The organism is Devosia ginsengisoli, from assembly GCF_024707105.1.
Classification (GTDB): Bacteria; Pseudomonadota; Alphaproteobacteria; order Rhizobiales; family Devosiaceae; genus Devosia; species Devosia ginsengisoli_A.
Genome location: NZ_JANQAJ010000011.1, coordinates 622,752 through 853,437, shown reverse-complemented (window position 1 = coordinate 853,437; position 230,686 = coordinate 622,752). Strand labels below are relative to the sequence as shown.

Annotated in this window: 203 protein-coding genes, 2 tRNA genes and 9 pseudogenes (2 of these 214 only partly in view); 110 read left to right on the top strand and 104 right to left on the bottom strand. The window is 64.0% G+C overall.

Features of this window, described 5'->3' with window-relative positions; genetic code table 11:
- Window positions 1-243 carry the final stretch of an HWE histidine kinase domain-containing protein gene (locus NVV79_RS18150; protein ID WP_303992176.1) on the top strand. It extends 888 nt beyond the left edge of the window, so only the last 243 of its 1,131 coding nucleotides appear in the window; the start codon falls outside the window, past its left edge; its stop codon occupies window positions 241-243.
- Between the two features lie 6 nt (window positions 244-249).
- Here NVV79_RS18150 and NVV79_RS18145 read toward each other — a convergent pair whose 3' ends face one another.
- Window positions 250-675 (bottom strand): response regulator, encoded by a 426-nt coding sequence (locus tag NVV79_RS18145; protein ID WP_303992173.1) that lies wholly within the window; start codon window positions 673-675, stop codon window positions 250-252.
- Window positions 676-900: 225 nt separating this feature from the next.
- Between NVV79_RS18145 and NVV79_RS18140 the strand changes: the two genes are divergently transcribed.
- The 3 genes from NVV79_RS18140 to gltX all read left to right on the top strand — a co-directional run bounded on the left by NVV79_RS18140 (window position 901) and on the right by gltX (window position 5,123).
- A complete protein-coding gene (locus NVV79_RS18140; protein ID WP_303992170.1) occupies window positions 901-1,863 on the top strand; it encodes a hypothetical protein in 963 nt (320 codons plus the stop codon).
- Between the two features lie 270 nt (window positions 1,864-2,133).
- Entirely contained in the window at window positions 2,134-3,801 is a 1,668-nt protein-coding gene (locus NVV79_RS18135) for an NAD+ synthase (protein WP_303992168.1), read from the top strand.
- Window positions 3,798-5,123, top strand: coding sequence for a glutamate--tRNA ligase (gene gltX, locus NVV79_RS18130; protein ID WP_303992165.1), 1,326 nt, complete (start codon window positions 3,798-3,800; stop codon window positions 5,121-5,123). Before NVV79_RS18135 ends, gltX begins: the two co-directional genes overlap by 4 nt.
- Here the strand turns inward: gltX and NVV79_RS18125 are convergent.
- Window positions 5,068-6,219 (bottom strand): DUF2865 domain-containing protein, encoded by a 1,152-nt coding sequence (locus tag NVV79_RS18125; RefSeq protein ID WP_303992163.1) that lies wholly within the window; start codon window positions 6,217-6,219, stop codon window positions 5,068-5,070. The genes gltX and NVV79_RS18125 overlap by 56 nt on opposite strands.
- Window positions 6,220-6,361: 142 nt before the next feature.
- On the opposite strand from NVV79_RS18125, the gene NVV79_RS18120 reads away from it, so the two are divergent.
- From NVV79_RS18120 to NVV79_RS18080, 9 genes are all read left to right on the top strand, one after another.
- Window positions 6,362-7,363: a fumarylacetoacetate hydrolase family protein gene (locus NVV79_RS18120; RefSeq protein ID WP_303992161.1), complete on the top strand. Its 1,002-nt coding sequence runs from the start codon at window positions 6,362-6,364 to the stop codon at window positions 7,361-7,363.
- Between the two features lie 248 nt (window positions 7,364-7,611).
- Entirely contained in the window at window positions 7,612-9,045 is a 1,434-nt protein-coding gene (gene cysS, locus NVV79_RS18115; RefSeq protein ID WP_303992158.1) for a cysteine--tRNA ligase, read from the top strand.
- Complete coding sequence (locus NVV79_RS18110) at window positions 9,027-9,548, top strand: endonuclease domain-containing protein (RefSeq protein ID WP_303992155.1); 522 nt, start codon at window positions 9,027-9,029, stop codon at window positions 9,546-9,548. The genes cysS and NVV79_RS18110 overlap by 19 nt, the downstream gene beginning before the upstream one ends.
- The gene (locus tag NVV79_RS18105; protein WP_303992152.1) at window positions 9,545-10,036 is read left to right on the top strand and encodes a GFA family protein; all 492 of its coding nucleotides are present in this window, start codon (window positions 9,545-9,547) and stop codon (window positions 10,034-10,036) included. The genes NVV79_RS18110 and NVV79_RS18105 overlap by 4 nt, the downstream gene beginning before the upstream one ends.
- Window positions 10,036-10,557: a GFA family protein gene (locus tag NVV79_RS18100; RefSeq protein WP_303992149.1), complete on the top strand. Its 522-nt coding sequence runs from the start codon at window positions 10,036-10,038 to the stop codon at window positions 10,555-10,557. Before NVV79_RS18105 ends, NVV79_RS18100 begins: the two co-directional genes overlap by 1 nt.
- A 6-nt stretch (window positions 10,558-10,563) precedes the next feature.
- Entirely contained in the window at window positions 10,564-12,180 is a 1,617-nt protein-coding gene (gene cimA, locus NVV79_RS18095; RefSeq protein ID WP_303992147.1) for a citramalate synthase, read from the top strand.
- Between the two features lie 129 nt (window positions 12,181-12,309).
- A complete protein-coding gene (locus NVV79_RS18090; protein ID WP_303992145.1) occupies window positions 12,310-14,172 on the top strand; it encodes a LysM peptidoglycan-binding domain-containing protein in 1,863 nt (620 codons plus the stop codon).
- 158 nt (window positions 14,173-14,330) lie between these two features.
- Entirely contained in the window at window positions 14,331-14,651 is a 321-nt protein-coding gene (locus tag NVV79_RS18085; RefSeq protein ID WP_303992142.1) for a helix-turn-helix transcriptional regulator, read from the top strand.
- Window positions 14,651-16,546: an ABC transporter ATP-binding protein/permease gene (locus tag NVV79_RS18080; protein WP_303992139.1), complete on the top strand. Its 1,896-nt coding sequence runs from the start codon at window positions 14,651-14,653 to the stop codon at window positions 16,544-16,546. Before NVV79_RS18085 ends, NVV79_RS18080 begins: the two co-directional genes overlap by 1 nt.
- 11 nt (window positions 16,547-16,557) lie before the next feature.
- Here NVV79_RS18080 and NVV79_RS18075 read toward each other — a convergent pair whose 3' ends face one another.
- The 10 genes from NVV79_RS18075 to NVV79_RS18030 all read right to left on the bottom strand — a co-directional run bounded on the left by NVV79_RS18075 (window position 16,558) and on the right by NVV79_RS18030 (window position 31,701).
- A complete protein-coding gene (locus NVV79_RS18075; protein WP_303992136.1) occupies window positions 16,558-16,938 on the bottom strand; it encodes a type II toxin-antitoxin system death-on-curing family toxin in 381 nt (126 codons plus the stop codon).
- A 6-nt stretch (window positions 16,939-16,944) separates the two neighbouring features.
- On the bottom strand, window positions 16,945-17,184 hold the full coding sequence (locus NVV79_RS18070) for a type II toxin-antitoxin system Phd/YefM family antitoxin (protein ID WP_303992133.1): 240 nt from the start codon (window positions 17,182-17,184) through the stop codon (window positions 16,945-16,947).
- Window positions 17,185-17,306: 122 nt separating this feature from the next.
- Window positions 17,307-20,453 (bottom strand): efflux RND transporter permease subunit, encoded by a 3,147-nt coding sequence (locus NVV79_RS18065; protein ID WP_303992130.1) that lies wholly within the window; start codon window positions 20,451-20,453, stop codon window positions 17,307-17,309.
- A gap of 190 nt (window positions 20,454-20,643) precedes the next feature.
- The gene (locus NVV79_RS18060; RefSeq protein ID WP_303992127.1) at window positions 20,644-21,912 is read right to left on the bottom strand and encodes an efflux RND transporter periplasmic adaptor subunit; all 1,269 of its coding nucleotides are present in this window, start codon (window positions 21,910-21,912) and stop codon (window positions 20,644-20,646) included.
- Between the two features lie 14 nt (window positions 21,913-21,926).
- Window positions 21,927-22,475: a PadR family transcriptional regulator gene (locus tag NVV79_RS18055; protein ID WP_303992124.1), complete on the bottom strand. Its 549-nt coding sequence runs from the start codon at window positions 22,473-22,475 to the stop codon at window positions 21,927-21,929.
- A gap of 131 nt (window positions 22,476-22,606) precedes the next feature.
- Entirely contained in the window at window positions 22,607-23,437 is an 831-nt protein-coding gene (gene cysQ / locus NVV79_RS18050) for a 3'(2'),5'-bisphosphate nucleotidase CysQ (protein WP_303992122.1), read from the bottom strand.
- A 1-nt stretch (window position 23,438) separates the two neighbouring features.
- A complete protein-coding gene (gene nadC, locus NVV79_RS18045) occupies window positions 23,439-24,311 on the bottom strand; it encodes a carboxylating nicotinate-nucleotide diphosphorylase (protein WP_303992121.1) in 873 nt (290 codons plus the stop codon).
- Between the two features lie 99 nt (window positions 24,312-24,410).
- Window positions 24,411-25,682, bottom strand: coding sequence for an AGE family epimerase/isomerase (locus NVV79_RS18040; RefSeq protein ID WP_303992118.1), 1,272 nt, complete (start codon window positions 25,680-25,682; stop codon window positions 24,411-24,413).
- Between the two features lie 142 nt (window positions 25,683-25,824).
- Window positions 25,825-26,673 (bottom strand): class 1 fructose-bisphosphatase, encoded by an 849-nt coding sequence (locus tag NVV79_RS18035; protein WP_303992115.1) that lies wholly within the window; start codon window positions 26,671-26,673, stop codon window positions 25,825-25,827.
- A 345-nt stretch (window positions 26,674-27,018) separates the two neighbouring features.
- The gene (locus tag NVV79_RS18030) at window positions 27,019-31,701 is read right to left on the bottom strand and encodes an NAD-glutamate dehydrogenase (RefSeq protein WP_303992112.1); all 4,683 of its coding nucleotides are present in this window, start codon (window positions 31,699-31,701) and stop codon (window positions 27,019-27,021) included.
- A gap of 305 nt (window positions 31,702-32,006) precedes the next feature.
- Here NVV79_RS18030 and NVV79_RS18025 point away from each other — a divergent pair, with 305 nt between their 5' ends.
- Window positions 32,007-33,038, top strand: coding sequence for a sulfate ABC transporter substrate-binding protein (locus NVV79_RS18025; RefSeq protein ID WP_303992110.1), 1,032 nt, complete (start codon window positions 32,007-32,009; stop codon window positions 33,036-33,038).
- A 200-nt stretch (window positions 33,039-33,238) separates the two neighbouring features.
- On the opposite strand, the gene NVV79_RS18020 is transcribed toward NVV79_RS18025, so the two are convergent.
- The 3 genes from NVV79_RS18020 to NVV79_RS18010 all read right to left on the bottom strand — a co-directional run bounded on the left by NVV79_RS18020 (window position 33,239) and on the right by NVV79_RS18010 (window position 34,910).
- Entirely contained in the window at window positions 33,239-33,523 is a 285-nt protein-coding gene (locus NVV79_RS18020) for a hypothetical protein (protein ID WP_303992108.1), read from the bottom strand.
- A 92-nt stretch (window positions 33,524-33,615) separates the two neighbouring features.
- Window positions 33,616-34,167, bottom strand: coding sequence for a flavin reductase family protein (locus NVV79_RS18015; protein WP_303992106.1), 552 nt, complete (start codon window positions 34,165-34,167; stop codon window positions 33,616-33,618).
- 140 nt (window positions 34,168-34,307) lie between these two features.
- Window positions 34,308-34,910: a superoxide dismutase gene (locus tag NVV79_RS18010; RefSeq protein ID WP_303992103.1), complete on the bottom strand. Its 603-nt coding sequence runs from the start codon at window positions 34,908-34,910 to the stop codon at window positions 34,308-34,310.
- A 198-nt stretch (window positions 34,911-35,108) separates the two neighbouring features.
- Here NVV79_RS18010 and NVV79_RS18005 point away from each other — a divergent pair.
- The 12 genes and pseudogenes from NVV79_RS18005 (at window position 35,109) to NVV79_RS17950 (ending at window position 47,708) form a co-directional block, all read left to right on the top strand.
- Window positions 35,109-35,710: pseudogene (locus NVV79_RS18005) on the top strand (helix-turn-helix transcriptional regulator).
- The gene (locus NVV79_RS18000; protein WP_369684741.1) at window positions 35,707-36,198 is read left to right on the top strand and encodes a group III truncated hemoglobin; all 492 of its coding nucleotides are present in this window, start codon (window positions 35,707-35,709) and stop codon (window positions 36,196-36,198) included. The pseudogene NVV79_RS18005 and the gene NVV79_RS18000 overlap by 4 nt, the downstream one beginning before the upstream one ends.
- A 328-nt stretch (window positions 36,199-36,526) precedes the next feature.
- Window positions 36,527-37,399, top strand: a complete 873-nt coding sequence (cysT, locus tag NVV79_RS17995; protein ID WP_303992100.1) for a sulfate ABC transporter permease subunit CysT — start codon at window positions 36,527-36,529, stop codon at window positions 37,397-37,399.
- A complete protein-coding gene (gene cysW / locus NVV79_RS17990; protein WP_303992098.1) occupies window positions 37,386-38,261 on the top strand; it encodes a sulfate ABC transporter permease subunit CysW in 876 nt (291 codons plus the stop codon). Before cysT ends, cysW begins: the two co-directional genes overlap by 14 nt.
- An 18-nt stretch (window positions 38,262-38,279) precedes the next feature.
- Complete coding sequence (locus NVV79_RS17985) at window positions 38,280-39,317, top strand: sulfate/molybdate ABC transporter ATP-binding protein (protein ID WP_303992095.1); 1,038 nt, start codon at window positions 38,280-38,282, stop codon at window positions 39,315-39,317.
- Between the two features lie 179 nt (window positions 39,318-39,496).
- A complete protein-coding gene (locus NVV79_RS17980; RefSeq protein ID WP_303992092.1) occupies window positions 39,497-41,038 on the top strand; it encodes a diguanylate cyclase in 1,542 nt (513 codons plus the stop codon).
- Window positions 41,035-41,526, top strand: a complete 492-nt coding sequence (locus NVV79_RS17975; RefSeq protein ID WP_303992089.1) for a hypothetical protein — start codon at window positions 41,035-41,037, stop codon at window positions 41,524-41,526. The genes NVV79_RS17980 and NVV79_RS17975 overlap by 4 nt, the downstream gene beginning before the upstream one ends.
- A 345-nt stretch (window positions 41,527-41,871) precedes the next feature.
- The gene (locus NVV79_RS17970) at window positions 41,872-42,801 is read left to right on the top strand and encodes an ABC transporter permease (RefSeq protein WP_303992086.1); all 930 of its coding nucleotides are present in this window, start codon (window positions 41,872-41,874) and stop codon (window positions 42,799-42,801) included.
- Window positions 42,798-43,970, top strand: coding sequence for an ABC transporter permease (locus NVV79_RS17965; protein ID WP_303992084.1), 1,173 nt, complete (start codon window positions 42,798-42,800; stop codon window positions 43,968-43,970). The genes NVV79_RS17970 and NVV79_RS17965 overlap by 4 nt, the downstream gene beginning before the upstream one ends.
- Window positions 43,967-45,001 carry an ABC transporter ATP-binding protein gene (locus NVV79_RS17960; protein WP_303992082.1) on the top strand — a complete coding sequence of 345 codons (1,035 nt, stop codon included), beginning with the start codon at window positions 43,967-43,969 and terminating at the stop codon, window positions 44,999-45,001. The genes NVV79_RS17965 and NVV79_RS17960 overlap by 4 nt, the downstream gene beginning before the upstream one ends.
- A 23-nt stretch (window positions 45,002-45,024) precedes the next feature.
- Window positions 45,025-46,062, top strand: a complete 1,038-nt coding sequence (locus tag NVV79_RS17955; protein ID WP_303992771.1) for an ABC transporter ATP-binding protein — start codon at window positions 45,025-45,027, stop codon at window positions 46,060-46,062.
- A 62-nt stretch (window positions 46,063-46,124) separates the two neighbouring features.
- The gene (locus NVV79_RS17950; RefSeq protein ID WP_303992079.1) at window positions 46,125-47,708 is read left to right on the top strand and encodes an ABC transporter substrate-binding protein; all 1,584 of its coding nucleotides are present in this window, start codon (window positions 46,125-46,127) and stop codon (window positions 47,706-47,708) included.
- A gap of 327 nt (window positions 47,709-48,035) precedes the next feature.
- On the opposite strand, the gene NVV79_RS17945 is transcribed toward NVV79_RS17950, so the two are convergent.
- Window positions 48,036-48,503 carry an Lrp/AsnC family transcriptional regulator gene (locus tag NVV79_RS17945; protein ID WP_303992076.1) on the bottom strand — a complete coding sequence of 156 codons (468 nt, stop codon included), beginning with the start codon at window positions 48,501-48,503 and terminating at the stop codon, window positions 48,036-48,038.
- A gap of 149 nt (window positions 48,504-48,652) precedes the next feature.
- Here NVV79_RS17945 and putA point away from each other — a divergent pair.
- The 3 genes and pseudogenes from putA to NVV79_RS17930 all read left to right on the top strand — a co-directional run.
- Window positions 48,653-51,259 (top strand): annotated as a pseudogene (gene putA, locus NVV79_RS17940) (bifunctional proline dehydrogenase/L-glutamate gamma-semialdehyde dehydrogenase PutA); the annotation flags it as partial.
- A 95-nt stretch (window positions 51,260-51,354) separates the two neighbouring features.
- Window positions 51,355-51,672 (top strand): annotated as a pseudogene (locus NVV79_RS17935) (aldehyde dehydrogenase family protein); the annotation flags it as partial.
- A gap of 198 nt (window positions 51,673-51,870) precedes the next feature.
- Window positions 51,871-52,137 (top strand): hypothetical protein, encoded by a 267-nt coding sequence (locus tag NVV79_RS17930; RefSeq protein ID WP_303992793.1) that lies wholly within the window; start codon window positions 51,871-51,873, stop codon window positions 52,135-52,137.
- A gap of 222 nt (window positions 52,138-52,359) precedes the next feature.
- Here the strand turns inward: NVV79_RS17930 and NVV79_RS17925 are convergent, their stop codons facing one another.
- From NVV79_RS17925 to NVV79_RS17905, 5 genes are all read right to left on the bottom strand, one after another.
- Window positions 52,360-52,848 (bottom strand): GAF domain-containing protein, encoded by a 489-nt coding sequence (locus tag NVV79_RS17925; RefSeq protein WP_303992073.1) that lies wholly within the window; start codon window positions 52,846-52,848, stop codon window positions 52,360-52,362.
- A gap of 131 nt (window positions 52,849-52,979) precedes the next feature.
- Window positions 52,980-53,735: an ABC transporter ATP-binding protein gene (locus NVV79_RS17920; protein WP_303992070.1), complete on the bottom strand. Its 756-nt coding sequence runs from the start codon at window positions 53,733-53,735 to the stop codon at window positions 52,980-52,982.
- Window positions 53,732-54,565, bottom strand: a complete 834-nt coding sequence (locus NVV79_RS17915) for an ABC transporter ATP-binding protein (RefSeq protein WP_303992067.1) — start codon at window positions 54,563-54,565, stop codon at window positions 53,732-53,734. The genes NVV79_RS17920 and NVV79_RS17915 overlap by 4 nt, the downstream gene beginning before the upstream one ends.
- Entirely contained in the window at window positions 54,565-55,464 is a 900-nt protein-coding gene (locus NVV79_RS17910; RefSeq protein ID WP_303992064.1) for an ABC transporter permease, read from the bottom strand. Before NVV79_RS17910 ends, NVV79_RS17915 begins: the two co-directional genes overlap by 1 nt.
- Window positions 55,465-55,690: 226 nt before the next feature.
- Window positions 55,691-56,683 carry an ABC transporter permease gene (locus NVV79_RS17905; RefSeq protein WP_303992768.1) on the bottom strand — a complete coding sequence of 331 codons (993 nt, stop codon included), beginning with the start codon at window positions 56,681-56,683 and terminating at the stop codon, window positions 55,691-55,693.
- Between the two features lie 211 nt (window positions 56,684-56,894).
- On the opposite strand from NVV79_RS17905, the gene NVV79_RS17900 reads away from it, so the two are divergent.
- From NVV79_RS17900 to NVV79_RS17885, 4 genes are all read left to right on the top strand, one after another.
- On the top strand, window positions 56,895-57,572 hold the full coding sequence (locus NVV79_RS17900) for a helix-turn-helix domain-containing protein (protein ID WP_303992061.1): 678 nt from the start codon (window positions 56,895-56,897) through the stop codon (window positions 57,570-57,572).
- The gene (locus NVV79_RS17895) at window positions 57,569-59,155 is read left to right on the top strand and encodes an ABC transporter substrate-binding protein (protein WP_303992059.1); all 1,587 of its coding nucleotides are present in this window, start codon (window positions 57,569-57,571) and stop codon (window positions 59,153-59,155) included. Before NVV79_RS17900 ends, NVV79_RS17895 begins: the two co-directional genes overlap by 4 nt.
- Window positions 59,156-59,353: 198 nt before the next feature.
- Entirely contained in the window at window positions 59,354-60,454 is a 1,101-nt protein-coding gene (locus NVV79_RS17890) for a Xaa-Pro peptidase family protein (RefSeq protein ID WP_303992056.1), read from the top strand.
- 219 nt (window positions 60,455-60,673) lie between these two features.
- Window positions 60,674-61,189, top strand: a complete 516-nt coding sequence (locus NVV79_RS17885; protein ID WP_303992052.1) for a GNAT family N-acetyltransferase — start codon at window positions 60,674-60,676, stop codon at window positions 61,187-61,189.
- Window positions 61,190-61,360: 171 nt separating this feature from the next.
- Here the strand turns inward: NVV79_RS17885 and NVV79_RS17880 are convergent, their stop codons facing one another.
- From NVV79_RS17880 to NVV79_RS17845, 8 genes are all read right to left on the bottom strand, one after another.
- Window positions 61,361-62,272 carry an ABC transporter ATP-binding protein gene (locus tag NVV79_RS17880; protein WP_303992049.1) on the bottom strand — a complete coding sequence of 304 codons (912 nt, stop codon included), beginning with the start codon at window positions 62,270-62,272 and terminating at the stop codon, window positions 61,361-61,363.
- Window positions 62,269-63,306 (bottom strand): ABC transporter ATP-binding protein, encoded by a 1,038-nt coding sequence (locus NVV79_RS17875; protein WP_303992046.1) that lies wholly within the window; start codon window positions 63,304-63,306, stop codon window positions 62,269-62,271. The genes NVV79_RS17880 and NVV79_RS17875 overlap by 4 nt, the downstream gene beginning before the upstream one ends.
- On the bottom strand, window positions 63,303-64,160 hold the full coding sequence (locus NVV79_RS17870; protein ID WP_303992042.1) for an ABC transporter permease: 858 nt from the start codon (window positions 64,158-64,160) through the stop codon (window positions 63,303-63,305). Before NVV79_RS17870 ends, NVV79_RS17875 begins: the two co-directional genes overlap by 4 nt.
- 5 nt (window positions 64,161-64,165) lie before the next feature.
- Window positions 64,166-65,170 carry an ABC transporter permease gene (locus NVV79_RS17865; protein WP_303992040.1) on the bottom strand — a complete coding sequence of 335 codons (1,005 nt, stop codon included), beginning with the start codon at window positions 65,168-65,170 and terminating at the stop codon, window positions 64,166-64,168.
- A gap of 63 nt (window positions 65,171-65,233) precedes the next feature.
- The gene (locus NVV79_RS17860; RefSeq protein WP_303992037.1) at window positions 65,234-67,150 is read right to left on the bottom strand and encodes an ABC transporter substrate-binding protein; all 1,917 of its coding nucleotides are present in this window, start codon (window positions 67,148-67,150) and stop codon (window positions 65,234-65,236) included.
- 373 nt (window positions 67,151-67,523) lie between these two features.
- Window positions 67,524-69,035: an alpha-N-arabinofuranosidase gene (locus NVV79_RS17855; RefSeq protein WP_303992035.1), complete on the bottom strand. Its 1,512-nt coding sequence runs from the start codon at window positions 69,033-69,035 to the stop codon at window positions 67,524-67,526.
- 197 nt (window positions 69,036-69,232) lie between these two features.
- Entirely contained in the window at window positions 69,233-70,162 is a 930-nt protein-coding gene (locus NVV79_RS17850; RefSeq protein ID WP_303992032.1) for a transcriptional regulator, read from the bottom strand.
- 82 nt (window positions 70,163-70,244) lie between these two features.
- Window positions 70,245-71,144 carry a LysR family transcriptional regulator gene (locus NVV79_RS17845; RefSeq protein WP_146288551.1) on the bottom strand — a complete coding sequence of 300 codons (900 nt, stop codon included), beginning with the start codon at window positions 71,142-71,144 and terminating at the stop codon, window positions 70,245-70,247.
- Window positions 71,145-71,313: 169 nt separating this feature from the next.
- Here NVV79_RS17845 and NVV79_RS17840 point away from each other — a divergent pair, with 169 nt between their 5' ends.
- The 9 genes from NVV79_RS17840 (at window position 71,314) to NVV79_RS17800 (ending at window position 80,762) form a co-directional block, all read left to right on the top strand.
- On the top strand, window positions 71,314-72,762 hold the full coding sequence (locus NVV79_RS17840; protein WP_303992027.1) for an FAD-dependent oxidoreductase: 1,449 nt from the start codon (window positions 71,314-71,316) through the stop codon (window positions 72,760-72,762).
- Window positions 72,759-74,072, top strand: a complete 1,314-nt coding sequence (locus tag NVV79_RS17835; protein ID WP_303992024.1) for an FAD-dependent oxidoreductase — start codon at window positions 72,759-72,761, stop codon at window positions 74,070-74,072. Before NVV79_RS17840 ends, NVV79_RS17835 begins: the two co-directional genes overlap by 4 nt.
- A gap of 5 nt (window positions 74,073-74,077) precedes the next feature.
- Window positions 74,078-75,475, top strand: a complete 1,398-nt coding sequence (locus tag NVV79_RS17830; protein WP_303992022.1) for an aldehyde dehydrogenase family protein — start codon at window positions 74,078-74,080, stop codon at window positions 75,473-75,475.
- Window positions 75,476-75,484: 9 nt separating this feature from the next.
- On the top strand, window positions 75,485-76,219 hold the full coding sequence (locus NVV79_RS17825; protein WP_303992019.1) for a 4-hydroxy-tetrahydrodipicolinate reductase: 735 nt from the start codon (window positions 75,485-75,487) through the stop codon (window positions 76,217-76,219).
- Between the two features lie 25 nt (window positions 76,220-76,244).
- On the top strand, window positions 76,245-77,141 hold the full coding sequence (gene dapA, locus NVV79_RS17820) for a 4-hydroxy-tetrahydrodipicolinate synthase (protein WP_303992018.1): 897 nt from the start codon (window positions 76,245-76,247) through the stop codon (window positions 77,139-77,141).
- Between the two features lie 147 nt (window positions 77,142-77,288).
- The gene (locus NVV79_RS17815; protein ID WP_303992016.1) at window positions 77,289-78,119 is read left to right on the top strand and encodes a transporter substrate-binding domain-containing protein; all 831 of its coding nucleotides are present in this window, start codon (window positions 77,289-77,291) and stop codon (window positions 78,117-78,119) included.
- A 52-nt stretch (window positions 78,120-78,171) separates the two neighbouring features.
- The gene (locus NVV79_RS17810) at window positions 78,172-78,837 is read left to right on the top strand and encodes an amino acid ABC transporter permease (protein ID WP_303992014.1); all 666 of its coding nucleotides are present in this window, start codon (window positions 78,172-78,174) and stop codon (window positions 78,835-78,837) included.
- A 23-nt stretch (window positions 78,838-78,860) separates the two neighbouring features.
- Window positions 78,861-79,637 (top strand): amino acid ABC transporter ATP-binding protein, encoded by a 777-nt coding sequence (locus NVV79_RS17805; RefSeq protein WP_303992011.1) that lies wholly within the window; start codon window positions 78,861-78,863, stop codon window positions 79,635-79,637.
- Window positions 79,638-79,649: 12 nt separating this feature from the next.
- On the top strand, window positions 79,650-80,762 hold the full coding sequence (locus tag NVV79_RS17800; protein WP_303992008.1) for a saccharopine dehydrogenase family protein: 1,113 nt from the start codon (window positions 79,650-79,652) through the stop codon (window positions 80,760-80,762).
- A 179-nt stretch (window positions 80,763-80,941) separates the two neighbouring features.
- Here the strand turns inward: NVV79_RS17800 and NVV79_RS17795 are convergent, their stop codons facing one another.
- Both NVV79_RS17795 and NVV79_RS17790 read right to left on the bottom strand, forming a co-directional pair.
- Window positions 80,942-81,826: an SMP-30/gluconolactonase/LRE family protein gene (locus tag NVV79_RS17795; protein ID WP_303992005.1), complete on the bottom strand. Its 885-nt coding sequence runs from the start codon at window positions 81,824-81,826 to the stop codon at window positions 80,942-80,944.
- A complete protein-coding gene (locus NVV79_RS17790) occupies window positions 81,816-82,535 on the bottom strand; it encodes a FadR/GntR family transcriptional regulator (RefSeq protein ID WP_303992002.1) in 720 nt (239 codons plus the stop codon). Before NVV79_RS17790 ends, NVV79_RS17795 begins: the two co-directional genes overlap by 11 nt.
- Before the next feature lie 239 nt (window positions 82,536-82,774).
- Between NVV79_RS17790 and NVV79_RS17785 the strand changes: the two genes are divergently transcribed.
- On the top strand, window positions 82,775-83,782 hold the full coding sequence (locus NVV79_RS17785) for a mannonate dehydratase (protein WP_303991999.1): 1,008 nt from the start codon (window positions 82,775-82,777) through the stop codon (window positions 83,780-83,782).
- Between the two features lie 360 nt (window positions 83,783-84,142).
- On the opposite strand, the pseudogene kdgD reads toward NVV79_RS17785, so the two are convergent.
- Window positions 84,143-85,034 (bottom strand): annotated as a pseudogene (kdgD, locus tag NVV79_RS17780) (5-dehydro-4-deoxyglucarate dehydratase).
- 233 nt (window positions 85,035-85,267) lie between these two features.
- On the opposite strand from kdgD, the gene NVV79_RS17775 reads away from it, so the two are divergent.
- The 9 genes from NVV79_RS17775 (at window position 85,268) to NVV79_RS17735 (ending at window position 96,335) form a co-directional block, all read left to right on the top strand.
- The gene (locus tag NVV79_RS17775) at window positions 85,268-87,178 is read left to right on the top strand and encodes an ABC transporter substrate-binding protein (protein ID WP_303991995.1); all 1,911 of its coding nucleotides are present in this window, start codon (window positions 85,268-85,270) and stop codon (window positions 87,176-87,178) included.
- A 56-nt stretch (window positions 87,179-87,234) separates the two neighbouring features.
- Complete coding sequence (locus NVV79_RS17770; RefSeq protein WP_303991992.1) at window positions 87,235-88,218, top strand: ABC transporter permease; 984 nt, start codon at window positions 87,235-87,237, stop codon at window positions 88,216-88,218.
- On the top strand, window positions 88,215-89,366 hold the full coding sequence (locus tag NVV79_RS17765; protein WP_303991989.1) for an ABC transporter permease: 1,152 nt from the start codon (window positions 88,215-88,217) through the stop codon (window positions 89,364-89,366). Before NVV79_RS17770 ends, NVV79_RS17765 begins: the two co-directional genes overlap by 4 nt.
- Before the next feature lie 7 nt (window positions 89,367-89,373).
- On the top strand, window positions 89,374-91,047 hold the full coding sequence (locus NVV79_RS17760; RefSeq protein WP_303991986.1) for an ABC transporter ATP-binding protein: 1,674 nt from the start codon (window positions 89,374-89,376) through the stop codon (window positions 91,045-91,047).
- Between the two features lie 11 nt (window positions 91,048-91,058).
- Window positions 91,059-91,598, top strand: a complete 540-nt coding sequence (locus NVV79_RS17755; RefSeq protein ID WP_303991982.1) for an NAD(P)-dependent oxidoreductase — start codon at window positions 91,059-91,061, stop codon at window positions 91,596-91,598.
- 1,029 nt (window positions 91,599-92,627) lie between these two features.
- Window positions 92,628-93,032 carry a hypothetical protein gene (locus NVV79_RS17750; RefSeq protein ID WP_303991980.1) on the top strand — a complete coding sequence of 135 codons (405 nt, stop codon included), beginning with the start codon at window positions 92,628-92,630 and terminating at the stop codon, window positions 93,030-93,032.
- Between the two features lie 193 nt (window positions 93,033-93,225).
- Complete coding sequence (locus tag NVV79_RS17745; protein ID WP_303991979.1) at window positions 93,226-94,368, top strand: adenine-specific methyltransferase EcoRI family protein; 1,143 nt, start codon at window positions 93,226-93,228, stop codon at window positions 94,366-94,368.
- Window positions 94,352-95,452, top strand: coding sequence for a DUF262 domain-containing protein (locus tag NVV79_RS17740; protein WP_303991976.1), 1,101 nt, complete (start codon window positions 94,352-94,354; stop codon window positions 95,450-95,452). Before NVV79_RS17745 ends, NVV79_RS17740 begins: the two co-directional genes overlap by 17 nt.
- A 70-nt stretch (window positions 95,453-95,522) precedes the next feature.
- Entirely contained in the window at window positions 95,523-96,335 is an 813-nt protein-coding gene (locus NVV79_RS17735; RefSeq protein ID WP_303991974.1) for a phage portal protein, read from the top strand.
- A gap of 27 nt (window positions 96,336-96,362) precedes the next feature.
- On the opposite strand, the gene NVV79_RS17730 is transcribed toward NVV79_RS17735, so the two are convergent.
- From NVV79_RS17730 to NVV79_RS17720, 3 genes are all read right to left on the bottom strand, one after another.
- Window positions 96,363-97,509 (bottom strand): IS3 family transposase gene (locus NVV79_RS17730; RefSeq protein WP_303991972.1). Its coding sequence is split into 2 segments (ribosomal slippage): window positions 96,363-97,251 and window positions 97,250-97,509, totalling 1,149 coding nucleotides; the frame shifts between segments, so codons are not numbered across the junction.
- A gap of 40 nt (window positions 97,510-97,549) precedes the next feature.
- Window positions 97,550-98,893 (bottom strand): DUF6538 domain-containing protein, encoded by a 1,344-nt coding sequence (locus NVV79_RS17725; protein WP_303991969.1) that lies wholly within the window; start codon window positions 98,891-98,893, stop codon window positions 97,550-97,552.
- A 148-nt stretch (window positions 98,894-99,041) separates the two neighbouring features.
- Window positions 99,042-99,115, bottom strand: a tRNA-Gln gene (locus NVV79_RS17720).
- Between the two features lie 238 nt (window positions 99,116-99,353).
- On the opposite strand from NVV79_RS17720, the gene NVV79_RS17715 reads away from it, so the two are divergent.
- Both NVV79_RS17715 and NVV79_RS17710 read left to right on the top strand, forming a co-directional pair.
- A complete protein-coding gene (locus NVV79_RS17715) occupies window positions 99,354-100,538 on the top strand; it encodes a Ppx/GppA phosphatase family protein (protein ID WP_303991967.1) in 1,185 nt (394 codons plus the stop codon).
- On the top strand, window positions 100,528-101,268 hold the full coding sequence (locus tag NVV79_RS17710) for an RlmE family RNA methyltransferase (protein WP_146288613.1): 741 nt from the start codon (window positions 100,528-100,530) through the stop codon (window positions 101,266-101,268). The genes NVV79_RS17715 and NVV79_RS17710 overlap by 11 nt, the downstream gene beginning before the upstream one ends.
- Before the next feature lie 36 nt (window positions 101,269-101,304).
- On the opposite strand, the gene NVV79_RS17705 is transcribed toward NVV79_RS17710, so the two are convergent.
- Window positions 101,305-102,690 (bottom strand): MFS transporter, encoded by a 1,386-nt coding sequence (locus tag NVV79_RS17705; protein ID WP_303991962.1) that lies wholly within the window; start codon window positions 102,688-102,690, stop codon window positions 101,305-101,307.
- Between the two features lie 24 nt (window positions 102,691-102,714).
- A complete protein-coding gene (locus NVV79_RS17700) occupies window positions 102,715-104,067 on the bottom strand; it encodes an MFS transporter (protein WP_303992766.1) in 1,353 nt (450 codons plus the stop codon).
- A gap of 365 nt (window positions 104,068-104,432) precedes the next feature.
- Between NVV79_RS17700 and guaB the strand changes: the two genes are divergently transcribed.
- Complete coding sequence (gene guaB / locus NVV79_RS17695; protein ID WP_303991960.1) at window positions 104,433-105,935, top strand: IMP dehydrogenase; 1,503 nt, start codon at window positions 104,433-104,435, stop codon at window positions 105,933-105,935.
- 82 nt (window positions 105,936-106,017) lie between these two features.
- Here the strand turns inward: guaB and NVV79_RS17690 are convergent, their stop codons facing one another.
- From NVV79_RS17690 to NVV79_RS17675, 4 genes are all read right to left on the bottom strand, one after another.
- On the bottom strand, window positions 106,018-106,680 hold the full coding sequence (locus NVV79_RS17690; RefSeq protein WP_303991958.1) for a L,D-transpeptidase: 663 nt from the start codon (window positions 106,678-106,680) through the stop codon (window positions 106,018-106,020).
- A gap of 116 nt (window positions 106,681-106,796) precedes the next feature.
- Entirely contained in the window at window positions 106,797-108,248 is a 1,452-nt protein-coding gene (gene der, locus NVV79_RS17685) for a ribosome biogenesis GTPase Der (RefSeq protein WP_303991955.1), read from the bottom strand.
- 40 nt (window positions 108,249-108,288) lie between these two features.
- A complete protein-coding gene (locus tag NVV79_RS17680) occupies window positions 108,289-109,083 on the bottom strand; it encodes a tetratricopeptide repeat protein (protein WP_303991952.1) in 795 nt (264 codons plus the stop codon).
- An 81-nt stretch (window positions 109,084-109,164) separates the two neighbouring features.
- Window positions 109,165-109,818 carry a 2'-5' RNA ligase family protein gene (locus tag NVV79_RS17675; RefSeq protein ID WP_303991950.1) on the bottom strand — a complete coding sequence of 218 codons (654 nt, stop codon included), beginning with the start codon at window positions 109,816-109,818 and terminating at the stop codon, window positions 109,165-109,167.
- 205 nt (window positions 109,819-110,023) lie between these two features.
- Between NVV79_RS17675 and NVV79_RS17670 the strand changes: the two genes are divergently transcribed.
- Together NVV79_RS17670 and NVV79_RS17665 are read left to right on the top strand one after the other, a co-directional pair.
- A complete protein-coding gene (locus NVV79_RS17670; RefSeq protein WP_303991947.1) occupies window positions 110,024-110,227 on the top strand; it encodes a hypothetical protein in 204 nt (67 codons plus the stop codon).
- Window positions 110,228-110,245: 18 nt separating this feature from the next.
- The gene (locus NVV79_RS17665; protein ID WP_303991945.1) at window positions 110,246-110,938 is read left to right on the top strand and encodes a thioredoxin family protein; all 693 of its coding nucleotides are present in this window, start codon (window positions 110,246-110,248) and stop codon (window positions 110,936-110,938) included.
- 18 nt (window positions 110,939-110,956) lie between these two features.
- On the opposite strand, the gene guaA is transcribed toward NVV79_RS17665, so the two are convergent.
- The 3 genes from guaA to NVV79_RS17650 form a co-directional block, all read right to left on the bottom strand.
- Window positions 110,957-112,528 (bottom strand): glutamine-hydrolyzing GMP synthase, encoded by a 1,572-nt coding sequence (gene guaA, locus NVV79_RS17660; protein WP_303991942.1) that lies wholly within the window; start codon window positions 112,526-112,528, stop codon window positions 110,957-110,959.
- 66 nt (window positions 112,529-112,594) lie between these two features.
- A complete protein-coding gene (locus NVV79_RS17655; RefSeq protein WP_303991940.1) occupies window positions 112,595-113,080 on the bottom strand; it encodes a TspO/MBR family protein in 486 nt (161 codons plus the stop codon).
- A gap of 54 nt (window positions 113,081-113,134) precedes the next feature.
- On the bottom strand, window positions 113,135-114,427 hold the full coding sequence (locus NVV79_RS17650) for an RsmB/NOP family class I SAM-dependent RNA methyltransferase (protein ID WP_303991939.1): 1,293 nt from the start codon (window positions 114,425-114,427) through the stop codon (window positions 113,135-113,137).
- Between the two features lie 209 nt (window positions 114,428-114,636).
- On the opposite strand from NVV79_RS17650, the gene NVV79_RS17645 reads away from it, so the two are divergent.
- On the top strand, window positions 114,637-115,899 hold the full coding sequence (locus NVV79_RS17645; protein WP_303992763.1) for a hemolysin family protein: 1,263 nt from the start codon (window positions 114,637-114,639) through the stop codon (window positions 115,897-115,899).
- A gap of 275 nt (window positions 115,900-116,174) precedes the next feature.
- Window positions 116,175-116,564, top strand: coding sequence for a GFA family protein (locus NVV79_RS17640; RefSeq protein ID WP_303991936.1), 390 nt, complete (start codon window positions 116,175-116,177; stop codon window positions 116,562-116,564).
- 7 nt (window positions 116,565-116,571) lie between these two features.
- On the opposite strand, the gene NVV79_RS17635 is transcribed toward NVV79_RS17640, so the two are convergent.
- The 4 genes from NVV79_RS17635 to NVV79_RS17620 form a co-directional block, all read right to left on the bottom strand.
- Window positions 116,572-117,177 (bottom strand): GNAT family N-acetyltransferase, encoded by a 606-nt coding sequence (locus NVV79_RS17635; RefSeq protein WP_303991932.1) that lies wholly within the window; start codon window positions 117,175-117,177, stop codon window positions 116,572-116,574.
- Window positions 117,177-117,911 (bottom strand): SDR family NAD(P)-dependent oxidoreductase, encoded by a 735-nt coding sequence (locus tag NVV79_RS17630; protein WP_303991929.1) that lies wholly within the window; start codon window positions 117,909-117,911, stop codon window positions 117,177-117,179. Before NVV79_RS17630 ends, NVV79_RS17635 begins: the two co-directional genes overlap by 1 nt.
- Window positions 117,911-119,416: an amidophosphoribosyltransferase gene (gene purF / locus NVV79_RS17625; RefSeq protein ID WP_303991927.1), complete on the bottom strand. Its 1,506-nt coding sequence runs from the start codon at window positions 119,414-119,416 to the stop codon at window positions 117,911-117,913. Before purF ends, NVV79_RS17630 begins: the two co-directional genes overlap by 1 nt.
- A 214-nt stretch (window positions 119,417-119,630) precedes the next feature.
- Window positions 119,631-120,257, bottom strand: coding sequence for a CvpA family protein (locus NVV79_RS17620; RefSeq protein ID WP_303991924.1), 627 nt, complete (start codon window positions 120,255-120,257; stop codon window positions 119,631-119,633).
- A 233-nt stretch (window positions 120,258-120,490) separates the two neighbouring features.
- Here NVV79_RS17620 and NVV79_RS17615 point away from each other — a divergent pair, with 233 nt between their 5' ends.
- Window positions 120,491-120,859 carry a DUF2200 domain-containing protein gene (locus NVV79_RS17615; RefSeq protein WP_303991921.1) on the top strand — a complete coding sequence of 123 codons (369 nt, stop codon included), beginning with the start codon at window positions 120,491-120,493 and terminating at the stop codon, window positions 120,857-120,859.
- A 186-nt stretch (window positions 120,860-121,045) separates the two neighbouring features.
- Here NVV79_RS17615 and radA read toward each other — a convergent pair whose 3' ends face one another.
- The 3 genes from radA to NVV79_RS17600 form a co-directional block, all read right to left on the bottom strand.
- A complete protein-coding gene (gene radA, locus NVV79_RS17610; protein WP_303991919.1) occupies window positions 121,046-122,446 on the bottom strand; it encodes a DNA repair protein RadA in 1,401 nt (466 codons plus the stop codon).
- 186 nt (window positions 122,447-122,632) lie between these two features.
- The gene (locus NVV79_RS17605) at window positions 122,633-123,166 is read right to left on the bottom strand and encodes a DUF1697 domain-containing protein (RefSeq protein ID WP_303991916.1); all 534 of its coding nucleotides are present in this window, start codon (window positions 123,164-123,166) and stop codon (window positions 122,633-122,635) included.
- A gap of 3 nt (window positions 123,167-123,169) precedes the next feature.
- Window positions 123,170-123,562, bottom strand: a complete 393-nt coding sequence (locus tag NVV79_RS17600; protein ID WP_303991914.1) for a helix-turn-helix domain-containing protein — start codon at window positions 123,560-123,562, stop codon at window positions 123,170-123,172.
- An 84-nt stretch (window positions 123,563-123,646) separates the two neighbouring features.
- On the opposite strand from NVV79_RS17600, the gene NVV79_RS17595 reads away from it, so the two are divergent.
- Complete coding sequence (locus tag NVV79_RS17595; RefSeq protein ID WP_303991911.1) at window positions 123,647-124,039, top strand: nuclear transport factor 2 family protein; 393 nt, start codon at window positions 123,647-123,649, stop codon at window positions 124,037-124,039.
- 19 nt (window positions 124,040-124,058) lie between these two features.
- Here the strand turns inward: NVV79_RS17595 and alr are convergent, their stop codons facing one another.
- The 8 genes from alr to NVV79_RS17555 form a co-directional block, all read right to left on the bottom strand.
- Window positions 124,059-125,189 carry an alanine racemase gene (gene alr / locus NVV79_RS17590; protein WP_303991908.1) on the bottom strand — a complete coding sequence of 377 codons (1,131 nt, stop codon included), beginning with the start codon at window positions 125,187-125,189 and terminating at the stop codon, window positions 124,059-124,061.
- A 2-nt stretch (window positions 125,190-125,191) separates the two neighbouring features.
- Window positions 125,192-126,676 carry a replicative DNA helicase gene (locus tag NVV79_RS17585; RefSeq protein ID WP_303991906.1) on the bottom strand — a complete coding sequence of 495 codons (1,485 nt, stop codon included), beginning with the start codon at window positions 126,674-126,676 and terminating at the stop codon, window positions 125,192-125,194.
- 401 nt (window positions 126,677-127,077) lie between these two features.
- Window positions 127,078-127,650 (bottom strand): 50S ribosomal protein L9, encoded by a 573-nt coding sequence (gene rplI, locus NVV79_RS17580; protein ID WP_303991904.1) that lies wholly within the window; start codon window positions 127,648-127,650, stop codon window positions 127,078-127,080.
- Between the two features lie 217 nt (window positions 127,651-127,867).
- A complete protein-coding gene (rpsR, locus tag NVV79_RS17575) occupies window positions 127,868-128,116 on the bottom strand; it encodes a 30S ribosomal protein S18 (RefSeq protein WP_092180862.1) in 249 nt (82 codons plus the stop codon).
- Window positions 128,117-128,140: 24 nt separating this feature from the next.
- Entirely contained in the window at window positions 128,141-128,542 is a 402-nt protein-coding gene (gene rpsF / locus NVV79_RS17570) for a 30S ribosomal protein S6 (protein ID WP_303991900.1), read from the bottom strand.
- A gap of 220 nt (window positions 128,543-128,762) precedes the next feature.
- On the bottom strand, window positions 128,763-129,122 hold the full coding sequence (locus tag NVV79_RS17565; RefSeq protein ID WP_303991897.1) for a type II toxin-antitoxin system VapC family toxin: 360 nt from the start codon (window positions 129,120-129,122) through the stop codon (window positions 128,763-128,765).
- Window positions 129,119-129,322: a type II toxin-antitoxin system VapB family antitoxin gene (locus NVV79_RS17560; protein ID WP_303991895.1), complete on the bottom strand. Its 204-nt coding sequence runs from the start codon at window positions 129,320-129,322 to the stop codon at window positions 129,119-129,121. The genes NVV79_RS17565 and NVV79_RS17560 overlap by 4 nt, the downstream gene beginning before the upstream one ends.
- Window positions 129,323-129,490: 168 nt before the next feature.
- On the bottom strand, window positions 129,491-131,302 hold the full coding sequence (locus NVV79_RS17555) for a glucose/sorbosone family PQQ-dependent dehydrogenase (protein WP_303991891.1): 1,812 nt from the start codon (window positions 131,300-131,302) through the stop codon (window positions 129,491-129,493).
- Between the two features lie 207 nt (window positions 131,303-131,509).
- Between NVV79_RS17555 and fabD the strand changes: the two genes are divergently transcribed.
- The 11 genes from fabD to NVV79_RS17500 all read left to right on the top strand — a co-directional run bounded on the left by fabD (window position 131,510) and on the right by NVV79_RS17500 (window position 140,026).
- Entirely contained in the window at window positions 131,510-132,460 is a 951-nt protein-coding gene (fabD, locus tag NVV79_RS17550) for an ACP S-malonyltransferase (RefSeq protein WP_303991888.1), read from the top strand.
- Between the two features lie 52 nt (window positions 132,461-132,512).
- Complete coding sequence (gene fabG / locus NVV79_RS17545; protein ID WP_303991885.1) at window positions 132,513-133,250, top strand: 3-oxoacyl-[acyl-carrier-protein] reductase; 738 nt, start codon at window positions 132,513-132,515, stop codon at window positions 133,248-133,250.
- A gap of 246 nt (window positions 133,251-133,496) precedes the next feature.
- Window positions 133,497-133,733, top strand: a complete 237-nt coding sequence (locus NVV79_RS17540; protein ID WP_035100440.1) for an acyl carrier protein — start codon at window positions 133,497-133,499, stop codon at window positions 133,731-133,733.
- Window positions 133,734-133,775: 42 nt separating this feature from the next.
- Window positions 133,776-135,038: a beta-ketoacyl-ACP synthase II gene (gene fabF, locus NVV79_RS17535; RefSeq protein ID WP_303992755.1), complete on the top strand. Its 1,263-nt coding sequence runs from the start codon at window positions 133,776-133,778 to the stop codon at window positions 135,036-135,038.
- A 168-nt stretch (window positions 135,039-135,206) separates the two neighbouring features.
- Entirely contained in the window at window positions 135,207-136,319 is a 1,113-nt protein-coding gene (mltG, locus tag NVV79_RS17530; protein ID WP_303991868.1) for an endolytic transglycosylase MltG, read from the top strand.
- On the top strand, window positions 136,316-137,206 hold the full coding sequence (locus NVV79_RS17525) for a YicC/YloC family endoribonuclease (protein ID WP_303991866.1): 891 nt from the start codon (window positions 136,316-136,318) through the stop codon (window positions 137,204-137,206). The genes mltG and NVV79_RS17525 overlap by 4 nt, the downstream gene beginning before the upstream one ends.
- A gap of 10 nt (window positions 137,207-137,216) precedes the next feature.
- On the top strand, window positions 137,217-137,855 hold the full coding sequence (gene gmk / locus NVV79_RS17520; RefSeq protein WP_303991863.1) for a guanylate kinase: 639 nt from the start codon (window positions 137,217-137,219) through the stop codon (window positions 137,853-137,855).
- A gap of 228 nt (window positions 137,856-138,083) precedes the next feature.
- The gene (locus tag NVV79_RS17515) at window positions 138,084-138,959 is read left to right on the top strand and encodes an MFS transporter (protein ID WP_303991860.1); all 876 of its coding nucleotides are present in this window, start codon (window positions 138,084-138,086) and stop codon (window positions 138,957-138,959) included.
- Window positions 138,935-139,312, top strand: a complete 378-nt coding sequence (locus NVV79_RS17510; protein WP_303991857.1) for a hypothetical protein — start codon at window positions 138,935-138,937, stop codon at window positions 139,310-139,312. The genes NVV79_RS17515 and NVV79_RS17510 overlap by 25 nt, the downstream gene beginning before the upstream one ends.
- Window positions 139,313-139,395: 83 nt before the next feature.
- Complete coding sequence (locus tag NVV79_RS17505) at window positions 139,396-139,587, top strand: hypothetical protein (protein WP_303991854.1); 192 nt, start codon at window positions 139,396-139,398, stop codon at window positions 139,585-139,587.
- A gap of 19 nt (window positions 139,588-139,606) precedes the next feature.
- Complete coding sequence (locus tag NVV79_RS17500; protein WP_303991851.1) at window positions 139,607-140,026, top strand: type II toxin-antitoxin system HicB family antitoxin; 420 nt, start codon at window positions 139,607-139,609, stop codon at window positions 140,024-140,026.
- A 6-nt stretch (window positions 140,027-140,032) separates the two neighbouring features.
- Here NVV79_RS17500 and rsmA read toward each other — a convergent pair whose 3' ends face one another.
- The 7 genes and pseudogenes from rsmA to NVV79_RS17465 all read right to left on the bottom strand — a co-directional run bounded on the left by rsmA (window position 140,033) and on the right by NVV79_RS17465 (window position 147,448).
- Window positions 140,033-140,881, bottom strand: a complete 849-nt coding sequence (rsmA, locus tag NVV79_RS17495) for a 16S rRNA (adenine(1518)-N(6)/adenine(1519)-N(6))-dimethyltransferase RsmA (protein ID WP_303991848.1) — start codon at window positions 140,879-140,881, stop codon at window positions 140,033-140,035.
- Window positions 140,878-141,876 (bottom strand): 4-hydroxythreonine-4-phosphate dehydrogenase PdxA, encoded by a 999-nt coding sequence (gene pdxA / locus NVV79_RS17490; RefSeq protein WP_303991845.1) that lies wholly within the window; start codon window positions 141,874-141,876, stop codon window positions 140,878-140,880. The genes rsmA and pdxA overlap by 4 nt, the downstream gene beginning before the upstream one ends.
- 88 nt (window positions 141,877-141,964) lie before the next feature.
- Window positions 141,965-142,864 carry a SurA N-terminal domain-containing protein gene (locus NVV79_RS17485; RefSeq protein WP_303991842.1) on the bottom strand — a complete coding sequence of 300 codons (900 nt, stop codon included), beginning with the start codon at window positions 142,862-142,864 and terminating at the stop codon, window positions 141,965-141,967.
- Between the two features lie 142 nt (window positions 142,865-143,006).
- A complete protein-coding gene (locus NVV79_RS17480; RefSeq protein WP_303991840.1) occupies window positions 143,007-145,283 on the bottom strand; it encodes an LPS-assembly protein LptD in 2,277 nt (758 codons plus the stop codon).
- 26 nt (window positions 145,284-145,309) lie between these two features.
- The gene (locus NVV79_RS17475; RefSeq protein WP_303991837.1) at window positions 145,310-145,717 is read right to left on the bottom strand and encodes an LptF/LptG family permease; all 408 of its coding nucleotides are present in this window, start codon (window positions 145,715-145,717) and stop codon (window positions 145,310-145,312) included.
- 46 nt (window positions 145,718-145,763) lie between these two features.
- Window positions 145,764-146,381: pseudogene (locus NVV79_RS17470) on the bottom strand (LptF/LptG family permease); the annotation flags it as partial.
- Complete coding sequence (locus NVV79_RS17465; RefSeq protein ID WP_303991834.1) at window positions 146,378-147,448, bottom strand: LptF/LptG family permease; 1,071 nt, start codon at window positions 147,446-147,448, stop codon at window positions 146,378-146,380. The pseudogene NVV79_RS17470 and the gene NVV79_RS17465, both read right to left, overlap by 4 nt.
- A 290-nt stretch (window positions 147,449-147,738) precedes the next feature.
- Between NVV79_RS17465 and NVV79_RS17460 the strand changes: the two genes are divergently transcribed.
- Together NVV79_RS17460 and NVV79_RS17455 are read left to right on the top strand one after the other, a co-directional pair.
- A complete protein-coding gene (locus tag NVV79_RS17460; RefSeq protein WP_303991831.1) occupies window positions 147,739-149,220 on the top strand; it encodes a leucyl aminopeptidase in 1,482 nt (493 codons plus the stop codon).
- Between the two features lie 141 nt (window positions 149,221-149,361).
- Window positions 149,362-149,808 carry a DNA polymerase III subunit chi gene (locus NVV79_RS17455; protein WP_303991829.1) on the top strand — a complete coding sequence of 149 codons (447 nt, stop codon included), beginning with the start codon at window positions 149,362-149,364 and terminating at the stop codon, window positions 149,806-149,808.
- A 3-nt stretch (window positions 149,809-149,811) separates the two neighbouring features.
- On the opposite strand, the gene NVV79_RS17450 is transcribed toward NVV79_RS17455, so the two are convergent.
- The 5 genes from NVV79_RS17450 to NVV79_RS17430 all read right to left on the bottom strand — a co-directional run bounded on the left by NVV79_RS17450 (window position 149,812) and on the right by NVV79_RS17430 (window position 154,986).
- The gene (locus tag NVV79_RS17450; protein ID WP_303991826.1) at window positions 149,812-150,726 is read right to left on the bottom strand and encodes an ABC transporter substrate-binding protein; all 915 of its coding nucleotides are present in this window, start codon (window positions 150,724-150,726) and stop codon (window positions 149,812-149,814) included.
- Window positions 150,727-150,808: 82 nt separating this feature from the next.
- A complete protein-coding gene (locus NVV79_RS17445; RefSeq protein ID WP_303991823.1) occupies window positions 150,809-151,672 on the bottom strand; it encodes a DUF4344 domain-containing metallopeptidase in 864 nt (287 codons plus the stop codon).
- A gap of 78 nt (window positions 151,673-151,750) precedes the next feature.
- Window positions 151,751-152,182: a cupin domain-containing protein gene (locus NVV79_RS17440; protein ID WP_303991820.1), complete on the bottom strand. Its 432-nt coding sequence runs from the start codon at window positions 152,180-152,182 to the stop codon at window positions 151,751-151,753.
- A complete protein-coding gene (locus tag NVV79_RS17435; protein ID WP_303991818.1) occupies window positions 152,179-154,041 on the bottom strand; it encodes an ABC-F family ATP-binding cassette domain-containing protein in 1,863 nt (620 codons plus the stop codon). Before NVV79_RS17435 ends, NVV79_RS17440 begins: the two co-directional genes overlap by 4 nt.
- Window positions 154,042-154,185: 144 nt before the next feature.
- Window positions 154,186-154,986: a penicillin-binding transpeptidase domain-containing protein gene (locus NVV79_RS17430; RefSeq protein WP_303991814.1), complete on the bottom strand. Its 801-nt coding sequence runs from the start codon at window positions 154,984-154,986 to the stop codon at window positions 154,186-154,188.
- Between the two features lie 174 nt (window positions 154,987-155,160).
- On the opposite strand from NVV79_RS17430, the gene ndk reads away from it, so the two are divergent.
- From ndk to NVV79_RS17410, 4 genes are all read left to right on the top strand, one after another.
- Window positions 155,161-155,583, top strand: coding sequence for a nucleoside-diphosphate kinase (gene ndk, locus NVV79_RS17425; RefSeq protein ID WP_303991811.1), 423 nt, complete (start codon window positions 155,161-155,163; stop codon window positions 155,581-155,583).
- A complete protein-coding gene (locus tag NVV79_RS17420; protein WP_146288660.1) occupies window positions 155,583-155,789 on the top strand; it encodes a 4-oxalocrotonate tautomerase family protein in 207 nt (68 codons plus the stop codon). The genes ndk and NVV79_RS17420 overlap by 1 nt, the downstream gene beginning before the upstream one ends.
- A 146-nt stretch (window positions 155,790-155,935) precedes the next feature.
- Window positions 155,936-157,873: a DEAD/DEAH box helicase gene (locus NVV79_RS17415; protein WP_303991807.1), complete on the top strand. Its 1,938-nt coding sequence runs from the start codon at window positions 155,936-155,938 to the stop codon at window positions 157,871-157,873.
- Between the two features lie 70 nt (window positions 157,874-157,943).
- A complete protein-coding gene (locus NVV79_RS17410) occupies window positions 157,944-158,750 on the top strand; it encodes a hypothetical protein (RefSeq protein WP_303991804.1) in 807 nt (268 codons plus the stop codon).
- A gap of 1 nt (window position 158,751) precedes the next feature.
- On the opposite strand, the gene NVV79_RS17405 is transcribed toward NVV79_RS17410, so the two are convergent.
- Entirely contained in the window at window positions 158,752-159,366 is a 615-nt protein-coding gene (locus tag NVV79_RS17405) for a MarR family winged helix-turn-helix transcriptional regulator (protein WP_303991801.1), read from the bottom strand.
- Between NVV79_RS17405 and NVV79_RS22695 the strand changes: the two are divergent.
- From NVV79_RS22695 to NVV79_RS17380, 4 genes and pseudogenes are all read left to right on the top strand, one after another.
- Window positions 159,365-161,109 (top strand): annotated as a pseudogene (locus NVV79_RS22695) (MDR family MFS transporter). The gene NVV79_RS17405 and the pseudogene NVV79_RS22695 overlap by 2 nt on opposite strands.
- Before the next feature lie 144 nt (window positions 161,110-161,253).
- Window positions 161,254-161,568, top strand: a complete 315-nt coding sequence (gene sugE, locus NVV79_RS17390; protein WP_303991798.1) for a quaternary ammonium compound efflux SMR transporter SugE — start codon at window positions 161,254-161,256, stop codon at window positions 161,566-161,568.
- Between the two features lie 248 nt (window positions 161,569-161,816).
- Window positions 161,817-162,443, top strand: coding sequence for a hypothetical protein (locus NVV79_RS17385; RefSeq protein ID WP_303991795.1), 627 nt, complete (start codon window positions 161,817-161,819; stop codon window positions 162,441-162,443).
- 492 nt (window positions 162,444-162,935) lie between these two features.
- On the top strand, window positions 162,936-165,035 hold the full coding sequence (locus tag NVV79_RS17380) for a molybdopterin-dependent oxidoreductase (protein ID WP_303991793.1): 2,100 nt from the start codon (window positions 162,936-162,938) through the stop codon (window positions 165,033-165,035).
- 53 nt (window positions 165,036-165,088) lie between these two features.
- On the opposite strand, the gene NVV79_RS17375 is transcribed toward NVV79_RS17380, so the two are convergent.
- A complete protein-coding gene (locus NVV79_RS17375) occupies window positions 165,089-165,859 on the bottom strand; it encodes a sulfite exporter TauE/SafE family protein (protein WP_303991790.1) in 771 nt (256 codons plus the stop codon).
- Between the two features lie 325 nt (window positions 165,860-166,184).
- Between NVV79_RS17375 and NVV79_RS17370 the strand changes: the two genes are divergently transcribed.
- Complete coding sequence (locus NVV79_RS17370) at window positions 166,185-166,625, top strand: glyoxalase superfamily protein (RefSeq protein ID WP_303991787.1); 441 nt, start codon at window positions 166,185-166,187, stop codon at window positions 166,623-166,625.
- A 142-nt stretch (window positions 166,626-166,767) separates the two neighbouring features.
- Window positions 166,768-167,466, top strand: coding sequence for a glutathione S-transferase family protein (locus NVV79_RS17365; protein ID WP_303991784.1), 699 nt, complete (start codon window positions 166,768-166,770; stop codon window positions 167,464-167,466).
- Here the strand turns inward: NVV79_RS17365 and NVV79_RS17360 are convergent, their stop codons facing one another.
- Window positions 167,467-167,991 carry a DUF2147 domain-containing protein gene (locus tag NVV79_RS17360; protein ID WP_303991781.1) on the bottom strand — a complete coding sequence of 175 codons (525 nt, stop codon included), beginning with the start codon at window positions 167,989-167,991 and terminating at the stop codon, window positions 167,467-167,469.
- A gap of 165 nt (window positions 167,992-168,156) precedes the next feature.
- On the opposite strand from NVV79_RS17360, the gene NVV79_RS17355 reads away from it, so the two are divergent.
- Window positions 168,157-168,247 (top strand) — tRNA-Ser (locus tag NVV79_RS17355).
- A 27-nt stretch (window positions 168,248-168,274) separates the two neighbouring features.
- Here the strand turns inward: NVV79_RS17355 and NVV79_RS17350 are convergent.
- The 4 genes from NVV79_RS17350 to NVV79_RS17335 form a co-directional block, all read right to left on the bottom strand.
- A complete protein-coding gene (locus NVV79_RS17350; RefSeq protein ID WP_303991778.1) occupies window positions 168,275-169,453 on the bottom strand; it encodes a LysR family transcriptional regulator in 1,179 nt (392 codons plus the stop codon).
- A gap of 76 nt (window positions 169,454-169,529) precedes the next feature.
- Window positions 169,530-170,582: a 4-oxalomesaconate tautomerase gene (locus tag NVV79_RS17345; RefSeq protein ID WP_303991776.1), complete on the bottom strand. Its 1,053-nt coding sequence runs from the start codon at window positions 170,580-170,582 to the stop codon at window positions 169,530-169,532.
- A complete protein-coding gene (locus NVV79_RS17340; RefSeq protein WP_303991774.1) occupies window positions 170,575-171,246 on the bottom strand; it encodes a 4-carboxy-4-hydroxy-2-oxoadipate aldolase/oxaloacetate decarboxylase in 672 nt (223 codons plus the stop codon). Before NVV79_RS17340 ends, NVV79_RS17345 begins: the two co-directional genes overlap by 8 nt.
- On the bottom strand, window positions 171,246-171,974 hold the full coding sequence (locus NVV79_RS17335) for a PIG-L deacetylase family protein (protein ID WP_303991772.1): 729 nt from the start codon (window positions 171,972-171,974) through the stop codon (window positions 171,246-171,248). The genes NVV79_RS17340 and NVV79_RS17335 overlap by 1 nt, the downstream gene beginning before the upstream one ends.
- Window positions 171,975-172,369: 395 nt before the next feature.
- Between NVV79_RS17335 and NVV79_RS17330 the strand changes: the two genes are divergently transcribed.
- From NVV79_RS17330 to NVV79_RS17305, 6 genes are read left to right on the top strand one after another with little or no spacing between them, the layout of a single operon-like run.
- Window positions 172,370-173,887 carry an ABC transporter substrate-binding protein gene (locus NVV79_RS17330; protein ID WP_303991769.1) on the top strand — a complete coding sequence of 506 codons (1,518 nt, stop codon included), beginning with the start codon at window positions 172,370-172,372 and terminating at the stop codon, window positions 173,885-173,887.
- Between the two features lie 57 nt (window positions 173,888-173,944).
- Window positions 173,945-174,904, top strand: a complete 960-nt coding sequence (locus NVV79_RS17325; protein ID WP_303991765.1) for an ABC transporter permease — start codon at window positions 173,945-173,947, stop codon at window positions 174,902-174,904.
- Window positions 174,904-175,743, top strand: a complete 840-nt coding sequence (locus tag NVV79_RS17320; RefSeq protein ID WP_303991762.1) for an ABC transporter permease — start codon at window positions 174,904-174,906, stop codon at window positions 175,741-175,743. Before NVV79_RS17325 ends, NVV79_RS17320 begins: the two co-directional genes overlap by 1 nt.
- Window positions 175,740-177,464, top strand: a complete 1,725-nt coding sequence (locus tag NVV79_RS17315) for an ABC transporter ATP-binding protein (RefSeq protein ID WP_303991758.1) — start codon at window positions 175,740-175,742, stop codon at window positions 177,462-177,464. The genes NVV79_RS17320 and NVV79_RS17315 overlap by 4 nt, the downstream gene beginning before the upstream one ends.
- Before the next feature lie 2 nt (window positions 177,465-177,466).
- The gene (locus NVV79_RS17310; RefSeq protein WP_303991755.1) at window positions 177,467-178,468 is read left to right on the top strand and encodes a serine hydrolase; all 1,002 of its coding nucleotides are present in this window, start codon (window positions 177,467-177,469) and stop codon (window positions 178,466-178,468) included.
- 10 nt (window positions 178,469-178,478) lie between these two features.
- A complete protein-coding gene (locus NVV79_RS17305; protein WP_303991752.1) occupies window positions 178,479-179,597 on the top strand; it encodes an anhydro-N-acetylmuramic acid kinase in 1,119 nt (372 codons plus the stop codon).
- Window positions 179,598-179,859: 262 nt separating this feature from the next.
- Here NVV79_RS17305 and NVV79_RS17300 read toward each other — a convergent pair whose 3' ends face one another.
- The 9 genes from NVV79_RS17300 to murQ form a co-directional block, all read right to left on the bottom strand.
- On the bottom strand, window positions 179,860-180,273 hold the full coding sequence (locus tag NVV79_RS17300; RefSeq protein ID WP_303991749.1) for an N-acetyltransferase: 414 nt from the start codon (window positions 180,271-180,273) through the stop codon (window positions 179,860-179,862).
- Complete coding sequence (locus tag NVV79_RS17295; RefSeq protein ID WP_303991745.1) at window positions 180,270-181,172, bottom strand: ABC transporter ATP-binding protein; 903 nt, start codon at window positions 181,170-181,172, stop codon at window positions 180,270-180,272. The genes NVV79_RS17300 and NVV79_RS17295 overlap by 4 nt, the downstream gene beginning before the upstream one ends.
- Window positions 181,169-181,987 (bottom strand): ABC transporter ATP-binding protein, encoded by an 819-nt coding sequence (locus NVV79_RS17290; RefSeq protein ID WP_303991742.1) that lies wholly within the window; start codon window positions 181,985-181,987, stop codon window positions 181,169-181,171. Before NVV79_RS17290 ends, NVV79_RS17295 begins: the two co-directional genes overlap by 4 nt.
- Entirely contained in the window at window positions 181,984-182,862 is an 879-nt protein-coding gene (locus tag NVV79_RS17285; RefSeq protein WP_303992748.1) for an ABC transporter permease, read from the bottom strand. Before NVV79_RS17285 ends, NVV79_RS17290 begins: the two co-directional genes overlap by 4 nt.
- Window positions 182,863-182,874: 12 nt before the next feature.
- Complete coding sequence (locus NVV79_RS17280; RefSeq protein ID WP_303991739.1) at window positions 182,875-183,852, bottom strand: ABC transporter permease; 978 nt, start codon at window positions 183,850-183,852, stop codon at window positions 182,875-182,877.
- Between the two features lie 182 nt (window positions 183,853-184,034).
- Complete coding sequence (locus NVV79_RS17275) at window positions 184,035-185,648, bottom strand: ABC transporter substrate-binding protein (RefSeq protein ID WP_303992747.1); 1,614 nt, start codon at window positions 185,646-185,648, stop codon at window positions 184,035-184,037.
- A 76-nt stretch (window positions 185,649-185,724) separates the two neighbouring features.
- Window positions 185,725-186,747, bottom strand: coding sequence for a glycoside hydrolase family 3 N-terminal domain-containing protein (locus NVV79_RS17270; RefSeq protein ID WP_303991737.1), 1,023 nt, complete (start codon window positions 186,745-186,747; stop codon window positions 185,725-185,727).
- Between the two features lie 2 nt (window positions 186,748-186,749).
- The gene (locus NVV79_RS17265) at window positions 186,750-187,241 is read right to left on the bottom strand and encodes a GNAT family N-acetyltransferase (RefSeq protein WP_303991734.1); all 492 of its coding nucleotides are present in this window, start codon (window positions 187,239-187,241) and stop codon (window positions 186,750-186,752) included.
- A gap of 10 nt (window positions 187,242-187,251) precedes the next feature.
- Window positions 187,252-188,187, bottom strand: a complete 936-nt coding sequence (murQ, locus tag NVV79_RS17260) for an N-acetylmuramic acid 6-phosphate etherase (RefSeq protein WP_303991731.1) — start codon at window positions 188,185-188,187, stop codon at window positions 187,252-187,254.
- Between the two features lie 195 nt (window positions 188,188-188,382).
- On the opposite strand from murQ, the pseudogene NVV79_RS17255 reads away from it, so the two are divergent.
- From NVV79_RS17255 to NVV79_RS17220, 8 genes and pseudogenes are all read left to right on the top strand, one after another.
- A pseudogene (locus NVV79_RS17255) lies at window positions 188,383-189,236 on the top strand (MurR/RpiR family transcriptional regulator).
- Window positions 189,237-189,495: 259 nt separating this feature from the next.
- Window positions 189,496-190,719 carry an ABC transporter ATP-binding protein gene (locus NVV79_RS17250; RefSeq protein ID WP_303991729.1) on the top strand — a complete coding sequence of 408 codons (1,224 nt, stop codon included), beginning with the start codon at window positions 189,496-189,498 and terminating at the stop codon, window positions 190,717-190,719.
- The gene (locus NVV79_RS17245; RefSeq protein ID WP_303991727.1) at window positions 190,601-191,842 is read left to right on the top strand and encodes an extracellular solute-binding protein; all 1,242 of its coding nucleotides are present in this window, start codon (window positions 190,601-190,603) and stop codon (window positions 191,840-191,842) included. Before NVV79_RS17250 ends, NVV79_RS17245 begins: the two co-directional genes overlap by 119 nt.
- Window positions 191,843-191,921: 79 nt before the next feature.
- Window positions 191,922-192,842: a carbohydrate ABC transporter permease gene (locus NVV79_RS17240; RefSeq protein ID WP_303991725.1), complete on the top strand. Its 921-nt coding sequence runs from the start codon at window positions 191,922-191,924 to the stop codon at window positions 192,840-192,842.
- Entirely contained in the window at window positions 192,839-193,699 is an 861-nt protein-coding gene (locus NVV79_RS17235) for a carbohydrate ABC transporter permease (RefSeq protein WP_303991722.1), read from the top strand. Before NVV79_RS17240 ends, NVV79_RS17235 begins: the two co-directional genes overlap by 4 nt.
- The gene (locus tag NVV79_RS17230; RefSeq protein WP_303991719.1) at window positions 193,696-194,361 is read left to right on the top strand and encodes an N-acetylmannosamine-6-phosphate 2-epimerase; all 666 of its coding nucleotides are present in this window, start codon (window positions 193,696-193,698) and stop codon (window positions 194,359-194,361) included. The genes NVV79_RS17235 and NVV79_RS17230 overlap by 4 nt, the downstream gene beginning before the upstream one ends.
- On the top strand, window positions 194,358-195,296 hold the full coding sequence (locus NVV79_RS17225; protein ID WP_303991716.1) for a BadF/BadG/BcrA/BcrD ATPase family protein: 939 nt from the start codon (window positions 194,358-194,360) through the stop codon (window positions 195,294-195,296). The genes NVV79_RS17230 and NVV79_RS17225 overlap by 4 nt, the downstream gene beginning before the upstream one ends.
- A 188-nt stretch (window positions 195,297-195,484) precedes the next feature.
- Complete coding sequence (locus NVV79_RS17220; protein WP_303991714.1) at window positions 195,485-196,786, top strand: alpha-L-fucosidase; 1,302 nt, start codon at window positions 195,485-195,487, stop codon at window positions 196,784-196,786.
- A 4-nt stretch (window positions 196,787-196,790) separates the two neighbouring features.
- Here NVV79_RS17220 and NVV79_RS17215 read toward each other — a convergent pair whose 3' ends face one another.
- The 9 genes from NVV79_RS17215 to NVV79_RS17175 all read right to left on the bottom strand — a co-directional run bounded on the left by NVV79_RS17215 (window position 196,791) and on the right by NVV79_RS17175 (window position 207,754).
- Window positions 196,791-197,717, bottom strand: coding sequence for a LysR family transcriptional regulator (locus NVV79_RS17215; protein WP_303991712.1), 927 nt, complete (start codon window positions 197,715-197,717; stop codon window positions 196,791-196,793).
- Between the two features lie 27 nt (window positions 197,718-197,744).
- On the bottom strand, window positions 197,745-198,359 hold the full coding sequence (locus NVV79_RS17210; protein WP_303991709.1) for a flavin reductase family protein: 615 nt from the start codon (window positions 198,357-198,359) through the stop codon (window positions 197,745-197,747).
- A 13-nt stretch (window positions 198,360-198,372) separates the two neighbouring features.
- Window positions 198,373-199,713: a lyase family protein gene (locus NVV79_RS17205; protein ID WP_303991707.1), complete on the bottom strand. Its 1,341-nt coding sequence runs from the start codon at window positions 199,711-199,713 to the stop codon at window positions 198,373-198,375.
- Complete coding sequence (locus NVV79_RS17200; protein WP_303991704.1) at window positions 199,710-201,551, bottom strand: ABC transporter ATP-binding protein; 1,842 nt, start codon at window positions 201,549-201,551, stop codon at window positions 199,710-199,712. Before NVV79_RS17200 ends, NVV79_RS17205 begins: the two co-directional genes overlap by 4 nt.
- Before the next feature lie 2 nt (window positions 201,552-201,553).
- The gene (locus tag NVV79_RS17195; protein WP_303991701.1) at window positions 201,554-202,462 is read right to left on the bottom strand and encodes an ABC transporter permease; all 909 of its coding nucleotides are present in this window, start codon (window positions 202,460-202,462) and stop codon (window positions 201,554-201,556) included.
- Window positions 202,459-203,376: an ABC transporter permease gene (locus NVV79_RS17190; RefSeq protein WP_303991699.1), complete on the bottom strand. Its 918-nt coding sequence runs from the start codon at window positions 203,374-203,376 to the stop codon at window positions 202,459-202,461. The genes NVV79_RS17195 and NVV79_RS17190 overlap by 4 nt, the downstream gene beginning before the upstream one ends.
- A gap of 54 nt (window positions 203,377-203,430) precedes the next feature.
- Entirely contained in the window at window positions 203,431-204,963 is a 1,533-nt protein-coding gene (locus NVV79_RS17185; RefSeq protein ID WP_303991697.1) for an ABC transporter substrate-binding protein, read from the bottom strand.
- A 312-nt stretch (window positions 204,964-205,275) separates the two neighbouring features.
- Window positions 205,276-206,520, bottom strand: coding sequence for an HAD family hydrolase (locus NVV79_RS17180; RefSeq protein WP_303991694.1), 1,245 nt, complete (start codon window positions 206,518-206,520; stop codon window positions 205,276-205,278).
- Window positions 206,521-206,725: 205 nt separating this feature from the next.
- Window positions 206,726-207,754 (bottom strand): LacI family DNA-binding transcriptional regulator, encoded by a 1,029-nt coding sequence (locus NVV79_RS17175; protein WP_303991691.1) that lies wholly within the window; start codon window positions 207,752-207,754, stop codon window positions 206,726-206,728.
- A gap of 248 nt (window positions 207,755-208,002) precedes the next feature.
- Between NVV79_RS17175 and NVV79_RS17170 the strand changes: the two genes are divergently transcribed.
- The 6 genes from NVV79_RS17170 to NVV79_RS17145 all read left to right on the top strand — a co-directional run bounded on the left by NVV79_RS17170 (window position 208,003) and on the right by NVV79_RS17145 (window position 217,247).
- Window positions 208,003-209,997: an ABC transporter substrate-binding protein gene (locus NVV79_RS17170; RefSeq protein ID WP_303991690.1), complete on the top strand. Its 1,995-nt coding sequence runs from the start codon at window positions 208,003-208,005 to the stop codon at window positions 209,995-209,997.
- Between the two features lie 243 nt (window positions 209,998-210,240).
- Window positions 210,241-211,233 (top strand): ABC transporter permease, encoded by a 993-nt coding sequence (locus NVV79_RS17165; protein ID WP_303991687.1) that lies wholly within the window; start codon window positions 210,241-210,243, stop codon window positions 211,231-211,233.
- 223 nt (window positions 211,234-211,456) lie between these two features.
- Complete coding sequence (locus NVV79_RS17160; protein ID WP_303991685.1) at window positions 211,457-212,605, top strand: ABC transporter permease; 1,149 nt, start codon at window positions 211,457-211,459, stop codon at window positions 212,603-212,605.
- A 5-nt stretch (window positions 212,606-212,610) separates the two neighbouring features.
- Window positions 212,611-214,692 carry an ABC transporter ATP-binding protein gene (locus NVV79_RS17155; RefSeq protein ID WP_303991683.1) on the top strand — a complete coding sequence of 694 codons (2,082 nt, stop codon included), beginning with the start codon at window positions 212,611-212,613 and terminating at the stop codon, window positions 214,690-214,692.
- Window positions 214,693-214,756: 64 nt separating this feature from the next.
- Complete coding sequence (locus tag NVV79_RS17150) at window positions 214,757-216,430, top strand: Na/Pi cotransporter family protein (RefSeq protein ID WP_303991681.1); 1,674 nt, start codon at window positions 214,757-214,759, stop codon at window positions 216,428-216,430.
- Window positions 216,431-216,443: 13 nt separating this feature from the next.
- Window positions 216,444-217,247: an inositol monophosphatase gene (locus tag NVV79_RS17145; protein ID WP_303991678.1), complete on the top strand. Its 804-nt coding sequence runs from the start codon at window positions 216,444-216,446 to the stop codon at window positions 217,245-217,247.
- Window positions 217,248-217,440: 193 nt separating this feature from the next.
- Here the strand turns inward: NVV79_RS17145 and NVV79_RS17140 are convergent, their stop codons facing one another.
- The 6 genes and pseudogenes from NVV79_RS17140 to NVV79_RS17115 form a co-directional block, all read right to left on the bottom strand.
- Window positions 217,441-218,274 carry a glycerophosphodiester phosphodiesterase family protein gene (locus NVV79_RS17140; RefSeq protein ID WP_303991676.1) on the bottom strand — a complete coding sequence of 278 codons (834 nt, stop codon included), beginning with the start codon at window positions 218,272-218,274 and terminating at the stop codon, window positions 217,441-217,443.
- 111 nt (window positions 218,275-218,385) lie between these two features.
- Entirely contained in the window at window positions 218,386-219,426 is a 1,041-nt protein-coding gene (locus NVV79_RS17135; RefSeq protein ID WP_303991674.1) for an ABC transporter ATP-binding protein, read from the bottom strand.
- Between the two features lie 10 nt (window positions 219,427-219,436).
- Entirely contained in the window at window positions 219,437-220,174 is a 738-nt protein-coding gene (locus tag NVV79_RS17130; protein WP_303992745.1) for an ABC transporter permease, read from the bottom strand.
- 117 nt (window positions 220,175-220,291) lie between these two features.
- Window positions 220,292-221,180 (bottom strand): annotated as a pseudogene (locus NVV79_RS17125) (ABC transporter permease).
- Window positions 221,177-222,325: an extracellular solute-binding protein gene (locus NVV79_RS17120; RefSeq protein WP_303991671.1), complete on the bottom strand. Its 1,149-nt coding sequence runs from the start codon at window positions 222,323-222,325 to the stop codon at window positions 221,177-221,179. Before NVV79_RS17120 ends, NVV79_RS17125 begins: the two are co-directional and overlap by 4 nt.
- Before the next feature lie 578 nt (window positions 222,326-222,903).
- Window positions 222,904-223,386, bottom strand: coding sequence for an SRPBCC family protein (locus NVV79_RS17115; protein ID WP_303991668.1), 483 nt, complete (start codon window positions 223,384-223,386; stop codon window positions 222,904-222,906).
- Between the two features lie 162 nt (window positions 223,387-223,548).
- Between NVV79_RS17115 and NVV79_RS17110 the strand changes: the two genes are divergently transcribed.
- A complete protein-coding gene (locus NVV79_RS17110; RefSeq protein ID WP_303991665.1) occupies window positions 223,549-223,869 on the top strand; it encodes an XRE family transcriptional regulator in 321 nt (106 codons plus the stop codon).
- 23 nt (window positions 223,870-223,892) lie between these two features.
- A pseudogene (locus NVV79_RS17105) lies at window positions 223,893-226,315 on the top strand (glycoside hydrolase family 2 protein).
- A gap of 133 nt (window positions 226,316-226,448) precedes the next feature.
- On the opposite strand, the gene NVV79_RS17100 reads toward NVV79_RS17105, so the two are convergent.
- Entirely contained in the window at window positions 226,449-227,345 is an 897-nt protein-coding gene (locus NVV79_RS17100) for an N-acetylmuramic acid 6-phosphate etherase (protein ID WP_303991662.1), read from the bottom strand.
- 264 nt (window positions 227,346-227,609) lie between these two features.
- Between NVV79_RS17100 and NVV79_RS17095 the strand changes: the two genes are divergently transcribed.
- Genes NVV79_RS17095 through nagA form a run of 3 tightly spaced genes read left to right on the top strand, consistent with a single transcriptional unit; the run spans window position 227,610 to window position 230,580 of the window.
- Window positions 227,610-228,398 (top strand): GntR family transcriptional regulator, encoded by a 789-nt coding sequence (locus tag NVV79_RS17095; protein ID WP_303991659.1) that lies wholly within the window; start codon window positions 227,610-227,612, stop codon window positions 228,396-228,398.
- Between the two features lie 14 nt (window positions 228,399-228,412).
- On the top strand, window positions 228,413-229,423 hold the full coding sequence (locus NVV79_RS17090; protein ID WP_303992743.1) for an SIS domain-containing protein: 1,011 nt from the start codon (window positions 228,413-228,415) through the stop codon (window positions 229,421-229,423).
- On the top strand, window positions 229,420-230,580 hold the full coding sequence (gene nagA / locus NVV79_RS17085) for an N-acetylglucosamine-6-phosphate deacetylase (protein WP_303991657.1): 1,161 nt from the start codon (window positions 229,420-229,422) through the stop codon (window positions 230,578-230,580). Before NVV79_RS17090 ends, nagA begins: the two co-directional genes overlap by 4 nt.
- Here nagA and NVV79_RS17080 read toward each other — a convergent pair whose 3' ends face one another.
- Window positions 230,581-230,686, bottom strand: partial view of an SDR family oxidoreductase gene (locus NVV79_RS17080; RefSeq protein ID WP_303991654.1) — the final stretch only. 638 nt of this gene lie beyond the right edge of the window; 106 of the gene's 744 nt are visible here — the last part of the coding sequence; the start codon falls outside the window, past its right edge; it ends in the stop codon at window positions 230,581-230,583.

The following is a 230,686-nucleotide window of genomic DNA, read 5'->3' as shown; positions in this document are numbered from 1 at the left end:
GGCAGGGTGAGCCTCACCGGCCATGGCAACGGCGATGACTATCACCTGACCTGGAAGGAAGTCGGCGGCCCGCCGGTATCGGGCGATGCCGAGCTGAGCGGCTTCGGCTCGCGTCTCATCACCCTCAGCATCGAGGGCCAGTTGCGCGGGCGCCTGGAGCGGATATGGGAACCGGACGGGCTACGGGTCGAGATCGACCTTCCTGTCGATGCATTGCAGCGCTCCGGCCGGCTGCAGTCCTGATCGCGATCAGTTCGCGACGCCTGCCACCTTCTGCCCGTTGAACAGCTTGAGCCGCGGCGGCGGGGTAGCTTCGGTCGCGTCGTGCCGCGCCACGGCATAGGCCACGGCGGCCCGCAGGTCGCGGTCGGTCACCGGCTTGGGCAATACGCCCACCGTGCCCGGCACGCCATCGCCCAGTTGTGACGGATTGGCGGTCATGAACAGCACGGTCACGCCATGCGCCTGCGCCAGGATATGGCCGATCCGAATACCGGTGGGGCCATCCTGCAGATTGAGGTCGACCAGCGCCACGTCGGCCTGCGCCGCTAGCGACAGCGCAGAGCGTTCATCCGCCGCGATCCCGACCGCGGTGAACCCCATCTCCTCGATCACATGTTCGATTTCGGTAGCGACGAAAATCTCGTCCTCGACCACCAATATTTTCCGCTTCATCACACTAACTCTTGGTCGCACAACGCCTTCTGGCTCGGGGGCAACTCCCCAATGCGGTGTCAGTTGCCCGCGCAGGCGCATATTCGGGCGCCTTCCGATCAACTCTGCGCGCCTGGGGTTACCAAAGTCCCAATCATCTGGCGTTTCCCGCTTAGCGGAAACTTAACCCTAATGTTTGATAAACGCGGGACACCCCATGCGGGGGCACCGATCCCGGAGGATACGATGAAGCGCTCCCTTCAAGGCGCCGTGGCCATGCTGGCGCTTTGCCTGGCGGCCCCCGCTTTGGCCGCCGACTATTTTGCGCCCCCCGATCTGCGCCCCGCCTATCCCAACACCTGGGAACAGCCCGACGACTCGATCCGCTTCGAATTCGGCACCGCCTACTGGTATTCCTGGGGCGGGCAGAATGCCGGCTTCAGCTCCGCTTTCGGTCCCGTCGACCTCAGTGTCCGCGACCAGACCCATATCGGCGAACTGCACGGCAAGATCGAAGACCTCTCGACCCAGACCTATGTCGCCGCCCGCGGCGGCATCGGTTTCCACACGTCCGGCACCTACGACATTTCGCCCGCCGGTTCTGGCGCCATCGGTACGTCGTCCCGTATCGGCTATGCCGGGGCCGATTTCGGCTGGCTGCCCTTCGGCACCATGACCGAAGGCTTCGCCGCCGGCGCCCTTGTCGGCTATCAATACTGGAAAGACGCCCCCGATATCGGCACCGGCCAATATGCCATCGGCGGCAATCCCGCGACATTGGGCGAGGCCCGCGACGATTTCGACATCCACGCGCTGCGCCTTGGCGTCAAGGGCACGGCCGAGTTCGAAATGTTCGACATCCAGGCCGAAGCGGCCTGGATCCCCTATGCCCATGTCTCCGGCGCCCTGGGCGGCAGCGCCCCCGGCGGCTTCAACTTCCCCGGTGTTGGTGTGCCCGTTTATGAAAACGCCCAGACCACGCTGAGCGGCCGGGGGCAAGGCGTCATGCTCGAAGCCATGGCGGGTTTCCATCCCACGGAAAACCTGGCTCTGCGCGTTGGCGGCCGCGCCTGGTATCTCGAGGGCAACCTCGATGCTGTCTTCAACGGCACCGCTGGTGGCGTCGCCGTGCCCACCATGACATTGCCCTCCACCTACGCCTCGCTCTTCCGCTACGGACTCCGCGCCGAACTCACCGGCAAGTTCTAGCGCGTCGGAATTGCACGGCTCCATCGGCTCCTTCCCCTTCTCCCCCTCGTGGGAGAAGGTGCCCGAAGGGCGGATGAGGGGGCGCCGGGTTCTCAACGAGCATTGAAGCATGGGAGAGGGGTGGCCGAGTGACACTTCCCTGTCAGGAAGAGCGTGGCGGTCAGCAGGCAGCCCTCAAAACGACGGCCCGCCGCTGACCCCTATGGCTCATCGCTCATCCCGATGCTATTGGCAGGCGCGTAGTTCCGCCCACCACATTAGGCCAGCCCCGTGACAGACCGCCTCCGCATTGCGCTCGCCCAGCTCAATCCCAAGGTTGGCGATATCGCCGGCAATCTGGCGCTGGCCCGTACCGCGCTTGCCGATGCCGTCGCTGCCAGAGCCGACATTCTCATGCTGTCCGAGCTGTTCCTCACCGGCTATTTCCCCGACGACCTGCTGTTCAAGCCCAAATTCGTCGCCGATGCCATGCAGGCCGCCCGCGACCTCGTAGCCGATACCGCAGGCACCGACGTCGTCCTCGTCCTGCCCACCGTCTGGCTCGAAAAGACCGGCCTCCACAATGCGGTCCTCGTCGCCGAAAACGGCCAGATCATCGCTATCAGGTTCAAGCGCGAATTGCCCAATTCCGACGTCTTCTACGAGAAGCGCTATTTCGTCGCCGGCCCGCTGGCCGATCCGGTGACCATCAAGGGCGTGCCCATCGGCATCCCCATCTGCGAGGATATCTGGCACCCCTCGGTCTGCGAACACCTCGCCATGCGCGGCGCCGAGATCATGCTCTGCCCCAACGGCTCACCCTACTGGACCGACAAGCAGCATGTCCGCAAGGATCTGGTCCGCGCCCGTACCGCCGAAGACGATGTGCCCATGCTCTATCTCAACCAGGTCGGCGGCCAGGACGAACTGGTCTTCGACGGCGCTTCCTTCGGCATGGAGCCGGGCAACAAGCTCGTCTTCCAGGGCAAGTCCTTCGAGAGTGATTTCATCGTCTCCGACTGGACCCGCGGCGACAATGGCTGGACCTGCGCCAGCGGCGAGATCACCGAATTGACGACCACCGACGAAGCTCCCTGGCTCGCCTGCGTCCTCGGCCTGCGCGACTATGCCCGCAAGAACGGCTTCAAGCAGGCTGTCCTCAACCTTTCGGGCGGTATCGATAGCGCCGTCGTCGCGGCCATGGCCGTTGACGCCCTCGGCGCGGATAATGTCCACTGCATCATGCAGCCCTATCAGTACACGTCCGAAGAGAGCATCAAGGATGCCAGAGATTGCGCCGAGCGCTTGGGCGTTCGCTACGACGTGGTCTCCATCCAGGACCCTGTCGACAGCGCACTGGCTAACCTCGCGCCCATTTTCGGCGATCGCCCGCTGGATTTGACCGAGGAAAACATCCAGTCACGCATGCGCGGATTGCTGATGATGGCCGTTTCCAACAAGCTCGGCTCCCTTCCGCTCACCACCGGCAACAAGTCCGAAATGGGCGTCGGCTACGCCACCATCTATGGCGACATGAATGGCGGCTACAATCCGCTCAAGGACATGTTCAAGATGGAGGTCTATCGCCTGGCCGCCTGGCGCAACAGCCACGTCCCCGGCGACTGCCTCGGCCCATCCGGCGAGGTCATCCCCAATTCCATCATTGCCAAGGCCCCATCGGCCGAACTGCGCCCCGACCAGACCGATCAGGACAGCCTGCCGCCCTATCCGGTGCTCGACGCCATCCTCACCGGGCTGGTCGAAGACGAACTGTCCATCGCCGAAATCGTCGCCCAGGGCCACGATCAGGCTTTGGTCGAGCGCATCGAACGCCTGCTCAACATCGCCGAATACAAGCGCCGCCAGGCCGCGCCGGGTCCCAAGCTCACGGTAAAGGCCTTCGGCCTCGGCCGCCGCTACCCCATCACCAATGGCTACACGGATCGGGTGATCGGATGACTGTTGTTCGCTGGGCGCCGTCCCCCACCGGCCGCATCCATCTCGGCAATGCCCGTCCGGCTTTGCTCAACTGGTTCTATGCCCGCCGCCATGGCGGCAAATACATCCTGCGCATGGACGACACCGACCATGCTCGCTCCACCCGCGAATTTGCCGACGGCATAGAACGCGATCTGGCCTGGCTCGGCATCACGCCCGACCTCCTGGTGCGCCAGTCCGACCGCACCACCCTCTACGATGCCGCCCGTACCCGCCTGATCGCCGCCGGCCGCCTCTACCCCTGCTACGAGACCGAGGAAGAGCTGGACCGCAAACGCGCCCGGGCCCGCCTGCTCAACAAGCCCCCCATCTACGACCGATCAGCCCTCAGCCTCACCGCCGAAGACCGCGCCCACCTCGAAGCCGAAGGCCGCAAGCCCCACTGGCGCTTCAAGCTCGACGGCCGCCCCGTCCATTTCGACGACCTCATCAAAGGCCCCCAGACCGTCAACACCGTCTCCATGTCCGATCCGGTGCTGGTGCGCGAAGACGGTTCCTACCTCTATACGCTCCCCTCGGTGGTGGACGATATCGACCTCGGCATCACCCATGTCATCCGCGGCGAGGACCACGTCTCCAATACCGGCACCCAGATCGAGATCTTCGAGGCCCTGGGCGGCGCCGTCCCCACCTTCGGCCACCACAATCTGCTGACTGACGCCGAAGGGCAGGGCTTCTCCAAGCGCCTGGGCTCCCAGTCCATCAGCGATTTCCGCGACGAGGGCTACGAGCCCATGGCGATAGCCATCATGGCCAGCCTCACCGGCACGAGCCTCCCCGTCGAGACCTACGAAACCCTGGACGAAATCGCCAACCGGCTCGATTTCTCCATGATTTCCCACGGCGCCGCCCGCTTCGATCCCGCCGAACTCGACAGCCTCAACGCCCGCCTGCTGCACGCCTTGCCCTATGAAGGCGCTGCCGCGCGGCTTTCCGCCCTCGGCCTCGAAGGCGAGGCCATGTGGCTGCTGCTGCGCGACAACCTGCGAAAATTCGCCGATATCGCCGAATGGGCAAAACTCGTCACCGGCCCCATTGAGCCGGTCATAGCCGATGAGGACCGCGATTTCCTCGCCCTCGCCAAGGCGATGCTACCGCCGGAGCCGTGGGACGAAACCACCTGGAGCCAGTGGACCGACGCGCTCAAATCCGCCACCGGCCGCAAGGGCAAGGCCCTGTTCCTGCCGCTGCGCCTGGTGCTGACCGGCCGTCACGACGGCCCCGAGCTTAAGTCCCTGCTCCCGTTGGCTGGGCGTAGGGCGTGTCTGGACCGACTACCCTGACCACCTTGTCGCCGAACTGCACGAGCCGCAATTCGGTCTCCGTCGCCGCCTGAACCGGTCGCGTCACCGGCGTTTCGCCGGGGCCAGCCGGCCGCGGGCGGGGCAGGGGCACATCCACCAGCGTGGCCGTTTCCAGCGGCGCCTCGATCGGCGCCTGCACCGGCGCCACCCCGCGCGGGTCGCGCAGCGGCAGCGGGAAGGTCACCCCTTCCACCTCGATCATCGTGCGGGTCGATCCGTCGATCCGCGTCGCCACGGTCAGCTTGCCATCCGTCTGCGGAGCCACCTTGCAGCTCGCCGACGGGCTGGTATCGAGTTCGTCGCGATAGCGGAACGCGGTCGGCAGCGCCGTATAGGGCTGCCCATACTGGTTACGCATCTGCTCGGGCTCCTGGCCCGGATTGTCGTAGAAATACAGCTCCACCGCCGTGGTTGGGCAGCTCTGCTGGCAGGTCATCGCGTCATTGCCGATATAGTCGGGCAGGGTGGAATAGCTGATCGGCCAGAAATAGCCGTCGCTCAGCCGCACGCACACCGTGCGCACCGTCTGATAGCCCTGATACCCCCAATAGCCGCCGCCATCCACCATCTGCCCATCGGTGAAATCCCCTTCCGACGTCGTGCCGAAAATGCGGTCGAAGATCGACTGCCGCTCGGTGGTGAAGGTCGCGCTCGACCCCTGGTTCGTGCCGCAGCCGAACCGCGCCATTTCCTGCAGGATCGCCTCGCGCTGGGCCCCGATGGCATTGGCCGTGTCCACCTGCCGCGCCACATCCGCCGCCACCTCGCGCAGCCGCAGCACTTCGCGCCCGATCTGCTGGCACTGCGGCGTCAGGCGAATGCCCGCCTTGGCGGCATCATTGCATCCGTCGCGCACATAGCGGCTTTCCATCGCCTGCACGTCGCGCTGCGCCTGCCGCGCCGCCTGCGAGTTGCCGCCCATCTGCTGATAGGACGAATTGCCGTCGAACTGTCGCAAGGCCGCTTCGAGCTGTCGGCATTGCGCTGCCTGCGCATAGGCCACGTTGACATCGAGCAACACACAGATGACAGCCAGCACCGTCAATATCAGGGCGCGCGCGCCGTTCCTGCCCAAGCTCGGTATATCCTCTCCGTGGCGCGCCGCGCGCCATCTCACCCGCCCTTAAGACAACGCTAGGACCGATTGCAACAGTATAGTGCCCGTGCGGCGACCATGGTAGCGCTGCCAGGCCACACGTTTGCGAGAATGCACCCCGATGAAGCTAGCCACGCTCAGAAACAACCGCCCCGATGGCCAGCTCGTCGTGCTCTCGGCTGACAGCACGCGCTTCGTCTCCGCCACCCGCATCGCGCCCACCTTGCAGGCCGCCCTCGATGACTGGACCGCCCATGCACCGGCCCTTTCCGCCCTTGCCGCCCAGCTCGATGCCGGTGCCATAGCCGGCCAGGTCTTCGACCCCGCCCAGGCGCTGGCGCCGCTGCCACGCGCCTATCAGTGGATCGATGGCTCGGGCTATCTCAACCATCTCGAACGCGTCCGCACCCTCAAGGGCAGCAAGGACGAAGAGCTGCAATCCTCCCGCCCCTTGCTCTACCAGGGCGGCTCCGATTCGCTTCTCGCCCCCACCGATCCCATCCGCGTCACCGATCCCGATCTCGCGCTCGATTTCGAGGCCGAAGCAGCCGTCATCATCGGTGCGGTCCCCATGGCCGCCACCAAGGCCCAGGCATCATCCGCCATCCGCCTCGTCACCGTCTGCAACGACATTTCCCTGCGGCGCCTGGTGGCCGACGACCTGCAGAACGGCTTCGGCTTCTTCCATGCCAAGCCCTCCACCAGCTTTGCCCCCATCGTCGCCACCCCTGACAGCCTCGGCACCGCCTGGCGCGACAATCGCCTGCATCTGCCCGTCCGTATCGAGGTCAACGGCAATCTCTACGGTCAGCCCAATGCCGGCACCGACATGCATTTCGATTTCGCCGATCTCATCGTCGAAGCCGCCCGCACCCGCCCGCTCGCCTCAGGCACCATTATCGGCGGCGGCACCATTTCCGTCAGGCACGACGAAGCCCTTCCCATCAAGCGCGACGGCATCGGCTTCGCCTGCATCGCCGAGGCCCGCACCGTCGAAAAGCTCAAATACGGCCGCGCCCGCACCCCCTTCCTCAAGCCCGGCGACGTAGTCCGCATCGGCGCCCTCTCCCCCGACGGCCAATCCACCTTCGGCGACATGGTGCAGACGGTCGAGCTGGTCTGACACCCACCTCACAAAACGACCGGAGACCTCATGGTGAGCCCGTCGAACCAAGAGGTCGAGCGAGTGGAGGCCGCAAAAACGATTGAGCACTTGATTTCCGCCCCCGCTCCGGTCAATCTCCGCCCATGAAGACCGGCATCATTCTGATTAACCGCTGCATTATTACCTGCTAACCACTGGTTGGCGGCGCGGTCTTCTTCATCCTGATTTTCTGATACCCGAAGAGCCGTACGCCAGCGCAACTCCGCATGGCCAGGATACGGACGCTTATGACCACGCCGCAGCTCACGCTCTACAACACGCTCACGCGCAGCAAGGAGGCTTTCACGCCCCTCGATGCCAGCAATGTGCGCATGTATGTCTGCGGCCCGACGGTCTACGACTTCGCCCATATCGGCAATGCCCGCCCGGTCATCGTCTTTGACCTGCTGTTCCGCCTGCTGCGCCATGTCTATGGCGCCGACCATGTCACCTATGCTCGCAACATCACCGACGTCGACGACAAGATCAACGCCCGCGCCCTGCGCGATTTCCCCGATCTGCCGCTCAACGAGGCCATCCGCCGCGTGACGGAAAAGACCGAGGCCCAGTTCCTCTCCGACGCCAAGGCCCTGGGCGCGCTCGATCCCACCATCCAGCCGCGCGCCACCGACAATATCGCCGAAATGCAGGCCTTGATCGGCAGCCTGATCCAGCGCAGCCACGCCTATAGTGCCGCTGGCGAAGTGCTCTTCGACGTCAAGTCCATGCCCGATTACGGCCAACTCTCCGGCCGCAATCTCGAGGACAACCTGGCCGGCGCCCGCATCGCCGTCGAGGCCCACAAGAAGAACCCCGCCGATTTCGTGCTCTGGAAACAGTCCGCCGATAACGAGCCCGGCTGGGACAGCCCCTGGGGCCGCGGTCGCCCCGGCTGGCATATCGAATGCTCGGCCATGTCCGAGCGCTATCTCGGCCAGACCTTCGATATTCATGGCGGCGGGCTCGACCTCATCTTCCCGCACCACGAAAACGAAATCGCCCAGTCCCGCTGCGCCCACGGCACCCATGCCATGGCCAATGTATGGATGCATAACGGCTTCCTTCAGGTCGAAGGCCGGAAGATGAGCAAGAGCCTGGGCAATTTCGTCACCATCAACGATCTGCTGGAAACTGGTGCCATGGGCGGCCGCGCCTGGATCGGCGATGTGCTGCGCCTGGCCATGCTGATGACGCATTACCGCGAACCCATCGATTTCTCGGTGCGGCGCCTCGAGGAAGCCGAAGCCAAGCTGGCCGACTGGCAACGCGCCGCCCGCGGCGCCGAGGTGAACGATGGCGATGCCCCCGACGCCTCCGTCGTCGCCGAACTGGCCGACGACCTCAACTTCCACCGCGCCTCGGTGGCCCTCGATTTCATCGCCAAGAAGGCCAACCGCAACGAAGGCAATGCCAAACATTGCCTCGCCGCCACCCTCCGCTTCCTCGGCTTCGGCCTCGACAGCCTCCTCACCTCCGACGACGGCTGGGAAGAACCGCCCCACATCGCATCCGCCATATCAGCCCGCCTCGAAGCGCTCAACAACAAGGACTTCGCCAAAGCCGACGCCATCCGCAACGATCTGGCCGAGCAAGGCATCTCGCTGATGGACTACAAGGACGAACAGGGTCAGCGTGCGACCAGATGGGAGATGAAGCGGTGAGATCGCAGTCCCCCTCATCCGCCCCTTTGGGGCACCTTCTCCCACGAGGGGAGAAGGGTGGCTCTGCGCATGTGGCACCATCTTTCCCACCCACCGGTTCCCCTTCTCCCCTCGTGGGAGAAGGTGCCCGAAGGGCGGATGAGGGGGCCAAGGAGCGCCCCAGTCCTCGGTTGCAGAAACTCGCGCGGTCCATGCGTCGCCAGCCGACCGAAGCGGAAAGCAAGCTCTGGTTCCTTCTCCGCAATCGGCGTTTCATCGATTACAAGTTCCGCCGCCAGGTTCCCATCGGACCCTACATTGCCGATTTCGTCTGCTACTCCGCCAATCTGATCATTGAGGCTGATGGCAGCCAGCATGCCGAAAATCCTCGCGACATTGTTCGTGATACCGAATTGGCCCGTCGTGGCTTCCGCCTCCTCCGCGTCTGGAACGACGACATCCTGGCCCGTCCCGACGACGTATCCGACGCCATCTGGACCACCCTTCATGGAGATGTCCCATGACCGCCCATGAATCCCCCTTCACTGGCGGCTGCCAATGTGGCGCCGTGCGGTTTTCCGTGGGCCGGCTGGGCGGCAGTTCCATCTGCCATTGTCGCATGTGCCAGAAGGCGTTCGGCAGCTTCTTCGGGCCGCTCGTCGCCAGTTTCGACGTGGTCTGGACCCGGGGCGAGCCGAAATATTTCGCCAGTTCCGACAAGATCATGCGCGGCTTCTGCGCCAATTGCGGCACGCCCCTGACCTACGAGGAAATCGACCGTCCGCCCGAACAGCAGGTCGAAATTGCCATCGGCGCCTTCGACGATCCCACGGTTGCCGCGCCGACCGTCCAGAACAATCTCGCCGACAAGCTGCCCTTCTTCGACTCCCTGACTGCCCTGCCGGTCCGTACCGAATATGCGCCGGGCTGGCTCGAATTCATGGCGAGCCTGACCTCGCACCAGCATCCCGACCACGACACAGATACCTGGCCGCCGAAGGAGACCCCCTGATGGACCGCTACGCGATGGAAGTCAGCGGCGGCTGCCAATGCGGCGCCGTGCGCTATCACGCCACCGAAATGTTCGACAATGCCCATATCTGTCACTGCCGCATGTGCCAGAAGGCGGTCGGCAACATCTTCGCCGCCCTGGTCGCCGCCCCGCGCGAGGCCATCACCTGGACCCGCGGCACTCCGGCGCGCTTCCGCAGCTCCGAACATGTCGACCGCGGCTATTGCCGCGATTGCGGCACGCCGCTTTTCTACGACAATACCGAGGGCAACCGGGTCAATTTCACCATCGGCTCGCTCGATCATCCCGAGCTCTTCCCACCCCATGCCAATACCGGGCAGGAGGGGCAGGTGCCCTGGTTCACCACCCTGACCTCGATCGAGGATGGTGGCGAGACCGAGACCGGCCAGGAGGAATGGGCCTCGGCCATCAAATCCACCAATCACCAGCATCCCGACCACGATACCGATCGCTGGCCTGAACCAGCGGTTGGCCTGGGCCAGAGCAAGAAAACGAAGTAGTAAGTCATGTCCAAAGACCGCCTCTATCTCTTCGACACCACCTTGCGCGACGGCGCGCAGACGGCCGGCATCGAGTTCTCGCTCGAGGACAAGATTTCCATCTGCCGTCTGCTCGAGGAACTGGGCGTCGACTATGTCGAGGGCGGCTATCCCGGCGCCAACCCGGTCGATACCGAATTCTTCGAGACCAAGCGCACCGGCAAGGCGAAATTCACCGCCTTCGGCATGACCAAAAGGGCAGGGCGCTCCGCCGCCAACGATCCCGGCGTGCAGGCGCTAGTCAATTCGGCGGCCGATGCCACCTGCTTCGTCGCCAAGACCTGGGACCACCAGGTCAGCGTCGCCCTCGAAATCACCCTCGAGGAAAATCTCGACAATCTCCGCGACACCGTCGCCAACGCTGTCGCATCGGGCAAGGAGGCGCTGGTCGATTGCGAGCACTTCTTCGACGGCTTCAAGGCCAATCCCGACTATGCGCTTTCCTGCGTCAGGACTGCGCTCGATGCCGGCGCCCGCTGGGTCGTCCTGTGCGACACCAATGGCGGCACGATGCCCTCTGAGGTGACCGCTACTGTTAACAGTGTGCTAACCATAGCGCCGGGGTCGCGGTTGGGAATCCACGCCCACGACGATACCGGCCAGGCCGTCGCCAACACCCTGGCCGCGGTCGATGCCGGCGTCCGCCAGGTTCAGGGCACGCTCAACGGCATCGGCGAACGCTGCGGCAATGCCAATCTCGTCACACTTATCCCCACCCTGGTTCTGAAGCCGTATTATGCCGAACGGTTCGAAACCGGCATCGACGCCACGCGCCTCACGCGCCTGACGCAACTGTCGCGCGCCTTCGACGACCGGCTCAATCGCGCCCCCGCGCGGCAGGCGCCCTATGTCGGCGCCTCGGCCTTCGCCACCAAGGCCGGCATCCACGCCTCGGCTTTGCTCAAGGATTTCTCGACCTATGAACATGTCCCGCCCGAAAGCGTCGGCAATGAACGCTCCATCATGGTCAGCCAGCAGGCCGGCAAGTCCAACCTGCTGACCGCGCTGGCCCGCCACGGCATCGAACTGGCCAAGGACGACCGCCGCCTCGAAAAGCTGCTCTCCACCGTCAAGGAGCGCGAATCGCGCGGCTATTCCTATGACGGTGCCGATGCCTCCTTCGCCATTCTCGCCCACGAAGTCCTCGGCACGCTGCCCAGCTTCTTCACCGTCGAGAACTATCGTGCCAGCGTCGAGCGCCGCCACAATGCCCGGGGCGAGGAGATTTCCGTCACCGAGGCGGTGGTGAAAATCCGCGTCGAGGGCGAATTGCTGATGTCCGTCGCCGAAGGCAACGGCCCCGTAAACGCCCTGGATCTGGCCATGCGCAAGGATCTCGGCAAGTATTCGAGCCGTATCGAGGATCTCGAACTGGTCGACTTCAAGGTGCGTATCCTGGACGGCGGCACGGGCGCGGTCACCCGTGTACTGGTCGAAAGCCGCGATGGCTCGGGTGAGCGCTGGTTCACCATCGGTGTTTCGCCCAACATCATTGATGCCTCCTTTGAAGCTCTATATGAATCGATCACCTATAAGCTGTTGAAGACAGAAGCGGCGCTGGGGACGACAGAGAAAGTGGCTTAACCGGGTAGTCCGTCCGCGGGGACGACTGCCACAATCGTCCTGGAGGACAAACTGGCCGAAACCGCTCCGAAACAACCTCTTGCGCTCACGATCGGGGCGGCGGCGGTTACCCTCGTTGTCATCGTCGGTGTGCTGGCAGGTCCGTCCGTCGTCAATTGCTTCAATTCCGAAGACGGCATGGGCATGTGCCTGCGTGGCAAGATGACCGATGCCGGCATCCTGCCCGCTCCGGCCCCGGTCGCCACGACCGAGGCCGATGCGCCCGCCTCGGAACAGGCTGCGGTCGTTGCGCCCACCACCGAGCCTGCTATCGGTGAACCCGCCCTCGACGTGACCCCGGCCCCTGAAGTTCCCGACGATCTGATCGCCGCGACCTTCGGCCTGCTCCGCGCCGAGCCCGATGGCTCCGTGGTCATCGCCGGCAGCGGCACGCCAGGCACCGAGATCGAGGTCTATTCCAATGAATCCCTGCTGGGTAAGGCCACGGTCGAGTCCAGCGGCGACTGGGTGCTCGTCCCCGAGGCGCCGATCCCGCCCGGCGGCACCGAGATCACCCTGGCCGAAGTCGGCAAGACCGGCCGCGCCGCCCAGTCCTTCGTCGTCGTCATCGACGATGACAAGACCAGCGAGCCGCTGGTCGTTGCCAGCACGCCCGGCACCGCCAGCGAAGTCCTGCAGGGCCTCGATCGTCCCGGCTCCGAAACCACGGCCCAGCTTGCTGCCGCCGATCCGGTTACGCCGTCGGCAACGCCCGCTCCCGCCGCGACACCAACTCCGGCTCCCGCCGCGCCGACGACAGCCCCGACCGTCCAGGCTCCCGCTGCCGCCGCTACCCCGGCCGAATCCGCACCTGCGGAGCCCGCACCAGCGGCGACGCCATCGGCACCCGCTGAGACCTCAGAACCGGCGCCGACGCCGACCGAACCGGCCTCCGCAGCAACGCCTGCCGCGCCGGCTCCGGCCGAGCCTGCACCTGCGGCAGAACCGGCCCCTGCCGCGCCTGCACCGGCCCAGCCAGCCGAACCTGCGTCCGAACCTGCTCCTGCTGCAACATCAGCACCGGCCACGGAGCCGACGGTTGCCGCCACCGAGCCTACCACGCCACCGGCCGCTCAGCCGACCACATCGGCGGCAGCGGCCGACCCGGTCGCTCCGGCGCCTGCTGCTGCTTCGGCCGTTGCCAGCGTGCCGCCCACCATCGACGCCATCGAGATCGAGGGTGACCGTACCTTCTTTGCCGGTGCCGGCCCGGAAGGCGCCACCATGCGCCTCTATGTGGATGACGCCTTCATCGCCGACGCCACGGTGGCCGATGGCCGCTGGCTGGTCGAGGCCGGCAAGGTGCTGACCCAGCCCGAACAGCGCGTCCGCGTCGACCTGCTCCAGCCCGGCACGGCCGCTGTGGCCGCCCGCGCCGAAGTCGATTTCGTGGTGGAACTGCCAGCCGAACCGGCCCCGACTGCCGTCGCCGAAGCGCCGGCCCCGGCCGAACCCGCCGCGGCTCCCGCATCCACGCCTGCGCCTGCTGAGCCCGCTCCAGCCGCCGAACCGGCTCCCGTCGCGCAGCCCGAGCCGACCGCGACTGCCCCGGCGCCCGTTGCAACCGCTCAGGCCGAACCCCCGGCAGAGCCGGCGCCAGCCGCCGAGCCTGCTCCGGCTCCCAAATCCGCTGCCCCTGCGGCCGAACCGGCTCCAGTGCCCGCGACCGAACCTGTGCCCACGGCTGAACCGGCTCCTGCTGCCGAGCCGGTTCCGGCACCCGCCGCCGAACCCGCCGTGCCGACGCTCGTCGCCGTGGCCGTCGGCGGTCCCGATGCCGAGCGCTTCGCATCCGGCAAGGCCATCATCCGCCGTGGCGACAATCTCTGGACCATTGCCCGCCGCGTCTATGGCGAGGGCATAAAATACACCACCATCTACGATGCCAATTCCGGCCAGATTCGCGACCCCGACCGGATCTATCCCGGCCAGGTGTTCGAACTGCCCAACTGAACGGGCTCGTTCCCGGCAAATTCGGCGCGGTTTCGCGCTTTGGAGGCGCCACAAGGCAAGAACCTGCGTACAAAATGGCCCGCCCTCCGGCGGGCCATTGATTATTTGTGCGGAAGACCCCATTTTATCGTCAAATGACGATTAACCACAGCAGAGCCATGCGCGACGACGATATTGCCATCATCATGCGAGCGATGGGCCACCCCGTGCGCCTCAACATCCTGCGCATCCTGGCCCGGCAGGAGCGCGGCGAATGCTGCTGCGCCGACGTCACCGACGAACTGACCCTGGCCCAGTCCACCGTTTCGCAGCACATCAAGGTGCTGCTCGATGCCGGCCTTATCGAGCGCAAGCCGCGTGGTACGCGCAATTGTTACATCGTCCAGCATGACCGGCTTGCCGCCCTTGGCGACGCCTATGCCGGCATGATCGCGGGCTTCAGTCCCGCGCCATCCAATCTGGAAGCGGAACCCGCCTGATGTCGTCTGACACCGCTGACAAGAAGCCGTCCGTTAGCGCGGACGAAGGCTCGATCGTCTCTACGATCCGCAATCTCTGGCGCTATATGTGGCCGGCCGACCGTCCCGATCTGCGCTGGCGCGTCATCATTGCGCTGGGGGCCCTGGTCGTCAGCAAGGTGGCCACCACCTTCATTCCCTTCCTCTACAAGGGCATTGTCGACTCCTTCGACGGCAGCGCGCCCAATTCGGCGCTGATCCTCGGCGTCGCCATTCCCATCCTGCTGGTCGTCGCCTATGGCGTCACCAGTCTGATCGATGCCGGTTTCCAGCAATTGCGCGACGTGTGGTTCGCCAGCGTCGGCCAGAATGCCGTGCGCCAACTGGCCTATGAAGCCTTTGTGCATATGCACAAGCTGTCGCTGCGCTTCCACCTGGCCCGCCGCACCGGCGGGCTGAGCCGTGTCATCGAGCGCGGCATCAAGGGCATCGAGACCATCGTCCGCTTCACCATGCTCAACATCGTCCCGACGATGATCGAATTCGTGGTAACCGCCATCATCTTCGTCACCATGTTCGGCATCAGCTATCTCGGGGTGCTGCTGCTGGTGATCTGGGGCTACCTGGTCTGGACCATCAAGGCGTCCAACTGGCGCATCTCCATTCGCCGCGACATGAATACCAGCGATACCGATGCCAATTCCAAGGCCATCGACAGCCTGCTCAACTACGAAACGGTGAAATATTTCACCAATGAGGAGATGGAAGCCAAGCGCTACGACGCCGCCATGGCCGGCTACGAGCGCTCCGCCGTCCGCATCTGGACCTCGCTCGGCACCCTCAATTTCGGCCAGGCGCTGATTTTCTACGCCGGCACGGTCGTCATCCTGGTCATGGCCGCCTATGGCGTCATCGGCGGCACGCTGACCGTGGGTGATTTCGTGCTGCTCAACACCTTCCTTATCCAGATCTATCGCCCGCTCAACCAGATCGGCTTCGTCTATCGCGAATTGCGGCAGGGCCTCACCGATATCGAGGAAATGTTCCGCCTGCTCGATCAGGAGCCCGAGATCAAGGACAAGCCCGATGCCGGCGTGCTCGATATCGGCAATCCGACGATCCGCTTCGACAACGTCACCTTCCATTACGATCCCGATCGCCCCATTCTCAAGGGCGTCAGCTTCGAAGTGCCGGCCGGCAAGACCGTGGCCATTGTCGGCCCCACCGGCGCCGGAAAGTCGACCATTTCCCGGCTGCTCTACCGCTTCTACGATGTCACCGGCGGCGCCATCACCATCGATGGGCAGGATCTGCGCGACGTCACGCAGAAAAGCCTGCGCTCGGCCATCGGCATGGTCCCGCAGGACACGGTGCTGTTCAACGACACCATCGGCTACAATATCGAATATGGCCGCCCCGGCGCGTCGCAGGACGATATCCGCGCCGCCGCCAATATGGCGCAGGTCGGCCGCTTCATCGATGGCCTGCCCAAGGGCTATGATACTCCGGTCGGCGAGCGGGGGCTGAAACTCTCTGGCGGCGAGAAGCAGCGCGTCGCCATCGCCCGCACCATCCTCAAGGCGCCCTCCATCCTCATCCTCGACGAGGCAACCTCGGCGCTCGATACTCATACCGAGCGCGAAATCCAGTCGGCCCTCGACGAGGTCTCGCGCAATCGCACCACCGTTGTGATCGCCCACCGCCTCTCCACCGTGGTCAATGCCGACGAAATCCTGGTGCTGCGCGACGGCGTCGTTGCCGAACGCGGCAATCACATCGCCCTGCTGCAACAGGCCGGCCTCTACGCCCAGATGTGGAACCGCCAGCGCGAAGCCAGCGAAGCCGAGGAGCAACTCCTGCGCACCGCCAACGACCCCGATGGCTTCGTCAAACGCGGCGTCCCCGCCGCGGAGTAGGGCGGAGACGATCAGCTCTCCAGCGGCACGGTATGGTCATGCAGCCAATGCTCCAGAACGTCCTTGCGAAATGTTCCGGCGTTTAGGTGGCCATAGATGAACTGTTCTAGGTCCTCGTTGTCGGCGCTGATGTCGACGCCATTCATCTGCAGGAAAAGTTCGACGCTAGCATAGGCTGTACGCTTGTTGCCGTCGATGAATCCGTGGTTCATCGCCATGCTTTCCCAGAGCGCCGACGCTTCCTCGATCAGGTCGGCATAGTAGCCGGTCTGTGGCCTGAGCAGAACGGACTCGATCAACCCAGGATCGCGAACGCCTTTGGTGCCGCCGAATTCTTCCAGCAGCATTTCGTGCATTCGCAGCACTTCGTCGAGTGTGAGGTAAAGCGGCACGAGATTTTACTTGGCCAGCGCTTCATACAGCGAACGTCGCCGTTCGATACTACGGGCCATTAACGTCTCGACGATCGGCCGCACCTTGGGCGCATTGCTGTTCGCCACCAGTACCCCATACTGTTCCGGCGACAGCATGATCGCTACGTCGCGGCCGTTCTTCTGGATGCGTACAGGCTCGGCCTGTGCCATTTCCAGCACCTGCCCAAACTTGTTCTTGGCTTCGGTAGCGGTGATCGCGGCCATGATGGGCTCCTTGGCTAAATTAGCTAAAGAGCTATATAGCTAAAACAGCTAAAATGGCAAGATGCAGCACACACAAAAAGGCCCGCATCGATGCGGGCCTTTTCCATGTCATCCGAACCAGCCTATTCGGCGGCTTCGGGGCGGCTAACCACGGTCACGCCGTTCTTTTCCTTTTCCACCAGCCCGGCATCCTTGCTGACGATGTAGCGCTTGGTGCTGTCGGCATCATCGGGGATTTCCACCGCCATGCCGTCAAAGCCTGCCGGTACCGCCTGCGCCGCCCGGCCGCGGCCGGTGACGAACTGGCCCAGCCGGCCGAACTGGTGGCCGGCCCACTTGATCTGGCCCCACATCACGCTGGGCGCGGTGATCATCACGGGCACCATGATCAGCGTCAGGGCGGTCGAGAAGAACAGGCCCGAAACCAGTGCCGCGGAAAGGTGGATGAACCACGAACCGGCAAGGCCCCCGATCACCACTTCGCGGCGGATGAAGTCGAACTCGATATTCGCCCACATCGGGATCACGCCGAGTGCCGTCAGGAACGCGGTGAGCAGCACCGGCCGCACGCGCTGTGCGGCGGTGAGCAGCATCGCCTTGACCGGCTCGACATGCTGGTGCCGGTTATAGTCATTGTAAGTGTCGATCAGCACGATGCCGTTCTTCACCACAATGCCCGCCAGCGCCACGATGCCCAGCCCCGTCATGATGGCCGAGAAGCTCATGCCTGTCGCCAGCATGCCCAGGAGCACGCCCGCCACCGACATGATGACCGTCGAGAGCGTCACCATCACCTGGTAGAAGCTGTTATATTCCAGCAGCAGGATGAAGAAGATCAGGAACATCGCCATGCCGAAGGCCTGGATGATGAACGCGTTGGCGTCGCCCATCTGCTCTTCCGCGCCGCCATAGGCGATGGTCACCGTCTCGGGGAAAGGCTGCTCGGCAATCCAGGACTGCAGCTCCGCCACCCGGTCGGCGGCATAGACGCCTTCGGGCAGGTCGGCCAGGCCCGCGGCCACCGGCATCTGGTAGACCTGGTTGCGCCGCGAGATATTGGCGACCTTGGGCACGGCCGTCCGCTCGATGAAGTTGCTGACCGGGATCATGCCCTGCTGGGTCGCGATCCGCATCGAGTCGAGCGCGTCGAACGTCCGCTCTTCCTCGGGCAGGCGCACCTTGATGTCGAGTTCCTTGCCGGTCTCGGCATCGCGATAGGTGCCCAGGTTCACACCCGAGGTGACGAGCTGCACATAGGGTGCCAGTTCGCGTACGCCGATGCCATATTTGCCGGCCTCGTTGCGGTCGATGGTGATCTGCCAGTCGATGCCGGGGGAGGGGCGGCCGTCTTCGACGTCCACCGTGTTCGGCATGCTTTCGATATGCTCGCGGATCGCCGCCACGACAGGCACGAGGTCGTCGTAATTGGTGCTTTCCACGCGCAGGTTGATGTCCTTGCCGGCCGGCGGGCCGTTCTCGGCCGCCAGCACCTGGATATCGAGACCGGCAAAGCCGGCCACCCGCTCACGGATATCGGCGAAGATTTCCTCGGCCTTGACGCGATTGTTGTAGTTGACGAGCTGTAGCTGGAAATTGCCGATCGTGTCCGGTGGCATAGAGCCGAAGGCCCCGGTCGAGCCGAACTGCATGATCACGTCCTGAATGCCGTGCACCTGCATGATCTCGTCACCGATTTCGCCCATCATGTCGCGAATTTCTTCCGGCGAGTAATTGCCGCGACCCACCACGGCCACCGTGGCGAATTCGGGCTCGGATGCCGGGAAGGCCTCCGTACCGGTCGGATTGGTGGCATAGGTGGCGAAGATGCCGACGATGATGGCAAAGCCCACCGCCAGTGTCGGCAGCGGCCAGTGCAGCAGGTGTTCCAGCGTCCGTACATAGATGCCGGTCAGGCCGCGGACCTTCTTGGAGTCGAACTTGTCCGCATACATCACGATGTCTGCGGCTTCCTTCTCCTTCTCGTCCACATGCGTGGAGGCGATGACCGCGCCGATGACGGGCATGAAGATCAGCGCCGAGATCAGCGAGGCGACCATGACGATGATCACGATCATCGGCAGGTAGCTCATGAACTTGCCGATGATGCCGGGCCAGAACAGCAGCGGCACGAAGGCGCCGAGCGTCGTCGCGGTGGCGCCAACCACCGGCACGAACATCTTGCGCACCGCCAGGATGAAGGCTTCCTTCTTGGACACCCCTTCCTGCAGCTTTCGCTCGGCATATTCCACCACCACCACGGGGTCGTCCACGAGCACGCCCACGGCGATCACCAGGCCGAACATCACCATCATGTTGATGGTCATGCCCAGCGACTGGGCCACCAGGAATGCCATCATGAACGACAGCGGAATGGACATGCCGATCATGATCGCGGGACGCACGCCGAGCGTGGCCACGCAGGTGATCAGCACCAGTGCCACGGCGGTCAGCACCGCCGCTTCCAGCGAGCGGAACAGCGACGTGGTCGTCTCGGCCTGATCGAGGAAGAAGCTGTAATGCACGCCCGCCGGCCAGTCCTTGGCCAGCGCTTCGGTGGTCGCCCGAACCTTGTCGGACACGTCGATGATATTGGTGCCCAGCTTCTTGCTGACGCCCATGATCAGGGCCGGCGAACCGTTCACCGTCGTATAGTCGGTGGCATCGGCCAGCGTGCGGGTAATCGTGGCGACGTCGCCAAAGGTCACGACGGTATTGCCGTCGGTCTTCAGCGGCAGCTCGAATACATCCTGCGCATTGGTGATCAGGCCTGGCACTTCGATGTTGAACGAGCCCTGGCCGGTATTGAGCGTACCGCCCGGCACCACCATGTTGTTCCTGCTCAGTGCATCGAACAATTGGTTGGCCGTCAGCCCATAGGCTTCGAGCCGCAGCAGGTCGATCCGCACTTCGAGGATTTCATCGCGGGCGCCCGACAGCACGGCTTCGCGCACTTCGGCAATACCTTCCAGCGCATCCTGCAGGTCCTCGGCGCGGCGCACCAGTTCCTTTTCCGGCGCGCTGCCATAGACGGCCACCGAAATGATCGGCATGCCGACCAGGTCGATTTCCGCCACGACCGGATCGTCCGCATCGGTGGGGAGCTTGGACTTCAGCGCGTCCATGCGGGCGCGGGTATCGGCCAGCGCCTGGTCCTTGTCGGTATTGATGTCGAATTCGAGGAACACCGAGGCATGCCCGGTGGTCGAGGTCGAACTGATATTCTGCAGTCCCGGTAGCGTCGCCAGTTCCTCTTCGGCCGGCTTGGCCAAAGGTTCTCGGCGTCTCGCGGGGAGACGCCGGTCTGGCTGATCGACACGTAGAGATACGGCACGTCGATGGCCGGGAAGCTTTCCTTGGGCAGCGACACATAGGCCGAAATGCCCGCCGCGAGCATGATGACCATGACCGTCAGGACGACACGCGGCATCCTGAGGATTTTGACGATGAAGTCGACCATGATCAGACGCTTTCTTCGCTGGCGGTGGGAGCTTCGGCTGCCGTGGCGTCCACGGCCTGGCCGGCGGTCACGTTTTCCTGCCCGACGGTGATCACATTGGCGCTGAGCGGCAGCCCGGTGACCCACACGCCGGCGCGGGTGTCGCTGACGATGGTGATCTCATGGAATGCCACCACGCCGTCTTCGACGGTGCGCACGCCCAGCGTGCCCTTGTCGTCAAGCGTCAGCACCGACTGCGGCAGCAGGTGGCCGGGGGCGGTGCCCAGGGTCACGATGGCCTCGGCCGTCACGCCGTCACGGATCGACAGGTCTTCATTGGCGAATTCGATTTCGACCGGGAAGGAGCGCGTCGCATTGTCGGCAACCGCCGAAATGAACGTCACCTTGCCGTCCACTTTGGCGCCGGGCACCGTGGTGATCACCGCATCGAGCCCGAGCTTGGCGAGGTCGATGCGCGATTCCGGCACCTGGCCGAGGAACACCATGGGGTTGAGCTGCACGATCGTCGCGCAGGGCTGGCCCTGGCCGAGCATGGAGCCGGCAATGGCCAGCGGGTCCTGCACCACACCGGCCACCTTGGCCTTGATTTCGGTGCGGTCCAGCTCGGCCTCGGCATTGTCGAGCCCGGCCTGGGCCGATGACACGGCAGCCTTCGCGCCGCTCAGCGCGACTTCAAGGTCGCGGGCGGTGTTGGGGGCGGCGAGGCCCTTGGCCCGCAATTCGGCATTGGTATCGAAATTGGCCTGGGCCTGCTGCAGGCCCGCATCGGCCTGTTCCAGCCCCGCTCGAGCCTGTGCCACCGCGGCGGCGCGCGTGCCCTGGTCCAGTGTGCAGAGCAGGTCGCCCACATCCACCGACTGGCCCTTGGTCACATGCACCACATCGACGATGCCGGCGGTTTCCGCTACCACGCCTACAGTGGCCTTGGCCTGGGTGCGGCCGCGCAGCGGCACGTCGATTTTCATCGGCTGGGCCACATAGGTCACGGTCTGAACCGTCGGCAGGGGCGCCGAGGCACCGCTTTCCAGCTCATTGCGCTGGGCAATGGTCAGGTGCGGATCGGTTGTGGGATGGGGATGTTCGGCCAGCACGCCGGCTTCAGCCAGCGTCGTGTGCAGGGGGCCGTTTTCCTGGCCCTCGATCACCGAAATGATCGGCTTTTCGCCATTGCCGGGGCCCTGGCCGCCGACAACCAATGTCCCTGTTGCCAGCCAGCCGCCAATCCCGATCAGGATCAGGAAGGCCAGGCCATAGGAAAACAATACACGCATTGAGATTCGCCCCTTTACTCAGCCGCGTCTTTTTTCGGCTCGGCTTTCGCCAAATTGATCAGTTCGTGCATATGGGAGCGCATGTGCCGTTCGGCAACCTCCATCATTGCACGTCCGTAATTGATGACCCATGTGTCACCCGCATTGCTGCCGCGTTCGGCGAACGCTTCCTCGAGCTTGCGATGACCGTCTATAGTTCGTTGCAGGAATTCGTTGGCCCGTGCCTCGACCAGTTCGCGCGGCAAAATATGCGCGAAACGGGCAAACAGCAGGAAGGGGCTGCGGAACATGTCGTCGCCCAGCGGACCGGCCAGTTCCTCGGCAAAGGCCGCGCGGCCCGCCTCGGTGATGGAATAGACCTTCTTGGCCGGCTTGCCGGTCTGCTGTTCGGTCCGGCTGGTAACGAGACCCTCGTCCTCCAGCTTGGCGAGGGCAGGGTAGATCGAACCGAAGCTCGCTTCGATGAAGTACGAGCATTCGCCTTCGACGCAAAGCCGCCGGATTTCATATCCGGTTGCTTCGCCCTCGTAGAGGATCGATAGACAAAGGGTTCTGACGTTCATGCGCTGACTCCGCCGGGCCATATGCCGGGCCGATATATGCCGGTCCTGTATAGGTTCGGCGTGAATCGCGCAAGTTCCTGGACCCCACAGATTGGGTAGACCAGTTAAGATCAGGTTGCATGGCTGGCGATTTAACCCAGCAATCGGGCCATTTCAGCCGCCGTGCGCTGCGCCAGCTCATCACTGGCCGCCGCCACGAAATACGGATTGAGGAAGGCCAGGTCCCCCTTGCCGTAGCGCATCCGCTGTCCGTCCAGCGTGATCACCACGCCGCCCGCCGCTTCCAGCACTGCCTGTCCCGCCGCCGTGTCCCATTCCGAGGTCGGGGTGAAACGCGGATAGAGCTGCGCATCGCCGCGCGCCAGCAGGCAGAATTTCAGCGACGAGCCCACCGACACATCGGCCTCCACATCCAGCGTCTCGCACAGAGCCGCCAGCGCCGCATGTCCGTGCGACCGACTCGCCACGATGCGGAGCCGCTCGCGCGAAACCACTGAAATCGCGCGCTTTTCCGATGCGCTTCCACCCGTCATATTGCAGAACCATGCCCCCGAGGCATCGCCGATGAAGGTTTCTCCCGTCACCGGCGCCAGCACCACGCCGAGCACCGGCGCGCCCTGTTCCACCAGCGCGATATTCACCGTGAACTCGCCATTGCGCTTGATGAATTCCTTGGTCCCATCAAGCGGATCGACCACGAAATAGCGTTCCCCCAGGTCAGGAATAATCCCGGCGGCGACGCTTTCCTCGCCCAGCACCGGAATGCCCGTCGGCTTCAGCATATCGAGAATAACGGCCTCCGCCGCCCGGTCCGCCTCCGTCACCGGCGAGCCATCCAGCTTGGCCACCGCCGTGATGGGGCGCGCATAGACATCGAGGATCACTCGTGCAGCCACCATGGCCGCCTCCAGCACTAGTGCGGTCAGCGCTGCATCGGTCGGCGCCTGCCCGTCAGGGGCCATGTCAGCGCTCCACCACCACATCGAGCCCCAGGTCGAGCGGCGTGGCTGCCATGGTGATCTGGCTGGTGGAAATATAATCCACCCCCGTCTCGCCGATCGACCGCACCCGGTCGAGCTTCACCCCGCCCGAGGCTTCCAGCTTCGCCCGCCCGGCATTGATTGCCACGGCCTGCCGCAGCGTTTCATTGTCCATATTGTCGAGCAGCACCACGCGCGCGCCAGCCGCCAGCGCTTCCTCCAGCTCAGCCAATGTTGTGACTTCGATCTCGATGGCCACCAGATGCCCGGCAAAGGCCTCCGCCGCCTGATAGGCCGCCGTCACGCTGCCGGCCACGGCGATATGGTTGTCCTTGATCAGGATAGCGTCATCCAGCGCATAGCGATGGTTGGCCCCGCCGCCACAGCGCACCGCATATTTCTCGAAGGCCCGCAATCCCGGCGTGGTCTTGCGCGTATCGCAGATCTGCGCCCCGGTCCCGGCCACCGCATCGGCATAGTCCCGCGTCAGCGTGGCAATGCCGCTCAGATGGTTGAGGAAATTCAGCGCGACGCGCTCCGCCGACATGACCAGCCGGGCAGGGCCCGCCACCGTGGCCACCACATCGCCCGCCGCCACCCTGTCGCCGTCGGCCACCTCAGGCGTAAAGCTCACGCCATCGCCCACCAATCGGAACGCCGCCGCCGCCAGGTCCAGCGCCGCAATCACCCCCGGCTCCCGCGCCGACAGGCTTGCCGTCGCCCACGCCTCGGGCGCCAGTGTCGCCTGGCTGGTCAGGTCGCCCGCCAGCCCCAGATCCTCCTCCAGCGCAGCAGCCACCGCGCGCTCCACCAGCAGGCGCGGCAATTGGGCAGGCAGGCGGTTGGATCGTGACATAACGGGCTCCCTCATCTGCCGCTGATCTACGCGCCCATCGCTGCACTGGCAACATGCACCAAGGTCTTCCCTCTCCCTCAAGGGGAGAAGGAAGGCCCCCTAAACCAGGTGCTTCTCCGTATGATCCGCCTCGATGATCCCCTTGGTCAGGCTGCCATTGGTGGGATAGAGCGGGATCAGGCAGGCCTGCAGCGCGTGGTAGATATCCGGCTTGCCCACGAACAGGCGCGAGGTCGGGGTCAGGTCTTCCTTCAATTCGCTGAACCAGCCGCCGCGCTTGTGGTCGATCACGTGGTTCTCGGCATAGTCCCACAGCTTGCGATACCAGGCCTGGAAATAGTCCTCATTGTCGAAGGCCGAGATATAGGCGGCCGCCCCGATGGCCTCGCTCACCGGCCACCACAGCTTCTCGCGCATGATGGGCTTGTTGTCCCAGTCCAGCGTATAGAAAAATCCGCCATGCACACTGTCCCAGCCCAGCTCGATCGACTGCTGGAACAGCGCGCGTGCCGCCCCGGTCATCCAGCTCAGCCGCTTCTCGCCCAAAACCCAGAGCTGATACAGCAGCCGCGCCCATTCCAGCCAGTGCCCCGGCGTCGTGCCGGAGGGGCGGAACATTTCATTGCCCTCGTAATTCTTGTCGAGCACCCAGTTCTCGTCGAAATGCTCGGCCACCCGATGCCCCAGCGGCACGGCGTTCTTGAGAATGATCAACTCGGCGATCCGCTCGGCCTTGGTGAGGTAATCCCGGTTGCCCGTCGCCTCATGGGCCGCCATCAGCGCCTCGGTCATATGCATGTTCGCATTCTGCCCGCGATAGGGCAGCAGTTGCGACCAGTCATGATTATATTCGTCCCGCACCGAGCCGCTTTTCTCGTCCCAGAACCGCGTATTGATCACCTCGGTCACGTCAGCCAGCATTTGCCCGGCCAGCGGATGCCCCACCAGACTCGCGCTCGACGCCGCCAGCAGCACGAAGGCATGGCCATAGGCCTGCTTGGCCCCGTTGGTCACCCCCGCATCGTCGAGGCTCCACACATAGCCGCCCCGGCGCGGATCGCGATGCTTGTCCCAGATATAGCGCATGCCATGGTCGACGATCTCGTCCGATCCCGGCCGCCCGATCAGGCTGCCTAGCACCGCGCAATGCACCATGCGCGTGGTGACATGGATCTGCCTGTTGGCATTGTCGGCATCGAGCGGATTGCCGTCGTCATCCAGCTCGAAGAACCCGCCCTTGGGATTCATCGACGGCGCCTCGAAGAAATCGAACAGGTTATTGGCCTGCCGCATCAGATACTGCCGGTGAAACGGCCGGTTCGGCCACGGGCTCGAATTGGTCTTGGGCAGCGTCAGCTTGGCGTCGGTCATGATAACTCCCGGCCGGCAATGTCACGCACCGGCTCCTCATAAGTCGAGCTATAGCGGGGGTTTAGCAACGTTGCAATTCCGGTGCGAACCGTGCAGTAGACCTCATGGTGAGCCCGTCGAACCACGAGGTCGTGGCACCGCACTACCCACGCGCGTACCACCCCTCCACTCGCTCAACCTCTTCCGCCGATCCCAAAATCACCGGCACCCGCTGATGAATCCCCGTCGGCAGCAGATCGAGTATCTTCTCCCACCCGGTCGTCGATTTCCCGCCGGCCGCCTCCACCAGCAGCGCCATCGGATTGGCCTCATACAGCAGCCGCAGCCGCCCGCCCTTGCTCACGGTCTCACTATCGAGCGGATACATGAAAATCCCGCCCCGCATCAGGATGCGGTGGATATCCGCCACCATCGAGCCGACCCAGCGCATATTGTAGCGCTTGCCCGCCGCTCCGGTTTCCCCCGCGACATTCTCGGCCACATAGCCCTGCGTCGCCGCATCCCAGAACCGCTCCCGCGCCGTATTGATGGCATATTCCCCCGAAGCCGGCGCCACCGTCACCCGCTCCACCGTCAGCACGAATGTCCCGCTTCCATCGAGTGTGAACACGGATGTCGAAGCCCCGAACGTCAGCACCAGGCTTGTCGCCGGCCCATAGGCGGCATATCCCGCCGCCAACTGTGCGCTGCCCTTCTGCAACAGGCCCTTGCGCGCATCCAGCACCGAAAAAATCGTGCCAACAGTAACGTTTACGTCGAGATTTGAAGACCCGTCCAACGGGTCCGTCGCCACCATGAACGCGCCCTGATTCTCGATGTGAACTGCTTCATCCAGCTCTTCCGACACCAGAATCGAAATCTGCGGATTTCGCTTTATGTGATTCAAAACAATGTCGTTTGAGATCACGTCGAGCGCCTTCTGTGCCTCTCCCTGCACATTGGTCGCCCCCGCCAGCCCCGTCTGCCCCGCAATCGGCGCCAGCCGGAGCACAGAGGGCAATCTCCGCACTCGCATCAGCCATGGTGGCCACCACCGAGGCGAGTTTCGGATCAACAGGCTGGGCAGCAAGCCATTGGGCGAGGGTGGTGGTCATCGGGATACTCCGGGGTTGCCCTCAGTGTCCTGATACCTTGGCTACGCACAAGGCCGACTTTCGCTGTATCGGTGCGCGTGGCCTCACCCCACCCTCGGTCCCTCCCCATCGAGGGGAGGGGAGGCGCACGGGCGATGTTAGTGGTCCAATATTGTCTCATCCACCGGTCAGGCTTCCCTCCCCCTTGTGGGGAGGGAGTGAGGGTGGGGGTGAGCCGCATGTACCGAACGCGGAATATGCCCTCAAACCTCCTGCGCCAGGTCCGCCAGCAACCCCGCCGCCACGCTCAGCCGCGACACCGTCAGTTCCCCATGCGTCAGCTCCGCCACGGCGGCCGCCGTACGCGCAATGCCCGGTCGCGCCGTCCAGCCTTCCAGCCCGCCCTCGCTCTTGAGCACATCGGCCGTCAGGTCGCGCTGGGCCCGCATCAGGTTGGCCAGTGCCCGGTCCAGCGCCATGCGGTCAAACCGGTCGCTGAGCAGGATTTCGCGGCCCTGCTCGATCACCGGCCACAGTTCGAACGCCGCGAATACCCCAAAGAAGGCCGCCGCTCCATCCGCCACCGAAACGCCTGACCGCTCGCTGACCAGCACGATATCGCTGGCATAGCTCAGCACCGGCAGTTCGGCGATCCGCCGCGCCAGCGCCTCAGGCACCCCTTGTTCGGCCAGTTCCACCACGCGCGTGGCAATGCCTTCGGCCAGCGAGGCGGGCAGGGTGCTGCTGAGCATCACGCGCAGTGCCGAAACGCCCGCGGCATGGCGCTGCACCAGTCCGGTCAGCCCCTGCGTCACGTCGGCATTGCGCAGGAACCACAGCGTTTCCTGCCGCAGCAGGGCCATCACCTCGGCATAAAGCTCCAGTTGCACCGCCCCGCCCACCGCGCCATCCAGCCGGTCGATGGCGGCGTCCAGTTCGCTCAGCCCATAAGCGTCGCGCGTCGCCGCATAGGCCAGGGCCACTTCGCCCGGGCTGGCGCTGGTCGCCGCCGTGAGTTCCGAGACGAAGGCCGGCCCGCCGCGATTGATCATCGCATTGGCCAGCACCGTGGCGATCACCTCGCGCTTGAGCCGGTGCCCCGCCACCGCTTCCGGATAGGCATTATGCAGCGTTTCGGGGAAATAGCGGTAAAGCTCGCCCGCCAGATAGGCGTCGTCGATCGATTTGCCGTCCAGCAGGTCAGCATAGAGCGTCAGCTTGGCATAGGCCAGGATCACAGCCAGCTCCGGCCGCGTCAGCCCCTTGCCGGCATTGGCCCGCGCATCCAGCGCCGCATCGCCAGGCAGGAATTCCACCGCCCGGTCCAGCAGCCCGCGCGCTTCCAGCCGCTCGATCAGCTCGCGATGGTCGGGCAATTCGCCCAGCCCCGGCCGCTCGGCCAGCGACAGCGCCAGCCCCTGCAGGTAGTTGTTGCGCAGGCAGAGCGCCGCCACCTCGTCGGTCATCGTTTCGAGGAACGCATTGCGCGCCTCGATGGCCAGCGAGCCATCCGCCAGCTTGGGCGCCAGCGCGATCTTGATATTGACCTCGAGGTCGCTCGAATTCACCCCCGCCGAATTGTCGATGGCGTCGGTATTGATCCGCCCACCCTTCAGCGCATATTCCACGCGCCCGCGCTGCGTTACGCCCAGATTGGCGCCTTCCCCCACCACCTTGGCCCGCACATCGCTGCCGGTGATGCGGATGGCATCATTGGCCCGGTCGCCCACCTCGGCATTGTTCTCCAGGCTCGCGCGGATATAGGTCCCGATGCCGCCGAACCATAAGAGGTCCACCTCGGCCTTGAGAATGGCCGTGATCACCTCCGCCGGTGTCGCGTGACTTGCCGTCAGCCCCAGGGCTGCCTGCATTTCCGCGCTTAGCGGGATCGATTTGAGGCTCCGCGAAAACACCCCGCCGCCATCAGAGATCAGCCCCTTGTCATAGTCCTGCCAGCTCGAACGGGGCAGGGCGAACAGCCTTTGCCTCTCGGCCAGGCTCGCTGCCACATCGGGATTGGGGTCGATGAAGATGTCGCGGTGGTCGAATGCCGCCACCAGTTGTGTCTGCGGCGACAGCATCATGCCATTGCCGAACACGTCCCCGCTCATGTCCCCCACGCCGACCGCGGTGAATGGCTGGCGCTGGATATCGCGATCCATTTCGCGGAAATGCCGCTTTACCGTTTCCCAGCCGCCGCGCGCCGTAATGCCCATTTCCTTGTGGTCATAGCCGGCCGAGCCGCCCGAGGCGAAGGCGTCGCCCAGCCAGAAGCCACGCGATGTGGCGATCCCGTTGGCCGTGTCCGAAAAGCTCGCCGTGCCCTTGTCCGCCGCTACCACCAGATAGGGGTCGTCCCCGTCGCGCCGCACCACGTCCCTGGGCGGCACCACTTCGCCATTGACCAGATTGTCGGTCACGTCGAGCAGCGCCCCGATGAAGATCGTATAGGCCGCCGTGCCTTCCGCCTGGAACGCCTCGCGCGCCATGCCCGGCACCAGCCGCTTGGGCGCAAAACCGCCCTTGGCGCCGACAGGCACGATCACGGCATTCTTCACCTGCTGCGCCTTGACCAGCCCCAGCACTTCGGTGCGGAAATCCTCCGGCCGGTCCGACCAGCGGATGCCGCCGCGCGCAATGGCGCCGAACCGCAGATGCACGCCTTCCACCCGCGGCGAATAGACCGAGATTTCCCGATAGGGCCGCGGCGCGGCCATGCCGTCCACCTTGGCGCTGTCGAATTTGATGGCCAGTGCCGGCATCCGCCCGCCATCCGCATCCCGCTGGAACGCATTGGTCCGCACCGCCGCTTCCACCAGGTTCTGGAACCGGCGCACGATCGTGTCCTCGTCCAATGACGCCATCGCGTCCAGCGCCGCCGCGATCCGTCCCCGGGCCGCTTCCGCCGCCGCCTCGCGGTCGGCTTCATCAGGGTCGTGCAGCGCATTGAACAAAGCCACCAGCGCTGCAGCCGCCTCGGCCTGCTTCACCAGCACGGCCGCGATATAGCGCTGCGAATATGATATCCCCACCTGCCGCAGATAGCGCGCCAGCGCCCGCAGCAGGGCCGCATCGGTCCAGCCCAGCGCGGTCCGGCTCACCAGCGTATTGAGTTGGTCGCTCTCGGCCAGCCCGTCCCACACCGCCAGCAGCCCCGCCTCGACGGCGTCGCCTCGCGCCGCTATGTCGAAGGCGCCGCCATCGGCTGGCGCCAGCACCATGTCGTGCAGATACCGCTCCACGCCGTCGCGCGGCACCACCGTATAGGTCCGCTCGTCGATCACCCGGAACCCGAAGGCTTCCAGCATCGGCACGCGGTCGCTCAGCGGAATGGCGCTTTCCCGGTGGTAGAATTTGAGCCCCAGCGAGCCATCGGCCCCCTTGCGCTCGCGCAGGCGGATGGCCACGCCCGCGCCGTCACCCAGCCCGCGCAGCACATCGATATCGGCATGCGCATCCGCCGCCGTATTGCGCGACTGATACGCCGTCGAAAACGCCCCGCGATAATCGCTGACCGCAGCGGGGTCATCCGCCGTCGCCGCCAGCATGTCGCCGAAATTGGAAGTCAGCGCATCCACCCGCGCTTCCAGTTCCCCGCGGCTCGGCTGTGGCGTCGGCCCGGAAACCCGGCCGATGATCACATGCAGCCGCACCAACTCCCCCTCGGGGAAATGCGGATAAAAGGCCGAAACGCGCCCGTCATAGGCCTGCGCCAGGTAGCGCGTAATGCGCGCCCGCGCTTCCCCGTCATAGCGGTCGCGCGGCACATAGACGAGAATGGAGACGAAATTGTCGAAGCGGTCGATGCGCGGCAGCACCCGCACCCGCGGCCGGTCATACAGCGCGGCAATCGCCGCGGCGAATTCGAACAACTGCTCGGTGCCGATCTGGAACAATTCGTCCCGCGGATAGGAATCGAGCGCGCTCAGCAGCGCCCGCCCGTCATGCCCCAGCGGGTCCACGCCCGATTTGCGCATCACCTCCGCAATCTTGCGCCGGATGATCGGCACTTCGGTATGCGGTGTCGCCTGCGCCTGCGCTGTGAACAGCCCCACAATGCGCAATTCGCCCACTGCCTTGCCGCCATCGCCAAACAGCTTGATGCCGACATAATCCATATGTGCGCGCCGATGTACCCGCGCCCGCACATTGGCCTTGGTCACCAGCAGCGGTTCGTCCGAGTCCATGAAGGCGCTGTGCTGCGGCGTGGTTTCCACGAAATTGGGCCCGCTGCGCAGCACCCGCATATCCGGATCGCGCAATATGCCCAGCCCGCTGCCACCGACCGGCTCCAGCCCGTCGCTATCAAGCCGGTATTCGCGCATCCCCAGGAAAGTGAAATTATGCTCGATCAGCCAGTCGAGGAAACGCAGCGGCTCGTCCTTCTGCGCCGCCGGGCTCTGCTCCAGAGTGCCGATGGCCTGTCGCAGCCGGTCCAGCATCGGCTGCCAGTCGCGCACGGCCCGGGTCACCTCGGCCATTGTGCTCTCGATTTCCGCCGTCAGCGCCGCGACATCGGCCACCGGGTCGCTGTGGATATGCAGCACGCTCAGCGCCTGTCCGCTGGCCTCGCTCACCGCGCCGCCTTCCATGCGCACCACCGGATGGGTGAACATGCGCACCGTGCCGCCCGCCGTCCGCAGGGCCGCCAGCGCGCTGTCCACGATGAACGGCATGTCTGGCGAAATGATATCGAGCACCAGCGGATCGCCCGATGTCTGCGGCAGCGTCGCCGTCAGCCGGCTGTTATCGCCCGAATAAGCCAGCAATTGCGCGTAGGAATGCCGCAGGGCGGCTTCGAACTGCTGCGGCTTCTGGCGCGCCAGGTCCTCGCTGTCGGTGGCCAGGATGGCCGCCTTGAAGAACCGGGCAAAGCCCGCATCATCATTTGCCAATGCCGCAGCCCGGTCCAGCAGCGCCGGACGGTTCGATTGACCCATATCCATTCATCGACTCCCCAACTCGCCTTGCCAGTCTAGCAGCCTGCCCGCCGCTGTCTGCCATCCCTTCGCACAATAGTGCCGCTCCGCGATGCCTCGGTGACACCCAGTTCAAAATTAGCGCTTCGGTCATACTCTGGAATGAATTTGCGCAATAATAAGCTCCGGATCGTTCGCGATGGTCCTTTTCTCGATCTTGTTACGAATGCAGCAAAATGTTTTCTCCGCGCCGCGATTGGCGCGAGTGCTCGCCTTGCGATACACTACTCGTCTGGTAGTCTTTTGCTCATTCGATCTCAGCGGAGACAGAGATGAAGAACGCACCGAAATTTATTGCCTATGCCGCCCTCGCCGCGTCCCTGACGTTTGGTTTCGCGGTGACGGCGCATGGTCAGGACCGCACGCTGATCAATGTCAGCTACGATCCCACCCGCGAGCTCTATCAGCAGTTCAACGAGGCCTTTGTCGCCCACTGGCAGGAAACCACCGGCGAAACGGTCGCCGTTCAGGTGACCCATGGCGGCTCCGGCGCCCAGGCCCGCACCGTCATCGATGGTCTGGAAGCCGACGTGGTTACCCTGGCGCTGGAATCCGACATCAACGCCATTTCCGACGAGGCGCCCAACCTGATCCCGGCCGATTGGCGCGGCACGCTCGAAAACAACAACGCCCCCTATACCTCGACCATCGTGTTCCTGGTCCGCAAGGGTAACCCCAAGGGTCTCCTCGATTGGGGCGATCTGATCCAGGACGGCGTCGAAGTCATCACGCCCAACCCCAAGACCTCGGGCGGCGCCCGCTGGAACCTGCTCGCTGCCTGGGCCTGGGCCAAGGCACAGCCCGGCGGCTCCGATGAAACCGCGCAGGCTTTCGTCACCGACCTCTACAAGCATGTCCCCGTGCTCGATACCGGCGCCCGCGGCTCCACCACCACCTTCGTGCAGCGCGGTATCGGCGATGTCCTGCTTGCCTGGGAAAACGAGGCCTACCTGGCTCTCAACGAACTCGGCCCCGACGCCTTCGACATCGTGACCCCCTCGATCTCGATCCTGGCCGAACCCCCGGTCGCCTTGGTTACCGGCAATGCCGAGCGCAAGGGCAATACCGATCTGGCCCAGGCCTACCTCGAATATCTCTATTCCCCCGAAGGTCAGGCCATCGCTGCTGCCAACTATTACCGCCCCTTCAAGCCCGAACTGGCCAGCCCCGAGGATGTCGCCCTCTTCGGCGAGGTCAACCTCGTCACCATCGAGGATTTCGGCGGCTGGCGCGAAGCCCAGCCCCGCTTCTTCGGCGACGGCGGTATCTTCGACCAGATCTACACCGGTACCCCGGCCCAATAATCTCCCCGCAACACGCGAAACGCCGGCCCTCGAGGCCGGCGTTTTTGTTTGAACTGGGAGCGAGCAATCGGGAGTGGAGTTCCCCCTCGCCCCTGTGGGAGAGGGGTAGAAAATCCGCGTTCAGCGGATTTTCGAGGGTGAGGGGTTCTGCGCCATCCCATGCTTTAATGCTGGTGAGTAGCTCAAGGCCCCCATCCCCCTCAATGTACCGTCGTCGGCGGCACCGGAGCAATCTCCTCCCCGTCGCTGCCCACCTTCGGCCCGGCCCAGAACACCAGATACAGCAGCTCTTCCCCGTCAGCGTCGGTGATCTCGATCGAGCGCGGTATCCGCGTATCGCCGCCCGTGCTTGCGGCGCGCTCGACAATGGCCTTGGCCAGGGCCGCCGCATTGTGCTCGGCCGCCTCCAGGTCCGGCAATTCGCTGCCGTCAGTGTCGCGGATCAGTTCGTCATCGGTGCGATAGTGAAAGTAGAACCGGGGCATAAGGGCCTCCCTCGACGGAGGAAACGTCAAAGCCGGCAGGGAGTTGCCGGCGCGACGCAATCAATCGCGTCAGCTTGGCAGCTTCGCGCGCGTCAGTCGAGCCCGGTGAGCCCGCGATAGTCGTGCCGTTGCCACAGCAGCGGCGAGCGGCTGGCCGTCGTCTCCGCCTCGATGATGGCGCCGGCAAACAGCACATGGGTTCCCGTTTCCATCGAGCCGATCACGTCGCAGTCGAGCGCCGTCACCGCTCCCAGCAGCATCGGATGCCCCGACGGCCACTGGCTCCATTGCCCGGCATTGAACCGTTCTTCCGGCTCCACCCGCCCGGCAAAGGCGTCGGCCACCGCGGCCTGGTCATCCGCCAGCAGTGCCAGCGAAAAGCCGCCTGTCTTGGCGATCAGGTCGGCCAGCCGGCTCATGATGTCGATGGAAATGAGGATGGTCGGCGGATTCATCGACAGCGACAGCATGGATGTCACCGTCCGCCCGATCCGCTCGTCGCCACGCCGTGCCGTCACCACGCTCACGGTCGTCGCCATGCCCGACATGGCGGCCCGGAACTCGGCATTGCCCACCACCGGTTGTCGCGGCGGACGCAGGCGCATGGCGTCGGGCAGGTCGAAATCGGCCATAACTATATTCACGATTCTTCTCGACGTGCGTTTGTTCTACCCAACGGGCCATTCCAGCGAAAGCGGAACCTCTGTCTGATCCCGACGCCCCACACTCACCGTGTCACCCCGGCTCAAGGCCGGGATGACACCAAGCTATACCTTGGAGCGCCTTACCCCAAATTCGCTTCGGCAAACTCATAGTTCGCCAGTTTGTCGAGGAAGTTCGTCACATAGTCCGGCCGCCGGTTGCGGAAGTCGACGTAATAGCTGTGCTCCCACACATCGAGCCCCAGCAGCGGCTTGCCTTCGCCGGTCGCCAGCGGATTGGACCCGTTGGCTGTCTTGGTCACCTTCAGCTTGCCATCCGTTCCCAGCACCAGCCAGGCCCAGCCCGACCCGAACTGCGTGGTCGCGGCGGTTTTGAACTGCTCCTTGAACGCCTCGATCGAGCCGAAATCGCTCACGACCTTGCCTTCGAGCTTGCCGGGCAGGGCGCCGCCCTTGGGCGACAGCGCATTCCAGAAGTGGATGTGGTTCCAGTGCTGCCCGGCATTGTTGAACACCGGCACCAGCTCCGCCTTGCCATTGGCAAAGGCGATGATGTCTTCCAGCGACTTGCCGGCCAGATCGGCATTCTTCTCCACGAACCCGTTGAGTGCGGTCACATAGGCCTGGTGATGCTTGTCGTGGTGCAGCTCCAGCGTTTCCTGGCTCATGCCGCGCTCGGCCAGGGCAGAATGGGCATAGGGCAGGGCGGGAAGTTCAAAGGCCATTTTCGGTTCCTTTCGCTGGATCGGGGATGCGACAACACCGGCGCTTGCATTCCGCCGCGTCGCCGTTTATTCCAAGTGATGACTTTGAAAACCGCTGGCGCCAATATGTCAAGTCAGAACTTGGAAAATGTTGCCCCACGCGACGCAACTGCCGACAATGTAGCATGGTCACCGCGCAGCCCCGCCGAACGGGTGCTGATGGCGCTCAAGATGCACGGTGCCCTCTCGGCCTCCGCCATCGGAACGAAGCTCGGCACCACAGGTGAAGCCGCCCGCCAGCAGCTCGCGCGTCTCGCGGAAGAAGGCTTGGTCGTTGCCACCAGCGAGGCCAGGGGGTAGGGCGCCCCACCCAGAGCTGGAGCCTCACCCCATCGGCCCAGTCGCGCTTCCCCGACACCCATGCCGCGCTGACAGTGCAACTGCTCGGTATCGTCAAAGAATCGCTGGGCGAAGAAGCCCTCGATACCCTGATCTCCATCCGCGAAGCCGAAACCCGCGCTGCCTACGAGACCGAACTGGCCGACCGCACCAGCCTGCGCGACAAGGTCGCCGCCCTGGCCGAGCTGCGCTCCGCCGAAGGCTATATGGCCGATTGGCGCGAGGAGCCCGACGGTTCCCTCGTCCTCATCGAAAATCACTGCCCCATCTGCGCCGCCGCCACCGCCTGCCAGGGCTTCTGCCGCGCCGAGCTCGATGTCTTCCGCGCGGTGCTTGGTCCCGGCGCCGAAATCGAGCGCAACGAACATATCGTCAATGGCGGACGCCGCTGCAGCTACGCCATCCGCGAGGCTGACGCATGAGCGACTCCAATCCGCGTCCGCCCGTCGGCACCCGCCACCAGCGCGTCGGCTGGGAAACGCCCGCAGGGCTCGACGAAGCCATGATTCGATCAGTGGTCGACAGCTTCTATGCCGATGTGCGCCGCGATCCGCTGATCGGCCCCATCTTCAATCGCATCATCGCCCCCGAAGCCTGGCCGCACCACCTCGATCTCATTACCGATTTCTGGAGCTCCATGCTATTGGGCACCGGTCGCTATGGCGGTCGCCCCATGCCCAAGCACATGGCCATTCCCGAACTCGCCGATCCTCATTTCATGCGCTGGCTGGCCCTCTTCCGCCGCACCGTGGAGAGCATCTGCCCGCCCGACATTGCCGCGCTTTTCGTCGAGCGCTCCGAGCGTATTGGCAATTCCTTCCGCATGAACATCGCCATGCGCCGCGGCCAGGACATCACCGCCATGGCGCCCCTCCAGCGCGAAACCCCGCTCTGGACCCCGCCGAAATAGCATTGGCCCGTTGCCGCTTCTATCGCGATGTCATCCCGGTCTTGAGCCGGGATCCATCCTGAAATGCTACCGCGGGCATGATCTGAAGATGGGCACCGCGCACCATTATTCTCCCCATCCGCTAATCCGCCCCCTCCAACTCCACCGAAATCTTCTCAACCCCTCCATTTCGGAAATTTTTTCTCCCGACATTTAACCAAACGCCATTGCTGAACCTTGAGAAACTCGACTGGGACGATAGAGTTATTGTCGCCGAACCGGGTTGAGAGGTCGACATGTACTGCGCCGAATCTGCCGCAATGACGTCTGCCATATCAAGGGCTGCCGCTTGAGCGCCGCCGTTTCGTTTGCGCCCCGTCGTGGCTGGAGTTTCCGCCAGCCCAGTGTCATCCCGGGCTTCGGGCTGACGCTCGGTTTCACGCTGACCTATTTCTCGCTGATCATCCTCATCCCGCTGCTCGCCTTGGCCATCCGCTCTGCCGGCCTCGGCCCCGAGGGCTTCTGGAAAGCCGCCACCGACGCGCGCGTGCTCGGCTCCCTCCGCGTCAGCTTCGTCACCGCGCTCATCGCTGCCGGTGTCAATGTCGTCTTCGGCACGCTGATCGCCTGGGTCCTGGTGCGCTACCGCTTCCCCGGTCGCCGCATCTTCGATGCCATCATCGATCTGCCCTTCGCCTTGCCCACCGCCGTGGCGGGCATCGCCCTAACGGCCATCTACGCGCCGAACGGCACCATTGGCGCCCTGTTCGCCCCCCTCGGCTGGCGCATCGCCTACACGCCATCGGGCATTGTCATCGCCATGATCTTCATCGGCCTGCCTTTTGTCGTCCGCACCATCCAGCCCATCCTCGAAGAGGTGAGCCACGAGGTCGAGGAAGCCAGCGCCACCCTCGGCGCCAGCCGCTTCCAGACCATCACCCGCATCATCCTGCCCAGCCTCACCCCGGCCATTCTCACCGGTTTCGCTCTGGCTTTCGCCCGCGGCGTCGGCGAATACGGCTCCATCATCTTCATCGCCGGCAATATCCCCTTCGTCTCCGAAATTGCCCCGCTGCTGATCTATATCCGCCTGCAGGAATTCAACTATGTCGGCGCCACCGTCATCGCCACGGTGATGTTGCTGCTATCCTTCGCGCTGCTCTTCGTCATCAACCTGATCCAGGCCTGGTCCCGCCGGAGGTATGGCTATGGCAGCAACTAAGCTGCGCGCCCGCGTCCACCGCCGGGTTTCCCCCACCAGCGAAAGCCCGCTCGTTCAGTGGACGCTGATCGGCATTGCCCTGCTTTTCATGGCGGTCATCCTGCTGCTGCCGCTCTACGCCGTCTTCCACGAGGCTTTCGTCAAGGGCGTCGGCGCCTTCTTCGCGGCTCTGGGCGAAAGGGATGCGCAGGCCGCCATCCGCCTCACCCTGCTGGTTGCCGCCATTGCCGTGCCGCTCAATGTCGTCTTTGGCCTGGCCGCCTCCTGGGCCATCGCCAAGTTCGAATTCAAGGGCAAGGCCTTCCTCATCACCCTGATCGACCTGCCATTCTCGGTGTCGCCGGTCATTTCCGGCCTGGTCTATGTGCTGCTGTTCGGGGCAGGGAGCTTCCTCGGCCCCTTCCTCAAGAGCTACGGCATCGAAGTGCTTTTCGCCCTGCCGGGCATCGTGCTGGCCACCATTTTTGTCACCTTCCCCTTCGTCGCCCGCGAGCTTATCCCCCTGATGCAGGATCAGGGCACCGGCGACGAGGAAGCCGCGCTCTCGCTCGGCGCCAACGGCTGGCAGACCTTCTGGCGCGTCACCCTCCCCAATATCAAATGGGGCCTGCTCTATGGCGTGCTGCTCTGCAATGCCCGCGCCATGGGCGAATTCGGCGCCGTCGCCGTGGTTTCGGGCAAGATCCGCGGCCAGACCACCACCATGCCCTTGCAGGTGGAAATGCTCTACAATGAATATAATGCTGCGGCGGCCTTCGCCCTGGCGTCGCTGCTGGCCTTGCTCGCGCTGGTCACGCTGGTACTAAAGACCGCTCTGGAATGGCGTTTCGGCGACGAAATCGCAGCCGGCGGCGGTCACTGATTACGGGATTAGGTGTCTATGGAAGTTCGCGTTCAGAACGTGCGCAAGGAATTCGACCGGTTTCCAGCGCTGCACGATGTGTCGCTCGATATTCATTCGGGCGAGCTGATCGCATTGCTCGGCCCCTCGGGTTCAGGCAAGACCACTTTGCTCCGGCTCATTGCCGGCCTCGAAATGCCCACCCAGGGCAAGATTTTCTTCGGCGATGTCGACGCATCGGAAAAGAGCGTGCAGGAGCGCAATATCGGCTTCGTATTCCAGCACTATGCCTTGTTCCGCCATATGACGATCCTCGAAAACATCTCCTTCGGCCTCAAGGTCCGCCCGCGCTCCACCCGTCCCCCTTCGGGTGAAATCCGCCGCCGCGCCATGGAACTGCTCGATCTCGTCCAGTTGTCCGGCCTCGAAAAACGCTATCCCAACCAGCTCTCCGGCGGCCAGCGCCAGCGTGTTGCTCTGGCCCGCGCCCTCGCCATCGAGCCGGCCGTGCTGCTGCTCGATGAGCCCTTCGGCGCGCTCGACGCCCAGGTGCGCCGCGAATTGCGCAAGTGGCTGCGTGAAATCCACGACCGCACCGGCCACACCACGGTTTTCGTCACCCACGATCAGGAAGAAGCCCTCGAACTCTCTGACCGCCTCTGCGTCATGAGCCAGGGCAAGATCGAACAGGTCGGCACCCCCGACACGGTCTATGATTATCCCACTTCGCCCTTCGTCTTCGGCTTCATCGGCGAATCCAGCACCCTGCCGGTCGTGGTGGAAAACAACGAGCTCTGGGTCGGTGGCCGCGCCATCGGCCTGCCCGCGGGCGACGCCAAGCCGGGCAATGCGCGCCTGTTCTTCCGCCCGCATGATGTCGACCTCATCGAGGCCGATGCCTCGCTGGCCGGCGTCGTCACCACCGCGCGCCGCGTCGGCGGCACCCGTCGTGTCGAGCTCGAAATCGGCGGCGCCGGCCATCTCGTCGAGGTCGATCTGCCCTTCGACCATCCCGCCGGCGAAAAGACCCGTCTCTCCTTCCGCCCGCGCCGCTGGAAACTATTCCCCGCCGAGTGATCACGTAACAGTGTTCGTCGCCTAAATATTGTCGGCAATTAGTATTCTGGCGACGGAATCCGGTTTATATTGTCGATCCAACGCACTGAGAGCGGCCAGTGACAGAACCGACTGCGGCCTTGGTTGATGGATTTTCGCGGGGCACGCACCTGTTGCGCGCGGGCCTCTGCGATGAGGCCATGGTCGAGTTTCGCGCCGTCTATGCCGAGGCCGAAGCCGATGACAACGGCGAACTGATGGCCGCCTGCCTCTGCGAAATGGCCTGGTGCTGCTACAAGCTGGGCCTGGCCGAGCAGGGCCTGGAATGCGCCATGGGCGCCCGGTGGCTGCGCCAGCGTCAGGACGATACGGTCGAACTCGCCCGCGCCATGGCCGTGGAGGCCATTCTCTTCCTCGATCTGGGTTTCAGCGACGAGGCGTTCGAGCTGGCCGAGGAGGCCGTCAGGCTCGCCGAAGCCGGTACCGACCTCCCCGTGCTCGCCTTCACCTTCAATGCCAAGGGCATTGTGCTGGCCGTGTGCCACGAAATCGACCTGGGCATGGAGCTGCTCGAACGCGCCGTTTCCGTTGCCGCCAGCCAGACCAATGTCGCCGCCGAAGGCTATTACCTGCTCAATCTCGGTTTCTGCCACGCCAGGCTCGCCGCCGAAGCCGACACGCTCGGTGAGGAAGAGCGCGCCATCGGCGAACGCGAGGCAGCCATCGAGCTGACCGAAAGCGCCATCGAAAAGGCCGAGAGCAGCGGCGACCACTGGAGCCTGCGCGTCGCCCTGGGCAATACCGCCGAAATGCTGGGCCTCGAGGGCCGCTACGACCTTGCCCTCAAATATCTCGAACGCAGCGCCGCATTGCCCGGCGATCCCGGCATCAGCCTGCGCATCCATTATCTCTATACGCTCGGCGACGTCCTGTTTCGCGCCGGCCACCTTGACCAGGCTCGCGCGGTCATGACCGATGCGCTGGCCCTGGCCGACCAGAGCCCCCAGATCGACCATCAGGCCAACACCGCCAGCAAGCTGGCCGAAATCCTCGAAGCCCTGGGCGAAACCGCCGCCGCGCTGGCGCTGCACAAGCGGTTCCACACTCTCTATGTGCGCCAGTCGGGCGAAACCGCCCGCCGCCGTGCCCGCGTCGAGGAAATCCGCGCCGAGACCGAACAATTGCGCAGCCGCGCCGCCACCCTGGCCGATCAGGCCCTCAGCGATCCGCTAACCGGCATCGCCAACCGCCGCAGCTTCGACCAGATCCTCAACCGTCTGGCCGGCACGCCCATTGCCATCGCCATTGTCGATCTCGACAATTTCAAGTCGATCAACGACCGCTTCTCCCACATTGTCGGCGACGCGGTCTTGCAGCGCGTGGCCCAGGCCATCGTCGCCCAGATCGGTCCCCATGGCCACGCCGCGCGCCTCGGTGGCGAGGAATTCGCGCTGATCTTCCCCGACGCGCCCGAAGCCACCGCCGCGGCCTTCTGCGAGGGCGTCCGCGTCGCCATCTGCTCCACGTCATGGTCCGACCTCGCCCCCGACCTCGCCGTCACCGTCAGCATTGGTCTGGCCTCCGGCGATGGCGATACGCCCTCCGGCGATCTGCTGCAGGCCGCCGATAACCGCCTCTACCTCGCCAAGGCCAATGGCCGCGACCAGCTCGTCTCCACCGACGGCCCGATCCTCGCGCCCATGGCTACTACTGCCGGCGAACGCCGCCGGTGGCGCGCATGACCGCCCCCTTCCGCGCCTTCGAGGAAAAACTCGCCCGCTATGCCGATCCGGCCGAAACGGGCAGGGCACTGCACGACCTCGCCGCGACCATTATCCCGGCCCACCTCTTCACCCTCACGGCCATCAACATGGCCGCGATGCAGGTCCGCCGCGTCTATTCCAGCCACCCCGATGTCTATCCTCTGCTCGGCACCAAACCCATCGTCCTCGACGACTGGTTCCGCAGCATGCAGACCGAGCGCCGCATCACGGCCATCAACACGGCTTCAGGCATGGAAGGCCAGTTCCCCGATCTGGCGCTGATCCGCACCCTCGGCTGCAACAGCTCCCTCAGCATCCCCATCATGGCCGGCAACGATCTCCTGGGCACCATCAACGCCCTCGACGCCGAAGGCAGCTATCCGCCCGAAGCCATCGACCGCGCTGCCGACCTGATCATCCCCGCCACTGCGGTCTTCCTCATCCTGCGCGGCCATTTCACGTTGTAGGTTTCTTCCGTTCCCACCAACAACGATCGTCACCCTCGGGCTTGACCCGAGGGCTCTTCACTTGCTGAACGCACCGCAAGGACAGGCCCCTCGGGTCAAGCCCCGAGGGTGACGCGCGGTGAGGACCGGAATATCACCACAAACCATTGCCCGGCTCCTCCTCCTATCAGGGGGAGGTTGGGAGGGGGTGCTCCGATCCCTCCACCCGCAACCAGCGCACCTCACGCAAAAATCTCCCACCAATCCCCCTTGCAGTAAAAAAATTTTGGTGCTGGAATAGTAATTATGTCAGACATTTGGCGCTGACCACACTTCGCCGTTTCATATCCTGCGGGAAGCGCTGATATGCCCCTCTACATTCTTCAGCGCCTCGGCATGATGCTCCTGACCCTCTGGGCCATCGTCACGCTGACCTTCTTCCTGATGCATGCCGTGCCCGGCGGCCCCTTCGTCTCCGAGCGCATGCTGGCGCCCGAGATCGAAGCGGCCCTCAATGCCAAATACGGCCTCGACCAGCCCATCTGGGTGCAATATCTGAGCTACCTGCGCGGCATCGTGACGCTCGACCTCGGTCCGTCCTTCAAATATCCGGGCGTCTCCATCAACACGATGATCGCAGATGGCCTGCCGGTCACCCTGCGCACCGGCCTGCTCGCCGTCATCGCCGTGGTCGCCCTCGGCGTTCCCCTCGGCATCGTCGCCGCGCTCAACCGCAACAGGTGGCCCGACACCACGGTCATGCTGATCGCCACCATCGGCGTCGCCATCCCCTCCTATGTCATCGCCACCGTTACGCTCTACATTTTCGCCTTGCGCCTCGGCTGGGTGCCCACTTTCGGCCTCGACGACTGGCGCGGCTATATCCTGCCGGTCTTCGCCCTGTCCGGCTTCTGGATATCCTTCGTCGCCCGGCTCACCCGCTCGTCCCTGCTCGAAACCTTCGAGCAGGATTACATGACCACCGCCCGCGCCAAGGGTCTGCGCCCCGGCCAGGTGCTGTTCAAGCACGGCCTGCGCAATTCGCTGATCCCGGTCATCACCATTCTCGGCCCGGTCGTCGCCAATCTCATCACCGGCAGCTTCGTCATCGAGCAGATTTTCGCGTTGCCCGGCATCGGCCGGCAATTCGTGCTGTCCATCACCAACCGCGACTACACCGCCATCATGGGCATCACCATCTTCTACGCCGCCGCCCTCATGGTGATGATCCTCATCGTCGACCTGCTCTATGCCGTGCTCGATCCCCGCATCAAGCTGACTGAGGCATCCGCATGAGCGATATCGCCCCCGAAATGTGGGACAAGCTCTCGCCCTCCGACAGCGCCGCGGTCACGTCGGCGCCCAGCCTCACCTATTGGCAGGATGCCCGCCGCCGCCTCTTCGCCAACAAGCCGGCCGTAGTCTCGATCATTTTCATCGTGCTGCTGATCCTGGCCGCCATCTTCGGCCCGCTCTTCAGCCCCTTCACCTATGCCGACCAGAACCTGCGCCTCGCCAATATTCCACCCGCTTTCGAGACCTACAGCGTCGCGGACGGGCAGGGGGGTACCACCCGCTTCTTCCTCAATGCTTCCAACTTCAACCTCTACGAGGTCGATGCCGAGGGCCATGTCCTCGGCCTGCTGCGCGGCGAGCGCAAGGACATGCTCAAGAAGTCCCAGGCCTTCATCTTCGGCGACACCACCATCACCCTCGACTACAGCAAGCTGCCCGCCAGACTCCTCGCCGAAGACGGCGCCACCATCTCGCCCTCAGGCTGGTCGTGGAACCGCACCTACATCTTCGGCACCGACCAGCTTGGCCGCGACGTGCTCGTCCGCCAGCTCTATGGCGCCCGCATCTCTCTGACCGTCGCCTTCGTCGCCACGCTGGTGAACTTCTTCATCGGCATCTTCTATGGCGGCATTGCCGGCTATATCGGCGGCAAGACCGATGCCGTCATGATGCGCGTGGTCGAGATCATCGCCACCATCCCGCTGACGCTCTATGTCGTCCTGCTCATGGTGGTGTTCGACTCCGGCCTCTATTCCATCATCATCGCCATCGGCTCGGTCTTCTGGGTCGATATGGCCCGCATCGTCCGCGGCCAGATACTCTCCCTCAAGAGCCAGGATTATGTCGCCGCCGCCCGTACCATGGGCGCCGGCACCGGCCGCATCCTCACGCGCCATCTGCTGCCCAATTCCATCGGCCCCATCATCGTCACGCTGACCATGCTCATCCCCTCGGCCATCTTCATCGAGAGCTTCATGAGCTTCATCGGCCTGGGCGTCACCCCGCCGCTGGCCTCGTGGGGCACGCTGACATCAGATGCTGTCGAAACCATGCGCGCCTATCCGCACCAGCTCTTCTTCCCCGCCGCCGCCATTTCGCTGACTATGTTCGCCTTCAATTTCCTCGGCGATGGCCTGCGCGACGCGCTCGATCCCCGGTTCCGCCGATGACCGAGCCAATCCTCTCCGTCCGCGACCTCAAAACCTCCTTCTTCACCCAGCGCGGCGAAGTCCAGGCCGTGCGCGGCGTCAGCTTCGACGTCTATCCCGGCGAAATCCTCGGCATTGTCGGTGAAAGCGGCTCCGGCAAATCCATCACCTGCATGTCCATCCTGCGCCTGCTCAAACCCGCTGGCCGCATCAAGTCCGGCTCCGCGATCTTCGACGGCCAGGACCTCATGACCCTGTCCGAAGCCGACCTCAGCGATGTCAGAGGCAATCGCATCGGCATGATCTTCCAGGACCCCATGACCTCCCTCAATCCCACTCTTTCGGTGGGCGAACAGGTCATCGAAACCATCCTGCGCCACCGCAAGGCCACCCGCGCCGAAGCCCGCGCCCGCGCGGTGGAGCTGTTCGAACTCGTCCGCATCCCCTCTGCCGCCGAACGCCTCAAGTCCTATCCGCATGAATTCTCCGGCGGCATGCGCCAGCGCGTCATGATCGCCATCGCGCTGGCCTGCGACCCGAAACTTCTCATCGCCGACGAACCCACCACCGCCCTCGACGTCACCATCCAACGCCAGATCCTCGGTCTCCTCAGGGACCTCCAGCAGCGCCTCGGCATGGCCGTCATCCTCATCACCCACGATCTCGGCGTCATCGCCGAAGTCACCGACCGTATCGTGGTCATGTATGGCGGCCTCGTCATGGAAACCGGCCCCGTCCGCGACCTCTTCGCCACGCCAAAACACCCCTACACGCGCGGCCTCCTCGCCTCCGTCCCCGATCTGCGCGACGACACCCATCGCCGCCTCACTCCCATCCCCGGTTCTCCCCCCGACATGGCCCACCCGCCATCAGGCTGCCCCTTCACCCCGCGCTGTCCCCACGCCATGCGTATCTGCGCCACCGACCTGCCACCCATCTTCGGCATCGGGCAGGGCGCCAGATGCTGGCTCCACCACCCCGAAGCGCCTCCCTCCCTTCTCCCCTCGCGGGAGAAGGTGCCCGAAGGGCGGATGAGGGGGCCTTCGCCATGACCGCCAAGCCAACCACAAACGCGATGCCACTCCTCCCCCTATCAGGGGGAGGCCGGGAGGGGGTATCCGAGGAAAAGACTCCCCTCGTCGCCATCCGCGACCTCCACAAGCACTTCCACGTCGGCGGTTCCCTCTTTACCCCGCCCGCCACCCTGCGCGCCGTCGATGGCGTCGACCTCGACATAGTCAGGGGCGAAACGCTCGGCCTCGTCGGCGAATCCGGCTGCGGCAAGTCCACGCTCGCCCGCACCCTCATCCGCCTTCACAAGCCCACCTCCGGCAGCATCACCTTCGACGGGACAGACGTCGCCACATCAAGCGAACGCGACCTCACCCCGTTCCGCCGCCGCGTGCAGATGATCTTTCAGGACCCCTATGCGTCCCTCAATACGCGCATGACCGTCCGCGACCTCATCGCCGAGCCCCTCGAAATCGCCCGCATCGGCACGCCGGCTTCGCGCACCGCCAAGGTCCACGAACTCCTCGCCCGCGTCGGCCTCCATGCCGATCACGCCAATCGTTTCGCCCACGAATTCTCCGGCGGCCAGCGCCAGCGCATCGGCATCGCCCGCGCCATCGCCCTCGAGCCTGACCTCGTCATCTGCGACGAGCCGATCTCCGCCCTCGACGTTTCCGTCCAGGCCCAGGTCGTCAACATGCTGGAAGACCTGCAGGACCAGCTCGGCCTCACCTACCTCTTCATCACCCATGATCTCTCGATGGTGCGTCACATCTCCGACCGCATCGGCGTCATGTATCTCGGCAAGATCGTCGAGCTGGCCTCCAACACCGATCTTTATGCCCGCCCGTCGCACCCCTATACGCAGGCGCTGCTCGCCTCGATTCCGGTGCCCGACCCCACCGCCACCCGCCCCGCCGAGCCGATGCGCGGTGAAATCCCCAGCCCCTTGCACATTCCCCCTGGCTGCCGCTTCCGCACCCGTTGTCCCCTGGCCACGGATCTCTGCGCCCGCGCCGAACCCGAACTCCGCGACATCGGCAACGGCCACCTCGCCGCCTGCCATTATGCCGGTGATGCGGCGCCTCAACAGGCAGCATAAGCTGGCCTCGACAATAAACGACCGGGCAGGGGCCAACCCGCCCAAACACAGGAGAGAAGACGATGACCAAGCACTTCCTGCCGCTGCTGACCGCAGCCTTCCTCGCCTCCACCGCAGGCGCCTTCGCCGCCGGGGAGCTGACCTATGTGGTCAACAATGAATCCGCCAAATACGACCCCGGCACCACTGCCGAAACCTTCGCTGCGCCCATCATCGGCAACACCTTCGAGGGCCTGGTTCGCTTCGACGCCAATAACGAGATCGTCCCCGCCCTCGCCGAATCCTGGGAAGTCTCCGAGGACGGCCTGACCTACACCTTCCACCTGCGCGACGCGAACTGGTCCGACGGCCAGCCCGTCAAGGCATCCGACTTCGTCTATGCCTGGACCCGCGTGCTCGATCCGGCCACCGGCGCCATGAACGCCCCGATGCTCTTCTCCATCGTCGGCGCCGAGGAAGCCTATGCCGCCCCCGGCAGCGAAGGCACCATCGAAATCCACGCCCCCGACGACAAGACGCTGACCTTCACCCTCAAGCAGCGCGTCCCCTACATGATGCAACTGCTGACCTACACCACCTTCTTCCCGGTCCGACAGGACGTGGTTGAAGCCGATCCCGAAGGCTGGACGCGCAATCCCGCCACCTTCATCGGCACCGGCCCCTTCCGCGTCACCGCGTTCAACCAGGGCGAGTCCGTCGTCTTCGAGAAGAACCCGGAATATTACGACGCCAACGCGGTTTCCCTCGACAAGCTCACCTTCCGCCTGATCCCCGATCCGGCCACGGCCCTCGCCGCCATGGAAGCCGGCGATGTCGACGGCATCGAATCCGTCCCCGCGCCTGAAATCCCGCGCCTCTCGGTCGAGTCCGACGCCTTCATGGTCGTGCCCGCCCTCGGCACCACCTATGCCTTCTTCAATCCGCATCAGGCCCCGCTCGACAATCTCAAGGTTCGCCAGGCCCTCTCCATGGCCATCGACCGCGAGGAAATCGTCGAATTCGTCCTGCAATCCGCCGATATTCCGGCCATGGGCCTCGTCCCGCCCGGCATGACCATAGCCGGCGAGGAATTCACCGAGGGTCGCGACACCTTCGGCCTCGCCCCCGTTGCCGAAGTCGAAGAGGCCCAGGCCCTGTTGGCCGAAGCCGGCTACCCCAATGGCGAGGGCTTCCCCAAGACGCTCTTCGTCACCTATTCGTCCCCGCCGATCGAAAAGCTGCTCGAAGCCATCCAGCAGATGTGGAAGCAGAACCTCAATATCGACGTCGATATCCAGGCCACCGAATGGCAGGTCTTCTATCCCGAGGTCCAGAAGGTCGAATACCAGATCGCCCAGATGGGCTGGGGCGCCGACTATCCGCACCCCATGACCTTCCTCGATAACTTCGTCACCGGCAGCCCGAACAATCTCGCCAATTGGTCCAATGCCGATTATGACGCCGCCATCGCCGCCTCCAAGGCCACCGGCGACGAAGCCGAGTCCCTCGCCGAAATGCGCAAGGCCGAGGCCATCCTGATGAATGACCACGTCATCCTGCCGCAATACCACCGCAACAACTACATGATGATGAGCCCCGAAGTGATGGGCTTCTGGCGCTCGACCCTGAACGTCCCATACTTCCGGGATGCTCACTTTATGGAGTGAGGCGCGACCCGCAGGGGCAAATCGCTCCGGTGGAGCGATTTGAGCGCCGAACGCCCGAGCGCAAGCGAGGGCAGGAGCGTGCCGCAACCACCGCACCCACCCTCCCCCTTGTGGGGAGGGAAGCGAGATAGGGCTTAGCTTCAGCTAAGTCCGTTGAATCGAGCAGGGTGGGGGTATCGCTCCGCGAGTTCATGCGTGAATACCCCCTAACCTCCCCCTGAAAAGGGGGAGGAATCCGCGCGGTGATTGAGGCACCATAGTGCCCAAGCTCGATCTGTTCCTCCCCCTATCAGGGGGAGGCTAGGAGGGGGTATCCGCTAAACCCCCTCACTCCTCATCCCCCTTCACCGCCTCCATCGACACATGCGTCGACGTATGCGCCACATGGGGCAGGGCGCTGATCCGCTCCCCCAGCACCTCCCGATAGTCGGCAATATCCTTGGTCCGCACCTTGAGCAGATAGTCGAAGCTCGACGCGATCATATGCGCCTGCTCCACCTCCGGAATCGCCCGCACCGCCTTGTTGAAGGCATCCAGCGCCGCCTTGCGCGTATCGCTCAGCTTCACCTCGACAAACGCCACATGCGGCAATCCCAGCCGCTTGGGGTCGATCACCGCTCGATACCCCAATATATACCCGGCCTTCTCCAACCGCGTGATCCGCGCTTGGCACGGCGTCTTGCTCAGGTTCACCCGCCGGCTCAGCTCCGCCACGCTGATCCGCCCATCCTTGGCCAACTCATCCAGGATATGCCGGTCGATCTGGTCCAAAGTCTCGTATGTAACGGTTTTCATGGGCGTAAATCCTGCAATCTGCCTTCACGATAACGCTTCACGCCGCTTAGCGCCATCAGATCAGGCGAAACGCCTGCCAATTGCCCTGTATTCTCAGCAGACCTCATGGTGAGCCTGTCGAACCACGAGGTCGTGCCCCAGGAGCCCCCGTGACCGCCATCACCACCATCCGCCACATCCTCCGCGCCCAGAACCTGGCCGACGAAACCACCCTCGTCCACGACCTCATCGCCGCCACCGGCCTCGATGCCACGGCACGCCAATCCATCTCAGCCCATGCCGAGGCCCTCGTCACCTCGGTCCGCAAGGGCAACCGCCTCGGCCTGATGGAGTCCTTCCTCGCCGAATACGGCCTCGCCACCGACGAGGGCGTTGCCCTCATGTCCCTGGCCGAAGCCTTGCTCCGCGTGCCCGATGCCGAAACCGTCGATGCCCTCATCCACGACAAGGTCGGCGGCTCCGACTGGACGGGCCATTTCGGCGGCTCGCCCAACCAGTTGGTGAACTTTTCTTCCTGGGCCCTCAGCCTCACCGCCGACGTTCTCGGCGATCCCGAAATCGGCCCGCGCAATGCCCTCCACCGCGCCATAGCCCGCCTCGGCGAACCGGTCATCCGCACCGCCGTCGCCCAGGCCATGCGCCTGCTGGGCAGCCAGTTCGTCTTCGGCCGCACCATCGACGAAGCCGTTTTCAATGCCCGCAAGCCCGAAGCGCAAGGCTACCGCTATTCCTACGACATGCTGGGCGAAGCCGCTCGCACCGGCGCCGACGCCGCCCGATATTTCGACGCCTATTCCCGCGCCATCGCCACCCTGGCCCCGCGCTGCACGTCTCCCTCGGTCCGCGACAATCCCGGCATTTCGGTAAAACTCTCCGCCCTCCACCCGCGCTACGAGTTCGCGCAGCGCCACCGCGTCATGGCCGAACTGGTTGATCTGACTCGTAAACTGGCTCTCGCCGCCAGGGCCGCAAACATGGGTTTCAATATCGACGCCGAGGAAGCCGACCGCCTCGATCTCTCCCTCGACATCATCGCCGAAGTCTTGGCCACGCCCGAACTGGCGGGTTGGGACGGCTTCGGCGTCGTCGTCCAGGCCTATGGCAAGCGCGTCCTCCCCCTGATCGACTGGCTCGACGCCACCGCCAAATCCCTCGATCGCCGCATCATGGTCCGCCTGGTCAAGGGCGCCTATTGGGATGCCGAGATCAAGCGCGCCCAGGTCCTCGGCCTGCCGGGCTACCCCGTCTTCACCCGCAAGGCCTCGACCGATATCAGTTACATCGCCGCCGCGAAAAAGCTCTTCGCCGCCGGCAATATCTACCCGCAATTCGCCACCCACAACGCCCACACCGCCTGCGCCGTGCTCCACCTGGCCACCAAAGCGGGCAGGGGGCCTGAAACCTTCGAGTTCCAGCGCCTCCACGGCATGGGTGAGCGCCTGCATGAAGTGCTTCGAACAAATCACGGCACCCGCACCCGCATCTACGCCCCCGTCGGTGCCCACAAGGACCTGTTGGCCTATCTCGTCCGCCGCCTCCTCGAAAACGGCGCCAACGGCTCCTTCGTCTACCAGATCGCCGACGAAGACATCCCGGCCTCGGTGGTTGCGGAGGATCCCGTGGCCAAGGTGCTGGCCCTCGAAGCCATCCCCAACCCGGCCATTCCATCCCCCTCAGCCATCTTCGCCCCGCGCCAAAACTCCATCGGCCTCGACCTCACCGACCCCATCGCCTTCCCGGATATGGAATCCGCCCGCACCACCTTCGCCACCACCCAATGGTACGCCGAACCGCTGATCGCGCTACGACCACCGCACGGTTCCTCCCCCTATCAGGGGGAGGTTAGGAGGGGGTACTCCGATACTTCCCCGCTCACCAACCCCGCCGATCCCACCGACATCCTCGGCACCGTCACCAACGCCACCGATGCCGACGTCGCCACCGCCATCTCCGCCGCCACCCGATCCCCCTGGCCGCAAACCCCGGTGCAAACCCGTGCCAATCTCCTCCGCGCCGCGGCCGACCTCTACGAAGCCAACCGCCCCGAACTCTTCGCCCTCCTCGCCCGCGAAGCCGGCAAGACCTGGGCCGATGCCGTGGCCGAAGTCCGCGAAGCCGTCGATTTCCTGCGCTATTACGCCGTCGAGGCCGAGCGCCATCCCCTCGCATCCCCCCGCGGCCCCATATCAGCCATCTCGCCGTGGAATTTCCCCCTGGCCATCTTCACCGGCCAGATCGCTGCCGCCCTCGTGGCCGGCAATCCCGTCCTCGCCAAGCCCGCCCCGCAGACCCCGCTCATCGCCTTCCGCGCCGTCCAGCTCATGCACCAGGCCGGCATTCCCACCGACGCCATCCAGCTCCTGCCGGGGGCAGGGGAGGTCGGCACCGCCCTGACCTCTAATCCCGCCATTTCAGGCGTCGTCTTCACCGGCTCGCTCCCCACCGCCCGCAAGATCGACCGCGCCATGGCCGCCCATTTGGCGCCATCAGCGCCCCTCATCGCCGAAACCGGCGGCCTCAACGCCATGATCGTGGATTCCACCGCGCTCCCCGAACAGGCCGTGCGCGACATCCTCGCCTCCGCCTTCCAGTCCGCAGGCCAGCGCTGCTCCGCCCTCCGCGTCCTCTATGTGCAGGAGGATGCCGCTGAACGAACCATCGAGATGCTGAAAGGCGCCATGGACGAACTGACCATGGGTAATCCCTGGCACCTCAGCACCGATATCGGCCCCGTCATCGACGAAGCCGCCAGAGCAAAAATCCAGGCCCATATCGACACTTACGAGAAAAACAGGAATCTGATTCATCGCTTGAAGGAGCTGCCCAGCCCCCCGGAGAACCTCATGGTGAGGTGCGAGCTCTTGCGAGAACAGAACCACGAGGTTCGGGCACTGGGACCTTCGTCGCCCCCACCGTCCTGCGCATCAAATCCATTGCCGACCTCGCCGAAGAAATCTTCGGCCCCGTCCTCCACATCGCCACCTTCAAATCCGACGAACTGGATGCGGTCATATCGGCCATCAACGCGAGCGGCTACGGCCTCACTTTCGGCCTCCACACCCGCATTTCCTCGCGCGTCCGCCAGGTTTCGAACAGCGTCCGCGCTGGCAATATCTATATCAACCGCAACCAGATCGGCGCTGTCGTCGGCTCCCAGCCCTTCGGCGGCGAAGGTCTCTCCGGCACCGGCCCCAAGGCCGGCGGCCCGCACTACCTGCCGCGCTTCACCCTGGGCTACGGCTCCGCCCAGACAGCGCCACTGCCGCTGCCCGGCCCCACCGGCGAAAGCAACATCATGCACACCGCACCGCGCGGCACCGTGCTCTGCCTCGGCCCCACGCCCGCGGATCAGCAAGCTCAGGCCACCATGGCCGCCACCTCGGGCAACACCGCCATTCTGGCCAATCTCGATCTCGACACCCTGACCAATGCCACGACCTTCGACGCCGTGGCTTACTTCGCCGAAGACAGCGATCTCCGGTCCATCCGCCAGGCTCTCAGCGCCCGCGAAGGCGCCATCATCCCGCTACTGACCTCAGCAGAGGACGGCGCCCGCCTCCTCGTCGAACGCCACGTCTGCATCGACACCACAGCCGCCGGCGGCAACGCCACGCTGATGGCACAGGCGGGATAGATATCGCCCAGGAGTGGAGCCACCCCTCGCCCCCTGCGGAAAACCGGGTGAGGGGTTCTCCCCGCGAGTCCGATGTTTTGGAAGCAACCCCTCATCCACCCCTTCGGGGCACCTTCTCCCGCAAGGGGAGAAGGGAAGGGTGCCACATCCCCAATCTGTTCCTCCCCCTATCAGGGGGAGGCTAGGAGGGGGTATCCCCTTGGCAACAATCGTCTTCGCCTTTCAGCGCGCCACCATCGCCGCCAGCTTCGCCGGAACCGCCACCACCTCACGGATCGCCGCCACCCGCTCCGGCGTATAATACCCCTCCACATCGAGCATGTTCACCGTCCCCACCAGCGCCCCGCCCAGCACCACCGGCATGTTCACCACGCTCTGGCAGCCCAGCGAATTGATCAGTTCATAGTCCGGAAACACCTTGGCGATATCGGCGATCGTATTGGCCACGAAATACTTCCGCTCCTTGTGCACGATATCGAACCATGAATCGTAGCGGATCGGCTTGGTCCCCGACGTCGGATAGTTCGCCGCGTCGCTCGTATAGGCACGCCGCGCCACTTCGTTCGCCATGTCCACGGTCATATAGGTGAAGAGCTTCGCCCCCACCGTCGCCTGAACAAGCGCCTGCAGCGCCGAAAACGCCGCGTCGGCCCCCTTGGCCTCGGCAATATCGGCATCGAACCGCGCAATGGCGTCAGCATAGTCAGTCATGAAATTGATCCTTGAGTTTGAATTCTCGGCCCCTTCGCCTCCCTCCCCCCGTGGGGAGGGACCGAGGGTGGGGTTCTGCGCGCGGGAGAAGGCTGGATGGCAACAAAAGCCCCGAGCTGTTCAGGGGGAGGCTAGGAAGGGGTATCCGCCAGGACTCTTCCTTCCGTCGCCGCCAGCAGCTCCCGCGAATACGGCTCCACCAACCGCTCGGTCTTCAGCAGCTCCACATCCGCCACTTCCACGATCCGCCCCTGCCGCATCACGGCCAGCCGGTCGCACAGAAAGCTCACCACCGGCAGGTTGTGCGTCACCAGCAGATAGGTCAGCCCCTGTTCCCGACGCAGGCGCTTGAGCAGGTTCAGGATTTCCGCCTGCACCGACACGTCCAGCGCCGAAGTCGGCTCATCCAGCAGCAGCACCTTGGGCTCCAGCATCAGCGCCCGCGCAATCGCCACGCGCTGCCTCTGCCCGCCCGATAATTGATGCGGAAAGCGAAACCGGAACCGCTGGTCCAGCCCCACCGCGCCGAGCATGGCTTCCACCCGCTCGCCGCGATTGCCGATGCCGTTGATATCGAGCGGCTCGCTCAGCACGGCGTCGATGGTCTTGCGCGGATGCAGCGATCCATAGGGGTCCTGGAACACCATCTGCACCTGCCGCGCCACATCGCGCTCGATGCCATGGCTGCGTGTCTTGCCCAGCACGGCGATCTCGCCCGTCCAGTCCGGCGCCAGCCCGGCAATCGCCCGCAGAATGGTCGATTTCCCCGATCCGCTCTCGCCCACCAGCGCGAAGCTTTCGCCCTCCGCTATGTCGAGGTTCACCCCATGCACCACCTTGGTGTCGCCATAGGAAATATCGAGATTGCTGAGAGAAATCGCGCTCATGTGCCCGCCCATTGCGTCCGGTCGAGCACCGGCAATTCGTCCCGGCTTTCGTCGATGACAGGCATCGCCGCCAGCAGCCCGCGCGTATAGGGATGCTGCGCCTTGTCCAGTTCCCCCGCCGCGCATTCCTCCACCACCGTCCCGGCATTCATCACCAGGATCCGGTCGCAATAGCGGCTGACGAGGTTGAGGTCATGGCTGATCAGGATCAGCCCCATGCCCTTCGATGTCACCAGATCGTCGATAATGTCGAGCACCTGCGCCTGCACGCTCACATCCAGCGCGGACGTTGGCTCGTCGGCGATCAGCAGTTCCGGCTCGGGGATCAGCATCATGGCGATCATCACCCTTTGCCCCATCCCGCCCGAAACCTCATGCGGATAAAGCCCTGCCACCCGCTGCGGATCATCGATCCGCACCGCTTCCAGCATCGCCAGTATTCGTTCATTCACCGCCCGCCGGGGCAGCTTCTCATGCGTCACCAGCGCCTCGGCGATCTGCTCGCCCACGGTCATCACTGGATTGAGCGAAAACTTGGGGTCCTGCATCACCATGGAAATACGCGCGCCCCTGATGGCCCGCATCTGCTTTTCGCTCTGGCTGCGAATATCCACCCCATCGAATTCCAGCCGATCCGCCGTCACCAGCCCCGGCTTGCGGATGAGCTTGAGGATGGCCCGTCCCGTCATCGACTTGCCCGACCCGCTCTCGCCCACAATCCCCAGCCGCTCCCGGCCCAGGGTGAACGAAATGCCTTTGACGACCTCGACCCTGCCGCGATGGGTGGGAAAGCTGACGCGCAGGTTCTGAACCGAGAGCAGGGGTGCCATCACTTCCCCTCACTCTTCGGATCGAGCACATCCCGCAACCCATCGCCCAGGAAACAGAACCCCAAACTCACCACAATGATCGCGAAGCCCGGCATGGTCGCCACCCACCACTGGTCGAGGATGAACGTCCGCCCGCGCGAAATCATCGCGCCCCATTCCGGCAGCGGCGGCTGCGCGCCCAGTCCGAGAAAGCCCAGCCCGGCCGCCGTCAGGATCACCCCGGCCATATCGAGCGTCACGCGAATGATCATCGAGGACGTACATAGCGGCAGGATATGCCGCACGATCACCCGCACGGGAGAGGCCCCCTGCAGCCGCACCGCCGCAATGAACTCCGCGTTCCGTATGGTCAGCGTCTCCGCCCGCGCAATGCGCGCATAGGCCGGCCACGAGGTAATGGCGATGGCGATGATCGCATTGTTGATGCCCGGCCCGAGCGCCGCCACGAATGCCAGCGCCAGGATCAGCTTGGGCATCGACAGGAAGATATCGGTAATGCCCATCAGCACCCGATCGGTCCAGCCACCGAAATATCCCGCCACCGCCCCGATCAGCAGTCCCAGCGGCGCCGAGATCAGGGCCACCAGCAGCACGATAGTCAGGGTGATCTGGCTACCCCAGATCACCCGCGAAAAGATATCGCGCCCCAATTCGTCCGTACCCATCCAGTGCATATCGGAAGGCGGCGCCAGCCGGTTCGCCAGATCTTGCCCCGTCGCCGAATAGGGCGCCAGCCACGGCGCAAACACCGCTGTCAGCACCAGTACCAGGATGATGATCCCGCCCACCACCGACAGCGGATTGCGCAGCAGCGCCGTGAACACCCGATAGGCCCGCCCCACACTGGCCTGCCAGCGCGAAGTGGGAGAGTCGTCAAGCAACCAGTCGCGCGTGGTCATGCCGGCACCCCCCTCCGAGCGCCGCTAGGCGCTGCGCGCCAAGCTCTGCTTGCCTCCCCCTCAAGGGGGGAGGTGGATACGGTGGGCATGACGGCATCTCGCCCCAACCCCGATGTCACCCTCCCCCTTGAGGGGAGGGTAGCGCCGCTAGGCCCGCAGGGCCGTAGCAGAGATAGGGAGGGGGTGTCGAACGCGCCGAGACCACGATGTTCGTTTGAACAACCCATCACCGTGCCCTCGGATCAAGCACCCGATACAGCACGTCGGATACCTTGTTGATGAAGATGAACACCGCCCCGATCACCAGCGTCGAGCCCAGCACGGCATTCATGTCCGCATTGAGCAAAGCCGTGGTCAGGTAATTCCCGATCCCCGGCCACGAAAACACCGTCTCGATCATGACCGATCCCTCGAGCAGCCCCGCATAGCTCAGCCCGATCACCGTAATCAGCGGCACCCGTATCGGATTGAACGCATGCCGCCAGATCACCACCCGCTCCGGCACGCCCTTGACGCGCGCCGTGGTCACGAATTCCTGGCTCAACTGGTCCAGCATGAAGCTGCGCGTCATGCGCGCGATATAGGCCAGGCTGAAAAAGCCCAGCACCGAAGCGGGCAAAATGAGATGGCTCACCGCATTCCAGAAAATGTCCACCTCGCCCGCCAAGAGGCTATCGACCAGGATCAGCCCGGTCACCGGGCTCACCAGCCCGTCATAGAAAATGTCGAGCCGCCCCGGTCCGCCCACCCAGCGCAGCCGCGCATAGAACAGCGCCAGCCCCACCAACCCCAGCCAGAAGGCCGGCATGGAATAACCCAGCAGCCCCACCACGCGGATCACCTGGTCTACCACCGAGCCCTGCCGGCTCGCCGCGATCACCCCCAGCGGCACGCCCAAAGCCACGCCGATGAAAATGCCGATCGTCGCCATTTCCAGCGTCGCCGGAAAGAACCGGCTGAGATCGTCCACCACCGCACGCCCGGTCGAAACCGATTTGCCCAGGTCCCCCGAGAACACGCCCACCACATAATTGAAGAACTGGATCGGCAACGGCTGGTCCAGCCCCATCTGCACCTTGGCCGCCTCGTAGACGGCAGGCGTCGCCCGGTCGCCCACCACTGACAGTACCGGGTCGATGGGGATCACCCGCCCGATGAAGAAGGTGATGGCCAGCAGCCCCAGAAAGGTGAGGAAAACCGTGACGACAAAGCCCAGCACCGCCGAAACGCCACGGCCCAGCCTGCGTCCTTGCGACGAAGTCGGGGCAGGGGAGACAGCAATCTGCGGCTCGATGCTCAAGCAAAAATCCCCTAACGAAAACAGTACACTACGTCCGCAAGATGACTCTCTTGCAGACCCTTAACCCTTCACATTTCGCTTCCACCATACAGAAAACTTTGCTTATATCAAAAAAATTTTGGTGGGACGGATGGCGGGCGCAGCACTGGCAAAGTCGGAACTGGAAGGGCATCCCAAAGTGGGTGCTCTCATTCGTGCCCGCCGCCGCCAGCAGCATATGACGCTGGAATCCCTCGGCAAGGCCGCTGATGTTTCTGTCGGCTATCTCAGCCAGGTCGAGCGTGACCACGCTACGCCTTCCCTGGGCACTCTGGCCGGCATTGCCCGCGCCCTCGGCGTCGGCATCGACTACTTCGTTTCCGCCCCCACGGCGCAGACCGCGCTGACCCGCGCCAATGAGCGCAATCGCTTCTCGCTCGACGGTTCCTCCATCGTCTATGAGCGCCTTGGCACCGAATTCCCCGGCAACCAGCTCTCCAGCTTCATCATGACCGTTCCGCCGGGCTACCGCTCCGAAACGGTGGCCCATGAGGGCGAGGAAATCCTCTACGTGCTCGAAGGCGCCATCACCCAGCGCCTCGATGGCGAGGAAATGCTGATGAATGCCGGCGACAGCCTGCATTTCCGGGGCAATCGCCCCCATTCCTGGTCCAACCATACCGACCAGCCGGCGCGCCTCCTCTGGACCGGCACGCTCACCCTCTTCCGCTCCTCGGCCAAGCCGCCCCGGCAGGCCGTCGCGGTGGCAAAACCCGGCCCCGAGCCGGTGAAGAACAAGAAGATAGTCAACAAGGAGAAACGCTCATGAAGCTCTTCCGGGCTGCACTGCTCGCTACCGCATTGTCGCTGCCTCTGGCAGCCGGCGCCGTCTATGCCGCTACTCCCGCCGATGCCCTGGTCATCGCCCAGAATATCGACGACATCGTCGCGCTCGATCCCGCCCAGGCCTATGAATTCACCTCCGGCGAGATCAACACCAACGTCTATGACCGTCTCGTCGGCTACGAAGCCGAAGACACCACGGTCCTCGCCGCCGGCCTCGCCAGCGAGTGGGTGGCCGATGACGCTGCCAAGACCATCACCTTCACCCTGCGCGACGCCAGTTTCGCCTCGGGCAATCCGGTGCGTCCGGAAGACGTGGTCTTCTCCTTCTCCCGCGTCATCAAGCTCAACCTCACCCCGGCCTTCATTCTCGCCCAGCTCGGCTGGACCCCCGAGAATATCGCCGACATGGTCACCATTGCCGATGGCAAGGTCGTGGTGAAATACGAGGGCGATTTCTCCTCCGCCTTCGTGCTGAACGTGCTGGCCTCGCGCCCGGCCTCCATCGTCGACGAAGTCCTCGTCATGGAACATGCCGAAGGCGAAGACCTCGGCAATGCCTGGCTCAATACGCATTCCGCCGGTTCGGGCCCCTTCGTCATGTCCGATTATCGCCCGGCCGAAATCGTCCGCCTCACCGCCAATGAGAGCTACTTCCGCGGCGCGCCGGCCATGAAGTCGGTCATCATCCGCCACGTTGCCGAAGCCGCCACCCAGCAGCTCCTGCTGACCTCGGGCGACATCGACCTCGCCAAGAACCTCACCCCCGACCAGATCGCCGGCCTCCCGGCCGATAGTGTCAAGGTCGAGACCTACCCACAGGCCGCCGTCCACTTCCTCTCCTTCAACCAGAAGACCGAATCCCTCACGCCTCCGGCCGTATGGGAAGCGGCCCGTTACCTGGTCGATTACGACGGCATGACCCAGTCCTTCCTCAAGGGCCAGATGGAAATCCACCAGGCTTTCTGGCCCAAGGGCTTCCCCGGTTCCTATGACGAGACGCCCTATTCGCTCGACGTCGAAAAGGCCAAGCAGATCCTGGCCGATGCCGGTATCGAGACGCCGATCAACGTCACGCTCGACGTGATCAATTCGGCGCCCTTCACCGACATGGCCCAGTCCCTGCAGGCCACTTTCGCCGAAGCCGGCATCAATTTCGACATCCTGCCCGGCACCGGCGCCCAGGTCATCACCAAGTATCGTGACCGCACGCACCAGGCTATGCTGCTCTATTGGGGCCCGGACTTCATGGATCCCCACTCCAACGCCAAGGCCTTCGCCTACAATTCGGACAATTCCGACGATAATTTCACGGCCACCACCACCTGGCGCAACGCCTGGGCCGTGCCCCAGGAACTGAACGATCAGGTCACCGCAGCCCTCGCCGAAGCCGACCAGGCCAAGCGCAACGAGGACTACATCGCGATCCAGAAGGAAGCCCAGGCCAATTCGCCGATCGTCATCATGTTCCAGGCGGCCTTGACCATCGCCATGGCCAACAATGTCGAAGGCTACGTCAACGGCGCCACCTCCGACTTCGTCTACTATCGCCTGGTCACCAAGGACTAAGGCGGCAGTCCAGGAGCCGGGCTACCTCCTCCAGCCCGGCTCCTGTCCATTCAAGAATACCCCCTCCTGGCCTCCCCCTGAAAGGGGGAGGAACCGCCTTGTGAATGTGGCACCCGTTGGCCTCAACCACCGGCCAGATTCCTCCCCCTATCAGGGGGAGGCTAGGAGGGGGTATCCTCTCAAAAACAGAGCATCCCCATGAACGCCACCCTCACCACCCGCCTCGCCAATCTCCGCGCCCGCATGGCCGCCACGAGCACCGACCTCGTGGTCATCGGCCCCTCCAGCCACATGCTCTACCTGGCCGATCTCTCGCCCCACGGCGATGAGCGCCCCGTGCTCCTCATGGTCTCGCCCACCTATGCCGGCTTCCTCATGCCCGCGCTCAATGTCGACAGCGCCCGCCAGCACACCAATCTGCCCTTCTTCCCCTGGGCCGATGCCGATGGCCCCCATGCCGCGCTCGAAGCGCTGATCGACGCTACTGGCGCGCCGCGCATCAGCCCCTCCATCGTGCTCGACGAAACCATGCGCGCCGACTTTGCCCTCCTCGTCCTCGATGCGCTGCCCGGCGCGCATCGCCGCTTTACCCAGGACACGGTCGGCTATCTCCGTTCCCGCAAGGACGACGCCGAATACGACGCGCTCAAGAAGTCGGCCGTCCTCAACGATGCCGCCATGAAAGCCGGCTTCGCTGCCCTCCGTCCCGGCATTACCGAACGCGAAGTCGCCACCGTCATCCGCGATTTCTACAAGGCCCATGGCGCCACCACCGAATTCTGCTCGGTCTGCTTCGGCCCCAACGGCGCTTTTCCCCATCACCACACCGGCGATACGAAACTCAGGGATGGCGACGCCGTCCTCATCGATACCGGCGCCCGCATTTATGGCTATCCCTCCGACATGACCCGCGTCGGCTACCTCGGCTCCGCCCCCGAAGGTTTCGGCCAGATCCATTCCATCCTCGACCGCGCCGTCGAAGCCGCCATCAAAGCCGCAAAACCCGGCGCCAGGGCCAGCGACGTCGACAAGGCCGCCCGCGACGTCATCACCTCGGCCGGCTACGGTCCCAATTTCCTCCACCGCACCGGCCACGGCCTGGGCATCGACATCCACGAAACCCCCTACATCACCGCCACCTCGGACACCGTGCTCGAAGACGGCATGTGCTTCTCCATCGAGCCCGGCATCTACCTGCAGGGCCAGTACGGCCTCCGCCTCGAAGACATCGTCATCATCCGCAACGGCCAAGCCGAAATCCTCTCGGATATGCCGCGCACGGCAGTGGCTGGTGGATAGAGGACGGGACTGGGCAGGTAAGCCCTCTCCACCCACCAGCCGTCACCCTCGGGCTTGACCCGAGGGCCCTGCACTTGCGGAGCGCCGGCAAACTGAAGTGTCCTCGGGTCAAGCCCGAGGATGACGATCGAGTAGGGGCACTCCCCGCTCATCCACCGGCCAGCTTCCTCCCCCTGTCAGAGGGAGGCTAGGAGGGGGTATCCCCAAGGAAAGACTCCCATGACCCCAACCCTCACCACGCCCCGCCTCATCCTCCGCGCGCACACAACGGCCGATTTCCCCGCCTGCTGCACGCTCTGGGCCGACCCCGACGTGACCCGTTTTATCGGCGGCCGCCCCTCGGCCCCGGACGAAACCTGGCGCCGCATCCTGGCCTATGCCGGCCATTGGCAACTGCTCGGTTACGGATATTTCCTGGTCACAGCCAGGGAAACCGGCGCCGTGGTCGGCGAATTCGGCCTCGCCGATTTCCGTCGCAACCTCGTCCCGCCCTTCGGCGATACGCCCGAAGCCGGCTGGGTCATGCTGCCGCAATATCAGGGCAGGGGCCTCGCCCAGGAAGCGCTGACAGCCGTCCTCGCCTGGGCCGACCAGACCATGCCCCGCACGGTCTGCATGATCCACCCCGACAACACGCCCTCGCTCAAACTGGCCCAAAAACTCGGCTACACCGAATACGCCCGCGGCCAATACGGCGAACACACCCCCATCCTGCTGGAGCGGTCTCGTCCTTAACGCAGCGGAGCCGTTGCTCGCCGGGGAGTGGAGCCACCCCTCGCCCCTTGTGGGAGAGGGACGACCTGACGCGTTCAGCGGAAGGTCAGGGTGAGGGGTTCTGCGCTATCCCATGCCAAACGCCATGGCCGCTCTACTGCGCCCTTAGCAGGGGCGCGCCTTCGCCTCACCTCAATACACCCGCACCATCCGCCCATCCGCTCGGTCCACCAGCCGCCCGGCCTTGCCGACCAGTTCCCCCGCCAGCTTCACCATGCCAGGGTCGGTCGCCAGCTTCCCCGCGCCCGCATCCTCCGTGCTCAGCACACTCGCCTTCAGCAGCCGCGAATAGGGATGTTCCGGATTATCCAGCACCGTCCGCGCATCGCCCATTTCCACGATCCGCCCGCGCTGCATGATGATCAGCCGGTTGGAAATATAATAGGCCGTCGCCAGGTCATGCGTGATGTAGATCACCGACACCCCGAAATCGTCGCGCAGGCTCTTGAGCAGGTTGACGATGCTCATCCGCAGGCTCGCATCCACCATGCTGACCGGCTCGTCCGCCACCAGCAGCGGCGGATTGGGGATCAGCGCCCGCGCAATGGCCGCCCGCTGCAATTGTCCGCCGCTCAGCTCATGCGGATAGCGCCCCCGCACTTCGACCAGGCTCAACCCCACCTTCTGCAAGGCCCCGTCCATCGCCGCATCGAGATCGTCCCGCTGGCTCAGCTTCAGAAACCGCGCCGCCGTCGCCTCGAGATACCGGTCGATGCGCTTCAGCGGATTGAATGCCTCGAACGGGTTCTGGAACACCGGCTGCACATTGGCCATGAAATCCAGCCGCTCCTGCCGGCTCACCCGTTGGCTCACCGTCTTGCCGCGAAAGCTGATCTCCCCCGATGTCGGCAGTTCCAGACCTAAAATCATCCGCGCCAGCGTCGTCTTGCCCGAGCCCGACTCCCCGATAATGGTGAAGATTTCCGGCGTCTCGACATCAAGCGACAGGCTCGCATCCTGCACCGCCGCAACCACCTTGCGGCTCAGCAACCCGCCCATGGTGAAGCGCTTGGATACGTCGCGCACATCCAGTAGCGTCGTCATGCCATCACCCCCCGCGCGGCCTGCGGTGCCTGCGGCGCCACCAGCGGCTGCACATCCGCCGAGCGCCAGCAGGCGCTGCGATGGTCATTGGCCACATCGACCAGCGGCGGCACCTCGGTCTTGCATTTGTCCACCGCCAGCGGACACCGCGGATGGAACCGGCATCCCGCCGGCGGCTCGGCCAGGTTCGGTGGCCGCCCCTCCAGCGCCGGGCGCTGCGCCGTATCCCCGATCCGCGGCAGGCTCGCCACCAGATGCGCCGTATAGGGATGCTTGGGCGCAAAGAACATCTGCCGCGTCGGCCCTTCCTCCACCAGCCGCCCGGCATAGATGATGCCGACCCGGTCGGTCATATTGGCATGCACGCTCATGTCATGCGTCACGAACACGACGGACGACCCCATATCCTGCTGGATTTCACGGATCAGCCCCAGCACTTCCTTCTGCACCACCACGTCGAGCGCCGTGGTCGGCTCGTCCGCGATGATGAATTCGGGGTGGCACACCGTCGCCAGCCCGATCGTCACCCTCTGCCGCATCCCGCCCGAGAGTTCATGCGGATAGGCATTGAGCACATCCGCCGGCAGTTTCAGCCGCTCCAGATGCCCGATCACCCGCTGTCGGAACGCCGCGCCCCGCAGCCCCAGCGGCCGTGCCGCGAAATCCTCGAACGTCCTCCCGATCCGCCGTATCGGATTGAGCACGCTCATCGAGCCCTGCATGATGTAGCTCAGATGCTTCCAGCGCATCGCCTCGATCTGCTCTGGCGTGGCCGTCGCCACATCCACCGCAAGGCCCTTGAATTCGTATTTCACCGAGCCATCGACGATCCGCATCGGCGGCCGTATCGCCGCCGCCAGCACCTTGATGAAACTCGTCTTGCCCGACGAACTCTCCCCGGCAATGCCGTAGATTTCGTTGCGCCGGATGGACATGGTGATGTCGTCCACCGCCCGCACTTCGCGCCGCACGCCGAAATAGTTCATCTGGTAATAGGCCTTGAGGCCCTCGACCTTCAGCAGATCGTCGCTCATGCCCCCATCCTCCGCAGCCGGCTGCGTGGGTCGATATATTCGTTGAGCGACACCGCCAGCAGGAACAGCCCGATGAACAGCAGCACCACGATGATCACGGGGATCAGGATCCACCACCACACGCCCACAATCATGGCCGAATGGTTATTGGCCCAATAGATTGCTGTGCCGATCGTGGGGATGTTGAGATTGGTGAAGCCCAGCACCGCCAGCGTGACCTCGAGCCCGATCGACCAGATCATATTGGCCATGGCCGTCGAAAAGATGATGGGCATCACATAGGGCAGATGCTCTTCCAGCATGATCTTCGGTGCCGACATGCCGGCAAATACGGCATGCCGGGTAAATTCCCGATGCCGCAGCCCCACCGCCACCGAACGGATCAGGCGGGCATCGAAAGGCCAGCCGAAACTGGCCATGATCAGCGCCAGGTTCATCGTGTTCATGTCACTGCGCAGCACGAAGTAGAAAAGAATGAGGATGGGAAAGATGGGAATGGCGACGAAGATGTCGCAGAAGAACATCAGCACCCGGTCCACCCAGCCCCCGAGATAACCGGCCGCCAGTCCCACGGCGATGGCTATGACGCGGGAAATCAGCGCCACGGTGAGACCGAAGGTGAGCGTGTTCCGCAGCGCGAAGGTCATCTGCCAGAACAGGTCCTGTCCCCGCGAATTCGTGCCGAACCAGTATTGTGCGCTGGGCGGCATGTCGGGGATCGCCGCATAGATGGTGATCGGGTCGACTGGCGAGACGAAGCTGAGGCCGGCGAAGATCAGCACGACCGTCACCAGCACGACGCCGATGGCGAATTCGAGATTATAGCGAATGAGGTCGCGGAAGACGCTGAACATGCCGGTCACTCCGCTTTCACGCGTGGATCGAGCAGCGGATGGATCATGTCGATGATGAAGATGGCCGTGGCCACCGCGATCACCGCCACACAGGATACCGCCAGCACCACCGCTGAATCACCGCCATTGACGGCGCGCACCAGCAGGCTTCCCAGTCCGGGATAGGCGAAAACCTGCTCGGTGATGACCGTGCCCGAAAAGATCAGACCGAGCGCCATCGCCAGCGCCGTCAATTGCGGCACCATGGCGTTTCGGATGACATATGAGGTGACGATCCGGCGCTGGTCGACGCCGGCCAGTTCGGCATAGGTGACGTAATCTTCCGTGACGACGTTGGAAACCAGCGCCCGCATCCCCAGGAACCAGGTGCCGATGCCCGAAATGACCAGGGCCAGGGTCGGCAGCAGCGCGTGATGCAGCACCGAGAAGATGAATTCGGGGGTGAAGCTTGGGCGTACATTCATGGCAAAGCCGCCCGAGATCGGCAGCACCGGCCACAAATAGCCGAAGACGATGACGATCAGGAAGGCGACGATGTAATAGGGAATGGGCTGGATGGCGATGGCGACTACGCCCACCGCCTTGAGCGACCGTGAATTCTGGTAATAGCCCGCCAGCCCGCCAAAGATATTGCCGATGAACCAGGCGATGAGGATTTGCACCACCATCAGGCCCAGCGTCCAGGGCAGGGCGAGCGCCACGATGCGCATGGCTGGCGTTGGAAACGCGATGAGGGAAGGGCCGAGATCGCCGACGATGAGGCGCCCCAGGAAATTGAAATATTGTTCATGCAGTGGCACGTCGAGCCCGAATAGTTCGGTCAGCGTCTGGCGCAGGGCTTCCACCGCCTCGGGGCTGTAGCTCGATTGCCCGCTCACCCGCCCGATGATCGATTCCACCGGACTGACGGGGCTGAGATGGGCGATGAAGAATGCGGCCGTGACGCCGGCGAAGATGACGGCAATAAGTTGCGCCAGCCGGCGCAGGACAAAGAACAGATACGACTTCATTCAGCAGAAACCTTGTGCTGCGGAAAAACGCGGCGCCCCGGCGGGCGCGCGCGCGCGCGGCTGCTATTGCTGCGTCGGTTTAAGCTGGGTGAGGATGTATTTGCTGTTGGCCCAGTTCGTCACGATGTTTGCATAGGGCCGCTCTTCCGCCGTGGGGAAGCCGGTCCAGTAGCGCGTGTCGTATGCCGAGAAGACGTTGAACGACATCATCGGGATGACCGGCATCTCGTCGACCATCAGCTTTACGAATTCGTGGCCGAGTTCCAGGTTGCGCGGGGACGTGAACTCGGTCTTGCGCACTTCCTCGATGATCGCATCCAGCCGCTCGTCCTGCCAGCGTTGCCAATTGCGCGGCGTCTGCCGGTCGCCGGGCTGGGCCACATAGCCCGAATGCCAGCTTTCCAGGAAGAACGACAGGTCGGGGTCGCCGCCCCAGGTCTCGATCGACCAGGCCGTGGCCGCTTCATACGTGCCCAGGGGCAGGGTCTGCTGGAACAGTTGCGGATCGGCCTCGGGCGTTACCCTGACGCCCGCCTGGCTCCACTGCTGGGCCGCCATGGTGCCGAAGCGGTTCATGACGCCTTCGGGCTGGGTTCTGATGGTGAAGGTGAAAGGTTCTCCTCCGGGGGTCATCCACTGATCGCCCTGCTTGGTGAAACCCGCCGCCGTCAGCAATTCGCCGGCGGCCTCGATGTCCTGCTTCCACCAGCCATAGCCGAAGGCGGTTCGGATGGCGGCTTCGTCCGTCGGCACTGCCTCCCCGAATTGCGGGCGCACCATGTCGGCGACTTGCAAGCCGACGGTCGGGTCATAGGGATTGATCGTGCGGGTGCCCGTGTCCAGCTCATAGCCGATCAGCCAGTCCTGCAGCGGCCCGTGATAATCCCTTGGATGGGTTCCCGTCGGCGGAATGGCGATAGCCGACAGCGTCGCCGCGCCGCGATAGGACGCCATGGAGATGGCCCGCGCATCCAGCATGAGCGCCAGTGCCCAGCGGACGCGTTTGTCCTGGAACTTCTCGTCCTGGTTGTTGAAGATCACCATGGGCAGCGTCGGATCGGGGTGGGCATAGGGGAAGCCGGGGAACCAGCCGCGTGACGTCGGCGATTGCTGCACCAGGCTGAACATGCCTTCCGGCGTCAGGTCGTGGATCATGTCGAGATTGCCGTTCACCATCTCGATCAGGCGACTGTCTGTCGAGGGGATGGAGCGGTAGATCACATATTGCGGCGCGGGCTCGCCATAGGGTGCAATGGCGGTCTTGCCCCAGTCCGGGCGCTTTTCCCAGATATACCAGTAGCCGTTGGGGTCGTAGGAATTGAGCGTATAGGGCCCAAGGCTCACCGGTGGGTTGAAGTCGTAGGCCAGGACGTCATCGACTTTTTCGAAGACGTGCTTGGGCATGATCCAGGCGCCGTTCCAGCGCACGGAGAACAGCGAGTGGAAGCGGGAATTGGCCTGCTTGAGCGAGAATTTGACCGTGTAATTGTCGACCGCTTCTACGCTCGCCACGTTCTGCGCGAAAGGCGCGCTCCAGACCATGCCCGGCGTGTTCATCTGCGTCTCGACCGTGTACACGACGTCGTCGGCGGTGAATTCCACCCCGTCGCTCCACAGAATGCCCTGGCGCAGCTTCACCACCATCTCGGTGAAGTCGTCATTATACTGCCAGGGCTCGGACGCCAGTTGGTTGTAGAGCGATCCGTCCAGGCCCGCATCGGGGTCGATGAACCATAGCGTATCGGTGGAAAGCTGATGCAGCCCGTTCGGGGCGGAAACGCCGGCGCCAGCCACCCACAGGTTGAACATGTCGGGATTGGTCGGCGGCGCGTCGGGGTTGTTGATGATGAGCGTCTGCTCGCGCGGGAAATCGGTAATCGGCGGAGCGACCGCCGCGTCCTGGGCAAAAGCCAGGCCATTGCCGGCCGCGAGCAATGCGCCGACTGCCGTCGTCCCGAGCAGGAAATCACGTCTATCCATTTTTGTCCTCCCTTGCCGGCATGCCTCCCGCACACCGATCCACGGCGCCCTCCAGCGCCATCATAAATCATACTTAACCACCCCCAACGGGTTGTCAACGCACATCATGATGTAAATCTGATAACATGATACACAATGCAAAAGGGCGTGCCAAACCGGGCGCGCCCTTTCACCTGTCCACCGCGTCAATGCTAACAGTCTGCTAACGAATTCAGGGTGTGTGTGAACACACAACGGTCCCGATAAAGCCCCCAAGTAGAGCCACCCTCCTCCCTTGTGGGAGAAGGGATTCGGGGCACCATCGCGCCACAACCGCGATCTGTTCCTCCCCCTATCAGGGGGAGGCTAGGAGGGGGTATCCGACAAAGACACCCTAAACCTTCACCCGCACCATCTGATACGAATACGGCGGCAGCTTCACATTCAGCTCGCCACCCTCCGCCTTCGCGCCCGAACCCTTGCGCGGCGCCACTTCCGTCTGGTTGCGCGCCGTATTCACCGCCTCCAGATTGTCATGCACCATCACCTGATGGTCGATCACCTGGCCATCAGCAAAGCCCTGCAGGCTCACCGAAACATCGATTGCCTCCGTCCCGTGCCGGTTGACGAGGAAAAAGCTCAGCACGCCCTCATCCTCGTTATGCACCCCCGACACATCGACATAGGGCGTATTGTCCTGGTGCACGCTATCATAGCCCGGCGAATTGACGATGAGATTCAATGCCGTGCCGCGTCCGAAGATCGAGGCAAAATAGTACGGATAGTAGATCGTCTGCGCCCAGGCTGGCCCGCCCTTTTCCGCCATGATCGGGGCGATCACATTCACCAACTGCGCGATGCAGGCGATCTTCACCACATCCGAGCGGCGGATGAAGGTATTGAGGATCAGCCCCACCATCAGCACGTCTTCGAAATTATAGATGTCTTCCAAGAGCCCCGGCGCATGCGGCCAGCCATTGCCGCCATCGAGAATGGCCCGGTCCTGCTTGTTGGAATGGTACCAGACATTCCACTCGTCGAACGAGATAGTGACGTCGCGCTTGCTCTTCCGCTTGGCCTTCACCTGCAGGATCGTCGAGGCCACCGTCTCGATATAGCGATCCAGTTTATGGTTCAGCGCCAGATAGTTGGCCGTGTTCTTCTCGCGGTTGGCGAAATACATGTGCAGGCTGATATGATCGACATGATCATAGGTATGCTCCAGCACGATGCGCTCCCAGTCGGGATAGCTCGCCATGTCCGAATTGGATGATCCGCAGACGATCAGTTCCAGCTTGCTGTCGAACATGCGCATGGCCCGCGCCGTATTGGCCGCCAGCTTGCCATATTCGGCCGCATCCTTGTGGCCGACCTGCCAGGGTCCGTCCATCTCGTTGCCCAGGCACCACATGCGCACATTCCACGGGTCCTTGCGGCCATTCCTGATGCGCAGGTCGCTCCAGTAGCTGCCGCCGGGGTGATTGACATATTCGAGGAAGTTCCGCGCCTCGTCGACGCCGCGCGATCCCAGGTTGACCGCCAGCATCATCTCCGTACCGACCGTCGCGCACCAGTCGGCGAATTCATGCACGCCCACCGCATTGCTCTCGGAGGTGTGCCAGGCCAGGTCCAGCCGGGTAGGGCGCTTGTCGCGCGGCCCGATCCCGTCCTCCCAGTTATAGGCCGAAACAAAGTTACCCCCGGGATAGCGCACCACGGGTATATTGAGGTCTTTGACCAGCTTGGCCACGTCGCCCCGCATCCCGTCCTTGTCGGCGCTGGGATGGTCGGGTTCGTAAATGCCCTCATAGATGGCCCGGCCCAGATGCTCGAGAAAGGCCCCATAGACCCGATCGTCGATCTTGCTGACCGTGAAATCCTTATGCGCGACGACCGAAGCCTTCACTTTGTCCTCCAATCCCGATTTTATGATTTGTATCAGTTACCCCGTTGTAAACGAGGTCGCTCGGATCGCGCAAGGGGAGGGGGACGCAATAAATATGATTTTTGTGGGTCAGCTATCGAGCCGCGACCACCGCGCGGTTCCTCCCCCTGTCAGGGGGAGGCTAGGAGGGGTTATCCACTTCCAGAAGACTCGCTCCCCTACCGCTCCGTCTGCAATCGCATGATGATTTCCTGGTCGTAATTGCCGAAGCCACGTCCGAAAATATTGATGCCCCCCGGATGTTTGGCATCATCCTTCACCCCGATCCGCAGGCGGATCGAATGATGATTGGCCAGGTCGAGGTCTACCAGCGAGATCGGCGAAATCTTCATCCCGTCGACATAGGTGCCGTCAGTGGTCACCCGCCAGCTCTTGAGCTTGCCATATTGACTGCCCTTGAGCTTCCACCAGTCCGGCGTATAGACCCCGCGCTTGTCCCCGAAATCCCCCGGGCTCATCCAGGTGCCGATTTCCGTGCCATTGACCGACAGCGTGATGTCGCTCGGCCAGTCCGCCGACGTGCCGGGCACCTCGCTGCTCAGCTCCATGGAAAATTCCATGGCTTCGATCTTGTTCTGGCTCAGCTTGGCATTGTTGGGAAACTGGTATTCCACATAGCCCCGGGTGAACCAGATCAGCCCGGCCTTCATCCGGTCCGGGTCGAGAAACGTGTCCGGCACGTCGAGCAGCCCGATGATCCCCTCGGTCGAACACAGCCCGCACGGCGCCGATACTTCGCAGCTCGTATAGAGCCCCAGTGGCATCGCCACCTCGATCGTGTTCGATTGCAGCGGCTTGATGTCCTCCTTGAACATGACAAGCACTTCATCGAAGGTCGAATGGCAGATCTTCTGGTTGCCCTTGCGCGCCTTCTGCGTCTCGGTGCGGATCAGCCCGGCGCCTTCCAGGATCTGGATATTGGTCGACACGGTCGATTGCGGCAGGTCGAGTTTCTCGGCAATGTCATTGCCGTTCATCGGTCCCTGCATATGCAGCAGTTTGAGGATTTTCACCCGGATCGGCGAGGCCAGCCCCTTGAGAACCTCGATGTCCTCTTCCGGATCGACGACAAGAAAATTACGGCTCATGGCAGCGGCGGTCCGGGGCAGAATGTGACGACTTAATGTCTATCAGTATTTTTGATACAATCAACCGCGGACGCGCAGAACCCTAGGATGCTTCGAGTGCCGACCCCACCAGGCTCACCCGGCACTGTTCCTGCAACGCCTGCACATAGACATTCTTGGCCATGAACAGCGCCTGCCCGAAATAGACCTTCACCGGCGGCAGCACGTCGATCTTGACCTGCACCAGCCCCTCGTCCTCCGGCTCCACGCACCAGGCTGGGATAATGGCGAAGCCCAGCCCGCTCTCCACGCATTTCTTGACGCTCGAACTGCCCGAGGTCGAGGTGGAGGCCTCGGTCTGCCCGCCGCCCTTGGCCAGGAAATCCATGGCCATGTTGCGCAATGTCTGTCCCGGCTCATAGGTCACCAGCGGCCGCCCACGCGACCATTGCGGAATGTCGGCCGGCCGGGGCGGGGGTCCCCAGCTCCGCGGATAGACGAGGTTCAGGTGATAGGTCCCCAGCAGGCTCTGCGGCACCACCGGATCGCCAAAGAACCGCTCGTTGATGCAGACATCCAGGCTCCCATTCTTCACCAGCTCGGCCAGCGACGTGTCGCGCTCATAGGCGATCACCTCGACATTGGGAAACTTGGCATGGAACTGCGCCAGCACCGCTGGCAGCAGGTAATAGAAAATCGCCTGCGGCAGCCCGATCCGCAGCACCGGCCGCTGGCTCGCCACCACCAGCGACAGCCGCTCCAGCATGATCTCCAGCTCCGGGTGGAGCAGGTTGTAGAGCGCCACACCGCGCGGCGTCAGCCGGATTTTCTTGGCACCCTGGTCGGATTCCACCAGCCGCTCATGCATCACCTGCTCCAGCCGGCGCACATGGTTGGCGGCCGACTGGTAGCTCAGGTTCATTTCGCGTGCCGCCGCCGAATACGACCCGTGCCTCGCCACGAGGTAAAAGGTCTGGATCAGCGTGAGATTGATTTCTGCCATGGGGTGGGGGCTCCTGCGCCTGATCATAGAGCCCGTGGTCAGCCGAACAAGCGACGGCGGGCCGAAAGGTCTACAAAAATGCTGCGCTTCACCCCCGTTTCATTTGTATCGACGCTTTCGGCACCCGCATTCCATTGTGCATGGACCCAGGTTCACCAGCGTCCGCGAAATGCCTCAGCCAGCAAGCGTTTTTCCCCGATCACCAGGTTCCGTCGCCATTGTCGGCGCCGGCATTGTCGGCATGTCCGCGGCCCATTTCCTCTCCCGCGCCGGCTGGCAGGTGACCGTCTACGATTCCGGCACCGTGGCCTCGGGCGCTACCGGTTCGGCCGATGGCGCCGTCTCGGTCGCCAGTAAGAAGCCCGGCCCGCTGATGACTCTGGCCGTCGCCGCCGTCAGGTTCTACGAGCACCTCACCGAAACCGGCATCCTGCTCGACGAATACCTTCCCCGCTCGACCTTCGTGGTCGCCTCGGACGCCGAAGAGCTGGCCGTGCTCGAACGCCACGCCGCCGAACTGGAAGCCGCTGGCGTACCGATCCGCCTGCTCAAGGGCGCCGCTTTGGCGCAAACCATCGGCGCCGCAGCCCCGTCGGCCATCGCTGCCGTGGAAGTGCAGGGCGAAGGCCACGCCGTCGGCTACCGCGTTGTCGAGCGCCTGCGCCAGCTCGGCGGCTTCGCCATCAGGCGCAATTGCCCGGTCTCCGGCCTTCACACCAGCAATGGCCGCGTCACCGGCGTGATCACCGCCCATGGCGCCGAACCCGTCGATGCCGTGCTGCTCGCCGCCGGCCTCGGCTCCACGCATTTCCTCGCCGGGGGCGACCTTATCCGCCCGCGCAAGGGCCAGTTGATCGTTACCGATCGCGCCGGCAGCGATGCCCCGCATTTCCCGGGCCCGCTGATGTCCTGCCGCTACCTGGTCAGCAAGGGCAGCCAGCCCGCCGACAAGGCCGCCGAATCCCGCTCGCTCGGCCTCGTCATCGATCCGCTGCGCACCGGCCAGTTCCTCATCGGCGGCTCGCGCGAAGACCGTGACGACCGCGACGCTGCCGATGCCGCCATCGTCGCCAGCCTGCTGCGCGATGCCGTGGCGCTGGCGCCCTCGCTGGCGCAATTGCGCGTCATCCGCGTCTTTGCCGGCCTGCGCGCCGCCACAAGCGACGGCATGCCCATCGTCGGCCGCGTCCATGGCGCCGACAATGTCTGGATCGCCACCGGCTTCGAGGGCGACGGCATCTGCCTCGGCCCCATGATGGGGCGCCTCTGCCAGCAGATGATCTGCGGCGAGCGCCTTGAACAGGACATCGCCCCCCCTCGACGCCGCCCGCTTCGGTCTCACCCTGGCGGAGGCGGCATGAGCGGATCGGGCCAGACCTTCCTCTTCGACGGCGTAGCCATTCCCTTCGGCACCAACGAAACCATCGCCATGGCCCTCGACCGCGCGGGCATAAGCAGCTTGGGCGCCGGTCAGGGCAGCAGCGCCGGCCGCTATTTCTGCGGCATTGGCGCCTGCCAGGCCTGCGCGGTCTCTGTCGATGGTATCAGCATGGAAGCCTGCCTTACCCCGGCCCGCAGCGGGCTCCTGGTCACGCGCATCGTCCCGGTGTCGCCATGAGCGCGGAAGTCCTCGTCATCGGCGGCGGCCCCGCCGGCATTTCCGCCGCGCTCGAGCTGGCTCGCGCCGGCCTCGAGGTAACGCTCTGCGAACAGGCCCCCCGGCTCGGCGGCGCCATCCACCGCCAGCCCGACGATCCCGCCCGGCCTTTGCGCGTACCCCGCGCGCAAAAGCGCCGCTGGCAGGCCCTCTCGGCCGAACTCGCCGCCAGCAATGTCGAAATCCTCTGCCGCCACATGTTTGCCGGCATCGAAGGCAGCGGCGCCGTCCTGCTCGAGGATCGCGCCAATGCCCGCCTCGTCACCCGCCGCCCCGCCGCGCTCGTGCTGGCTTTGGGCGCCGTCGAGCGGGTCGCGCCCGTGCCCGGCTGGCAATTGCCCGGCGTCGTCACCGCCGGCGGGTTGCAGATGATGCTGAAAGCCACCGGCGCCGCCCCAGCGGGCGATATCCTGCTCGCCGGTTCCGGCCCGCTTCTCGTCGCCGTCGCCGCCCAACTGGCCGCCCTCGGCAAGCCGCCCGTTGCCGTGCTGGAGCGCAGTACCAGCCCCGTTTCCCCTGATGTCGTCGCCAGCCTGTTGCGTGCCCCGGCCTATCTCTGGGAAGCTGCCGGTTACCTGTTGACGCTGGCCCGCACCGGCTTGCGCCCACGCCACGCCACCATCCGCGCCATCGCCCCCACCGCCGAGGGCCGCCTCTCCGTCACCATCGCCGACCGCGCCGGGCTGCAACAGACGCTCGTCGTCGACCGCGTCGCCCTGCATGATGGCCTCCTGCCCAACAGCAACGGCACGACGTCCGGCCCCAATGGCCCCTTCACCATCCGCGCCGGCGATTGCCGCGAAGTTCTGGGCGGTGTCGCCGCCATAGCCGATGGCCGCCTCGCCGCCCGCGCCGTCCTCGCCCATCTCGGCCAGGCCGCCGCGACCGACAGCGACCCCGCCACAATCCTCGCCCGCGAGCGCCAGGCCCAATCGGCCCTCAATACGCTCTACGACTATGCCGGCACCGACCCCGCCCAGCTTCCCGACAATACGGTGATCTGCCGCTGCGAGGGCCGCACGCTGGGCCAGCTGCGCGCCCTGCTGGCCTCAGGCGATCCGGTTTCCGCCCGCGAGATCAAGCTCAATGGCCGCTTCGGCATGGGCTCCTGCCAGGGCCGCTTTTGCGCCGAGTGGGTCACCGCCTTCGTCGCCAGCCAGCGCGGTGGCGAAGCCCCGCACGTCTCCGAAATCGTCGGCAGCCGCTGGCCGGTCAAGCCCGTGCCGATAGCCGCCTTCGTCACGCTTCCCCCTTCCAGTCCGCCAGAGTGAGTGCCGTGTCCCCATTGCCCCAGCGCCTGCCGTCCAGCCCCGAGCATATCGACGTCACCTCGCCTTACGATGGGCGCGTGGTCGGCCGCGTCCCGCTGACCGGCGCCGATGCCATCTTCGCTGCCGTGCGCCGCGCCCAAGTCGCGCAGGCCGAATTCGCCTTCTCCACGCCCGCCCAGCGCCGCGACCTGCTCGACGCCCTGGCCACCGCGATTGCCGGCGAGGCTGAATCCCTCGCCCAGCTCATCTGCGCCGAAGTCGGCAAGACCATTGCCGAGGCCCGCAATGAAGTCCGCCGCGCGCAGAATACCCTGCGCCTCTCGGGCGACGCCGCCACCTTCCTCGATGGCGAGGTGCTTCATTGCGGCATCGTCGCCGGCGGCGCCAATCGCCAGGCCGTCATCACCTATGAACCAACAGGCGTCGTCGGCGCCATCACGCCCTTCAACTATCCGCTCAATCTGCTGTGCCACAAGCTCGGCCCCGCCATCGCCGCCGGCAATGCCGTGGTGGCCAAGCCGTCGCCCAAGGCGCCGCTCGCCGCCCAGCGCCTCGCCGAACTGGCCATGGAAGCCGGCTTCCCCCAACACCTGTTTCAGATCGTGCATGGTGGCGCCGCCGAGGCACTGACCCTGGCCCGCGCCCCCATTGATCTCCTGAGCTTCACCGGTGGCCCCGCCGCCGGCCTCGCCCTCAAGAATGCCGCCGGCCTCTTCCGCTGCCTCATGGAACTGGGCGGCAATGACCCGCTCTTCGTCATGCCCGATGCCGACCTGCCGGCTGCGATAAACACCGCCATCGCCCAGCGCTACGAAATCGCCGGCCAGAGCTGCGCCGCCGTCAAGAAACTCTACCTCCACGCCGATATCCACGACGCCATGCTCGACGCGCTGGTTGAGGCCGCAAAGGCCGTCCGCCACGGCGATCCCCTCGATCCCGCCACCCAGATGGGTCCGGTCATCGATACCCAATCCGCCACCCAGGTCCGCGCCCGCATCGAAGCCGCCACCGCCTCCGGTGCCCGCCTGCTTGCCGGCGGCACGGGGCAGGGCTCCATGCTGGTGCCATCAGTCATCGCCGATGTTCCCCCCGATAGCGATCTCTTCGCCCAGGAAACCTTCGGCCCGGTCATTTCCGTCCGCCGCTTCACCGATGTCGGCGCCGCCATTGCCGAGGTCAATGCCGGCGCCCATGGCCTGCAGGCCGGCGTCTTCAGCAATGACCACGCCGTCCTCAAGCGCTTCTCGCGCGAATTGCGCGTTGGCGGCGTGATGATCAATGAAGGCCCCGATTTCCGCGCCGAACATGTCCCCTTCGGCGGCATCAAGGGCAGTGGCCTCGGCCGCGAAGGCGTCCGCATCGCCCTGCGCGAAATGAGCGAAACCAAGGTCGTCATCGACTAGGAGGTCACTATGCGCATAGCAGTCTTTGGAGCCTCCGGCCGCGTCGGCACCCGCCTGGTCGAAGCCATCCTCACCGATCCGGGCCTGGAACTGGCCGCCGCCCATGTCTCGCCCGGCTCCCCGTGGATCGGCCGCCAGGTCGGCAGCACGGTTGTCGAATACCGGCCGGCCGAAGCCGCCATCAACGCCCATTGCGACGCCATCATCGACTTTTCGTCGCCATCAGGCAGTCTCTACCTGCAACGCATGGCCGGCCAGCGCTCCGTGCCTGTTGTCATCGGCACCACCGGCTTTGCCGCCGACGACCTGGCCGAAATCCAGGCTGCCGCCCGCTATCGTCCGATCCTGACCGGTGCCAATTTCGCCTTGGGCTTCACCGAGTTCGCCCGCAATGCCCGCCAGTTCGCCGCCGCCCATCCCGGTGCCAGCATCGCCATCGAGGAAACCTATCACCGCCGCAAGAAGCGCGCGCCCTCGGGCACCTCGCTCCTGCTGGCCCGTGTCTTGCGCGAAGCGCAGGCCACTGCTGCCGGCGCCAGCCCACCCGAGCCGGAAATCCACGTCCATCGTGTCGGCGACACCGTCGGCATCAACGAGGTGCGCTTCGACCTGGGCGATTCCGAAATGCGTTTCACCTTCTCGGTGCAGACCATCGCCGCCTATGCCCGCGGCGCGCTGGCTGCCGCCATTCAACTGGTCGAATCCGGCCTCGGCCCCGGCCGCTACGACGCCTTCGACCTCTGAACCCCTTGCTGCAAAGGCCGCGACAATGAACCTGACCACTGCCTTCACCGGCGTCTTCACCGCCCTGGTGACGCCCTTCGACGAAAACGGCATCGACTATCCCGCCTTCGATCGCCTGGTCGAATTGCAGCTTGCCGCCGGCATCAAGGGCCTCGTTCCCGTCGGCACCACGGGCGAAGCCGCAACCCTGTCGCTCGATGAAGCCGCCGCCCTGGTCGCCCGCACCGTCAAGCTGGCCGCTGGCCGCGCCTTCGTGCTGGCAGGCGCCGGCTCCAACAGCACCGAACACGCCGTCGAGGCTATCAGCGCCTGCGAAGCCGCCGGTGCCGATGGGTGCCTGGTGGTCACGCCCTATTACAACCGCCCCAGCCAGGCCGGCCTCGAGCGCCACTACGACGCCGTCGCCGCCGCCACCGGCCTGCCCATCATGCTCTATAGCGTTCCCGGCCGCTGCGGCGTCGAGATCGCGCCCGAAACCGCTGCGCGCCTGCATGCCCGCCATCGCCATATCTTCGGCATCAAGGAGGCCGGCGGCCGGTCCGAGCGCATCAGCGAGCTGCGCGCCGCCTGCGGCCCCGATTTCGTCCTCCATTCCGGCGATGACGCCCTGGCTCTGCCCTTCATGTCGCTCGGCGCGCTGGGCGTCACCAGCGTCGTCTCCAATTATGCGCCCGAAGAAATGGTGGCCCTTGTCGCCGCCTGGCATCGCGGCGATCACGCCACCGCTTTGGCCCTGCATGACCGGATATTCGCGCTCGCCAAGGCGCTGTTCATCGAGGGCAATCCGGTGCCCGTAAAGGAAGCCTTAGCCTTGCGCCGCCAGATGGCCGGCACCGTGCGCGCGCCGCTGGCCCCGCTCGCGCCGGCCAGCCGCACCACGCTGGTCGCGGCATTGGAAGAGTTCGCCGGGGCGAATAAATGACCCCGGGCTCTTCCAAGAAATGCCACAAGTGCGGACTGTCCGTTTGCATTGATGCAGCCCGGACGCACCTGCACTCTGAATATCGGAAGGTTGGTCACCCATGACCGTCCCAGCCGACGTCGTTCAGTTTTTCAGAGGGAGACTATGATGAGAGTACTGACTACGATACTCGCCGCAGCATGCGTGGCGATGGGGTTCGCGGCCGCACCGGCCGTCGCACAGCAAAGCACGATCGACCAGATCAGGGAGCGCGGCGTTCTGCGCGTTCCCGCCATCCTCAATGAGGACCCGTATTTCAACAAGGACCCGCGCACCGGCGAATGGCGCGGCTTCGTCATCGACATGGCCGGCGACATCGCCGAGACCCTGGGCGTCGAGCTCGAAGTGGTCGAGAGCACCTGGGCCAATTCCATTCTCGACGTGCAGTCCGGCAAGGCCGATATCGCCCTGGCGCTCACGGCCCTGCCGGCCCGTGCCCTGGCCGTTTCGTTCTCGGCGCCCACCTACTACAACAGCTTCGTCATCGTCTCGCCCAAGCCCGAATTCGCGTCGGCCACCTGGGCATCGCTGAATGACCCCGCGGTCACCCTGGCGGTCGACCTTGGCTCCGCGCAGGATCTGATCACCCAGCAATACCTGCCCAAGGCCAATGTGCTGCGCTTCAAGACCCGCGATGAGGCCATCCTGGCCGTCGCCAGCGGCAAGGCCGATGCCATCGTCAACACGGTGCTGAACTCGGTCGTGATGATCAAGCGCAATGCTGCTCTGGGTCAGGTCTATGTGCCGCAGCCGGTGCTGTCCTCGCCCTCGGTCATCGGCATCAACTACAATGCCGACGAGCAGTTCAAATCCTTCATCTCGGCCTGGGCCGACTACAATCGCCGCGTCGGCAACAATCAGACCTGGATCATCAATGGCCTGGCGCCATTCGAGATCGGGCTCGACGACCTGCCCGACAATTTCGACCTCGGCGGCTGATCCGCACTGCCGGGGCGGGTTTCGCCCCGGCTGACTTCTTGAAGGATATGTGATGCCGTACAAATGGGATTTCAGCGCCGTCCTGCAATATTGGGACCTGTTCGCCTGGGGGCTGTGGCTCACCTTCGCCTATACGGTCGGCTCGATCATCATCGGCGTCGTCCTGGGCCTGCTCCTCTGCTTCGGGCGGCTGTCCCGCTTCCGGGTCATCAGCGGGCTGGCACGGGCCTATCAGGAAGTGTTCCGCTGCACGCCGCTGCTGGTGCAGCTCATGTGGTTCTACTACGCGCTGCCCTTGCTGATCGGCGTCACCATCGAGAACTATGTCGCGGCGATGCTCACTTTGTCGCTCTATGCCGGCTCGTTCTATTCCGAGATTTTCCGCGGCGGCATCCTCTCGATCGACAAGGGGCAGACCGAGGCGGCCAAGGCCATCGCCATGTCCGACCGGCAGGTCATGTGGCGCATCGTCATCCCGCAGGCTTTCAAGCGGGTGCTGCCCTCCTTCATCAATCAGTCGGTCATCCAGTTCAAGAACACCTCGCTGATCTCGGTGATCTCGGTGGGCGAACTGGCCTACATGGCCGCCGTCGTCAACGGACAGACCTACCGTCCATTGGAGGCCTTCACCGTCGTCGCGCTGCTCTATTTCGTGGTCCTGTTCCCCATGACCCAGGCCGCCGACTATGTCGAACATCGCATGCGGGTGAGTGACTGATGGCCGCAATTTCAGGAAACGCCATGACCGACCAACCCGGCACCGCCGCCGAGCCCATCCTGACCGTCAGGGGCCTCGAGAAAAGCTACAACAAGCTGCGCGTGATCCAGGGCGTCGACCTCGACCTGCATCGCGGCGAGGTGCTGGCCATCATCGGCCCCTCCGGCTCCGGCAAGTCCACGCTCATCCGTTGCCTCAACCTGCTCGAAACCCCCACAGCCGGCGAGATCGCCTATAAGGGCCGCCGCGTCGAAAACCGCTTCCAGTCGCGCGGCGGCAATATCGGCTGCGGCGAGCTGCGCCGCCATGTCGGCATGGTGTTCCAGCACTTCAATCTCTTCCCCCACAAGACCGTGATGCAGAATATCTGCGAAGGCCCCATCGCCGTGCTCAAGGAGCCGCGCGAGGAGGTCGAGGCCCGCGCCATGGAACTGCTCGGCAAGGTCGGCCTGCTCGACAAGCGCGACGCCTATCCCAATCACCTGTCCGGCGGCCAGAAGCAGCGCGTCGCCATCGCCCGGGCACTGGCCATGCGCCCCGACGTCCTGCTGCTCGACGAAGTCACCAGCGCGCTCGATCCCGAACTCGTGGGTGAAGTCCTCCAGGTCATCCGCCTCCTCGCCCATGACGGCATGACCATGGCCATCGTCACCCACGAAATGGCCTTCGCTGCCGACGTGGCCGACCGCGTCGCCTTCATCGACGGCGGCGTCATCGCCGAACTCGGCACCGCCGACAGCGTCATCCGCAATCCCAAGAGCGAACGGCTGCAGGCCTTCCTCAGCCGCTTCAATGCCTGATCGGAGCATGCCATGAAGGTCCTGATCATCGGCGGCGGCCGCATCGGCCTGGCGGTGGCGAGCCTGCTGGCCGGCGCCGGCGGCCACGACGCCGAAATCGCCGATGTGACGCGCGAGGCGCTGGACCACGCGACCCGCCGTGGCTTCCGCACCCGCCATCTCGATGCCAGCAGGCGCAAGGATTGCGTCGAGGCCCTGGCCGGCTTCGATGTTGTCGTCAATGCCGCGCCCACCCGGCTTGCCGCCGCCATTGCCACCGCCGCCATCGAGGCCGGGGTCCACTATGTCGATACCGCCGAGGACATCGCCCCCGTCAGCGCGCTCGCCGCCACCGCTGGTCACGGCAAGGTCATCCTGCCCGGCTGCGGCCTGTCGCCGGGCCTCGTCGCCAATCTCGCCGCCGAGTTGGTCGATGCGCTCGAAGGGCCGATCGACATGGTGGTCCGCGTCGGCGGTCTGCCGGTCCATCCCTCCAACGGCTTCGGCTATGGTCTCTCCTGGGATGTCGATGGCCTCATTGCCGAATATACCGGTCTCTGTGAGGGCATTGTCGAAGGCCAGTTGGTCAGCACCGCGCCCCTGCAGGACTATGAGAGCTTCGTGCTCAACGGCCGCCCCTACGAGGCCTTCAGCACCGCCGGTGGTCTGGGCAGCCTCTGCGCCGCGCTTCAGCACAAGGTGCGCAATCTCAGCTTCCGCACCATCCGCTATCCCGGCCACCTGACCCTGGCGCGCTTCCTCTTCGAGGATCTCGGCCTCAAGCGCCGCCGCGACATGCTGCGCACCGTCCTGCGCTTCGGCGTGCCCGATGTGGTTCAGGATGTCGTGGTCATCTTCATCAGCGTCCGGGGTTTCCACCAGGGCGTGCCTGCCGAACGCTCCTATGTCCGCAAGATCTACCACGAGCCGATGCGCAGCCCGTTCCCGGTCACGGCCCTCAGCCACACCTCGGCCGCCCATCTCTGCACCATGCTCGACCTGGTCGAACAGGGCCACATTGAGGGCAGGGGCCTCGCCCGCCACGAAACCATCCCCTACAAGCTGATCAGCGAAAACCGCTTCATGGCACCCCTGCTGAACCGCCCGATGTCAGGGGTCACCCCGCCACCATCGTCGGCTCAATAAGAACTCGGCGGCTCCCGTCACCCCACCTTCAATCCTCCCCTCAAGGAGGTGTTTACATTGGACGCTTCAATTTTCTCGGCGTCATTCCCGCAAAAGCGGCGCCTGGCCCGCAGGGCCTTGGCAAAGCTAGGGAGGGGGTGTCGACGGTTCCACGAACTCGGCGCGGTGGATGCAAGCCCCTAAGCCCCGAACCGCCCCACCGGCACACCGGGCACATCCACCCGCAGCCGCACCACGCCGTCGCGCCCCTCATCCGCCTTGGAATCGAGGCTCGTCACATAGATCGTCTGCATATCCGCATCGCCGAAACACGGCATGGTCGGCGTCCTGATCGGCAGGTCGATCCAGTCGAGCAATTCCCCTTCGGCCGAAAACCGGTTGAGCCGCCCCGCCGATGGCCCGGCCGACCAGTAATTGCCATCCATGTCGCAAGCCCCGCCATCCGGCCGCCCGACCGCTTCGTCATGCTCCCGCAATCGCCGCCGGTTGGACATCGCCCCCGTCGCCGCGTCGAAGTCCCAGCAATCAAGCCAGATATCTCCACGGGAATCCGAGTGATACATCCGGTCCCCCACCGCATTCCACGCCAGCCCATTGGCAATGGCGATGCCTTCCGCCACCACGCGCATATCGCCATCGGGCGCGATGCGATAGAGCTTCGCCGCCGGCATGCCATCGCCGCTACCATCCATGCTGCCCACCCAGAAGGCGCCATCCGGCCCCACCTTGCCGTCATTGAGCCGCATGTCAGGCTTGGCATGCTCCACCCGCGCCACCAGCGCGCGCCGCCCCGTCTCGGGGTCGAACAGCATCACGTCATTGCGCAGCGCCACCACCAGCCGCCCGCCCTGCGCCAGCCCGAAACTGGGCACCGGCTCGCCAAACGCCCAGCGCCGCCGCGCACCCGTAACCACAGTGACGGCATGGATTACCCCAGCCGGAATATCGCACCACAACAGCCGCCCGTTTTCCGCGTCCCAGACCGGGCTTTCCCCCACGCCAAAACGCTCGCGCACCAGAAAGCCGATGTCCGGTTTCACCGCCAGGTCGCGGCTACCGCTCATGCGCCAGGCTCCACTCGCGATAGCGCCTGCGCCCGCCCTCCAGGTGGTGCCGCATGGCCGCCCGCGCTTCGTCCGCCTGCCGGTCGCTGATCGCATCGAAAATGCGCCGGTGTTCGCCCTGGATATTGTCGAGAAATTCCGACTTGTCCTTCTCGTCGCTGAAGCCGGCGCCCAGCGCCCGGCGGGGAATGAGCCGTTCCCCCATTTCATCGACGAACAGGCGGAACCGCGTATTGTTGGTCGCGTCGGCAATGGCGCGGTGAAAGCTGCGATCGGCATCGGTCGCTAGCGTGTTGTCCTCCAGGTGCCGCGCGAACTGGCTCATCGCCTGTTCCATGCGCAACAGGTTGGTTTCCGTGCGCCGCTCGGCCGCCAGCCCGGCCGCCTCGATTTCCACGCTCATGCGGAACTCCATGAAGTCGAGCACGTCCCCGATATCCTGCGGCGCCTCCATGAACATGGAGCTGCCGCCGGTCAGCTTGGGCGGCTCGCTGACATAGACGCCGCTGCCGCGCAGCGAACGCAACCGCCCCTCAGCCTTCAGACTTGCTATCGCTTCGCGCACCACCGTCCGGCTTACCGAAAACTGTTCGCATAGCCGGTCCGAAGGGGGCAGCTTGTCGCCTGGCTGCAGCCCATCCTCGGCAATCATGCGGACCAGCCCGTTCTTCACCCGGTCCGTCAGTCGCAATGCTTCGATTTCCGCCATCTGTTTTGCCGTTCGTCTGGACCGCGCATCGTTCTCGTCGATGCTAACAGTCTGTTACCCAATTCCCACCATGTGTGAACAGGCGCGGACTCGGATAAATTAGTCGAACCTGTCATCCTGCGATAGCCGCCGGACACTGCTTTTGCGCCGCTTCATGCGGGTCGCATCATGCATTTCCCTTGTAGCATGGCAAAATCTTTCATACAACTTTGGAGAAATCATAAAACACGAGGCGAGTCATGTATATCGGCACCCAGCTCAGCGGTGACAAGCTGGAACAGGTGGGCGACCGCTATCTGCGGCAACTGGCCCAGCTCGGCATCGTCCATGTCTGCATCGATCCGGTCGGCAGCCCCTATGACTGGACGCGTGACATCCTGGCTCGCCACATCGACCGCATCGATGCTGCGGGCCTCGTGCTCGACATGGTGCAACTGCCGCTGTCCTCCGCCGGCATCGACAAGGTCCGCTCGCCGGCCATTGTGTTGGGGCAGGAGCCCGATCGCGAGCGCGAGCTGGACGGCATCTGCCGTCTCATCGAACTGCTGGGTTCCCTCGGCATCAAGGCCGCCAAATACAATTTCAACATCCTTGGCATTCCGCGCACGCCGTCCGAGCGCGGCCGCGGCGGCGCCGTGCTCTCCACCTATCGCGCCGATCAGGTGACCGATGCCGACAAGCTCACGCGGGCAGGGCAGGTGAGCACCGAGCAGATGTGGGAGCGCATCACCCATTTCCTCGAGTGCGTCGTGCCGGTGGCCGAGGCCAGCAAGGTGCGCCTAGCCTGCCACCCGCATGATCCACTGACCCCGCCCGGCTACAAGGGCGTCGAGGAGCGCGTTCTGGGCAGCGTCGAGGGGCTGAAGAAATTCGTCTCTATCGCCGAGAGCCCCTATCACGGGCTCAATTTCTGCCAGGGCACCATTGCCGAAAGCCTGGAAAGCCCGCGCGAGGAAATCGGCGACATCATCCGCTGGTTCGGAACCCGCAAGAAGATCTTCAATGTCCATTTCCGCAACATCAAGGGCGGCCGCTATTCCTTCACCGAGGAATTTCCCGATGCCGGCGACATGGACATGCCCGCCGCCCTGCGCCTTTACAAGGAAGCGGGCGTCGACTGCATGATCATGCCCGACCACGTCCCCGACATCGACGGCGAAGCCCCCTTCGAAACCGCCTTCGCCTTCACCTTCGGCTACATCATCGCCCTCTTCCAGGCCAACGGCTGGGACCCCTACGGGCGGTAGCCGATCTGTGGTGTGCCACCGATCCCGCCCAACCCTCGATGTCATCCCGGCCTTGAGCCGGGATCCATCCTGAGATCGCGCCACGGCCGCAAGGTGGATCGTTCGTCCATCGAGAGCGCGTTCAGGAAGCGCCGTGCTTTGGCGCAGAACTTCCCCCACCAACTGGGTTCACCCTCCCCCTTGAGGGGAGGGAAGCGAGATAGGACTTAGCGTTTGCTAAGTCCGTTGAATCGAGCAGGGTGGGGGTGCCTCTCCGCGCGCTCGGCAATAGGCAGACCCTGAGGTATCCCCCAAACCAAAAAGCCCGGACCTCACGGCCCGAGCTTTGCTGGCGCCAGGGAGGCTGCGCCAGGGAAGCTCTCAGCGATGCGCCGCGATCAACTCTGCCAGGGTCTCGCGCTCGTCCGCATCCAGCTCCGTCAGCGGCGTGCGCACCTTGCCGGCTGGATGGCCGATAATCTCCGCCCCGGCCTTGATCATCGATACGGCATAGCCGCGCTTGCGGTCGCGCAGTTCGATCAGCGGCAGGTAGAAGCTCCTGAGCAGGTCCTGCACCGTCGCGCTGTCGCGCTGTCGCACGGCGGCGTAGAAGCGCAAGGCCAGGTCGGGCACGAAGTTGAACACGGCGGATGAATAGGTCGTCACGCCCATTTCGAGATAGGGCTGGGCGAACACTTCCGCTGTCGGCAATCCGCCGATATGCACCATGCGGTCGCCGATCCTGCTGGCCACCTGCACCATGAGCTGCAGATCCCCGATGCCGTCCTTGTAGCCGATCAGGTTGGGGCACATCTCGGCCAGCCGCGCCAGCGAGTCCGGGGTCAGCCGCGTATTGTCGCGGGCGTAGTAGATCACCCCGATCCCCACCGCGTCGCAGATCGCCTTCATATGCGCGACAATGCCTTCCTGCTCGGAAAACATCAGGTAATGCGGCAGCACCAATATGCCCGCCGCGCCGGCCTTTTTCCGCTCGCCTGGCCAGATCCACCGCCATGCGCGTGCCATAGCCCACGCCGGCCAGCACCGGCACATTGGCCGCGCTGTTGCGCACCGCGGTGCTGATCACATCGTCATATTCGTCATAGCCGATGGAAAAGAACTCGCCCGTGCCGCCGGCGGCAAACAGTCCGGCAATGTCATAGGACGACAGCCATTGCAGGCGCTTGGCATAGGAATCGCGATTGAATTCCCCCGCCGCATCGAAGTCCGTCACCGGAAAGGAAAGCAGACCTGAACCAATCTTGGCCTTCATTTCGTCGAGGGTCACGTCCGTCTCCTGCTGCAGATAATTAGTATGATTTCTTTGAGTTAGCACTGCCACATTCGCCCTGTCAACGGCATATGCACTCTATCAGGCATGTGCAAAACCAAAAGCAGTATGATTTCTTATTGACAATGCCATTGCAGTCATACGAAAGTGCATGTCACCGAGACCGGAGGCAAATTCCGGCTGGCATCTGCTTACAAGCTTGATGGGAGGGAAAATTGAAGCATTTCAGGGTCGCCGCCATGGCGGGGATATCTTTTTTTGCGCTGGCCACGGCCGCGCTTGCGCAGGACTACAAGCAGGCTCCGGAACTCGACGCGCTGGTCGCCAGCGGCGACCTTCCGGCGGTCGCTGAACGCCTGGGCGCCGAGCCCCGCGTCATCGTTCCGGTGGGCGAGGTCGGCACCTATGGCGGCACGTTCCGCGGCGGCATGGTGGGCGGCAATGACCGCAACATGCTCTTCACCTATTTCGGCTACGAGCCCCTGCTGTCCTGGGATGCCGACTGGTCCGGCGAGGTGGTGCCCAATATCGCCACCGGCTATTCCGCCAGCGAAGACAGCAAATCCTTCACCTTCACCCTGCGCGACGGCATGAAATGGTCGGACGGCTCCCCATTCACTGCCGATGACGTGGCCTTCTTCATCGAGGACATCCTGCCTGATGAAAAACTCTTCCCGTCCAAGCCGGGCTGGCTGACCGTGGAAGGCGAACTGCCCACCATTTCCGTCGCCTCGCCGACCGAGTTCACCATTTCCTGGACCAAGCCCAACGGGTTGTTCATCATCAACGCCGCCAGTGTCTACGGCGTGCAATTAGCCCTGCTCAACAAGGCCTATTGCAGCCAGTTCCTGCCCAAATACAACGAGAATGCGGATGCCGAGGCCAAGGCGGCCGGGGCCGCCGACTGGTCGGAGCGCATGGTCGCCATGTGCGGCATCGGCATCGAGGCCATCGAGCGCTGGCGCAATCCGGAGCGCCCGACCCTCGAAGCCTGGCGCATCACCGAGCCCTACGAGGCCGGCGCCACCCGCGTCGCCTTCGAGCGCAATCCCTACTATTGGAAGGTCGATACATCGGGCAACCAGCTCCCCTATATCGATGACCTCAGCATTTCGGTGAATGCTGAGGCCCAGACCCTGCTGCTCAGCGTGCTGGCCGGCGAGATCGACTACGAGGTCCGCCACATCGCCAACCCCACCAACCTTCCGGTGCTGGCCGAAGGCATGGAAGCTGGCAGCTATCACATTAGCAGCCGCGAATCCCGCGTCGGCAATGCCATGACCATCTCGGTGAACCTGAATTCGCAGGACCCGATCAAGCAGCCGATCTTCAGCAACAAGGATTTCCGTATCGCGCTGTCCCACGCGCTGGATCGGCAGGCCATCATCGACACGCTCTATCTGGGGCAGGGGACCGCACAACAGGTCTCCCCGCGCCAAGGCACGCCCTTCTACAACGAAAAGCTGGCCACCCAGTACCTGGCCTATGACGTCGACGAGGCCAATCGCCTGCTCGACTCCATCGGCCTCGACAAGCGCGGCGGCAATGGCATGCGTCTGGCCCCCGATGGCAGTCCGCTCGTCGTCAACGTCGCCGCGGTGACCGCCCTCGGCGCCATGGCCGATGCGGCCGAACTCTTCGTGCAGTACTGGCAGGCCGTGGGCATCGACGCCCGCTTTGCCGCCATGGACCGCACGCGGTTCTACGAGGAAAAGACCGCCAGCCAGCATGACATCGTGGTCTGGGGCGCAACCTCTGGTGGCATCGACGTCTTCATCGATCCGCGCGACTACTTCCCCTTCTCCACCGAGAGCAATTTCGCCATCGAATGGGGCAAGTTCTACACCAATAGCGGTGGGCAGGAGCCGCCCGATTACGTCAAGGAGCAATGGTCGCTCTACGACCAGATCAAGGGCACATCCGACCCCGAACAGCAGGCCGCCCTGTTCCAGCAGATCCTCGATATTGCCGCCGATCAATTCTACCAGATTGGTGTCAGCACGGCGATCAACGGCTTCGCCGTGGTGGGTAACACCCTGGGCAATGTGCCCGAAAACACCCCGACGGGCTGGATCCACCCCGATCCGGGCACGCTGAATACCGAACAGTTCTACTTCAAGCAGTAGTAGGCTTCGGCGGTCCGGCCATCAGGCCGGGCCGCTCCCTGAACCGGGTGACCAGCATGTTGTTCTTCATTCTCAAGCGGATCGCCGGCATGATCCCGGCCATGCTGGCGATTTCCGTGCTGGCCTTCGTCGTTATCCAACTGCCACCCGGTGACTATGTCTCCACCTATGCCGCCCAGATCGCCCAATCCGGCGAGCGCGTCGATAGCGCCGTGCTCGAAAGCCTGCGCCAGCGCTACGGCCTGGGCGAAAATGTCGTGGTCCAGTATTTCAAATGGATCGGCGGCATTGCCCGTGGCGATTTCGGCGACAGCTTCGAATGGCGCCAGCCCGTCACCGAGCTCATCTGGGGCCGTATGGGCATGACGGCGCTGATCTCGCTCTGCACCCTGGTGCTGATGTGGGCCTTCTCGCTGCCGATAGGCATCTATTCGGCGGCGCGGCAATATTCGGTCACCGACTATCTCTCGACCGCCTTCGCCTTCCTCGCCATGGCGACCCCCAATTTCCTCCTGGCCATCGTGCTGCTTTACATCACCACCATGTGGTTCGGCGTCTCCGTCGGTGGCCTGTTCTCGCCCGCCTTCGAGAATGCGCCCTGGTCGCTGGCCAAGCTGTGGGATTTCATCACTCACGCCTGGGTGCCCATCTTCGTGCTCGGCACCGCCGGCACCGCCTCGCTCATCCGCATCATGCGCGCCAATCTGCTCGACGAACTGCACAAGCCCTATGTCGAAGCCGGCCGCGCCAAGGGTCTGCCCGAGGCCAGGCTGATCCTGACCTATCCGACCCGCGTCGCGCTCAACCCCTTCATTTCCACCGTCGGCTGGGTGCTGCCGGCGCTGATTTCGGGCGAACTCATCGTCTCCACCGTGCTCAACCTGCCCACCGCCGGCCCGCTGCTGCTGCAGGCGCTCAAGAGCCAGGACATGTACCTCGCCGGCGCCTTCATCCTGCTCAGTGGCGGCCTCGTTCTCATCGGCACGCTGGTTTCCGATATTCTTCTCGCCATTTCCGACCCGAGGATCCGCCTGTCATGACCCTCGAAAAACCCTTCAATGAAGACGACCTGCTCGACCAGCAGATCAATGCCGGGCAACTCCAGGCCGCGGGCCAATGGGCCATGGTGTGGAATAAGTTCCGCAAGCACCGGTTGGCCGTGGTTGCCCTGTTCGTCGTCGGCTTCATCTATTTCGTCGCGCTCTTCGCCGAATTCCTCGCCCCCTACGATCCGGGCAAGTTCGATCCGCGCTACACCTTCGCGCCGCCGCAGGGCATCGGCCTGTTCGTCGATGACGGGGCAGGGGGCTCGCACTTCCAGCCCCATGTCACCGGCTTCGATATCGTGCTCAATCCCACGAGCTTCCGCCGCGAATTCACGCCCGATCCGAGCCAGGTCATTCCCATCGGCTTCTTCGTCGCCGGCCAAACCTACAAGATGTGGGGCCTGTTCGAGACCAACCTGCACTTCATCGGCCCGCTCGATCCCAGCCAGCCGATGTTCCTCGTCGGCGCCGACCGCCTCGGCCGTGACCTGCTCAGCCGCACCATTCACGGCACCCGCATTTCCATGTCCATCGGCCTTGTCGGTGTCGGCCTCTCCCTGCTCATCGGTATGATCTTGGGCGGCATTTCCGGCTATCGCGGCGGCATGATCGACCGCGTCATCCAGCGCGTCATCGAATTCATCCGCTCGGTGCCCACCATTCCGCTCTGGCTCGGCCTCGCCGCCGCCATGCCCAAGGACTGGCCGCCCCTCCAGGTCTATTTCTCCATCCTGGTCATCCTGTCGCTGATCGGCTGGACCGAAATCGCCCGCGTCGTGCGCGGCCGCTTCCTCAGCCTCAGGACCGATGATTTCGTCATCGCCGCCCGGCTCGATGGCGTCAGCGAATTCCGCCTCATCATGCGCCACATGATGCCCTCGCTCTATTCGCACATCATCGCCGCCATCACGCTCGCCATTCCCAACATGATCCTGGCAGAAACCTCGCTCAGCTTCCTCGGCCTCGGCTTGCAGCCGCCTATCGTGAGCTGGGGCGTGCTGCTGCAGGACACGCAGAACCTGCGCGCCATCACTCAGGCGCCGTGGCTTTTCGTGCCGGGCATCTGCGTGGTCGTGGCCGTGCTGTCGCTCAACTTCCTCGGCGATGGCGTCCGCGACGCCGCCGACCCCTATGCCAAGTGAGGCTGTCATGACCGACAAACCCATCCTGCGGGTTAGCAACCTCTCCGTCGATTTCCCGATGCACAAGTCGGTGCTGCATGCCGTCAAGGATGTCAGCTTCGACCTCCATCGCGGCGAAACCCTCTGCGTCGTGGGCGAAAGCGGCTCGGGCAAATCAGTGACGGCTCGCGCCATCCTGCAACTCGTCGCCAAGCCGGGGGTCATCACGTCAGGCCAGATCAATCTCGCCTCGGAATCCGGCGAAATCGACATCGTCGCCTTGGGTAACAGTGGCCCGGCCATCCGCCAGATACGCGGCCGCCGCATCGCCATGATCTTCCAGGAACCGATGACGAGCCTGTCGCCGGTGCATACCATTGGTCACCAGATCGTCGAAACCATCCTGCTGCACGAAAAGATCAGCAAGGAAGAAGCCCGCAAGCGCGCCGCCGCTTTGCTCGACCGCGTGCGCATCCCCAACCCCGAAGCGGCGCTCGATCGCTATTCCTTCGAGTTTTCCGGCGGCATGCGCCAGCGCGCCATGATTGCCATGGCCCTGTCCTGCAATCCGGAAATCCTCATTGCCGACGAGCCGACCACCGCGCTCGACGTCACCACCCAGGCCGAAATCCTGTCGCTGATCCGCGAACTCCAGCGTGACCGCGGCATGGCTGTGCTCTTCATCACCCACGACATGGGCGTCGTCGCCCAGATTGCCGATCGGGTCATGGTGATGTTCCGCGGCGAAAAGGTCGAGGAAGCCAATGTCTTCGACCTCTTTGCCCGCCCGCAACAGGCCTATACGCGGGCATTGCTCGGCTCGGTGCTCAAGCTCGAAACGCCTGCGCCGCGCCCCACACGTCCAGTCGCGGAAACGCCCATCGCCCAGATCAACGACCTAGCGCTGCATTTCCCACTCAATCCCGGCTTCTTCGGCCGCCCCACTGCCTATCTCAAGGCCATCGACGGCATCAGCCTCACCATCAACGAGGGCGAGACGGTTGGTGTGGTCGGCGAATCCGGGTCCGGCAAGACCACGTTGGGCCGCACCCTGCTGCGCGTCTATACGCCCACCGATGGCCAGGTGAACTATCGCCGTGGCGACGGCACCACGGTCGATATCGCCTCGCTCGGCAAGGCCGGCATGAAGTCGCTCTATGGCGAAGTGCGGATGATCTTCCAGGATCCCCATTCCTCGCTCAATCCGCGCATGACCATCTACCAGATCATATCCGAGCCCCTGCGCACCAATACCGACATGTCCGAACACCAGATGATGGATCGGGTACAGGAATTGCTCACCCGCGTCGGCCTGCCCGCCGATATTGGCGACCGCTACCCCCACGCCTTCTCGGGCGGCCAGCGCCAGCGCATCTCCATCGCGCGCGCCATTGCCGTGCGTCCGCGCCTCATCATCGCCGACGAACCCACCTCGGCGCTCGATGTTTCACTCCGCCATCAGGTGCTCGACCTGATGCGCGACCTGCAATCCGAATTCGGCCTCTCCTACCTCTTCATCTCGCACGACATCTCGGTCATCCGCTATTTTTGCGACCGGGTCGCGGTGATGAAGAATGGCAGGATTGTCGAAATCGGCGATGTAGCGCAGATTTGCGAGCGCCCTGAACACGAATACACTAGGACGCTGATCAGCGCCGTGCCGCGTCCCGATCCGCGCCTGCGCGCCGACGCCCCCGCCTGAGGACTGCTCCCATGCCCCAAATCCTGTTGACCGGCGCTTCGGGACGGCTCGGTACCCATCTGCGCCACTGGTTCACCGCGCAGGGCAGGGCCTTCCTCGCCACAGATATCGTTCCGGCGCCCGATGGCGCCCCGGTCGAGATCGCAGACCTCGCCGATCGCGCCGCCGTCGACCGGCTGATGGCACAGGATATCTCCGCCGTCATCCATTTCGGCGGCATGTCCAAGGAAGCCGGCTGGCAGACGGTGCTCGAAGCCAACATCATGGGCAGCTACAATATCTTCGAATCCGCCCGCAAGGCCGGCGTCCCCCGCATCATCTTCGCCTCGTCCTACCACGTGCAAGGCATGTATCCGACTGACGAAACGCCCATCGCCCTGACCGATCCCTACCGCCCGGATCTCGCTCTACGGCGTCTCCAAGGCCTTTGGCGAAACCCTCAGCCGGCTCTATTTCGACAAGTTCGGCATCGAATGCCTGGCCGTCCGCATCTGTACCGCCGGCCAGCCCGGCACCACCCGCGAAGCCCGCCTCTGGTTCAATCGCGATGACCTGGCCAGCCTGATCGATCACGCGCTGGACCTGCCCAAACTGGGCCACCGCACCATCTTTGGCATCTCCGACAACCCCAACGCCTTCTTCGTCCAGGCCTCCAGACCCGACCTTCGGCTGGACCCCCGCCCATGGCTCGCTCGAACTCGGCACGCCCGACCCACGCGCGCCCCTCGACTCCGCCGATTCCCGCAACCAGTTGGCCGGCGGCATCTTCGCCCAATGGGGCCATTTCGACGACGGCGATCCCCGGTAAGGCAACCCGAGTCGTCAGCGACGTTACCGTTTGCCGATCCGCAGGTCCGGCATGCCGACCATTACTGATTGCGTCGGCGGCACCCAGATCGCATTATCCCGCGGCACCACGCTGCGGTAGACTATCGACGATAGGTAAGGCCGGATGCGAACGCGCGTAGCGAGGTTTGCGCAGATACCTCTGACGGCAAGCAACGGCTGGCACAATTCGGGTCTGCATGGTAGGTATACGGACGATTATTCAGTATCTTCGGCCATGGATATTTTAATACAAGTTGGATGAAATAGAATGAGCAGAAAAACTACTGCGATATTGTCATTGCTTGTTGTCACTGCCGCGATCGTCCTGCCAACTGGACCGGCCCTGGCCGACAGGGCCGCAAATTATCTCCGTGCGGTGATCAAGTGTACCGGAATGCTCATCACCGATTCGGCTCTCCACTCGGAGCGATGCCTTGGTGCCGGCTGGCAACAGACGCTCGATGCCGGTGGCGCGGCCCCTTCGAATTCCGGGGGCGGTTCTTCCGCCGCCGTCAGTTCGGGCAATGGCTCAGCTGGCCAGCCTGTCACCCAGGCTGGAATTTCAGGAGGGCAGGGTGCCAATGGCAGTGCCGGCGGCCCCACGGCACCCGTTGGCACACCTGGCAGCGGCGCGAGCGGCAGCTCTGGCGGTTCCGGTGGCATGGTATCTGGCAGTGGCGGAGCCGGCGGGTCGGGCGGCTCGGCTGGTTCCGGTGGCAGTGGCGGTAGCGGTAGCGGTAGCGGCGGAGTTGGTGGATCCGGCGGCTCGGGCGGTTCCGGCGGTCTTCTGTCTGGCAATGGCGGCTCTGGTGGATCCGGCGGTACTGGCGGCTCAGGTGGCGCGCTATTTGGCTCCGGCGGTACGGGTGGTTCTGGCGGCAATGGTGGAATTGCTGGCTCTGGCGGATCAGGTGGTTCCGGCGGCAACGGTGGAATTGGTGGCTCCGGTGGCTCTGGCGGTTCAGGTGGCTTCGCCGGCGGCCTGTAACGGCCCGAACCTACCCCCAGATTTCAAGGCCCGCTCCAACGGAGCCTTTCGTTCCGAAAGCCAAACAGAACCATCCACACTGCTCAACGCCTGTCCGGCGGCAACCAGTTCGCGATCTCTTGGCAGGGAGATTTTGGCTGGGGAACCTGGACCCTACCTTCGGAACTAGGACTATAGCCTTTTCAAAGGGTTAGCAAGATTTTCAGTCGAAAAAGTGGACCAAAGTGGATCACCAACTTGGACCCAAACTGGCACTGTTGCTGGTCGTATGCATAGAGCGGTCGCCACTGGACATTTGCAGACGCTCCCGCCTATCTGAATGCCAGACGCCCTAGGGGCCAACGGTAGGGATTCTGCGCAAAATGGCCAACAACAGAACTGTGTCGAAGGCAAAGGCCAACAAGCAGGATGAATTTTACACCCAGCTTAGCGATATCAGCAACGAGCTCAGACACTATAGGTCGCAACTTCGTGGAAAGACTATACTATGTAATTGTGACGACCCCTACGAGAGTAACTTCTTTAGATACTTTGCACTCAATTTCAACGCTCTTGGCCTCAAGAAGCTAATAGCAACCAGTTACAATAAATCAGCCATTGCCGGCGGGCACTTGCCACTTCTTGACATAGAGGGTTTGAAGCCAGAAGGTCAGCAACCCTACGCTATCGAAATCAACGAAGTCCCTGATCAAAACGGCGATGGGGCGATCGATCTGAGTGATGTCGAGTATCTTCTTAAGCACGACGCAAATACCGCGCGGGCTTTGAAGGGCGATTCCGAATGGGCAGCGGGCGACTTTCGAAGCTTCGAGTGCGTAAAGTATTTATCGCAGGCAGATGTTGTAGTGACCAACCCACCATTCTCTCTCTTCCGAGAATACGTCGCTCAAATTGCTGCGCACGAAAAACAGTTCCTCGTTATTGGCAACCAAAATGCCATTGACTACCGCGTCGTATTCGACCTCATCATTCAGGACAAGCTTTGGCTTGGCGTCGATAACGGCGGGACGAAGTGGTTCCGAGTGCCCGACGACTATGAGATCGCGACCGAGTCTCGTATAAAAGTAGAAGGTGGCGTCAAATACTTCAGTATGGGCAGTATCATGTGGTTCACCAACATGGACAATCCCAAACGCCACGATACCATTCCCCTCTACAAGGAATACAATAATAAGGACTACCCGACATACGATAATTATGATGCCATCGAGGTAAGCAGAGTGGCAGAAATTCCCATCGACTATGAGGGTGTCATGGGAGTGCCCATCACGTTCCTAGACAAATACAACCCAGCGCAATTCAAGATTGTGGGAATGTGCGAAAACCGAGACTTGTTCGGACTGAAGACGCGCACCTATACAACAGCGGAATGCCAAGATGCCTATTTCAGCATCTTCGGCAAAAAAGGGACATACGACCTGAACGCGGCTGCCGTGGTTCGCGGTCGAAAAGTCTACAAACGGCTTCTCATCAAGAGGAAGAGCTCGAATGGAAATCTCGCATAGGAGCGTCACAGTAGCTGAGCTTTTCGAGGGTTACCTTGATAGTGGCGAGCTTGGCGTTCGAGGCTTCGGGGGTCTTCTGGACATTCGCCCCGCGTATCAGCGCGAGTTCGTCTACGATGACAAACTCAAGAAGGCGGTGATCGGCACCCTTCGCCGGAATTTCCCACTCAACACTATGTATTGGGCTGTCTCTGGCGACGCATTCGAGTTGATGGACGGCCAGCAGCGCACCATCAGCATTTGCCAGTATGTCAACGGTGATTTTGCGGTTGATATTGATGGTTCGCCAATGTTCTTCACAAACTTGACAGCCGAACGACAGAAGCAAATTCTCGAATACAAGCTGTCTGTTTATGTGTGCGAAGGCTCGGATGGCGACAAGCTCGAATGGTTTAGAATAATTAACATAGCAGGTCTAAAACTGGAGCCGCAGGAGCTCCGGAACGCGATCTATACTGGACCCTGGCTTTCGGACGCGAAGAAGTGGTTTTCGAAGAACGGTGCGCCAGCGGTCGCAATAGGTGCCAAGCTTTTGACCGGAACTCCCAATCGACAGGCCTATCTGGAAACCGCGCTCGACTGGATTTCAAAGGGCCACATCGAACAATATATGGCCGAGCATCAGCGCAACCCTAACGCCAACCCGCTTTGGACCTACTTCAAAAACGTCATCGATTGGGTGGATTTAACCTTTCCCAAGCATCGCAAGGAAATGAAAGGGGTGTCTTGGGGGCCGCTCTACGACCAATTTGGCAATCAGCCGCTTGATCCGGTGGTGTTGGAAGCCCGGGTTAGCCAGTTGATGAGCGATAATGACGTTACGAAGAAGTCGGGTATCTACGATTTCGTTTTGAGTGGAAGGGAAAGCGCCCTTTCGATCAGGGCCTTCGACGACAACATGAAGAGGGAGGCTTACGAAACACAGGCCGGAATTTGCCCTGCCTGCCCCCCTGATCGAGGCCCATGGGCCCTGAGCGAGATGGAGGCCGATCACATCACACCCTGGAGCAAGAACGGGAAAACAACCGCAGAAAACTGTCAGATGCTCTGCAAACCACACAACCGCACCAAGAGCGGAAAATAAGACGCTCCGGTCTTGAAAGTATTCCTATTTAGGAATATTGTCAGCTCACGATCCACCGCGAGCAGCCCTGTTGCCATTTACTGACTTCCTTCCTGCGGTCTTCCGCAAGGCCGATCCTGAGCCCGCACCCCAGCCGGTGACGCTCACCGACACGAATGCCCTCTGGCTCTTCGGCGCCGCACCGACCTATTCGAACATTTCGCTGACGCCGAAGTCGGCAATGCAGGTGCCTGCCGTTTCGTCGGCAGTGGAGTTGATCGCTGAGGCAGTCGGCACGCTCCCGGTGAAGCTGTTCGTGCGTAATGCCAAGGGCAAGGAAGCCGACCAGGCGCACCCTGCCTTTCGTCTTGCGCATGATGAGGCCAATGACTGGACCAGCGCCGCCGAACTGCGCACACAGCTCACTCATGATGCGCTGCTGCATGACCGTGGCGGCTTCGCCCTTGCCAACCGTGTTGATGGTCGCGTTGTCGAGTTCATCCGGCTTGATCCGACCACGGTCGAACCCAAGACCGACGATGCGACCGGCGAACCATTCTATGTTGTCCGGCAGGGCCGCAAGAACGTCCGCTATGAGTATCGTGACGTTCTGCATATTCAGGCGTTCGGCGGGTCCGCGCCTATCAACCGCGCCCGCAACGCCATCGCCCTGGCTATGGACCTTGAGCGCCATGCCGCGAAACTCTTCACCAACGGAGCGCGCCCGTCCGGCATCCTCAGCACCGACGCTAAGAGCCCGGCAGCGCTTAAGAACATTGCCGACATGTGGAATGCCACGTTCGGTGATCCCAGCAACACCGGTAAGCCCGCCATCCTGCCCGAAGGCACCGCCTATCAGCAAACCGGCTTGTCCAGCACCGATGCTCAGTTTGAGCAGATGTGAGCTGCTGCCGGTTCGGTGGACACGAAGTTAGGCTAGCTTAGCTTGCTCTTCGTATTCCACGGGGCTCAGATAGCCCAGCGTCGAGTGTCTGCGCCTCGGGTTGTAGAAGCGCTCAATATAGTCGAACACATCGGCCTTGGCATCATCCCTGGTGCGATAGACCTTGCGGGCGGTGCGTTCGGTCTTGAGCGATGAGAAGAAGCTCTCCATCGCCGCCTTGTCCCAGACATTGCCGGACCGGCTCATCGAGCAGGTGATGCCATGATCGGCCATCAGCCGCTGGAACTGCTCGCTGGTATATTGGCTGCCCTGGTCGGAGTGGTGCAGCAGGCTGTCGGGTTTGCCGCGACGCCAGATGGCCATGATCAGCGCATCGGTCACCAGTTGAGCGGCCATCGATGAGCTCATCGACCAGCCCACCACCCGGCGGGAGTAGAGGTCGACCACCGCCGCCACATAGAGCCAGCCCTGGGCCGTCCAGATATAGGTGAAGTCAGCGATCCACTTCTGGTTCGGCGCCGACGCCACGAACGACCGGTCCAGGATGTTGGGCGAGGCCGCATGGCGCTGCCCGCCATCCTTGGGCAGGCCCCGTCGGCGCGGACGAGCCCGCAGACCTTCCTGGCGCATCAGCCGCTCAATGCGATGCAGACCGGCGTCGAGCCCTTCGGCCAGCACGTCGTGCCATACCCGTCGAGCGCCATAGGTGCGATCACTTCCGGCAAAGCTGGACCGGATCCCGGCGACGAGCACCTCGTCATACTGAGCCCGTCTACTCGGCGAGCGGTTGAGCCAGGCATGGAAGCCCGAGCGAGACACACCGAGCGCCTCACAGATCCACGAGACCGGCCAGATCCCTCGGTGCTTCGCCACGAAAGAGAACCTCATATCGAGTCCCTGGCGAAGTAGGCCGCGGCTTTTTTAGGATATCGCGCTCCGCCTTGAGCTTGGCGACCTCGCGGCGCAGCTTCTCGATCTCGAGCTGCTCGGGCTTCATCTGCCCATGACCGGGGAAGGCCTGCTGCGGATCGGCCGACTGCTCGCGCACCCATTTGCGCAACACGTTCACATGCAGGTCCAGATCACGGGCCGCCTGCGCGACCGCAACGCCCCGTTCCCTGACCAGCTTAACAGCCTCGAGCTTGAACTCCCGGCTGAACTTGCGTCTCTCCATCAAAACTCTCCAGTTCCAAAAACACCTTAACTCGGTGTCCTCAAAACCGGCAGCAGCTCACAACGTGAGCAATGAAGCCCATCTCGACCAGCTTGGAATGCACCGGCACCACACGAAATGATCCCTTGGTCTTGAGGCTCTTTTCTTCGTCGCCTTCATCGGTGAGATGCATCACCCAGACGCCGTGCATCTGCCGCACATCGTCCACCAGAAGCTGCGCAATCTCGCCGGGCCGCGCGCCCGAATACATCATCACATGCGGTAGCCAATACCGGTGATCCCTGATGAGGTGATCACCGGGCATGTGCCACTTCACCTCATTCTTGCAGCCGGTGAAGAATGGCGAGGCAAACAATACCTGGCGCTCTTCGTCCGTGAAGGGCCGCACGTTCGTCTTGGTCTTGTCCACCGACAGATACATATCGGGGAAGGGATTGGCGGTGAGGTAGTCGTGCGCCACCAGCCAGTTGCAGAAGGCACTAAACGCGGCAATGTAGCGGTTGACGGTCTTTGCCATGATAACCGGCTTTGGAGTGTTTGACTGGCGATTAGCCGCGACGATTTCCTTGATGCCCAAGCCCCGGAAAATGCCGATTTCCGCAGCCTTAACCGGATATTCCATAAGCAGGGCCTTCCATTCGCGCGCTGCCTTCTTATCCAGCCTAGTCACCGGAAAGTCGCTGCCGACCAGTTCAATGAACGTGCCAATATCGCGCCGCGCCTGCATGATGGCACCAATCTTGATCCGCTTCGGGTTTTCCTTGGCGTAGCGCTCAAACAGGTCCAACAGCCGCTCGCCCGGCTTGGCGACCTCTGCCGTGGCCGCTGGCCGCGTCACTACAGGATCGGCGGGCATCCCGGCATAGTTGCCCATGTCGCGCTCACCAGCCCGCTGTAGTGCCTCAATCTGGGCGCGCATCAGTCGGAAGCAAAGCTCCCGATATTGGGCGCTGCCCTTCTCTACAATGAGCTGGTGCTGGTCAATGAAGCTATCCGCTGCCCAATGCACCAGAACAGTCTCACCCCGGCCCAGGTGGTCGCGCAGCGCCTTCAAATGATATTGCCGAATGTCCTTGGCAGTTGCCTGGTCGGTGCCGGGCAGGGCGCGTGCCAGATCATCGTGCCGAAGCTCACTGACGTATTGTTCCCAAGTGGCATTGGAGAAGTCCGCTTCAGTCATGTCACGGCGGCGGCGAAGATCATCAAACTTCTGGTGCCATTCGGAAAGCACCGACAGCTTGCGCACGTTGGCGGTGCGGCGGTCTTTCGTCCGAAGTGAGCGGATTAGCTCAGCCGTGCCCATGAGTTGTTGAAGCTCAACAGGCACCTTGAGACGGGCGTAGTAGACAGAACCACGAGTCTTGAGATTGGAGCCGGAAGTCATGCAATTCTCCTTCCCCAAAGTTATAGCCATCCGGTGCCGCGATGCAGGCGATTGTGCCTGAAAGTGGATCACTAAAGTGGATCACTTGGCGGCGAAAAAGCCCTGCAAAAGCAAGAACTTATAACGAAACCAATGACTTAGGAAGGATTGGCTGGGGAACCTGGATTCGAACCAAGATTGACGGAGTCAGAGTCCGCTGTTCTACCGTTGAACTATTCCCCAGCAAGGGACCGGGCATTGCCCGTCGGTGTGGCGCGGAGCGGTAACGCGTCCGGCGCGGGCACTGCATAGACAATGCGGATTGAGATTGCAAGCGCATCTGACATGCCGCCCACGCGCCACGGCAGCATTGCGCTTGCCGCCCCCTTGCACTACCGTCATCGGCGACACGCAATGAACAGTGCGCTCGGGCGCCGCCGGCTTGGCCGGTTCCGGCGACCGCGCACGACAGGAGACTTCTGTGACCGATTCCGATCGGTCCGCTGCCGGGCTTTCGTCGCTTGACGAGCCGGCAATCCGTGCCCCGTCCGTTCCCGGACTGGCGGGGAGGGCAGGGGGCAATGCCCCCATGCCTGCAGCGGACAAGCGGACGCCAGCCGCCCCGAATCCGCGCAAGCATCGCGGCCCCATCTATGCCGCGCTCGATCTGGGCACCAATAATTGCCGCCTGCTGATCGCCCGCCCGCATGATCACGGTTTCCGCGTGCTCGATGGCTTTACCCGCATCGTCCGCCTGGGCGAGGGCGTTTCCGTCACCGGGCGGCTGAGCGATGCAGCCATGGAGCGCACCATGGAAGCCCTGCGCCAATGCCGCAACAAGCTGCGCGAGCATCAGCCCGCCCGCATGCGGCTGATCGCGACCGAGGCCTGTCGCGCCGCCGAGAATGGCCCGGCCTTCCTCGCCCGCGTCAAGGATGAGCTGGGGCTCGAGCTCGAAATCGTCGATCGCCGCACCGAGGCCGAACTGGCTGTAACCGGCTGTGCCGATCTCATCGAGGGCGGCGCCGCAGGCGCTCTGATGTTCGATATCGGCGGCGGCTCGTCCGAACTGGCCTGGCTCGATTTTCGCGGCGGCCGCCCCAGGGCGCAGGGCCGCATGTCCGCCTCGATCCGTTCCTGGCAGTCGCTGCCGGTGGGGGTCGTCTCCATTGCCGAGAAATTCGGCGGCGTCGATGTCACCCCTGATGTCTTCGAGGCCATGGTGCTCCATGTGTCCGAGCATCTGCGCCAGTTCCGCGGCCGCGAAAAGCTGCGCCAGATGATCGCCACCCATCCGGTGCATCTGATCGGTACGTCGGGCACGGTGACCACGCTGGCCGGGCTCCATCTGGGGCTGGAGCGCTATGAGCGGCAGAAGGTCGATGGCCTGTGGATGAAACGCAGCGATGTCGACGACACGCTCAAGGTGCTGCTGTCCATGCCGTTCGACCGTCGCGTGTCCCATCCCTGCATCGGCCGCGACCGTGCCGATCTCGTGCTGCCCGGCTGCGCCATTTTCGAAGCCATCAGGCGCGAATGGCCCACCGAGCGCGTGCGCGTCGCCGATCGCGGCCTGCGCGAAGGCATCCTGATTTCCCTGATGGACGCTGACCGCACCCAAAGTCGCGCGTCGCGCTATGTCCGGAGGAATGGCAATGGTGGATAAGGCTCTCGGTACGGGCGGCCGCAAGTCCGACAAGGATCTCAAGATCCGCGTGAAATCGGCCAAGGGCCGCAAGGTCAGCTCCACCAAGTGGCTGGAGCGCCAGCTCAACGACCCCTATGTGGCCCGTGCCCGCGCCGAAGGCTATCGCTCCCGTGCCGCCTTCAAGATTCGCGAGATGGACGAGAAGCACAAGCTGTTCCGCAAGGGCATGCGCGTGGTCGATCTGGGCGCCGCGCCCGGCGGCTGGTCGCAGGTGGCGGCCAAGGCCACCGGCTCCACGCCGGCCAATCCGCTGATCGTGGGCATCGACTATCTCGAAATGGACCCGATTCCCGGCGTCATCCTGCTGCAGAAGGATTTCACCGACGATGATGCGCCCGCCATGCTCATCGAAGCCATGGGCGGCAAGAAAGCCGACCTTGTCATGAGCGACATGGCCTGGCCCACCACTGGCCATCGTCCCACCGATCACCTGCGCATCGTCCAGCTCATCGAGATCGCCGCGGCTTTCGCGCTCGACGTGCTGGCGCCCAACGGCACCTTCGTCGCCAAGGTGTTCCAGGGCGGCACCGAGCATGAACTGCTGCATATGCTCAAGCGCCATTTCAAGACCACCATGCACGCCAAGCCGCCATCCAGCCGGCAGGATTCGGCCGAGGCCTACCTCATTGCCAAGGGCTTCAAGGGCAGTAACGATACTGTGCCAGGCGAAGGCGAATACGACCGCTAAGGCACTTCATCCCGCCTGGGAGATGAAGCGTCGGCCCTAATGAGGATGCGGCGCCTTCGTCAGCTCGTGCCCGGCATTCTTCGGCAGCCGCATGAACATGACAGTGGAAATCGCACAGATCGCGCCGACCACGAAGAATGCGGCGTGGAAGTCCGACAGCAGCAATGTGCCGTCGCCGCGCAATACCTGCGTCGCCTCCAGCACGCCCCCGCCCACGGCGATGCCCATGGCCATGGTCAGTTGCGAACTCACCTGGCTGATCACATTGGCCTGGCCGGCATCCTTGTCGTCGATATCGGCGAAGACGAATACGCTTGAGCCGGTCCAGAAGGTGGAGTTCCAGAACCCGGTGAAGACCAGGATGCTGATGATCAGCGGCACCGGCGTTTCGGGTGTATAGAGCCCCATGACCACGATGCCGAGTGCCGAAATGGCGGTCGAGATGATCAGCGACAGCTTGAAGCCGAGTTCCTTGAAGATCCAGTCGGCGAAGAACTTGGCGATGATGGCGCCCACCGCCCCGGCAAAGGTCACCATGCCGGATTCGAACGGCGTCATGCCGAAGATCAGCTGCAGCATCAGCGGAAACAGGAACGGCGTCGCGCCCTGTCCCAGCCGGAAGGCCGAGCCGGCCACGATGGCGCTGCGGAAATAGGGAAAGCGGAACAGTCGCACATCGAGCAGCGGATAGTCCGTGCGCAGGGCATGGCGCACATAGATCGCGCCAATTCCGATGCCGACCACGGTGGCGATGACCCCGATCACAGGCGGCAGGGCCGGCAGGCTGATCACCGACGTGCCGAAGGCGAAGAGCGCAAAGGCCGTGCCCGCCAGCACGAAGCCGCCCATGTCGATCCGCCGCGGCGCATTGCGCTGCGTATCGGGCATGTACCGCCCCACCAGCAGCACCCCGACAATGCCGATCGGCACGTTGATGAGGAAAATCCAGTGCCAGCTCAGGAAGGTGGTGAGAAAGCCGCCGAAGGGCGGTCCCATGATCGGGCCGATCAGCCCCGGAATGGTCAGCCAGGCCATGGCATTGACCAATTGGTGCCGCGGCGTCGCCCGCACCAGCACCAGCCGCGCCACCGGCGTCATCATCGCTCCGCCCATGCCCTGGAGGAAGCGGGCGACCACGAAGGCCAACAGCGAGCCGGAAACCGCGCAGGCCACCGAGCCGACCATGAACACGATCATGGCGACGCGGAACACGTTGCGCGCCCCGAACCGGTCGGCCATCCAGCTCGAAACGGGAATGAAGATAGCTAGGGCCACCAGATAGGCGGTCAGCGCCAGTTTCAGCGAGATCGGGTCGGTGCCGATATCCTCGGCAATGGCCGCCAGCGAGGTGGCGATGACAGTCGCGTCCATGTTCTCCATGAACAGCGCCGTGGCCAGAATGAGGGGCAGGATGCGTGACACGGTTTCTCGCCGGGAAGCTCCCGGTCACTCCTTCTCGATAACGGCGTTTCGGTGGCCCGAAACATTGCTGCCCGCATCGGCCGGCAATCGGAAATAGATGAGGCTCGCACAGGCGCTCAGCCCGCCGACCACGAAAAAGGCGATCTGGAAATCGACCAGGGTCAGTTCCCCGCCATGGGTCCGCGTGCTGATTTCGAGAATGGCGCCGGCCACCGCCACGCCGAAGGCCACGCTGAGCTGCTGGGCCACCGCCACGATGGCCGTGGCCTGGCTTGCTTCTTCATCGTCCACATCGGCATAGCCGATGGCATTGGAGCCGGTGAAGAACACTGACCGCAGGATGCCGCCGGCCAGCAGGATGCCCATCATCACCGGCACCGGCGTGTCGATGTTGAACAGCCCCTGCGCGGCGATCAGCAATCCGCCGAACAGCGATGCGAAGCCCAGCACGCGGGGAAAGCCGAGGCGCGCAAAAATGTGCTCGGCGATGAATTTGCTCATGATCGCGCCGATGGCCGAAATGAAGGTGATGGCCCCCGATTGGAACGGATTGAGCCCGAAGCCGAGCTGCAGCATCAGCGGCAGCAGGAACGGCACGGCACCCACCCCGATGCGGAAGAACGAGCCCCCCGTGATCGACGAACGGAACAGCCGGTGTCGCAGCAAAGCCGGGTCGAGCAGCGGGAACTTGGTCCGCCGCGCATGCAGCAGGTAGAAAATGCCGGCGGTAACCCCGACCGCGATGGTCAGGTAGCCATAGATGATCGGCAGTGCTGGCAGGCTCACCACCGACAGCCCGAACACGCAGCCGGCAAAGGCCATGCCCGCCAATACGAACCCCACCGTATCGACCGGTCGCGGATTGCGCGCATCGGGCACGTTGAGGAACTTGCCGGCCAGGATGATGCCGGCAATGCCGATCGGGATATTGATCCAGAAGATCCAGTGCCAGCTCAGATAGGTCGTCAGGAACCCGCCGATCAGCGGCCCTGTCAGTGGCCCCAGCAGCCCGGGAATGGTGAGCCAGGCCATGGCCGAGACCAGCTCGTTTCGCGGCGTCGAGCGCACCAGCAGCAGGCGCCCCACTGGCGTCATCATCGAGCTGCCGATGCCCTGGAAAAAGCGCGACATCACGAAGGTTTCGAGCGAGAACGAAAACGAGCAGGCGAGCGAGCCCAGCATGAACACGAAGATGGCCAGCCGGAAGATGTTCTTGGCCCCGAACCGGTCGGCCATCCACCCGCTGATCGGAATGAAGATGGCCAGCGCCACGAAATAGGCCGTCAGCGCCAGCTTGAGCGCGATCGGATCGGTACCGATATCGGTCGCGATCGCTGGCAGCGACGTGGCGATGACGGTCGAATCCATCTGTTCCATGAACAGGGCGACCGCCAGGATGAGGGGTGTGACGCGGATCACGGGAATTGGTCCGGGGAGGAATCGAGGCTGCGGCAGGCGACGCTGGTAGTATGAACGCCGCCACCGCTGCTGAAAAGATGCAAACCTGAGCTTGTATGGTAGATTTCTGCCTTATCGACACGCCTTTAGTCCAACAACGCGCCTTTCTGGCGCGGCGCGCCACCCCGGCATCGGCCGCAGCTCTGCCATGCATGCCAATCCCGCCCTTTCCAAACCGGCAACCCGGTGCTATTGACCCTCGCCAACCTGAGCCCGGCGAATCCTCTTGCCCGGTTCGCACTCCAACATTTCTGATTGCATCAGAAGGCAGGAAAGGTCTGGCCTTGGCGAAGATTATTACTACCGCAACCGGCGATTACGCCCTGACCTTCGATGACGTGCTGCTGCAGCCGGCGCGCTCCGACATCCTGCCCACCGAAACCGACATTTCCACCTATGTCACCAAGGACATAGCGCTCAATCTTCCCATCCTGTCTTCGGCCATGGATACCGTCACCGAAAGCGGCATGGCCATCGCCATGGCCCAGGCCGGTGGCATGGGCGTCATCCACAAGAACCTCACCGCCGCCGAGCAGGCCGAGCAGGTCCGCCAGGTCAAGAGTTTCGAGTCGGGCATGGTGGTGAATCCCATCACCATCGGCCCCGACGCCACCCTGGCCGATGCGCTGGCCTTGATGCAGGCCAATCGCATTTCCGGCATTCCGGTGGTCGAGAATGGCGGCACGGGCGGCCGCGCCGTCGGCAAGCTGGTCGGCATTCTCACCAATCGCGACGTGCGCTTCGCCTCCCATCCGGCCCAGCCCATCCGCGAATTGATGACAAGGGAAAACCTGGTCACCGTGCGCGACGGCGTCTCCAAGGATGAGGCCAAGGTGCTGCTGCACAAGCACCGCATCGAAAAGCTGCTGGTGACGGACGCCGATGGCCGCTGCACCGGCCTCATCACCGTCAAGGATATCGAAAAGGCCCAGCTCAACCCCAACGCGGTCAAGGATGCACAGGGGCGCCTCCGCGTCGCCGCCGCTTCCACCGTGGGCGATCAGGGTTTTGAACGCTCGCTGGCCCTGATCGATGCCGGCGTCGACCTCCTGGTCATCGACACCGCCCATGGCCATTCCGTGCGCGTTGCCGAGGCCGTCGAGCGCGTCAAGCGCGAGAGCAATTCCACCCGCATCGTCGCCGGCAATGTCGCCACTGCCGAAGCCACTCGCGCGCTGATCGATGCCGGCGCCGACTCGGTCAAGGTCGGCATCGGCCCCGGCTCCATCTGCACCACGCGCATCGTCGCCGGCGTTGGCGTTCCCCAGCTCGCCGCCGTCATGGCCTGCGCGGAGGAGGGGGCCAAGCAGGGCATCCCGGTTATCGCCGATGGCGGAATCAAATTCTCAGGCGACATGGCCAAGGCATTGGCGGGCGGCGCTTCCTGCGTCATGGTCGGCTCGCTGCTGGCCGGCACCGACGAAAGCCCCGGCGAGGTCTACCTCTATCAGGGTCGCTCCTACAAATCCTATCGTGGCATGGGTTCGGTCGGCGCCATGGGCTCCGGCTCGGCTGATCGCTATTTCCAGCAGGATGTGCGCGATCAGATGAAACTGGTCCCCGAAGGCATCGAGGGCCAGGTGCCCTATAAGGGCGCCGCTGGCGCCGTGCTGCATCAGCTCGCCGGCGGCCTGCGCGCTTCCATGGGCTATACCGGCGCCCACAACCTCAGGGACTTCCGCGAAAACTCCGTCTTCGTGAAAATCTCCGGCGCCGCCCTCAGCGAAAGCCACGTTCATGACGTGACGATCACCCGCGAAGCCCCGAACTACCGCAGCGGCAGATAGGCCGTCCCCGCGGCGCCAGCCCCGATGTCATCCCGGCCTTGAGCCGGGATCCATCCCGAGATAGCGCGAACGAGCCCGCGGCCTATGCCGGCAGCACGATCACCTTCGTATCGACAGGCGTCTTGTTGTAGAGGTCGAGCATGTCCTGGGTGAGCAGGCCGACGCAGCCGCTGGAAACGCCCTTGCCGATCGTTTCGGGCATGATGGTGCTGTAGATCGTGTAGAGCGTATATTTGCCGTTCTGGTAGAGATAGAGCGTGCGTGCGCCCAGCGGATTGTCCAGCCCGGGCGGCATGCCGTTGGCATAGGGGGCGGCCTCCGGCTGGCGCGCGATCATTTCCTTGGGTGGCGTCCAGACCGGCCATTCCGCCTTGCGCCCGATATAGGCGTCCCCGCTCCACAGGAAGCCGGCGCGGCCGACATTGGCGCCATAGCGTGTGGCGATGCCATCACCCTCGATGCGATAGACATAATAGTGCTTGGGATCGACGATGATGGTGCCCACGGCCTCGTTTGACGCGTAGCGCACCGTGCGGCGGAGATACTTGGGATCGACCTTGTTGATATTGACGGCCGGGACCGGGAAGCGTTCGTCGGGCAGCGGCCCATAGACCTTTTCTGCCTCGGCAAAGCTCATGCCGCCGGTCGAGCAACCCGCCAGGCCGAGCGCAGCCAGGGCGGCGGAACCGACCAGAAACGACCGGCGCCTCATGCGCTCACCGTGTGCTACATCATCCATGGTCATGAGGTCCCAGCTCCTTCATCGGCGCAGCGTCGCGCCGATGAAGATTGGTCCGGCAAAGCGCGATTGGCAAGCGCGATGAGCGATGAAACCGGGCAGGGCCGGGTGGCCGTAGCCTTCTAGCCCATCTTCCGCTTGTGCTTGTCGTTATACGGGTTCTCGCTGCCCCCGCGCACCCACAGCCGGATCGGCGTGCCCTTGATGTCGAAAGCCTCGCGCAGCCCGTTGATCAGGTAGCGCTGATACGCCATCGGCAGTGCCTCCGGCCGCGATGCGAACAGGATGAAGCTCGGCGGCCGCGTCTTGGCCTGCGTCATGTAGCGCAGCTTGAGCCGGCGTCCGGAAACGGCCGGCGGCGGGTGTCCCTCGACCATGCCGGCCAGCCACCGGTTGAGTCGCGCCGTCGATACATGCACGTTCCAGTTCCGCTCGATGGCGAAAATGGCGTCCATCAGCTTGTCGATATTCTTGCCCGTCAGGCCCGACAGCGTCACCAGCGGCACGCCGCGCAACTGCGGCAGCAGGCGCTCGCAGGCCTCGCGCAGGCTGGCCAGCGCCGCATTCTTGTCCTCGATCAGGTCCCATTTGTTGACCGCGATCACCAGCGCACGCCCCTCGCGCTCCACCAGATCGGCCAGCGCCAGGTCCTGCTTCTCGAACGGAATGGTCGCGTCGAGCATCAGCACGACGACTTCGGCATATTGGATCGACCGCAGACTGTCGCCCACCGCCAGCTTTTCCAGCTTCTCGGTGACGCGCGCGCGGCGGCGGATGCCGGCGGTATCGACCAGGTTGATCACCCGGCCTTCCCATTCCCATGGCACCAGGATCGAGTCGCGCGTAATGCCTGCCTCGGGGCCGACCAGCACGCGTTCTTCGCCCACCATGCGATTTATCAGCGTGGATTTGCCGGCATTGGGCCGGCCGACAATGGCCACGTTGAGATAGCGCTTGGGGTTCCAGCGCAACGTCGCTTCGTCGCCTTCACCCTCGAGCATGTCCTCGGTGATGTCGACATCCACCTCGGGCAGTTCGTCGAGATCGGCGATTTCCTCGGTGCTCTTTTCCGCTTCGGCTTTGTCGATGGCCGCCGATACGATGGAATAGAGTTCCGACAGGCCCAGCCCGTGCTCGGCCGAAAGCGGGATCGCCTCGCCGAAACCCAGCTTGAACGCCTCCACCAGTCCGGCTTCGGCCGCGCCGCTTTCCGCCTTGTTGCCGACCAGATGCACCTGCTTGCCGGCCTTGCGCAAAACCTGGGCGAAGCGCTGATCCAGCGGCACCACGCCGGCACGGGCGTCGATCATGAAGAGGATGACGTCGGCTTCGCGGATCGCCAGCTCGGTCTGCTGCCGCATCCGGTCTTCCAGGCTCCCGTCACTCACGTCCTCATAGCCGGCCGTGTCGAGAATGCGGAAAGTCAGGTCGGCGATCCGCCCCTCGGCCTCGCGTCGGTCGCGGGTCACGCCCGGCGTATCGTCCACCAGCGCGATCTTGCGACCGACCAGGCGGTTGAACAGCGTGGATTTGCCGACATTCGGACGACCGACAATGGCAACGGTGACGGTCATGCGGCGGGGTTCCGATCCGGCGTCAGGCGAAAGCGGCCGCTTATTCAGCGACCGGTTCGGCCTCGGTGGTGGCAGCAGGCTCATCCGCTGTCGGGGTCTCGGCGACAGGCGCTTCATCGCTGACGATTTCGTCGATGGCGCTGGCCGCGGCCTCGGCATCAGCCGCCGGCGCGTCGGCAATGGCGCCCTGCGACAGCAGTTGCGCCAGATAATAGCCCATGCGGTTGCGCACATTGCTCTGGGCCATCGGGTCGTTCACCACGGCCTCGAAACTCGCCTGCGCGGCGGTGAAGTCGCCAGCCTTGTACTGCGCCAGCCCCAGCGCCTCGCGCGCCGCATTGCGCAGCGGGCTGCCTTCGGCGGCAATGCTGCCCACCCGCGACTCGACATCGGCCAGCGTGCCCTGGTCCACCATCAGCGTGGCGCCCAGCACCAGCGCCAGCTCGCGCAGGCGCGGATTGGACTGGCTATTGGCCAGCTCGTCATAGGCGGCCACGGCGTCGGCAATGGCGCCTTCACGGGCCATCACGCCCGCCTTGCGGAACTGCGCCAGCACCGGATAGCTACCCGAACCGTCGGCAATCAGCGTATCGAGCTGGCTCTGCGCTGCCGGCAGGTCGCCGCCATCGATCAGGTCGAACGCGGCATAAAGCTCGTCGGACGACTGGGCCGCATTGTTGGCGTGATACCAGGACCAGCCTTCATTGACAGCCACCAGCGCCACTACGGCCACGGCTGCGCCGATCACATAGGGCCCGAAACGCCGCCACAGGGCGCGCATGCGATCGCTGCGCAGCTCCTCATCGATTTCCTGGAAGATATTGTCCTGGGACATGGCCTGCCTAAGGTCGTCACTCGAATTGCGCGCACGTTTAGCATGGCTCCCATGGAAAGCAAATGCGCCCCCGGAATCGCCTCATCGTATGCCCGCCAGGTCGGGAGGGTGCTGCCCTCCGCCCATGCGCCCCAGCGGCCATTCGGCCAGATAATCGGGCCGTCTTATGCCCGGCACCGTATGCACCAGCCAGAACGATCGCACCGCCCAGCGATAGGGCCGCCGCAATTGCCGCTCCGGCACGCGTTCGGGCCCATACCAGATCGTCAGATGCGGCGCGATCGAAGGGCGTCCGGCCCGCAAGCCGCGTCGCTGCATCTCCCGCCCGATATCGCCGTAGAGTCCCAGCAGGTCCCGCGCCCCGTTCGAACAGCTCAGCACGGTCGGATATTGCGCCCGTCCGCCTGTCTTCGGTCGTTTGCCGGCAAAGGTCTGCACCGTGTCGAACACGATATCGAAGCCCGGCCGCCGTACCGCTTCGCCCACCTCCAGCGCCTCATGCAGCAGATCGCCGGCGATTTCCCGCCCGCGCTGCACCATATGCAGCGACACATGCTGCCGCTCGGCCCGCACCACATTGCGCACGCCGAACCGCCGCCCCAGCCGCTCCGCCCCGCGCTCGATTTCCTGCGCCAGAGCCGGGGGCGGCAGCAGTGTGAAATAATACCGATGCTCCAGCGCCTTCGCTTCCGCTACAGCAGACGCCCCACCGAAAAGCTCGAATTGCATCTCCATGACATGGCTCATTGTTCCCTATTTGTTCTTTCTAGAACGACCGATGACCGCGGTCAACCGCAACCCTCGCGGAATCCCGTCACACTTGTAACTCCCGCCCTGGCTCTCCGCCGGAATAGCGTTCTCGCATCACGATGGAGGAACGGACGTGGCGGTATTGGCAACAAAGAGGACGGGCGTTTCGTTACGCGCATGGAAGGTCGATGTGCCCGGTTGGCTCAGATTCGCCGCTGCCCCTACCTTCGCGCTGATGGGCGGCATCTCCGCCGTCAGCTCGCCCGGCATGATCATCTGCACTTCCGCCATGCCCTGGTCGCCGATCAACGATATGGCCCTGATGTATCTCCTGATGGCCATCTTTCATCTGTCACCGTGGCTGACCCTCGTATCGGCCCGTTTCCCGCGCTAAACCCCAAGGATACCGACAATGCAACATGCTGTAGTTTCACGCGATGAGTGGCTGGCTGCCCGCCGGGACCTCCTGAAAGCGGAGAAAGAGGTCACCCATCTTCGCGACAAGGTCGCGCAGGAGCGCCTTGCCTTGCCATGGGTCCGTATCGAGAAGGAATACGTGTTCGACACGCCGGAGGGGCCGCGCACGCTTGCCGAGCTGTTCGACGGCCGGTCGCAGCTTCTGGTGCAGCATTTCATGTTCGCGCCGGGATGGAAGGAAGGCTGCCCGAGCTGTTCCTATATGGCCGATCACACCGACGGCATGAATCTGCATCTGGCCCATCACGACGTCACCATGGTCGCGGTGTCGCGCGCCCCGCTGGCCGATCTCGAGCGCTACCGCCGTCGCATGGGCTGGCAATTCCGCTGGGTCTCATCGAATGGCAGCCCGTTCAACTACGATTTCCGGGTCAGCTTCACGCCCGAAGAGGTGACCAGCGGCCATATCGACTACAATTTCGGCGAGTGGGACGAGACCGGCGAGGAATGGCCCGGTGTGAGCGCCTTCTTCAAGGACGAGGCGGGCAATATCTTTCACACCTACTCCACCTTCGGCCGAGGCGTGGAGGTGATGATGGGCACCTACGCCATGCTCGACCTCATGCCCAAGGGCCGCAACGAGGAAGAAGGCATGGACTGGGTACGCCGGCACGACCGCTACAAGTAGCTATCGCGCCGCCTGGCACTATTCCCACTCGATGGTGCCGGGCGGCTTGCTGGTGACGTCATAGACCACCCGGTTGATGCCGCGCACTTCGTTGATGATGCGCGTGGCGGTCTTGCCGAGGAAGTTCATGTCGAACTGGTAGAAATCGGCCGTCATGCCGTCGACCGAGGTCACGGCGCGCAACGCGCAGACGAATTCATAGGTCCGCCCGTCGCCCATCACGCCCACCGTCTGCACCGGCAGCAGCACGGCAAAAGCCTGCCAGATCTTGTCATATTGGCCCGACTTGCGGATTTCATCGAGATAGATGGCGTCCGCCTGCCGCAATATGTCCAGCTTCTCCGGCGTGATGCCGCCCGGGCAGCGGATGGCAAGGCCCGGGCCGGGGAAGGGGTGCCGGCCGATAAAGCTCTCGGGCAGGCCCAATTCGCGCCCCAGCACGCGCACTTCGTCCTTGAACAGCTCGCGCAGCGGCTCGACGAGCTGCATGTTCATGCGCTCGGGCAGCCCGCCCACATTGTGATGGCTCTTGATCGTCACCGACGGCCCGCCAGTAAACGACACGGATTCGATCACGTCCGGATACAGCGTGCCCTGCGCCAGGAACTGCGCCCCGCCCAGCTTTCTGGCTTCTTCCTCGAATGTCTCGATGAACAGCCGCCCGATGATCTTGCGCTTGGTCTCGGGGTCCGATTGCCCCTCGAGTTCCCGCAAAAACACCTTGGACGCATCCACATGCACCAGCGGAATATTGTACTGGTCGCGGAACATCGTCACGACCTGCTCGCTCTCGTTGAGCCGCATCAGCCCATGATCGACATAGATGCAGGTGAGCTGGTCGCCGATCGCCTCGTGGATCAGCACGGCCGCGACCGAGGAATCGACCCCGCCCGAAAGCCCGCAGATCACCTTGCCGCTGCCCACCTGGGCACGGATTTTCTCGATCATCTTCTGGCGGTAGGCCGCCATTGTCCAGTTGGCGTCCACGCCGCAGATCTTGTGCACGAAATTGGCATAGAGCTTGGCGCCATCGGGCGTATGCACCACTTCGGGGTGGAACTGCACCGCCCAGATGCGCCGTGCCTCGTTGGCGATCATGGCAAAGGGCGCATTGGCCGAGGTGCCGACCACCTCGAACCCCTCGGGCAGGGCCACGACGCGGTCGCCATGGCTCATCCACACCTGATGCTCGCTGCCCAGCGCCCACACGCCGTCATAGAGCGAAGCAGCCTTCTCGACCTTGACTTCCGCCCGGCCGAATTCGCGGTGGTGCCCCGCCTCCACCTTGCCGCCCAAGGCCATGCACAAAGCCTGCTGCCCATAGCAGATACCCAGGATCGGCACGCCCGCAGTTAGGATTGCCGGGTCGATGGTGGGCGCATTCTCGTCCAGCGTCGAAGCCGGGCCGCCTGACAGCACCACGCCGGCCGGCTGCATCGCCAACATGGCGGCGCCGGCGCTCTGGAAGGGGTGGATTTCGCAATAGACGCCGGTCTCTCGAATGCGGCGCGCAATCAGCTGGGTGACTTGCGAACCGAAGTCGACGATGAGGATCGATTGCGGGCGGTCTTGCGTATCTGTGCTGTGCATGGCGAGCCATTATCGCCACGCCGCAGATTCCGCAAGCATCTCACACGCAAACGAGGCTTGCGCGCCTCAGTTCAGCACCGCGATGGAGAAATTGAGCAGGCTCGCAAAGCCCACCCAGCCGAGATAGGGCACGAACAGCCACGCCGCCGCAGTATCCAGCCGGCGCGCCGAAACGATGAATGCCACGATCAGCGCCAGTATGGCCACGATGACAGCAAAGGCCGGCCACAGCATCTGCCCGATGAACCAGATCGGCGACCACGCCCAGTTGAGCGCCATCTGTGCGAACCAGACCTTCATCGCTCCGCTATGCGGATCGATCATCCAGATGCGCCAGCCGGCTACCGCGATCATCACATAAAGCGCAAACCACACCGGCCCGAAAATCCAGTTGGGCGGGTTGAATGGCGGCTTGGCCAGCCCTTCATACCACGTGCCGGGCACCGATTGCGTACCGATCAGCGCCCCCACGCCAACAACCACGACGAGGAAAATGCCCAGCGTCAGCCAGGGGCGGGGAGTCTTGTAGTCGGCAAGGGAGGGAACGGTCATGGATCAGGCTCAACGGGGCTATTCTTCACCCCAACGCACGAACCCGCCTGCGGTTCACTCCACCAGCCGCAACGCGTTGAAATAAAACCCGTCCGTGCCGGTCAGCCGCGGCGTCAGCGCAATGCCGCCGCGGCCCGTCGCCAGCCCCGGGGGCAGGGCGGTGCCGAAAGCGGCCGCCCATAGATCCTCCGGCGCCACCGACGCAAAGCCGGGATGGGCCGCGATGAACGCTGCCACTTGGTCGTCATTCTCCTCGGGCAGGATCGAGCAGGTGATATAGACCAGCACCCCGCCCGGCTTGAGGTAGCGCTGCCCCTCGCTCAGGATCGCCGCCTGCTCGCCCATGCGCTGGCTCAGCAATTCCGGCGTCAGCTTCCACTTGGTGTCCGGCCGCCGCCGCCAGGTGCCCGTGCCGGTGCAGGGCGCGTCGATCACCACGCGATCCATCCTCCCCACGAGATCATCCAGCGCGCCGGGCTGCGGCGCCCGCACCTGCACATTGCGCGCGCCGTTCCGCTTCAGCCGGTCATAGATCGGCGCCAGCCGGTTGCGGTCGCTGTCATAGGCAAAGATTTGCCCCTTGTTCATCATGGCCGCAGCCAGCGCCAGCGTCTTGCCGCCGGCCCCCGCGCACAGGTCCAGCACCTGTTCGCCCGGCTGCGCCCCGGCCAATGCCGCCACGATCTGGCTGCCCTGGTCCTGCACCTCGAACCAGCCCTTGAGATACCCTTCGTCCGTCGTGACATTGGGCGTCCGCGCGTCGCGCGGCCCAGCCTTCATGGTCACGCCGAGCGGGGCAATCGCCGTTTCCTCGGGCGTGAACCGCGCCAGCGACTTCATCACCCGCTCGCGGCTGGATTTGAGGCTGTTGACCCGCAGGTCCAGCGATGGCCGACCGGCCATGTCCTGCCCCTCGGCAATCCAGTTGTCGCCGAAGCTGCGCTCCAGCGAAGGCGCCAGCCATTCCGGCACATCCGCCAGCACCCAGCCCGGCACATCGTCCGCCAATTGCCCCACCGCCCGCGCCATCTCCTCGGCGCTCAGCGTCTCGGGCGCATGATTGTCCCCGGCAAAACTCTCGCTCAGCGCCGCCGGGTCCTCGCCCCAGTCGCGCACCGCCACCGCCAGCACCAGCGCCCTCGGGTTGTCGCTGCCCATCAGCGCGGCATGCGAGGCCCGCCGCCGCAGCGCGTCATAGACGAGGTTCCCGATGGCCGCGCGATCACCTGCGCCGGCAAAGCGGTTATTGAGTCCCCAGGCCTTCAGCGCCTCCGAAACGGGGCGCTTGCGCGTCTCTACGTCGGCAAGCACGGCGATGGCGGCGGAAAGGCGACCGGGCAGGCGCATGGGACAGGTCTCGAACTAAAGTAGGTGTGCGCATCAATAGCCAGACCAGGCCCCAAACAGCAAGGCTGCTGCCTGTCCCGCTGGCTCCGCGACAAATTTTCCAGCCCCATGGTGCAAGCGGCCGATTTGGCCCTATATTGCGCCGGTCAAAGCGACCCGATGCTGAGAGCGGGGCCGCATTCAATGAAAAGACCTTGTTCGTAGAAATATTGATCGTCGTCGTCCTGACCATCGTCAACGGCTTGTTGGCAATGTCGGAACTGGCAGTCGTTTCCGCCCGCCCGGCCCGCCTTCGCGCCATGGCCGATCAGGGCAACAGGGGGGCCGCCACGGCCATCCAGCTTGCCGATGATCCTGGCAAGTTCCTTTCTTCGGTACAGATCGGCATCACGCTTGTCGGCATTCTGTCGGGCGCCTTTTCCGGCGCCACTTTGGGTCTTCGCCTCACCGACTGGCTCAAGTCGGTCGGCGTGGCCGGCAATGTTGCCGATGTGCTCGGCGTCGGCGTCGTCGTGGTGCTGATCACCTATATTTCGCTGATCATCGGCGAACTCGTGCCCAAGCAGATTGCCCTGCGCGATGCCGAAGGCGTCGCCGCGCGCGTCGCCCCCGCCATGAAGCTGCTGGCCGCCATCGGCTCGCCGGTGGTCTGGGTGCTCGATGTTTCCGGCAAGACCGTGCTGACCCTGCTGGGGCAGGGCGGCGAGGCCGAGGAAACGGTTACCGAGGAAGAGGTCAAGACCATCATCGCCGAGGCCACCACGGCCGGCGTCATCGAAAGCGACGAGCATTCGATGATATCAGGCGTCATGCGCCTGGCCGACCGCTCGGCCCGCGGCCTGATGACGCCGCGCCTCGATGTCGATGTGGTTGATCTGTCCGACGATGGCGACGAAATCCGCCGCACCATCCTTGATACCCATCGCTCGCGCCTGCTGGTGCAGGATGGCGATGCCGATTCTATCATCGGCGTGGTAGCGATCAAGGACATTATCGGCGTCTTCGCCAACGGCCAGCCGCTTGATATCCGCAAATTCGTCCAGCCTGTCCCCGTGGTCATGGACCATGCCGATGCGCTGGACGTGGTCCGCGCCATCAGAAATTCCACTGTCCACATGGCGCTGGTCGTCGACGAATACGGCCATTTCGAAGGCATCGTCACCTCGGGCGACATCCTCGAAGTCATCACCGGTGTCTTCCAGGAGGAGACCGGCGACGATCCGGCCCTGATCCGGCGCGATGACGGCTCCTGGCTCGTGGCCGGCTGGATGCCGGTCGACGAGTTCAGCGACAAGCTCAAGCTCGCCATTCCACGCGATGCCAAATACGAAACCGTGGCCGGTTACGTCCTCTCCATCATCAATCGCCTGCCTTCCGTTGGCGAAATCTTCGAGCACGATGGCTGGAAATTCGAGGTCATGGACCTCGACGGCCGCCGCATCGACAAGGTGCTGATGACCAGGCTGGACTGACACCAGACCTCTGGCCTTCCCCTCTCCCCTTGTGGGAGGGGGAAATCCGCGTTCAGCGGATTTCCGGGTGAGGGGGCTGCGTTCTCCCATGCTCCAAATGCTTTTGGATAACTCGGCGCCCCTCATCCGCCCTTCGGGCACCTTCTCCCACAAGGGGAGAAGGCAAACTGCCCAAACATCCAGGTAACACTCATAGGATTGCCGTACGGCGGTGCTTGAACCGCTCATAGTCGATATCATGCCCGATGAAGCCAAAGTGCTCAGGGAGACACAGCATGGACACGTTCACCGGCGGATGCCTCTGCGGTCAGGTCCGCTTCGTGGCGTCCGGGCGTCCTTACCGCGTCGGCATCTGCCATTGCCTCGATTGCCGCAAGCATCACGGCGCGCTGTTCCACGCCTCCGCGATTTTCCCCGAACAGGCTGTGACGGTCACCGGCCAGACACGCGACTATGCCGGCCGGTTCTTCTGCCCCCATTGCGGTTCTTCGGTCTTCTCCCGCTCAAGCGACGAGATCGAGATCAATCTCGGCTCCCTGGACGAGCCGAACCAGTTTGTCCCCACCTACGAACTCTGGACCATTCGCCGCGAATCCTGGCTGCCACCACTTCCATTGCGGCAATATGAGCGCGATCGCACCTCCAGCAGCCGCGCCGAGGGATAGCCGGCACCTACTCGGCCAGCGTCATCCCGAACCACACGGTTCGTCCGATGGTCTGCAGCGGTTCGAACCCGCTGCGCGTCCAGAACGCCACGCCGCCGGTATTGCCGGCACTGGCCCCCAGATGAATGCCGCTTACCCCGGCCTTGCGAGCCTGCGCGATCCACATCTGCAGCAATCTGGTGCCGATCCGCTGCCCGCGCAGGCGCGGCAGCAGGTTCATGTGGATATGGGCCGGATAGCGCGCCACGATATCGGCCGGGTTGTCGCCGGGCGCGCGCATGGCGGCGATACGCTGGCGGTCCGCCGGCATCAGCTCGGCCTCGGGCACCTGCGCATAGTGTGTGCGCAAGGCCGGCCACCAGTCGCGCTCCAGCTTGGCGGCAAAGGCCCTGGTGTCATGCGTGCCCACGATATAGCCGGCAACGCCTTGCTCATCCTCGGCCACGAAGACCTGTTCGGGCTCGATCACCCCATAGGGCGCCGAATAGAGATGGCCGATGGCCTTGCGGTCATTGTGCAGCGGGCTCGCATCCTTGCCGGCATCGCCTGTGACAAGGCAGATGTCATACAGCGCCTCGAGATCGTCAGCGCGATAGGCCCGCAGTTCGACCATCAGATCTCCTCGAAGGCACCGGTCTCGATGTTGAACAGCTTGCCGCTTTCCTTCACCGCCGGGCTGATCAGGTCGATCAGCTTGGGCGCGATATCGGCCGGTGTGGGCAGCGTATCGGGGTTTTCGCCGGGCATGGCCTTGGCGCGCATCGCCGTGCGCACCGCACCGGGATAGAACACGTTGACCTTGACCTTGGTCTGCGCCACTTCCCCGGCATAGGATTTCGCCATGGCGTCCACCGCCGCCTTGCTGGCGGCATAAAGCCCCCAGAACGGCCGTGCTGAGCGTGCCGACGAAGACGAGACGAACACCGCGCGCCCCGCCGTCGATTGGCGCAGCAGCAGGTCGGTGGCGCGCAGCAGGCGATAATTGGCCGTCACGTTGACTGCCATCACCTTCTCGAAATCTTCCGGTTTCACATGGGGCAGGGGGCTGAGCACGCCCAACTGCCCGGCATTGGCCACCAGCCCGTCCAGTGCGCCCCAGCGCTCGAAGATCGCCGCGCCCAGCCGGTCGATGGCGTCGCCATCGCGCAGGTCGAGCGGCACCAGCGTGGCCGCCGATCCCAGATCCTGGATTTCGTCGTCGAGTTCCTCGAGCCCGCCCACCGTGCGGGCCACCGCCACCACATGGGCGCCGCGCCTGGCCGCCTCGATGGCCGATGCATAGCCGATGCCGCGCGAGGCGCCGGTGACGAGGACGACCTTGCCTGCAAGGTCCTGATTTCCAGCCATTAACCGGCCTCTTTGAGCAGGGAAACGTGTTTCGGCTCGCTCTTGGCGCGCCCATTGAGATCGGTCAACTGCGTCGGATAGTCGCCCGTGAAATAGTGGTCGGTGAATTGCGGCGCCGCATTGTTGCGCTTTTCCCCGCCAACGGCCTCATAGAGCCCGTCGATCGACAGGAAGGCCAGCGAGTCCGCACCGATGAACTTGCACATCGATTCAAGGCTCTCATGCTGGTTGGCCAGCAGCTTCTCCGGGTCCGGCGTGTCGATGCCGTAATAATCCGAATAGAAAATCATCGGGCTGGCGACGCGGATATGCACCTCCGTCGCGCCGGCATCGCGCATCATCTGCACGATCTTGACCGATGTCGTGCCCCGCACGATGGAATCGTCGATCAGCACCACGCGCTTGCCGGCAATCTCGGCCCGGTTCGCCGAATGCTTGAGCTTGACGCCAAAGGCGCGGATCGACTGCGTCGGCTCGATGAAGGTGCGCCCCACATAGTGGTTACGGATGATGCCCAGCTCGAATGGAATGCCGCTCTGCTGCGCATAGCCGATCGCCGCCGGCGTGCCGCCATCGGGCACCGGCACCACCACGTCGGCTTCGACGGGCGATTCCTTGGCCAGGTTCATCCCCATGCGCTTGCGCGCCGCATAGACGCTGCGCCCCGCCACGACCGAATCCGGCCGGGCGAAATAGACATATTCGAACAGGCACGGCCGTTCCGGCTGCTGCCGCGCCGGCTTGCGCGCATCCACGGTGATCGAGCCATCGGGCTGGATTTCACAGATGATGACTTCGCCATTCTCGACGTCGCGAATATATTTCGCCCCGATAATGTCGAGCGCGCAGGTTTCCGAACAGAAGATCGGCTTGCCATCGAGTTCACCCATCACCAGCGGGCGAATGCCGATCGGGTCGCGCGCTGCGATCAGCTTGGTGCGCGTCATCGCCAGCATGGCATAGCCGCCTTCCATCTGCCGGATGGCGTCGATGAAACGGTCGGTTGAGGATGTGTGTCGCGAGCGCGCCACCAGATGCAGCACCACTTCGGTGTCCGAAGTCGACTGGCAGATGGCCCCGGTGGCGATGATCTGCTTGCGCAAAGTCAACCCATTGGTGAAATTGCCGTTATGGGCGATGGCGATGCCGCCATCCTCCAGCTCGGCAAACAGCGGCTGCACATTGCGCAGCGCCACTTCGCCCGTGGTCGAATAGCGCGTATGGCCCATGGCCATCGCGCCCGGCAATTTTGCCAGCAGCGCCGGGTCGGTATAGTGGTCGCCCACCAGCCCCATGCGCTTTTCGGTGAAGAACTGCTTGCCGTCGAAACTGACGATGCCGGCCGCTTCCTGCCCGCGATGCTGCAGGGCGTGCAGTCCCAGCGCAGTCAGTGTTGCGGCGTCGCTATGCCCCAAAATGCCAAACACGCCGCACTCTTCATGCAGCGTGTCGCCTTCAAGATCATCGAAAGAGTTTTCGCTCGGATGGTTCACCGGGCTCTCCATGCCAATGCTGCCTCAACCGCAGGCCAGAGCGTTTTCAGCAAAAGTGGACACCACTTTTGCGGTTCGAAAACGCGCTCATAATTGCGTGCCGCCAATGGCGACAGGGCCAGGTGATGAGTGGTTGCCCACCCCATAGCCCATTTTGTGTGTTCCGACCAATGCCTCGCGAGACGGTCAGACTTGTGGCAGGCGCGCTGCGCTCACCGCATTATGATCAGGCCTGAGGCGCCGATGCGGGCACGTCGGCCGGCGGCGCCACCGTACCATCCTCGGTCGCATCCGTGCCTTCATCCAGCGGAATGGCCGGCGATTCGGAATCTTCCGTCAGCCCCGTACCGCCCTGCAGCAGGTCGGTCACCTGCTGTTCCAGGCCCTCCGGCAGCAGCGAGATCAGCGTCTGGCCCATGCTCTGCAGATGCGGCAGCGACTGGGAATCCGCGGCCCAACTCGGCAGGTTGTTGGGCAGCAGCCAGGTGCCGAAAATGGTGATGACGATGGCGATCAGGATGCCGCGCAGCACGCCGAACACGAAGCCCAGCGTCCGGTCGATCGGCCCGATGCGGCTATCGACCACGAAATCGGCGATGCGCATGGTCAACAGATGCAGCACGATCAGTGCCACGATGAAGGTCACCACGACAGTGGCGATATCGGCCACGATCTGCTCGGCAATATACTGCCGCGCGATTTCGGGGTGATACTGCCACATATAGATGGCGATGGCGGCCGAACCGGCCCAGGTCGCCAGCGACAGCACTTCGCGGGTCAGCCCGCGCGCGGTGGCCAGGATCGCCGAAATCAGCACCAAAACACCAACACCAACGTCGAACGCTGTCAGCATATGTCTTTCACCTGGCTCCGTTTGCCGCCCCGGCTGTGTGGCGCTTCGTTTAGCCGCTTTGTGGCGGGATGCCAAGGGCGGCGGGCCGGGCGGGGGCCAATCTCCAAAAAAACTGTTAACCCGGCGACGCGATACCCGCACCCCAGGGCGGTCCGGCGAGCCCGAGCAATGCTGCTTTCTGTTGAACCACGCGCTCCATCCGGTAAACTGTCGGCCCACCCCGGGAGAATGTCATGAACAGCAAGAACAACCAGCGCGTTTATGCCATGAGCGTGGCGAGCGTCTATCGGCTCTACCTCGAAAAGGCCGAGAAGAAGGGCCGGACCAAGCAAGAGGTCGACGAGGTCATCCGCTGGCTGACCGGCCACAGCCAGGAGTCGCTGGATCGCGAACTGGCCAACAAGACCACCTTCGAGACCTTCTTCACCCAGGCGCAGCTCAATCCTGACCGGTCGCTGATCACCGGCTCGGTCTGCGGCGTCAAGCTGGCAGAGATCGAGGAACCCCTGATGAAGGAAATCCGCTACCTCGACAAACTGATCGACGAACTCGCCAAGGGCCGCCCGATGTCCAAGATCCTGCGGCAGCCGGTCGAGGCTTAGAGCGTTTCACGGTGCAGGGGCGTCGGGTCATTCCCGCAAATGCCGGAAGCGCTGACCAATTTCACCAATGTCATCCCGGCGAAGGCCGGGATCCATCCTGCGATCATTCCACTCTCATCGCGCGTTGGGGCATCTCAAGATGGATTCCAGCCTTCGCCGGAATGACATCGTGGATGGAGGATCAGGTTACCATTCCTCCCGCTCCGGCTCCCGCGGCTTGCCCGCCGCCGCGATCCGCCCCACCAGCTCCGACAGCGCCGAAAACTCCGACACCGCCAGCCCCGACGCCCGGTCCGCCGTGCCCAGCCGCCCCGTCGAGACCGATTTGAAGCCCAGCTTCTGCGCCTCGCGCAGCCGCAGCGAACCATGCGCTACCGGCCGGATTCCGCCGGCCAGCGAGATTTCCCCGAAATAGACCGCATCCTTCGGCAAGGGCGAACTGGTGAGCGACGAGATCAGCGCCGCCGCCACCGCCAGGTCCGCCGCCGGCTCGTTGATCTTCAACCCGCCCGCCACATTGAGATAGATGTCATTGGCGCCGATCCGTACCCCGCAGCGCGTTTCCAGCACGGCCAGCACCATGGAGAGCCGCGAGCTATCCCAGCCCACCACTGCCCGTCTTGGCGTGCCGAGCGGGGAGGGGGCCACCAGCGCCTGGATTTCGATCAATATCGGCCGCGTCCCCTCCATGCCGGCAAACACCGCCGAACCGGCCGCGCCCTCGTCGCGCTGGTCGAGGAACAGCGCCGAGGGATTGGCCACCTGCTCCAGCCCAAGTTCGGTCATGGCGAACACCCCGATCTCGTCCGTCGCGCCATAGCGGTTCTTCACGCCGCGCAAAATGCGGAACGTATGGCTGGCATCGCCCTCGAAATAGAGCACGGCATCGACCATATGCTCCACCACGCGGGGCCCGGCGATCTGCCCGTCCTTGGTCACATGCCCCACCAGCACCACCGCCGCGCCGCTCTTCTTGGCGAAGCGCGTCAGCGCCTGTGCCGAAGTGCGCACCTGCGTCACCGTGCCGGGCGCGCTGTCCACCCGGTCGGTCCACAGCGTCTGGATGGAATCGATGATGACCAGGTCCGGGGCAGGGCCGTTTTCCAGCGTGGCGAGAATGATTTCCACATTGGTCTCGGCCGCCAGCATCACATTGGCCTCGCCCAGCCCCAGCCGTTGCGCCCGCAGCCGCACCTGCGCCACCGCCTCTTCGCCTGAAACGTAGACGACGCGCTTGCTTTGGTTGGCCAAAGCCGCCGCTGCCTGCAGCAGCAGCGTCGATTTGCCGATTCCCGGATCGCCGCCCACCAGCAGCGCCGAACCCTTGACGAACCCGCCGCCGGTCACCCGATCCAGTTCCGCCAGCCCCGTCACCACCCGCGCCGCGCTCTCCGTTTCCCCGGACAGCGGCACCAGATTGGTCGGCCGTCCATTGGCCTTGGCCGATTTCGGCCCCGCGCCCACGCCGCTATCGGTGATTTCCTCGACAATGGTGTTCCACTCGCCACAGGCATCGCACCGCCCCTGCCAGCGCGAGGTCACGGCCCCACAGGCCTGGCAGACGAAGGAAGAACGGGATTTGGCCAAGACGAGTCTCTACACTTGCAACGCTGGCGGAAAGCCTAGCTGGTCCGGGGAAGTCGGGCAAGAACAAAAAGTGAACTTTATAAGCGATCGGGGCTAAACCTTCTCCCACCCCACCCTCAATCCCTCCCCTCGATGGGGAGGGATTGAGGGTGGGGTGGGGCCGCAGTCGCTAAAGTCAGCCTTTGGCTAACCCCGCGCCGCCGCCCGCTCCGCCAGCGCCTTGACCGTGTTCCAGTTCCGCGCCGTGCCCACGCCCGAGCGCTTCTCCACCAGCCCCGCCAGCCGCGGGCTCTGCGAAATGCGTCCGTCATAGTCCACGAACAGATGCTTGCCCTCGATATGCCAGCGCTCCGGTCCGTCATAGTCGGCGAGCCAGGCAAAATCCGGCGTCCCGGCAAAGAAATAGACGGCCAGTTCGCTCGCCCTTTCCGCCGCCGCTTCGCTGAACGGATTGGCGGCCACCAGCCGCTTCAGCCCCGCCGCCTTGCGCACCACGGCCACATTGCCCGGGCCGAGCCCAAGCCCCCGCACCGCCGCATTCATGTCCTTTGTGACCTCGGCAATCCCCTTGCCGCTGCCCACGATCATATTGCCCGTCGCCACATAGGTCTGCGGATCGTCATAGCCCATCGCCGCCACGGCATCCCGCCATTGCGCCATCGACATGATCTTGTGCGTGATCGGCCCGATGGCCCGCAGCAGGACAACGAAGATACCCATCGGCTAGTCGTCCTTCGGCTGGGAATCATAGGCCTGCTGGCTGGCCAGCACGATCTCGATATTGCTTTCCGACCACAGGCGCAGGTCCTCCACGATCCGCGCCAGCGAATGACCCAGCGGCGTCAGCGAATATTCCACCTTGGGCGGCACGCTGGCATAGACCTTGCGGGCGACGATTCCGTCCCGCTCCAGGCCGCGCAATGTCTGCGTCAGCATTTTCTGCGACACGCCCTCGATGGATTTGCGCATTTCGCCGAAGCGCCGTGTGCCGCTCAGCAGCAATCCCACCACCAGCACCGCCCATTTGTCGGCAATGCAATCCAGCACCTGCCGCGTCGGGCAGGTGACCTTGTAGACGTCCCAGGCGGGGCGTCGTTCTGTGTCTTTAGTCACCATTAGGTACCTATACAACGTTCGGGTGCTTACTTGCAATTCGTCATGCGTAGCTCTAGCTCGGCTCTATCACTTTGGAGAACGCATATGAGCAAGCAGAATATCGATCTGGTTCAATTCTACTTCGATGCCGTCGCCCGCGGCGATCTCGAAGCGGCCGGCAACACTTTCGCCGACGATCTGGTCTGGCATCAGCCCGGCGGCAACAGCCTCTCGGGCACTCATCGCGGCAAATCCGCCGTCTTCGGCCTGCTGAGCGCCTTCATGGAGCGCAGCGCCGGCAGCTTCCGCATCGACCGGGTCGAGCACTTGTTCGCCAATGGCGATCTGGTTGCCGCCACCATTCACTTCGCCGCCGAAAGCGGCAGCAAGACCATGGCGATGGCCGGCATCGACCTGCTGCGCGTCGAGGCCGGCAAGATCGCCGAAGTCTGGCTTTTCTCGGCTGATCAGCCGGCAGAAGACGCCTTCTGGGGCTGACAGCAAGCCGCGGCGGCGATCAATCCGGCGGCAGGTTGCCGTCGCCGACATAATTGCGGCTATAGCGGCCCTTGAGCGAGGTCAGGATTTCATAGCCGATCGTGCCGCCGGCATCGGCCAGCTCATCCGCTCCGATGATGTCGCCAAGGATTTCGGCTCCTTCGCCCGGGCTCGGAATGTCGGGCCCCAGTTCGGTGATATCCACCGTCACCTGGTCCATCGAGACCCGCCCGAGCACCGGGCACACCTTGCCGCGGATCACCACCTTGGCGCCCGGCCGCGTATTGCTGCCCGACAGCGAGCGGAAAAACCCGTCGGCATAGCCATGGCTGAGAATGGCCAGCCGGCTGTCCCGCGCCAGCGACTGGGTGGCGCCATAACCCACGCTTTCCCCGGTGCGTGCTTCCTTCACCTGCATGATCGGCACATGCAGCGTCACCACTGGCGCCATCGGATTCTTGCGGCCATTCACCGCCCGCCCGCCATAGAGCGCGATGCCCGGTCGCACCATCTGGAAGTGATAGTCGCGGCCCGTCATCAGCCCGGCCGAATTGGCCAGCGACGCCGGAATGCCGGGAAACTGCGTCATGACGGAGCCGAACAGCGCCAGTTGCGTGCGGTTCTTCTCGTGGTTGGGCGTATCGGCGCAGGCCAGGTGGCTCATCACCATCTGCGGCGCATAGCCCAGCGTCTGGATACGCTCGCGCACCTGCGCCGCTTCGTTCAGCCGAAAACCCAGCCGGTTCATGCCGGTATCGAAATGGAAGGCCGAGGGATAGGCCTCGTTGCGCTCCAGGCATTTGGCCAGCCATTCCTCCAGCATCGCCATCGACGAGATGACCGGCATCAGATTCTGCCGCACATAGAGGTTGGCCGCGCCCGGATAGAGCCCGTTGAGAATGAAGATATGCGCATCGGGCACCGCCGCGCGCACCGCCATGCCCTCGTCCGGCGTTGCCGTGAAGAAGAAGCGGGCGCCCGCCGCATGCAGCGCCTTGCTGGCCATGGTGATGCCGGTGCCATAGGCATCGGCCTTCACCACTGCACCGGTCAGCGCGCCGGCACTCACCTTGTCCAGTGCCCGCCAGTTCCGGGCCAATGCCCCGAGATCGATACTGAGTTGCCCCCCAAGGCCGGACGTCAGCGCCATGCCTATTCCATGCGCTCGGGAAGGTAGTCGGCGCGTGCCAGGTTGCCGAAGCGCGTGAACTGCGCCTCGAAGCTGAGCTGCACCGTGCCGGTGGGGCCATGGCGCTGCTTGGCGATAATGACTTCGGCCTTGCCGTGTACCTTTTCCATTTCCCCCTGCCAGGTCATATGCTCTGGCGTGCCCTCCTTGGGCTCCTTGTTCTTCAAATAGTATTCTTCGCGGTAAACGAAAAGCACCACGTCGGCGTCCTGCTCGATAGAGCCCGATTCGCGCAGATCCGCCAGTTGCGGATGCTTGTCGTCACGCGCTTCCACCTGGCGCGAGAGCTGGGAGAGGGCCACGATCGGCACTTCCAGTTCCTTGGCCAAGGCCTTGAGCGTGGTGGTGATTTCCGTCAGTTCCTGCACGCGGTTCTGGCTCGATGCCTTGCTCGAGCCGCTCAGCAGTTGCAGATAGTCGATGACCAGGAAATCCAGCCCCTTCTGCCGCTTCAGCCGCCGCGCCCGCGCCGCCAGTTGCGCCACTGAGATACCGCCCGTATCGTCGATATAAAGCGGCAGCTTGCTCATCATGTTCGAGACATCCACCAGCTTGGAAAACTGGCTGTCATGGATGCGTCCGCGCCGGATATCCGATGATGAGATTTCCGCCTGCTCGGCCAGGATACGCGTCGCCAGCTGCTCCGAACTCATTTCCAGGCTGAAAAACCCGACAACCCCACCATTGGTGGTCTTCTGGTGGCCATCAGGCGTTATTTCGCCCTTCCACGCCTTGGCGACGTTGAAGGCTATATTAGTCGCCAGCGACGTCTTGCCCATGGCCGGGCGACCGGCGAGGATGATCAAATCGCTGCCCTGCAACCCGCCCATCTGCCGGTCGAGATCGTCCAGCCCCGTGGCAATGCCCGAGAGCCCTCCATCGCGCTGATAGGCTTCCCCCGCCATCTGGATCGAGGCGCTGAGCGCGCTGGAAAAATTCTGGAAGCCACCATCGTAGCGGCCCTTTTCGGCCAACTGGAACAGCTCGCCTTCCACCTTCTCGATCTGCTTGTTCGGCGTCATCTCCACGTCGCCGTCATAGGCGACCGACACCATTTCCTCACCCACGAGGATCAGGTTGCGGCGGATGGCGGTGTCATAGATGGCCTGGCCGTAATCGCCGGCATTGAGCACCGTCGTTGCTTCGGCGGCCAGCTTGGCGAGATATTGCGCCATGGTCACGTCGGGCAGCAACTGCTCGGGCAGGTGGGTCTTGATCGTGGTCGGATCGGCCGATTTGCCGGCGCGGATGATCTTGCCCGCCAGCTCATAGATGTCGCGGTGGACAGGCTCGTAGAAATGCACCGGCTCGAGAAAGTCCGAGACGCGGTAGAATGCGTCATTGTTCAGCAGGATGGCGCCCAGCAGCGCCTGCTCGGCCTCCACATTGTGGGGCGCCAGACGGAAAGACTTGTCTTCGGCCGGATGCAGCCGCGCGATCTCTGCCATGATGCCCCCCGGGAACCGTTAACCTTTCTTAACCACGCGACTCGGCGTCGTGTCTTTGCCTATCGACCCGCTGGTTAATGTCCCGTGACCCACCCCTGTGAACAGTGTGGACAACGGGGAATGTGACGATCCTGTGTTGCATGTGAGCAAGGCAGCAGAATGGCACGAGTCGCGGTTGCGACCCACTGCGCCCTTGCTGGCCCCGCTGCACCTAACGATCCCCACCCACCGTGTCATTCCCGCGCAAGCGGGAACCTCCGTTTCACTGGAGGCATGGCAAACAGGGGGGCTTTCGCGGGAATGACACCGGGATGATGAAAGCGACTGGGTGGGCAGCATTCTGCTCCCAAACGAAAAAGGCCGGGCACATGGCCCGGCCTCTTCAATCAGTTGCGAACCGATCAGACGGCGTCGTCGAAACGGTCGTCCTGCGCCGCGTCGGCCTGGCCGGCGGCGAAGTCGCCTTCCACATCGTCTTCATAGACGGTGACGGTCACGTCTTCACCGGCGCTCTGGCGCGCGGCTTCGTCTTCCGAGCGGGCGACATTGACGGTGATGGTCACGGCCACTTCGGCATGCAGGTTCAGCGGCACGGTGTGGACGCCGACCGACTTGATCGGGTCGGTGAGGTCCACCTGGCTGCGCTGCACGGTGAAGCCGTCGACGGCGAGGGCTTCCACGATGTCGCGCGAGGCGACCGAGCCGTAGAGCTGGCCGGTTTCACCCGCTTGGCGGATGATGACGATTTCGCGGCCGTTGAGACCTTCGGCAATGCCGGCAGCGGCGTTGCGGCGGTCGTCGTTGCGCTTTTCGATATGGGCGCGTTCGGCTTCGAACTTCTTGCGGTTGGCTTCGGTGGCGCGGAGCGCCTTGCCCTGCGGCAGCAGGAAGTTACGGGCGAAGCCGTCCTTGACGGTGACTTCGTCGCCGATCGAACCGGTGCGGCCGACGCGCTCGAGCAGAATGACTTTCATTTGGGTATTCCTTGTAGCTGTCCCGTCTCTCGGACGGTTAGGAGCCCCGGACCATCCGGAACTCCAACGTTGTTGCCCGTGAAGGGCACTTACGCGGACAAGAAGCCGCTGGGACGAGTCAGATAGTGGTGATCTGCGAGAACCGGAGCGGAGCGTACATTCGTACGTGAGCACCGGAAGCGCAGCAGATTGCCGCTAGCTGGCCGTCCCAGTGAGCTTATTGGACAGCGTAAGGCATGATGCCGATGAAGCGGGCCCGCTTGATCGCCTGGGCCAGTTCGCGCTGCTTCTTGGCCGAAACGGCGGTGATGCGGCTCGGCACGATTTTGCCGCGCTCCGACACATAGCGGGAGAGCAGGCGCACGTCCTTGTAGTCGATCTTGGGCGCGCCCTCGCCCGAGAACGGGCAGGTCTTGCGGCGGCGCTGGAACGGGCGGCGGGCCTGGGCGGTGGTGAGGTCTTTGATTGCCATAGCTTTCAGGTCCTTCTCTTAGAAACGGCGCGGACGGCGTTCGCCGCCGAAGCCACCACGGTCGCCGCCGGGACGGCCGCCATCGCGGTCATCGCGATCGCGCTTCTGCATCATGGCCGACGGGCCTTCTTCCAGCTCGTCGACGCGCACGGTCATGAAGCGCAGGATGTCTTCGTTGATGCGCATCTGGCGTTCCATTTCGGCAACGGCCTGAGGCGCCGCGTCGATGTTCAGCAGCGTGTAATGCGCCTTGCGGTTCTTGCGGATGCGGTAGGAGAGACCCTTGAGGCCCCAATATTCGTTCTTGGTGACCTTGCCGCCGCCATTGGCGAGGATTTCGGTCAGCGCAGCGGTCAGTTCTTCGACCTGCTGCTGGGAAACGTCCTGGCGCGCCAGGTAGATATGTTCATAGAGGGCCATGAATGCGCCTTCGTCAGTGGTTTCAAACACAGCAACATCTGGCGCGGAGCCTCCTTGAAGCCGGGAAGGGCATCAAAGCAGTCTTGCAAAGAGCGGGAACACGGGAGGCCGGGCCACTTGCCCTATCTGCCGTTCTTGCAAACGACAAACCCTCCGTTCAGCCCCCGGCCAAACGAATTGCTGGCGCGGCTATAGGGGAAAGGCGCGGGAAAGGCAAGGACTATGCGGCAATGCCGAGCTGCTCGGCGGCTTCGCGGAGGCGGCGGTCGCGTGTGAGGAGCTTGCAATTGCCATGCAACAGTACGGCAGCAAGCAGATGCACATCGACATAGCCGATGCCCCGACTGAACAGGCGGCGGGTCTCGATCAGATATAGCACCTCGTCGTGAGAGGCTGGGCGTATAGCCATCAGGTCCCGAAGGTTCGCAATTGTTCTTTGCCTGTCCCTGAGGCTCCCCAGGGCTAATTCACCGAGGACAAAGGGGTGCATCATCACTTGCTTGGCCATGAGCAGGCGCATGAAATTCAGATCGGCCAGTTTCCAATGGTCAATCCAGGTGGACGCGTCTGCGACGATCATTTGGCCTCGGGCTCTTGCCTGAACTGCCGGATATACTCCAGGTCAGGCATTGTGCCGCCAAGTGCTGCAAGATGCCGGGATGCTTCCCCATGCAAGAGCTCCTTCAAGGCCTCTCGCAACAATGCGCCGGTTTCCTCGATCCCTGTAGCCTCTTTTGCCCGTGTGAGCAGTTCATCGTCGATCGTAACTGTGGTCCGCATCCCGGTCTCCTTCGTCTGCATCAAATATCGCATCACTTGATGCGCTTTTCAATGCTTGGAGATGCCGGATGGGCAGGGGCCGGTCACCCGGCCCCCTTTCTCTCTACGGAAAACTTATCGTCCCGCCTGATTCCGCCGTCAGCGGCTCCGCATCCGCCGGCAATCCGTTCACCGACAGGATATAGGCCGCCATGTCCGCATAGATCTCGGCCGACAGCGAATCCGGTGCCGATGGCGGCATGGTATGCACCTTGGCCACCAGATCGGCGGCCGCCACCCCTCCCAGTTCTCGTGGAAGAATTCCCCGGCCAGCGGCGGACCATAGGTGTTGTTGGTCAGCGTATCGCCATGGCACACCGCACAATTGGCGTCGAATGCGGTCTTGCCCGATGCCACCTGGGCGTCGGTAAAGCTGGGCAGGTCGCCCGCAGTTGCGGCATCCGCCGCCGGCGCATCGTCGGCCTCGGTCACGGCCGCCTCATCCTGTCCGCGCAGCGATTGCTCGTTGGGCGGCGGAACGGCACTGGGGTCGCCTTCGCCCGAATAGGTATAGGCGATGATCTCACCCGGATTGGCCAGGTCGCTCGTCGTGCCGCCCTCGGTGTTTTCGGCCAGGCCCGTTGCATCGGTGGCGATATAGATGGTCTTGCCGTCGGCACTGACAGCCACGTCGCGATAGCGGTTATTGGTCTGGAAATAGCGCTCCACCGTTCCGTCCACGGCCTGCCCGTTCTCGTCGAGCGGCAGCACATAGATCGACCCGCGCTTCAGCGTCGGCGCCAGCAGCACCTTGTCCCAGCCCGGAATGCGGTCATCGCCGCCCTGGTAATATTCGACGCTGGTGATCCCAACCGTCGGCCAGCAGATGAAGTCGATTCCCTTGCAGTCCGGCACCACGAAGTTCCAGCCGGTATCGACCGTGAACATGGTGGCGATCGGGTCGACCATGGGCTCGGTGAACGCGGCTTCCGGCTCATGCGGCACAGTGTCGGGAATGGCATATTCGCTGAACGTGGTCTCCGCGCAGGGCGGATCGGCGGCCAGTTCCCAATTGGCGTGCTCATAAGCCTTGTCGTCATTGAGGCCGGCGACATTCGGCCAGCCGTAATTGCCGCCCGAGGTCAGGATATTCACCTCGTCATCGGTCTTGGGCCCGTGCTCGGTGGCATAGAGCGTGCCGTCCGGCCCGAAGGCGATGCCCTGCATATTGCGGTGCCCATAGGTAAAGACATGGCTCTGGACGCCATCGAGCTCCGGATTGTCCTCGGGAATGGACCCGTCCAGGTTGAGCCGCAGCGACTTGCCGACATAGGCGACATAATCCTTGGCGGCGATTTCGTCTGCCGTGGGCAGCCGCTGCGCCTCGATCGGCAGGCACACATTGGCGCCCTGGTTATTCCCCTGGTCGCCCAGCGTATAATAGAGCGTGTTATCAGGCCCGAATTTCAGCCGCCCTGAATTGTGGTCATTGCTGGCCGGCAGCCCCGTGATCAGGTCGACAGGGTCGCTCAGCGTGCCGTCGGCCTCATTATACGAGAGCCGCACGATCTTGGTGTAGAGCATGTGATAGGGGCTGCTCGCGTCCGGAACCTGCGGGTCCGCGCCCTTTTCCTGGTCGACATAGCTGTAGGCGGCATAGACATGGTCATTGCCGGTGCCCTGGCCCAGCTCGGGATGCAGCGCCAGCCCCATCAGTCCGTCCTGCCCGCCGGGAGCCGAGATTTCGTCGATCGTGATGGCGACATGCTGCTCACCCGTCGTGGGGTCGATGCGGCTGATGCGCTTGCCCGTGCGCTCCGTCGTCCACAGCATTCCATCCGGCCCCAGCGTGATTTCCCACGGATTGGCCAGCCCGGTGATGATCACCGACTGGGTGAATTGCTTTGCCCCGGTCACGTAGGAATCGGGGCTTTGCGCGACACTGGGGCCTACCAGCGCGGTGCAGGCCAGCAGGGCGCAGATAGAGGTCAGGTTTTTCATGGAACGCTCCCTTCGATACACGCGGTCAACGCGCGGCCCGGCAAAACGTTCAACAGGGCGGCGAATGCGGATAAACCACTGATCCTGCTGCGTTTGACTTCTCCCACTCGACATCCGCCTTGACTCCGCCACACACTCCCGGCAAACGCCGCGCAACTGGACAGCCGGCTTGCGGATTGTCTAACTGATCGCAGAGGGGGCCATATCATGACCAGCTACGCATTCACCTTTCCCGGACAGGGCAGCCAGGCCGTCGGCATGGGCAAGGATCTGGCCGCTGCCTATCCCGAGGCGCGCGCCGTATTCCAGGAAGTCGATGAGGCCCTGGGCCAGCGTCTCTCGGCCATCATGTTCGAAGGTCCGGACGATATTCTGCGCCTCACCGAAAACGCCCAGCCGGCCCTGATGGCCGTCAGCGTCGCCGTCATCCGCGTGCTCGAAGCCAAGGGCATCCGCCTTGCCGATCACGCCGCCTATGTCGCCGGCCATTCGCTCGGCGAATATTCGGCCCTTTGCGCCGCGGGCACCTTCTCGCTGTCCGATACCGCCCGCCTGCTCAAGACGCGCGGCCAGGCCATGCAGAAGGCCGTGCCGGTCGGTCACGGCGCCATGGCCGCACTGCTCGGCCTTGATCTCGAAACCGCCCAGGCGGTGGCCGCCGAGGCAGGGCAGGGCGACGTCTGTGACGTTGCCAACGACAACGCCCCCGGCCAGGTCGTCGTTTCCGGCGCCACCGCCGCTGTCGAGCGTGCCGTCGAACTCGCCAAGGGCAAGGGCGCCCGGCGCGCCCTGCTGCTGCCCGTCAGTGCCCCCTTCCACTGCTCGCTCATGCAGCCGGCCGCCGAGGCCATGGCCGTCGCGCTGGCCGAAGTCAGCATGAACGCCCCCGTTGTGCCGCTTGTCGCCAACGTTCTGGCCACCCCGATTTCCGATCCGGCCGAAATCCGCCAGCGCCTGGTCGAACAGGTCACCGGCGTTGTCCGCTGGACCGAGAGCGTCACCTGGCTCACCGGTCAGGGCGGCGTGACCCATCTGGCCGAATTGGGCACCGGCAAGGTCCTCACCGGCCTGGCCAAGCGCATCAATGCCGAAGCGACCGCGACAGCGGTCGGCTCGCCTGCAGATATCGATGCTTTCGTTGCTGAACTCACCGCCTAACTTGAATCAAGCCGTTAAGCGCTTGAATCACTATCTCCATCGGGAGGACTAAATGTTTGATCTGACTGGCAAACGTGCCCTGGTAACCGGCGCCAGCGGCGGCATTGGCCGCGAAATTGCCAAGGCGCTAGCCGCCGCCGGCGCCACCGTGGCCCTGTCAGGCACCCGCGTGGGCGCGCTGGAGGATACCGCCAAGGAAATCGGCGGCACCTGCCCGATTCTGCCGGCCAATCTCAGCAAGCTCGATGAGGTCGACAAGCTCGTCCCCGCAGCCGAAGCGGCCATGGGCGGCCTCGATATTCTCGTCAACAATGCCGGCATGACGCGCGACAATCTCTTCATGCGCATGAAGGATGAGGAATGGGACGAGGTCATCGCGGTCAACCTCACCGCCGCCTTCCACCTCAACCGCGCAGTGCTGCGGGGCATGATGAAGCAGCGCTTCGGCCGCATCATCGGCATTTCCTCGGTGGTCGGCGTCATGGGCAATCCGGGGCAGGGCAATTATGCCGCCTCCAAGGCCGGCCTGATCGGCATGAACAAGGCGCTGGCCCATGAAGTCGCCAGCCGCAACATCACCGTCAATTCCATCGCGCCCGGCTTCATCGCCTCGGCCATGACCGACGAGCTCAACGACAAGCAGCGCGAGTCGATCCTCTCGACGATCCCCTCCGGCCGCCTCGGCACCGCGCAGGAAGTTGCCGCCTGCGCCGTTTTCCTCGCCAGCGATGCGGCGGGCTACATCACCGGCCATACGCTCAACGTCAATGGCGGCATGGCCATGATCTGACTGGCCCGGCCGGTCTTCTCCATGCGGGTTCTTCTGGGCAAAAGCCTTGGAAACGAGGCATGGAGCGGCTGGCGGAGCCCCATCAAGTGTGATACTCGCCGCCGCTGGCACCGGTGGTGGACTGCCTTGCAGACGCCCGAAAGCGCGCCTACATTGCCGCCAAGTCAGCCAAACGGTGCTTGAAGATTTGGCACTGCGCCAATAAGAAGCGAAACGAAACGTCGATTTCGAAAAAGGAAGTCTAATATGAGCGATGTCGCTGATCGGGTCCGCAAGATCGTTGTGGAACACCTCAATGTGGATGCCGAGAAGGTTGTCGAAAAGGCCAGCTTCATCGACGATCTGGGTGCGGACTCCCTTGACCAGGTCGAACTGGTGATGGCCTTCGAAGAAGAATTTTCGGTTGAGATTCCCGACGACGCTGCCGAGTCGATCCAGACTTTCGGTGATGCCGTGTCGTTCCTCACCAAGGCCGTCGGCTAAGCCCGTCGGGCTTGGGCCGGGTTAGGCAGGCACAGCATGGAATTGCGCCGCGTCGTTGTCACCGGGTTGGGCCTTGTTACGCCCCTCGGTACCGGAGTTGAAGCCACCTGGGCCAATATCCTGGCCGGAAAGAGTGGCGCCAAGCGGATCGACGACTTTCAGGTCGATGATATCGCCTGCCAGATCGCTCATCGCTTGCCGCTCGGCGACTATGCCGAGGGCAAGTTCAATCCCGATGAGTGGATGGACACCAAGGAACAGCGCAAGGTCGATCCCTTCATCGTCTACGCCATGGCTGCTGCACAGCAGGCCATCGAGGACGCCGGGGTCGAGCCGAAAACCCAGGAAGAGCAGGAACGCACGGGCGTCCTGATCGGCTCGGGTATCGGTGGCGTGGGCGGCATCTACGATGCCTCCATCACCCTGCACGAAAAGGGTCCGCGCCGGATCAGCCCCTTCTTCATTCCCGGCCGCCTGATCAATCTGGCCTCCGGCCAGGTCTCCATCCGCTTCGGCCTCAAGGGGCCGAACCATTCGGTGGTCACCGCCTGCTCCACCGGCGCCCACGCCATTGGCGATGCGGCAAGGCTAATCGCGCTCGGCGATGCCGACGTGATGGTGGCCGGTGGCGCCGAAAGCTGTGTCAACCGCCTGTCGCTGGCCGGCTTCGCCGCCGCCCGTGCGCTCTCGACCGGCTTCAACGACAATCCCGAAGCCGCCTCCCGTCCTTACGACAAGGATCGTGACGGCTTCGTCATGGGCGAGGGCGCCGGCATCGTCGTCCTCGAAGACTATGAGCGGGCCAAGGCCCGCGGCGCCAGGATTTATGGCGAAGTGATCGGCTATGGCCTTTCCGGCGATGCCTATCACATCACCGCTCCCTCGCCCGATGGCGATGGCGGTTTCCGCGCCATGAGCGCCGCCATCAAGCGCGCAGGCATTTCCCCGTCCGAGATCGACTATATCAATGCCCACGGCACCTCGACGCCGCTTGGCGACGAGATCGAGCTGGGCGCGGTGACCCGCGTGCTGGGCGATGCCGCCGAAAAGGCGGTGATGAGCTCCACCAAGTCGGCCGTCGGTCACCTGCTGGGTGCCGCCGGTTCGGTCGAAGCCATTTTCTGCCTGCTGGCGATGCGCGATGGTATCGCGCCGCCGACACTCAACCTCGACAATCCCTCGGTCGATACGGTGATCAACCTGGTGCCCAAAAAGGCATTCAAGAAGGAGATCAACGTGGCGCTGTCCAACAGCTTCGGCTTCGGCGGCACCAATGCGACCCTGGTCATGCGCAAGGTCAGCTGATCTTCCTCCGGTTGTGGACGGGCATATCGTGCGCGAATGCAGCCTCGTGTTGATATTGCGCTGAATTTGGTCAAACTCACCGGGTCATTCCCGCGAAATGACCCGGTGGGAATACAACAAGACCCGTCGCATCCCAATGCGCACGGGCTCCGAGGGTGATCCAGCACGATGAATGATCGCAAGGTCCGGCGCCGCCGCCGCTCAAGCAACGGTTTCGTTGATATCCTCAACGGCTTGCTGACGCTGCTGGTTCTCGGCCTGCTGGTTGCCGGCGGCATCGTGCTCTATGGCGCCTCCCAGTTCTATGGCGAAGGTCCGCTTACCGCCGAAACCACTTTCCGCGTCGAAGCCGGCTCCGGCCTCTCCTCCATCGGCCCGCGCCTCGAGGAACAGGGCCTCATCTCCAATCAGTATATTTTCCAGGTCGGCAGCCGCGTCGCCAATATCGAAGGCACGGTCAAGCAGGGCGATTTCCGCATTCCGGCCGGCGCCAGCATGGCCGATATCCTGCGCGAGCTGATCGAGGGCAACCCGATCCGCTATGCCGTCGTCATCCCCGAAGGCTGGACCTCGTGGGAGGCCGTGCAGCGCCTCAATGCCGATGCCAATATCACTGGCGAGATTTCCACGCTCCCCCCAGAAGGTTCCATTCTGCCCGGCAGCTACGACTACGTGCCCGGCGATACCCGTCAATCCGTGCTCGAGCGGATGCAGGCCGCCATGACCACCGAACTGGCCACTGTCTGGGAAGCCCGCCAGCCCGACCTGCCGCTCGAAACGCCCGAACAGCTCCTCGTCCTCGCCTCCATTGTCGAACGGGAAACCGGCGTCGCCAGCGAGCGTCCGCAGGTCGCCGCCGTCTTCGTCAATCGTCTGCGCACCGGCATGCGCCTGCAGTCCGATCCCACCATCATCTACGGCATCACCAAGGGGCAGGGCTCTCTGGGCCGCGGCCTGCGCCGCTCCGAAATCGAGGCGCAGACGCCCTACAACACCTACCAGATCGATGGCCTGCCGCCGACGCCCATCGCCAATCCGGGCATCGACTCTCTCAAGGCCGTCGCCAATCCCGACACCCACGACTACCTCTATTTCGTGGCCAAGGGCGCCTCGCCCCGCGAGGGACACGTCTTCGCCGAAACCTATGCCGAGCACCAGCAGAATGTCGCGCAATACCGCCGCATAGCCGCCGAAGCCGCCGCCCAGGCGGAGGCCGATGCCGAAGCCGCCCGTCAGGCCCTCGAAGCAGAGGAAGCCGGCGAGGCTCCGGCAACGGAGTGAGCCAGCCCCTCGCCAGCATGACTGGCTATGCCCGTGCCGCCGGCTCGGTGCCGGGCGCGTCCTTCGCCTGCGAGGTGAAATCGGTCAATGGTCGCGGCCTCGATATTCGTCTGCGCCTCGCTCCCGGCTTCGACGCGCTGGAAAGCGACATCCGCCAGCGCATCGGCAAGCAGGTCTCGCGCGGCTCGCTCACCCTCAACCTTTCCGTCGAGCGTGACGGGGCAGGGGGCGATCTCCTGCTCAACCGGCAGGCCCTTGCTACCGTCCTGTCAGCCATCGATGAATTGCGCGGCGCCGTCCAGGCCGCCCCGCCCAGCCTCGATGGCATTCTCGGCCTTAAGGGCGTGCTCGAACAGCGCGACCGGCCCCTCTCGCCGGATGCCGAGGAATCCCTGGCCGCGGCCATTCTCGACGCCACATCCCGGGCTCTCGCCGATCTCGTCCTCGCCCGCCGCCAGGAAGGCAGCCAGATCGCCGCTGTCCTGCTCGAACGTCTCGACGAGATCGAGGCCCTCGTCCAGCGCGCCGAAGCCCACCCCGCCCGCAGCCGCGACATCATTCTCGCCAAACTGCGCCAGCAGGTCGCCGATATCGCCGCCGATATCGCCATTCCCGAAGATCGCCTGGTGCAGGAAGCCCTGCTGCTGGCCACCAAGGCCGATATCCGCGAGGAGCTCGACCGCCTCACCGCCCATATCGCCTCGGCTCGCCAGCTCATCCGCGGCGGCGGCGCCGTTGGCCGCCGGCTGGATTTCCTCGCCCAGGAATTCAACCGCGAGGCCAATACGCTGTGCAGCAAATCCAATGCGGTGGAGCTCACCGCCATCGGCCTTGACCTCAAGGCGGCGATCGATCAACTACGCGAGCAAGTGCAGAACATCGAATAGGATCTGGCTGATGGAATTTCAGCGCCGCGGCGTCATGCTGGTCATCGCTTCGCCCTCGGGCGCCGGAAAATCCTCGATTTCGCGCGCACTGTTCGGCGCCGATCCCAATATCCGGCTGTCCGTCTCGGTCACCACCCGCGCCCGCCGCACCGACGAGGTCGAGGGCAAGCACTACTATTTCATCGATATCGAGACCTTCAAGCGCATGCAGGCCGATGGCGAATTGCTGGAATCGGCCGAAGTTCACGGCAATTTCTACGGCACGCCCCGTGCCCGCGTCGAGGAACAGCTCGCCGGCGGCAACGACATCCTCTTCGATATCGACTACCAGGGCACGCTCCAGCTCTACAAGAACAGCCGCAAGGACATGGTGACGGTCTTCATCCTGCCGCCCACCATCAAGGAATTGCGCGCCCGCCTCGAACGCCGCGCCCAGGACAGTGTCGGCACCATCGAAAAGCGCCTGCAGAACGCCCGCCGCGAGATGGAGCACTTCAACGAATATGACTATGTCATCGTCAACGAAGACCTGGAAAAGTCCGTCGCCCGCGTCCGCTCCATCCTCGTCTCCGCCCGCCTGGAACGCGACCGCCAACTGAACTTGTCCAGCTTCGTCAAAGACTTGCAGAGCCAGATCGATTCTCTTTGAGACTTCGAACCTGCCGTAGGCAAAATCGCTCCAGTGGAGCGATTTTAGGTGAGAAGGCCATGAGAGCTATGCTCGAATGGCACGAAGGTTTGGCAAACTCGATCGTCACCCTCGGGCTCGACCCGAGGGCTCTACACTTGCGGTGCATTGGGTTAGTACAGTGCCCTCGGGTCAAGCCCGAGGGTGACGCGCGGTGGAGTTGGTGATGTTCGTGAATAGATGCCGTACATGACCCCACCCGCCATCCGCCGCGGCACCCCCGAATTCCTCCGCGCCAACATCGCCTTCTTCCTCTCCGCCTTTTCGGTCTTCGCCTCGCTCTATTCGGTCCAGCCCCTGCTGCCCATGTTCGCGCAATATTGGGTGCGCGACGCCGGCACCGCCTCGCTGGCCCTCTCGGCCACCACAGCCACCATGGCCGTCGCCCTGATCCCCGCCAGCCTGCTCGCCGATCGCCTCGGCCGCCACCGCTTGATCGTCGGGGCGCTGCTCATCACCGCCATTCTTGGCATGCTGCTGCCCTTCACCCAGGTCTGGTGGCAACTCATCACCCTGCGCACACTGATGGGGCTGACCCTGGCCGGTATTCCCGCCGTGGCCATGGTCTATCTCTCCGAGGAAATGGACCCCGAGGCCCTGGGCTATTCCATGGGCCTCTATATCGGTGGCACGGCCATTGGCGGCATGGCCGGGCGCGTCATTTCCGGCGTGCTGTCCGATTTTCTGGGCTGGCGCCTCGGCACCGGCATTCTTGCCGGGCTGATCCTCGTCGCCGCCATTGCCGTCGCCATCCTGCTGCCCCGACCGCGCCACTTCGTCCGCGACCCCATCGGCCTTGCCACCCTCTGGCGCCGCTGCCGCGCCAGTTTCGACGATGCCGCTCTGCCCTGGCTCTTCGCCAGCGCTTTCCTGCTCATGGGCGGCTTCGTCACGCTCTACAATTATGCCGGCTTCCGCCTCGCTTTGCCGCCCTTCCTGCTCAGCCACTCGGCCATCGCCTTGATCTTTCTCGTCTACCTGCTGGGTAGCGCTAGCTCTACCTGGGCCGGCGGTCTCTCGCAGCGGTTGGGCCGGAGAAGGTGTTCTGGGCGCTGGTCGCGCTGATGGGCGCGGGCATGGCTGTCACCATGCTCGACAATACCTTTGCCGTCATTCTCGGTCTCGCCATAGCCACGATGGGCTTTTTTGCCGCCCATGGTGTCGCCAGCGCCTGGGTCACCCGCCGTGCTCGCATCGGCAAGGCGCAGGCCTCGGCCATCTACCTCGTCGCCTATTATCTCGGCGCCTCGATCCTCGGCACACTGGGCGGCTACGCTTGGACCGCCTGGGCCTGGCCGGGCGTCATGCTGGTCAGCGGCGGCGCCGCCACGCTGGCGCTCCTCGTGGCCGTGCGGCTCATCTTCATCGCCCCACTCCCGACGCCAGAGCAGCCGTCGGAGCCTGTGGCGGGGTTATAGTATCTGGCTGTCCCGCACAAAAATGTGCGGCACATTGCATTTCGAACCTTTTTGTGCGAAACCTGTGAAGAATGGGGGGCAGCATGAAGCGCGACCAACTCCTTCGCCAGTTGAACAAGGACGCCAAAGCGTTGGGCCTTGAGCTTGTGGTGGATATGGCGCGAGGCAAGGGCGGGCATTGTGTTGTCCGCTGCAATGGCCGGTTTTCGCTTATCAAATCGGGAGAAATCACCCCGATTATGGAAAAGGTCATCCGGAAACAACTGGGGCTTTAGCATCGGAAAGGAACAGCGCATGACGTGCTATTTCGCAACCTTCGAGCCGGATGAGGGCGGCTTCCTCGTCACCTTTCCGGACCTGCCCGAGGCGATTACCGGTGGCAAGGACCGGGCGGAAGCTCTCGCCAATGCGCAGGACGCTCTTGAGGTGGTCCTGCTCACCTATCTGCAGGACGGCAAGGCTTTCCCGCCGCCCGCCGCCAATACAGGCGAACCCATCGCCATATCCGCCAATGTCGAAGTCAAGATCGCCTTCATCGAGGCATTCCGCGCCTCTGGCCTCACCCGTGTCGCGCTCGCCGCGCGCATGGGTAAGCAGGAAACCGAAGTGCGGCGCATGCTCGACCCCTATCACGCAACCAAGCTGGCCAGCATGGAAGCCGGTCTGCGCGTTCTGGGCAAGCAACTGGTCGTCTCGGTACGCGACGCCGCCTGAGCACCGCTAAGCGTTCCGCAGTCCCGGCAACGCCCGTGCCATGGCCAGAAACGCCTCCACCGGCAGTTCCTCCGCCCGCTCATCGCCCTTGAGCCCGCCGGCTGCCAACAGCCGCTCCACCGGCACGCCCGCCGCCTTGAGGCTCTGCCGCACCATCTTGCGCCGCTGGCCGAAGGCCGCGCGGGTGATGTGCTCGAGATTCTTCACCGTCACGTCGTCATCGACCGGCTTGGGCACCAGATGCACCACGGCCGAAGTCACATTGGGCGGCGGCACGAAGGCCTGTCGTCCCACATTGAAGGCAATCCGCGCCTCGCTGCGCCATCCGGCCAGCACGCCCAGCCGCCCATAGGCGTCGTCGCCCGGCCGGGCACAGATGCGTTCGGCCACTTCCCGCTGGAACATCAGCGTCAGGCTCTCGAAAAAGCTCGGCCACGGGTCCAGCGTCAGCCACCCGGTCAATAGCGGCGTCGCGATATTATAGGGTAGGTTGGCGATGATCCGCGTCTTCCCATCAGCCAGCGCCCGATAGTCCATCTCCATGGCGTCGCCGCTGATGACAGTCAGCCGCCCCGGATAGGCCTCCGCGATTTGTGCCAGCGCCGGCAGCGCCCGCGTATCGCGCTCGATGGCTATTACCTCGCGCGCGCCTTCGGCCAGCAGCGCCCGCGTCAGCCCGCCCGGTCCCGGTCCCACCTCGATGACGCGCACGCCCTCCAGCGGTCCGGCCACCCGCGCAATGCGGGCGGTGAGGTTGAGGTCGAGCAAGAAATTCTGCCCCAGCTCCTTCTTGGCGCGCAGGCCATGCTCGGCGATCACCTCGCGCAAAGGCGGCAACTTGTCGATCTGGCTCATCGTGCCGCCGTCATCGCATCGGCCATCATGATGGCTGCAAGGAAGCTGGCGGGCGAGGCGCGGCCGGTGCCGGCCAGGTCGAAGGCCGTGCCATGGTCGGGCGAAGTCCGCACGATGGGCAGGCCCAGCGTCACATTGACCGCATCCTCGAAGGCCACCGTCTTGATCGGGATCAGCGCCTGGTCGTGATACATCGCCACGACAGCGTCATAGCGCGCCCAATGGGTGGGATAGAACAGCGTATCGGCGGGCAGGGGGCCTTCCACCCCGATCCCCTCGAACTGCAATTGCGCCACGGCCGGTCCCACGATTTCCAGTTCCTCCCGGCCGATGCCGCCGCCTTCGCCCGCATGCGGGTTGAGCCCGGTCATGCCGATCTGCGGATTGGCGATGCCGAAGCGATGCTTGAGATCATGCGCCACGATCCGCACCGTCTCGACGATCAGCTCTTTCGTCAGCAAGCCGGGCACATCCTTGATCGGCACATGGATGGTGACAGGCACGGCCCGCAGCCCGCCATGCGCCAGCATCATGACCGGCAGGTGTGGCTTGCCGCCATTGGCGCAGAGTTCGGCCAGGAATTCGGTATGGCCGGGATGCTTGAACCCGGCATGGTAGAGCGCGCCCTTGTGGATTGGTGCCGTCACCAGCCCGCGGCAGACGCCGGTCAGTGTCGCCGCAACCGCCGCTTCGATCGCGCCGATCACCGCCCCGGCCGAAACCGGCGAAACCTGGCCGGGATGGTCCTGTACCATGCCCTCGACCTGCGCCACGGGCAGGGCATGGGCGAAGACCGTACTGGCGCCCTCGGCGCCGACATCGCCAATATCGATGTTGAGCCCCAGCCGCAGCGCCCGCGCCCGCAGGAAGGGGGCGTCGCCGAACAGGCAGAAGGGCGGCAGCTTCAGGTCATGCCGCCGCGCATAGAGCGCCAGGATGATATCGGGGCCAACCCCCGCGGGTTCGCCCATGCTGATGGCCAGCGGCTTGTCCATCTCGGCCCCCAGGCAAGAGCGGACCCGATCCGGGGATCGGAAACGCGATAAACGAAGACCTCGGGCCCGCCTCTGCGGACCCGAACGCTTAGTTATAGATGATCTTGGCGCGGGCGCGCAGGTCCGCCAGATAGCTGGCCACTTCGCCTTGGAGCGCCTGGTTGCCCTGTTCGGCCCGCAGGTCGCTCTTGAGGAAGGTCAGGTCTTCCGCCTGCGTCTTCTCGCACACCGCGAGCATCGAGATGCCCGATTCAACCACGCGCGGCTTGGTGATGCCGCCCACATTCAGGCCGGCCAGTTCCTTGGCGATGGCTTCAGGCATCTGCGTGGCATGGCGGCGGCCCACATCGATCACAGCCGCGTCGGTATAGCCGAGCGACAGGTCCACCGCGCTGTCGCAGCCGGCGAATTTCGAGCGGTAATTATTGGCCTGGCCCGAGCGACCGCTCGAACCGGCCCCCACGAAGATGATTTCCTTGAGGATATAGTCGAAGGTCTGGAAAGCCTGCACCTGGCCCGCTGCCTGCTGGTCCAGCGCCAGTTCGGAAATCTGTACCTGGGGCATGATGGCCCGCTCGGTCACCGCGTTCCATGCAATGGCGGCGCGCAGGCGGTCCTGCAGCGTCTCGGTGCTCACGCCACCCTGCTGCAACAGGGCGACCAGCTTGTCCTGGCTGACATTCATGTTGCGGGCGATCTGCAGCAGCGCATCGTCGATCTGCGCATTGGACACTGTAACGCCCAGCCTTTTAGCCTCTTCGACCTGCAAGGCTTCGGTGATCAACTGTTCGGTGGCGCCGCGCGAGCCGGTCTTGTTGCCCTCGATGGCGAACAGCTTCACCCGCGCTGCGATCTGCAGGTCGGTAATGGGTGTCCCATTGACCGTCACGCGCACATTCTGTGCCGCCGCCGGCAGTGCCGCGGCAAGGCTCAGGACCACACCCATGATCATGGCGCCAGCAGCGCGCCCCCAAACAGTCTTGGCCATTGTCAGTATCCGCCTCGCGTCAATCCACCCGCCCTCAATGGGGCGGGAACAGCGCGCTGTCAATTGCCCCATGATTGAGGCCAAAATCCGATAGGTATGTTGTGCTTCACGTCAGGCCGCCATCACTGAAGCGCGACGCACCCTAGAAATCCGGTACGGCCACGCCGCCTGAATAGCCCACATTCAGCCCCGCCGGCGCCTTGAGCCGGAAAGTGGCGGTCAGGCGCGTGTCATTGGGCGTGGTATGGGTCGGCCCGGTGCGTGTCGCATTGGCCCCGATCACCAGATAGCCGTCGTCATAGACCACGCCGCCGCCCACCTGCAGCCAGTTATTGGCCGTCAGGTCCCAGTAGGTATTGGCCTTGATCGACCAGTATTCGGCCACCGGCACAGTGACGTCCCCGCCGATTTCCTGCCGCGGCAGCACCATGCCCTGGCCCGGATTGGCCTCCATATAGGTATAGCCCAGCGCGGCGCCCCAGCCGTCCTGGCTATAGCTGGCGCTGAGCCCCGCCCGCGCCACCTGCAGGTCGGCCGGATCCACCTGCAGCTTGCCGCCGAACTTCACTCCCGGCGTGAACGAGCCATAGGCCCCCAGCACCGCATAGGACGCCGTCGCATCCATGCCCGACCCCACCGCCGTATTGGCCTGTCCCGGCGTAGCAAAGGCATTCGCCCCTGCGATCTGGAACGATTGCCCCGCAATCAGCTCGATATAGCCGCCATCGGCGAAATTGGCCTGGTAGCGCCCGCCTACCGTGGCCCGCAGCCCGGTCTCCTGCCGGTCGCCGCCCGAAAAGCGGTTATAGCTGAACAAATTCGTGTCATCGAACACGAAGCTCTGTGCATCGTCATTGGTAATGCCGACACTGGTCGTGTCCGAGCCGCGCCACGCTACCTGCGCAATCGGTTCGATCAGGTGCACTGTCGAGCCATCGCTTGCCGCCAGCGGGAAGCGCACATCCATCGCCGCGATCGGCGTCGCGCTCCACAGCGTCGTCGCCCCGGGCAGCAGCGGGCTGGTCCCGTCGTAATAGGCCACATCCGCCCGCCCGCCGAGATAGGGCGTCGCCACGAACCCGCCGCCGCCGATCCACTGCGTCTGCCAGCCGGCTTGCAGGCTCAGATGCTGCTTGTTGCCCTCATAGCCATAGACATAGGGCACGCCATTGACCGTCCTGGTCGCATCGGCGCCACGCTGCACGCCCAGCAGGCGCCCGCTGATCTCGATCCGCCCATTGCCCGGTCCCAGCTCCTCGACATGCGCGAAGCGCAGGGCGGGCAGGGTCGAGCCCTGCTGTGCCTGCGTCGACGCCGCCACATCGCCCAGCAGGTTGAATTGCTGCACGCGCGCATCGATGAACGTGTCGTCGTTCACCTGCGTCGCATAGACTTGGTTCACCGTCGATTTGCCGATGGTCAGCCGGTAGTCCCGCAGATAGGCCGCATCGGTGAAAGCCGTATAGCTCCAGCCGACCGTCCAGTCCGTCACCGGCCTGAATTCGCCCGAGGTCTGGATGGCCCCGCGCCAGTCGCGCTTGGCTTCGGCAAAGGTGAAGGCGGTCTGGTCGAGCTGGTAGAGCCCCGAAGCCTTGATCTGGAACGAGCCATTGTCGAAGCGCTGGATCCATTCCGCGCCCATCAGGAAGCCCTGCCGGCTCATCAGGGTCGGCGTCAGGATGATGTCGGTCCAGCGGCTGGCATAGGCGTAATAGGGCACTTCCAGCACATGCCCGGTCTTGTCGCTATAGTCGTAGCGCGGCATCCGCAGATTGGCGAGCGCCGACTCGCTGGTGTCGGGCAGCCACAGATAGGGCAGCCACGCCACCGGAATGCCCAGCAGCGCCAGGGTCGGCTGCTCGAGATAGAGCGAGCCGTCCTCGGCATTATAGGTGATGCGCGACGCATTCACCGACCAGCCGATGCGCCGCCCGGCATCGTCGATACAGTCCCCGCACGGGGCATAGCTGGCCTGTTCCATCAGCGTCCGCAGGGCCGCGTCATAATCCACGCTGTCGGCGGTGATCCGCGCCCCGTCATAGGTGGTGATGGTCAGTGAGTTGAGAAAAGCCTGCTTCATCCCGCCGGTTATGTCGAGATCGGTCATGTCAGCGACATTGCCTGACGGGTCGGTCACGCTCACCTGGCCGACGAATTTCACCCTATTGCTGGCCCGGTCATAGACCAGGTTCTGCCCGGTCACCGTATAGCCGCCCTGGCTCAGCACCACGTCGCCATTGGCGGTGATGATATTGGTCCGGCTGTCGAAAGTCAGCGTATTGGCCTCGACCCCCACAGGGGCGGCCGGGTTGACCGGGGCGCTGAAAAAATCCCGTGGGACAATGCCTTGGGCGAAAACGCTTGAGCTGAGGGTAAGCGCAAGCAGCGCGCTGGCCAGGACCAGGCGGCGCGGCGGCATCCCCCTTCTCGCCTTCGCCTTCATACTCACGCGCGCCCGTCTTCCTTGTGCAGCAGCACCGTCACGCCGATGACGATGGCCACGAACGCCGGTCCGACTGCCGCAAACGTGGGATCGAGAACGCCGGTCGACCCGGCACGGTCGGCCATCTCGGTAATCACGAAAACAACGAACCCGAGCACGATCCCGTAAAGGACCGCTGGACCATAATTAGAGCCTCTTCGATAACCTGCGGTAAACGCAAAAGCAATGAACAGCGACCCCGTCAACACCAGCGGCAGCGCCAGTAGCTTGATGAGGCGCATCGTCGCAGCCGTCCTTATGCTGCGGTCGGAAACCCCCGTGCGCAGCAGCTCGGCCAGTTCGAAGAAGGTCAGGTCTTCGGTCGAGGACAGTTTCAGCCCCAGTTCGGCCGCCGACGAGTTGGTGGGCACCCGATAGTTGAACACCGGCTGGGCCGGCTTGCCGGGGTTGCGGACGATCCCCCCTCGGAAATACCCATTCCCCGCCTTCGAGCACCGCCTCGCCGGCTTCGACGCGTTCGTCGGCGCTGTCGCCGAGGTGAAACAGCGTCACCTGGCCCAGTACCGAGCCGCCCGGCCGCATGCCGGTGGCCATCATCACGTAATGCGTGTCGCCGCTGCGCTGTTCGAGCCACACTTCGCCCGGCGGCGTCAGCAGCGCGGTCTGCCCGGGCGGGGTAGGGTAGAGCTGCCGGTTGAGCTGGGTGCTGACCGTTTCCAGGCCCAGCGCCACCACCAGGCTCACCAGCGCCAGCGCGATGACCGGCGCCCGCACGATGCGCCAGATCGACAACCCGCTGGCCTGGATCACCGTCAGTTCATGCTTGGCCTTGAGGTCGAGAAAGCCCAATGCGGCGCCCATCAGCACGGTCACCGGCAGCGTCTTGATCGTCCATTTCACCGCGCTGGCCGCCACCATGACCAGCGCCATCGGCACGCCATGCTCGTCGGCCACGAAGTTGAACCGCCAGGTGTCCAGCGACTCCACCAGCGCGATCAGCCCGTAGAACACGAACACCGTCACCCCGATGCGGCTGCCGAGCCGGTTGAGCACCAGCCAGTCGATCCTCGTCATGGCGCCACCGCCACGGGCAGCGCGCGCGGCCGCGTCCGCACCAATAGGGCAATGCCGGCGATAACGATCATCGCCAGCGCGCCCGTCGCCGTGCCCAGCGGGCTATAGGCGCTCAGGCCCCGCTCGCCAAAGGCGATCAGCAGCACGCCCGCTTCCATCGGCACCGGAATGCGCGCCCGCCTGCCGCTCGGAAAGCCCATCAGCGCCAGCATCATCATCGCCATGCCGATCACCCGCAGCCCCTCGGCCATGCGGTTGGCCAGCAGCGTCACCAGCGCCGGGCTCCACCGTCCCGTCGCCATCGCCTCGCCGACCAGCGACGGCGTATCCCGCTCCAGCAGCGGATTGCTCTGGCCGATGGGTTGTGACAACTGATCGACATTGACGTCATAGCGTCCGAAGGTGATCTCCGAAAACCGTCCTTTATCGCTGTTATATTGCAGCGAACCGTTGCGCAGCTCGAGCACATAGGTCTGCCCGTCGCTCGCCACCCGCGCCGATTCCGCGATATAGGTCCGCCGCATTTCCTTGTCCCGCCGGTCGTCGGCGAAGAATTCGCGGATTTCGCCATTGGGCCCGCGTCCTCCGATCAGCAGCACCACGCCCGGCGTCACCTGGGTAAAGCGCCCCGGCCGCAGCGTCGAACTCACCAGGTCCGCCGCGATGCTGGCGCTGAGGGCATTGAGCTTGCGATAGGCATAGGGCTCGACGAAATTCGATAGCAGCAGCACCCCGACCACGCCGGCGCCGGCCACCACCGCCGTCGCCCGCCACAGCGATCCCAGCCCGTAGCTGGTATGGATGATATGCAGTTCCCTGTTGGCCTGCAGCGCCTGCAGCGCCCGCGCTAGCCCGATACCGACGCAGACATAGAAAAAGGCGATGGCCAGCGGCGGCATCGTATAGAGCGCCTGCACGCCCAGCACCCAGATGCTCTGCCCCTTCACCGACACCACGTCGAACGAGCGCAGGCAATTGACCAGCCACAACAGGAAGCACACCACGCCGAACAGAATCAGCGCGTCCGTCACGAACAGGCGTGCAAGATAGGCTGTCAGTCTCTTCATGCGGTCGGCCAGTATCTCCGGTGCGAGCCGGACCTTGGTGCAGTTCGCCGCCCCAGACAAGCACACACAACCTTATACGCGGAATTGTCCGCAGCCCTGTTGCGCGATTGACGCTGCCGCGATCCTGTCGCACCCACAATGTCATTCCCGCGAAAGCGGGAACCTCTGTTTCTTTTGCAAAGTCGGTCAAAAAACAGGGGTTCCCGCTTTCGCGGGAATGACCCGGTGTTAGTATCGCACCTGATCTCCTCTCGTCCGCGCGAATCTCGCCCGCTCTGCCAAGGCCCTCAATGTCCCAGTCCATCACCATCCGCACCGCCGCCCATACCGGCGTCCCTGCGGGCCTCACCGTCATCTACGCCGCCGAAAACGAAGCCCCATCAGGCGCTGCCGCCGCCGTCTGGGCCACCACCGGCCTCGCCTGGGCCGAGACCGCCGAAGCCGGCGCCTTCAAGGGCAAGCAGGGCCAGGCGCTCGACGTGCTCGGGGCAGGGGGCAAGCGCCTGCTCGTGCTCGGCCGCGGCAAGAGCGATGCCGATGTGCCCCTCAATGGCTGGACCGACCGCGGCGGCTCGCTTCTCGCCAAACTCGCCGCGACCCGCGCCGAAACTGTGGCTGTCGTCATCGATGAGTCCGGCGCCACATCGGCCGCCATCGGCGAACTCGCCGCCGGCCTGCGCCTGCGCCACTATCGCTTCGACAAATACAAGTCGGCCAAATCAGATGACGCCCCGGCTTCGCTCGCCGTCACCCTGCACGTTGCCGATCCCGCCGCCGCCGATGCCGCCATTGCCGATCGCGGCGCCACCGTCGACGGCACGCTGCTCGCCCGCGACCTGATCAACGAACCGGCCAACGTCCTCGGCCCGGTTGAATTCGCCGCCCGCGCCGCCGAACTGGCCGGGCTCGGCGTCGATATCGAAGTGCTCGAACCCGAAGCCCTCGAAAAGCTCGGCATGAATTCGCTGCTCTGCGTCGCCCAGGGCTCGGACCGCCCGGCGCGCCTCGTCGTCATGCAATGGCGCGGTGGCGATGTCGGCACGGCGCCGCTCGCCTTTGTCGGCAAGGGCGTGGTCTTCGATACCGGTGGCATCTCCATCAAGCCCGCCGCTTCCATGGAAGACATGAAGGGCGATATGGGTGGCGCCGCCGCGGTCACCGGCCTCATGCTGGCGCTGGCCACCCGCAAGGCCCCGGTCAATGTCGTCGGCGTCATTGGCCTCGTTGAAAACATGCCTTCGGGCAACTCCGTCCGCCCCGGCGACATCGTCAAGGCCATGAGCGGCACTACGATCGAGGTCATCAATACTGATGCCGAAGGCCGCCTCGTGCTGGCCGACGCCCTCTGGTACACGCAGGACCGCTTCAAGCCCCGCTTCATGATCAACCTGGCGACCCTGACCGGCGCCATCGTCGTCGCCCTCGGCCACGAACATGCCGGCCTTTTCTCCAACAATGACGAACTGGCCAGCCGTCTCCTCGGCGCCGGCATCGCCGCCAACGAAAAGCTCTGGCGCATGCCGCTGACCCCCGCCTACGACAAGATCATCGAGTCCAAATTCGCCGATATCCGCAATTCCGCCGGCCGTCCGGCCGGCTCCATCCTCGCCGCCCAGTTCCTGCAGCGCTTCGTCAACGACACGCCCTGGGCCCATCTCGACATCGCCGGCACCGCCTTCTCCGCGGGCAATACCGAGGTCAACACCTCCTGGGCCCCCGGCTTCGGCGTCGCCCTGCTCGATCGTCTGGTCAGGGATCACTACGAACGGTAAAGTGTGCCGAGCTTCCGGTCAGGACGAGACGAAAATGGTGGGTTTCGAGAACCGGAGCGGAGCGTACTCCAGTACGTGAGCACCGGAAGCGCAGACACCCGCCATTTGCAGGCCGTCATGGCCGGAAGATCGGTACACTTTATGGCTGACGTCCTCTTCTACCACCTTGAACCCCGACCCCTCGAAGCAGTCCTTCCAGCCCTGCTGGAAAAGACTCTCGAACGCGGTTGGCGGGCCGTGGTGGAGGTCGGCTCCACCGAACGGGCCGAAGCGCTCGATTCCCATCTCTGGACCTACCGCGAAGACAGCTTCCTCGCCCATGGTCTGGCCGGCGATGAAACCGACGCGCACCAGCCCGTCCTCATCACCACAAGCGTCGACAATCCCAATCAGGCCAATGTGCGGTTTTTCGTTGACCGGGCCGTGCCGCAATCCGCCGACGGCTATGAGCGAATTGTCTATATGTTTTCGGGACATGACCCCGATGCCGTCGCCGAAGCGCGCTTGGCGTGGGTGGCTCTCAGGGGTAACAGTACGTTAACCTATTGGCAGCAGGAAGCGAATGGCCGCTGGGTCAAGAAAGCCTGATCGTCACGCCATCTTGCCGTAGAGTTCGTCCACCATCTGCGCCACCTTGATGGCCGAATAGATGCTGCCATAATTGATGTTGCCGTTGGAGGCGACCAGCGCGCCGGAGGCCACGGCCGGCAGCCGCTGCCAGGTCGGTTCCCCGTCCAATAGTGTGGCGCCTTCTGGCGAGGTCGTCGCGAGGATGATGCCGTCGACCTGGCCCAGCGTATCGCCGAAGGCCTCCGCCGGAATCTCGCCGCTGTCATATTCCTGCCCTTCCTTGGGTGGGATTGTCTTGGCGCCGAGATCGGCAAGTACCTGCGGCTGCAGCATTTTCGGCCCGTTCATCACATAGAGCGTGCCTTCCCATGGCTGCACGCTCACCACGGTCCTGGTGGCCAGCTTCTCGCCATGCCGCGCCTTGATCTCGGCGATCAGCCCCTCGTATTCGGCAATCGCCGCGTCGCCGGCGCCGTCCATGCCCAGCAGCGTCGCCAGCTCGCGGAACGCCTCCTTCCACGGCTTGGCGCCCGACGTGGTCACCACCGGCGCGATGTCGCGCAGCCGGTTGGCCGGCCACCACACGCTGTCCGGGTCATAGTCGGCGCAGATGATCAGGTCCGGGTCCGAAGCCAGCACCTGCTCGATATTGACCTCCGAGCCATAGAACTCCAGTCCCTCGGGAACCGGCACCCAGCTCCCCGGCGTGGAATGGCCATAGCCTACCACCGGCAGGCCCAGCGCCAGCGCCGGCTGCAGGTCGAGCCGCGAGTCGATGGCGACGACGCGCTGGGGCGAAACCGGAATGTCATAGGTGCCGTAAATCGTTGTGACGGAACGGGTTTCCTGCGCAAAGGCACGACCGGGCAGCATGGCGCCAAGCGCCAGGCCCGCGGTTCCAAGCGTGAAATTGCGACGATTGAGCTTGATGGACATCGGGATCGATCCGGAGCGTTTCACTGGCTCGCTACTGGATCGATTTTTAGTTGAGTGTCAATATCAACTTATAGCCGGAACATCAGAATTTGGAGGTCTTTTCCTTGCCCGCGCCGGTCTGCCGCGGCACCGGCGCCACCGTTTCGGGCATGTTGGCCTCGTAGAGTTCCATGAAGTCGGCCATCATCTCGTAGCAGAAAATGACTTCCACCGTGTCCGGATCATAGAAGGCATTGGCCTCCCCGCAGCGCTGGGCATTGAACAGCACCGGGTGGCGCAGGTTGTAATTGCTGCGCAATTCGTCGGCCACCTGGTCGAACACGCCGCTCGATTTGAAGGCATCGGCGGCTGCCCGCAGCCGTCCGCCGGCATCGTGATAGGTCACGATAACCTCGGTGCCGCGTCCGTTCTTGTTGCTGCGCGCGCCCAGCAGGCCCTTGAAGGCCCGGTCTACCGTATCATAGTCCCAGTAGCAGCTTTCCTGCCGGTCGCGCTCCATGCGGTATTCATTGGCGATGGGCCGGAACGCCGTCTCGTCCATGCCCACCATCAGGCAGACGATCTGGTAGGCGCGCTGCTTGTCGAGGCTGTGCCCGGCCGCATAATCGCTCTCGTCGCCGCCGCTGTCATAGGCAACGCCCGACAGGATCCAGCCCTGCGCCGCGTCGGCCAGTGCCCGGTCGCTCTCCGGCGTCCGCTTGTTGAGCAGGGTCCAGGTGGCCATGTTGTCCGCCGCATCCTCTTCCCGGCCCAGAATGGGCAGGTCAAGCTGGTCGAACAGCAGGTGAGCCACCTCGTGATAGAGCGTGAACAGGCTGTTATTATAGGCAAACCGCCGGATTTCCGCGCGCTGCGCCTTGGTCATGTCCTGCGCTTGGGCCAGCCCGGGAATCCAGAGCAGGCAGACCAGCAAAGCAAAGACCAGCTTGAAACCAGGGCGGCGCATGATGCACTTTCGATGGCGTCTTGAGCTGCCAGCAAATGGCAACCGAGTGTCACTGTCAACGGGCAGCCGGCGGCAAGGTTAGTGCTTTCCGGGCGCCCAGTCCTTGTCGGCCAGCTCGAAACCCGAGAACTCGAAGCCCGGCGCCACGGTGCAGCCCACCAGCGTCCACGCCCCCGTGCTGACGGCCGATTGCCAGGTTGCTGTCGGCACCACGACCTGCGGCCGTTGCCCGGCATCGAGGTCTGGCCCCAATATATGTTCATCGACGCTCTCGCCGTCGGAAATCCGCAGTTTCAGGGGCGAACCGGCATAGAAGTGCCACACTTCCACGGCGTCGATACGGTGCCAGTGCGAAGCGTCGCCGGCCTCCAGAAGATAATAGATCGCGGTCGAACGCGCCCGGCCACTGGCCTTGTCGCCATCCTCGAACGTGCGTGCATACCAGCCCCCTTCGGGATGCGGGCGCATCCCCAGGGTAAAGATCACGTCCTTGGCGGCGAGCTTGCTCATGCGCGCTCTGCGTCCTCCAGCTCGGCGCTCAGCACCAGCCATTGTTCTTCGGTGGTCTCGAGGTCGGCCGCAAACCGGGCCTTGTCCTTGCCCAGGGCGATCACCCGGTCGGGAGCGCCGTTGTAGACCTTGGGGTCCTCGAGCTGGGCATCGATTTTGGCGATTTCCACCTTCAAACGGGCAATCTTGGTTTCCGCATCCTTAACGGAATTCTTGAGCGGCGCGATCTCGGCACGCCGCGCCGCCGCTTCCTGCTTGCTCAGCTTGCGCTCGCCCTTGCCGCCATTCCTGGGCTCCTTGGTCGAGGTGATGTTGCGCTGGTAGGTGTCGAGATCCTCGTCCAGCTCGCTGATCGTGCCGCCCTCGGCAATCCACAGCGTATCGCAGGTCGCTTCGATCAGGTGGCGGTCGTGGCTGATGATCAGCACGGCGCCCTCATAATCGTTGAGCGCATGCACCAGCGCATCGCGGCTGTCGATGTCGAGATGGTTGGTCGGCTCATCGAGGATCATCATCCCCGGCCCGTTGAAGGTGATGATGCCCATCAGCAGGCGCGCACGCTCGCCACCACTGAGGTTCTTGGCCTTGGTGTCCATGCGGCTGGTGGTCAGCCCCATCTGGTTGAGCCGGCTCCGGCGCCTTGCCTCATTGTCCTTGGGCATCAGGTCGACCATATGCTCCAGCGGCGTCCATTCCGGCTGCAACTTGTCCATCTGGTGCTGGGCGAAATGCGCGATTTCCAGCTTCTTGCCCTTGTTGAGCCGCCCGGCCATCGGCGCGATATCGCCAGCCAGGAGCTTGGCGAAGGTCGACTTACCGTTGCCGTTGACGCCGATCAGCGCGATGCGGTCATCGGGGTCGATGCGCGTGGTGATGTTGCGCAATATGGTCTTGTCGCCATAGCCGGCGGCCACGCCATCCAGCGTGATCATCGGGGTAGGGGGCTCGTGTTCCGGCTGCTGGAATTTGAACGGCGCCGCATATTCATCGAACATCGCCGCCGGTGGTTTCAGCTTCTCGATCATCTTCATGCGCGACTGGGCCTGCTTGGCCTTGGTCGCCTTGGCCTTGAAGCGGTCGACGAATTTCTGCAGATGCGCAATCTGGTCCAGAGATTTCTCGCGGCTCTTGTTGTTGAGCTCCATCTGCAGCCGCCGAGTATTCTCGAACGTGTCGTAATTGCCCTTGTAGAAGGTCAGCTTGCGATGCTCGAGATGGATGATCGAACTGACCGACTTGTTGAGCAGGTCGCGATCATGGCTGATCATGAAGACCGTATAGGGATAGGTGGCCAGGTACTTTTCCAGCCACAGCGTGCCTTCGAGGTCGAGATAGTTGGTCGGCTCGTCCAGCAGCAGCAGGTCGGGCTGGCTGAACAGCACGCCGGCCAGCGATACGCGCATGCGCCAGCCGCCCGACAGTTCATGCGTTGGCGCATTCTGCCGGTCCTGCTCGAAGCCCAGTCCTTTGAGAATGGCCGAAGCGCGCGCCTCGGCCGAATGGGCGTCGATATCGGCCAGGCGGATATAGATTTCGCTGATCCGGTCCGGGTCCGTCGCCGTCTCGGCCTCCGCCATCAGCGCCGTGCGCTCCTTGTCGGCGGCCAGCACCACGTCGAGCACGCTTTCATTGCCGGCTGGCGCTTCCTGCGCCACCGCCCCGATCCGCGCCTTCCTGTTGAGCTCGATCGACCCCGAATCCGCGCCGATATGGCCCTGGATCAGGTGGAACAGCGTGGTCTTGCCCGTGCCGTTCTTGCCGACAAATCCGGTCTTGGACCCCGTCGGCAACACCACCGAGGCGTCTTCGAACAGTTCCCGGCCCTGGATGCGATAGGTGAGGTTGTTGATAGTGAGCATGGTCAGGCAATCTGAGGAGAGGGCAGGCTGCGGCACGCAACGGACGAAACCGTGGCAACCGGCCTGCGACAAAGTGTTTGGCGTTGGATAGAGTTAAGCGACCCTTATGGCAACCGGCTTTGCCGCATGGCCGCTGCCCGCGGATCAGGGCAGCAGTCCGGGCAGGTCCGCCAGAAATCCCTCGCGCACCACCGGCCCGAGATTGTCGGCCGACCGCTCCCCGTCAACTCGCAGCCGCGCGAACACCACGACATTCCCATCCCGCTGCGCCCAGCCGACGAACCAGCCCAGCGGCCGGTCGCGGTAGTAAAGCCCCTGGTCATCCGACACCCAGCCGCTGCCGGTCTTGCCACTGACCGACCAGTCTCCGGCCGCGAAATCGGGCAGGATCGCCGCCGCCCAGGCCTGCGCATTCGTATTGAACGACAACCCACCCTGTAGCAGCCGGCGTATAAAGGCGACCTGCTCGTCCGGTGAGGTGCTCAGCGACGCGCCGAGCCAGCCATGCGTCAGCCCGTTATTCTTGCCCGGCGCGCCCGACACGTCCCCATTGCCATAGCCGAGCTCGGCCACATACCGCCCGAACGCCTCGCTCCCCAGCAGCCGGGTGATCTCACGCGAATACCAGAGCACGGAGTCCCGCTCCCACACGGTCGGGTCCACCGGCTTGTGGTCGCGCTCCGGCGCTGTCAGTCCGGCATGCCATTCCCAGCGCGGCGTTTCGCCATCGATGAGAATGCCCGCCTCATAGCCGATCACCGCCAGCGGCAGCTTGAAGGTCGAAAATGGCGCGAAACGCTGGTCGCATATGCCCTCCCGCACCAGCACAGCCCCGCTATGCCCATCGAGGATAACGGTGCAACTGACGGGCTCGGCCGCGGTGGCATGGCTGGCGGCGAGGCCAAGGGCAATAACGGGCAGGAGGTGACGCAGGCGGAGGAACATGACGCTGGGCTTCCGGGAACGCTTTGCCGCGACTAACGCAACCGGCATGTCGAAAATGTGGAGCCTGGATGGCGGGCGCCGGGAATGTGCCGCACACGGCCCGTCTTGCGCCCGTCAAACTCTCCCGTTACAAGGCGCCACCTTTCCAACAGACCCATTCAAGGATCGACCCTCATGGCGCTCGAACGCACCTTCTCCATCATCAAGCCCGATGCCGTCCGTCGCAACCTCATCGGCAAGATCATCGCCAAGTTCGAGGAAGCCGGTCTCCGCCCGATCGCGCTGAAGAAGATCCACATGACCCGCGCCCAGGCCGAAGGCTTCTACGCGGTCCATAAGGAACGCCCCTTCTTCGGTGAACTGGTCGAGCAGATGATCGCTTCGCCTGTCGTCGTGCAGGTGCTGGAAGGCGAAGGCGCCATCCTCAAGAACCGCGAAGTCATGGGCGCCACCAACCCTGAAAATGCTGCCCCCGGCACCATCCGCAAGGAATTCGCCCTGTCCATCGGCGAAAACTCGGTCCACGGTTCCGACGCTCCGGAAACCGCCGCCACCGAAATCAAGTTCTTCTTCAACGACGACGAACTGGTGGGCTGATGCCCTACGTCAACGTTCGTATTCTTGAAGACAACGTCACTGCCGAACAGAAGGCCGACGTGATTGCCGGGATTACGGACGTGCTCGTGCGTGTTCTGGGCAAGAACCCGGAAAAGACGTTCGTCGTGATCGATGAAGTCCCGCTCGAGAACTGGGGTCTTGGCGGCAAGTCCGTCGCCGAGCTGCGCAAGCAGCCCAAGGCCTGACCGGCCCCCGGATCGAAATACCAGGCCGCCCGCCGGGCGGCCTTTTTGCTTTGATTGTGCTATACCCATCCAACCGCGAAGGCCGAGGAATTTTCTCGGTGCGGCAATGACGCCAAATGATTGGTCGGCGTCCAAGAAAGCCAAAAATGTCCCTGCCTGAAACCATCCTCCCCCCGCTCGCCCGCGCGCTCGCCGCCAAGGGCTACGAAACCCTGACGCCGGTACAAGCTGCCATCATCGAAGACGAAACCGCTGGCCGCGACCTGCTCGTCTCCGCCCAGACCGGCTCCGGCAAGACCGTTGCCTTCGGCATGGCCATCGCGCCGACTTTGCTTGAAGACGCCGAGCGCTTCACCGAAATCGGCGCGCCCCTGGCCCTCGTTATCGCGCCCACGCGCGAACTGGCCCTCCAGGTCCAGCGCGAACTCGATTGGCTCTATGCCGAAGCCGGCGCCCGCACCGCATCCTGCGTCGGCGGCATGGATGCCCGCGCCGAGCGCCGCGCCCTCGAACGGGGCGCCCATATCGTTGTCGGCACGCCTGGCCGCCTGCGCGATCACATCACCCGCGGCGCCCTCGACATGTCGGCCCTGCGCGCTGTCGTGCTCGACGAAGCCGACGAAATGCTCGATCTCGGCTTTCGCGAAGACCTCGAATTCATCCTCGACGCCGCCCCCGAAGACCGCCGCACCTTGCTGTTCTCGGCCACCGTGCCCAAGCCCATCGCCCAACTGGCCAAGACCTTCCAGCGCGATGCCCTGCGCGTCGCCGCCTCAAGCGCCACCGAACAGCACGCCGATATCGACTACAAGCTGATGCTGGTGCCCGCGGCCGAGCGCGAAAACGCCATCATCAACACGCTGCTCTATTTCGAGGCGGTCAACACCATCGTCTTCGCCTCCACCCGCGAGGGCGTGAAGCACCTCTCGGCCCGCCTGCATAATCGTGGTTTCGACGTCGTCACCCTCTCCGGCGAACTCAGCCAGGCCGAACGCACCAATGCGCTGCAGGCCATGCGCGATGGCCGCGCCCATATCTGTGTCGCCACCGACGTTGCCGCCCGCGGCATCGACCTGCCCAATCTCGACCTCGTCATCCATGCCGACCTGCCGACCAATCCCGATACGCTGCTGCATCGCTCGGGCCGCACCGGTCGGGCAGGGCGCAAGGGCACCTGCGTCATTATCTCGCCGATGCATCGCCGCAACGTCGCCCAGCGCATCCTCAAGACCGCCCGGCTCGACGTCTCGATGATGCAGCCCCCCTCCGCCGAGGAAATCGAGGCCCGCTACCGCGAGAGCATCCTGTCGAGCGAGGCGCTGACCGTGCCCGCCACCGAGGAAGAAACCGCCTTCATCGCCCAACTCATGGCGCGCCACACGCCCGAAGCCATCGCCGCCGCCTATCTGCGCCAGCAACTCGCCGCCCGTCCAGCCCCCGAGGACGTCTCCGACGCCCCGGTCTTCGACAAGCCCGGCGACAAGGACCCGCGCACCCGCGAGCGCTTCGAAGGCGGCACCTGGTTCAAGGTTTCGGTCGGCCGCAAGCACAAGGCCGAGCCGCGCTGGCTGCTGCCCATGCTGTGCAAGGCCGGCGGCGTCACCAAGACTGCCATCGGCTCCATCCGCATTTTCGACACCGAATCCATCTTCGAAGTCGCCGCCCAGAAGGCCGATGCCTTCGCCAGGAGCATCGAGAAGAACGGCTCCGGCGAACGCGGCGTCACCATTTCCGCCGTCGATGGTCCCGGCGAACGCCGCTCCGGCCCGCCGCCATCCCAGCGCCGTCCGCCCGGTCCCATCGAGCGCTACGACCCCAATGCCCCACGCCCCGAACGCGCCGACCGCAAGGCCCGCTACGGCTCGGCCGGCCTGCGCCCTGACGATTTTGCCGAGCCGGCCACCGGCGCTTGGGATCCGGCCGCCGAAACGCCACGCCCGCCGAAGCCGCACGACGACAAGCCCCGCCCGCCCAAGCCCGCCAAGGCCCCGCCCAACAAGGACAAGGGCAAGCCCAAATGGGCCGGCAAGGACGGCGCCAAGGCCAAGAAGGACCACAAGCCCAAGCGCAAGCCGCAAATCTGATCTCTGAGGCCTCATGGTGAGCTTGTCGAACCATGAGGCCGGGTCCCCTCCAAGCCTGGAGAGAGAAACCTTGCTCCCCACCATCTTCAGCTTCTGGCACGGGCCGATGAGCTGGCTCGAAGCGCTGTCCATCGCTTCGTTCAGCCGCCGGGGCCATCGCGTCGAGGTCTATTCCTACGACCCCATCCCGGCTCTGCCTGCCGGCGCGGTGGCCTGCGATGCCGCCGACATCCTGCCGCGCGAACGGCTGATATTCTACAAGGGCAGGGGAACCCCAGGTGTGTTCTCCGATCTCTTCCGCATGACCGGCCTGCGCCAGCAGCGCGGCATTTACGCCGACCTCGACGTCTATTGCGTCCAGCCGATCGTCGGTCCGCCCGACTATCTCATGGCTTACGAGCGTCCCGGCTCTGTCAATGGCGCGGTCCTTCACATCCCGGCCGATGCGCCTCTGCTCGATGACCTGCTCGGCATTTTCGGCTCCGGCCCGCGGCCCCTGTTCGAGCCACATCTGCCGATCTTCCGCCGCCTCGAAGTCGCGGCGCGCCGCCTGATCGGCCAGCACGTGCCGCCCGAATACATGCAATATGGCGCCACCGGCCCCATGGCCCTGACACATTATGTGCGCCAGCGCGGCCTCTCTGGCCATGTCCTGCCCAGCTCCGCGCTCTATCCGATCCCTTATGAAGGCATTCCCGCACTCATGCAGCCGGGCTCCAGCACCGACGCGGCCATAAAGCCCGATACATTGGCCATCCACCTCTGGCGCAGCCAGCTCACCAATCGTGGCCGGGCAGACATGCCCCTGCCGCCGCCCGATAGCGCCATGGCCGAACTCTGCCGGCGCGAGGGCCTCGACCCGGCGTCTTTCCCCTAGCTCAGGCCGGCTCGGCCTGTTTCCGGCTGGCCGCAATCTGCTGCGCCAGCAGCGCAATATCGTCCGCGAACTTGGTGGCGCCGGCTTCCATATGCTCGGGCCATTGCCCGAACTTGCGCAGCAGCGGCACGAAGGCCGCCACGTCCGCCTTGTCCCATTCGCTGAGGAAATCCCCCAGGATCAGGAATTTGTAGGCGCGCACCGCTTCGATGATGGCTCGGCCGGTATCGGTCAGCTCGATGATGGTGCGCCGCGCATCCGCCTGGCTCACCGCCCGCCGCGCATAGCCCGCCTCGACCATTTCGCTCACCACGCGGCTGGCCCGCGACGGATCGATCCCCAGCCGCTCGGCCACGGTTGCCACCATGGTTTCGCCCTCGCTGTCGCCGAACTGCGCCGCCGGCGCCTCGATGGCCACCAGCACGTCGAACTGCGCCAGGTCGATGCCCACCTTGAGTTCCACCAGCGCGCGATGCCCCAGCTCGCGCCGCATGGCGCGCCGTCGCCAGTTCTGCATCAGCGCGTCAATGCTGATCACCGCTTCCACGGTCTCCGCATCCACGCCGGCCTTGCGCAGCAGGGCATTCATATCGGTCTTGCCACCTTGATGGGGCATGGCAGTCCTCGCAATTTCGCATGCTTCCGGCAATTACGTGCTATTGACATGCAATTGCCGGAAGCAGATATATGCCGCAATAATTCATACTGCAAGTGGGCGCGACTCTGCCGCGCCACCAGCTTGCGCCAAAGGATATTCAATGTCTCAACCTGCACAATCCGCCGCTGCGCCGCAGTCGGCCGCCGCTGCGCCGCAGTCGCAGTCGGCCAGCGAAGAGCCGCAGGCTCAGTCTGTGGGCCTCATTATCGGCGCCGTCGCTGTGACGCTGCTGCTGGCCTCGCTCGGCCAGACCATCGTGTCGACCGCTCTGCCCACCATCGTCAGCGAACTGGGCGGCCTCGAACACCTGACCTGGGTGGTCATCGCCTACCTGCTCAGCTCCACCGTCGTTGCCCCCATCTATGGCAAGCTCGGCGACCTCTACGGCCGCAAGATCGTGTTGCAGGCTGCCATCGTCATTTTCCTCATCGGGGCAGGGCTCTCGGCCTTTGCCAATTCGATGAATTTCCTCATCTTCGCCCGCACCGTGCAGGGCCTGGGCGGCGGCGGCCTCATGGTCGTGGCCATGACTGTGGTGGCCGACGTCATTCCCCGCGCCAGCGCGGCAAGATCCAGGGCATTTTCGGCGCCGTCTTCGGTGTCGCCACTGTCGTCGGCCCGCTGCTGGGCGGCTTCATCGTCGAACATCTGAGCTGGCAGTGGATTTTCATGATCAACCTGCCGCTGGGCATACTGGCTCTGGCCGTCATCGGCTTTGCCCTCAAGCCCAAGGTGACCCGCGTCGTCCACAAGATCGACTATATGGGCTTCGTCCTGCTCACCGCGGCGCTCTCGGCCTTCGTGCTAGCCACCAGTCTGGGCGGCAATACCTTCCCCTGGTTCTCGGTGGAGATCATCGGCCTCGTCGTCCTGTCGCTGGCCGCGATCCTGACCTTTATCTGGGTCGAGGCACGTGCTGCCGAGCCGGTGCTGCCGCTGCAGCTTTTCCGCAACAACACCTTCCTGGTCACCAATGCCGTCGGCTTCCTCGTCGGCATGGCCATGTTCGGTTCCATCACCTTCCTGCCGCTCTACCTGCAGATCGCCAAGGGCATTTCGCCCACCAATTCGGCTTTCCAGCTCCTGCCCATGATGGTCGGCCTGATCGGCGCCTCGACCCTGTCCGGCTTCGTCATGAGCAAGACCGGCCGCTACAAGCTGCTGCCCATGCTGGCCTCGGCCGTGCTGTTCTGCGGCCTGCTGCTGCTCGGCATGATGCAGCTCGATACGCCCGATTGGCAGATCGCGCTCTACATGTTCATCGTCGGCCTGGGCATTGGCCCCATCAACAGCGTCGGCGTCACCGCCACGCAGAATGCCGTGCCGCGTGAACTGGTTGGCGTCGCCACTGCCGGCAACACGTTGTTCCGCCAGATCGGCGGCTCCATCGGCGTCTCGGTCTTCGGCGCCATCTTCGCCAGCGGCCTTGCCCGCCAGCTTGATGGGGCAATGCCCTCGGGCGGCAGCGCCTTCAACGCCCAGGCCATCCAGGCCCTGCCTGAAGCCGTGCGCGCCCAGGTGCTCGAGGGCTTCGCCGCCGCTTTGCACCCGGTCTTCCTCACTGCGGCCGGCGCGGCCGTCATCGCCTTCGGCCTCACCTTCCTGCTCAGGGAAATCCCGCTGGCCACCACCCTGCGCAGGGAACCCGAAGCCGAGATCGAGGCCGAGGAAAACGCCGCCGCCGCTGCTGTCGGCGCCTGATCCATGCATCCCCGGACCATCCGATGGTCCGGGGATGCACTTCACCTTCGTGCCGATATGGCCTATCTGGAAACCGCGCGTGGACGACCTCGCGCGGTTTCCATTTTTCGGCCGGGACGACCCGCCATACCAAGGAGAGATCCCATGGCTTGGGTCTATCTCACTATTGCCGGCCTGTTTGAAATGGGCTGGGCCATCGGCCTCAAATATACCGAAGGCTTTACCCGCCTCGTCCCCACCACGCTGACCGTCATTGCCATGGTCATCAGCGTCGCCTTGCTGGGCCTGGCCCTGCGCGATCTGCCGGTCGGCACCGGCTACGCGGTCTGGACTGGCATCGGCACGGTCGGCACCGCTCTGCTGGGCATGTATCTCTTCGGCGATCCGGCCACTGCGGCGCGTCTCGCCTGCATCGGCCTCATCGTCGCCGGCATCGTCGGGCTCAAGGTCCTGTCCTGATCCCGGTTGCCCAGCACTTTCAATGGATTGTTGGCGATGGCGGACTCACTTCGCCATCGCCTTGAATCACTGCACGAAGCGCTTGAATCACTTTCTCGGGCCCGCCTTCACTGTTGCAGGAATACGCGAGTTCCATGCCGACGCATGCGCTCCCGGAATTGTTAATGGTCAAATCATGCAGCCTTGCTAGATTTGCTGCATAGATTGCCGATCTAGCGTCGCCGGCCCCCATATCTCGGAGAGCAATAGTGCCCTTGCGCTGGCAGGAAGTGGCTGTGCCACTCGTCGTTATCGTTTCGCTGATCGTCCTCAAATACGTCCCCTTTACCGCTGGTCTGCCGCTCGCCCGTGCCGCGGGCGTCGTCGCCTTCGGCTATGCGGCCTTTCTCGCCTTGCGCCTCGTGCAGGGCGAGGAGGCCATCAGCGTCGATGGCTGGTCGGAGCTACGCCCGTCCATGGTCGAATATTTCGCCTGCTATGGCGCGGCGGCCCTGGCCGTGGTGCTGATGAGCGCCATCATCGTCATTGGCGGTGTCAGGCATGTCGAATCCACCCAGATGATTGCCACCTTCATCGCCTCGCTGATGCTGGGGGCAGGGGCCGTAGGCATTGGCCTGGGCGGGCTCTTCACCCGTACCCGCTGGAACAACAGCCAGGTCGAGCACCGCAGCGCCTTCGGCCGCGAAACCAGGCTGGTCTGGTCCGATGTCCGCTCCGTTCGCCCCAACTGGCGCGGCGTCACCATCGCCACCCATGATTCCAGGCGCATCACCTTCTCCCAGTTCCACTCCGGCGCCGCCCAACTGGCCAAGCACGCCACCAACCGCGCCAGGCGGAACACGGAAGCCTCCGCCAAGGCCTTCGCCACGCTCTGAGCCGAGAATGACACCTCGTGGGCACAACGCTGCCCCACGCGCGATGTCATCCCGGCCTTGAGCCGGGACCCATCCCGAGATCGCGCCACAGCCGCAAGGTGGATAGTCCGGCCAAACACCCCCACCGACTTATCCATCTTATCCCCGCCTCCAAAACCTGCTGCATACTGTTACCCATCCCCGCCATTCACGCGGTCCCGACGCAGGGCCGGGCGGGGAGGCTGGAGACGGGGGCGCCCGTTTGGCCGGGCAGAAAGTCGGCAGCTGGGCTTGCGATATAGTTCCACCTGTGTCCGGACCCGGTGAGGAAACTCCAGACCCGTGATGGGCGGCCCTTGGTCCGTTCTATGTCGACAGTTCTTGGTCCAAAGGCCGCCCATCTCCCGTGAAAACCGCATCACAGGCGGCGCTTTGCCATGCATTCACGCCGCAAATATCACCCATCACCCCAATTCAATTGAGCGCCGGCCCTCCCTCCGGTAACCTCACGCCATGAACCAGCCCGTCGCCATCCGCACCGCCCGTTCTGTCTGTCCGCACGATTGCCCCTCGGCCTGCGCGCTGGATGTGGACATCGTCGATATCAGCACTATCGGCCGCGTCCGCGGCGCCAAGGATGATCCCTACACAGCCGGCGTCATCTGCGAAAAGGTCGCCCGCTATGCCGAGCGCGTGCATCACCCCGAGCGCCTGATGCACCCCTTGCGCCGCACTGGCCCCAAGGGCAGCGGCCAGTTCGAGCAGATCACCTGGGACGAAGCGCTGGACCAAATCGCCGCCCGCTTCACCGCCATTGAGGCCGAACACGGCGCCGAAGCCATCTGGCCCTATTTCTATGCCGGCACGATGGGCCATGTGCAGCGCGACGGCATCGACCGCCTGCGCGCCGCCAAGGGCTATTCCCGCCAATACGAAACCATCTGCATCGGCACGTCATGGCCCGGCTATATCGCCGGCACCGGCCTGCTCGGCGGCGTCAATCCCGAGCAGATGGCCGAAAGCGACTGCGTCGTCATCTGGGGCACCAATGCCGTGCATACTCAGGTCAATGTCATGACCCACGCCATGCGCGCCCGCAAGGAGCGCGGCGCCAAGGTCGTCGTCATCGACGTCTATGAAACCGCCACCATGGCCCAGGCCGATATGGGCCTCATGCTGCGCCCCGGCACCGACGGTGCTCTCGCCGTCGCCGTCATGCATGTCCTGCTGCGCGACAACCTGGCCGACCGCGCCTATATGGCCAGATACACCGATTTCAGTCCTGAATTCGAAGCCCATCTGGCCACCCGCACGCCCGAATGGGCCGCCGGGATCACCGGCCTCAGCGTCGAACAGATCACCGAATTCGCCCATCTCGTCGGCACCACACCCCGCTCCTATTTCCGCCTCGGCTATGGCTTCACCCGCCAGCGCAACGGCTCGACAGCAATGCATGCCGCCCTTTGCATCCCAGCCATGACCGGGGCCTGGCAGCATCGCGGCGGCGGCGCCTTCCATTCCAATTCCGGCACCTGGCAGCTCGATAAATCCGCCATCAATGGCGCCAGGATGCAGAAGGGCGAGCCGCGCTGGCTCGACATGTCCGAGATCGGGCCCATCCTCACCGGCGACGCCAAGGCGCTCAAGCATGGCGGTCCGGTCAAGGCCATGATCGTGCAGAACACCAATCCGGCCGCCGTCGCCCCCGACCAGACGCTGACCCATCGGGGCTTTGCCCGCGAAGACCTCTTCCTCGTGGTCCACGAGCAGTTCATGACCGAAACGGCCGAATTCGCCGATATCGTCCTGCCCGCCACCATGTTCCTCGAGCACAACGACTACTACACGCGCGGCGGCCATACCCGCGTGCTCTACGGCCCCGCCGTCATCCAGCGCCCGGGCGAAACCCGCTCCAACCACGAAGTCATCAACGCCATCGCCCTGCGCCTTGGCCTCGACGACGATATCTTCAGAACCATCGATCGCGATGTCGTCGCTGAAACCTTCCGTCGCTCCGGCTATCCCGCCCTGGAAGAGGTCGAAAAAACCGGCTTCGTCGATCGCGAGCGTCCCGACGCTGCCGCGCGATTTGCCGATGGCTTTGCCTGGCCCGACCGGCGCTTCCGCTTCGCGCCGAACTGGCAGGATGTGGCCGACAGGAAAGGCTATCTCTGGACCTGCGATCCGGCCGAGCTCCCGCGCTTTGCCGATCACTGGGCCATCAACGAGCCGACGGATGCCGACCACCCGTTCCGCCTCGCCACCAGCCCGGCTCGCGCCTTCCTCAATTCGACCTTCAACGAAACGCCCGGCAGCCAGAAGCGCGAAGGCGTGCCTTCGCTCTTCATCCACCCCGAAGACGCGGCGCCCCTGGGCATTGTCGATGGCGAATTCGTCGCCGTCGGGAATATCAGGGGTTCGGTCGATCTCACCGCCCGCATCCGCACCGGCCTGCCCAGGGGCGTCGTTATTGCCGAGGGCCTCCACCAGAACAAGGCGCATCGCAAGGGCAAGGGCATCAACACCCTCACCAACGCCACCCCCGCGCCCCCCTTCGGCGGTGCGACATTCCACGATGCAGCCGTCTGGGTCAGGCGGGCGGACACGCAATAGCCCTCATGGTGAGGTGCGAGCTCTTGCGAGCCTCGAACCACGAGGGCGTGCCACTAAGCGAGGTAAGCACCCCAGAAGAAATACCCGGTCATGATGACCCCATATACAATCACCGCCATGCGTATCCACTGCGTCGGGATTCGATGGGCATTCTTCGCGGCCAGATAGCCACCCACGGTCACGCCCACCAGGGCGATCGAGCCATGGTACCAGTCGATCGACCCGCTCAGGGCAAACCGCGCTACCGCCACGACGGCCACGATGCTCGACACATAGAGCTTGAGCCCGTTCATGGCGTGGATATCGCTCATGCCGGCCGTCGCGAGGAAGGCCAGCAGCAATATGCCCAGCCCGGCATTGAAGAACCCGCCATAGATGCAGACGCCGGCGAGGAACGCCAGCAGCAGCACGCTGCCCAACATTTTCATGCCACGCCCGCCACCGCTCCGGGCTGCCACGAAACCATTGATCTGGTTGCCGAACACGAAGAGCAGCACGGCAAAGGCCATCAGCCAGGGCACGACCAGGTCGAACAATTCGTCCGACACCACCAGCAGCAGTTCCGCCCCGACATAGCCGAACACCGCCGACACCACGCCATAAAGCACCAGCCGGTCCTTGTATGGGGCCATGGCATGCCAATAGCCCGCCGCGCCGCTCGCATAACCGGGCAGGGCGGCATAGGTGTTCGACGCATTGGCGATGACAGGTGGAATGCCGACGAACAGCAGCGCCGGAAACACGATGAACGAGCCTCCGCCGGCCAGCGAATTGACTGCGCCACCCAAAAGCCCGGCAATCAGCAGGAACAGCGTCTCGATCATTGCGACTTCCCAACCACGGCGTCATCCCGGCAAAGGCCAGGGTCCACCTCAGGCCATAGCCCGCCTGTGCCCCTGCGCCCAACGCATTTGTCTGATCACCCCATCACCCGGATTGATCGCATAGCCGCCATGCCGTTGACAAAAGGCACCCTCGCGCGCATATCCCGCTCAGGTCGCTGGCACCCGCCGCTCGCCGGAAGCAATTCCGATGGTGAAGTCCAGTCTCCGAGCAGAAGAACGAACCATTGGTTCATCTTTGCAAGGCGCATCATGGCAATGCGAGCCCCCATGGAACAGTCGCCTCATGCAGATGAGAGGACCTATCATGTCGTTTTCACTCGATACCCCTTCCGCCCAGACTCTCAAGGCCGAGGCCAAGGAACTGCGCCAGCAGCGTGCCACCCTCGGCGAAACCCTGTCGCATGGCGCCGCCCTCGAACAGGTCGCCCGTGCCCATGGCTATCGCGATTGGAACACCGCCCGCGCCGCCTTGCCGGATCGCATCGTCTCGCCCTGGCAGGTCGGAACGCGCGTCAAAGGCCTCTATCTCGATCAGCCCTTCACCGGCATGCTGATCGGGGTTCAGCTCCTGGGCAACATGCAGAGCTACACCGTGACCATCCAGTTCGACGAACCGGTCAATGTCACGCCGACCTTCATGTTCGCCGCCTTGCGCCACCGCGTGGTCTCCACCGTGGATATCCACGGCATTTCCAGCGCCACGCGCGGCAACGGCAATCCGCAGATGGTTCTGCGGCGGGCATGATGATCGGGAAAAGTGGTCCCGGGTTTCCGGTTCGAAGCGGGACAAATCTAAGGACCGGGGGCAGGGCGGCAATATGCTGCCTTGCCCTCCATCGTAGATCGCCGATATATCTGCGTGACCCATTCACCAACGGAAGCGGCAAATGACCACCCAGACCAAGCCGATCGAGGCCTATTCCCTGCCCACGCCAAACGGGCAGAAAGTCCACATCATGCTCGAAGAGCTCGGCGTGCCGTGGATCTATCACCGCATCGATATCGGCAAGGGTGAACAGTTCACGCCCGAATTCCTGGCCATCTCGCCCAACAACAAGATTCCCGCCATCGTCGATCCCGAAGGCCCGGGTGGCGAGCCGATCTCGATCTTCGAATCCGGCGCCATCCTCAAATATCTCGGCCTCAAATTCGGCCAGCTCTACCCCACCGATCCGCGCCAGCAGGTCAAGGTTGATGAATGGCTGTTCTGGCAGGTCGGCGGCTTCGGCCCCATGCTCGGCCAGAACAATCACTTCAACGTCTATGCGCCCGAGAAAATCCCCTACGCTCAGAAGCGCTACACCGATGAAACCCACCGCCTGTTCCGCGTGCTGAACACCCAGCTCGAAGGCCGGGACTATATTGCCGGCGACTATTCCATCGCCGACATCGCCTCCATCGGCTGGGCGCAAAGCTGGGAGCGCTATGGCATTTCCAAGGCCGAGATGCCCAACTTTGCCGCCTGGATCGAACGCCTCAACGCCCGTCCGGCCGTCCAGCGCGGCCTGAACTGGGGCAAGGACGTGCCGCAGAAGAGCCTCGCCGACGACAAGGACGCCCAGAAGGTCCTGTTCAACCAGCGCTGACTATTGCGCCACGGGTTCGGGGATCACCCGGACCCAGTCCTGCCCCTGGCAGATGATGTTATACAGCACACAGCCATTGAGCCGGATGAAGTCCGGCCCCAGCATTTCGATGTAACCCGAATAGGTATTGCCGTCCTCGGGATTATAGATTTCCCCGTCATAGACATTCGGCTTTACACTGGGCAGCAGCGTCAGAATCTGCAGTCCCAGCATCGGCCGGCTGCGCAATGTGGGGTCGGGATTGCGGACATCGGTAAAGCTCTCCACCGGCATGGCCAGCGCGGCGGCATATTCCTCTTCCGTCAAACCCTCGCGCGGCACCACGATCTTGCTCAGCGTGCCGCAAAACCCCTCCGGGCACAGCGCGATGGTGATTTCGGACAGTTCCACCGTCTGCCAGATGCCCTCGATCGGGTCGAGAATGCGATTGGGGTCGGGTACGAAAGGCTCCTGGGCGCCGGCACTCATCATGCCGGCCAGCATCACACCCACCCCGATACAAAGTCTCAAGCCGCCGTTTGCCATGCACTCCACCTGCCGTCGGAGGGTCAATCGCGATTCGCCGCGCCACACGATCTAGCCGCCATTCGTGGCGGCCATAAAGCAAATACCGCAACAATCGCATCGCGCGGTGTGCTCGGCCAAAAACCGCTTGCCTTCCCAATCCCCGCCCGCTATCCACCCCCTGCCGGAGAGGTGGCCGAGTGGTCGAAGGCACGCCCCTGCTAAGGGCGCAGGGCTCTAAAGGTCCTCGTGGGTTCGAATCCCATCCTCTCCGCCATTCCCTTTACCGGCACAACCGCCGCCTCTATTCCCGTCCGGAAATGGCCGCGGTCGCCGCGCGGATATCGGCAATCAGGTCACGCTGCGCACTTGTGGGTATCCAGCCGGCGCGGAAGGTCAGTCCGATGGGGCGGGTCGTGTCCGCCAAGTGCGCGGGCAGGCGCACCACCACGCCCTGCAGCAGATCGGAACGGATCTGCAGGCTCGAGATGAAACCAAGATGATCAGTTACCTGCAGGAGCTCGCGCATCAGCACCATCGAGCCGGTCTCGACCAGGCTGGTGGGACGTTCTGGCCCTGAAAGCACTTTCTCGAACATGTTCCGCGCCGGCGTCCCGGGAATATTGACCACCCAGGGAAAGCCGCTAAGCTGCGCTGGCTGCAGATTGAATTCGGCCAGCAGCGGGTGCCCCGGCCGGCACACCACGATCAACTCGTCATCGAACAGCGGGTCCTGCACGACATCCCCGATGGGCGGAGGATCGCGCATGGCACCGACCAGGAAGTCCACCTCGCCCCGCCGCAACCCGGCGATCAGGTCGTCATAGGGGCCGTCCAGCGCCTGGATGGGCAGGGTGGCGCGGCGTCGCCGGAAACGTGCGATGGCTTCGGGCAGGATGGACGACCGCGATAGTGGCATGGCACCAACGACGATACGCCCCACTTCACGGCCGGAAAGCTCGCCCAGATCGGCTTCCGCCTGATAAATCTCCGCAAAGGCCAGTTGCACCGCCTGGGCCAGCCGTGTCGCCGGCCGCGTGGCATGCATTCCGCGCGACGTGCGTTCGAACAGGGGTCGACCGGCGTCTTTTTCCAGGTCGCTGATGGCGCGATGGACGCTGGGTTGCGCCAGGCCGAGCTTTCTGGCGGCCAGCGTGAAATTTTCCATCTCGACCCCAGCGACCAGCGCGGTCAGTTGCGAGGACGTGGCGGTCAGGTGCAGGCGAGGGGAGAGATCGCCCAATGCCGGGTCGAGCAGTGCGAAAGCGCGCCGCACGCGGTTGGCCAGCAGGCCCCCGGCGTCGGTCAAAAGCAATCCCTGCGGGGTTCGATGGAAGAGCTTGCTGGTGAAATGCTCTTCCAGCTTGCGGATGGATTGGGTGGCGGCGGGCTGCGAGACCGAGCAAAGGCCGGCCGCCTGGGAGATCGATCCGCTATCGAAAGCGGCGAGGAAAACGCGGAGATGCCGCAGATTTGGCTTCATCTCCGCCTACCTTTGCCATGCCGGATCATGCGCCATCATAGGCGGCGCGCGCTGCCGGGTCCACGCAGGTTGCCCGTTAGAACACGACTCCATCGAACAGCTTGCGCGCCGTGCGCAACACCGCCGCATTGGTCACCACGCCGTCTGCGACGCTGGCGATGACGCTCATCTCGCCTGTCGGATGCTCCACCGAAATCAGCTTCTCTCCGCCCTCGGGCACCTTGGCGAGTTCGGACGCCGGGCCTTCGGGCAGCAGGCAGGCCGTGGCGACGCTGACGGCGCCGAGCACGCCGATGGAGTCATGGCAACGATGCGGAATGAAGGTGCGGGTGGAGATCGCGCCGCCCGCCACCGACGCCGAGACCATGGTCATCTTGGGTACCGAGCTCTTCGCCACGTCACCGAGATTCATCATCGGTCCGGCCTTGAGGCGGATGGCTTCAAGCTTGTCGCGCAGGGCGGCATTGGCTTCCAGTATCTGGGGGCTTTCGGTGCCGGATATGCCGAGGTCGGCGGCGCGCATGACGACGCAGGGCATGCCGTTGTCGATCAGCGTGCAGTCGACCCCCTCGATCACGTCCACCGCCTTGCCCGTCGGCAGTAGCGCACCACAGCTCGAGCCCGCCGTATCGGCAAAGGTGATGGGAATGGGCGCGGATGTGCCGGGGACGCCATCGATACGCCCGTCGCCCTCATAGTTGACGCGCCCACCCGGCGTTTCGACGCGCGCCTCGGCCACCTGGCCGGTATTTTCCATGAAGATGCGCACTACGGTCTGGCCGTCCCTGGGGCTGACCAGTCCGCGCTCTATGGCGAAAGGGCCGACGCCGGCAAGGATATTGCCGCAATTCTGTTGGTCGGTAACCGTGGGCTGATCGACGAAGACCTGCAGGAACAGGTAATCGACATCAATGCCGGGACGGGTGGAGCGCTGTACCACCGCGATCTTGGAGGTCAGCGGATTGGCGCCGCCCATGCCATCGATCTGGCGCGGATCGGGCGAGCCCATGATCTTGAGCAGTAGCGCGTCGCGTTCGGCGGTATCGGCCGGCAGGTCATCGGCCAGGAAATAGCCGCCCTTGGACGTGCCCCCGCGCATCCACATGCAGGGCACGCCTTGGCTAGACATATTTCAGCCCCTTCTCGGCCAGCCGCTCACGCATCTTGTAGATGTCGAGGCCCAGTTCGCCTGCGGCGAGCCGCTTGCGCTTATCCTCCTCGGCAGCGACTCGCGCCTCGGCCTTCTGCGCCACGGCTTCCGCCTCTTCGCGACGCACCACGCAGACACCATCGTCGTCGGCCACGATGACATCGCCGGGATTGACCAGCATGCCGGCGCAGACCACAGGCACGTTCACCGAGCCGAGCGTTTCCTTGACGGTGCCCTGCGCGAAAATGGCCTTGGACCAGACGGGGAATTTCATGGCGGTGAGGTCGGCCACATCGCGCACCCCCGCATCGATGATGAGCCCCTTGCAGCCGCGCGCTCGGGCGGAGGTGGCGAGCAGGTCGCCGAAATAGCCGTCTTCGCTGGGGCTGGTCGGCGCCAGCACCATGATGTCGCCGGCCTTGAGCTGTTCGATGGCAACGTGAACCATCCAGTTGTCGCCAGGCGGGGCCGAAATGGTCACCGCGCTGGCAGCCAGCCGCGCCCCCGAATAAATCGGCCGTATATGGCTGGCCAGCAGCCCCTTGCGCCCCTGCGCCTCATGCACCGTGGCGACGCCACAGGCGGCAAGACGGTCGATGATGGATTGCTCAGCCCGCTCGATATTCTGGACAACGATGCTCATCACAGTTCATCCACGGTGCGCGGATAGATCGACTGGAAGCCCTCGGCATATTTGGCCGGGCGCCCACCGGACTGCCCGCCCGAATTGCGGGTGAAGTGATTGGCCCGGTTCTCGGCGACATTCCTGTAATAGTGCCAGAGGTGTTCCTGCCCCTCCATGGCCTGGATGGCGGCCCATTTCTTGTCCCACACATCGGTGATGTCGAGAAATACGTCCGGCTTCCAGTCCATCTGCTCGGTCTGGTGCGGCTCGAACAGATAGACCTGCGGTGCACCGAGGACTTTCTGCCCCGGATTATGCCCCCAGGCCTGGGCGATGGCGCGGCATTCCAGCGTCCACTGCGACACATACATGTGGTCGGTATTGTAGGGGTCGTACTTGGAATGCGTCATCATGAAGCTCGGCTGCACCGCCCGCATCACATCCACCAGCCGATCCTTGGCCTCCCGCGTCATCTCCAGCGGATAATCGCCGAGATCGAAGAACTGGATATCATGCACGTCGAGGGCCTTGGCGGCATTCTCTGCTTCGACGCGGCGGCCGGCCTTGACCTTGTCCAGCGTCATGCCGGCCTGCTTCCACAGCTTGGCGCTCTCGCCACGCTCGCCATAGGACAGGCAGACGACGGTCACCTCATAGCCGTTGGCGGCGTGTAAGGCGATGGCGCCACCGCAGCGCCAGACGAAGTCCGCCGAATGGGCGCTGACGATAAGGGCTGTCTTGGTCATGGATGCTGATCCTCCTGCGCGTGTCATCCTGCGGTGTCCCGTTGGGGACCAAGCTAGGAGATGCAGCACCGAAAGCACAATTCGAACAGGCGCCACAGATATAAGTTTTAGCTATAAGATAGCAGATTTAGCCTGCTTCTTCACTCAACGCCTATACCCACGTCGACCATATGCGCCCGGAGGATTAGGCACCCAATCTGCTATCACCTTCGGACCAATGTGATACCACTCTCGACAAGTCCGGGCGAACGCCCCTAAGCTCTCCGCCGATGGCTGCTGTCTGCCCCGGACGGGCCGGTACGAATAACCGGTCCGCAGGCCGGCATCCAACCACGTCAATGCCATCGAGGTGCGGCTTGGCGCAGGAAGAAACAGACACCTCAAAGGGAGTTGCAATGTATACGAAGCTTTCCCGGACCGCTTTTGCCGGCCTGGCAGCGGCCCTTCTCGCGACGGCCGGCCTGGCCCTGCCGGCGCAGGCGGCAAATCTGCGCATGGCCTGGTCGCAGGATGCCACCGGCCTCGATCCGCATGCCCAGACGGCGTTTTCGTCGCTGCGGCTGCTCGAACTCATTTACGAGCCGCTGGTGCGGAACGATACCAATCTCGACGTGGTCCCGGCCATCGCCGAGAGCTGGGAATTTTCCGAGGATGGGCTGACGCTGACCTTCAAGCTCGATCCCGACGCCAAGTTCAGCGACGGCGCAACGGTAACCTCGGAGGACGTGAAGGCCTCTTTCGAGCGCCTGCTCGATGAGGCGACCGGCGCCGCGGCGCGCTCGAACTTCCTTTCCATCGCCTCCATCGATGCGCCCGATCCGGCCACCGTGGTATTCAACCTGTCCCAGCCCGACGCGCCGCTCCTCGTGGCCATGGCCTCGATCAATGCCGCCGTCGTTCCGGCCAAGGCCATTGCCGATGGTTCGGTTGCCACGACCGCATTGGGGTCCGGCCCCTTCGTGCTGGATAGCTGGGAGCCCAATTCCCGCGAGGAACTGAGCGTCAATGCCAATTGGGCCGGTGGCGACATCGCCTATGACGGCATCACCATTTCGGTCCTGCCCGACGAAACGGCCATCCTGGCCTCGCTGCGCGCCGGCCAGACCGATTTCGCGCTGATCAATGACCCGCTGGTGGCGACGCTCGTCCCCAACGAGCCCAATCTGCAGCTCAATGCGGTGCCGGGCCTGGCCTATAATGTGCTCCAGCTCAATCCGTCACGTTCGCCCATGGACAATCTCCAGGTGCGGCAGGCGATTTCCTGTGCCGTGGACCGGCAGGATATTCTCGATACCGCCCTGGTGGGCGAGGGCAAGGTCACCGGGCCTCTCACCATGCCGGCTTATGCCAGCGATCCCTCGACCCTGTTCTGCTACGAGCAGGATATCGAGAAAGCCAAGGCATTGATGGCCGAAGCCGGCGTTGACGGCTTCTCGGCCAAGGTCATCGCCGCCACCGGCGAGCCACCGGTCGCCTCGGCCGAGGCGCAGGTGCTGCAAAGCCAACTGGCGGAAATCGGCATCAATCTCGAAATCGAGCTGATGGAGCTCAATGTCTATGTCGACCGCTGGCTGGCCGGCGATTTCGACATGGCGGTGGCCCTGAATGGCGGTCGCACCGACCCCTATCCGATGTACAATCGCTACTTCACCAAGGACGGTAACCTGCTCAAGGTGTCCAACTTCACCGATGACGAGATCGACAGCCTGCTCCAGCAGGGGCGGGTCGAGACCGACATTGCCAAGCGCAAGGAAATCTTCCAGCAATTCGAAGCCCGGTTGACCGAGTTGGCGCCGTGGATCTGGCTGTCCACGTCCAACATCTATACGGCGCAGCTCAAGACCATATCGGGCTTTGAATCCTCTGCCACCGGTACGCTCTTCGGGCTGACCAAGGTAACGCTGGGCCAATAGCCTTGTCCGAGGCGGGTCTTCGGACCCGCCTCCCTCCTGCCTCCACGGATTGACACCATGAACTATCTGGCGCGGCGGCTCGTGACCTTTCCGCTGATCCTGCTCGGCGTCTCGCTACTGGTGTTCTTCTCCATCCGCATGATTCCGGGCGATGCCATCACCGCCATGCTGGGGACCGAGGCGGGCCTGCTCACCCCGGTGCAGCGCCAGGCGCTGGCGGAGTATTTCGGCATCGACCAGCCGGCTGTCGTGCAATATGGCCGTTGGCTCTGGGGCGTGTTGCAGGGCGATCTGGGCCTGTCCGTAACCTACGGGCGACCGGTTCTCGCCATTATTCTCGAACGCTTTCCGCTGACGCTGGAACTGGCGCTGCTCTCCATGGTGATCGCGCTGAGCGTCGGCGTTCCAGCGGGCGTGCTGGCGGCGACGCGCGGCGAGCGGCCCGCCGATGTCGTGGTGCGCATTCTCGCCATGCTGGGTCAGTCGACCCCGGGCTTCGTGGTCGGCCTTGTCATCATCTATGTTCTGTCGGTCTATTTCGGCTTCATTCCCGCCATGGGCAGCTTCGCTTCGCTCTGGAGCGACCCGCTGGCCAATCTGGGGCAACTGATCTTCCCCGCCGTCACGCTGGGCTTTGCCTTTGCGGCGTCAGTGACCCGCATTTCCCGCGCATCCATGCTCGATGTGCTGAGCGACGACTATATCCGCACCGCCCGCGCCAAGGGCGTCCCGGCGCGCAGCGTGGTCTGGCACCATGCTTTGCCCAATGCGCTCATTCCGGTGGTGACGCTGAGCGGTGTGGAGTTCGGCTACCTGCTGGGCGGCGCTGTGATCGTCGAGCAGATTTTCGCCCTGCCAGGCCTCGGCCGGCTGACGCTCGACGCCATCGGCCAGCGCGATTACGCGCTGGTGCAGGGTTGCGTGCTGTTCATTGCGCTCAACTTCCTCATCGTCAACCTGCTGGTCGACCTCGCCTATGCTGCGCTCGATCCGCGCATTCGGCTGGGAGCGCGCTGATGCGGATTTTGCGCGCCATCGCCGCCCATCCCACCGGCCGCATCGGTGCCGGTATTATCCTGCTCTACCTGCTGCTGGCTCTGTGCGGCACCATCGGCTTCACCCCGCACAATCCGCTGCAGCAGTTCCGCATCGATCGCCTGCAGGGGCCGAGCGCGACCTATCTCATGGGCACCGATCTTTTCGGCCGCGATACGGCCAGCCGTCTCATGGTCGGCATCGGGCAATCCTTTCTCATCGCCTTCGCCTCGGTGGGGCTGGCGAGCCTTGTCGGCACCATTATCGGCCTGCTGGCCGGGTGGTGGGGTGGCTGGCTCGATGGGGCCTTCATGCGCTCCATGGACGTGCTGCTGGCCTTCCCGGCAATTCTGCTGGCGCTGCTGATCATCGCCATTGTCGGACCGGGCACCTTCACCAGCGTCGTGGCCATTGCTGCGGTCTATACGCCGATTTTTGCCCGCGTCGTGCGTGGGCCAACCCTGTCGCTGAAGCGCCGGGAATTTGTCGATGCCGCGCGGACCTTCGGCAGTTCCGAGCGCTATATCCTCACCCGCCACCTGCTGCTCAACCTCGTTGCGCCGCTCACCGTGCAGGTCACGCTGGCTCTGGCCTGGGCTTTGCTGACCGAGGCTGGGCTGAGCTTCCTCGGGCTGGGCACCCAGCCGCCGGCGCCGTCGCTTGGGCTGATGATGAGCGAGGCGCGCAATCTCATGCAGCAGGCGCCGTGGTTGCTGGTGTTTCCCGGCCTCACCATCATGCTGGGCATTCTCGGCTTCAACCTGTTCGGCGACGCCCTGCGCGACATTCTTGACCCCCGCACCCAGCGGAGGACGGCATGACCAGTTTGCTGTCGGTCCGCGATCTGGCCGTGGGTTTTGGCCGCGATGCGGCGGAAAAGCCCGTGGTACGCGGCATCAGCTTCGATCTTGCCCCCGGCGAAACGCTGGCGCTGGTGGGCGAAAGCGGTTCGGGCAAGTCGGTAACGGCGCTATCCATCAACCGCTTGGTGGATTTCGGCGGCGGACGCATCACCGGCGGCACCATGGCCTGGACCCGGCCCGATGGCTCGACACTCGATCTGGCACAGGCCGATGAGCGGACGCTGCTGGGCCTGCGCGGGCGGGAGATCGGCATGATCTTCCAGGAGCCGATGACCTCGCTCAACCCCGTCCACACGGTGGGGGCGCAGATCGAGGAAGCCTTCCGGCTCAATCGCGGCCTTGAAGGCCGGGCCGCCTCCGACGCGGCCCGCGAGGCGCTGGACCGGGTGCGCATTCCCGATGCGGCGCAGCGCATGAAATATTACCCGCACCAGCTTTCCGGCGGTATGCGCCAGCGCGTGATGATCGCCATGGCCCTGGCCGGCAATCCGAGGCTGCTGATCGCCGATGAACCGACCACGGCGCTTGATGTGACCGTCCAGGCGCAGATCATGGCGCTGCTGGCCGAACTCAAGGCCGAACTCGGCATGGCGATGATCTTCATCACCCACGATATCGGCCTGGTCGCCGGCATAGCCGACGGCGTCATGGTCATGCAGGATGGGGTAGTGGTGGAGCAGGGCCGGCTCGATACAGTTCTCGACGCGCCGCAGCACGATTATACCAAGCACCTGCTGGGCGCCGTGCCGCATTTCACCGGAGGGCAGGCGGTGCGGAGCGACCACAGGCGCGAGACCGGGCAACAACCAGCCGTAAAGGTCGATGATCTCGTAGTGCGCTTTCCCATCGGCGGCGGCTGGTTCTCGCGTGATGCCGGGGCGATTCATGCCGTGGAGGGCGTCGGCTTCGACCTCGTGCCCGGCGAAACCCTTGCCATTGTTGGTGAAAGCGGCTCGGGGAAGTCAACAACCGCCCGCGCCATCCTGGGCCTGACCGAGGCTACGCGCGGCGCCATCGTCACATCGCCGGGCCGCCACGGCCGGCCGGTGCAGATGGTGTTCCAGGATCCCTTTGCCTCGCTCAACCCAAGGCTCGATGTGGCAAGCCTGCTGGCCGAACCGGCCATAGCGGCGGGAATGCGGGTGGATGCCGCCCTGCGTCAGCGCATGGTGCAATTGCTGGAGCGCGTGGGCCTGCCCGAGGATGCGCTGTCGCGCTATCCGCACCAGTTTTCCGGCGGGCAGCGGCAGCGGCTCTGCATTGCGCGAGCGCTGATGCTGAACCCCGACGTGGTGGTGCTGGACGAGGCCGTGTCGGCGCTGGATGTTTCGGTGCAGGCGCGGGTGCTCGATCTGCTCATTGATTTGCAACATGAATTCGGCCTGGCCTATCTCTTCATCAGCCATGACATGGCGGTAGTGGAACGCATCGCCCATCGGGTGGCGGTGATGTATGCCGGGCAGGTGGTGGAAATCGGCGACGCCGCCTCGGTGCTGGCAAAGCCGCGGCACAGCTATACCAAGCGCCTGATCGCGGCGGTGCCCGGCATCGAAAGGCGGCGGCAGCGCTACGATGTCGATACGACCCCTGTGCCCTCGCTGATCAAGCCCAAGGGCTATGAACCGGCGCCGGCTGAGTGGGTCACTGCGGGCGAGGACCATCTGGTAAGAGTAGAATAATCATGGGTTTAGCGGAAAAATTCGAGCGGGGCTTCGCGCTGCTGGCCGAAGCGGTCACGGCGGGAAAAATCCCTGGCGGCGTGTTGGGATTGGTCGATGCGTCCGGCAAACGGATCACGCGGGCTATCGGGGAAGCCCAGAAAATCCCGGTGTCGCGGCAGATGACCGAGGACACCTGGTTCGACCTGGCGTCGCTGACCAAGGTGCTGTTCACCACGCCCCGCATCCTAGCTTTGGCCGAGGCCGGGCGGATCGATCTCGATGCATCCTTGACCACGGCCATTCCGGATTTCGCACAGTACAATCCTGATAACTGGCAGCGAAAAATCACGTTCCGCCAATGCCTTGGGCACCAGACGCCGTTTCCGGGCGTGTTCCCGCTCTATATTTATGGCGACGACCCAAACCGGCTGCGGCATTTCGTGTTGCAGCGCGATTGGTCGGCCGGGCCAGCGGTTTATTCCGATATCAATTTCATCCTGCTGGGCATCGCCATCGAGCGGCTGGAGGGCAAGACGATCCGGAATATCGAGCCGGGGCAAGGGTTTGCATGGGGTGCCGACCCGGCCCAGGCAGCGGCGACCGAGAGCGATCCGTGGCGGGGGAGGGTGCTGTGCGGCGAGGTGCATGACGAGAATTGCGCAGCCTTGCAGGGCTCGGGCCATGCTGGACTGTTCGGCACAGCATCGGCTGTGCTCGATTTCGCATTTGGGGCGCTTAATGCTAGCGGACTGTTAGCATCGAGCGTCTCACTCATGCGAAAACCGCTCAGCGCGCGGCGCACCCATGGCTGGGAGCGGCCCTATGAGGGCTGGTCGGGCGGCGAGCGGAATTCGCCGGGCACGATTGGCCATACCGGCTTCACCGGAACGGGCCTGTGGCTCGATTTCGACCGGGGCCACGCCTGGACCCTGCTGACCAATCGCGTTCACCCGACACGGCATTTCGATAGCGGCATCTTTGCGCTGCGCCGCGCCGTGGGCGATGCCGTCAATACGAACTGAGGACGCGACGATGGAACCGATCTGGACGATTGGGCTGATGACCGGAACGGTGCTGGACGGCAATATCGACATTGCCATGGTGCGCACCGATGGCGAGACCATTGCCGAATTCGGACCCTATACGCTGGCCCCCTATAGCGCCGAAGTGCGAGCGCTGCTGGAGGAGACGCTGGCGGCAGCGCGGGTGTGGAATTTCGCGCGGGCGGAGCCGGCAATCTTCGCGCGGGCGGAGGAGGCGCTGACGCGAGCGCAATCGGAGGCGGTGCTGGGCTTCGTCGCGGCGTCGGGCATGACGATGGCCGATATCGGGGTGGTCGGCTTTCATGGACAGTCGGTGCTGCATCGGGCGCCGCAGCCCGGCCGGATCGGCGAGACGCGGCAATTGGGTGATGGCGCGCTGATGAGCCGGATGCTGGGCACCAAGGTGGTCTATGATTTTCGTACGGCGGATGTGAAGGCCGGCGGGCAGGGGGCGCCGCTGGCGGCGGCCTACCACCAGGCGCTGCTGCGCAAGCTGGGCACGGCCGATGGTTCGACGGCGGTGCTCAACCTGGGCGGCGTGGCGAATGTGACCTTCTGGGATGGCGCGGACACGCTCATTGCCTTCGATACCGGCCCGGCCAATGCGCCGATCAATGACTTCATGAAGGCGCGGGGGCTGGGCGAGATGGACCGGGATGGAGCGCTGGCGGCGCGCGGAGTGGTGGACGAGGCGCGGCTCAAGACGCTGCTGGAGCATCCATATCTCACGGCGGCCTATCCCAAGTCGCTGGACCGCTTCGATTTTCTGGCCAGCATGGCCGATGGGCTGGACGATGCGGCGGGGGCGGCGACGCTGACGGCGTTTACGGCGAGCGCCGTGGGCAAGGCGCTTGATCTGCTGCCGAAGCGGCCGACGAAGCTGATCGTGTCCGGTGGCGGGCGGCATAATCCGACCTTGATGCGCATGCTGAGCGAGCGAGCGGGCGTCGAGGCGGTGGATGCCGATGCGGTCGGCTGGCGCGGCGATGCGGTGGAGGCGGAGTGTTTCGGGTTCTTGGCGGCGCGGGTGCTGCGGGGGCTGCCGATCAGTTTTCCGACCACGACGGGGGTGAAGGCGGCGATGACGGGCGGGAGGGTTGTGGGGTAGGGAGCAACTTCAGCGCCTGTGGCCCACCCCACCCTCAATCCCTCCCCATCGAGGGGAGGGGAGGCGCATGGGCAATGCCAGTGGTCCAATATGACCTCGTCCACCGGACAGGCTTCCCTCCCCCTTGTGGGGAGGGAGTGAGGGTGGGGGTGTCGAGGCCTCCATGGATGCGATGTATGCGGAAAGCTCGGTGCCCCCTCATCCGCCCTTCGGGCACCTTCTCCCACGAGGGGAGAAGGGCAAGAGCCGATAGCTCTGTGTCCTACAAAGCCTTTTGCAGAAACGTCCTCGTACGACCCTTGGGGAAGTCGGGCAAGGCACCGAATACCGTGTAGCCCGCGCGCTGGTAGGTCCTCAGCGCCACCGGATTGAACGTGTCGATCCAGGCGCCATGGCACCCGCGGTTGCGGGCTTCGGCCTCGGCACTTTCGAGCAGGCGGGCGGCCCAGCCGTGGCCGCGTTGGGATTCGGCGAGCCAGAGCCACTGGATATAGAGCCAGCCCCAGGCGGTGTAGCCGGATAGGCCGCCGACGATCTTGCCCGCTTCGTCGCGCAGGAGGACGGCGAGAGCCTGGCGGTCGGAGGGGCCGACATCGGCTTCGTTGAAGGCAGCGAGACCGATGCCGATGGTGGCGAGGTCTTCCGCAGTTGGGTTGGCGGTGAGGGTGAGGTTCACGGCATCGGCCGAATGAAGTGGTTTTCCGCAATCTGCCGGATTTCGGGTTGGGGCAGGGCGGATTGGCGGCGGATGGTTTCGATCTGGTTGAGTTCCTCGCCGGCTTCGGAGAAGCGGCGGTCGGGGTCGGGCACGGCCGAGAGCAACAGGCGGGTATAGGGGTGCTGGGGGTCGCCCAACACGGCTTCCATATCGCCCCATTCGACGATCTGCCCGGCATACATGACCATGATGTCCTCGGCCACATAGCGGGCCGTGGCAATGTCATGGGTGATATAGAGCAGGGCCAGGCCGAGCTGGCGCTTCATGTCGTTGAGCAGGTTGAGAATGCCCAGCCGCACCGAAACGTCGAGCATGGAGGTGGGTTCGTCGGCCACGATGACCTGCGGATTGACCGCCAGAGCGCGGGCAATGGAAATGCGCTGGCGCTGGCCGCCCGAGAGTTCATGCGGGAACTTGCCCATGAGCTGGGCCGGGTCGAGCTTGACGCGGGTCAGCAATTCCTCGACGGCGGCGTGGCGCTGGGCATGGCTGAGCTTGCGCTGATGCAGGCGCAGGGGGCGGTCGAGATGGTAGTGGATGGTGTGGGCCGGATTGAGCGAGGAGAACGGGTCCTGGAACACCATCTGCACCGAGGAGCGATAAGCCTTGAGGGCCTTGCTGTCCGCCTTGCCGAGCGGCGCACCGCGGAACAGCAACTGGCCCGCATCGGGCGTGTATTCGCGCATGATGAGGCGGGCTGCGGTGGTCTTGCCGGAGCCGGATTCGCCGACCATGGCCAGGGTGCGGCCGGGATGGAGCGCGAAGGACACGTCGCGCGCGGCATAGAGCGGGTTGTCGGCGCGGCCGAAAATCTTGGAGACCTTGTCGAGGGCGAGAATGGGCGCGGCTTTGGTCATGGGGCCACCTCGCCGGTGATCTGGACACCGTGCAGCCGGGGCATGGAGGCCCAGAGCTTGCGGGTATAGGCGTGCTGCGGTGCGCGATAGATGGTCCTGGAATCGTTGACCTCGACCAGTTCGCCTTCGAGCATGATGCCGATGCGGTCGCTGACCTGCACCATCAGGCTGAGGTCATGGGTAATGAACAGGACCGAAAAGCCGAGCTGCCTGCGCAGCACGTCGATGCGCTGGAGGATTTCGCGCTGCACCACCACGTCGAGCGCGGTGGTGGGCTCGTCCATGATGAGGAGCTTGGGATTGAGCGCCAGGCAAATGGCGATAACGATGCGCTGGCGCATGCCGCCCGAGCATTGATGCGGATAGGCAGAGAGGCGGTCGGGCGAGATATCGACCAGCTTGAGCAATTCGGCGGCCCGCTCGCGCGCGGCGGCGCGGGACATGCCGGTATGGGTGCGCAGCACGTCGTGGAACTGGTCCTCGATGGTCAGCACCGGGTTGAGCGAATTCATCGCGCTCTGGAACACCATGGCGACTTCGCGCCAGCGGAATTTGCGCAATTCGGCATCATCGAGCGTGAGCACGTCGCGGCCATCGACCAGGATCTGGCTGCCCTTGCGAATGAGGGCCGGCGGGCGGTGCAGGCGGCTGACGGCGAAGGCGATGGTGCTCTTGCCGCAGCCGGATCTGCCGGCAAGGCCGAACAGCTCGCCCGGCGCGATGTCAAAGCTGACATTCTTGACGGCGTGGAAGTCGGTTTCGGCGCCGATATAGTCGATGTTGAGATTGCGGACGGAGAGGACGGGATTGGTCACAGCTTGCCCTCCCCGGCGCTGACGAGGCCGACCCAGCGGGCGAGCATGCCGCCGGTCCTGAGGCGCGGATTGGCGATTTCGTCGATGGCGAAATTGACCAGCGCCAGGCCGAGGCCCAGCAGGGCCAGGGCGAGGCAGGGCGAGAGCAGGTCCCACCAGGCGCCGACCGAGAGAGCGGAGGCGTTCTGCGCATTGTAGAGCATGATGCCCCAGGAGACGGTATTGGGATCGCCCAGGCCGAGGAATTCCAGCGTGGCTTCGGCGATGACGGCGAAGATGATGCTGCCGATAAAATTGATGCCGACGATGGAAATGAGATTGGGGAAAATCTCTGATGTCATGATGCGCCAGCTTGGTTCGCCCAGCATTTCGGCGGACTTCACATAGTCGCGCTGGCGGATGGAGAGGGTCTCCGAGCGGGTGACGCGGACGCCCCAGGCCCATGAGGTGAAGCCCAGGATGACGGCGATGACCAGCGGGCTCGCCTGGCCGATAAAGGCGGCCAGCACCAGCAACAGCGGCAGGTTGGGGATGACCAGCACCATATTGGTGAAGAAGTTGATGACCTCGTCGATCACGCCGCCCTTATAGCCGGCGATGATGCCCAGCACCGTGCCGATGACGGTGATGAGCAGGCCCGCGCCGATGCCGACGGCGAGCGAGACGCGGGCACCGTGGACGAGGCGGGAGAAGACATCATGGCCAAGGCGGGTGGTGCCCAGCCAATGCTCCCATGAGGGCGGCTGGTGCGGACGGCCGACGCGCCTGACCGGGCTGTATTCGGTGAGCAGGGGCGCGAAAATGGCGATCAGCACGATGAGGACGAGAATGGTGAGGCCGATCACGGCCTTCTTGTTGTGGAGGAGCTGGCGCAAGAGGGTCATGGCTCAGGCCTTCTTCAGGCGCGGATCGAGCAGGACATAGCTCAGGTCGACCACGAAATTGGAAACGAGCATGGCACCGGTCATGATCAGCAACTGGCCCTGGATGACCGGATAGTCGCGGGCGAGGATCGCCTGGTAGAGCGTGTTGCCCAGGCCCGGATAGTTGAACACGACCTCGATGATCAGCGAGCCGGACAGGATGGTGCCGATGGCGATGGCAAGGCTCGATACGGTGGGCAGCAGCGCGTTGCGGGCGGCGTACCACAGCATGACATTGCTGTCGCTGAGGCCCTTGGCGCGGCCCATGACGATATAGTCCTCGCCCAAGAGGTTGATCATGTTGTTGCGCATGGTGACGGCGAAGCCGCCGGTCAGCACCGTGACCAGCGTCAGCATGGGCAGGGCGCCGTGATAGATGACGCTGGAAATATAGGTCCAACTGAAGGCCGGATCGAGCATCGGGTCGGCGGCATAGCCATTGGGGAACCAGCGCAGGGTATAGCCGAAGACGAAAAGCACGATCAGCGAGACGACGACGGCGGGGACGGAGCTGGAAAAGATGGCCAGCAGCGAGGCGACGGAGTCGAACAGCGTACCGCGCCGCCAGGCGGCCATGACGCCCAGGAACGTGCCGAGCGTGAAGCTGATCAGCGTGGCAATGCCGACCAGGCCCAGTGTCCAGATCAGGGCGCGGCCCAGCAGGTCGGTAACGGGCAGGGGGAAGTATTTGATCGAGCGGCCGAGATCGCCGGTGAAGACGCTCTTGAGATAGGAAAAATACTGCTCGTGCAGCGGCGCATCGATGAAGCCGAAGGTGAGCTTCAGCGCGTTGAGATTTTCCAGCGACAGTTCCGAGCCGGCACTGGCGAACATGATCTCGATCGGATCGCCCGGCATCAGGCGCGGCAGGAAGAAATTGATGGTGGCGGCGGCGAGAAAGGCCGCCAGGTAGAACGCCAGTCGCCGCAGCAGAAAGGCCATGGTGATGTGTTCCTTTCAGGTTGCGGGGTTGCGGGGTATCGGGGCCAAACGTCACCCCACCCTTGATCCCTCCCCATCAAGGGGAGGGAGGCGCCAGCACTGATGCCGGTGTTCATCGTCTCCCTCCCCCTTGTGGGGAGGGATCAAGGGTGGGGGTTGTTTAGCCCCGATATCAGAGCAGCCTATTCCACCGGATCGAGATCCAGCAACTGGAGCAGGCGGGCCGGGTTGGCGTTGGAGACGACGGGCGAATATTTCGGATCGTCGGCATCGGCCCAGCCGGTGAAGCGGCTGGTATTGTATTCATAGAAGCTGGGGCTGTTATAGACCGGGATGACCGGCATGGCCTCGGCCACGATGAGCTGCAGCTTGTCCATGATCGCCTTCTGCTCGGCGGGGTCCTTCACCTGGGTATATTGCCCGAGCAGGTCCATCACCTCGGCATTTTCCCAATGCGGGGCGGTGAAGCGGCTCTTGCCGAAATCGCCCGGATTGAACGAGCGGATATAGGGGAAGTACGGGTCGGCCGCCGAGGCCAGGGCATTGAGCGTCATCGAATAGTCGCCGGCGATCAGGCTCGAGCCCCAGACGGCTTCCTCGGGCGTGCTCATCTTCACGTTGAGACCGGCCTCGGCAAGCGATTCCGTGGTGATCTGGACGGCATCGATCCAGTCGGTCCAGCCATTGGGCACCATGATGTCGATGGCTATGGGCGTGCCATCGGGGTTGTCGCGGAAGCCGTCGCCATCGGCGTCGACATAACCGGCTTCATCGAGCGCGGCCACGCCGGCATCGAGGTCGAACGTGCCGTATTGGCCGAACTGGGTGTGCACTTCCGGATTGGCGAAGGACGCATAGAGCTCGCCCAGCATGGAGGGGTCGTCATTGACCAGCGGATAGCCGTAGCCGGCAATGTCCACGATGGTCTGCCGGTCGACCAGCATGGAGAGGGCGCGGCGGAAATTGACGTCGGTGAACGCCTTGCGGTTGTTCTCGTCGGGCGTGACCATGCTGAGCTGGAACGACACCAGGCTCGATGGGGTGAACCAGTATTTGTGGTGTTCCGGGTCCTTGGCGACGAAGGTGTTGTCGATATCGGGGATGAAGCTGGTGGCCCAGTCCAGCGTGCCATCGGCGAGGGCGGCGAGCACCTGCGGATTGTCGGCGAGCTGGGGCAGGCGCAGGCAATCGACCTTGAGATTGTCGGCATCCCAGTAATTGGGGTTGCGGCACTGCTCGTAGACCTGCGGGGTGAAGCGGGTGATCTCGGTCATCGGGCCGGAGCCCACCGGATTCTCGTTGGCGAAGGTCACGGGGTCGGCGACATCGGCCCAGATGTGTTCGGGCACGATGGGCATGCCGACAATGGTGTTGGCGATCAGCGAATTGGGCTCGACGAGGTTGAACTTGACGGTGCGGTCATCGACCTTCTCGACCGAGGCGAGCTGGGCCGAGACGGAGATGAAGTCGAGCGCCGGGAACTGCTTGATATAATCGTAGGTGAAGACCACGTCGTCTGCGGTCAGCGCCTCGCCATCGGACCATTTGAGCCCGTCGCGCAGGGTGAAGGTGATCGACTTGAGATCGTCGGCCAGTTCGAAGCTCTCGGCGAGGCGGTAATTGGCCTCGTTGCTCTTGAGGCGGTTGAACACGACCAGCGGCTCATAGATGAAATCGCGCGTGGTGGCGCGGGCCGAGGTCTGGTTGAAGGGGTTGAAGTTGCGCACATAGGTGGTGGTCTGTTCGGAGCTCACCGTCAGCACCTTCTGGTCCTGGGCGATGGCGGGCGCCGCCATGGCCAGAGCCGCGGCCGAAACGGCCACGATCAGCGAAGACTTCAGCATTGCATTCCTCCTCTGCATGGGCCTGGCTTCATGCCAGACCATTATCCCTGAAAATCCGTTCGACATCCGCGTGGAGCGCTGCGACGTCCACGCGCTTGTTGCCGAGCCTTTGCTGGGCCCGGGCAATCCGGTTCTGGCTCGCCGCGCTCAGCGGGCGCGCGGCCCGGGCGGCGGCCTGGCTGGCAGCGAGATTGCCCTGGCTGTGCAGGGCAATGTCGTAGCCGGCATCGAGCGCTGATGTGACCCGCTCGGGCCAGGTGCCGCTCAGCGCCTCCATGGTGAGGCAATCGGTGATGATGACGCCATCATAGCCCAGCTCGCTCCGGATGAAATCGCACACGATGGGCGAAACGGAGGCGGGGTGGTCGGCATCCAGACGGGTGAAGATGAGATGGGCCACCATGGCCCAGGGCGAGGCATCCTTGAGGGCGACGAAAGGGCGGAAGTCGCTGTCCCGCATGTCCTCGATCGCATCGTCGACCACGGGGCAATCAAAATGCGGATCGACGGTGACGCGGCCATAGCCGGGAATGTGCTTCATGATCGGCATGGCGCCGACTTCGAGCATGGCCTCGATGACGACGCGGCCCATGATGGTGACGAGCTCCGGATCGTCGCCGAAGGACCGTTGGCCGACCACGTCATGCGTGCCTTTGCGGGCCAGGTCGACGACCGGCGTCGTGCCGCTGCCCAGGCCGAGTTCGACCAGCATCGTGCCCATGGCCAGGGTCGAGAGGCGCATGGCCTGCTTGCCGGCTTCGCGGTCTTTCCGCGCCAGCGCGCCGAAACTGCCCAGGCTCCGGAACAGCGGCCAGTTGCCATTGTCGAGCCGCTGCACGCGGCCGCCCTCCTGGTCGATATAGACAGGGGCATCTTCGCGGCCGACAGCCTCGCGGAACTGGGCGCAGAGGCGTTTGATCTGCTCGGGATTGTCGAGATTGCGCTTGAAGAGGAAGAGGCCGAAGGGATTGGCCTCGCGGAAGAAGGCGATCTCGTCGGCGGAGAGTTCGTGGCCGGGCATGCCGACAAACAAAGCGAGGGGCGTGGCCATGGTCAGGCTCCTGCCTCGGGTTGCGGCTTGATGCGCAGCAGGCCCTGATAGATGTCTTCCTTGTCGGAGGGGATAGGCATGGCGCCGGCCGCCTTGACGTAGAAATCCACCGGCCCGGCCGAGCCGATGACGGCATAGGCATAGCCCTGCGCCTTCATGGCTGTCAGCGCGTGGTAGAAGAGGGCGAGGCCGATGCCCTTGCCACGCTGGTCTTCCGAGACACCCGTGGGGCCGAAAAAGCCCCGTGCCGTGGCGTCCCAGCAGGCAAAGCCGACCAGGGTGCCATCGATCACAGCTACCAGACATCCAGGCGGCTGATGCGCCATGGCGGCGCTGACTTCGCTGACCCAGTATTCGGAAAAATGCTTGCGCACCCAATCCTTGATGATGTGCTGCTCCGGGGGCAGGGCGACGCGGATGGTGGCCGCGACGCCTTCAGCGCGCTGGCGGAGGGTGTCGAGCTTGCGGCTATAGAGATTGACCAGCAAGTCCATCGCCGCGCTCCTAGCTGGCCGCGCGTGGCTGATGCTGGGCCGCGGCACGCCGCAGAAAGCCGTCGGATTCGGCCAAAGCCGCTTCGCCCGCCGCCGCATCCAGCCCGGTCAGTGCCATCAGAATGGCGAGCTTCACATTGTTATTGGCCTGAGCGAGATAGTGCTCGGCCTCATCAGGCGTGCAGTCGGCAACTTCGACCAGGATACGCGTGGCGCGCGCCGCCAGTTTCTCATTGCTGACCGACAGGTCGACCATGAGATTTTCGTAGCTCTTGCCGATGCGGATCATGCTGGCCGTGGTCAGCATGTTGAGCACCAGCTTCTGCGCCGTGCCCGATTTGAGGCGGGTCGAGCCGGTCAGTGCCTCGGGGCCGACGACCGGGGAAATGGCGATATCGGCCATGCGGGCAATGGCCGAATCCGGATTGCAGGAGAGGGCCACGGTGGTGGCGCCGACGCCGGCGGCAAAATCCAGCCCGCCGATGACATAGGGCGTGCGGCCACTGACGGCGATCCCCACCACCACGTCCTTGTCCGAAACCTTGATGCGCTCGAGATCGCGCTGGCCCTCGCCTCGGTCATCCTCGGCGCCTTCGATCGGATGGCGCAGCGCGCGGTCGCCCCCGGCGATCAGCCCCACCACCATCTCTTCGGGAACGCCGAAAGTCGGCGGGCATTCCGAGGCGTCGAGCACGCCGAGCCGCCCGCTGGTGCCTGCGCCCATATAGATCAGCCTTCCGCCGGCCTTGAAGGCATCGACGATTCTATCGACGGCGGCGGCGACATGGGGCAGCACCTGCCGGACGGCGCCGGCAACCTGGGCGTCCTCGTCATTCATGGCTGTCAGAATCTGGCTGGTCGACATGAGGTCGATCTGCATCGTGGCCGGGTTTCTGGCTTCCGAAACCAGTTGCCCCAGCTCGGCCATCAGAACGCTCTTTGGCATCGTATCCTCGCGTCAAATCCGGTCGGGATGCTAGGAGTGATTATTCCAAGTGTCAACGAAGTGTGGAATATTGTATTCCTAAATCGGCCCTGCCTGTGCACAATAGGCATGACGACGAAAGCTGGCCCATTGCATCAGGTCGGCCATCGGCCCTAGTGCTGGCCGTCGTCCGGTTCGCCTCACAAGGGAAATGGCATGTCGATACTCAAAGTGCTCAGCGCCCAACTCGAATCCCTGACCGCGGCCGACCGGCAGATCGCCCAGTTCATCATCGACAATCCCAACGAGATGCTGGCCATGTCGTCGGCGGCTCTGGCGGCGGCGACCGGGCGCAGCCAGTCCAGCGTGGTCAAGTTCAGCCAGAAGCTGGGCTATGGCGGCTACCAGCAGCTCAAGCTGGCGGTGAACAAGGCCAAGGCGCTGGAATGGCACGCGCCGGGCGGGGTGATCCACGGCACGATCGACGCCAGCGACAGCTATGTGACCATCCTGCAGAAGCTCATCGGCAGCAAGCTGCTCTCCATGCGCGAAACGCTGGCCGCCAATAACGAACACACCATCGACCTGGCGCTCGACGCGCTGGTGAATGCGCGAAAGGTGCAGCTTGCCGGGGTTGGCGCATCCTCGCTGGTGGCCAAGGATTTTTCCTACAAGCTGCTGAAACTGGGGCGAACGGCGCTGATCGACAGCGACAGCCATATCCAGATTTCCAACGCTTCGGCGCTGAACGAGGCCGATGTGCTGCTGGCGCTGTCGCATTCGGGGCGGAGCCTGGAGCCCCTGCGTATCGCCGAGGTGGCCAAGCAGCGGGGCGCCACTGTTATCTCGATGACGGGCCTGCACCCCAATCCACTGCTGGACCTGGCCGATATCCACCTGTTCACGGTGGCCGACGAGGAACGGGTGCGCTCCTCGGCCATCACCTCGCGCGATGCGCAACTGATGCTGATGGACATGCTGTTCATCCTGCTCATCCGCCGCCAGGTCGATTCCACGACTATATCCACAACAGCGAAACGGCTGTGACTGTGCTGAAGGCGCGGGGGTAGGGGCATACCTCTGCCTGGTACGCGTGGCCCCACCCCACCCTCGGTCCCTCCCCATCGAGGGGAGGGAGGCGCCAGATCGACCGTCAAAGATTGTCCCGGATATTTTTCCTGTCACTGGACGGCTTCGATGACGAGTTTGTAATATTCTATTCTTGACACGCGTCGTTTTTGGAATTCAGTATTCCAATGTCGGCATTCGCGTGGGGTGGTGCCGGCACGGGGGCGGCCGCGATGTCGCGGGACCCCCGGAGGAGGAAACTTGGCTCAACTGTCTCTCCGCGGCATCAAGAAGCGCTTTCGGGAAACCGCGGTGCTGCACGGGATCGACCTCGAAATCGGGGATCGGGAATTCGTGGTGTTTGTCGGGCCGTCCGGTTGCGGCAAGTCCACCTTGCTGCGGCTGATCGCCGGGCTCGACCCGATCACCGAGGGCGAATTCTTTCTCAATGGCCAGCGCATGAACGACGTCGTGCCCTCGCGGCGCGGCATTGCCATGGTGTTCCAGTCCTATGCGCTCTATCCGCATATGGACGTCTACGAAAACATGGCCTTCGGCGCGCGGCTGATGGGCCTTTCCAAGGACGAGGTCGAGGCGCGCATCGCCGAGGCGGCGCGCATGCTGCGGCTCGAGCCGCTGCTGCAGCGCAAGCCGCGCGAGCTCTCCGGCGGCCAGCGCCAGCGCGTGGCCATCGGGCGGGCGCTGGTGCGCAAACCGGCCGTGTTCCTGCTCGATGAGCCTTTATCCAATCTCGACGCAGCCCTGCGCTCGGAAGTGCGGCTGGAAATCGCCCGGCTGCACCGCCAGATCGGCGGCACGATGATCTATGTGACCCACGACCAGGTCGAGGCGATGACGCTGGCCGACAAGATCGTGGTGATGAATGCCGGGCGCATCGAACAGGTGGGCTCGCCCCGCGAACTCTACGAAACGCCGGCCAATACCTTTGTGGCCAGCTTTATCGGCTCGCCGCGCATGACGCTGATCGATGTGACGCGCGAGGGCGATCACTTGAGCATGAAAGACGGCGGTGGATCGCTGGCGCCGGGGGCATTGCCCGATGCGGCCGCGATGAAGCTGGGCATGCGTTCCGATGCCGTGCTGCTGACGCGCGGGCAGGGGGGCGAGGGCTTTGCCGGGCAGGTCGTCTACACCGAATATCTGGGCGACAATGCCTATGTCTATGTGCGCCTGAGTGACGGCACGCTGCTGGCCGCGCGGGTTGGACCCAATGACGGTTTCGAGCCCGATACGCCGGTGACGATGACCATCGCGCCGGGCGCTGCGCATTTCTTTTTCCGCCGAGGATGGCCGGCGGTTGGCCCCATAGGCCCAAAACATGTCCATACCGAACAGAGAGGGAAGAATGAAAAGCAACATGATCCGCATCGGCGCTGCCCTGGCCGCGATGGCCGTGGCCGCACCCGCCCTGGCCCAGGACCTCACCTTCTGGAGCTGGCGCCAGGAAGACCGCGCTGCCTATGAGCAGTTCATCGACACGTTCGAGGCGGCCAACCCCGGCATCACCGTGAAGTTCGAGACCTTCGAGGCCGCGAACTACAACACGATCCTGGCCACGGCCCTTGCCGGCGGCACAGGCCCCGACGTGATGATGGTCCGCGCCTATGGCGGGCTCGAAAACGTCGCGACGGCCGGCTATCTCGAAGAGCTGACCACGGACAGCGTTCCCGCGCTGGCCGATTTTGCCCCGTCCGCGCTGGATGCCGAGCGGGTCCGCGCCGATGGCAAGCTCTATGCCGTGCCCTTTGCCAGCCAGACGCAGTTGGTGATCTACAACAAGGCGATTTTCGACGCCAACGGCCTGGCTGAACCCCAGAGCTGGGACGAGCTGGTGGCCCTGAGCCAGAAGCTCAAGGATGCCGGCGTCATCCCCTTCGCCAACGGCACGGCGACCGCCTGGCAGAATGAAACCGTGACCTTCGGCCTGGGCTCCTCGCTGATGGGCCAGGACTTCTATGACGCGCTGATGGCCGGCGAAGCCGACTTCACCGACCCGCGCTTCACCGACGCATTGGGCGCGATCGCCGAAGTGGCGGCGGAATACTTCCCCGATGGCTTCATCGGCCTCGACTATCCCTCGGCCCAGCAGCTCTTTGCCTCGGGCATGGCCGGCATGTTCATCGGCGGCTCCTATGAAATGGCGGCCTTCCAGGGCCTCAACCCCGATATCGAGCTGGGCGTGTTCGCCGCGCCGGGCAAGACGGCCGACGACGCCAAGCTGGTCGGGCTCTATTTCGATGGCGGCTATGCGGCCAATGCCGCCGGCGCCAACAAGGAAGCCTCGATCAAGTTCCTGAACTATCTCGCCAGCCAGGAATTCGGCCAGGCCTTCGCCAATATGCTGAGCAATGTCTCGACCGTGCCGGGCGTCACCTTCGACAATGCCCTTCTGGCCGAGGTCAACGACCTCAACAAGAGCTCGATCCCCTATCTGATGCTGGCGCATTTCCGCTATGGCGAGCCCTCCGGCTCGGTGCTGATCCAGGGCGAAATGCAGAAGCTGTTCTCGGGCGAGACCACGCCTGAAGCCATCGGCGAAGCGCTGACCACCGGCCTTGCCGCCTGGTACGAGCCCTTCCAGAACTGATCTCCCTTGCGATCCGTCCCTTCCCGTACGCGGGGAGGGACATAGCCGCCACCCCGAACCCCAGCGCGAAGCGATCTCCATGCCCAAACTCAGGATGACCGGCCGCGGCCTGTGGATCACCATTCTCATCGTGCCGCCACTGGTCTTCGTGGCCCTGTTCATCGTCTATCCGATCGTTTCGGCCTTCGCCTATGCCTTCTTCGACTGGCAGGGATTGCGGCGCGGCGAATTTGTCGGGCTGGACAATTTCTGGACGGTTTTGTTCGTCGAGCCCTATCGCAGTTGGACCGTCAACGCCTTCACCCACAATATCGTGGTGTTCTTCGCCCTGATGGTGCTGCAGAACGGACTGGGCTTCATCCTGGCCTATGCTTTGTGGCGGGAATTGCCGGGCGCGCGCTTCCATCGCGTCGCCGTCTTCCTGCCGGTGGTGCTCTCCACCATCATCGTGGCGTATCTCTTCAAGCTGTTCCTCCATCCGCTGTTCGGCGTGGTCAATATCAGCCTCAAGGGCATCGGGCTGGGCTGGCTGGCGCAGCCGTGGCTGGGGCAGGGCTCCACGGCGCTCTGGTCGCTGATTATCGCACAGGCCTGGCATATGGTGGGTTTTCCGACGCTGGTCTTCCTCGCCGGCATGCAGCGCATTCCCGGCGAAATCCTCGATGCGGTGCGCATGGAAACCGAGAGCGAATGGGTCAAGATCACGAAGGTGGTCTGGCCGCTGGTGGCGCCCAGCGCCACCATCGTCTTCACTTTGCTCTTCGTGGGCGCGTTCAACTGGTTCGAGCTGCCCTATATCATGGCCGGGCTCGATGGCTCCCCATATGGCTCGACTGACGTGCTGGGGCTCTATTTCTACCGCACCGCCTTCGGCAACGTGTCCTCGGGCCAGCAGGATTTCGGCCTGGGCAGTGCGCTGGCCGTGCTGATCTTCATCTTCATAGCGGCCGTTGCCTCGGTGATCACGGTGCGGCTGCGGGCGCGGGAGATCCAGCTATGAGTGCCGAGGCGACCTATTACGACCGCCGGGGCATCATGGGCACGCTGGGGCGCGACGGGCTGCTGCAGATCATCCTGATCGCCAACACCATCATCATGCTGGCGCCCATCGTCATCATGGTATTCTCGGCCTTCAAGACCACGCCGCAAATCTTCCAGTCACCCTTTGCCATCCCCGATTTCACCCATGTCGGGAATTTCCTCAAAATCTGGACGCAGACCAATTTCCTGCGCTACCTGCTCAATTCCTTCGTGGTGACAGGCGCCTCCATGGTGCTGATCCTGACGCTGGGGACGATGGCCGCCTATGCCATCGGGCGCTACCAGTTCACCGGCTCGACCTTCATCCTGATGTTCTTCCTGGCGGGGCTGACCCTGCCGCTCAAGCTCGCCATCATCCCGCTGTTCATGCTGATGCGCGACCTCAATATCCTCAACAACCAGCTCAGCCTGATCTTCGTCTATACGGCCATGGGTCTGCCCACGACGGTCTTCATCATGACCGGGTTCATCCGCACCCTGCCCAACGAGCTGGAGGATGCGGCGCGCATGGATGGCGCCAGCGAAGCACGCATCATGTGGTCGATCATGCTGCCGCTGGTGCGGCCGGCCATGGTGATCGCCGCGATCCAGAACGTGGTGCCGATCTGGAACGACTTCTTCTTCCCGCTGGTCTTTATCCAGAACGATGACCTGAAAACCCTGCCGCAGGGACTGACCACCTTCATGGGCGAATACACCACCGATTGGGGTGTGCTGTTTTCCGGGCTGACGCTGTCGGCGGCGCCGATCATCCTGATCTATATCGTGCTGTCCAAGCAGTTCATCGCCGGCATGACCTCGGGGGCGGTGAAGTGAAGCTGCCCGCCGGTCTCATCGTTTCCTGCCAGGCGCGGGCGGACAATCCCTTGCACGGGCCGCAATTCATGGGCGCCATGGCTTTGGCGGCGCGTGATGGCGGGGCCGTGGGTCTGCGGGCCAATGGGCCGGAAGACATCGCCGCCGTGATGGCGGCTGGCCTGCCTGTGATCGGCATCCACAAGGTGTTTTCCGACGAATATCCCGTCTATATCACCCCCGATTTCGCCGCCGCTGAAGCCATCGTGGCGGCGGGTGCGGAAATCGTGGCGCTCGATTGCACCGAGCGACCGCGCCATGGCGAGCATCCGCGCGTGCTGGTGCGACGCATCCGGGAGGAATTGGGAGCGGAGGTTTTCGCCGACATTTCGACTGTGGAGGAGGGGCTGGCCGCGGCCGATTGGGGCGCGACCTATGTGGCGACGACACTATCGGGCTATACCGAAGCGACGCAACCCAAGCCGGATGAGCCGGACCTGAAACTGCTCGAAACGCTGGCGCACAGATTGAGCGTGCCCGTGGTGGCCGAAGGGCGCTACAATATGCCGGCATTGGTGCGGCAGGCCTTCGGGGCCGGCGCCCATGCGGTCGTTGTCGGCACCATGATCACCAATCCCCGCGAGATCACGCGCATGTTCGTTGCCCAGGGTGTGCCTCTTTGAGCCGTAGCGCCCATCTCGGGCTCGATATCGGGGGGACGGCCAGCCGCTGGGTGCTGTGTGGCGATGACGGGCAGGAACTGGCGCGCGGCAAGGCGCCCGGCGCCACCGGGCATGTGTTCAACCCGGCCGAGAAGGACAAGCTGGGCAATGCTTTGTCGACCGTCGCAACGGCGGTCGCGGCGGCGGGTTTTGCCCCTGCCAGCGTCACCGCGGGGCTGACCGGCTATGGCGCGGCCGTGTCCGTCGACGTGAAGGCGCTGCTGGGCGACGCGTTCGGCGTGGCGCCGGAAAGCACTATCGTCATCGATGACGTGGCCTTGGCCTATCTCGCCAATTTCGCACCGGGCGAGGGTCATCTTGTTTCGGCCGGCACCGGTTCGATCGGCATCCATATCGGCCAGGATGGCAATCTCATTCGCGTCGGCGGGCGCGGCATATTGATCGACGATGCCGGGTCGGGCAGTTGGATTGCCTTGCAGGCGCTCGACCGGATCTACCGGGTGCTCGACCATACCGGCTCATTCGACAGCGTTCGGCTGCTGGCCGATCACCTGTTCGCGCAGGTGGACGGACGCGACTGGAGCGATATCCGCCAATTCGTTTATGCCGGCGACCGCGGCCGCATCGGCACGCTGGCCGTGGCCGTAGCCAAGGCGGCCGCTGATGGCGACGAGGTGGCCGAGGCCATCCTGCGCGAGGCGGGCGGCGAACTGGCAGCTTTGGCCGGCGCCCTGATCGCGAGGGCAGGGGAGCGGACGGTGGGCTTCATCGGCGGCGTGCTGGCGCTGCATCCGGTCATCCTTGCGGAAATCCGGCTTCTTCTGACCGGGCAGGAGGTGCGCCTGCTGGACGCTGATGCGAGTCTTGCCGCGGCACGGCTGCAGGCATTGGGGACGGACGGCTGGATTGAGGTGTTGGCGGAGCCGGCGAGATAGTTGCCCGATCCCACCCCTCGGTATGAACCGATTACCCCTCGCCCCTTGTGGGAGAGGGTGGAAATCCGCGTCCAGCGGATTTCCGGGTGAGGGAAACGCCCCAACATCACGCTTGCTGAGCCGCCTATGCTTTCGTCAAAATGGGAAAGACTCTAGGCTTCGGGCCGGCACGATTTCGGGAGGACGATGTGGCGCGTATCGGCGACAGCGATGGCAAGGCCTGGTTTTCCCAGGTCCGCTTTGGCATGTTCATCCATTTCGGCCTCTACGCGCTGGCCGCACGGCATGAATGGGTGCAGAACCACGAGGAAATCGCGCCCGCGGACTATGCCCGCTATTTCGACAATTTCGACCCCGACCGCTACGATCCGCGCGAATGGGCGCGGCATGCCCGAGAAGCAGGGATGAAATATGTGGTGCTGACCGCCAAGCACCATGAAGGTTTCTGCCTCTGGGACAGCAAGTTCACCGACTACAAGGCGACCAATACGCCCTATGGCAAGGACCTGCTGAAACCCTTCGTCGAGGCCTTCCGCGCCGAGGGGCTCAAGGTGGGGTTCTACTATTCCCTGCTCGACTGGCACCATCCCGAATTTCCCATCGACGGCATTCATCCCCTGCGCAACCATCCCGATGCGCTGGAGATGAACAAGGCGCGCGACGTGCGCAAATATGCCCAATACATGCGCGATCAGGTCACCGAGCTGCTGAGCGACTTTGGCGAGATTTCCGTTATCTGGTTCGATTTCAGTTACCCCGATCGTGACTATCGCGGCATGAAGGGCAAGGGCCGGGCCGACTGGGAGAGCGAGGAGCTGATCGGGCTCGTGCGGCGCCTGCAGCCCGACATCATCGTCGGCGACCGCCTCGACCTGCCGGCGGATGGCAACTTCCCCAAGGATCTGGCGACGCCCGAGCAATATACGCCGCGCGTGGCCCCCACTGCCGGCGGCAAGCCGGTGCGCTGGGAGGTGTGTCACACCTTCAGCGGGTCCTGGGGGTATCACCGCGACGAAAGCACCTGGAAGGATGCCGGGCAGCTCATCAACCTGCTGGTCGATACGGTGGCGCTGGGCGGCAACCTGCTGATGAATGTCGGCCCCACCGGGCGCGGTCTGTTCGACGCCCGGGCCGTCGAGGCACTGAAAGTCTATGGCGGCTGGCTGGACGTGAACGGCCGCGCCATCTATGGCGCCGGTCCCTCGACCTATGCGGCGCCCAATGGCTGCCGCTTCACCCAGAAGGGCAAGCGGCTCTACCTGCATATACAGACCTGGCCCTTCCGCCACATCCATATCGACGGACTGGCGGGAAGGGTGAAATATGCCCAGTTCCTGCACGATGCCAGCGAAGTCCGCTGGCTCGACCGGGATGATGCAGTGGAAACCAATACGGGTGTCGCGGTGGGCGACGGCATCCTCACCCTGGAACTGCCGGTCATCAAACCGGACGTGGTGGTGCCGGTTATCGAACTGATCCTGGGGGATTGAGCGGCTAGATGAGCCGCAGCATGTCTCTGCCCTGGCTGCGGCCCATTTCGGCGCGGATGAAATCGCGCATGGCCTCGATGAACCGGCCGCTGCGGGCCGGCCTGGGACCATTGGGGTGGATCGTAGCATAGGTGATCCACTTTTCGATCGCCAGGGGCTTGAGCACCAGCGGTTCGTCATCGGCGATCCGGCCGCAGATGCAGTCCACCACCGTCAGGCCGGCGCCATCGCGGACGAGGTTCTTGACCACCGGCGTCGATGTCGTTTCCACGCGTATCTCCGGCGTCAGGCCGGAGGCCGAGAAGATGTCGTCCAGCCGTTCTCGCCAGCGCTGGCCCTTGGTCAGGGCCACGATGGGGTAGCGGGCTAGCGCTTCGAGCGTGATGTCGGCCTGCCGCGCTAACGGATGGTCGGTGCGCATCAGCACGCCGAGGCGCGTTTCAAGAAAGGGCTCGATGGTGAGATCGAGAATGCCATTCTCGATGGGCAGGGAGATCACGCCCACATTATAGGCCCGCGCGGCGACCTTGCTTTCCAGATCGAACCGCGTCTCGACATTGATCACGCAGTCAAAGGCCTCGTCGCGCTGCTGCATGAGTACCAGCGAGGGCGAAATCAGCCCCATGGCCAGCGGCGCCGCCGTCACCAGGCTCAACAATTCATTGGTCTGGGCACGAATTTCGGCGGCGATGAGCTCCATTTCGTCGAGGCCGCGCAGGATATGTTCGGTCTGCCGGTAGAAGCGGTCGCCTTCCTCGGTCAGTTCGAGCCGGCGCTTGGAGCGGGAGAAGAGGTTGAGCTTGAGTTCTGCCTCGAGCAGCGACAGCAGGCGGCTGGCGGCGGAGGGTGAGATGTTGAGGTCCTGGGAAGCCTGGGCGAGCGACCCCGTCGTCACCACCCGGCGGAAAATCCTGAGCGAGCGCAAATTCACCGGGCACCTCCCGCAGACGTTCCAGTCCTAGCGTCCCGGCCGCAGCATTTCAAATGTCTCACCGGACTCGACATAGTCGCCGCGATAGCCGCAGCGGGCGATGGTCCGGGCGCGCGTGATATCGAACAGGCCGTCGACCAGGCAGGAATGATTGATGTGGACCTGCACCACCTGCCCGATGACCAGATGTGTATCGACGGGCACGCCATCCATGTCGGTGAGCTGCTGCACCTGCACCAGCCGGCATTCCATGGCCGCGGCCACGCCGGCGACCCGGGGCGGCGCCACCTTGTCCGACGGCACCTTGGCGAGCCTCGCCAGCTCGAATTCATCGACATGGGGCGGCTGGGGCGCCGATGTCTGGTTGACCGCCTCAGCCAGGTCACGCGTCGCCAGGTTGAAGACGAATTCCCCGGTCTGTTCGATATTGCGCACCGTGTCCTTGCGGCCCTCGCTGCCGAAGATCAGGATCGGCGGCTTGTGGCTGAACATGTTGAAATAGCTGTAGGGCGCCAGGTTTGCCGTGCCGGCTTTGTCGAGTGACGAAATCCAGCCGATGGGGCGGGGCGCCACGATGCCCTTTATCGGATCATGCGGCAGCCCGTGACCCAGCGCCGGGTCGAAGGAATGATAGGTCGTCATGCGGCGTCGCGGATCATGGTGCGGGCCAGGCCTCCGAACGGGATCGCATCGCGGTGGCGGTTGTGGCGGCCAGCGAGGCCGCCTTGCGCGCGATCGCTATGCTGTCGCCCAGATAATGCGCCGGCACAAGGGCCGCTTCCATTTCGGCCCGGCTCATCGCGCCGCTGACTTCCTTGCTTTCCAGCAGGGTGTCGGTGAGGCTGGCGCCATCGTCGCTGTGGAGCACGGCGTGATGCACCAGATCATGCGCCGTGGTGCGGCCGATCTTGCGGGCAAGGATCATCATCAGGTTCTCGCTGGCGATGACATCGGCATTGAGCTGAAGGTTCCGAGCCATGCTGGCAGTGCGGATGTCGATATTGGCGAGCGTGGTTTCGAGGCGCTCCGCCAGTTCCCAGGCCAGCGCCGAGGCGCTTTCGATCGTGCTCGACATCAACTGGTTGCTCGCCGCATCCCCTTCATGCGCCGGCATGCCTGCCTCGAGGGCAGGGTGCACTTTCGAGCGCAGATGGGCCGCTGCCGACACCAGATGCACGACATGCTTGGGATTGACCTTGTGCGGCATGGTGGAGCTGCCGACCACTTCCATGCCAAGCGTCTCGCCGATTTCGCCGATCTCGTCGGCCATGAGGCGGTAAAGCTCCGAGCCGATGCGGCCGACAGTCATGCCGAACAAAGCCAGGCTCGCCACATATTCGGCCTGGCCATCGAGCGAGGCCCGGTCGGGCACCAGCACCGGGGTCAGGTTGAGGCGGCGGGCAATGGCGGCGTTCAGCGCCTCACCCTTGCCCTCGAACGAGTGCATGGCGCCGATGGCGCCTCCGAAATGCAGCGCGAAGACCCGTTTTTCGGTCGACAGGAAGCGCTCGTTCTGGCGCGCCAGTTCCTCGATCCAGCCGGCTACCTTGAAACCGAAGGTTATGGGCAGGGCCTGGCGATGGTTGGTCCGGCCCACCATGACGGTTTCGGCATGCTGGTCGGCCAGGGTGCCGAGCCTGTCGATGGCCCGGGCCAGTGCATTGAGCATGGACTGGTGGGAGCGGCGGACCAGCAGCAGCCTGCCTGATGACATGATGTTCTGTGTGGTGCCGCCCCAATGCACGAACCGGCCGGCCGCGCCGCAGATATCGGACAGCGCCCGCACCAGCGACACGATGGGCGCCATGGTTTCGGCCACCGACAGCTCGAGTTCGGCCGTATCGAAATTGTCCAGCCGCGCCTTGTTGGCGATCTCGTCGGCGGCCCATTGCGGGATCATGCCGATCTCGGCCTGGGCCAGCGCCATGGCCGCTTCCACATCGAGCCAGGTCTGCCAGAGATTGGCGCGGGAGAAGACGGTCTGCGGGGTGATCATGGTTGCACCGGCTCTTTGGCTGTTGCGGCCGCCAGTTCGGGCACCGAAGACAGGAGGAGCCTCGTATAGTCGTGCTCGGGTGCATGCAGGATTTTGCGGGCTTCGCCCATTTCGACGATCCTTCCCTGGTGCATCACGGCGATCCGCGAGGCGACCTGATGCACGACGGCGATATTGTGGGTAATGAGTAGGTAGGTCAGGCCCAGGTCTTGCTGCAGGTCGGCCAGCAGGTTGAGAATCTGCGCCTGCACGGAAACGTCGAGCGCCGAGGTGGGCTCGTCGCAGACCAGCAAAGCCGGCTTCATGATGAGGGCGCGGGCAATGGCCACGCGCTGGCGCTGTCCACCGGACATCTGGCTGGGGTAATTGTGCAGCACCCGCTTGGGCAGGCCGACGCGGTCCATGACGTCAAGCACGGCCTGCTTGCGGGACGCGGCATCGCCGATGCGATGCACGTCGAGCGGGCGGGCGATGATCTGCGCGATGGTGTGGCGGGGGTTGAGCGAGGAATAGGGGTCCTGGAAGATCGGCTGCATCAGGCGAGCGCGCTTGCGGCCGTCCATGGCATTGACCGCCTCGCCATCGAGCAGCACCGTGCCGCCATCGGCAGGGCTGAGGCCGAGCAGGATCTTGGCCAGGGTGGTCTTGCCCGATCCGGATTCACCGACCAGGGCGAAGGTTTCGCCGCGGCGGATCTGCAAGGAGACGTCGTTGACGGCGTGCAGGGTTTTCGTCTGGCCGAACAGGGTCTTCTTGACGCGGTAGAATTTGTGGATGCCCTGGGCCTCGATCAGCGCCGGCCCGGTCTCCACCATTGGTGGCGCCATTTCCTCCGTCGGCTGCGCCGGGGGCAGGGCGGCGATCTCGCCGGGGGTGAGGATGCAGCTATAGCTGCGTGCGCCGTCGCCCTGCAGCGGCGGGCGCTGCGTGCGGCAGATGTCGCGGACATGGGCGCAGCGCGAGGAAAAGACGCAGAAGTCGACCTCGCCCAGCAGCGCCGGCACGATGCCGGGAATGGCGCCCAGTCGGCGGGGCGTGCCGTCCATCTTGGGCACGCAGGCCAGCAGTCCGCGTGTATAGGGGTGCATGGGATTGCTCAGCACCTCATGGCACGGCCCTTTTTCGACGATCTCGCCGCCATACATCACCGCCACCTTGTCGACGGTCGAGGCGACCACGGCCAGGTCATGGGTGATGAGGATCATCGCCATGCCGAATTCGCGGCGGAGTTCGGCCAGCTGCTCCATGATCTGGGCCTGCACCGTCACGTCGAGCGCGGTGGTCGGTTCGTCGGCGATGATGAGTTCAGGCTCGTTCATCAGCGCCATGGCGATCATCACGCGCTGGCGCTGTCCGCCGGACAGTTGATGCGGATATTGTTCGAGCCGGCCGACGGGGTCGGGTATGCCCACCCGTTCCAGCAGTTCGATGGCCCGGGCTCGCGCCGCCTTGGGCGAAAGGCCGGCAAACTGCACGGCGGCCTCGGTCATCTGCCGGCCGATGGAATAGACCGGGTTGAGCGAGGTCATCGGCTCCTGGAAGATCATGGAAATCTTCTGACCGGCGATGGAATGGGCGAATTCCCGGTCGTCAGCGGTATCGATGGCCACGCCGTCCAGCGCGATGGCATTGGCGCGCAACTGCGCCACGCGCGGCAGCAGGCGCATCAAGGCGAGGGCGGTCATCGACTTGCCCGATCCGGATTCCCCGACAATGCCGATGGCTTCGCCGGCCTTGAGATCGAAGCTCGTGCCGCGCACGGCCTTGAGATCGCCGACGGCGGTGTGGAGGACGACTTCGAGGTCGTTGACGCTGAGAATGGTGCGTTTGTCGAGCATGGTCAGTTCCTTCCCTGCGGCGAGGTGATGTCGCGCAGGCCATCGCCGAGTAGGTTGGCGCCGATCACCAGCAGGAACAGCGACACGCCGGGCAGGATGACCAGCCAGGGCCGGTAGAACAGGGCCTGCTTGCCCTCGGCGATCATCAGGCCCCAGGACGGGGTGGGCGGCTGGATGCCGACGCCCAGGAAGGACAGCGAGGATTCGGCCAGGATCGAAATGCCCAGCTCGAAGGTGAAGATCACGATGATCTGGCTGGAGAGGTTAGGCAGGATTTCGGTGCGCAGAATCTGCCAGCGCGTGGCGCCCATCGCCTTGGCGGCAGCCACGAAATCCTGCGACTTGAGCCGCTGCGTCGCCGAACGGGTGACCACGAGGAAATAGGTCCAGTGCAGCACCCCGATTATGCCGATCACCACCCAGACCGACGGGCCGATGATGAACACCAGCGCCATGGCCAGCAGCAGGCCGGGCAAAGCGAGCTGGGCGGTGAGCAGGAAGCTGACCGAATGGTCGACCCAGCCGCCGAAATAGCCGGCACAGATGCCGAGGGTAACCCCGATCATCATGCCGATCAGCGCGGCGCCGAAGCCGATGGTGAGCGACACCCGGGCGCCATAGATGAGCCGGCTGAGATAGTCGCGCCCCACCTGGTCGGTGCCCAGGAGATAGTCCCAATTGCCGCCTTCGGCCCAGACGGGCGGCAGCAGCCGGTTGGGCAATGACTGTGCGAAGGGATCGTGCGGCGCCAGCAGCGGCGCCAGCAGGGCAACGAGAATGAGGACGCCAACAATCACCACGCCGGCAATGAAGCCCTTGTGTTCCAAAGCCCGACGCAGCATCAGCGCGCGCGGCGATGGGGTTTTCGTTTCGGAGGCGGCAGGCAGGTCGGTGGATGTAGAAATGGTCATGAGATTCGGATCCTCGGATCGAGCGCTGCATTGAGCAGGTCGGCCAGCAGATTCATGAGCACGAAGATGAGGGCGAAGATGAAGATCAGCATCTGCACCGTGGGGATGTCGGAGCCCAGGATCGACTGCAGTGCCAGTCGCCCCAGGCCGTTGATGGCGAAGACGCTTTCGGTGATCACCGAGCCGCCGAATTTCTGGCCGAGCTGTACGGCCAGCACGCTCACCACCGGCAGCAGCGCATTGCGCATGGCGTGGCGCCGGAGCAGGGCGAAGCCGCGATAGCCCTTGGAACGGGCGGTACGGATATAGTCGGACTCCATGACCTCGATCAGCCCGGTGCGTGTCAGCCGCATCACGGCGGGGACGGAACTGGCGCCCAGTACGAAGGCCGGCATGACGAAATGCTGCCAGGAACTGTCGCCTGAAATCGGCAGGATGGGGATCATGACGCCCAGAAGGATGATCAGCATCAGGCCCAGCCAGAAGCTGGGAATGGCCTGAGCCGACACGGCGAAGGTGAGAGCCAGGCGGTCGGCCCAGGAATTGGGCCGCAGCGCGGCGATGGCCCCCAGCGGGATGGCAATGACGATGGTAACCATGAGTGCGGAAAGGGCCAGGGCGATCGTCACCGGCGCGCGCTCGAGCACAAGCGAGGCCACATCCTTGTTCCAGTAGTAGCTCTCGCCGAAATCGCCGCGGGCGACGCCGCCCAGCCATTCGAAATAGCGGACGAATACCGGCCGGTCGAAGCCGTAGGTCTGCCTGATCTGCTCGACGATCTCGGGGGTGGCATCCTCGCCGGCCAATGCCGAAGCGGGGTCCGTCGCATAATTGAGCAACATGAACGTGGCGAAGGATACGACAAGCGCCACGGCAAGTGCCAGCGCACCCCGCTGCAGGATGTATTTGAGCATAGCATCAATCCCTGTTCGAGCCGGCACCAGGCCGGCTCGATGTTTGGAACAAGCCTATTTCCAGCTTGCCGAATAGAGGCGGGGCAAGCCGTCCGCATTGAGCGGGAAGTTCAGTTCCGAATTGATCAGATAGTTGACCGAATAGGTCACCAGCGGAACCCAATATGCTTCATCGGCGATGATGGTCAGGGCTTCGGTATAGAGGCGGCGCCTCTCGTCCTGATCGCTGGTCGCCTCGGCCGCGAGAACAAGCTCGGTGAGCTTTTCGTCGCCCGACAGATTGCGGTCGGTCGTTGCGTTGAAGTGGATATTGGCGATCATCGCCGTGTCGGCGGTACCGCCCGATCCCCAGGTCCCGATATAGGCCGGAATTTCCTGATTGGCGCGGGCCTGGTCGAGCGAGGCCAGTTGCACATAGCGCAGGTTGACGTCGATGCCGATATTTTCGAGATCGGCGGCCACCGCCTCGGCCATGGACCGCTCGCGATATGCCCACAGATCAAGCGGGAAGCCATCGGGATAGCCTGCTTCGGCCAGCAATTGACGGCCGGCTTCGGGATCGTAGGGATAATCCTGGATGCTCGTATCGCAGCCGAACTGTGCCGGATGGCACGGCGTGTGGATGCCCTCGGCCGAACCACCGACCAGATACTGGGCGATGTCGGCCTTGTTGACCGCATGGTTCATCGCCTGGCGAACCTGACGCTTGGTCAGCGGGCCGTCCGGATCGGTATAGCCGGCAGCATCGAGAACGATGAAAGACACGCGCAGGTCCGGCCCGGACAGGTGTTCCACCATGGGCAGGCCCTCGACGCTCTGCGCCACGTCCAGCGGCACGTTATACATCCAGTCGATGCCGCCGCTCATCAGTTCGGCCTGCTGGGTTCCGATATCGGGAATGGTGCGGATGACGATGTTTTCGATCGGCACGTCGCCCTTGGGGCTGTCAGAATAGTAGCCGTCATAGCGCTCCAGCACGAGTTCCTGGCCCGGCTTGAAGCTCGCCACGCGATAGGGGCCGAGGCCGACCGGTTCGAGCGCGGCTGCATTGCGCACCACCTTGCCATCAACGTGATAGGTATTTTCCGGCCTGATGCTCACCCGGGTGGCGAGGTCGCGAATGGCCAGCGGATAGTCGTTGAGCAGGTGGAAGCGAACCGTGTAGTCATCCACCACTTCCGCCGATTTCAGCCAGGTGGCATGGCCCGGCCCGGGATGGCTCTCGCTTTCGGGATCGATGATCCAGTTATAGGTATAGGCCACGTCGCGGGCGGTCAGCTTCTGGCCATTGTGGAAGGTGACGTCGTCGCGCAGCTTCACCTCGATGGTCAGCGGATCGATGTATTCGTATCCCGTGGCGACCGCCGGCTCGAACGCGTTGGTTTCCGGATCGACCTCGAAGAGGTTCTCGTCGATCAGGTCCGCGATGATGATGTATTCGCGCTTGGTCGTGTAGTTGTAGTCGAGTTCGAGGATCTCCTCCACGAAGGCGACGCGCAGCGTATCGTCCGACTTGCCCGCAAGGGCAGGGTTGATGACAGCCGTGCCCAACAAGGCGGCAAGCGTGATGGCTTTCAAGAAATGCATTGGCTCCTCCCTAACACTTCGGCGTAGCCTTCCCAAATTTCCGTCTGTTCCAAAAGTCGAAACATTGGAGCTATAGATGCGAAATTTCGCAGAGTCGCGAAGTGCCGCGGGACGGTATCGTGCGGGAGTGGAATGCAGCGCCATAGCCCGTCCCGGAACGATCGGGGCGAGGCCAATGATGTTGCTACTGCGCGGTCCTGGCAACCGCTTGGCCCACATTTCGTGGCGTGCCGAAGCGCTTCAGCGCCGGGTTTCGCGGGCTATTGATGCCCCCGCTGCTGTGCCGGGGCGCTATAACCGCTAGGCCGTCACTCAGGCGAGCGAGGGATTGGACTTGGCGCGGGCCATCTGGCGTTCGATGTCGGCCAGCAGGGCCGGTAGTTCGCCGGGAGAGCGGATGGTGTAGCGGGGCACTTCGATGGCCTCGGCGGGGATATGGCTGCGCTTCCTGGACCAGTTCTGCCAGATGCTGATAATGCCGAGCCGGTTGGCGCCGCCGATATCGCGTTCGAGGTGATTGCCCACCATCACGATGGCTTCGGCGTCGGACGTGCCCAGGCCCAGCGATTCCATGGCCTTCTGGAACATGCGCTGGTCGGGCTTCTCGCAGCCCTCGGCCTCGGAAATGACCTGGGCGTGGAAATGCGGGCTGATGCCGTGGCCGCCCAATATGGTGGCAAAGCTGCGGACGCGGCCATCGGCCACCAGGGCGATGCGATAGCCGTCATTGGCCAGCGATTGCACCATTTCCAGCGCACCGGGAATGAGCCCGGCTTCGATGACATAGCCTTCGGCGTCGAACTTCTCGCTGGCCTCGTTGACCAGCGTGTCGCCGCTGTCGAGGAAGACGGCCTTGAGCAAAGGCTGCTCCTGCCGCACCTGGGCGAGGACGGCCTTCACCTGGCCGGGAATCCAGGCCGCCAGATCGTCCCAGCTGCTGAACTCTGCTGCGGCGAGGTCGAAAAGCTGATTGAAGCTGAATGTGGGCAGGAAGGCGCGGGCCTGCAGGTAGCGCTTGACGGCGCGATGGTCCTCCGGCGTCACCGCGCCCAACCGCGCGCGGAACATGTCGTTGATGAGAATGCCGGCGCGGCCGGCCAGTTCCTGGCAGGCCACCACGGTGCGTTCGGCGTCCGGCAACTGCTCCTGGGCAGTGGCGGTAAAGGCGTGCTTGCCCGGCGTCGAGACCAGCGTTACCCGGCCGGATTCGAGCGGCAAGGCACCATCGGGCAGTTGCATGGCGAACTTGCCGCCATGGGCGCTGGCTTCGACCGCGACGATGCTGTCATCGGCAGCGAGCTTGAGCCAGATATGCTCGAGCTCATAGAGATGCTGGATGTCCCAGTCCCACCAGATGGCATATTCGATGACCCTGGCGACACCGGGTTCGAAGGCGATGGGCAGGCCGGTCGAGGGCGAGCGGGCAGGGGTGTCCAGCACCGTGATGCCGACCCGCGACGGCAGGAAAGGCTCATTGTCGCAGAAGCGGATGACCGGCGCCAGGCGGCGCGCCAGGGCGATATCCGCGCTCGTGGTGGGTCGGACAGATGGCGACATGAGGGCTTCCCCGAAACCTGAAAGAACAGCTTGCAATCTTGTAATCGTTTTCATGTTTAAACCGCAAGCCGCCTCCAAAGGTAAATTTGCAGCCATGCTGAAATTGCCTGCCGGGGGATAAGTTTTCCGCTTTTCATGCGTGGCGGCGCGAGCGCCGGCATGGATGGGCGCGATTGTAGCCGGGTGGCTGTCCGGCGGGGATAAATCAGGGCAGGGGAATGGTGGAGGCGCGCTGGATGAGGGTGTTTTCCAGCACAACCTGGCGCGGCGACTTGCTGACGCCGCGCATGTGGTCGATCAGCGTGGTGGCGGCAAGCTGTCCCATTTCGTGGATCGGCTGGGCGATGGTGGAGAGGGTGGGGAAGGTGACTGAGGATTCCAGCACGCCATCATAGCCCAGGATCGACAGGTCCCCGGGCAGGTCTAGGCCCAGCGCATGGGCCGAATGCATGACGCCGATGGCCAGCATGTCGGTGGTGGCGAAGATGGCCGTCATGTCCGGATTGGCACGGATCATGACGTCGCCGATCTCGCGCCCGATTTCGAAACTGGCAATATCGAAAGGCGGCGACCAGATGATCTCCACATCGGTGGCCAGATCCGCGGCGGCCTGGCGGATGCCGCGCGCCCGCTCGCTGCCCACATCGGCCGCGCCGCCCTTTTGCGCCACGCTGCCGGCGGCCACGCCAATGCGGCGATGGCCCAACTCGATCAGGTGCCGCATGCCCTGGTAGCCGCCGGAAAAGTTGTCGCAAACCACCGAGCTGACGGCGGCAATCTTGGGCTTCATGTCGACGAAGGAGACGGCAATGCCCTGCTCGCGCAGCAGGTTGACCTGCTTGATGGTGCGCGGCGTGGCGGCCGAGGGGCGAATGATGACGCCCTGCACCCGCATTTCCAGCATGGTGTTGAGATAGGCCTCTTCGCGATCGGCATCGCCATTGGTCGAGCAGAGCAGCACGCGATAGCCCTGGTCGAACATGGTGTTCTCGATGGCATAGGCCAGGGCGCTGCTGAACGGCGTGCGCTGCTGGCGCAGCAGGACACCGACGATATTGGACTGCTGGGTGCGGAACGAAGAGGCCAGCCCATTGGGGCGGTAGCCCAGCTCGGCAATGGCCTTGGTGACGGCTTCGCGCACCGCCGGCCGCACATGGGTATAGTTGTTGACCACGCGCGAGACGGTCGCAATCGACACATTCGCCAGTCGCGCAACGTCCTTGATTGTTACCACACTGTTAACCTTGAGCGTGACCGAAGGGGCCGATTAGTGGCTTACGCGGTAACAGTTTTTCACCGTTCCGACCATGTCGGTTTTCATATCTTGTTTTGAAAACGTTTACAAGATACCGTCACCCAATCGATATGCGTGGGTACTAGTTACGAGGTGCATCAAGCACCCTTGGAAGTGAGGCTTCCGGCTCAAACCCACCAGCCGGACCTCGGAGGATGTGACGTTTTCATTTCGTGGGAGGGAAGCATATGCAGAAGGATCGTTTCGGCGTAACGCGGCTGCTGGCGACGACGTCAGTGCTGCTCAGTGCAACGGCTCTGCCCGGCGCCATCGTGCTGCCGGCACAGGCCCAGGACGCAGCCAGCGCCTGCGCCAGCGGCTATACGGAAGCGCCGCAGCTCAAGGCCATGGTGGATGCAGGCACCTTGCCCCCGGCGGCCGAGCGCCTGCCGCTCGAACCGCTGGTCATCCAGCCCGCCGAGGAAGTCGGCATCTATGGCGGCCAGTTCATCGATAGCTGGGGCGGTGGCAACATCGCCGATATCCGCCAGTTCGGCTATGAACCGCTGGTGCGCTGGAGCGTCGATGGTTCCGAAGTCGTGCCCGGCATCGCCAAGAGCTGGGACATCAGCGAGGATGCCCGGACCTATACCTTCCACCTGCGCGAAGGCATGAAGTGGTCCGACGGCCAGCCTTTCACTGCCGACGACATCGTCTTCTGGTGGGAGCGCATCGAGAACAACCCCAAGGTGATGACCGGCGGCCCGCGCGCCGAGGTGATGAACAACGGCAAGAAGCCTGCTGTCACCAAGGTCGACGACTATGCCGTGAGCTTCACCTTCGAGGATCCCAATGGCCTGTTCCTGCAGAACATGGCCGGCCCCTATGGCCAGCGCGCCGTGCAATTTCCCAAGCACTATATGGAACAGTTCGATATCGACCTGAATCCGGATGGCGTGGCGGAAATGATGGCCGCCGCCGGCGCCACCGACTATGCCGCCTGGTGGAAGGGCAATGTCGGCTCCTACAACGACCCCGCCCAGTTCAACGACCCCGAGCGTCCCTCGATCCATGCCTGGATCGGCACCGACAGCCTGCTCGGCAAGGAGCGCGTCACCTATATCCGTAATCCCTATTACTTCGCCGTCGATCCCTCGTGCCAGCAGCTCCCCTATATCGACGAGCGCGTCTGGACCGTGGCGGCCGACCCGGAAGTCACGCTCCTGCAGTCCATCCAGGGGCAGATCAGCATGTCGCCGCGCAATGTGTCGACGCCGCAGAACCGCGCCGTGTTCTTCGACAGCCAGGATGCAGGCAACTATCACCTCGTGCCGGCCACGAGCTGCGACTACAACACCGCCGTACTCGGCTTTTCGGTGAACCATCCGGACCCGGTCAAGGCCGAGGTGTTCGGCTCCAAGGATTTCCGGGCCGGCGTGTCGCTGGCCATCAATCGCCAGGAAATCATCGACACCATCTATCTGGGGCAGGGCGAGCCCTTCCAGCCGGCGCCGCTGCCGAACTCGCCCTTCTACAACGAGAAACTGGCCAAGGAATTCACCGAATTCGACCTGGCCGCCGCCGCCGAGCATCTCGACAAGATCATCCCGATGGACGCCAGTGGCGTTCGTGTCGGACCGGACGGCAAGCCGTTCAAGTTCTCGGTCGAGATCAATGCCGACTTCAAGCCGGACACGGTCGATGCCTTCCAGCTCATCGAGCGTACCTGGAAACAGGCCGGCCTCGACGTGACCATCAACTACCACTCCGACGAACTGTTCGGGAACGCCCGCTCCAAGCCGGAATCCGATGCCGCAGTCTGGGTAGGCGAGAATGGTTGTGGCCAGTTGCCGCTGCTCAATCTCGGCCGCTTCATGAACGACTACGGCTACTGGTCGCTGGGCAACTGGAGCGGCTGGGCCGCCTGGGACATCAAGCGCCTCAACCCCGATGCGGCCCTGCCGGAAGGCTGGTCCCCCGTCGAGCCGCCGGCCAATGTGCAGCGCCTCTATGAGCTGCGCTCGACCATTCCCACCACGGTGGGCGAGGAACAGGCCGCGCTGATGAATGAATTCACCGACCTGCTGGCCGAGGAATTCCTCACCATCGGCATCGCCAACCCGGCGGGCTACTACCGCTCGGTCAAGAACGACCTGCACAATGTGCCGGCCGAACTGATCGAAGGCTGGCTCTATCCCGGTCCGGCTCCGGCCAACTTCGCCACTTTCTTCTTCAAGGAGTAGCTCTCCCAGAGCCCGGATGGCCCCGCCAAGGGCCATCCAATCCTGGCCGGCTTCGTTCATTCCCTTTTGCGGAGCCGGCTTTTTATTTGGTGCGTGACCCAAGCACCCTGCCACGGCCTCGTGGTTCGACGGGCTCACCATGAGGCCTGTTGAGAGCGCGGCGTTTCAGTAGACCTCATGGTGAGCCCGTCGAACCACGAGGCCGTGGCACCGGCCCACGCCACCGCAGAAAGGAGACCGACCATGGGATCATTCATGCTACGCCGGATCATCTATGTGATCCCCGCGCTGATTGCGGTCTCGCTGATCTCCTTCCTCGTCATCGCCATTCCGCCCGGTGATTTCGTCACCCGCACCGCCGAATTGCGCGCGGCGCAGGGCGATATCATGCCGATCGCCGAGCAGGAGGCCATGCGGCGGGCCTATGGGCTCGATCTGCCGATCATGGTGCAATATTGGAACTGGATATCCGGCGTCGTGCTGCGGGGCGACTTCGGCTATTCCTTCTCGTTCAACCTGCCGGTCAAGGATGTGATCTGGCCGCGGCTGGGCCTGACCGTGGTGCTGTCGGTTGCGAGCCTGCTGTTCATCTGGGTCGTGGCGATCCCCATCGGCATCTATTCGGCCGTGCGGCGCTATTCGGCCGGCGACTATGTGGCGACGTTTCTCGGTTTCCTCGGCCTCGCCATTCCCAATTTCCTGCTGGCGCTGGCGGTGATGTATGTGGCCTTCGCCTGGTTCGGCATGAATGTCGGCGGGCTGTTCTCGCCGGAATATCTCGAAGCGCCATGGAGCTGGGACCGGGTGCTCGACCTGCTCAACCATCTCTGGCTGCCCATGATCGTGCTGGGCACGGCGGGCACGGCCAGCGTGATCCGCGTCATCAGGGCCAACCTGATGGACGAGCTGCACAAGCCCTATGTCACGGCGGCCCGGGCCAAGGGCAAGGGCGAGTTCGGGCTGCTGATGAAATATCCGGTGCGGCACGCGCTCAACCCGTTTGTGTCGGGGCAGAACGATATCTTTGTCGAGATCGTCTCGGGCGGCACCATCGTCGCCATCGTCATGGGGCTGCAGACTACCGGGCCGCTGCTGCTGGATTCGCTGCGTACGCAGGACATGTACATGGCCGCCAGCTTCATCCTGATGCTGAGCGTTCTGGTGGTGGTGGGGACACTGCTGAGCGACCTGCTGCTGGCGTGGCTCGACCCGCGCATCCGGTATCAGCAGGGGTAGGGGTGATGGTTTTGTATTTTGATCGCACGATCGCTCAGTCGTCTCCCTCCCCCTTGTGGGGAGGGAGCAAGGGTGGGGGTGGGCCACGCACACCAGACTCGCGGAGAGATACCCCCACCCGGCTCGATTACGGACTTAGCAAGCTAAGTCCTATCTCGCTCACCCTCCCCACAAGGGGGAGGGAGGCGCAAGAGCCGCGAATGCGGTGGATCGGGGCGACCCCATGAGCACATTCGACGAAACCACGGGGCAGGTTGCGCCCGTCGCTCCCATCCACCAGCGCGGGCGCGGCTATGACGGGCACTGGGCTTTGGTGTGGCAGAAATTCCTGCGCCACCGGCTGGGCGTGGCCGGCGGCATCGTGGTGATCCTTGCCTATATCGTGGCGCTGGTCCCCGAATTCCTCGCGCCGGTGACGCTGGAAGCCTATAATCCAAGCTACAGCTATGCGCCGCCGCAGGCGATCCAGTGGGGTCGTGACGATGGCGAGGGCTGGCGCTTCCTGCCGCATGTGAATGCCTACAAGACCGAGATCGACTACAATTCCGGACGGCGCCTCTTCGTGGCCGATCCCGATGCGGTCATTCCCATCGGCCTGTTCGTGCAGGGCGAGCGCTATAACCTGCTGGGCTTCATTCCGACCGACCTTCACCTGTTCGGGCCGGTGGAAGTGGGCCAGCCCTTTTTCGTCGCCGGAGCCGACCGGCTGGGCCGGGATATCCTGAGCCGCACCATCTATGGCACGCGCATTTCCATGACGATCGGGCTGATCGGGGTGGCGCTGAGCCTGCTGTTCGGCATCCTGATCGGCGGCATTTCCGGCCTGTTCGGGGGCGTGGTGGATAATCTCATCCAGCGCTTCATCGAATTCATCCAGTCCGTACCGGCAATCCCCTTGTGGATCGGGCTGGCGGCGGCCATTCCGCAATCGGTGCCGCCTTTGCAGGTCTATTTCCTCATCACCATCATCCTGTCGGTGCTGGGCTGGACGAGCCTGGCGCGGGTGGTGCGCGGGCGGTTCCTGGCCATGCGCAGCGAGGATTTCGTCAAGGCGGCGCGGCTCGATGGCTGCGGGCCGGTGCGCATCATCTTCCGGCACATGCTGCCCAGCTTTCTGAGCCACATCATCGCCACGGTGTCGCTGGCCATTCCGGGCATGATCCTGGCGGAAACGGCGCTGAGCTATCTCGGCATCGGGTTGCGCACACCCATCGTGAGCTGGGGCGTGCTGCTGCAGGAGGCGCAGAATGTGCGCACGATAGCCTCGGCGCCATGGCTGCTGCTGCCGGGCGGGGCGGTGGTCATCGCCGTGCTGGCGCTCAATTTCCTCGGTGACGGTCTGCGCGACGCGGCCGACCCCTATTCGGATTGAGGCTGATGGACAATCTCGTAGAAATCCGCGGCCTCAGGATCACCTTTGCCGGTGCCGTCGACGTGGTGACCGGGCTCGATCTCGATATTCCCGCCGGCAAGACGCTGTGCCTCGTGGGGGAGAGCGGCTGCGGCAAGTCGGTGACGGCCAAGGCGATATTGCAGGTCATCGACCATCCCGGAAGGGTGTCGGGCGGGGCGATCAACCTGCGCCAGGCCAATGGCGACGTGCTGGATATTGCGGCCACCAGGCCGACCAGTCCGGTGATGCGCCATGTGCGCGGCGCCGACATCGCCATGATCCATCAGGAGCCGATGAGCTTCCTTTCGCCACTATACACCATCGGCAACCAGATCAGCGAGGCGCTGACGCTGCATCGCAAGGTGAGCGAGAAGGAAGCGCGGGCCGAGGGCATCAAGATGCTCGAACAGGTCGGCATGCCCGACCCCGAGCGGCGCTATGACAGCTATACGTTCCAGCTTTCGGGCGGCCAGCGCCAGCGTGCGATGATCGCCATGGCGCTGATCAACCAGCCGCGCCTGCTGATCGCCGACGAGCCGACCACGGCGCTGGATGTGACCACGCAGGCCAATATTCTTGACCTCTTGGCACAGTTGCAGCGCGACAGCGGCATGGCGGTGCTGTTCATCACCCATGACCTGGGCGTGGTGGCCGAAATCGCCGACGAAGTGGCGGTGATGTATCTCGGCAAGATCGTCGAGCGCGGACCGGTCAAGGAGGTGCTGGAGAACCCCAGGCACCCCTATACGCGCGGGCTACTCGCCTCGATGCCGCGGCTCGACGGGGACTTCAAGGCGCCGCTCAAGGCCATTCCCGGCATGGTGCCCCCGCCGGCGCTGCGGCCGACCGGATGTTCGTTCCATCCGCGCTGCGAATGGGCGGTGGCCGGGTTCTGCAACACGATTTCGGTTTTGGAGACCGAGCTGGGCAATGACCACATGGTCGCCTGCCACGCCTATGGCCCGCAGGCGGGCCGGATCGACAGGAGCGCGGCGCGGGCCACTGCGGCTGTTGCTGCGATTGAGAAGCGCGAGGAAAGCGCTGAGCCGCTGCTGAGCGTGCGCGACCTGCACAAGCATTTCCCCATTCGCGCGGGCTTCTTCCAGCGCCAGACCGGGGCGGTGCGGGCGGTCAACGACATTTCGCTCGATATCTATCCCGGCGAAACGCTGGGGCTGGTGGGGGAGAGCGGCTGCGGCAAGTCCACGCTCGGGCAGACCATTGTCGGCCTGCACCGGGCCGACAGCGGCGCGATCCGCTTTGCCGATGGCAGCCATGAGCCGGTGGATCTGCTGACGGCGCGCGGCGCCACGGCGAAACGCCTGCGCACCGATATCCGCATGATCTTCCAAGACCCGACGGGCTCGCTCAATCCGCGCATGCGGGTGCGCGACATCATCGGGGAAGTGCTGCAGGTCAACAGCCGGTACAGCGCTGGCGAGATCGAGGCCAGGGTGCAGGTGCTGCTGTCGCGGGTGGGGCTGAGCCCTGATTATGCCGAGCGCTATCCGCATGCCTTTTCCGGCGGGCAGCGCCAGCGCATCGCCATCGCCCGCGCCTTGGCATCGGACCCGCGGCTGGTGATTGCCGATGAGGCCGTGTCGGCGCTCGACGTGTCGGTGCAGACGCAGATCATCAACATGATGAAGTCCCTGCAGGCCGAAATGGGCCTGACCTATCTCTTCGTCAGCCATGACCTGGGAGTCATCGCCAATATCAGCGACCGCGTGGCGGTGATGTATGCCGGGCGGATCGTCGAGATCGGCAGCACGGAGGCCATTTTCCGCAATCCGCGCCACCCCTATACCGAGGCGCTGCTGGCCGCCATTCCGGGCCGGGGCGTGGGCAAGAGCACGGATCGCATCCGCCTCGGCGGCCATGTGCCGGACCCGAGCCGGCAGGTCGCCGGCTGCGCCTTTGCCGACCGCTGCCAATATGCCCAACCCGCCTGCCGTGCGGTTATGCCGCCCCTCGATGGTACGCCGGACCATCGTTTCGCCTGTATCCGGGCCGATGAACTACGGTTGCGCACCGTCACCGGCAAGCCGGAGATGGTCGACGCGTAAATTCAGTCGACAGATCAGGGAACTGGCGTACAATGCCTGTTCTAAATTGGTGCGATAAGGGAACATGCATTCCACAATACAGCTGATCGACCTGCTCGGCGCGGGGGCATTGCTGCTCTGGGGCCTGCGGATGATCAAGACCGGCGTCATGCGGGCCTTCGGGGCATCGCTGCGCCTGTGGATTGCCAAGGGCACCGGCAACCGCTTCACGGCGGTCCTGTCAGGCATCATGGCCACGCTGGCGCTGCAATCCTCCACGGCGACCGCCGTCATCACCGCGAGCTTTGCCAGTAGCGGCGCCATCAATCCGCGCATGGCGCAGGCGGTGATGCTGGGCGCCAATGTTGGCACGTCCATTGCGGCGGTGATCCTGTCGCTCGACGTGCACTGGTTCGCCTCGGTCATGATCCTGATCGGGGTCACGGTGTTTTCGCTGAGCAAATATGCCCGCGGCAAGGGCGTGGGCCGCGCCGTGCTGGGTCTTGGCCTGATGTTGCTGGCGCTGCAACTGGTGGGCAATGTCACCGATCCGCTGCGCGAATCCGAGGTGATGATCGCCATCCTGTCCGGCCTGGCGGATGCGCCGGCCTTTGCACTGATCCTCGCCGCCGTGCTGGCTTTCGTATCGTCGTCGAGCCTTGCCGTGGTGCTGTTCGTGGCGCTGCTGGCTTCGGCCGGCATCGTGCCGCCGGCGCTGGCGGTGACGCTGGTGGCCGGGGCCAATCTCGGCGGCGCCATTCCGCCGCTGCTGGCCGTTCTGCGCGAGGGCACTGAGGCGCGCCGGCTGACGCTGGCCAACCTGGTAGTCCGCGCCATCGGTGCCATCGTGCTGACCATCTTCGCCGCGCCGGCCGCGGCGCTGCTGCAAACCGTCGTGCCTGATGCCGACACGCTGACCATTGTCGCCCATATCGGCTTCAACCTGGCGCTGCTGGTGCTGTTCCTGCCGCTGCTCGGGCCGATCGGCAAGCTGGCGGCCCTGGCCATCCCGCGGCCGGCCACGCCGGAGCGCGGTACGCGCTATCTCGACGATACCGTGCTCGATACGCCCGCCATCGCGCTGGCGGCGGCGGCCCGCGAAACGCTGCGGGTCAGCGATATCGTATTGCGCATGCTGGAAGGGAGCCTGGATGCCCTGCGCAAGCCGGGGCCCGCCACGCGCAGCACCGTGTCGCTGCTCGATGACGATGTCGATGCCTTCAACCAGGCCATCAAGCTCTACCTGACCCGGCTCGACCAGACCGAACTGGACGAGGACGACGCTCGCCGTTCCGCCGAGATCATGAGCTTTGCCATCAACCTGGAGCATGTCGGCGATATCGTCGAAAGCGGGCTCTGCGACGTTGCCGGCAAGATCGCCAAGCGGCAACTGCGCTTTTCGGCCGATGGCCTCGCCGAAATCGTGGCGCTCTACGAAAAGACCATCAGCAACATGCAACTGAGCCAGACCGTGTTCATGACCGGAGACCCGCAACTGGCCCGGCAACTGGTGGCCGCCAAGGTGGATGTGCGCCGGCTCGAGGCCCGTTCGGCCGGCCTGCATATCCAGCGCGTGCGCGAACGGGTGGCGGCCTCGGTGGAAACCAGCTCGCTCCACCTCGATATCCTGCGCGACCTCAAGCGCATCAACGCGCATCTGGCCTCGGTGGCCTATCCCATCCTCGAAACCAAGGGCGAGCTCGACGAAAGCCGCCTGCGGCCCAATACCGTCCTCGAACCGAAGACGGCCGCGAAATAAACTGGAGCCAGCAATGAACTACGATGCCGTCCTTGCGGACATGGTTGCCGTCGCCCGCGAGGCAGGAGCCCTGACACTGCGTTATTTCGAGCGTTTCCGCGACCTCGAAATCGGCATCAAGGGACCGGCGGATTTCGTCTCCGACGCCGACAAGGAAAGCGAATTGCTGATCCGCAAATTCCTGTTCGAGCGCTACCCGGACTGGAGCTTTACCGGCGAGGAATTCGAGCCGGTCGACAAGAGCGACGAATATCGCTGGCTGGTCGATCCGATCGACGGCACCACCAATTTCATCAACGGCATGCATTACACGATCTCGATCGCCCTGCGCCGCGGCAATGAGACAGTGTGCGGCGTGCTGTATAATCCGCCTGCCGACGAGATGTTCACCTCGATCAAGGGGCAGGGCGCCTTCATGAATGGCGAGCGGCTCAAGGTCAGCGAACAGGCCGATATCGGCCTGTTCAATATCGGCACCGGCCTGCCCACGCCCGGCCTGTCGCTCTATCCCGGCGCCTATGAGCGGCTCGACGCCATCCGCGCGCCTGTTGGTGCCGTGCGCATCGTCGGCAGCGCCGCCAATAGCTGCGCCTATGTCGCGATGGGGCGGCTGACCGGCTATTACGAGGAAACCGGCTTCGTCGATACGGCGGCGGGGATTTTGTTTGTCGAAGAAGCGGGCGGCATCGTCACCGACTGGTGGGGGCGGGGGCCGGAAGTGTTCGAGCGCACCGGCACGCTGCTGGTCGCCAACAAGGCGACGCATGCGTTTCTGCTGGACAAGCTGAAGGACGTGCCGCGGAAAGAGCCGAAGTAGGGGCACGGATGGAGCAGTCGTCTCCCTCCCCCTTGTGGGGAGGGATCAAGGGTGGGGTGTCGAGCGTTTCGCATGCGCCGAGTCTTGCGGAGCCCTCGACACCCCCCACCCTGCTCGATTCAACGGACTTAGCAAGCTAAGTCCTATCTCGCTTCCCTCCCCACAAGGGGAGGGGTAGGCTCCACTCGTGGGCTCACCCCATTAGTGCAATCAACCCTTCCGGATCATCCGTGGTGATCTGGTCCACCTTCAATTCCAGCAACCGCTCGACATGGGGTTTCATTTCGGCGCTGGCTTCGCGGATGGTCCAGGCGTCGATGCGTTTGCCGTGGCGGTGGAAGGCGGCGACGATGTCGAAGCCGGCATCGGCCGAGCGGGTCACGATTTCCCAGTAGAGATAGATCAGGTCGGTGCCAGGAAGGGCGGCGACGGCGTCGTCGACGAAGGTTTGCAATGTACCGGAAGCAAGGGCGGCCTTGAAGCGCTGTTCGTCGCTGGCGTCGTAGCCGCTCCGCATGCCGGGCACGGCTTCGGTGAGCAGCTTCAGTGCGGCGGCAGAGCCTGAGGAGACGATGATATTGCCGGCAACCGGGCCGGTCGCGGCGGCGAATTTGGCGACGGCCCGGCTGTCGAGGACGGTTTCGTCCTCCTTGTAGTCGAGTTGCAGCAGCGCGTCGGGATGCACCTGGCCCTCGGCCATCAGGGCGCAGAGGTCGTCGAGCAGCATCACCTTGTCGGGGATCGGCGCGCCGTCATTGCCGCGCAGGTAGAGGGTGCGGATCGTGGCATCGCTTGTCGCGGCAACCGGGCCCTGGCCGGTGGTTTCGCGGTCGAGCGCCATGTCATGCAGCACGGCCATGCCCTTATCTGCGGTGACCACGAGATCCACCTCGACACTGGCGCCCAGCCGCATGGCTTCGAGAATGCGAGCGCCGGTAAAGACCGGGTCGGACGCCTTGCGGCGGCCACGATGCCATTTGAGCCAGGTGCGATGGCCGTTGCGGGTGATGAAGAGCGGTTCGGTCAAGGCAACTATCCTTCAGTAGACCTCATCCTGAGCTTGTCGAAGGGCGAGGTCGTGGCAGGGTCGGTGGCACGACCTCGTGGTTCGACAGGCTCACCATGAGGTCTACTGCCCTCAGGTCCGATGGATGACGGCGCCGTCGCGATAGGCGGCGACGGCCGTGGCGGCCAGCGTGACGCCCTGGCCGGCCTTGAACAGGTCGGGATGGCTGACCATCGCCTTGATACGAGTGTTGTCGTTGAGATCGAGATCCACCAGGCCATGCGTGCCGTAATCGGTGACGCGATGCACCTTGCCCTGGCTGCCGTCGCTGGCCACGGTCAGCTCGAGCGCTTCGGGGCGGATGGCCAGGATGGCCGGGCCGTCGCTGACGGGCAGCGGCGTCGAATAGCCCGCCCGGATGAAGGTGCCATTGGCGACAGTGCCCTCGATGAGGTTCATCGTGCCGATGAAGCCGGCAACGAAGGGCGTCTGCGGTTCGCGATAGATGATGTCGGGGCGGTCGACCTGCTCGGTCTTGCCGTCGCGCATGACCACGATGCGATCGGCCATCGACAGAGCCTCGTCCTGCCCATGGGTGACGAACAGGGTGGTGATCTTCAGGCGCTGCTGGATATCGCGCACCTCTTCGCGAAGTCTTTCGCGCAAGTGCTGGTCCAGACTCGCAAAAGGCTCGTCGAGCAGCAGGATTTTCGGCTCCAGCACCAGCGAGCGGGCCAGGGCCACGCGCTGTTGCTGGCCGCCCGACAACTGGTTCACATGGCGCGTGCCATAGCCGCCCAGGCCGACCAGTTCGAGCACGGCCTCGACGCGCCGCTTGATCTCGTCGGCCGGGATGCGCCGCAGCTTGAGGCCGAAGGCCAGGTTCTTGAACACGTTCATATGGGTCCACAAGGCATGGCTCTGGAACACCATGCCGGTGGGCCGCTTTTCCGGCGGCAGGTGGGTGATGTCTTCGCCATCGATGGTGATGAGACCGCCGGTGGGACGCTCGAAACCGCCCACCATGCGCAGCAGGGTGGACTTGCCCGAGCCGGAGGGGCCGAGCAGGCAGACCAGTTCGCCATCGGCCACATCGAGCGAGAACGTATCGACGGCCACCACATTGCCGGCGGCGAAGACTTTGGTGACATCGGAGATTTTGAGAACGGACATATGCAGTTTCCTAGCCGCCGAAGCCGCGGGCAAAGGCGCCGCCGCCAATGACGCGCCGGGCGAACATCAGGGCGATGAAAGAGGGGACCCAGAGCATCACCGAGAGCACGGCGCCATACTGGATGACCATCTGGTTGTTGATGAAGGAAATCATCAGCACCGGCATGGTGCGGATGCCGGGCGCACCAATGAGCCAGGCGCCTTCGGTTTCGTAGAAGGTGCCGACGAAGCTCAGCAGCACGGCCGCGGCAATGGTCGGGCCGGCCTGGGGCAGGGTGACCGACCAGAAGACGCGCAACGGCCCGGCGCCCACGTCGCGCGCCGCCTCTTCCATGCGCCGATCGACCGACTGGAAGGCGGCCACCGGTATCCAGATCATGAACAGCAATGTGCCCACGAGCTGGATCAGGACCACGCCCCAGAAAGTGCCGATGAGGTTGAGTTGCAGGAAAATGGCAGCGATGGCGATGAGCAGGCCGAATTTGGGGAAGGCATGCCCGGCCAGGAACGAGAAGAACAGCACGTTGCGACCGGGGAAGCTGAGCCGGGCGAAGGCATAGGCCGCCGGCAGGCAGATGGCGGCCGAAAGCAGGGTGACCACAGTGGAGAGCTGCAGGCTCAGCGTCAGCGCCGCCCACACATCGGGCCTTGTCAGCGTCTGGTTCCAGAAACGAAGGCCGAATTGCTGCGGCACCACGTTGGGATAGCGCCAGACCTCGGTGAAAGCCCAGGTAGCAACCACCAACATGGGCAGGATGATGGCGGCCGAGAGCAGGGCGGTAAAGGCTATGCCGGTCCAGTCGATGGGCACGCGGTTCGGCGCAGGCCGGGGGCGGCGTTGGCGGCAGGAGCGAGTTGTGCCATCCTACTTCCCCTGGTTGCGTGCGACCGAGCGCACATAGAACAGCCCGAAGGCGATGCAGAAGCAGAAGGTGATGACCGCCTGCGTGATGGCGTTGAGCGGGTCCTGCACCTCGCGGAAGGTGCGGTTCATGAACGGCCCCATCATTTCCGGCGCGGCCGGGCCCAGCAGGTAGGGCAGGGTGAAGGACGAGAAAATGCCCAGCACGGCAAAGGAAATGGCCACCAGCATCGAATTGGAAATGCGCGGCAGCACGATATGCCAGAACACCTGGAACCGGTTGGCACCGACATCGCGGGCCGCCTCGATGGCGTGATTGGCGACATTGCCCATGCCGGACAGCAGGATCAGCACGGTCAGCGGGATATTGTCCCAGACCAGCCCGATCACCGGCCCCCAGGGCGTCAGATAGGGCGTGCGGATTTTGGGCAGGCCCACCGCATTGAGCAGGATATCGACCATGCCATTCGGTCCCAGCACGCGGATGAACGCATAGGCCAGGATGATCGAGGGCACGAACATGGGAAAAATGGCCAGCGCCTGCACATAGGCCGGCATCCGCCCGGACGAGAAGCGCAGATACAGCGCGATAGGCAGGCAGATGACCAGGAGCAGCAGGGCGCACATGCCCGTGGTCCACAGCGTCACCAGCAGATTGTTGATGCTGTACTGGTCGGAAAAAGAAGAAGACGTAGCTCGACAGCGTAAAGCCCGGCACGCCTTCGGCATCGGGTCGCCAGATAGTCCGGCCGATGGCGCTGAAGATGGGCCAGATGATCAGCCATGCCATCAGCAATACAGGGATGGCGACAAGCAGGAGGCCGGTTGGCCTCCTGCTTTCACCCGTGGTTTCGATGAGCGGGCGTGCCGCTCCCTCAGCCAGTTCGGTCACGAGTTGCGATCGACGTTGGGAGCCACGTTGCGGTACCAGCCATCGTTGATGGCGGCTTCCCAGGCGCCCGACGGGAAAGTCGGAATCGTCTGTGGCACGATATCGGCAAAGCGCTCGCGCAGTTCGGGCGCGATATAGTCCCACGATACGCCGGGGAAGCCGCCGAGTTCGGTGAGAACGGCGCTCTGGATGTCTTCGGACAGAATGAAGTCCGCCAGCTTGAGGGCGGCATCGCGGTTGGCGCCATTCTCCAGCACGATGCTGCGGGTAAACCCGCCCACCAGCGCCAGGTCCTGGAGCTGGACGAGGCCGGTCGTGTCGGGCAGCACGCCCTGATCGATGGCCTGGAGAATCTGGTCCGACCAGACCGGGGTCATGGTCACCACGCCCTGAGCCAGCAACTGGATGGACTGGGTATTGCCCGACGAATAGGCACCATTGTCATAGAGCGACGGCGCGATATCGGCCAGCAGTTCCCAGGCCTTGCCCAGCGCTTCGTCGCCGAATTCCTGGGTATAGTTGTCCACGGTGAACTTGTCGGGATCGAGCCCGTTGGCCTGGTGGATGGCGCGGCGCACGAAATTGCCGCCCGAACCGCCCTTGTCGGGACGGTTATAAACGAACTGGCCGGGATTGGCCTTGATCCAGGCGACGAGATCGTCCCAGGTCTTGGGAGCGTCGGCGGGGGCGAGCTTGGTGCTGTCATAAGCCAGCAGCACCTGGCTGCCGCGATAGGGCAGGCTGTAGTCGCTGTCGAAAGCCAGCGGGTTGACCTTGGAATAGTTGGAGAGCCCGGCTTCCTTCATGTTCACGTAGATGCCGGCATCGATGGCATCCAGCGGCAACTGGGCATTACCGGATTCGAAGAAGTCCGCCTGCGGGTCGGTATTGGTCTGCTTGGCGGCAATGGCGCGTTCGCCAATGGCGATGATGCCGGCGCCGTCGCCAGCATCGACCAGGTTAATCGACAGGCCCGGATTGGCCGCCTCGAAGGCCGGCTTCACCGTATTGGTCCAGAAATCGAGAATGTTGCTGTCCGAGCTGGTGTACCAGTCGATGACGCCTTCGGCACCGAAGGACATGCGGGGCAGCATCAGGGCGCCGGCAGCAGTACCGGCAGCAAGCATGAAATCACGCCGTTTCATTGTAATCTCCCAAAGTCCGTTCATTTGGAACGGATGTTCCACGAGGCGGTCAGTTCCGCCTTTAGGTTTCATCGATCTTGCGTCGACCTCTCCTGGCCGGAAGCTAACTACCGGTCGGAAAATTATGCAAGCGGAAACCCGCCGATCTACGACGCAACGATCCGGGCGTAGAAATCACAGCTCTGCGACAGTCGTGTAACAGTCGCGCAAAACCCGCATTCTGACGCGGCGTGGTGCGTCAGGTTGCATGGCGTATAGTATTGAATTCAATGAATATAATTTGGAAGAAGGGCACCGCCTCCGCACGAGCCACGATATTGCGGCGGCGTCATGCCACGGCGTTTCGGCGTAGCGCGACGCAAGCATGGGCGCGGAAGAATTTGTGTCGGGGAGACCCGGTCGGATGGTTTCGGGCGGCGGCGGGGCAGTTTCGAATGAAGCGCACAAGTCGTTCCAGTAATGGAATTGGTGTTCTATTATGACAGTACGCAGATACGATAGCGCCCCCGGATGGTGTCCGGGGGCGGCTGGAGGAAGAATCAGTGGGCGGGCGACGGAATGAGTCGCCGATTGGCCCCTCAGATGCGGCTGGCCAGTTCTTCGAGCTGGGCGGCGCACATGCCCCAGCCTTCGTGAAAGCCCATCTGCTTGTGGGCGGCGGCATCTTCGGCGGTCCAGTGGCGGGCGACGGCGGTGTAACGCGTCTTGCCCTCGCCGGCATCCTCGAAGGTCAGGATGGCGGTGAAGAAGGGCTTGGCCGAGGGCGCCCAGTCACCGGTAAAGGCATCGGTGAAGACCAGCTTCTCGTTGGGCACGATTTCCAGATACTGGCCGGCATTGGGATATTCGGTGCCGTTCTCGTCGGCCATGGTGAAAACATTGCCGCCGCCGGGGCGCAGGTCCATCTCGACCTTGGGCGTGGTCCAGGGCTTGGGGGCAAACCACTGCTTGATGAGATCGGGCTGGGTCCAGCACTGAAATACCTTGTCGCGCGGGGCATTGAGCAGGCGGGTCAGCACGAGGTCGCGGTCGGTATCCTGGGTGGGAAGCGCGTTGGTCATTTGTAGTCCTCCGTGATGGGCAGTTTCATCAGGGCGACGAGCGACCTGGCCGGCTTTCGACACGCCCGCGTCGATTTTCATCTTTTTTGTGCTGCGGCGATGTCCCCGCTTGGCAGGCGCGCCCGGAGGATGTTTGCTGTAACCAGCCCGAGGAGACATGCCATGACCGAGCCAGTGCCACCCATCACCGCGCCGCAAAGCCGCGCCGGCCGGGCCTTGGTCGGCTGGTCGATTTCAGGCCTGGCCGAGGCGACCAATGTGCCGGCCAGCGAAATCGAGCGCTTCGAGGCTGAAACGCTGCAGCCCGAAGCCAATTGCCAGCGCGCCATCCGGGCGGCGCTGGAAGAGGCCGGTGTGGTCTTCCTGCCCGAGCAGGGCGGGGTGGGTGCGGGCGTGCGCCTGAAATTCCCGCGCCAGACCGTCAAGCGCATCCAGACCTGGGAAGGCGAGGGCGGCACGACCGGCGAAGACGACATCGCCTGACCCATCGATAGCGAAAGCCCGCAATGCCCCTTCCCCGACGGACCCTCGACCAGGGCTGGACCCTGACCTGCGCCCGGCCGCATGGCGCGCCGGCGCTGCCGGACGCCATTCCGGCGACCGTGCCCGGCGCTGTCCATACCGACCTGCTGGCGGCGCGGTTAATCGCCGACCCCTATCTCGACCTCAACGAGATAAGGGTCGATTGGGTGGGGCGCTGCGACTGGCGCTATGAACTGGAATTCGAGTGGCAGGACGAAGGCGCCGAGCATGTCGAGCTGGTCTGTCCCGGGCTCGATACCTTTGCGCAGATCGTGCTCAACGGCGCCATTGTCGGGGAAACGGCCAATATGAACCGGGAATACCGGTTCGATATAAGCGGCCTGCTGCGGGCGGGCGCCAATACGCTGACGATCCTGTTCGAGTCTGCCTGGACGCGCGGCGAGGCGCTGGCGGCCCAATTTGAGCCGCGACCCAATAACTATCCCGGTCCGGCCAATCTGATGCGCAAGATGGCGTGCAATTTCGGCTGGGACTGGGGCCCGACACTGGTCACGGCAGGCATCTGGAAGCCGATCCGGCTGGAAAGCTGGAGCAAGGCCCGCATTGCCAGCGTGCGCCCCGAGGTGACGCTGGAAGGCGCGGATGGTCGCGTGCGGGCGTATGTGGATGTGGACGGGGGCGAGGGGCTAACGCTGCGGGCTAGCGTGGCTGGGGTAACCGTCGAGCTACCGGTGGGCGACGTGCTCGATCTGACCGTGCCGAATCCGGCACTCTGGTGGCCGCATGGACTGGGCAGCCAGCCGCTCTACGAACTTGTCGTCGAAGTGCTGGATGAAGCCGGCGCCGTAACCGATTCCTGGCGCAGGAAAATCGGCTTCCGTTCGCTGCGGCTCGATACGTCGAAAGACGACAAAGGCACCGCCTTCACCTTCGTCATCAATGACGTGCCCGTCTATATCTGCGGCGCCAACTGGATCCCCGACGATTGCTTCCTGCCGCGGGTGACCCCCGAGCGCTATGCCGCCCGCATCGCCCAGGCCAAGCAAGCCAATATCAACATGCTGCGCGTCTGGGGTGGTGGCATCTACGAGACCGACGCGTTCTACGAAGCCTGCGACGCGGCGGGCATGCTGGTGTGGCAGGACTTTTTGTTCGCCTGCGCCGCCTATCCGGAAGAGGGTGACCTGCCCGATGAGATCGAGGCCGGGCGCGCGACAATATCGTCCGCCTCATGCCCCATCCCTCGCTGGTGCTGTGGAACGGTAATAACGAGAATATCTGGGGCTGGTTCGACTGGGGCTGGCAGGGCGTGCTGGAAGGCCGGAGCTGGGGCCTTGGCTATTATCTCGACCTGCTGCCGCGCCTGGTGGCGGAACTCGATCCGACCCGGCCCTATTGGGCGGGTAGCCCCTATTCCGGGTCGATGGACATTCATCCCAACGACCCGGCGCATGGCTGTTCGCATATCTGGGACGTGTGGAACGACATCGGCTACGAGCATTATGCCGATAGTGTGCCGCGCTTCTGCTCCGAATTCGGCTGGCAGGCGCCGCCCACCTGGGCGACGCTGAGCCAGTCGGTCCACGATGAGCCGATGACGCCGACCTCGCCGGGCGTATGGCATCACCAGAAGGCTACCATCGGCAATGACAAGCTGTTGCGGGGCCTCACCGGGCACCTTCCGGTGCCTGAGAATATGGACGACTGGCACTATGCCACCCAGCTCAACCAGGCCCGTGCCATCCGCTTCGGCATCGAGCATTGGCGCAGCCATCGCGGCACCAATATGGGCGCCATCGTCTGGCAGTTGAACGATTGCTGGCCGGTGACGTCATGGGCCGCGGTGGACGGCTATGGCAGGCGCAAGCCGCTGTGGTATGCGCTGCGCGCCGCCTATCATCCGCATCTGCTGACTATGCAGAAGCGTGGCGATGAATTGCATGTTTTCGCCGTCAACGAGCGGACTTTGTTCTGGCGCGGGCCGGTGACGGTGAAGCGCGTGCGCTTCGACGGCACGGTGCTGGCGGAGTGGACGCATTGGCGGCTCTGCGCCGACCGGCTGGATATCGCCGCGCTGGCCGTTCCGGCCGATGTGGCGACGCCTGATAATCCGCGCATGGAAATGCTGGTGGCGACCATGCATGACAGCGTGGCGCATTACTGGTTCAACGAGGATGTGGCGCTCGACCTGCCCGAGGCGCGGGCCGATATCGCCGTGGTGCGCGATGGCGGGGACTGGCTCGTAACGGTGACGGCGCGGAGCCTGCTGAAGGACTTGTGCCTGTTTGCGGATCGTATCCACCCCGATGCCAGCGTGGACGAGATGCTGGTGACGCTGCTGCCGGGGGGGAGCAGGGTGTTCAGGGTGAGTTGTGCGGTGGAACTGGATGCCGGGACGCTGGGGGCGAGCCCGGTGTTTCGGTGTGCCAATCAGTTGGTGAAGTAAGACGGCCCACGCCCACCGGCCGTTACCCTCGAGCTCGACCCGAGGGCGTTACACTTGCCGAACGCTTTGCAAGTGCAGAGCCCTCGGGTCAAGCCCGAGGGTGACGATCTGTGAGTGGGGCAAGGGAGGAGTATTACCGCCCCAGCGCCTTCAGCGCTGGCCGCAGCCGGCCTGCATTCGCCGTCAGTAAGCGTTCCGCGCCATCGACGCCATCGGCTCCGGCCGCCAGCAATATCGCGGTCTTCACCGCGCCGCCGGCCTGTTCCAGCGTGTCGGCGGCCTGGTCTTCCGACACTTGGCTTACGGCCATGACGATGCGCCTCGCCCGGCCGCGCAGTTTCATATTGTCGGCAATGAGATTGACCATATAGCCGTCATGCACATGGCCGAGATGGATGGCCATCATGGTGGACAGCATGTTGAGCGCGATCTTCTGTGCAGTGCCCGCGCCCATGCGGGTCGAGCCGGCAATGACTTCGGGCGGTGTCGGCAGGCAGATGGCCACGTCGACACGATCGAATAGCGGCGCGCCACTATTGTTGCTGATGCCGATGGTTTTGGCGCCTGCTGCCCGGGCTGCCTCCACGGCGGCCATGGGGTAAGGCGTATAGCCGCTGGCGGTGAGGGCGATCAGGCAATCGTCCGGGCCGACATCGGCTGCCGCAACCTCGGCACGGGCCGCATCGGCATCATCTTCGGGGCCGCCCACCATGTCGGTCAGGCCGGCAATGCCGCCGGCCAGCAGGACCTTGATACGGTCGCGGGCCAGGCCATAGGTGCCGGGCAGTTCGAGCGCATCGGCCAGTGCCATCAGCCCGGAACTGCCGGCCGCCACATAGACCAACCTTCCGCCGCGCTGCAGGCAATCGGCGGCGAGCCGCGCCGCTGCGGCAATATCGGGCACCGCCTGCTGCACCGCGGCGGCGGCCTCGGCCTGCGCCGCCGCGAGAATCGCCAGCGCGTCCTGCGGGGGCAGGGTATCGAAGCCCCTGGCGCGGGCATGGGTCATCTCGGTTCGGGTTGCGCTCATACCGGTCTCCACTTGCCGCAATAATGCCAAAAAAATACCACTTGTCTACATGACGACCGGAATCGGGTGGTCCGGCTAGTGGATTGGCTGCCAAAACCCCAATTGCACCAGCGTCATGCCTCGATTGTGCAGAAACGCGATTTGGGGCTTGGTAAATGGTATTTTATTGGTATCATATTGCCGGGAGGATGGGCTTCTGGTCAAACGACGGATTTTTAGTGATATGCAACGCGATGACGGGCGCCACAAGGCGAGGGGGGAATAGTGACCGACGTGTCGAACAGTTTCTTTGCCGAAGGCCCTGTCGTGCTGCCCTCCGGTGGCCCGCTCTACCTGCAACTCAAGCGCTGGATCGAGGATGCCATCCATAGCGGCGCCATCAATCCCGGTGATGCGCTGCCCTCGGAACGCGATCTCGCCACCAAGGTCGATGTGTCGCGCGTGACCGTGCGCAAGGCCGTGCTGCAACTGGTCAAGGATGGCGTGCTGGTGCAGCGCCATGGTTCGGGGACGTTCGTGGCGCCGCAGACCCAGCGCGTCGAGCAATCGCTGTCGCAGTTGACCTCCTTCACCGAGGACATGGCGCGGCGCGGCATGGCGGTACGGGCCGAATGGCTCGATCGCGGGCTCTATCTGCCGTCACCGGAAGAAACCGTGATCCTGGGGCTTTCGTCGGGCGAGCAGGTGGCGCGCATTTCGCGCCTGCGCCTCACCGGCGATACGCCGCTGGCCATCGAGCGGGCGAGCCTCTCCTCACGCATCCTGCCCGATCCGGCCAGCATCGGCGACAGCCTCTACAAGCATCTCGATAAATCCGGCAACCGGCCCATCCGCGCCATCCAGCGCATCCGCGCCGCCAACCTGGCCGATGAGGATGCGCACCTGCTCCAGGTGCCGGGCGGCTCGGCCGGGCTCAATATCGAGCGCACCTCCTACCTCGCCTCCGGGCGAGTGATCGAATTCACCCGCTCCATCTATCGGGGCGACACCTATGACTTCGTCGCCGAACTGCGGATCGGCGATTCTCCAGCCCCCGGAGGCAGCAAGACGTGAGCAACGAGACCTATATGCGGCAGGAAGTGGAGGCCATTCCCGGCGTAGTCGCCAATTTCCTCGACCAGTCTGGCAAGGGGCTCGATGCGGCTGCCGCGGCTTTGCGCGAGCGCGATCCGGCTCTGGTGGCGACGGTTGCCCGCGGCTCGTCCGATCATGCCTGCGCCTATCTCAAATATGCCATCGAGCTGACCCTGGGCCTGCCGGTGGCTTCGATCGGCCCGTCCATCGCCTCGATCTATGGCAAGGATCTCAAGCTCGGCCGCGCCGCCACCATCGCCATTTCGCAGTCGGGCAAGTCACCGGACATTGTCGGCATGACGCAGTCGGCCCGCCGCTCGGGCGCGACGACCATTGCCATTACCAATACATCAGGCTCGCCTTTGGCCGAGGCATCCGACTTCACCATCGACCTGCATGCCGGGCCGGAAAAGTCGGTCGCGGCCACCAAGACCTTCGTGACCTCCGTCGTGGCCGGCTTGTCGCTCATCGCCCGCTGGAGTGGCGACGAGGCGCTCAATACCGCCGTCAATGCGCTGCCGGAATCCATGCGCAGGGCGGTGGAATGCGACTGGTCCGAACTGGTGGGCGCGCTCGATGGCCATAATGCCCTCTATGTGCTCGGCCGTGGACCGGGCTTTGCCATCGCCAATGAAGCGGCACTGAAATTCAAGGAAACCTGCAATATCCAGGCCGAATCCTATAGCGCCGCCGAAGTGATGCACGGGCCGGTCGCCATCGTCACGCCGGGCTATCCGGTGCTGGGCCTGGCCGCGCGCGACGCTGCCGAGGCCTCGGTGGCTGACATGGCGCACAAGCTGGCCGGGCAGGGAGCACTGGCCTTTCTCACCGGCGACCGGCCCGGCGCGGCAAAGGCATTGCCCTTCGCGGCCACCGGCCACCCGATCACCGACCCACTGGCGCTCATCGTCTCCTTCTATGGCTTTGTCGAAACGCTGTCGCGCCATCGCGGGCTGAACCCCGATGTGCCGCCGGCCCTCAAGAAAGTGACGGAAACGGTATGAGCGACCTGCTCGCCATCACGGGCGCTCGTATTTTCGACGGGCAGCATTGGCACGATGACGCCGCGCTGCTGGTGGAATTCGGCCATGTCTCGGGCATTGCCGGCGCGGATGCGATTCCGGCCAATGCCGAGCGGGTTCGGCTCGAGGGCGGCATGCTGGTGCCCGGCTTCATCGACCTGCAGGTCAATGGCGGCGGCGGGGTGCTGTTCAACAACGATCCGTCAGTGGACGCCATCCGCACCATCTGCGCCGCCCATGCACAATTCGGCACGACGGCGCTGCTGCCAACGCTGATCACCGATACCGTGAAGGTCAATATCGCCGCCATGGCCGCCGGCAAGGCGGCGGCGGAGCAGGGTGTGCCCGGCTTTATCGGCCTGCATCTGGAGGGGCCGCATCTGTCGCTCGCCCGCAAGGGTACGCACGATCCCGCACTGATCCGGCCGATGGATAACGAGGACCTGGCACGCCTGATCGCGGCGCGCGCCGATCTGCCCAACCTGCTCTGCACGGTGGCGGCCGAAACCGTGACACCGGACCAGGTCGCGGCGTTGGCCGATGCCGGGATCATCGTCAGCATCGGCCATTCCGATGCCGACGCGGCCACGGCCGGCGCTGCCTTTGCCGCCGGCGCCAGCATGGCGACGCATCTGTTCAATGCCATGAGCCAGTTGGGTAACCGCGAGCCCGGCGTGGTCGGCGCCGTGCTGACCGGCGACGGCGTTTCGGCCGGCCTCATTGCCGACGGCATCCATGTTCATCCCGACGCGATCCGGATCGCCTTGCGCGCCAAATCCGGCCCGGGCCGCATCTTCCTCGTCACCGATGCCATGTCGCAGACCGGCACCGACATCAAGACGCTGACACTCAACGGCCGCACCATCACCCGCGCCGACGGCGCCCTGCGCCTGGCCGACGGCACGCTGGCCGGCGCCGATCTCGACATGATCGACGCCGTGGAATTCATGCATAGCCGCATCGGCCTGCCCTTCGAGGAGGCTGTGCGCATGGCCTCGCTCTACCCGGCCGAGGCCATGGGCATCGAAGGCGAGTTCGGCCATTTGCGGCCGGGCGCCGTGGCCAGTTTCGTGCATCTGTCGGATGCCCGGCAGGTACGTGCCACCTGGATCGCCGGCGCGGAAGTATTTCGCGCCTGACTAGCCCCGGCCGATATAAGGCATGGTCGTTGCCATCACCGTCATGAACTGCACATTGGCCGATAGCGGCAGCCCGGCCATATAGAGCAGTGCGTCGACGACGTGC

Excerpts from the sequence above, each read along its gene's own strand:
- NVV79_RS17975 (WP_303992089.1), top strand. The coding sequence starts at position 41,035 with ATGACCGCCCCCTTCCGCGCCTTCGAGGAAAAACTCGCCCGCTATGCC.
- NVV79_RS17560 (WP_303991895.1), bottom strand. The coding sequence starts at position 129,322 with ATGCGGACCACAGTTACGATCGACGATGAACTGCTCACACGGGCAAAA.
- gmk (WP_303991863.1), top strand. The coding sequence starts at position 137,217 with ATGGAATTTCAGCGCCGCGGCGTCATGCTGGTCATCGCTTCGCCCTCG.
- NVV79_RS17090 (WP_303992743.1), top strand. The coding sequence starts at position 228,413 with ATGCGGCAGGAAGTGGAGGCCATTCCCGGCGTAGTCGCCAATTTCCTC.
- NVV79_RS17770 (WP_303991992.1), top strand. The coding sequence starts at position 87,235 with ATGTTGTTCTTCATTCTCAAGCGGATCGCCGGCATGATCCCGGCCATG.
- NVV79_RS17980 (WP_303992092.1), top strand. The coding sequence starts at position 39,497 with ATGGTCGAGTTTCGCGCCGTCTATGCCGAGGCCGAAGCCGATGACAAC.
- NVV79_RS17320 (WP_303991762.1), top strand. The coding sequence starts at position 174,904 with ATGCGGATTTTGCGCGCCATCGCCGCCCATCCCACCGGCCGCATCGGT.
- NVV79_RS17960 (WP_303992082.1), top strand. The coding sequence starts at position 43,967 with ATGACCGAGCCAATCCTCTCCGTCCGCGACCTCAAAACCTCCTTCTTC.
- NVV79_RS17185 (WP_303991697.1), bottom strand. The coding sequence starts at position 204,963 with ATGCATTTCTTGAAAGCCATCACGCTTGCCGCCTTGTTGGGCACGGCT.
- NVV79_RS17200 (WP_303991704.1), bottom strand. The coding sequence starts at position 201,551 with ATGCTCGACAAACGCACCATTCTCAGCGTCAACGACCTCGAAGTCGTC.
- NVV79_RS17890 (WP_303992056.1), top strand. The coding sequence starts at position 59,354 with ATGAACGCCACCCTCACCACCCGCCTCGCCAATCTCCGCGCCCGCATG.
- NVV79_RS17280 (WP_303991739.1), bottom strand. The coding sequence starts at position 183,852 with ATGGCCTTTCTGCTGCGGCGACTGGCGTTCTACCTGGCGGCCTTTCTC.
- NVV79_RS17165 (WP_303991687.1), top strand. The coding sequence starts at position 210,241 with ATGGGATCATTCATGCTACGCCGGATCATCTATGTGATCCCCGCGCTG.
- NVV79_RS17615 (WP_303991921.1), top strand. The coding sequence starts at position 120,491 with ATGAACAGCAAGAACAACCAGCGCGTTTATGCCATGAGCGTGGCGAGC.
- rpsF (WP_303991900.1), bottom strand. The coding sequence starts at position 128,542 with ATGGCCCTCTATGAACATATCTACCTGGCGCGCCAGGACGTTTCCCAG.
- NVV79_RS17235 (WP_303991722.1), top strand. The coding sequence starts at position 192,839 with ATGAGTGCCGAGGCGACCTATTACGACCGCCGGGGCATCATGGGCACG.
- NVV79_RS17505 (WP_303991854.1), top strand. The coding sequence starts at position 139,396 with ATGAAGCGCGACCAACTCCTTCGCCAGTTGAACAAGGACGCCAAAGCG.
- NVV79_RS17205 (WP_303991707.1), bottom strand. The coding sequence starts at position 199,713 with ATGATCACCCCGCAGACCGTCTTCTCCCGCGCCAATCTCTGGCAGACC.
- sugE (WP_303991798.1), top strand. The coding sequence starts at position 161,254 with ATGGCTTGGGTCTATCTCACTATTGCCGGCCTGTTTGAAATGGGCTGG.
- NVV79_RS17600 (WP_303991914.1), bottom strand. The coding sequence starts at position 123,562 with ATGGTGACTAAAGACACAGAACGACGCCCCGCCTGGGACGTCTACAAG.
- murQ (WP_303991731.1), bottom strand. The coding sequence starts at position 188,187 with ATGCCAAAGAGCGTTCTGATGGCCGAGCTGGGGCAACTGGTTTCGGAA.
- NVV79_RS17865 (WP_303992040.1), bottom strand. The coding sequence starts at position 65,170 with ATGAAGTCGTATCTGTTCTTTGTCCTGCGCCGGCTGGCGCAACTTATT.
- NVV79_RS17595 (WP_303991911.1), top strand. The coding sequence starts at position 123,647 with ATGAGCAAGCAGAATATCGATCTGGTTCAATTCTACTTCGATGCCGTC.
- der (WP_303991955.1), bottom strand. The coding sequence starts at position 108,248 with ATGACCGTCACCGTTGCCATTGTCGGTCGTCCGAATGTCGGCAAATCC.
- NVV79_RS17985 (WP_303992095.1), top strand. The coding sequence starts at position 38,280 with ATGGAAGTTCGCGTTCAGAACGTGCGCAAGGAATTCGACCGGTTTCCA.
- NVV79_RS17955 (WP_303992771.1), top strand. The coding sequence starts at position 45,025 with ATGCCACTCCTCCCCCTATCAGGGGGAGGCCGGGAGGGGGTATCCGAG.
- NVV79_RS17760 (WP_303991986.1), top strand. The coding sequence starts at position 89,374 with ATGACCGACAAACCCATCCTGCGGGTTAGCAACCTCTCCGTCGATTTC.
- NVV79_RS17840 (WP_303992027.1), top strand. The coding sequence starts at position 71,314 with ATGCCTCAGCCAGCAAGCGTTTTTCCCCGATCACCAGGTTCCGTCGCC.
- NVV79_RS17885 (WP_303992052.1), top strand. The coding sequence starts at position 60,674 with ATGACCCCAACCCTCACCACGCCCCGCCTCATCCTCCGCGCGCACACA.
- NVV79_RS17100 (WP_303991662.1), bottom strand. The coding sequence starts at position 227,345 with ATGAGCGCAACCCGAACCGAGATGACCCATGCCCGCGCCAGGGGCTTC.
- fabG (WP_303991885.1), top strand. The coding sequence starts at position 132,513 with ATGTTTGATCTGACTGGCAAACGTGCCCTGGTAACCGGCGCCAGCGGC.
- NVV79_RS17275 (WP_303992747.1), bottom strand. The coding sequence starts at position 185,648 with ATGGCGGCGCCCGCCATCGCCCAGGACCAGAAGGTGCTGACGGTGAGC.
- NVV79_RS17115 (WP_303991668.1), bottom strand. The coding sequence starts at position 223,386 with ATGACCAACGCGCTTCCCACCCAGGATACCGACCGCGACCTCGTGCTG.
- NVV79_RS17310 (WP_303991755.1), top strand. The coding sequence starts at position 177,467 with ATGGGTTTAGCGGAAAAATTCGAGCGGGGCTTCGCGCTGCTGGCCGAA.
- NVV79_RS17485 (WP_303991842.1), bottom strand. The coding sequence starts at position 142,864 with ATGGCCAAGACTGTTTGGGGGCGCGCTGCTGGCGCCATGATCATGGGT.
- NVV79_RS17880 (WP_303992049.1), bottom strand. The coding sequence starts at position 62,272 with ATGACGACGCTACTGGATGTGCGCGACGTATCCAAGCGCTTCACCATG.
- NVV79_RS17130 (WP_303992745.1), bottom strand. The coding sequence starts at position 220,174 with ATGTTGGTGGTTGCTACCTGGGCTTTCACCGAGGTCTGGCGCTATCCC.
- NVV79_RS17270 (WP_303991737.1), bottom strand. The coding sequence starts at position 186,747 with ATGGCCACGCCCCTCGCTTTGTTTGTCGGCATGCCCGGCCACGAACTC.
- NVV79_RS17380 (WP_303991793.1), top strand. The coding sequence starts at position 162,936 with ATGAACCAGCCCGTCGCCATCCGCACCGCCCGTTCTGTCTGTCCGCAC.
- NVV79_RS18105 (WP_303992152.1), top strand. The coding sequence starts at position 9,545 with ATGACCGCCCATGAATCCCCCTTCACTGGCGGCTGCCAATGTGGCGCC.
- NVV79_RS17210 (WP_303991709.1), bottom strand. The coding sequence starts at position 198,359 with ATGACGACCTATCATTCCTTCGACCCGGCGCTGGGTCACGGGCTGCCG.
- NVV79_RS17915 (WP_303992067.1), bottom strand. The coding sequence starts at position 54,565 with ATGGCACCCCTGCTCTCGGTTCAGAACCTGCGCGTCAGCTTTCCCACC.
- NVV79_RS18020 (WP_303992108.1), bottom strand. The coding sequence starts at position 33,523 with ATGCCCCGGTTCTACTTTCACTATCGCACCGATGACGAACTGATCCGC.
- rplI (WP_303991904.1), bottom strand. The coding sequence starts at position 127,650 with ATGAAAGTCATTCTGCTCGAGCGCGTCGGCCGCACCGGTTCGATCGGC.
- NVV79_RS17360 (WP_303991781.1), bottom strand. The coding sequence starts at position 167,991 with ATGGCAAACGGCGGCTTGAGACTTTGTATCGGGGTGGGTGTGATGCTG.
- NVV79_RS18070 (WP_303992133.1), bottom strand. The coding sequence starts at position 17,184 with ATGGCCGCGATCACCGCTACCGAAGCCAAGAACAAGTTTGGGCAGGTG.
- NVV79_RS17815 (WP_303992016.1), top strand. The coding sequence starts at position 77,289 with ATGAGAGTACTGACTACGATACTCGCCGCAGCATGCGTGGCGATGGGG.
- NVV79_RS17605 (WP_303991916.1), bottom strand. The coding sequence starts at position 123,166 with ATGGGTATCTTCGTTGTCCTGCTGCGGGCCATCGGGCCGATCACGCAC.
- cysW (WP_303992098.1), top strand. The coding sequence starts at position 37,386 with ATGGCAGCAACTAAGCTGCGCGCCCGCGTCCACCGCCGGGTTTCCCCC.
- NVV79_RS17500 (WP_303991851.1), top strand. The coding sequence starts at position 139,607 with ATGACGTGCTATTTCGCAACCTTCGAGCCGGATGAGGGCGGCTTCCTC.
- pdxA (WP_303991845.1), bottom strand. The coding sequence starts at position 141,876 with ATGGACAAGCCGCTGGCCATCAGCATGGGCGAACCCGCGGGGGTTGGC.
- NVV79_RS17135 (WP_303991674.1), bottom strand. The coding sequence starts at position 219,426 with ATGTCCGTTCTCAAAATCTCCGATGTCACCAAAGTCTTCGCCGCCGGC.
- alr (WP_303991908.1), bottom strand. The coding sequence starts at position 125,189 with ATGGCGCTGACGTCCGGCCTTGGGGGGCAACTCAGTATCGATCTCGGG.
- NVV79_RS17630 (WP_303991929.1), bottom strand. The coding sequence starts at position 117,911 with ATGGCTGGAAATCAGGACCTTGCAGGCAAGGTCGTCCTCGTCACCGGC.
- NVV79_RS17555 (WP_303991891.1), bottom strand. The coding sequence starts at position 131,302 with ATGAAAAACCTGACCTCTATCTGCGCCCTGCTGGCCTGCACCGCGCTG.
- NVV79_RS17795 (WP_303992005.1), bottom strand. The coding sequence starts at position 81,826 with ATGAGCGGTAGCCGCGACCTGGCGGTGAAACCGGACATCGGCTTTCTG.
- NVV79_RS17690 (WP_303991958.1), bottom strand. The coding sequence starts at position 106,680 with ATGACCATGGATGATGTAGCACACGGTGAGCGCATGAGGCGCCGGTCG.
- mltG (WP_303991868.1), top strand. The coding sequence starts at position 135,207 with ATGAATGATCGCAAGGTCCGGCGCCGCCGCCGCTCAAGCAACGGTTTC.
- NVV79_RS17845 (WP_146288551.1), bottom strand. The coding sequence starts at position 71,144 with ATGGCAGAAATCAATCTCACGCTGATCCAGACCTTTTACCTCGTGGCG.
- purF (WP_303991927.1), bottom strand. The coding sequence starts at position 119,416 with ATGGAGAGCCCGGTGAACCATCCGAGCGAAAACTCTTTCGATGATCTT.
- cysQ (WP_303992122.1), bottom strand. The coding sequence starts at position 23,437 with ATGGCCCCTGACGGGCAGGCGCCGACCGATGCAGCGCTGACCGCACTA.
- NVV79_RS17765 (WP_303991989.1), top strand. The coding sequence starts at position 88,215 with ATGACCCTCGAAAAACCCTTCAATGAAGACGACCTGCTCGACCAGCAG.
- NVV79_RS17445 (WP_303991823.1), bottom strand. The coding sequence starts at position 151,672 with ATGCGCCGCCCTGGTTTCAAGCTGGTCTTTGCTTTGCTGGTCTGCCTG.
- NVV79_RS17440 (WP_303991820.1), bottom strand. The coding sequence starts at position 152,182 with ATGAGCAAGCTCGCCGCCAAGGACGTGATCTTTACCCTGGGGATGCGC.
- NVV79_RS18030 (WP_303992112.1), bottom strand. The coding sequence starts at position 31,701 with ATGGATATGGGTCAATCGAACCGTCCGGCGCTGCTGGACCGGGCTGCG.
- NVV79_RS17450 (WP_303991826.1), bottom strand. The coding sequence starts at position 150,726 with ATGTCCATCAAGCTCAATCGTCGCAATTTCACGCTTGGAACCGCGGGC.
- NVV79_RS17325 (WP_303991765.1), top strand. The coding sequence starts at position 173,945 with ATGAACTATCTGGCGCGGCGGCTCGTGACCTTTCCGCTGATCCTGCTC.
- NVV79_RS17170 (WP_303991690.1), top strand. The coding sequence starts at position 208,003 with ATGCAGAAGGATCGTTTCGGCGTAACGCGGCTGCTGGCGACGACGTCA.
- NVV79_RS17970 (WP_303992086.1), top strand. The coding sequence starts at position 41,872 with ATGCCCCTCTACATTCTTCAGCGCCTCGGCATGATGCTCCTGACCCTC.
- dapA (WP_303992018.1), top strand. The coding sequence starts at position 76,245 with ATGAACCTGACCACTGCCTTCACCGGCGTCTTCACCGCCCTGGTGACG.
- NVV79_RS17835 (WP_303992024.1), top strand. The coding sequence starts at position 72,759 with ATGAGCGCGGAAGTCCTCGTCATCGGCGGCGGCCCCGCCGGCATTTCC.
- NVV79_RS17585 (WP_303991906.1), bottom strand. The coding sequence starts at position 126,676 with ATGGCAGAGATCGCGCGGCTGCATCCGGCCGAAGACAAGTCTTTCCGT.
- nagA (WP_303991657.1), top strand. The coding sequence starts at position 229,420 with ATGAGCGACCTGCTCGCCATCACGGGCGCTCGTATTTTCGACGGGCAG.
- NVV79_RS18140 (WP_303992170.1), top strand. The coding sequence starts at position 901 with ATGAAGCGCTCCCTTCAAGGCGCCGTGGCCATGCTGGCGCTTTGCCTG.
- NVV79_RS18040 (WP_303992118.1), bottom strand. The coding sequence starts at position 25,682 with ATGACCGACGCCAAGCTGACGCTGCCCAAGACCAATTCGAGCCCGTGG.
- NVV79_RS17930 (WP_303992793.1), top strand. The coding sequence starts at position 51,871 with ATGGCCGCCACCTCGGGCAACACCGCCATTCTGGCCAATCTCGATCTC.
- NVV79_RS17665 (WP_303991945.1), top strand. The coding sequence starts at position 110,246 with ATGCAACATGCTGTAGTTTCACGCGATGAGTGGCTGGCTGCCCGCCGG.
- NVV79_RS17335 (WP_303991772.1), bottom strand. The coding sequence starts at position 171,974 with ATGACCAAGACAGCCCTTATCGTCAGCGCCCATTCGGCGGACTTCGTC.
- fabD (WP_303991888.1), top strand. The coding sequence starts at position 131,510 with ATGACCAGCTACGCATTCACCTTTCCCGGACAGGGCAGCCAGGCCGTC.
- NVV79_RS18055 (WP_303992124.1), bottom strand. The coding sequence starts at position 22,475 with ATGAACGTCAGAACCCTTTGTCTATCGATCCTCTACGAGGGCGAAGCA.
- NVV79_RS17650 (WP_303991939.1), bottom strand. The coding sequence starts at position 114,427 with ATGCGCCTGCCCGGTCGCCTTTCCGCCGCCATCGCCGTGCTTGCCGAC.
- NVV79_RS17925 (WP_303992073.1), bottom strand. The coding sequence starts at position 52,848 with ATGACTGACTATGCTGACGCCATTGCGCGGTTCGATGCCGATATTGCC.
- NVV79_RS17305 (WP_303991752.1), top strand. The coding sequence starts at position 178,479 with ATGGAACCGATCTGGACGATTGGGCTGATGACCGGAACGGTGCTGGAC.
- NVV79_RS18060 (WP_303992127.1), bottom strand. The coding sequence starts at position 21,912 with ATGCGTGTATTGTTTTCCTATGGCCTGGCCTTCCTGATCCTGATCGGG.
- NVV79_RS17620 (WP_303991924.1), bottom strand. The coding sequence starts at position 120,257 with ATGCTGACAGCGTTCGACGTTGGTGTTGGTGTTTTGGTGCTGATTTCG.
- NVV79_RS18145 (WP_303992173.1), bottom strand. The coding sequence starts at position 675 with ATGAAGCGGAAAATATTGGTGGTCGAGGACGAGATTTTCGTCGCTACC.
- NVV79_RS17825 (WP_303992019.1), top strand. The coding sequence starts at position 75,485 with ATGCGCATAGCAGTCTTTGGAGCCTCCGGCCGCGTCGGCACCCGCCTG.
- NVV79_RS17920 (WP_303992070.1), bottom strand. The coding sequence starts at position 53,735 with ATGAGCGCGATTTCTCTCAGCAATCTCGATATTTCCTATGGCGACACC.
- NVV79_RS17120 (WP_303991671.1), bottom strand. The coding sequence starts at position 222,325 with ATGAAACGGCGTGATTTCATGCTTGCTGCCGGTACTGCTGCCGGCGCC.
- NVV79_RS17265 (WP_303991734.1), bottom strand. The coding sequence starts at position 187,241 with ATGGACTTGCTGGTCAATCTCTATAGCCGCAAGCTCGACACCCTCCGC.
- NVV79_RS17345 (WP_303991776.1), bottom strand. The coding sequence starts at position 170,582 with ATGTCTAGCCAAGGCGTGCCCTGCATGTGGATGCGCGGGGGCACGTCC.
- NVV79_RS17420 (WP_146288660.1), top strand. The coding sequence starts at position 155,583 with ATGCCCTACGTCAACGTTCGTATTCTTGAAGACAACGTCACTGCCGAA.
- NVV79_RS17405 (WP_303991801.1), bottom strand. The coding sequence starts at position 159,366 with ATGCCCCATCAAGGTGGCAAGACCGATATGAATGCCCTGCTGCGCAAG.
- NVV79_RS17680 (WP_303991952.1), bottom strand. The coding sequence starts at position 109,083 with ATGTCCCAGGACAATATCTTCCAGGAAATCGATGAGGAGCTGCGCAGC.
- NVV79_RS17375 (WP_303991790.1), bottom strand. The coding sequence starts at position 165,859 with ATGATCGAGACGCTGTTCCTGCTGATTGCCGGGCTTTTGGGTGGCGCA.
- NVV79_RS17785 (WP_303991999.1), top strand. The coding sequence starts at position 82,775 with ATGTATATCGGCACCCAGCTCAGCGGTGACAAGCTGGAACAGGTGGGC.
- NVV79_RS18085 (WP_303992142.1), top strand. The coding sequence starts at position 14,331 with ATGCGCGACGACGATATTGCCATCATCATGCGAGCGATGGGCCACCCC.
- NVV79_RS17635 (WP_303991932.1), bottom strand. The coding sequence starts at position 117,177 with ATGGTCGAACTGCGGGCCTATCGCGCTGACGATCTCGAGGCGCTGTAT.
- NVV79_RS17295 (WP_303991745.1), bottom strand. The coding sequence starts at position 181,172 with ATGACCAAAGCCGCGCCCATTCTCGCCCTCGACAAGGTCTCCAAGATT.
- NVV79_RS17480 (WP_303991840.1), bottom strand. The coding sequence starts at position 145,283 with ATGCCGCCGCGCCGCCTGGTCCTGGCCAGCGCGCTGCTTGCGCTTACC.
- NVV79_RS17180 (WP_303991694.1), bottom strand. The coding sequence starts at position 206,520 with ATGTCGCCATCTGTCCGACCCACCACGAGCGCGGATATCGCCCTGGCG.
- NVV79_RS17370 (WP_303991787.1), top strand. The coding sequence starts at position 166,185 with ATGTCGTTTTCACTCGATACCCCTTCCGCCCAGACTCTCAAGGCCGAG.
- NVV79_RS17740 (WP_303991976.1), top strand. The coding sequence starts at position 94,352 with ATGGAAATCTCGCATAGGAGCGTCACAGTAGCTGAGCTTTTCGAGGGT.
- NVV79_RS17965 (WP_303992084.1), top strand. The coding sequence starts at position 42,798 with ATGAGCGATATCGCCCCCGAAATGTGGGACAAGCTCTCGCCCTCCGAC.
- NVV79_RS17675 (WP_303991950.1), bottom strand. The coding sequence starts at position 109,818 with ATGGAGATGCAATTCGAGCTTTTCGGTGGGGCGTCTGCTGTAGCGGAA.
- NVV79_RS17790 (WP_303992002.1), bottom strand. The coding sequence starts at position 82,535 with ATGGCGGAAATCGAAGCATTGCGACTGACGGACCGGGTGAAGAACGGG.
- NVV79_RS17700 (WP_303992766.1), bottom strand. The coding sequence starts at position 104,067 with ATGGAACAGATGGATTCGACCGTCATCGCCACGTCGCTGCCAGCGATC.
- NVV79_RS17190 (WP_303991699.1), bottom strand. The coding sequence starts at position 203,376 with ATGCTCAAATACATCCTGCAGCGGGGTGCGCTGGCACTTGCCGTGGCG.
- NVV79_RS17110 (WP_303991665.1), top strand. The coding sequence starts at position 223,549 with ATGACCGAGCCAGTGCCACCCATCACCGCGCCGCAAAGCCGCGCCGGC.
- NVV79_RS17745 (WP_303991979.1), top strand. The coding sequence starts at position 93,226 with ATGGCCAACAACAGAACTGTGTCGAAGGCAAAGGCCAACAAGCAGGAT.
- NVV79_RS17875 (WP_303992046.1), bottom strand. The coding sequence starts at position 63,306 with ATGAGCGACGATCTGCTGAAGGTCGAGGGCCTCAAGGCCTATTACCAG.
- NVV79_RS17240 (WP_303991725.1), top strand. The coding sequence starts at position 191,922 with ATGCCCAAACTCAGGATGACCGGCCGCGGCCTGTGGATCACCATTCTC.
- NVV79_RS18000 (WP_369684741.1), top strand. The coding sequence starts at position 35,707 with ATGAGCGACTCCAATCCGCGTCCGCCCGTCGGCACCCGCCACCAGCGC.
- NVV79_RS17465 (WP_303991834.1), bottom strand. The coding sequence starts at position 147,448 with ATGAAGAGACTGACAGCCTATCTTGCACGCCTGTTCGTGACGGACGCG.
- NVV79_RS17950 (WP_303992079.1), top strand. The coding sequence starts at position 46,125 with ATGACCAAGCACTTCCTGCCGCTGCTGACCGCAGCCTTCCTCGCCTCC.
- NVV79_RS17655 (WP_303991940.1), bottom strand. The coding sequence starts at position 113,080 with ATGACCGTTCCCTCCCTTGCCGACTACAAGACTCCCCGCCCCTGGCTG.
- NVV79_RS17725 (WP_303991969.1), bottom strand. The coding sequence starts at position 98,893 with ATGACTTCCGGCTCCAATCTCAAGACTCGTGGTTCTGTCTACTACGCC.
- NVV79_RS17900 (WP_303992061.1), top strand. The coding sequence starts at position 56,895 with ATGGCGGGCGCAGCACTGGCAAAGTCGGAACTGGAAGGGCATCCCAAA.
- NVV79_RS18120 (WP_303992161.1), top strand. The coding sequence starts at position 6,362 with ATGAAGCTAGCCACGCTCAGAAACAACCGCCCCGATGGCCAGCTCGTC.
- rsmA (WP_303991848.1), bottom strand. The coding sequence starts at position 140,881 with ATGAGCCAGATCGACAAGTTGCCGCCTTTGCGCGAGGTGATCGCCGAG.
- NVV79_RS17155 (WP_303991683.1), top strand. The coding sequence starts at position 212,611 with ATGGACAATCTCGTAGAAATCCGCGGCCTCAGGATCACCTTTGCCGGT.
- NVV79_RS17455 (WP_303991829.1), top strand. The coding sequence starts at position 149,362 with ATGGCTGACGTCCTCTTCTACCACCTTGAACCCCGACCCCTCGAAGCA.
- NVV79_RS18025 (WP_303992110.1), top strand. The coding sequence starts at position 32,007 with ATGAAGAACGCACCGAAATTTATTGCCTATGCCGCCCTCGCCGCGTCC.
- NVV79_RS17710 (WP_146288613.1), top strand. The coding sequence starts at position 100,528 with ATGGTGGATAAGGCTCTCGGTACGGGCGGCCGCAAGTCCGACAAGGAT.
- nadC (WP_303992121.1), bottom strand. The coding sequence starts at position 24,311 with ATGTCACGATCCAACCGCCTGCCTGCCCAATTGCCGCGCCTGCTGGTG.
- gltX (WP_303992165.1), top strand. The coding sequence starts at position 3,798 with ATGACTGTTGTTCGCTGGGCGCCGTCCCCCACCGGCCGCATCCATCTC.
- NVV79_RS17805 (WP_303992011.1), top strand. The coding sequence starts at position 78,861 with ATGACCGACCAACCCGGCACCGCCGCCGAGCCCATCCTGACCGTCAGG.
- NVV79_RS18110 (WP_303992155.1), top strand. The coding sequence starts at position 9,027 with ATGGGAGATGAAGCGGTGAGATCGCAGTCCCCCTCATCCGCCCCTTTG.
- NVV79_RS17245 (WP_303991727.1), top strand. The coding sequence starts at position 190,601 with ATGAAAAGCAACATGATCCGCATCGGCGCTGCCCTGGCCGCGATGGCC.
- NVV79_RS17640 (WP_303991936.1), top strand. The coding sequence starts at position 116,175 with ATGGACACGTTCACCGGCGGATGCCTCTGCGGTCAGGTCCGCTTCGTG.
- NVV79_RS17910 (WP_303992064.1), bottom strand. The coding sequence starts at position 55,464 with ATGACCACGCGCGACTGGTTGCTTGACGACTCTCCCACTTCGCGCTGG.
- NVV79_RS17810 (WP_303992014.1), top strand. The coding sequence starts at position 78,172 with ATGCCGTACAAATGGGATTTCAGCGCCGTCCTGCAATATTGGGACCTG.
- NVV79_RS18100 (WP_303992149.1), top strand. The coding sequence starts at position 10,036 with ATGGACCGCTACGCGATGGAAGTCAGCGGCGGCTGCCAATGCGGCGCC.
- NVV79_RS17460 (WP_303991831.1), top strand. The coding sequence starts at position 147,739 with ATGTCCCAGTCCATCACCATCCGCACCGCCGCCCATACCGGCGTCCCT.
- NVV79_RS17870 (WP_303992042.1), bottom strand. The coding sequence starts at position 64,160 with ATGTTCAGCGTCTTCCGCGACCTCATTCGCTATAATCTCGAATTCGCC.
- NVV79_RS17860 (WP_303992037.1), bottom strand. The coding sequence starts at position 67,150 with ATGGATAGACGTGATTTCCTGCTCGGGACGACGGCAGTCGGCGCATTG.
- NVV79_RS17365 (WP_303991784.1), top strand. The coding sequence starts at position 166,768 with ATGACCACCCAGACCAAGCCGATCGAGGCCTATTCCCTGCCCACGCCA.
- NVV79_RS17330 (WP_303991769.1), top strand. The coding sequence starts at position 172,370 with ATGTATACGAAGCTTTCCCGGACCGCTTTTGCCGGCCTGGCAGCGGCC.
- NVV79_RS17435 (WP_303991818.1), bottom strand. The coding sequence starts at position 154,041 with ATGCTCACTATCAACAACCTCACCTATCGCATCCAGGGCCGGGAACTG.
- NVV79_RS17850 (WP_303992032.1), bottom strand. The coding sequence starts at position 70,162 with ATGAGCCGTAATTTTCTTGTCGTCGATCCGGAAGAGGACATCGAGGTT.
- NVV79_RS17150 (WP_303991681.1), top strand. The coding sequence starts at position 214,757 with ATGCATTCCACAATACAGCTGATCGACCTGCTCGGCGCGGGGGCATTG.
- NVV79_RS17160 (WP_303991685.1), top strand. The coding sequence starts at position 211,457 with ATGAGCACATTCGACGAAACCACGGGGCAGGTTGCGCCCGTCGCTCCC.
- NVV79_RS17515 (WP_303991860.1), top strand. The coding sequence starts at position 138,084 with ATGACCCCACCCGCCATCCGCCGCGGCACCCCCGAATTCCTCCGCGCC.
- NVV79_RS17945 (WP_303992076.1), bottom strand. The coding sequence starts at position 48,503 with ATGAAAACCGTTACATACGAGACTTTGGACCAGATCGACCGGCATATC.
- NVV79_RS17565 (WP_303991897.1), bottom strand. The coding sequence starts at position 129,122 with ATGATCGTCGCAGACGCGTCCACCTGGATTGACCATTGGAAACTGGCC.
- NVV79_RS18080 (WP_303992139.1), top strand. The coding sequence starts at position 14,651 with ATGTCGTCTGACACCGCTGACAAGAAGCCGTCCGTTAGCGCGGACGAA.
- NVV79_RS17755 (WP_303991982.1), top strand. The coding sequence starts at position 91,059 with ATGCCCCAAATCCTGTTGACCGGCGCTTCGGGACGGCTCGGTACCCAT.
- NVV79_RS17340 (WP_303991774.1), bottom strand. The coding sequence starts at position 171,246 with ATGAGCATCGTTGTCCAGAATATCGAGCGGGCTGAGCAATCCATCATC.
- NVV79_RS17315 (WP_303991758.1), top strand. The coding sequence starts at position 175,740 with ATGACCAGTTTGCTGTCGGTCCGCGATCTGGCCGTGGGTTTTGGCCGC.
- cysS (WP_303992158.1), top strand. The coding sequence starts at position 7,612 with ATGGCCAGGATACGGACGCTTATGACCACGCCGCAGCTCACGCTCTAC.
- NVV79_RS17430 (WP_303991814.1), bottom strand. The coding sequence starts at position 154,986 with ATGTTCCTCCGCCTGCGTCACCTCCTGCCCGTTATTGCCCTTGGCCTC.
- NVV79_RS17350 (WP_303991778.1), bottom strand. The coding sequence starts at position 169,453 with ATGAAGCCAAATCTGCGGCATCTCCGCGTTTTCCTCGCCGCTTTCGAT.
- NVV79_RS17145 (WP_303991678.1), top strand. The coding sequence starts at position 216,444 with ATGAACTACGATGCCGTCCTTGCGGACATGGTTGCCGTCGCCCGCGAG.
- NVV79_RS17415 (WP_303991807.1), top strand. The coding sequence starts at position 155,936 with ATGTCCCTGCCTGAAACCATCCTCCCCCCGCTCGCCCGCGCGCTCGCC.
- NVV79_RS17540 (WP_035100440.1), top strand. The coding sequence starts at position 133,497 with ATGAGCGATGTCGCTGATCGGGTCCGCAAGATCGTTGTGGAACACCTC.
- ndk (WP_303991811.1), top strand. The coding sequence starts at position 155,161 with ATGGCGCTCGAACGCACCTTCTCCATCATCAAGCCCGATGCCGTCCGT.
- NVV79_RS17195 (WP_303991701.1), bottom strand. The coding sequence starts at position 202,462 with ATGACCATTTCTACATCCACCGACCTGCCTGCCGCCTCCGAAACGAAA.
- NVV79_RS17895 (WP_303992059.1), top strand. The coding sequence starts at position 57,569 with ATGAAGCTCTTCCGGGCTGCACTGCTCGCTACCGCATTGTCGCTGCCT.
- guaA (WP_303991942.1), bottom strand. The coding sequence starts at position 112,528 with ATGCACAGCACAGATACGCAAGACCGCCCGCAATCGATCCTCATCGTC.
- NVV79_RS17800 (WP_303992008.1), top strand. The coding sequence starts at position 79,650 with ATGAAGGTCCTGATCATCGGCGGCGGCCGCATCGGCCTGGCGGTGGCG.
- NVV79_RS18010 (WP_303992103.1), bottom strand. The coding sequence starts at position 34,910 with ATGGCCTTTGAACTTCCCGCCCTGCCCTATGCCCATTCTGCCCTGGCC.
- cimA (WP_303992147.1), top strand. The coding sequence starts at position 10,564 with ATGTCCAAAGACCGCCTCTATCTCTTCGACACCACCTTGCGCGACGGC.